Raw genomic sequence first — 230,686 nt, 5'->3', positions numbered from 1 at the left:
AGTTGAAGGGATGAACTTGCTGACTGGAAAGTTAGAGTTTGATAAAATGTTTAAACCGGGCGATGAGGCTTGGGTATTGTTAGAGTTGGACTCATCGAATGAGGTTATCTTCGCTAATATGGTGGATTATTATCGAATCGATCAACAAATTTTCTTAATTGGATTATTTGTTATACTAATCATTGCCTTTTCGGGCTTTACTGGAGTTCGGACATTGTTGTCGTTTTCCTTTGCTTTATTTAGTATTGTGAAGATTTTAATTCCATGTCTGCTAAAAGGAATCCCTCCATTATTAGTTGCCTTAATGGTTGGAAATTTATTGACAGTTATAACCTTGCTATTAGTCGCAGGTTGCAATAAAAAGGCATATACGGCAATGATAAGTTCGATGATTTGTTCTTTAATGACGTGTCTATTAGCTGTTGTATTTGGGGATCTATTTAAGATGCATGGAGCCGTGATGGATTGGTCAGAGTCTTTACTTTATGCAGGATATCAACATTTAGATTTAACGGCCATTTTTCAAGCGGGAATTTATTTAGCTTGTTCAGGTGCCATTTTAGATTTATCGATTGATATTTCAGCTGCTTTAGACGAGGTTATTAAAAATAATCCAAGTGTTTCACGAGCAAATTTAATTAAATCAGGGCTTTCAATTGGGAAGTCCGTCGTTGGAAGTCAGACAACAACGTTATTACTTGCTTATATGGGAAGTTATATTACGATTTTAATGGTTTATATGGCACAAGGAACACCATTAATGTCTATTTTAAATTCTCAAAAAGTTTCATCTGAAATTCTTCATACGTTTGTTGGTTGTATTGGCTTAGTTCTTGTTTCACCACTAACAGCTATCATTTGTGGGATTGTTTATTGCCCAAGACATCATCGTGAAGCAGCGATTGAAACATCACCACTTATTCCAGAAAATTAATATAATAAAAAGCGCCCTGTTTAATGATAGCGCGCTTTTTGATAGGTTCTTTATCTAATTGTTCGTTGAGTTTGGTAATTTTGATAATAATCATCTTCGGCAAATTGATTGGCTTCATAATTTTTAATTTGAGGCTTTAGATCGATGACCTCAGTTTTAAAGATGAGATCATGTAGTGTTCGATGGTCGCTACGTTCACTGCACATGAAATAACTGATGATATGGCTCAGTCCAAATGTAAGTATGAATAACGAATATTTGGTTAGTTCTCTAAGCTGAATTTCCCACCAAGCTAAAGGAGTATGTGACTTTAAATGTAGTGGTTTCAGTTTGAAAATAAGCTTGCCTATACTTTGACCTTGATTTAGACACGGAATTAGAAAGATTAAAAGATATAACCCAAGGATAAGGATAACTTTTTGTAACCAGCCCATTAAGGTAAAAGCACACATAAAAATAAATAATATAGTCATTCCAAAATCAAGGAGATAGGCGTTGCTGCGTTTAATGAAATTTGCGATATAAATTGACTCTTTCACACATTCACCTCTTTAATCCAATTTATGGATATTATAACATTGAAACGTCTTTGTGTAAACGTTTAAAATAGGGAGGTTAAGAGGTAGTAAACTAGAGACAGTTGTGCTTAAAATACAGGGAAATAAAAAATAAGCCGCCTAGGGGTGGCGGCTTATTATTCATACTTTGACCATATGTGAAAGGGAGAGGAGAAGTATGATAGAAGAATAGGGGGGATTATTTTTATAGTAACCTCTCGGCTACAATTATAATATTGACATTAACTATATTTTCTATACAATTAAATTAGAAAAATATTAGGAAGTGATAAAATGCGAGTTGTTGCTGGAACATTAAAAGGACGTAGCATCAAGGCAGTTAAAGGAACAAATACGCGACCAACGACAGATAAGGTTAAAGAAAGTATCTTTAATATTATTGGCCCTTATTTTGATGGTGGAGTAGCATTGGATTTATTCGGTGGAAGTGGAAATTTAGGAATTGAATCATTAAGTCGTGGAATTGATCGTGTTATTTTTGTCGATCGAGAAACGATTGCTATTAATACGATTAAACAAAATGTTAAAGATTTAAAAATTGAAGATCAAGTTGAAATTTATCGAAATGATGCATTTAAAGCATTGAAAGCCATTGTCAAACGTGGTTTACAATTCGATTTAATTTTATTAGATCCTCCTTATAAGGGGCAACGTATTAATGAGATTATCGAGTTTATTCATGAAAATGAGTTATTAGCTATAGATGGAATTATTATGGCCGAGTGTTTAAAAGAAGATGAACTTCATGAATCAATTGGAGATATTCATCAAGTTAAACGTGAAATTTATGGAATCACCGCTATTACCATTTATAATCGAGTAGATGAAAACTAATTCACTGATTCATGATTACTCATGAGTAGTGTTAACGTGGAGGATATAGGAATGGATAAAGTAGGACTTTACTCTGGAACGTTTGATCCGGTGACGAATGGACATTTAGATGTCATTGAGCGCGGTTATGAACTATTTGATCGTCTTTATATCACTGTGGCGCAAAATATTAATAAGAAAACATTATTTACAGTTGAAGAACGTGTAGAGATGTTAAAGTGTGCGACAGTACATTTACCTAATGTAGAAGTGATGGTTTGTTCAGATAAATTAGTCGTAGATTTTGCTAAAGAAGTGGGAGCTAAAACGATTTTACGTGGTCTTCGTGCGGTTACAGATTTTGAATACGAATTTCAAATTGCAACGACGAATAAGCGATTAGCACCTGAGATTGAAACGGTCTTTTTGATGACAAAAGCAGAAAATATGTTTTTATCGTCATCAACGACAAAAGAAGTCGCTCGATTTGGAGGCGATGTTTCAAGTTTTGTACCTGACTTTGTCAAAGACGCGTTAGAAGAAAAATATAAAATATTACAAATGAAATAATGTGAAGAGATAAGTAAGGTTTGCTGTTACTTATCTCTTTTTCTTTATCCTTTCATTTTTATAACTAGTGTGGTATCTAATACAAGATTGCTTGGGAATAGTGACTAATACTTCAGCTAATAATGGACTAATTTTAAAGGAAGAGACTGAATTAAAGAACGAAATTAAAGGAGGTTTGCTGAAATTATGGATTAAAAAAGCTTATCCATTATTTTGGATAAGCTTTTAAGCTAGTTTATGTTTGACTCTTATTTTTATTTGGTGGTATAGTTTTAAAACGAAATAAGAAGCAAATAAGACCACGGTCAGTGGAATGAGAGAAGAGTCCACTGTAGATGGAGTTGAGTCGAGAGGAAGGAAGACATCTATATCCTCTCTTAAGACTGTTTTCCATGTCAGTAACACGATGAGTGCACTCGTACATCCATGAAGGAGTCGCATGATGAAATATTTAAGATAAGGAATATTCAAGTTTTTGGCAAACATAAAACTTTGTGTGTGGACAGATAGACCAGTAAAACTAATAATAAAAGCAGTTAAGACGAGTTTAGTTTGAAGAGGAGCGGTTGTTTGCGAAACTTTAGTGACTCCTTGGGTAAATTCAAGAATTCCTGCTACAAGTGGTTCTATTGACGCTAGACCTATATCTTCAATAAAAGGATGCATAATGACATTGAAGAGTTGTGTAATCTCAATGATATTAAACGTCTCAGAAATGATGTAGAAAAAGACGATAATTCCTCCAACACGGATTAATGTTTGAAGACTACTTTCAATACAGTCAATCAAAATAGCAGAAAATGATTGATTTGGAAATTGAACGGTGACTTGGCGAATTGTTTCTTTGGAGCGAAGTAAAGGATAACAACAAATAAAGACAGCAATTGATCCTAAAAGATGCGCTATTAATAATAAGTAACCAATCGTGGTGGATTGATACAGCACGACGCCTACCGTTCCGAGGATGAAGAGGGGGCTGGCAAAGTTGCAAAAATACATGAGTCCTTCCATTTCTTTAGCACTAATTAAATGTTGATCATAGTAATCTCGTGCCATCTTTGATCCTGATGGATTTCCACTAATCATGCTCAAAAACATAACAAAAAATGTAATGGGTGATAAGTGAAGTAGGTATTTAAATAATGGCGTGAGCAGCTTACCGATTAATTGCGGCACTTGATAATAAATCATGAGACGCGTCAGTACAAAGAATGGAAAGAGTGAAGGCACAACTTTTTCTGCCCAAGTGACAAAACCAGTTTTGGTCGCCGCAATAATAGGCGCTGGTTGCAGTAATAAGATAATAAGAAATGCAAGAAGAACAACAGAATTCATGATTTTTTTCATAGATAATCACCTATAATGAATGTATTGTAAAGGAAGGGAAAGTATGTCTTTTTTAAATTGACACATAACTACAAGGTATATGGAGTCTAAAGCAGGTAGTGAATACTTTTTAAGGTGAGGAAGCAGCATGAAATCATCAAGATGAAGTTAGTTTCATAGGAGTTTTAATAAGTGTTAAAAGAGGACAATTCGATTGAAATAGACGTCAAGTTTTGCATATGATATAATATAATCAATGAGAATTATTATCAATCAAAAGGAGACATGATGATGACTTTATCGACATTAAAAAAAGGTGAGAGTGCGTTAATTTTAGATTTTAAAGATTTGTCAGATAGTTTCAGCCGTCGACTTTATGACGTGGGAATTTCCATTGGCTCAGAAGTTACGATGTTAAATATTTTAAACTTTGGACAATTATTTTATATTTCAATTGATGATGTTGATTTTTGTATCCGAAAACAAGATGCTAAAAGGATAACTGTTGAAAAAATATAAGGAAAATTAGGAGGTGAGTTGCTTGCGTTTAATGTTAATTGGAAATCCTAACGTGGGTAAAACAACGTTATTTAATAGCTTAACAGGAGCGAATGCTCATGTTGGGAACTGGAGTGGAGTCACAGTTGATAAACTGGTAGGGAGTATTAAAAAAACGAATGATGAGCTAATCGACTTACCAGGAACTTATAGTGTGACGCCAAGTAGTGAAGATGAGGGAGTGGTGACTTATGCCCTTTTAAATGAGTCATATGATGGGCTTTTAAATATTGTCGATGCAACGCATTTAAAGCGTAATCTTCATTTAACGATTCAGTTGCTAGAAGCAAATGTTCCTATCTTAGTGGCCATGAACATGATGGATGCTCTTCATAGAAAGGGATTAAATTTAAACCTTGAGAAATTAGAAAAAATGCTCGGAGTTGATGGAGTCCTTATTTCTGCTCGTAAAAATGAAGGAATTGATGAAGTGATTCATCAATTACCCACATTAACACTAAAAAAACCATTTCGTCTATATTATGGTGTCACAATTGAAACAGCTATTTCTCAGATTTTATCGCTTCTTCGTGAGACTCCTCAACATTTAGATGCCCGTTGGATTGCGATTCAGGCATTAGAGGGAAATGAGGGAATTTATCAATCACTATCTCTTGCAAATGAAGTATCCATTCGTGCGATTGTGGAGGAAACTGAACGAAAAATTATAAATGAAAAAGTGGCTTTATCGTTAAAAGGTGCTATTTTTAATAAGCGACGCGAATTTATTCATCAACTTTATCGTGAGTGTATGCAGACGATTCCTGGTTTTAAAGTTGAAACGAAGCCTAAGTTAACGAAGGTCGATCGTTATTTAACACATCCGATTATCGGAACGTTGATTTTTCTCGTCCTTATGTTTTTAATTTATGTGGTAACGTTTGATTTAGTAGGAAATCCAATCTCCGATGGATTTAGTGCCGTATTAGATGAATGGATTGTACCGAATCTATCAAACTTCTTAGTGTCATTAGGCGCCAACCCAGATGGTTTCATTTATGGAGCACTCATTGATGGATTAGTTGCAGGGGTAGGAGGTGCGATTGTCTTCTTACCACAAATTTTAATTTTATTCTTCTGTTTATCGCTAATGGAAGCAACTGGATATATGGCGCGAGTTGCGATTGTGATGGATTATATCTTCTCAGGGTTTGGACTAAATGGGAAGGCGATCGTCCCGCTTGTGACTGGATTTGGGTGTAATGTTCCTGCGATTATGGCGACGCGTACGATTCCTGATCGGAATGAACGTATCAAAACGATGATGGTGATTCCATTTATGTCGTGCTCTGCTCGTTTACCGGTTTATGTCTTATTTGTTGGAATGTTCTTTGCGAAGTATCAATCTCTTATTATTATGGGATTATATTTACTTGGTATTGTGATTGCTTTATTAAGTGCAAAACTGTTATCAGTTTCAATCTTTAAAAAGACAGAAGATAATTTTATTTTAGAGGTTCCACCATATCGTGTTCCACAAGTCAAAAATTTAATTAGCCAGACGCTTAATCGTGGAAGTGATTTTATTCATACGGCTGGGAAATTTATTGTCTTAGGATCGGTTATTTTATGGTTATTACAAGAGATGGGGCCAGCAGGATTACATGTAGCGAGTGATGAAAGTTATTTAGCAATGTTAGGTAGTGTCTTAGCTCCGTTATTTCTTCCTCTTGGCTTTGGAACATGGCAAGCAGCTAGTAGTTTAGTAGTAGGATTTTTAGCGAAAGAATTAGTGGCCTCATCTATGCTAATTATTTGTGGGGCGGAAGCGGGGATTTTAACGTTATTTACACCACTTCAAGCCTTTAGTTTTTTAGTGTTCTCTTTACTTTATATTCCTTGTCTATCAACGGTGGGGGTCATGTATCAAGAAACGAAATCAGCTAAGACAACAGCGTTAATGGTTGCGTTTGGATTAATTGTTGCTTACCTCGTTAGTTTAATTGTTTATCAGTTAGGATTGATCATTGTATAATAGGGACTTTTTATAACTTCTTTTGAATAGAAATTTAGGCTATAAAAAAATCACGACATCAAATGTGTCGTGATTTTTTTAAGTTAAAAATAAGGTGATAAAAACTAATACGGTTGAAATGAAGTTTTGTACAGCGTGTACACCAATTGAATACCAAATATTTTGATGACGATAATAGGTATATCCTAATGCAATCCCCATCGCCATGTATTGAATAATATAGATGAAATCTCCTGCACTAATGACGTGAATCATTCCAAATAAGAAACTACTTAGGAAGATTCCGAGCCATGGATGTTTAAGAAGCCCTCGCATAATAGTGAAGCGGAAAACAACTTCTTCGGCTAGAGGGGCACATAAAATCGTCATACTTGCCATTAAAATCGGATGGAATTCCATAAGATTCGTAATGACTTGTTGATTGATTGATGACTCAGCTGATTGGGTAAAGAAGATGACAATCATACCTGAAACGTATGACGCTGCAAATAAAAGACACCAACTAACTGCCACTCCTTTTATGAAGTGTTTAATGGAAGTAATTTTTTTAAATTGCTCAGCTAGCTCACGACCAAAGAATGCGATGGAAACAATGACTAAAACGATATAAGAAATTAAGTTTGCAAACACTTGAATATCTACATCGTTTGTGCAAAATGTGGCTAATAAGTGAAATGAAATCGTTGGTAATAAAAACATCACAAAGATATAAGTAAAGATTAATAAGGTTGACTTTGCTTGACGTAAATTCATTTGACACCTCCCAATAAATCATGATTGTTATGATTTATTATAGCATATCACCCTTTAAAAAGAAATAAGACAGCCGTTGTTTAAAAACAGAGAAAACATCGACATAAAGTTCTTTTTTAGAGAAATACTGTCTTGGTTCGCATGTATGTTAAATTAGACATACTTCAGCCCCACTTTTTTGATAGGTGAGAATGCTTTTGAAAGCTGCTGGAAAAGTTTTAAGTTTGTGAATGGATGGAGAAATTTTGAGGGAATGGTAAACAAACCATTTAAATGATTTTAACTGATTTTATTTATTGAGATGATTGGATGTGGGAATCTTAAGAGTGAAATAGTCGTTCTTCTTTTTTGATACTAAGACATCTCATAGTTTCGATGGGTTCCCTTCCATTTCCAATAGAAATATGTCTTCTACTGTCAGGGCGTAGTTAGTTTTTACAATGATAGATCAATGAATGGTTGAAAGACTGAAGGTGGTCTTTCTTTTTTTGTTGAATAAAAAACTTTTTTGTATTACCATAATAAAGATAGTGTTAGTTAGCAATTGGCCCTTCGTTAGCGCTAAGCTAACAAAGCGTGCCACTCGCATAGAGGAGGTTTTAAATCATGGATTTTTTACAAGTTGGAAAAATCGTCAACACTCATGCTTTACAAGGTGAAGTGAAAGTTGTTTCAAATAGTGATTTTAAAGAGGATCGTTTTAAAAAAGGAAGTCAATTAGTGATTGATTTTAATGGAGAATATGTGGATGTGACAGTGGCAACGCATCGCGTTCATAAAGGAGCCGACTTATTAAAATTTAAACATTTAAATTCTATTAATGATGTTGAAAAGTATAAAGGATGTGCATTATTAGTTTCAGCAGATGATTTAGAAGAATTAGATGAAAATGAATTCTATTACTTTGAAATTATCGGATGTCAAGTCGTAACGACGGATGGAGAAACAATCGGAGAGATTAGTGAAATTTTAGAAACAGGTGCAAATGATGTTTGGGTCGTTAAACGTCCTGGACAAAAAGATGCCTTAATTCCTTATATTGAAGATGTAGTTAAAGCGGTCGATATCGAAACGAAACAAGTAACAATTCAAGTGTTAGAAGGGTTATTATAATGAAAATTGATGTTTTAACGTTATTTCCAGAAATGTTTTCAGGTGTTTTTAATGACTCGATTTTAAAACGTGCTCAAGAGCGCGGAGCTGTTGAGTTAAATACAGTTAATTTCCGTGATTTCTCAACGAATAAGCATAAAAAGGTTGATGATTATCCGTATGGTGGGGGAGCGGGAATGTTACTAGCTCCACAACCAATTTTTGACGCGGTTGAATCCGTGTGCCAAAACACCAAGGCAAAGCCACGTATTATTTTAATGTGTCCACAAGGTGAGCGATTTACGCAAGCTAAAGCAGAGGAGTTAGCGAAAGAAGAGCATTTAATCTTTATTTGTGGTCATTACGAAGGATTTGATGAGCGAATTCGTGAACATTTAGTGACGGATGAATTATCATTAGGTGATTATGTTCTAACAGGCGGAGAGTTAGCTGCCATGGTAATGACTGATGCAGTCGTTCGCTTACTTCCAGATGTATTAGGGAAACAAGAGTCTCATGAAAATGATTCATTTTCAATGGGGTTACTAGAATTTCCACAATACACACGTCCTGTTGATTTTAGAGGCATGATGGTTCCACCTGTGCTAACGTCAGGAAATCATAAAGAGATTGAGAAGTGGCGTCATGAACAGTCGTTATATCGCACGTATACACGTCGACCTGATTTGTTAGACAGTCGTGAATTAACCGATCATGAAAAAATATTAATTGAAAAATTTAAACAACAATCATAAGATAGAGAGCTAATCGCGAAGTCGATTGGCTCTTTTTTAGACAGAGTTTGACAATTAAGGAAAGTATTAAAAGATTTTTAGACAGTTGTAAATAAAAAAAGAAGATTTTTGCGAATAATTATAAAAAATCATTGAATTAACGAGACGATTGTGATATGATTTCAAACGTGCCAAAGAGCACTACCCCAAGTTCCGCTGAATTAGCAAACTAATTGAATGAACTTGCGTAATGAAGGAGCGTGAGATTAATGAGTCAACAATTAATCAATGAATTAACACAATCATACTTAAAAACAGATTTACCAGAATTCCGCGCAGGAGATAACGTACGTGTACACGTTCGTATCAAAGAGGGTAACCGTGAGCGCGTTCAGGTATTCGAAGGTTTAGTATTAAAACGTCAAAATGGTAACGGAATTAGCGGAACTTTCACAGTTCGTAAGATTTCTTTCGGATGTGGAGTTGAGCGTACATTCCCATTACACACACCAATCATCGAAAAAATCGAAGTTACTCGTCGTGGTAAAGTTCGTCGTGCAAAACTTAACTACATCCGTAGCTTATCAGCTAAAGCTGCTCGTATCAAAGAGCGTCGATAATTTTACTTTTTCAAAACAATTACCTCAATTGCAATCAAGATGCCCTAAAAACTTAGTTTTAGGGCATCTTTTTTTTATGAAATACTTCAACTTTATGGTAAAATTAACAGTAAACTGTATGTTCAAACTGGCTTTAGCTAATACTAGAGGGTAATGTTCAATCAGATTATCAGCTAAGTCAGGTTGTTAACTGAAAATATAATGGTGGAGTGAAGGGAATGAAAAAAGTATTTAGTGAGATTTTTGATTGGGTAAAGACATTTGTTATTATTTTTATTGCCGTAACGCTCATTCATAAATATGTGTTTACTCCAGTAAAAGTAGATGGACCATCCATGTATCCAACGTTGCATGACGGAGATTCTGTTATTTTATGGGAGCTTGGGTATGAGCCTGAGCCATTTGATGTGATTGTTTTTGAATATTCACCAGATGTTTATTACGTGAAACGTGTCATTGGTGTTCCAGGTCAAACTGTCTCATATCATCAAGATCAACTTTATATTGATGGGGAACCGATTGAGGAACCTTATCTTGACGAAGGAAAATTACTCGTTTCTTATAGTGGTGAATTTACTTGGGATTTTACTTTGCAAGAAATTTGTCAATTTGATCCATGTGACGTCATTCCAGAAGGCTATTATTTAGTGCTTGGGGATAATCGTCCGCATAGTAAAGATAGTCGTCATATTGGTTTAATTAGTGAAGATCAGATTCTAGGTAAAGCAACATGGATTCAATGGCCACTATCAAGTTTTGGTCGAATTGAATAGTTTGAAGCAGGTAGAAGAAGTGACGTTTTTAATGTCAGTGAGTGAAATGAAATAGGGATTAGATTAAACATGGTGAGATGAAGTCAATCTTAGGTGAAGTCTTTGATTGGATTAAGACATTTATGATCATTTTGATTGCAGTAACTATCGTTCATCGATTTATTTTTACCCCGGTAAAGGTGGATGGTGCATCGATGTATCCAACGTTACATGATGAGGATACCGTTATCTTGTGGTAGCGTGGTTATGAGCCAAATGCATTTGATGTGGTTGTGTTTGAAGTATCCACGGATAAATATTATGTCAAACGAATTATTGGACTACTCGTTCAAACGATAGCTATTGATCAAAATTAACTTTATATGGATGGGGAATCAATTGAGGAACCTTATCTTGATGAAGGGAAATCACTCATTTCATCTAATGGACTGTTTACGTAGGATTTTACATTACAAGAGATTTGTCAATTTAATCCGTGTGAGGTAATTCCTGAGGGGTATTATTTAGTGCTTGGAGATAATCGTCCGCATAGTTTCGATAGTCGTCAAATTGGATTAATCCATCAAGATCAAATTTTAGGTCAGGTCATATGGACACAATGGCCAGTTTTACATTTTGGTAAAATCGAATAATTAGGTAGGAATTAAAGTTTTAAATGGTGATAACCTACTATTAGGTTAAAAAACAACTTAGGGAGTGACAAGATGACAGTACAATGGTTTCCAGGGCATATGGCAAAAGCCCGTCGTCAAATTCAAGAAAAATTACAATTAGTTGATATCGTTTATGAGTTGCTAGATGCACGTATTCCATATTCATCGAGTAATCCAATGATGAATGAAATTATTAAACATAAACCGAAATTAATCATTTTAAATAAAGCGGATATTGCAGATCCTAATGTCACACAACAATGGTTAAATTATTTTAAACAAAAAGGTCAACCCGTCATTACGATTGATGCGCTTCATCAAAATGCCATCAAGCAAATTACGGAAGCTTCAAAAGAAATCCTAAAAGAGAAGTTTGAAAAAGAAAAAGCGAAAGGATTACGTCCGCGTCCAATTCGTGCGATGATTTTAGGAATTCCTAACGTTGGGAAATCAACGCTAACTAATAATCTAGCGAAACGTAAAGCGGCACAAACTGGAGATCGTCCAGGGGTTACAAAAGCACAACAATGGATTAAAGTTGAAAAAGAATTAGAATTATTAGATACACCAGGAGTATTATGGCCAAAGTTTGAAGAAAAACGTGTAGGTTATAATTTAGCTGTTACTGGTGCCATTAAAGATACGATTTTACATTTAGATGATATTATTTTGTATGCTTTAGATTATTTAATTGCACATTATCCAGATCGTTTAGTTGAACGTTATAACTTAAGTGGTCAGTTTGAAGATAAAGTTGCTGTATTAGATGAGATTGGACAAAAGCGTGGATTTTTACAATCAGGTGGCTATGTGGATTATGATAAAGTTTACGAGATTTTACTTCGTGAAATTCGTAGTGTGAAATTAGGACGCTTATCATTTGAGTTACCTAGTGATATTCCAACATCAGAAGAAAAATAAAGACATAAAAAGAGTCGTTGGATTCAATCTTGTTTGAATCATCGACTCTTTTTTTAAAATTAAGATGTAGTTAAAGGAAAAAAATACAAAAAATGACTAATATCATGAAAATTAGTCTATAATGTGAGGGTTAGTAAACTATTTGTGAAAAATAGTAAAAATTAACTAGAATCCACCTTAGAATGATGTTAAAATAAGAAAGAACGAAAAAAAACAGTTTTCTCTACAAAAAAAGACATAAATTTGAACATAGTTGACTAATGTAAAAAACATTGATAGAATAAATAAGTTATCGCTTTTTACTTTAGAAAGGTGAGCTGCTCAATGATGGAAAAGTATACGGTAGATGAAATAAAAAAAATATTACAACAAGATGTAGTTGATGAAGCTTTTGTTGAACGATTAAAATCCGATGAACGTAGTGGTGTTCAAAAGCTTGTTAAACAATATGAAAATAAAATGCAAAAGGAATATGACGAATTCCAAAAATTTATTACCATGTCGATTTATGAAAATGAGCTTCGCTATAGTGGTGTTGAACTGATTGCAGGTATCGATGAGGTAGGACGTGGACCGTTAGCTGGGCCCGTCATTGCAGCAGCTGTCGTTTTACCAGCTGATTGCTGGTTATTTGGAATTGATGATTCGAAAAAGTTATCAGAAGCTAAGCGTTTATATTTTTATGAAGAAATAAAAAAACATGCGATCAGTATTGGCGTTGGAATTTGTACCAGTGAAGAGATTGATCGATTAAATATTTATGAGGCGACTAAAGTAGCAATGGAACGTGCGATTGCAAAAATGGATCCTAAACCGCAGCATTTATTACTAGATGCGATGACGTTACCGAATGTAAATATCCCTCAAACGCCAATTATTAAAGGAGATTCAAAAAGTGTCTCAATTGCTGCAGCAAGTATTATTGCTAAAGTGACACGTGATGCCTATATGAAGCGACTAGGACAAAAATATCCAGCTTATGGATTTGAACGTCATGTTGGTTATGGAACAAAGGAACATTTAAAAGCCATTGAAGAAAATGGAATTATTTCAGAGCATCGTCAATCTTTTGAACCGATTCGCTCAAAATTTTAGAAGAGATTACTTTTTGTAATCTTTTTTATTTTAACAAAGAAATGAGTGACGATGAGCGTACATTAACTTAGGTGATTAAAATGGAATTACGAGAAAAATTAATTGCATTAAGTGTTTTAAAAAATGGTAATTGGTTTAAAATGTATGATGTTTTAAAAGATGATATTAAGTTGAAGCAAATCACACAAGAGCAAGTGACACAAGCTAAGTTAAAATTAGGAGAAAGCAAAGTATTAACGGTGTTAGATGAGGAGTATCCATCCCTTTTCAAAGAGATGATTCGTCCGCCGTTTGTGTTGTATTATCAAGGTGATTTGATGCTATTAAAGAAGAAAAAATAGGAGTGATGGGGAATCGTAGGCCCTCCGCTTATGGAATGGAATCATGTAAAGCCATTGTTGGAAATTTGTTATCACAGGATGTCGCTATTGTAGGAAATTTACAACTTGGAATCGATGCTATTGCCCATTTGTTGTCGGTTAGAAGTGGAAAAACCATTGCCCTTTTATCGTCGGGCTTTTTACATGTCTATCCGCAAGAAAACTTTGAGCTTTATAAACGGATTGCTCGAGATCATCTGGTGATGACTGAATATCCACCACATGTTTATCCAAGTGCACCTCAGTTTTATCGAGCTCATCAATTGGTGCAAGAATTAAGTGAGGTGATGGTCGTTATTGAAGCGGTCAAAGAAGATAAGCGCTTAAAACTTGCGCAACAGCTAGTCGAGGAGGGAAAAGTGGTTTATGCTCTACCAGCTCCGTATAACTCTATTCATTCTGAAGGAAGTTTAAACTTAATTAAGAATGGCGCTTATTGTTTGACACATTATCAGGACGTTCTTAATATGTTAGATTGGGTGCATAGTGAAGAGTAAGGTAGCTAGATTAATAAGATGTGTCATTGATGAAATCTGATTTTAGAATCACCTCTAAAGTCAGATTTTTTTATATTCGCAGAAAATACGACAGTATCTATTTTTTTCTGCATTCTGAGATGATTTATTCGACTTAAATCAGGATGAGAGGAAAAAGAATGGAGCATGGAAATGGATGGATCACGGGGTGAAATTGCTAGAATGAGTTGAAAAAAATCAATAGTAGGTATAAAAAGAGACATTGGTGAAACAGTAATTTTGAATGAATCTATAGATGAAAAAAGTAAAAGACCCTCATGTTTATCTGTAATTTATAATGAAATTGTTGACAAGAGGAAAAGAAACCAGTAATATTTTTTGTGTTTTATTTTGACTATTTGCTACAGATAAGCGTTGAATGAATCAGCAGACTCATTGAATGTTTTTAAAATAAAGTCGAATAATAGATGAAAGATTAACTTAGCTAAGTTTAGAAGCTAAGCCGGTTATTAGTTATTGAGATAGAAAAGGTGATAGGTATGGGGAAAAATTTAGTAATTGTAGAGTCGCCTGCTAAAGCTAAAACGATTGAAAACTACTTAGGATCAGATTATGTGGTTCTATCAAGCGTTGGTCATATTCGAGATTTAGCAACGACAGGTCCAGGAGGTTTAGGTGTGGATGTTGAAGACCACTTTAAACCCAACTATAAAAACGTAACAGGAAAATCAAAGGTCATTAAAGAATTAAAACAAGCAGCTAAAAATTCAGATGCTGTTTACCTCGCAACTGACCCCGACCGCGAGGGAGAGGCGATTAGTTGGCATTTAGCAGATGTTTTAGGACTTGATGTTGATTTAGAGCGTCGAGTAGTATTTAATGAGATTACAAAAGATGCGATTTTAGAAGCATTCAAACATCCACGTGCGATTGATATGGATTTGGTTCGCTCTCAAGAAAGTCGTCGTATTTTAGACCGCATTATTGGATTTAAATTAAGTAAGTTATTACAAAGTAAAATCAAAAGTAAAAGTGCGGGACGAGTTCAATCAGTAGCATTGAAGTTAATTGTTGAACGTGAGAAAGAAATTCAAAAATTCGTTAGTGAAGAATACTGGTCAGTTCATGCTATGTTTGAGCGGGAAAGTGCAAAAATTGAAGCAGAATTAGTAAAGAAAGCTAATAAGAAGATTTCAATTGCGAATGAAGATGAAGTCAAAGCCATCTTAGCTGAATTAAGTGATCCTTATGTAGTGGAAAAGGTTGAAAAGAAAAAAAAATCAAAACAACCGAAGTTACCATTTATCACTTCAACTCTTCAACAAGAAGCTGCAAGTAAATTAGGTTATAATGCGAAGAAGACAATGACAATTGCTCAAAAATTATACGAGGGGGTTAATATCGGTTCCGAAACTGTTGGATTAATTACATATATGCGTACCGACTCGACTCGTTTAGCCGATAACTTCGTTGATGCAACTAAGTCATTTATTAAACAAAATTATGGTGCAAATTATGTTAAAACAGGAAGTACAAATGCGAAGAAAGTTAAAAATGCACAAGAAGCGCATGAGGCTATTCGCCCATCATCAGTCGCGCGTACACCAGAAGAGATGAAACCTTATTTAAAACGTGATGAACTGCGTTTATATAAACTCATTTGGGAACGTGCTGTTGCGAGCTTAATGAAAAGTGCAACAGTTGAAGCGACAACGATTGAAGTTCGCTCAAATGATTACTTATTCCGCGTTAACGGTCAAGTGCTAGTGTTTGATGGATATTTACGTGTCTATAGCTATGAAGAAACAAAAAATGCAGCTTTACCACGTTTAAGTGAAGGGGATACGTTAGCGTTAGTTGATGTTGAACCACAACAACATTTTACTCAACCACCTGCTCGTTATAGCGAAGCGAAATTAATTAAGGAAATGGAAGAGTTAGGGATTGGACGTCCATCGACTTATGCACAAACAATGGAGACGTTAAAAAATCGAGGTTACGTGACACTTGAGGATAAAAAGTTTAAGCCAACGGATCAAGGAATTTTAACAAGTGAGAAATTAGCTGAATTCTTCTCTGAGTTTATTAATGTGGAGTATACTGCAGAGATGGAAAATAATTTAGATGAAATTTCAAAGGGACAAAAAGTTTGGTACGATGAATTAAAAGTCTTTTACGATCATTTTATGCCAATGCTTGAAGATGCTCAAAAAAATATGGAGAAAATTGCTCCAGTTGAAATTGGGGAGGAATGTCCAGAATGTGGTAGTCCACTTGTCATTCGTCGTGGGCGTTACGGTGAGTTTGTCGCATGTAGTGGCTATCCGACATGTAAGTATATTAAAAAGGAAACAAAAGAAGAGGCTGCACCCGTTTCGACAGGAGTTAAATGTCCGAAATGTGAAAAAGGTGAAATCGTTGAAAAGAAAACACGCCGTGGAAAAGTCTTCTATGGATGTAATCAATATCCAAGCTGTGATTATGCACTTTGGCATAAACCAGTTGATAAGAAATGTCCAAAATGCGATAGCTTGTTAGTCGTTAAAGGGAAGAAAAATGAAATTCAATGTCCGAATAAGGAATGTGACTATAAAGAAGAATAATCAAAAGCCCACCTTTTAGAAGGTGGGTTTTTAAAGCAAACAGACAGAGGGTAAAAGTTTATGTTATAATAAAGTCATTCAGGATCTTAAGTTAATAGGCAAAAGAGATTGGCTTAAGCAGATGAAGAAAAGTTCAAGGAATTCTCCCGCTTCATCGCCTTGATTTGAGATTTGTCGTATTAGCGCCGGGCTTATTGCAAAATGTATTAGCAGAATCCGTAATTTATGATATAATTCTCATTTGTAACCATGTGTTAATTCGCAACTTAGGAGGCAAGTTAAAATGAAATTTGTAAATGTTATTGGAGCGGGTTTAGCTGGTTCGGAAGCCGCTTATCAATTAGCTAAACGTAGAATTCAAGTTAAGTTATATGAAATGCGCCCAGTGAAAAATACACCTGCGCATCACACACAAAACTTCGCAGAGTTAGTTTGTTCAAATTCACTTCGTGCAGATGGGTTAGCAAACGCTGTTGGAGTATTAAAAGAAGAGATGCGTATTTTAGATTCATTAATCATGAAGGCAGCCGATGCGAATGCGGTTCCTGCAGGTGGAGCATTAGCAGTTGACCGTGAAGGATTTTCAGGACAAATTACAGAATTCTTAAGTAATCATCCAAATATTGAAGTCATTCGTGAAGAGTTAACTGAAATTCCTGAGGGACCAACGATTGTTGCAACAGGACCATTAACGAGTGATGCTTTAAGTGCATATATTCGTGAAATGACAGGACATAACTCATTCTACTTCTATGATGCAGCAGCTCCAATTATTGAAAAAGATTCAATTAATTTTGATAAAGTTTATTTAAAATCTCGTTATGACAAAGGAGAAGCCGCTTATTTAAACTGTCCAATGTCAGAAGAAGAGTTTAATGCTTGGCATGAAGCTTTAATCAATGCAGAAGTCGTTCCAGTTAAAGAATTTGAAAAAGAAGTCTTCTTTGAAGGATGTATGCCAATCGAAGTAATGGCGAAACGTGGTCGCCAAACGGTTTTATTTGGACCAATGAAACCGGTAGGGCTTGAAGATCCAAAAACAGGAGAGACACCTTATGCTGTTGTTCAGTTACGTCAAGATAATGCAGCGGGAACTTTATACAACTTAGTAGGATTCCAAACGCATTTAAAATGGGGAGAACAAAAACGTATTGTTCAAATGATTCCGGGATTAGAAAATGCTGAAATCGTACGCTATGGAGTTATGCATCGTAATTCATTCATTAACTCACCAGTATTACTTCGCCCAACATACCAATTTAAAACACGTGAAGATTTATTCTTTGCGGGGCAATTAACAGGGGTTGAAGGATACGTTGAATCGGCAGCATCAGGAATGGTAGCTGGAATTAACATGGCGAAATACATGTTAGGTGAAGAATTAATTGAATTCCCACGTGAAACAGCTATGGGATCAATGGCTTACTATATTACTCATACGTCTCAAGATGGTTTCCAACCAATGAATGCGAACTTCGGATTATTCTTAGACTTACCAGGACGTGTTAAGAAAAAAGAGAAAAAAGCTCTTTATGCTGCACGCGCCATTGAAAAAATCAATGAATGTAAAGAATTAATCTAATCATTGATCAGTGTGAGGGAGAATTTGTTCTTTGGTGAATCTGAAGACTTTCAGCCTCTTTATCTGCTAAATGAAGAAGAAAAATAGCTTCAGGCAATTAAATAAACGATGAAGGAAAACAGTACAATAAGTACTGTTTTCTTTATACGTAGAGGGAGTGAGGAATAATGAGAGAACTGGTTAATCGTTATCTAGAGTATTTAACGTACGAGAAGCGTTATTCAACTCATACGATTTTAAATTACAAAAAAGACTTAGAGGAATGGCAATCTTTTTGTAAGCAGGAGCTGATTGAGCCGTTAGATGTGGAGTATAGCGAAGTCCGTGCGTATTTAAATTATTGCTACACGCATCAATTGAATCGAAGTACAGTGAGTCGTAAACTTTCATCTTTACGTTCGTATTATCAGTTCTTATTAAAGGAGGGTGTCATTTCTCATAATCCTTTTTCGATGATTAAGGCACCTAAAGGAGGACAAGTTTTACCAAAGTTTTTATATGAGGAAGAAATGGTTGCCTTATTTGAAAGTATTGATCAATCAACGGTACTAGGATGTCGAAATTATGCATTATTGGAAATCCTATATGCCACAGGTATCCGTGTTTCAGAGTGCTGTGGCTTAACCTTAAAACAATTAGATTTTGAAACAGGGATGATGTTAGTACACGGTAAGGGTGGGAAAGATCGATATATTCCATTAGGGGAATTTGCAGTGGAATCAATCCAAGCATATTTACAACAGAGTCGACCTAGGTTACTAAAAAAATCAAAGATTGAAACCGATTATTTATTTTTGAATCATTATGGACTGCCATTAACAGAACGAGGGGTAAGAGATATTTTAAATCGATTAACGAAACAAACGGCAAATCATATTAAGTTGGCTCCACATATGATTCGCCATACGTTTGCGACACATTTATTAAATCATGGAGCAGATTTGCGGGCTGTGCAAGAACTGTTAGGTCATGAGCATTTATCGAGCACTCAAATTTATACGCATGTTTCGAAAGAACATTTAAAGCAAGCCTATGCGTTAGCACACCCGCGCGCTAAAAAGATGGAAAATAAATGAAAACAAATTCGCTAGATGTATCAGATGAGGAATAAATTTGCTATAATGTAAAAGTAACAGTGTAAGAGTAACAATTAGAATGGAGTGAGAGAAGATGGTCAGTTTAACGAGTTTGGTTTTGGGGATTCCTTTCACATGGCTATGGTTTTGGATTGCTATTGCCTTTGCTGTTATTGAAGCATTGACTTTAGGGATTGTTTCAATTTGGTTTGCAATCGGAGCTTTAGTTGCCATGTTATTTGCCTTTGTTATTGATTCATTTATAGTTCAACTCCTTATCTTTTTGGGAGTCTCATTAGTCTTAGTGGCGACCACTCGAAAAGTAGCTGTTGAAAAGTTAAAAATCGGTCAAGTCAAAACAAATGTTGATGAGTTGATTGGAAAAGAAGCTGTGGTAGTAAAAGAGATTAGGCCTTATACGACCGGTGAAGTAAAGCTTGATGGTAAAGTATGGCGTGCGATGTCAGAAAGTAAACAAGTATATAAAGTAGATGAAATTGTGACTGTGTTACGTATTGAAGGAGTCACAATGATCATTAAATAAAGGGAGATGGAAAAATGGCTTATTTTATCATTGCTATTGTGGTTGTTATTATTATTTTAGTAGCAGCTAACATTAAAGTGGTACCTCAGGCAAATGCCTATGTTATTGAGCGCTTCGGTGCTTATGCTGCAACTTGGACTGTTGGGCTTCATGTTAAAATTCCAATTATGGATCGCGTTGCAAATAAAGTGTTATTAAAAGAACAAGTTATTGATTTTAGACCACAACCCGTTATTACAAAAGATAACGTGACGATGCAAATCGATACAGTTGTCTTCTTCCAAATTACAGATCCTAAATTATTTACGTATGGGGTAAGTAATCCATTTGCTGCTATTGAGAATTTAACAGCAACAACATTACGTAATATCATCGGGGAATTAGAGTTAGATGAAACGTTAACTTCACGTGATATTATTAACTCTCGTATGCGTTCAGTGTTAGATGAAGCCACTGATCCATGGGGAATTAAAATTAACCGTGTAGAAGTTAAAAATATTATTCCGCCACAAGATATTCAAGCGGCCATGGAAAAACAAATGCGTGCAGAACGTGAACGTCGTGAAAAAATCTTACAAGCAGAAGGAGAAAAAACATCTGCAATTTTAAAAGCGGAAGGATTAAAAGAATCACAAATTCTTGAGGCAGAAGCTCGTAAACAAGCCATGATTTTATCGGCAGAAGCAGATAAAGAAGCTGCGATTCGCCGTGCAGAAGGGGAAGCAGAAGCCATTTTAAAAGTTCAAGAAGCAACAGCTGAAGGGCTTCGTATGCTAAATGAATCTCACCCAACAACAGAAGTTTTAACACTTAAATCATTTGAAGCTTTAGCACAAGTAGCAGATGGAAAAGCAACAAAATTAATTATCCCATCTGAAATTCAAAATGTTAGTGGGTTAATTGCTTCACTTGCTGAAACGTCACAAGTGGTTAAAGAAGACTAATTGATACAGAAAAAGACCTTTTAATAAGGTCTTTTTTTTTAGTATAACAGGAAACTTCCTACTATCACTTATTAATAATAGATGTCTTTAATAGACAGGGTCTAAAGATAAGCAGGAAGACTAGAGGGGACTTGGGAAGTGATAAGAGGTAAAGATCTGTAGTAAGAATTTAAACTTTTATTTGTATCATTCATGATAAAGCTGATAATTTAAGTATGTATCATTGGAGCTAAAGTAACCTAACCATATGGGTTACTTCTTTTTGTTTGGTGAGGTATGAGGGTGTTTTTAATGTGAATAATACAAAGGTCGGCACTCCATGAAAAAAGAATAAAAATAAAGGGTTTTTTTTGCATTTTTATATACAAAAAAAACAGTTCGTTTTAGTAGAAAAAGTCGAAAAAAATATGTTATTATAAATTACCGCGTTGAAAGAGAGTCGCTAAAAGGAGTGAGCATATGGAACAGAAATATATTCAGTTAAATAATGAATTAATGCAAAAGAAAGATGGATTTTATCAGTTACAAAAAGATCGTGAAACAGTTCAAGCCTTTTTAGAAGAAGTAGAATCGAAAATGAAGCGATTTGAGACAGAAGCGGCACGTTTACGCTGGCTAATTGATGAGAATTATTATGAAGATTTCTTTAGATTATATGAATTAGACGATATTTTAAGTATTCGTGAGACTGTCTTTTCTTATGAGTTTAAATTTCAATCGTTCATGGCGGTTTCAAAGTTTTATAAAGATTATGCTTTAAAAACAAATGATCATCAGCAATATTTAGAGTATTATGAAGATCGAATTGTAGCAGTTGCATTATACTTAGCGCAAGGGGATGCAAAGAAAGCAATGGATTATGCCGTTGCAATGATTGAGCAGCGCTATCAACCAGCAACACCTACATTTTTAAATGCGGGAAAGGCTCGCCGTGGTGAAATGGTGTCTTGCTTCTTACTAGAGATGGATGATTCACTCAATTCAATTACATATAATATTAATACGTCAATGCAATTATCGAAAATTGGTGGTGGAGTGGCATTAAATTTATCAAAACTTCGTGCGCGTAATGAGTCGATTAAAGGAATTGAGAATGCAGCGAGCGGTGTGTTACCGGTTATGAAATTGTTAGAAGACTCATTCAGCTATGTCAATCAACTTGGTCAACGTCCAGGAGCAGGAGCAGCTTATTTAAATATTTTTCACTGGGATATTGAAGAGTTTTTAGATACAAAGAAGATTAATGCAGATGAGAAAAGTCGAATTCAGACCTTATCGATTGGAGTAGTAGTCCCAAGTAAATTCTTTGAATTGGCCAAAAAGAATGAACCGATGTATGTCTTTGCTCCACATACTGTTTATCAAGCGCTTGGAAAACATTTAGATGATTTAGATTTAGATGTGATGTATGAAGAACTTGTACAAAATGAATCAATTAAAAAACGAGCGTTAGATGCAAGACGTCTATTAACACATATTGCAAAGATGCAATTTGAATCGGGCTATCCGTATATGGTTTTTAAATCAAATTCAAATGATGCTCACGCACTGAAAGAGATTGGGCAAATTAAAATGTCTAATCTTTGTACAGAAATCTTCCAATTACAAGAAACTTCAACGATTAATGATTATGGACAAGAGGATATCATTCGCCGAGACATTAGTTGTAATTTAGGATCATTAAATATTGTCAATGTGATGGAGAAGCAATCGATTCGAGAAAGTGTCTATAGTGGAATGGACGCTTTAACGAGTGTTAGTGAGCTTTCAGCTATTTCCAATGCACCAGGCATTAATAAAGCGAATCATGAATTACATGCTGTTGGATTAGGGTGTATGAATTTACATGGCTTTTTCGCCAAAAATAAAATTGCTTATGAAAGTGATCTTGCGAAAGAATTTGCACGAACATTCTTTATGATGGTGAATTATTATTCAATTGAGCGTAGTATGCAAATCGCGATTGAAAAAGGCCAAAGTTTTACCGGCTTTGAGCAATCTGAATATGCGAATGGTAACTATTTCAAGAATTATCAAGAAATAGATTATACGCCAACTACTGATCGTATTAAAGCATTGTTTGGAGATATGATGATTCCTACAACGGAAGATTGGGCTAAACTTGCGACGGCTGTAAAAGAAAGTGGAATGTATCATGCCTATCGCTTAGCGATTGCCCCAACACAAAGTATTGGTTATGTCCAAAATGCAACGGCAAGTATTTTACCAATCGTTGATTTAGTGGAGCGCCGTACATACGGTAATGCAACGACTTACTATCCAATGCCGTATTTAGGAGAAGATAATATTTTCTTTTATAAATCAGCGTACCATATGAATATGATGAAGGTATTAGAGTTAGTGGCTGAAATTCAACCTCATATTGATCAAGGAATTAGTACGACACTTTATGTCGATAGTAATACGAGTACACGTGAGTTAGTTCGTTACTATTTATATGCACATCATTTAGGATTAAAAAGTTTATATTATACGCGTACAAAAAATCTAGCATTTGAAGAATGTACAACATGTTCAGTTTAAGGGGAAGGGTGAGAAAGGTGAAACAACGATATCAAGCAGTGAATTGGAACGCACCAGATCATCAATTTTATGATGATTTATATTTAAAGCAAACCGAACAGTTTTGGCTACCTGAGGAAATCCCAGTCTCAGAAGATAAATCAACATGGGAAACATTAGCTCCTGAAGTTAAAGTTACGTATGAGCGAATCCTTGCAGGATTAACGTTATTAGATACAGAACAATCGACAGGAATTCAAAAAATTGCTGAAAAATCACCAAGTCTTTTTGTGAAAAGTATTTTAGCGTTATTTGCAGGATTTGAGAGTATTCATGCGAGGTCGTATTCAACTATTTTTCAAACCTTGTGTACGACAGAACGAATTGACGAATTATTTGACTGGATCGAAGAAACAAAATCCCTTCAACAAAAGGTTGATCGGATTATGAAGACTTATTACAGCATTGAAAATGAAGAGTCTCTTTTTATGTCGATGGTAGGTTGTTTATGTTTAGAAGGAGTTTGCTTTTATAGTGGATTCTTTTTACCGTTATGGTTAGCGGGACAAGGGAAAATGGTGAATAGTGGAGAAATTATTAATCTAATTTTACGTGATGAAAAACTTCATACCGTTGGTGTTGGCTTTTTTGCGCAGGAATTATTTGCAACATTTGATGCCGATAAGCAGCAAGAACTTAAAGCAAAAACTTATTCAATGATTCAGGATATTTATGAAATTGAGTGTGATTACTCAAAATTGTTATATAAAGAAATTGGAATGCTAGATGATGTGCAGACGTACATTCAGTATAATGTGAACTATGCATTACAATGCCTGAACTTTGATCCGCTATTTGAAACAACTGAACAAGATATTAATCCAATCGTAATGAATGGAGTTTCAGTTGAAACAAAGAATCATGATTTCTTCTCAACAAAAGGGAATGGTTATATTAAAACGACGAAGGTAGAACCATTACAAGATTCAGATTTTGAGTTTTAATGTGAAGCACGCGTAATAATGATTACAACATAAAACCTGTTTTTTCTACAAAATAAGCTATTTTATAAAAAAGTAGCTTATTTTCTTTGTATAACCAGTCGATTTCGACGTGAAAATGCGTCATTTACCAGAAGAATTTTGTCGAATTTTGAGGGATTCGAAAAAACATTACGAATGGCGTCAAAATCATGGAAAAAAATACATAATACTGTTGATTTTGACTGTTACATTGGATAAAATTTGTTTATAGTCATAGGGAGAAAACAGGTAACGAGGTGATATTGTGCAAACAATTTTGTTGGTTAGTGTCATCATAATCATATTATTAATTGGATTAGGAATGTTAATCTATTTCTTGATTCCAAAACAAGGTGAACAACAGCAAGTTAAGGATGAAATTGAGGAACACTTCGTAACTGATGAGCAGTATTCAAATGAGCGAGTGACTGTTGTCGATGTGCAATTTAAAGGATATAATGGAAAATTTACATATGCAGTGATGCAACAAGAAATTAGAAAGGGACAATATGTATTAGTTTTAACACAGGATGGAATTCGTTGTGCAAAAGTAATTACGGATCCAAAAAGTATTAAGACTAATCAACTTTCATTTCCACCATTTTTATTACAAACCATTATTTGTGTAGCAGATGAGGCAGACTTAGAATACTATAATTAGGTAAATAGAAGATGATAACCTCACTAAAACTTTCTCGTTGAGAAAGTTTTTTTATATAAAGCTAAAAAAATTGAAGATTCGATTGAAAAAAAAGGCGAAGTATGATACATTTATTCATGGCATAAAAATACACACACATATGGAGCGAATTGTCGAGTGCTATGAATTATAGTGGCAATTAGTGATGAAGTATGTGGCGGCCGAACAAATTTAAATTTAGGAGGAACTTACAATGGCTATTATCTCAATGAAGCAATTGTTAGAAGCAGGGGTACACTTCGGACACCAAACTCGTCGTTGGAACCCAAAAATGAAAAAATACATCTACACAGATCGTAACGGAATCTACATCATCGACTTACAAAAAACAGCTAAGAAATTAGATGAAGCATACTACGCTTTACAAGAAGTTGCTAAAGATGGTGGACGTGTTTTATTCGTAGGAACTAAAAAACAAGCTCAAGAAGCTGTTAAAGAAGAAGCTATCCGTGGTGGACAATTCTGGGTTAACCAACGTTGGTTAGGTGGAACTTTAACTAACTTCAAAACTATCCAAGCTCGTATCGCTCGTTTAGAAGAGTTAGAAACTATGGAGCAAGATGGTACTTTCGAAGTATTACCTAAAAAAGAAGTTATCACATTACGTAAAGAAATGGATCGTTTAAATAAATTCTTAGGCGGAATCCGCGATATGAAAGAATTACCAAGCGCAATCTTCGTAATCGATCCTCGTAAAGAGCGTATTGCAATCGCTGAAGCTCGTAAATTAAACATCCCAGTATTCGGTATCGTAGATACTAACTGTGATCCTGAAGATGTTGATTACGTAATCCCAGCTAACGATGACGCTATCCGTGCGGTACGTTTAATCGTTGGTAAAATGGTTGATGCAATCATCGAAGTTAACCAAGGTTCTGCTGAAGAAGTAGCTACTGAAGAAGTAGTTGCTGAAGAAGTAGTAGCAGCTGAGTAATTTGATAATGAATACCTTTTTCTCAATATGAGTTAAAGGTATTTTTTTTGAAAACTACTTAATCATTAATAACGTTCAGAATGATAATTTAAAATTAAGTGAATAAAGCTTTTAGAAACCTGTTACAATAGATAGGGAGTATTTAAGACTGAATTCGTTTAAATAAGTGATTGAGGTATTCAATGACTTGCAATATTTGTGTTTTTTTGTTATTATCAAGAAGATGCAACTATAAGCAAACTCTAAATTTTTATAAAAAACATTAGGAGGAATCATAATGGCAATTACAGCGGCTATGGTTAAAGAATTACGTGAAAAAACTAGTGCAGGTATGATGGACTGTAAAAAAGCATTAGTAGAAACAAATGGAGATATGTCTGCTGCAATCGATTGGTTACGTGAGCGTGGAATCGCTAAAGCGGCTAAAAAATCTGATCGTGTAGCAGCTGAAGGATTATGTTCAGTAGCAATCGAAGGAAACACTGCAGTTATCTTCGAATTAAACTCAGAAACTGATTTCGTTGCTAAAAACGAACAATTCTTAACTTTATTAGATAAATTAGGAAAAATCTTAGTAACTAACAAACCTGCAACAGTAGAAGAAGCTTTAGCAATCGAAGTTGAAGGAACTACTGTAGATGGAATGTTAATCGAAGCAACTTCAACAATCGGAGAAAAAATTACTTTACGTCGTTTAACTGTTGTTGAGAAAGCTGACAACGAATTCTTCGGATCTTACTTACACATGGGTGGACGTATTGCTGCGTTAACTGTTGTTGAAGGTAAAGAAGAAGTAGCTAAAGATGCTGCAATGCACGCTGCTGCAATCAACCCTCAATACTTAACTGTAGAACAAGTTCCTGCAGAAGTTGTAGCTAAAGAACGTGAAATCTTAACTCAAGAAGCATTAAACGAAGGAAAACCAGCTAACATCGTTGAAAAAATGGTTGAAGGACGTATCCGCAAATTCTTAGCAGATGTATGTATGTTAGAACAACCATTCGTTAAAGATGGTGATGTAACAGTTGCTAAATTTGCTGCAAACAACGGATCAACTATCAAATCATTCATCCGCTTAGAAGTTGGAGAAGGAATTGAGAAAGTTGTTGCAAACTTCGCTGAAGAAGTAATGAGCCAAGTTCGCGCATAATTACGATTCATATTTAAGGGACACAGCACTGTGTCCCTTGCTTTGGATATAAAAGGATGAGAAAGTGGGTGCCGTAATGTCTGCATATAAACGTGTTGTTTTAAAGCTTAGTGGTGAAGCTTTAGCTGGAGGAAAAGGGTTTGGTATCGATGCCGAAACTGTACAACAAATTGCTTTACAAATTAAAAGTGCTTACGAAACTGGTGTAGAAATTGCCATTATTGTAGGTGGAGGAAATATCTGGCGTGGTAAAACGGCTAGTGAAATGGGGATGGAACGCTCAAGTGCTGACTATATGGGGATGTTAGCGACAGTTATGAATGCCTTAGCTTTACAAAATGCTTTAGAAGCTTGTGGAATTCAAACGCGTACACAAACATCAATTCATATGAATCAAATTGCTGAGCCATATATCCGACGTCGTGCTATTCGCCATTTAGAAAAGGGACGTATCGTGATTTTTGGTGGAGGAACAGGGAACCCTTATTTCTCAACAGATACAACGGCTGCTCTTCGTGCGGCTGAAATTAATGCCGATGCTATTTTAATGGCTAAAAACGGTGTTGATGGAGTTTATAACGATGATCCTCGTTATAATCCAAAAGCAACTAAATACGATGAATTAACGTATTTAGAAGTATTAAATCAAGGATTACAAGTTATGGATTCAACAGCGGCTTCTTTATGTATGGATAATGATATTGAATTATTAGTGTTTAATATGAATGAATCTGGGAATATTAAGAAAGCCGTTGCTGGTGAACAAATTGGAACAATTGTAAAGGGGAGATAATCATGCCTAAAAATGTATTAACAAATGCTGAAACTCGTATGAGCAAAGCAATCGACTCATTAAAACGTGAATTCGCAGTTTTACGTACAGGTCGTGCTAGCGCTGCTTTATTAGAAAACATCCAAGTGGATTACTACGGAATGCCAACTCCAATTAATCAAATGGCACAAGTGACAGTTCCTGAAGCTCGTCAATTAGTGATTAAGCCATATGATAAATCAACATTATCTTCTATCGAACGTGCCATCAACGAGGCTAACATCGGATTAACTCCAAACAACGATGGAGAAGTTATTCGTTTAAACGTACCTGCTTTAACAGAAGAGCGTCGTCGTGAATTAGCTAAAAAAGTTAAAGGATTTGCTGAAGATGCAAAAGTAGCAATCCGTAACGTACGTCGTGATGCAAACGATGATCTTAAAAAATTACAAAAAAATGGTGAGATCACAGAAGATGCATTAAAAGGTTACACAGAAGATGTACAAAAATTAACTGACAAGAAAATCAAAGAAGTAGACGCTGCAGCGGACGAAAAAGAAAAAGATATCATGTCAATCTAGTTTTATAGGACTACCTATTTGGTAGTCTTTTTTATTTTTAAAAAGTTAAATTAGGTATAGATGGTTAAAAACTAGAATAAATTGAATTGTAATTAAAGCGGGATAGGGAGGAATTGAGGTGGGAATTCAAGAGTATCATACCTTTTATGATTACATGAAACAGGCTAACTTAACTGCCAGCGAAGAGGATTATATTGAAATGATTTATCGATTAGCACAGCCTAATAAAATAGAAATCAGAGTAAATGAATTAGCAACTTCATTAAATATAAAATCATCTTCTGTGACCAAGATGATAAAAAAATTGAATGAAAAGAATTTAATCATATATGAACGTTATGGGAAAATTCGTTTAACAAATGAGGGATGGAAAGTCGCTCAGTATTTATATCAACGGCATCATCTAATCTATCAATTTTTACAAGAGATTGGTGTTCAACAAGATTTATTAGATGAGACAGAAAAAATGGAACATACAGTGGGGCAAGAAACCCTTCAGTGTTTGAATAAATTAATAGATTTCTTTATTCGTTTTCCTCAGATTCGAGAACAGTTTCATCAGTTTAAAAAAAGACAATGAATATTGTCTTTTTTTTCATTTTTTTAGAATTGTCACGTATGATGATAAGGAATAATGTAAAGGACACGAAGGAGTGTTAATATCATGTTTAGATTTAAAGATGTGGGTTATTTAACAGATGGAGAAATTGATTTAATCATTGAAAAAAAAGTTCCAGCTCATCTTGAAAAATTCGCCGCACCATCCTACCATTTTCAAATTAAACAGCATTTAATGCCTTATGAGATTGGAAAAATTGATATTCGAGTTGGATATAATGAAAATACATTTTATGGAGGAAATATAGGGTATGAAATATATCCCCCTTATCGTGGTCATCATTATGCAGCTAAAGCTTGTCAAATTATTAAACGAGTGGCCCAATTACATGGGATGAATTATCTGTATATTAGCTGTCTTCCAGATAATCTTCCATCAAATAAGACGTGTCAACGTTTAGGAGCTCGATGGTTAGGGAACTACGTCGTTCCTTTTCATCTTGAAATGTATATGATGGGCGTTCGAGAGATTAATGTTTATGAATGGAATCTCACTTTAGATTAAATAATTATTAGACTTAATGAGGATTCATGCATATATTTCGACAAAAAATGCAAAATAAAAATGTCATCGTTTTACATCATAAGGAGGCAGTTACATGGCAACAAAACAAACAAAACGATTAGCTCGTAACGCATTAATTCCAGATGCATCGAAAATGGAAACGGAGTTTGGTACGGAATTTGTTGGTGATGCCAAACGTGTGACGCATAAAGTAGAAACGCGCGTCAAAACGAATGCACAGCGCTACGGATATTTTAAACGAGAAGATTAATTTAATCTGGCAGGTAAAATGTGATGAGTGAGAAAGATGATAAGTTTGTAAAATTATCTTTTCATAAACACATGAAAAAACAAGAAGTCGAGTTGAGTCGCGAGATTCCTCCATTAACAAAAGAAGAGGTTCATCGAATTAAGATAAAAGCTCAAAAAAGATTAAATAGACACTAACCTGTATTTAGTATGAATGAATGTCATGATTTTATACGATGTAAAACGATGACTTGATATAGATAAAGCTACTAGGAAATTTTCTTAGTAGCTTTTTTCTATTGTAGAGGAGAGGAAGTATATTTTATTTGTATAAATCTTGAATGTCAGTGGAAAAAAGATGTTAAGTGTATTAAAATATACAAGATAGGTTAAATTTATGAAAGGCGGTTTCTTGAATGTTCTTTAGAAAGAGGAGAAAGATACAGGTAAATAAAGAGCAAGTTTTAAACGCTCCATTGCCTCAACATATTGCGATTATTTTAGATGGAAATGGAAGATGGGCTAAAAAACGTGGGCTTCCAAGAACAGCTGGACATCAAGAAGGAGCAATGAATGTTCGAGAAATAACAAAGCTATGTGCGAATATTGGAATTAAAGCTTTAACGGTGTATGCTTTTTCAACAGAAAACTGGAAACGCCCAGATGAAGAAGTGAAGTTTTTAATGAAGTTACCGATTAAATTTTTTAATGAATTTGCTCCAGAGTTAGTTGAAAATAATATTAGGTTAAAAGTAATTGGAAATGTAGAAGAATTACCAACAGACTTGCAACAAAAAGTATTAGAAATTAGTGAATTAACCAAGAATAATACGAAGATGACGTTAACTATTGCATTAAATTACGGTTCACAAGATGAAATTAAACAAGCGGTCCAAGCCATTGCAACAGAGGTTAAAAATGGTCAGTTAAATGTGGAAGACATTAATGAAGACGTGATTGATCAACACTTAATGACTTCAGATTTACCCCCACTTGATTTAATGATTCGAACAAGTGGAGAATTGCGTATTAGTAACTATTTATTATGGCAATTAGCTTATGCAGAGTTGTACTTTACTTCGATTGCTTGGCCAGACTTTAAAGAAGAGCAGTTATATGAAGCATTATTAGATTATCAAAAGCGTAATCGACGATTTGGTGCTTTAAATGAAGCAAACTAAAGGAGTGTTTAAATCATGAAGCAGCGTGTTATCACAGCTATTATTATGATTGCGGTAGGGTTACCGATTTTAATTTATGGAAAGTTACCGTTTATCATTTTAGGCTTGTTATTAGCCCTTGTAGCGACACAGGAAATGATTGATATGAAAGAGACAGTTGCTAAAACACCAATTGAAGTGAAGCTATTTACAATGTTAGCTACTTTGATGATTATGTTTAGTTCGTTTAACTTTAAAACTTTATCATTTACTGGGACGTTAACCTTTGGGTTAGGTACAATGGCATTATTTTTATTTATTTTATTATTAGCGGTTGTGGTTCGTAAGGACTTTTCAATTAAGGATGCGGGTTACTATCTACTAACTATTTTTTATGTCGGATCAACCTTTCACTCCATGATATTTATTCGATTTTTAGGGTTAAAATTATTCTTATTTATGATTATTGTCGTAGCAGTGACAGATTCCGGTGCTTATTTTGTTGGACGTAAGTTAGGGAAACGTAAATTAGCTCCACGTATTAGTCCAAATAAGACGGTAGAAGGATCAATCGGTGGAACATTATTAGGAATTATTATTGGAACTGTTTTCGGCGTGTTCACGGGATTATCAACTCAGATTTTAATGCTGATTATCATGAGTTTAGTCGTAGCAGCTGTAGCACAATTTGGTGATTTAGTGGCTTCTTCAATGAAGCGAGAATATGGAATTAAAGATTTTGGAAAGTTATTCCCAGGTCACGGTGGCGTTCTCGATCGTTTTGACAGTCACTTATATGCTTCATTGGCACTTTATATTTTAATTAATGTATTGAATGTGGTGATTTAGATGAAAAATATTTATTTATTAGGGGCAACAGGTTCAATCGGAACGCAAACACTAGATGTGATTCGACAGCATCCAGATAAGTTTCGATTAGTCGCTTTTTCAGCGGGACGTAATATCCAACTAACACAAGCAATTATTGAAGAGTTTCAGCCGTCATATGTATCAGTTATCAGTGAAGAAGATGCGAAAAAGTTATCTCACTTATATCCAGCCATTCATTTTGGATTTGGAAGTGAAGGATTAATCACGGTTGCAACTTATGACGAAGTACCAGGAGATGAACACTTTGTATTATCAGCGGTGATGGGATCAGTTGGATTATTACCAACACTAAAGGCGATTGAAATGCGTCGTACCATTGGAATTGCAAATAAGGAAACACTCGTGACAGCTGGACATTTAGTCATGGAAAAAGCAAAGCAATATGGGGTTAAGTTATTACCTGTTGATAGTGAGCATTCGGCAATTTATCAATGCTTACAAGGTGAAGATTCAAAAGCGGTAAAGAAATTGATTATCACAGCAAGTGGTGGATCATTCCGTGATTATACACGAGAGATGCTAAAAAATGTTACACGTGAGCAAGCGTTAAATCACCCCAATTGGTCGATGGGGGCTAAGATTACTATTGACTCAGCTTCAATGATGAATAAAGGACTAGAAGTCATTGAAGCACATTGGTTATTTGATATGCCCTACGATCGTATTGAAACGATTTTACATCGCCAAAGTATTATTCATTCGATGGTTGAGTTTGAAGATACGAGTATTATTGCCCATTTAGGAACACCGGATATGCGTATTCCGATTCAATTTGCAATGAGTTATCCAGAGCGTATTGATTTAAAGCAGGCGAAATCATTGAATTTAGCTGAAGTAGGAACATTAGAATTTAAACCAATGGATTTTGAGCGCTTCCCATGTTTAAAGATGGCTTATGATGCTGGACGTATGGGCGGAAGTTGCCCGACAGTATTAAATGCAGCTAATGAAGCAGCGGTAGATTTGTTTTTACGAAATAAGATCAGTTTCCTAGGAATCGAAGAGGTTGTTTATGAAGCATTATCGGCCCATCAAACGATTACTAACCCAACCTTAGATGAAATTTTAGAAATTGATTGTGACGTTCGAAAAAATATCATGACAAAGTATGAATAATGGAGGAAGGACAGATGATAGGAATTATAAGTTTTATTTTAGCACTAGGTATCATTATCTTAGTTCATGAATTAGGGCATTTTCTTGTAGCAAAACATTATGGAATTTTATGTCATGAGTTTTCAATTGGAATGGGGCCAACGGTCTGGAGTAAAAAGAAGGGGGAAACAACTTACTCTATTCGTGCTATTCCATTCGGTGGATTTGTTGCGATGGCAGGCGAAGAAGCTGAAAAAGAAATGGTTAAGGTTGATCAAGTAGTCGGTGTCAGTTTTTCACGACAAGGACTTGTTGATCGAATTTACTTAAAGCCAGAAGATCAAAAGCCAGAAGTCATTGGAACGATTAAATCGGTTGACTTATATAAACAATTAACGATATCCCTTGAAACAGAAGATGGAATACTTCGTGAGTTTAATGTTGAACATGAGGCGTATTATATCCTTGAAAAAGGAACTCAACAAATTGCTCCTTATGATCGTTGTTTAGAATCAAAATCAAAATGGGCACGTTTTGCGACTATGGTAGCTGGAGCAACGATGAACTTTGTTTTAGCCCTTGTCTTATTCTTTATTGTGGGTTTATCAGTAGGTATGCCAACCTATTCGAATACGCTTGGTCAAATTATTCAAGATTCTCCAGCTCAAGTTGCTGGATTAGAAGAAGGGGATACGATTGTTTCTTATAATAATCAAGTGGTGAGTAATTGGGAAGACTTAACAGCGGCTATTCAAAGTACGACAGAACCGACGACACTAACTTATATTCGTAATGGCCAAACAAACACGGTAGAAATTACACCACAAGTCAATGATCGTGAGGGAACGTTAGTTTCTTCAATAGGTGTGGGTCCTGAATATGAAAGATCATTATTAACTGGTTTCAAGTACTCCATTTTTAAAACAAAAGAAGCTTTTGTTTCAATTTTTGAGACCTTTAGAATGTTATTCGTAACAAAAGAGGCGGGAATTAATGATTTATCGGGACCAGTTGGCATTTATAAAATGACGTCAACAATTGCGACTTATGGATTAACATCATTACTAATCTGGGTTGGGTTCTTAAGTGTGAATATTGGAATTATGAATTTACTTCCATTCCCAGCTTTAGATGGCGGACGTATTTTATTCGTATTAATTGAAGCGATTATTGGACGTCCAGTTGATCGTCGAATTGAAGGTTATATTCATATGACGGGATTACTTTTATTCTTTGGATTATTTATTTATGTCACATTTAACGATATCATTCGTTTAATTAGTGCATAAAAAGATTGAAAAGGGATTAAAAAGATGCGATAATGAACAATTAGAGACGGTAAAATGTCGAGACTAATTGAATAATAGTCGTAGTAAGCTTTAGGAGGACCAAACATGAAACAATCTATGATGTTTATTCCAACGCTACGTGAAGTACCAAGTGATGCAGAAATTCGTTCTCATCAGTTCTTATTACGTGCTGGATTTATTAAACAAGTTGCAGCAGGAGTTTATACATACTTACCTCTTGCAAAACGCGTTTTAAATAACGTTGAAGGAATCGTTCGCGAAGAGTTAGATGCGATCGGTGGAAATGAATTATTAATGCCTGCGTTACAACCAAAAGAATTATGGGATGAATCAGGACGTTGGGATGTTTATGGATCAGAGTTAATGCGTTTAACAGATCGTAATAACCGTGAATTTGCTTTAGGGCCAACACATGAAGAAGTCATTACACACGTTGTTCGTGACTTCTTAAATTCATATAAAAAATTACCATTAACAGTTTACCAAATTCAAACAAAATTCCGTGATGAAGCACGCCCTCGTTTCGGATTAATGCGTGGACGCGAGTTCATCATGAAAGATGCTTATTCATTCCATGCGACACAAGAGTCTTTAGATGAAGCGTATAATAACTTTGTTCAAGCTTATACAAACATCTTTACTCGTTGTGGATTAAACTTCCGTATGGTAGAAGCTGATAGTGGACAAATTGGTGGATCTCAATCTGCGGAATTTATGGCATTAGCTGAAATTGGAGAAGATACAATCGTCTACTCAACAACTGGATCATTTGCTGCTAATATTGAGGTAGCTGATTTACCAGTTGGAGCACCATCTCCAGACGGTGTTGGTGTCGTTGACCACGCGAAAGGAATCGAAGTTGGACACGTGTTCAAATTAGGAACAAAATATTCTGAACCAATGAATGCTGTTTTCTTAGATGAAAACCAAAAGAAACAACCAATCATTATGGGATGCTATGGAATTGGTGTTAGCCGTGTAATGATGGCAGTAATTGAACAAAATAACGATGAAAATGGAATGATTTGGCCAAAATCAATCGCTCCATTTGATGTTCATGTCGTTCCAGTTGATGTGAAAAAAGCAGATCAATTAGAAGCAGCAGAAAAAATCTATGCTGATTTAAAAACAGCAGGATTTGATGTTCTATTAGACGACCGTAAAGAGCGCGCAGGAGTTAAATTCTCTGATGCTGACTTAATCGGATTACCAATCCGAGTAACAGTTGGACGTGGTATTGCTGACGGTTTAGTTGAAGTAAAAGTTCGTCAAACAGGTGAAGTTGCTGAAGTGGCAGTTGCTGACTTAATGACATTTGTTCAAGAAAAATATGAAACATTAGCATAATGTGAAAAGTTCTCTCTTTTTGAGAGAACTTTTTTTTATATCAATTAAAAAAATCCATAATAACTTAGAGTCATGGTTGGTTAAATTTTAATGATGAAATAATCGTCAAATAATGATAAAATGTATTAGTTATGACTAACTAGTCTTTTATATAGAAAAGGGGGAGCCCCGTATGCAAAAACAGATGCAAATTTTATTGGAACAAATTCAATATCCGGAGCATCAACTTTTTTTATTTGAAGAAAAAACGATTGAGAAAGTAGATGTTTTTCGTAAGCGTCAAGCATTACTTTTTCATTTAACGTTTGATACACCGCTTATTTCAGCAGCTTTTTATGAGTTTTATTCACGATTTGATCACACATTTGGTCGTATTCAAACAGTGAATCAAGCAACATTTACGATTCGTTATTTAAGTCGACCAAGTGACGAGCAAATTTTAGAATATTGGCCGCTGATGATTGAATATTTAAGCCGTCAAGATTTATTAATTCGCTGTCTTGAGAGCTTTAAAGCTTCTGTTGTAGGTGATGAGTTACAAATCGCTGTTAAGGATGAGCAATATTATAATGAAATTCAACAAAAGTATGCGACTAAGATTCAGCAAAGTTATGAACGCTTTGGGTTCCCAATTAAACAGGTTCGACCAATTTATTCAGAAGATGCTCTTTCAGATGCAGATATTTTAACAGAGCGAGAAACGTCATTACCACCAATTGTAGAAATTCCAAAGCCTATTGAACCAGAGGCGGAGCCACAAAAACCGGTTTATCGTGGTGAAGGTGGAGGTTATGGTGGAAGTCGCGGAGGATATTCGCGAAAAGAGCCAGAAGTGACAGAGACATCAATTGGAGGACCGATTAATGGAACTCCGATGAACTGTAAAGATATTGATGATGAAATGAGTCGCTGTATTTTAGAAGGATATATCTTTGATGCAGAAACACGCGATATCCGAAATGGTGAGATGATGTTAATTACGGCTAAATTTACAGATTATACGGATTCGATTTATATTAAAATGTTTGCTAAATCAGCAGAAATGAAAAAAATGGTTCCTAAAATTTTGAAAAAAGGTAATTGGGTTCGTGTGAGTGGACGTATTCAATTTGACTCATTCTCAAAAGAGTTAAGTATGATGGTAAATGCAGCAAACGTGATTGATGCTAAAACAGAACCTCGTAAAGATCTAGCACCAGAAGGTGAGAAGCGTGTGGAGCTTCATGTCCATACGAAAATGAGTGCAATGGATGGTGTAACCGATATTGCAGATTACATTAAGCAAGCGGCACAGTGGGGACATAAAGCGATTGCTTTAACGGATCATGGTGTCGTTCAGGCAATTCCTGATGCTTATCATGCTGCAAAGAAAAATGATATTAAAGTGATTTATGGCGTTGAAGGTTATCTAGTTGAAGATGAACCGAAAATTGCTTGGGATGAACAACCGTTAAATTTAAATGATGCTACCTATGTCGTTTATGACGTCGAAACCACTGGTTTTTCGACAAATTATGATGTGATTATTGAGATTGCAGCGGTAAAAATTAAAAATGGTGCGATTATTGATGAGTTTTCAGATTTTGCAAACCCTCATCGTAAACTTTCGTTAAAAACAATTGAGTTAACTCATATTTTACAAAGTGATGTTGATCATGCACCTGAACTTGAGGACGTGATGCGCCGCTTTAAAGCTTGGTCAGAAGACTGTATTTTAGTTGCTCATAATGCAGCCTTTGATATGGGGCATTTACATGCTACCTATAAACGCTTTAATTTAGGTCCATGTACAAATCCTGTCATTGATACACTGGCTGCAGCTCGTGTGATGTATCACCACCAATTTGGGGTGTATTGGAATTATGCGACAGATGCAACCATTGATGAAAAATTTAAGCGTAAGATGAAACGATTTAATTTAAAGGCGTTATCGAAATTCTTTAAGGTAGAATTAACTCAACATCACCGTGCCATTTACGATGCACGTGCCACAGGTCAAGCCTTTATCTTATTACTTAAAGATATGATGAAGCTAGGTATTAAGACGCATGATGAAATTAATAACCTAGTGGATAAAGATACATCGTTTAAGCTCGATTATTCTACGCATGTGACCATTTTAGCAAAAAATGAAGTTGGATTTAAAAACTTATTTAAAGTCGTTTCTCAATCGATGACAAACGACTTATATGGTCAGCCACGTATTCGTCGTAGCTACTTAGAAGCTCATCGTGAAGGGTTATTAATTGGAAGTAGTTGTGTCAATGGTGAGGTCTTTGAAACAGCAATCAATAAATCATACGAGGAGTTAAAAGAAAAAGCTAAGTTTTACGACTACTTAGAAGTTCAACCCCCAGAAGTTTATTCACATTTAATTGATTTAAATTCAAAAGAGATGGCAGGGTATATTATTCAAACGATTGAACGTATTATCAAAGTCGGTGAAGAGTTAAATATTCCAGTCTGCGCCACAGGAGATGTTCATCACTTAAATCGTGAAGATAAAATATATCGTCAGATTTATACACGAACACCATCAATCGGAGGTGGACGTCATCCATTAAATCATCCAGATATTAAATCGATTCCAAGTATGCATTTTAGAACAACGGATGAGATGTTTAATGATTTCCACTTCTTGAGTGAAGAAAAACAAAAAGAAATCATTGTAACAAATCCAAATATGATTGCCGATCAATGTGAGATGATTAAAGCGATTAAAGATGAGTTATTTACGCCTGCAGATGATTTCTTAAAAGATAAAGGGATTCCAAGTATCAAAGATCGTTTAAGTGAGATGTGTTATGAGCGTGCGTATGAATGGTATGGATCAGAATTACCACAGTATGTATTAGACCGCCTCATTAAAGAATTAAATAGTATCATTGGTAATGGATTCGCTGTTATTTACTATATTTCACACATGTTAGTTAAGAAATCACTCGACGATGGGTACTTAGTAGGTTCTCGTGGTTCAGTTGGATCGTCTTTCGTAGCCACATTAATGGATATTACTGAAGTTAACCCTTTATCACCGCATTATCGATGTCCGAATTGTCTATTCTCTGCCTTTAAGATGAATGAAGATGAAAAAGGGCGTTATGGGATTCGTAAAGAAGAAGAACCATTCCAGGATATTTTAGCCAATGCGGAATCTGGATTTGACTTACCAGATGCGAATTGTCCACATTGCGGAACGAAAATGCGTAAAGATGGACATGATATTCCGTTCGAGACCTTCCTTGGATTTAAAGGAGATAAAGTTCCCGATATCGATTTAAACTTCTCAGGTGAATACCAACCCGTCGCTCATTTATATTGCCGTGAAGTCTTCGGTGATGATTTTGCTTTCCGTGCCGGAACGATTGGTACGGTTGCTGAAAAGACAGCTTTTGGGTATGTTAAAGGATTTATTGAGGATACACATAAAGAGATGCGTACCGCTGAAATTGAACGTTTAGCCAAAGGATGTGAAGGGGTTCGTCGTACATCAGGACAGCACCCGGGTGGAATTATCGTTGTACCAAACTACATGGATATTTATGATGTCACACCCATTCAATATCCAGCAGATGATCCAACAGCAGAATGGCGTACCACACATTTCGACTTCCACTCAATTCATGATAACTTATTAAAACTTGATATTCTTGGGCACGATGATCCGACGGTCATTCGTTATTTACAAGATATTTCTGGTATTGATCCAAAAGATATTCCAACAGATGATCCCGAGGTTTACAAACTGTTTTATTCAACGGAATCATTAGGTGTGACGCCAGAGCAAATTCGTTCAACGACGGGATCATATGGAGTACCTGAGTTTGGAACCCCATTCGTTCGTAACATGCTTGAAGATACAAAACCAAAAACATTTGCTGAGTTAGTTAAAATTTCGGGTCTATCACATGGAACAGATGTTTGGCTAAATAATGCGGCTGATTTAGTAGCAGGTAAGTACGATAAATTTGGTAAGATTGAATTTAAGAATGTTATCGGATGTCGTGATGATATCATGGTTTACTTAATGTATGGTGGGTTAGAACCAGCCTTAGCCTTCAAAATTATGGAGTTTGTTCGTAAAGGAATGGCAAGTAAAGTGCCAGATGGATGGAAAGAATTTGAAGAAGAAATGCGTAAGCATAATATTCCAGAATGGTATATTTGGTCATGTGGTCAGATTAAGTACATGTTCCCAAAAGCCCATGCGACAGCTTACGTTTTAATGGCAATACGTATTGCTTGGTTTAAAGTTCATCATCCAATTTATTATTACTGTGCATACTTCTCAAAACGTGCAGATGTGTTTGAAATGGAAACCATGATTAAGGGGCCAGATGCGATTCGTAAACGTCTAGATGAAATTGAAGAAAAAGGATTTGAAGCGACACCAAAAGAGAAAAACTTAGTCACGATTTTAGAAATTGCGCTTGAAATGACAGAGCGTGGCTTCTATTTCCAAAACTTTAATATTGAGGAATCACAAGCGGTTGATTTCAAAATTTCAGAAGATAAAAAATCATTAATTCCACCATTTACCGCTTTAGACGGATTAGGGGAGAACGTAGCGCGTCAAATCGTAGCTGCTCGTGAAGAAGAACCCTTTAAAACGATTAAAGACGTTCAAACACGTGGAAAAGTTTCAAAAACATTAATCGAAAAATTACAATTAATGAATGTCTTTGGAGACATGGAATTAGGGAATGATAAGCCAGCTAAAGCATCGGTTCAACCACCAAGTAACCAAATGACATTATTCTAATCTTAAGAGGTCCACTTTTGGGGGACCTCTTTTTTAATAATCCTAAAATTAAATTGTTAATATATACAAAAAAATTCATAGATTCCCGTTAATCACTCATACTAAGGTTAGTTTAGATTGGAAAGGAGATTGTTGAGATGTTTTTAGAAGCTTATATTCCTCCTCAGATTGAATTAGCCGTCGAGGTTGATGCTCCTTATATTTTTGATCGTAAAATAGCGGATGTGACAGGAGATCAAGTGGATGACTTTATTTATCTTGCAGGAAATAAAAAAAGTCCAGATGCGATTTACCAAGAGGATATTACAATTTTTGTCGTTGATGGTGTGACGAGCGAAGTCACGGAAAAAACTCTTGATTTAAATGGTGGTTATGGTAGTACACTTTTTTTAGGTGATTTTAATCAAGACGATATTAATGATATTTATGTCTCAATTAGTTCTGGTGGAAGTGGAAATATTCATTATTATTACATTTATAGTTTTAAAGATAAAAAGCCAGTCCAGTTACTCGATTATAATGATTTGAATGATTTATATGATTGGAGTATTAGTTTTACGAATAACTATGGAGTCATCGTTAAAAATAACACCATTAATCAAACCTATAAACTGGATCTTTCAACAAAAGATAAAGAGCTATTAGATAAGTACTATACTCCTGAAGGAAAAGTTAAAGAAAATTTAAGAGGAGATGTGTTGCCGTTAGGTGGATTATATCCAATTATGACTCCAAGGGGACAAGATGCTTATAGCTTAGTAGCCTCACAACGAATTGTTGGAATTGCAACGGTAGATAATTTAGGTATTGTTGAAGTTTATTTAACGTATCAAGACGGGAAGTTTGTTCCTTATCAAATTGTTGTAGGAAATGAAACGGATTTCGAATAATTGATGAGAAAACAGTATAAAAGATTAAAAAACAATGGCCCAGTCTAGTGAAAGAGTTGGCTTCCCTTTGAAATTATGGTACAGTATACATATGTAATATGAAGGGGGCCACATTCTTGAAAGTTCAAATGGTAGATGGTTATGACATAGAACTTTATGTCTATGAGCCACAAGCAGAAATTCGAACACGTGGAGTGATTCAATTAGTTCATGGTTCTTGTGAACATACGATGCGTTACGAGCAGTTTATTGCTTATTTAATCAGCCAAGGCTATGTTGTTTATGCGAATGATCATCGTGGACATGGAGCATCTGTGAAGAGTGCAGATGATTATGGATATTTTGGTGAAACTAACGGATGGAGTAAAATGGTGGATGATTTAAAATCGATTAATGATTTAATTCATGCCAAACATCCAGATTTACCAATTGTTATGTTAGGTCATAGTATGGGATCATTTTTAGCAAGACATTATGCGATTGATTATGGAGAGACGATTAATGGCTTGATTTTAACTGGAACGGCACATGAACCAAAATATCAATTAGTCGCAGGAAAAATAGCTGCTAAAATAATCAAACGTATCAAAGGTTCAAGATATCGTAGTCCTTTGCTTCACCGATTATCATATGGAACCTTTAATCAACACATTGAAAATGCTAAAACGCCAAGTGATTGGATTTGTTATGATGAAAGTATAGTGAAACAATTTTGTGCTGATTCAAGTTGTGGGTTTGTTTTTACTACTGCAGGATTTGAAGATTTATTTACTGGCTTATTGTATATAACAAATGAGAAGAATATAAAAAAAATGCCATATGATTTGCCTGTTTTATTATTATCAGGTGAAGATGATCCCGTTGGTGGATATGGTCAAATGGTTATCAAAGCTTATGAAGTTATGAAAGACGCTGGATTAGTTGATATTAATTATAAATTATATCAGAAAATGCGTCATGAAATTTTAAATGAAAAAGAAAAAAACATCGTTTATGAAGAAATTCATCAATGGCTAGAAGAAGCGATATAAAATAAAAACCAGAGATTCGATCTCTGGTTTTTATTTTATTAATGAGTGGTTGTCAGCGTTGAGGAGGATTTTTCCTGTTCTTGTTTACAACTAATAAAACTAGTTAAAATCCCTAAAGCTGAAATAAATAGGAAAATAAAGAAACATAGTTTATATTGACTAGCACTGTAGTAACGGACAGCGTCTGTGCTGCTTCCGACATAAGTTAAATCAAGAAAAGTACCAATTAATAAGGTGATGAGTGAGCTTGCGATAAACTCCCCAGCATTAATAAAACTGCTAGCCAGCCCATTGTTATCAGGTGTACAGTAATTTGTAATATCAGTAAAGGATAGGATGTGTGCGGTGGCGAAAAATCCTATCATAAATAGTAAAATCGGTAGGATGGAAAGAGGTGGTTGTCCATTGGCTATGATTAAAAAGTAGATCCAACAAAGTGTCATTAGAGTCGAAGCAATGCGCTGGCAAAGTGAGATTTGATATTTAAACCAGCTTAGAATTTTATTAATACATAATGAACCAACAATTAACCCAATAAGAATAAAGGAAATATAAAATGAAGCTTTTGTTTCAGTTAGGTGATAGACAGTTGATAAATAGTTGACCCCCCAAACACCAGAAAAAGCAGTCGTACAACCGACTAATGTGAACAGGGCAAAGAAATTACGCCAAATGGAACGATTTAAGAGGACCGTTTTCAATGCTTGTTTCAAATTAATCTTTTGTGAAATACCTGTTTTTCCTTTTGCTTCGAATCCATAATCGTTAGGATGATTTTTAACATAGATAAAGATTAACAGTGAGATAATGACACAAAGGAATCCCATCCAAGTCATTGAACCACGCCACCCCATGTAAGCCACTAAAATGGCAAGTGGAAATGTAGCAAGCATCCCCCCATATTCCCAATAAATGAAAGGAGTCCTGAAGCACGCGTAAATTCACGCCGGTTAAACCAAATACTTTGGGCTTTTAAGACAGAAATAAAAATAACGGACGTTCCAAGTCCAACAAGTAGTCGTCCCATATACGCGAGAGATATGGATGGAGTTATTCCGTGTAAAATTGATCCGATTCCTGTTAGTAAGACACCCAAACCACTGATTTTACGATATCCGTAAAGATCTAGTAACAATCCAGCAGGAATTTGCATTAAAGCATATGTATAAAAGGTTACCGAGGCAATATTACTAACTTGTGTAGCAGTTGCATTTAAGTCCGCACTCATAGGGGATGAAATGACACCCATGGATCCGCGATGGAAGAGAGAAAGGACAAATGAAAAGGTTAAAATAATCCAAATTCTCCATTTATAAAAGTTATAACTTTTCATAATGATTCTCCTTTGAAATTAAAATTCATTTACCACTTATTATGGATGATAAAGAGAAAAAAGGCAATAAAAACCATTTTTTCTATTAATTATTTTAAGGTTGCTGATAGGTTCATCTCAATTTAGTGGGAGGGAGTTTCACTGATTTAGCGAATAAAAAACAGCAACTCATCGTGGTTGCTGTTGAATAGACTTAATTAAAATCGTTTTTGAGCTAATTGTTTAAAATATTCAATATCTTCGATGATTAAATCGAGTGATTTTTTCCAAAAGGCTTGATCTTCAATATCAATATCCATTGTTTGAGCGACTTCTTTAGCCGATAGTTTACCCGTTACTGCCAAAAGGTTTTTATAAGCTTTAGGGAAGTCTTCGCCCTGTTCTTCATATTTGGCATATAGACCTTTTGCAAATAATAACCCAAAGGCATAAGGAAAGTTATAGAAGTTAGAAGAAGCATCGTAATAGTGAGGTTTACATGCCCACATATAAGGGTGTAAATAATTGGGATCAAGGCCATCACCATAGGATTCTTTTTGAGCTTTAATCATCATTTCATTTAATTCTTTAACCCCAACTGAACTTTCTTCTCGGCGTTTGAAGAGTTCAGTTTCAAATAAATAACGGCTATAAATGTCGACGATGATTTGAGTGGCGTCTGTTAATTCTTGTTCTAAAACAGCAAACGCTTGTTCCTCGTCACCACCTTTAATCGCAGCCTTTTTAACGATGGTTTCACAGAAGGTTGACGCTGTTTCAGCTAAAGGCATAGGATAACCAGAGTTTAAGATACTTTCTTCATTTAAGCAATAGCCATGAAATCCGTGTCCGAGCTCATGAGCCATCGTAATGACATCACTAAATTGATCGCCATAATTTAATAAGAAACGACTTTGTTTAATGATGTGTAAGTTTGAGCAGAAGGCACCACCTACTTTTCCTTGTTTGGGATAAACATCAATCCAAGCCCCTTCCATCGCCTCTTTGGCATACTCAGCCAGTTCGTCAGAAAAGGTTTTAAATAATTTTAGAACATATTGTGTTCCTTGTTCATAGTCAAAGGTTTGAGTGTGAGTTCCAAGTGGAGCAAATAAATCATAAAAGGGAAGACCGTTTTTATGACCTAGACATTTTGCTTTTGTTTTTAGAAAGTCACGAAAATGAGGTAGGGCTTCTACGATGGCAGCGAGCATCGCATCTAATGTTTTTTTTGTGATGCGAGATTTTAAAAGTGTTTCTTCAAGGGCAGATTCATAGCCACGCCATTTACATAATGTAATGACTTCGCCCTTAATGTTGCTCAAACAAGCAGCTAAACTATCATCCACTTTTTCATAGGCTTTTAATTCAGCTTCATACGCCGCTTTACGGATATCAGGATTTTTATCGTGTGCGAGATTTCGTGCCATGGTGAGTGGCATGGATTTAACCTCATCCTGGAGCGGGACATCAACCATGAGCTTAGATGTCAACATATCTTTTAACTTTGACCACGCAATGGAACCTGTATTTTGTAATTTAGCCACAATAGCTTCTTCTTTATCACTTAATAAATGAGCGCTGAATTGTTGAATCTCATGGAATAAAAAGGAATGGTCTTTTAATGCCTCTGATTGAGATAAAAAGGAATCGATATTTTTTAAAGACCCAATCCAATGATTAACTTTTGCTTCACTTGAAGCTAAAGCACTACTTTTTTCATTTAAAATATCTGAGTATTTTAATGCTTTTTCATCACTTGTATTAGTGCTTAAAGTTAAGGAACAAAATGAGAAGAGTCGTTGAAATAAGCTGGCCATTTCAATTTGAAATTCTAGATACTCTTCTAGCTTTTTGACTTCATTTTTATCTATATTAGATAGAGATTGTGCATACGTTTCATAGCGCTTGATGAGGTCATCAACGGTATTTAAGTCATTTAAGAAGTCTTCACTTTCAAATGATTCATATAATTCTTTTAAGCTCCAAGTCGTTTCCATAAAACGCCTCCTTTATTCATTCTCTTAGTAGTCTAAACCGATTTGAGGTAAAATATGATTGAAAAATTGTAAATTTGGAGTAAAAGGCGATGAGTTTTTTAGCAATATAGTGTAAAATAAGAGAAGTGAAAATTCAGAAGGAGGAATGAATCAATGGCTACATTAGTATTCGGACATAAAAATCCAGATACGGATTCAATTACATCTACTTTAGTCATGACTGACTTACAAACAAAATTAGGTATGGACGTGAAAGCTTGCCGTTTAGGTGATGTTAATAAAGAAACTCAATACATTTTAAATCATTTCCAAGTGGAAGCTCCAACGTTAATTGAAGAAGTTACTGAAAATGATGAAGTTATTTTAGTGGACCACAACGAATTTAACCAAAGTGCAAACGGAATTGAAAAAGCAACAATCAAAATGGTTGTTGATCATCACCGTATTGCAAACTTCCAAACATCTGAACCATTATTCTATCGTGCAGAGCCAGTTGGATGTACAGGAACAATTTTATATAAAATGTATAAAGAAAATGGAATCGAAATCGAGCCTAAAATCGCAGGATTAATGGCAAGTGCGATCATTTCAGACTCATTATTATTCAAATCACCAACTTGTACACCACAAGATGAAAAAGCGTGCCGTGAGTTAGCGCAAATCGCAGGATTAGATGTTGAGACTTACGGATTAGAAATGTTAAAAGCAGGAACTGATCTTTCTGATTTAACAGCAGGTCAATTATTAGGGATTGATGCTAAAGTATTCCCAATGGGATCATCAACGGTTGAAATTGCACAAATCAACGTGGTTAGCATTGAAGATATGATGACTCGTAAAGCTGAGTTAGAAGAGCAAATGCAAGCCATTATTGCAGAAAAAGGATTAAACTTATTCGTCGCTGTCATCACAGATATCTTAAATAGTAATTCACAAGTAATCGCATTAGGTGAACGTACGGATATCGTTGAAAAAGCATTTAATGTTGAATTAACAGAAAACACAGCTTTACTTGAAGGTGTTGTTTCTCGTAAAAAACAAATCGTTCCAGTGATGGATCGTATTGCTTAATTAATAAGTATTAGGGAGGACTTTTAAAAGTCCTCTTTTTTTATTGAAAACTATTTTATCCACAAGGAATGGTTAAAATTTCTTTTAAAATATAAAATTTGAGATATAATATTGAATGAAATTATTTTTGGGAGGTTCATTTATGAACGATTATATCGATTTGTTTTGGACATTTTGTCGCATTGGTGGTTTAACATTTGGTGGTGGTTATGCCATGTTACCAATGTTACAAAAAGAAGTGGTAGAAACGAAAAAGTGGGCGACTGAAGAAGAAGTGATGGATTACTATGCTGTTGGACAATGTACGCCAGGTGTCATCGCTGTTAATACAGCCACTTTTATTGGTTATAAACATCATGGAATTTTGGGGGCGATTGTTGCAACAGCAGGTGTTGTGTTTCCATCTTTAGTGATTATTATGATTTTAGCTGCTTTTTTACAGACGTTTGCAGAATTTGAGATAGTTCAACATGCTTTTAATGGAATTCGTGTGGCTGTTTGTGTGCTTGTTTTAAATGCGGTGATTAAGTTATGGAAAGGATCGGTTATTGATAAAGTGTGTCTAGGAATCGTACTAGTTACGATTGCCATTGGAATTTTAACGAATATCTCACCGGTATTTATTGTGATTTCAGCTGCTATCGTGGGATTGTTAGTCAAAGGGAGAAAGGGAGAGAGAGCATAATGACGTATTTCATTTTATTTTTGGAATTTTTTAAGATTGGATTATTTGCCGTCGGTGGCGGACTTGCGACCTTACCTTTCTTATATGAACTAGCAGAAAAATATACTTGGTTTGATGAAGCGATGCTTGGAAACATGATTGCCGTTTCTCAATCAACACCTGGTCCAATTGGGATTAATATGGCAACTTATGCTGGCTTTAATGCGGGTGGAATTTTAGGTGGATTAATTGCAACCATTGGATTAGTTATGCCATCCGTTATTATCATTATTATTGTGGCCCATGTTTTAAATAAATTTAAAGAGAGTAAAGCTGTACAATCTGTGTTTTATGCCTTACGACCAGCTGTTACCGGACTAATTGCTGTTGCGGGATTTGGTGTGTTTAAGATTTCAGTTTTAACACTTGATAAATTTAATGTGACGCATCATTGGGCGGATTTTTTAGATTTCAAAGCAGCTCTTTTATTTATTGTTTTATACGTTATTACGAATAAAATTAATAAACATCCAATTCTCTTTATTGCAGCTGGAGCTCTGGTTGGAGTTATTATTGGATTATAACCATTTGGATAGAAGGAGAAAACCTTCTATCTTTTTTATTTCTAATAAAAAGGATTACAAACCAGTATTATCCTATATTATCTAGTTATTCATTTCTAATTGAGCTAAAAGTTATATTTTTTGTCGATTTATGAGAAAATTGTATATGAAAATATGTAAAAATACGATATATTTAGAAGAGAAAGGCATATGTGCCATTTGTAATTTGATAAGAGGTGAATTCATTGTTAAGTGAAGTTGATAAATGGAGCCAAAAATATACATGGTTCCGAAAAATGACGGTTTGTTTTTTAGTCATTTTAATTAGTAGTGTCATCGGCTTTTTCTTGACGTTATCGTCTACATTTATTAGTACGGCTTGTTTAATTATTAGTTTCCTGTCTGTTTTAGGGATCCGAATTGGCTTAGGTAAAATGGATGAGTTTAAATCATTATACGTCAATACTGTTCCGATGATTAATCCTGAGAAAGACTTTAAAGAAGGAAGGTCTTTAGCGGAAAATGAAGAGCTGATGTTAAGTAAAGGTGTTTCAGCTGATGAGGTTGAAGCAGCACTTGAAGCTTTAGTAGAAGAAGGACAGCAATTAACACAAATCGAAGAAATAGTGGTCATCAATGAGTCTAGTCAAATTGAGGACGTAGAAGTGACTGAATTAGAAGAAATTCAAGAAGAAACAGAAGCGACTGAAGTAGAAGAAACTCAAGAAGAAACAGAAGTGACTGAAGTAGAAGAAACTCAAGAAGAGACAGAAGTGACTGAAGTAGAAGAAACTCAAGAAGAGACAGAAGCAGAAAAATTAGACGATGTTCAAGAAGAATCGGCCCAGCAGACACTTTCTTTAGAGGAACAGGTATTTGAGACTATTAAAATGATTTTAAGAATGAATCATTGTGAGGTCGAGAACCTATCTTTCAAGACGGTTGGAAAGTATTTAACGATTTATTTAAAGAGTCGTGTGATGATGCGTTTGAAATTAACCGGACGTAAACATTATGTTCTAACTTATTTATCTCAAGCTGAGGTTGAAGCTTTAGGATTAGTCTTTGATACGCCGGCTAAGAGCGAGGCTTATACGAGTCGTGTTCAGTTTACATCAATTGCTGTTTTAGCACAGTTAGAAGCACAGATTGTTGAATTATATAATCGCTTAGTTAAATAAACGAAAAGCATGATCATAACCAGATCATGCTTTTTTGATGGATATAAATGAAGGCGTATTCACGATTTTAATCGATGTTTCGACAAATCGTGAGCGAATTTACGTGAACGACATGTTATATTACTAGGGTTAATAACCATTCGGATATAAAGGGGGAAAGTTTGATTAGAAAAGACGAAGTCAATCAAAATTCAATAGGGAAAATGAGTAAAATCTAAGTAATGGAGATGAGTGGGTATGCTATCATATAAGTATTTATTTGATATGGCATTAATTCTGTTGAGTACAAAAGTTTTTGGTTTAGTAACGAAAAAGTTTTCGATGCCACAAGTGGTTGGAGCCTTATTAGCAGGGCTAGTATTAGGGCCTGCGATGTTAAATGTGTTACACGAAACAGATTTTATCAAGCAAGTTGCGGAACTAGGTGTCATTGTCTTGATGTTCACAGCGGGACTTGAAACAGATCTAACAGAGTTAAAAAAGACAGGAAAAGCATCATTTATTATTGCATTACTTGGAGTATTAGTTCCTTTAGTCGGGGGACTGGGCATTGCTTCTATTTTTAATCAAGAAAGTTCACCAGAAGAGGTTAGTCATTTATTACAAAATATTTTTATTGGGGTTATTTTAACGGCGACCTCTGTTAGTATTACGGTTGAAACGTTAAAAGAGTTAGGAAAATTAAATACACGTGCTGGTAATGCCATTTTAGGAGCAGCGATTATTGATGATATTTTAGGAATTGTAGCTTTGACGATTGTCACAAGCTGTGCGGATGATTCGGTTAATATTGCCCTTGTATTAGGCAAGGTTGCCTTATTTTTTGTTTTTGCGATTGGTGCGGGCGTTTTATTTTATCAGTTTTATAATCATTGGGTCAGAGCTTATCAAAAAGATATGAGACGCTTTGTGATTATTGCTTTTGTTTTTTGTTTGTTACTTTCATTTTGTGCAGAAGAATTTTTTGGTGTTGCAGACATAACGGGAGCCTTTATTGCAGGCTTGATTTTATCGAATACACCATGTGCTCAGTATATTAATTCTCGATTTGAAACGATTTCTTATATGTTACTTTCGCCCATTTTCTTTGCCAGTATTGGAATTCAAGTAGATTTAAGTGAGATGAGTAGTGAATTATTAATATTTACAGTTATATTAGTGATTATTGCTATTATATCTAAAATTATTGGTTGTGGGATAGGGGCTAAACTTTGTCAATATTCGAATCGAGAATGTGTACAAATCGGAGTTGGAATGATCTCGCGCGGTGAAGTCGCATTGATTGTTGCCAGTAAGGGAGCAGCGTTAGGATTGATGGGTGCAACCTTTTTTGGACCGGTGGTTATCATGGTCGTTGTGACCACTATTCTGACTCCGATTTTATTAAAATTAGTTTTTAGTTCTAATAAAGAATCTGATTCTGAGCTTCATAAAAAATCAAAGTTAATTCAATCATAAAAGTGGTGCTACTCAGTAGCACCACTTTTTTAATGTTGAAGATGAAGTTTATAAGAGGTTTCGTAAAGGGTTTGATTCGTGAAAAAAGAGACGGTATAAACATCTGAAGGTAATAGACTTAAATCCGTTCGATCGATCACCCGATAAAGGTTCTCTTTTTTCAGTGCTCGTTTATAAGCGGAAGGAAGGCGAGGAATGGAATCATCCATCGTTACCAAGAAGCAATCTGTGGGAGAAATACTATAAGTATAGCGCTCTTCATTCACATTGGTTAGGACCAGTGTTAATTCATCTGTGATTTGCTCTTTCATGAGATAGGTATCCAAAAATAATACCGAATCAGTTAAGGTCATTGTTTGAATAAGTGATGAATCCAATCTTTTTTTAGTGAATGACTCAGGTAAAAGCGGCGTTTCTTTTTGAACGTTTAAATTAACTTTACTCAAACTTGAGATTGGAGTAAATTCGATTGTTAAATTTAAATCACTCATGTCTAAGGCTTCACTCGTATAGATATGATTAATACCTTCAGCTAAAAGTTCCATTTCAAATATAATCGATGACGCATCATGGACATCGACCTCAAAGAGTTTCCCACCCGTTTGATTTCCTTGTTGAATGAATCCGAATAAAACAAGCATCGACTCATTCATTGGCAAGTAATCAACTTCACTAATAATGGTTGAACAGAGAGGCGGGTTCAACTCTTCTCCAAATGACCAAAGTTGTTCAATGGTCAAATCAGATTCATGAATTCGATAGTGGACGGCACGACTATATTGATTTAAATCTGGATAAAATTTTCTAGGAAAAACACCGATATCGACATGGTTGTCAAAAAGGATCAAATCCGTTGTTTCTGGATTTCGATCAAGGTCGGGTAAGACTTTAGCAGAATGTTGGGCAAATGGCCAAGAAAATGGCTCATTCACAGGTGTTAATAAATAAGGTTGTAAGCTTTCATTGACCTCATCAGGTGCTCCTAAAATCCATTTAATCTCTTTTTTCTCAGGATTGATTTTCACGACCATACTTTGTGAACGCCCTGAAGCAATGACCGACTGGTCACTTGAATCTATCATGGCATAATTGAGATGGAACCAATCATTGTAATCCCCTTTAATGGCTTGTGGTAGTGTTTGTTCAAAGCGGGAAACATCGAGATAATCTCGCAAATTAATAGTCTCTAACACATCTCCAGTATTGGAGTCGAGCAGATAGATGATATCTTCGATGTAGCGGTTATTTGATTTATCAGATGAATTGATTAAATAATCACCACCATCTGTTTCAACTAATGAATGATGACCAGCGCCAGGAATATACATTTGTTTTAAAATCTGACCTAAATAATTACGCTCAATTAATGCCTGATGATAGTAGTAAAAAGCAGGGACATCATAGGTTAATAACGTACCATCCTTTAGAGGTGTAACGGAACCGGATGAAGCCTTTTGAATCCAACGAATGTCTCCCGCTTCATCGATGAGATAGTGATAGTGATCATCCGATACTAAATAAAGTTTCGTTTGCTCTGAATTCGTTTTAAACTGGGTCACCTTTGGATGGATGGCCTGACTTGGTAAAGGATCGGTTTTAAGGTGAAGCGTATGCATTAGTACTTCTCCCGTTTCTAAGGTGGCCTGTAAGTGAATCGTATTCATTTCATTTGCATAGAGTCCCGTTAAAATAAGAAAGTGCTCTTTTGTTGGAGTGGGGGAGGTGTAAGTAAATGATAATTGTGGGGTGTGACCGACCACTTCATAGCTGACGATGGCCTCTTCTTCTGTCTTAAACATTAGTAAATAAGAAAGGGGCGAATTTTGATAAGGATCCTTTAACAGATAAGGATTTTCAATGGTATAATTGCCCGCATCAAATTCAATTAACCAATCTTGTTCGAGTTGATGTTGGACTTCTAGAGGGGGTGACGTTGACTCAATAGTGATAGATGTAGCTTCACAACCAGTCAGTAAGGTGAATAAGAATAAAAAACTTATTTGAAATAATCGTGGGATCATAAAAAGTCCTCCTTAAACAAATACTTCGTTTTATTTTACTATAAAAGGATATGATATAAAAGGGATAATCCTTTTGAGATTAGGAACGGAAAAAGGGAATGTCGTTTCGTGTTTTTTTTTGTTGCAATTTACAAAGGGAGTATTTTATAATGAAAAATAGCATTTATGCAACGAGATTAAAAAGAAGAGGACGACTAAATGGTGATAAACGAAGTACCGATTCAAGGTTATTTATATGTAATTAATTATGCAGAAGGTGAAGAATCGTTATGTAAGCTTGAAATGAAAGTTTTATTTGGACAAGAGTTAACGGATAAGTATCTCTTTTCTCCAATTGATATTGATCCTTCTCGTAGTGTCTTTATTAAAGAACGTTTAACGATTTTATATCGTCATGAAACGTATGAGGGTCTTTATGAGCAAGTAAAGGCGAATCCATTAAGTTATGAAACGTTTAAGTGTCTATTCTTACGATTTAAAGGGCAAACGGTAGAGTATAAAGAACGTTTAGAACGTTTAAAACGTGTTGGCTTTTTAATTGGTGGAGAAGCGGACATGTATCAACCTAAACAACTTCTTGGATTGACGGAATTAAATGGGGAATGGTTCTTTGGAACGTTAGAGCCTAATTCCAATGAATGGGTTACTCATGAAAATAAACCGCATTCTTATTCATTTTCATTAAGTGTCCGTGTTTCACGTGCTGTGGCCAATCTAGCAGTAGGGTGTGATTTGACGAAACGAATTATTGATCCATGCTGTGGTGCGGGAACGGTCGTTCTTGAAGTGTTAACCGTTGGTGGAAACATTGTAGGGAATGAATTAAATCCTAAAGTCGCATGGAAAGCGGAAGAGAACTTAAAACATTATGGTTATGAAAATGTGATTCAAATCGGAGATATTCAAGAGATTCAAGAACATTATGATTTAGCAATCGTTGATTTGCCATATGGACATTTTAATCCCATTGCACCGGAAATCCAACAAATGATTATGAATGAGGCGCGTCGCATTGCCGATCAATTAATTATTGTGACTCAAATAAAGATGGATGAACAATTAAAAGAAGCAGGGTTTGAAATTGTGGAGCAATGCGAAGCTGTGAAGGGGAAATTTGTTCGTTATATCACGATGTGTTGTTAAATAAAAATGGATCAGAACAACGTAGATTAGTAACTAGGAGGAAAGTATGACAAGTAAGTTATTTAAAGACTCAATAGTCATTGGGTTTGCATTATTCGCCATGTTTTTTGGTGCAGGAAATTTAATTTTCCCACCGTTTTTAGGAAATTCGGTAGGGGATCAATTCGTCCCAGCCTTATTTGGATTTTTATTAACAGGAGTGGGCCTTCCTCTTTTGGGGATTTTAGCCTGTTCACGTGCGGAAGGATCGTTTGAAAAAATAGCTTCTCGTGTTGGACCACGATTTGCGATGGTGTCAACGGCCATCTTAATTTTAGCGCTTGGTCCAGTGATTGCTATTCCACGTACGGCTTCAACAACGTATGAATTAGGAATTGTAACGTTATTCCCATCGGCTAATTCATTGATCACAACACTTGTGTTTTTTGCTGTTTGCTTATTCTTTGTTTTAAAACCAACCTCAATTGTTGATGCAATTGGAAAGTTTTTAACACCTGTTTTATTAATCGTCTTAATTTCGATTGTCGTAAAAGGGATCTTTATGCCAATTGGTGACATTGCTCCGCTTGGGGTAGAAGGGACGTTTGTTTCATCGTTTAAAGAAGGATATCAAACGATGGATGCGATTGCAGCTATGATTTTTGGATCGATTGTCTTAGCCTCAGTAAAATCAAAAGGATATAAGGATCATAAGGATATCTCGAAAGTGATTATGATGGCGGGAATGATTGCCGTTTTAGGGTTAGCCATCATCTATGGTGGTTTAATGTATTTAGGTGCCCAAACTTCAGGTCTTGAGCATGTATCATTTACGCGTACTCAATTAGTCATGTATATTGTGAAGCAAGTATTTGGATCATTCGGAACTATCTTCTTAAGTATTTCAGCCATACTCGCTTGTTTAACGACAGCAGTTGCCTTATTAAGTGCTAGTGCAGAGTTCTTTACTAAGCTCTTTAAGGGACGTGTTCCTTATGTAGCCAATGCTATTATTTTAACGGTTATCAGTGTGTTAATGGCAACGAATGATGTCGATTCTATTGTAGCATTAGCTGGGCCGGCATTAGATGTGATTTATCCACTGGTAATCGTCTTAATCGTCTTAACTTTAATGGGACGCTTGGTGAAATCGGATCGAGTGGTCGCGTGGACGGTTTATGTCACATTAGTGGTTAGTCTTTTAACAACGCTAGTACCAATGATGAATATCTCAAGCCTAACAGCCTTAATGACATATTTACCACTTCATGCAGCAGGACTTGGATGGATGATTCCAGCTATTTTCACGTTTATTCTAGCAACTGTTTTAACGAAATCAACGAAATAGTTTAAAGTCCCTCCTGTCAAATAACTTGACAGAGGGACTTTTATTTTTTATGCTAAATAAGTAAGAAGCCGTGATTTTTGTACATCATAAAAAGATTTTACTGCCTCTATAGTCAGTCTTTATTAGGGTGTTTTATGATTTTAAGTCTGATGTAATTAATATAGGTTATAGATAGAGATGAGGAAGAGGTGGAGGAAATAAGTATGAAACAAAAAGTTAGATTTGGAATTATTGGAACTAACATTATTACCGATCAATTTATTCAAGCAGCATCTCATTGTGAAGCCTTTGAATTAAGTGCCGTTTATTCACGTACAGAAGCACGTGGTCAAGCGTTCGCTGCCAAATATGGGGTGAAACATATATTCACAGATCTTGAAGAGCTTTTAACGAGTGATGTAGTCGATGCCATGTATATTGCGTCTCCTAATGCCTTACATGCGAAGCAAGCGATTATGTGTTTAAATTATCAAAAGCATGTATTGTGTGAAAAGCCATTAGCATCAAACTTAAAAGAGGTTGAAGCTATGATTGCAGCTGCAAAAGCAAATCATGTTTTGTTGATGGAAGCGATGAAGACAACGTTACTGCCAAACTTTAAAGTGATACAAGAACAGTTGTCTAAGATTGGAACCGTGCGCCGTTACTTTGCAAGCTTTTGTCAGTATTCATCACGCTATGATGCCTATCGCGCTGGAACAGTTTTAAATGCCTTCAATCCTGAGTTATCGAATGGTGCATTAGTCGATATCGGTGTGTATACGATTGCCCCTATGATTGCGTTATTTGGCGCTCCTTTAGCCATTAAGGCAAGTGCTTATCTGTTAGAATCTGGTGTTGATGGAGAAGGGTCAGTGATTTTTGAATATCCACAAATGCAAGGAACCGTTATGTACTCCAAAATTTCAAACTCATCTCTTCCAGCCGAAATTCAAGGTGAAGAGGGAAGTATCATCATTGATCGAATTAATCAAATGGATCAGGTCACGATTCATTATCGAAATGGTGAGGTGGAGGAAATAACATTACCGCAAGTGGAGCAGAATATGGTTTATGAAGCCGAAGAATTTATTCAGCTCATTTTAAATCAAAAACATGAATCAGCAGTGAATTCATTTAAATTTTCGTATGAAGTCATGCGAGTATTAGATGAAGTTCGCTCTCAAATTGGGCTCGTCTATCCAGCTGATTTAAAGGAAATTGATTAAGAGGTGATGAAACTGAAGCAACATTCTTTACTCGCCTATATTCATCCAACGAATTTAGAACAGTTAGAGCGAGTATCCCAAGCGATAACTTTAAAAAAGGGTGAAACTTTATTTCGACAAGAAGAGATCGCGCATTCGATTTATTTTGTTCGTGAAGGAACATTAAAAATATTAAAGACGTCATCGATGGGACAAGAAAAAATCTTTTCTTTATATCAAGGTGGGCAGTTTGTTGCCTTAAGTACGTTATTTAATCCTCCTCACCGTTATCCTGCTACAGCCATGGCTGTTGAAGAAACGATTGTGGTTAAAGTTCCACGTGAGGCGTTAGAAGCGGGAATTTTATCGACTGAAGTAGCAACGCGAGAATGGTTTAAACAACTCAATCGTCGATTAGAAGGTGTTCAACAATTATTAACGGACCAAGTATTCATTGATGCGAAAGAGCGATTTAGAAAATGGTTACAACGCTTTACTACTGCCCATATGTCTTCTTCAGACGATGTCTTTGTAAAAATTCCTGTCACTAAACAAGAGATTGCTGATTTACTCAGTATTCGCAGAGAAACATTTAGTCGCCTGTTAGGGGAACTAAAAGAAGAGGGATTATGTGAAGTCAAGGGGAAAACCTTTAAAATCAATCGTCAATGGTTAAGTGGTGAAGAGTAGTTCGAATTTTCGAACTACTTTTTTTTATTTTTTCCCTGAATGTGATGTACCTCACATCTTTTTAAAAAAGCTGGCGTTATAATGAAGCAGTCATTTAGATTAAGAGGTGAGAGTTATGGAAATGAACTGTAATCAATGTCAAGAAGCGGCAAAAGGGATCGGATGTACGGTCTTTGGTGTTTGTGGGAAATCACCAGAATTAAGTGCCTTAATGGATACATTTATTTACTCGTTAATTGGATTATCATCACTTGCGGTGGAAGCCAAAAAATTAGAAATTAATACTGAAGAAATTGATTTATTTGTGATTGAAGGATTATTTGCAACGATTACAAATGCAAACTTTGATGAAGAAGAATTTGTCTCACGTATTCAAGCAAGTATCAATTATCGTGAACAATATAAAGCATTACTTCAAGAAAAAGGAATTGTCTTACCATCAGCAGCTATCTATGAACTAGACGTGAAAACAAAAGAAGAAATGATTCACAAAGCACTTCATTTAGCCATTCATCAAACAGAAGATGAAGATATTCGTTCGATTCGTGAGTTAATGTTATTCGGATTAAAGGGATTAGCTGCTTACTTATCGCATGCTGAAAAATTAAGCTATAAAAATGAAGCTTTATTTAGTGCAGCCCATGAATTTATGGCTTCATTAGTAAATGATGAATTAACACTTGAGCAATATGTTCCAATGACATTAGCACTTGGTGAAGTTGGAGTTCAGGCGATGGCATTATTAGACGAAGCTAATACAATGACATTTGGAAATCCAGAAATTTCAACTGTCGAGATTGGAGTAGGGACACGTCCAGGAATTTTAATCACAGGACATGATTTACACGATTTAAAACAATTACTTGAACAAACAAAAGATCAAGGAATCGATATTTATACACATAGTGAAATGTTACCAGCTCATTATTATCCTGAACTTAAAAAGTATGAGCATTTAAAAGGAAACTATGGGAATGCTTGGCATTTACAAACGAAAGAATTTGAAACATTTAATGGACCAATTGTATTTACAACGAACTGTTTAGTGCCACCACGTTCTAATTCAACTTATATGGATCGTGTGTATACAACAGGAAATACAGGATATCCAGGATTTAAAGTAATTCCTGTGTTAGAAGATGGAACAAAAGATTTCTCAGCTGTGATTGAGCAAGCTAAACAATGTGTGGCTCCAACAGCGATTGAAGCCGGACAATTAGTGGGTGGATTTGCTCATCATCAAGTCTTAAGTTTAGCAGATTCAATTATTGAAGCAGTAAAAGGTGGGGCGATTAAACACTTTGTCGTAATGGCCGGATGTGATGGACGTCATAAAGAACGTCAATATTATACAGATTTTGCCCAAGCATTACCGAATGATTCTGTGATTTTAACGGCTGGATGTGCCAAATATCGTTATAATAAATTAGAATTAGGAGATATCAATGGAATTCCACGTGTGTTAGATGCAGGGCAATGTAATGATTCATACTCATTAGCTGTCATCGCCTTAAAATTAAAAGAAGCGTTTGGACTTGAAGATATTAATGATTTACCGATTGTTTATAATATCGCTTGGTATGAACAAAAGGCAGTTATTGTCTTATTAGCGTTATTATCACTTGGTGTGAAAAAAATTCACTTAGGGCCAACATTACCTGCATTCTTATCACCAAATATCGTCAACTTCTTAGTTGAAACATTCGAAATTGGTGGTATCTCAAGTGTTGATGAAGATTTAAAAAAGTTTTTATTAATCAATGAATAATTAAAAAACTGAAGGGAGTTATAAGTCTCCCTTCAGTTTTTTTATATTAAGCATCTTGTCCTAATTGATCGGCAGAAGCATCACATAATAATAAACATCGTATAGTGTCATATCAAATGCATGTGATGAATAGTATCGTTTTTAGTAGCAACTTGTCTTAGTAACTATCCCGGAGATTACTATTTAAAAATAAATAATAATGAAATTGAGCATCTTCGATGTAGTAGACAGATAGATCGTTACTAAATAGACTAATTTATTTGGTCCTTGAATATACTTCGTTGGTGAAAAAATGACTCTTTTTATGATTTGAACTTCCAAAAGTATTGAATGAATCGTTAAGATTTCCCCATTCTTTTTGCTATGTTTATCATAATTTAAATAGAATTTAAAAACCGGAAAAAAGTGTAAATATATATGGCGAAATATAATTCATATTTTTTCTATATGTAATCTATAACAAAAAATCTAAAAATAACTGATATTAAACTATTTTCTATGTTAAGATTCCCGTTGAAATTATGTTAAAACCTTTTAGCCTTATATAAATATATAACATATAACAGGATTGCAAACAAAAATAAAAGGTAAAACTTCACTGTTTAAAATAACGTATGATAGATGGGGAAATGCTCATAATATTGTCGAAAGAAAGGTGATAATTATGGCTAAAAAAGGAATGCGACGTCCTGATCCAAGTGAGCCACATGGAACAGAGAGCAACAAAAAAAATAAACATCCTAAAAATGATATGCCCCCTGTTCCTGAGATTCAAGGAAAAGCAAAACATGGGCATGTTAAAGCTGGACGTGTTTAAAAAAAATGTCTATCCGATAATCGGATAGACATTTTTTTATGATGATTTTAACGAGACATTCCCGTTTTCAACCGTAATTCTTAAACTGATTCGCTTTTGTTCATGCTCAAATTGAATAGTTGCTGTTTCACCGTCTAAATCAATAATGGTTCCATCACCGAATCGTTGATGATGAATCAAGACTCCAATTTGATAAGCTTTTAAATCAACAGAGGTGGTTAGGTTCATGGATTTCAGTTCTGAAATCGAGCGTCCACTAGCCGTTCGTTTAGGCTGTGGTAATGATTCAGTTGCTGACTTTGGATAAAGAATTTGATGAACATCTTTTACAAAAACGGAACGGTTAAAAAGCATGTTGTGCTTATTGGCAACGCTCAGAATTTGAAGCTGATGGCGAGCACGTGTCATGGCGACATAAAAGAGACGGCGTTCTTCTTCAAATTCTTCTTCCTCGTGTAAGAGATGCTGATTCAAGGCACTTGATGAGGGGGTAATTCCATCCATACAATCGACTAAGAAGACGGTATTAAATTCTAAACCTTTAGATGCATGAAAGGTTAATAGGTTAATAGCAGGCATCATTTGATGAGAACTTTGATGACTCAGCTGATACAGATGGGACAAGCGATTTAAAAACTCATGAATGTCACCAGTTTCTGAGGCAATACTTTTTAATGTTTCAATGACGGCAAGACCTTGGGTATAAATTCGTTCTTTCTCGTCTTTAATAAATCCTCGTTTCGTTAAATAGCTTTCATAATCGAGCGTATCTAAGATAAAGTGAATGCCTCGTTTAGGAGGAAGGTCTTTAAGTTTTGGAAGATTTAATTTGAATTGTCTGATTTTATCACGCTGAAAGGCGGTTTTGAAAGCGACCTGACGTGTCAAATAATCTAAATAAGGACTTTCGCTTTGAGCTAAGGTTTGTTGAATGACAGAAGCAGACAAATATAGAATTTTAGCGATACGTTTAAAGGCTTCAGCATCTCTTGGATTTAGTGTGAGATGAAAGAAAGCGACGACATCTTTGACAATCGGATGAGTAAAGAAGGTAAGTTTCCCCTCTTGGAGTTTAAATGGAAGTTGGTGACGCTCAAGCACTTCAATCAACGAAATCGCTGAAACATTTTGACGATATAAAATGGCGACCTCATTTAAATCATCGATTGCTTTTAATTGTTCCATTAAATACGTAAATTGTTCTTTTTCAGTTTGAAAATGATGAAGAACCGGCACAGAAGAAGGGGGATTGGGAGTTTTAATTTCTTTTGGATAACGATCATGATTGTGACTAATAAAGGTTGATGACATCTCAACAATATTTTGGCTTGAACGAAAATTTTCCGTTAAATAAATAATTTGTGCGTCTTTGAAGGTTTGTTTAAAGTCAAGTAATTGCTTAGGGTAAGCCCCACGGAAGGCATAAATACTTTGATCATCATCGCCGACTAAAAAGAGGTTGTTTCTAGGAGTCGCCACTAATTTAATGAGTTCGTATTGAATTTTAGATGTATCTTGTGCTTCATCAATTTGAATGTGCGTATAGCGTTGTTGATAAAAGGTACGAAGCTCATCCTGATGAATTAAAATTTGATAAGCGGTTGTCAATAAATCGTCATAATCAAGGAAAAAGTTAGCTTCTTTTTTTTGTTCATAAGCTTTATAAACCTGAATAAATAACTCCACTTCATTTTCGACGTACTTTTTAATCTCCTTTGTCTGATGGGGCTCAATCATTAAGTTTTTTAATAAACTAATTTGCCCTGTTATCGTCTCATACTCGTCATCACTTAAATAGCGCTCGGATTTCTCAAGATAAATAGAAGCAAGCAGTTGTCGTTTACTATGTGTCATTTGATTAGGGGTATCAATAAATTCATATCGTGTCCCACTAATCTGTTCAAAATGTCGGATGATATGAAAAGCAAAACTATGAATGGTTGCGAATTTGACGTGATTTGCTAATGATGGAAATAGAGATTTAAATCGGTCATTCATGTCTTTCGCAGAGGCTTTTGAAAAGGTTAGAGCCAAAATTTGTTGAGGGGAAACGCCTCCTTTAACCATTAGATTTGCTAAGCGAATCACTGTGACAGTCGTTTTTCCGCTACCTGGACAACTAATCACACAGATTGGACCATGTAAAGCTTCCACGGCGTCTTTTTGAGAGGGGGTTAAGGTCATTTTAAAATGATCGTATAAATAAGATGTAAGTTCATCGGCCATAAGACGCGCCTCCTTTTAAAAGTGTTAAACTTCTTTCATTATACAAGAAGTTTCAAGATTTGACTAATCACGGCGTAAAGAAATTTAATCACTCAAAAAGAGGTCCCAGTGAATTGTTCTTATAATATGATAAAGTAGGAAAGAAGGTGAGGATATGGCTTTTTGGAATGATTTTCAGAAAACAGTTAGTAAAACAGCAGAAACAGGAATTAAGCATACAAATAAGTGGTTGGAAATTGGGAAGCTAACGATGTCGTTGAATGCGGCAAAGTTAGAGTTAAATGAGTTGTTTGAGCAACTTGGAGAGTATATATATGTAAATAAGGTGAGTGATATCACACATTCAGATACTGTTCAAGAACTCTTTCATCAAGTCTCTCTTCAAAAGTCAAAAATTAGAAAAATACAAATGCAAATCAATCAAGTCAAACAAATTCGAGCGTGTGAAAATTGTGGGGCGGAATTGGATGAAAATGCAAAATATTGCCCTCAGTGTCGTGCGCCTCAATCAGATCAAATTGATTGGCATTTATAAATAAAAGCCCTTCTAAAGAGAAATAAATCTTAAGAAGGGTTTTTTTAGATGGATAGAGGTGGAACGATTTGTCGAAATCAAGTATAATGAGGGTTGCTTATGGAGAAAAAATAATCAGAGGAGGAGATTAGATGGTGATTATTAGTATCACGTTGATTATATTGATCGTCGCAGGGTACTTCATTAAAAAGAATTTCGATATTAAATGGGTGATGTTTGGAAGCGGGATTGCCTTGATGGGAAGTGCTATTTTACTTAAAGTACCTCTTTTACCTGAGGAAAGTAGTAGTGGCATTGCTTTTTTTGATATCTTTAAAGTCATTGGAACATTATTTACGAAACAGTTAACAGGAGCTAGTTTTATTTTGATGCTTCTGTTTGGATATACAGCGTTTATGAAACAAATTGGAGCGAATCAAATGACGGTTCAGGTGTTGAGTCGACCCTTATTACATTTAAAATATAAGGCGTTATTATTACCTTTATTTTATCTGATTGGAAATGTACTCGGATTAATTATTCCAAGTGCCTCAAGTTTATCTGTTTTATTAATGGCCACGGCTTATCCAATTTTAGTCTCAGCTGGGATTTCGCCGCTTGGGGTAGCAGCCGTTATTGCGATGTCAGCAACGATTGCTCCCACCCCATTAGGAGCCGATAATTTATTAGCTTCTCAAGCTTTAGAAATGACAGTGACAGATTATGTTTTTAATTATCATGCGAAAGCCTCTATTCCAATTATTTTAGTTTTAGCGATTGTTCATTATGTCTGGCAACGTTATATGGATAAAAAAGAGGTAGCGTTAGAAATTAATCAGGAGATGTTAGTGAATCAAGAGGAAAGAAGCACGTTCAATACTCCACGTCTATATTCAATCTTACCCATGTTACCTCTATTATTAATGGTTATTTTTAATGTCTTTTTAAAGAAAGATAATGTCGGGATGGTTGAAGTTACGCTCTGTTCGTTCCTCTTTAGTATCTTCTGTGAGATGGTTCGGTTGAAATCAGTGCAAAAAGGAGTTCAATCGATTCAAGTTTTCTTTGATGGAATGGGAGTAGGGTTAACGACAGTTGTGATTCAAGTCGTAGCAGCATTAACGTTTGTGGAAGGATTAAAAATTATTGGTGTTATTGATTTGTTAACTAATAGTATTAATCAGCTGAGTGGAGCAGGATTAATTTTAACGTTATTCTTCTGTGGATTGGCTCTTTGTGTCGGATTATTAAGCGGAAGTGGATTGGCCCTCTTTTATGCATGCGTAGAATTAATGCCGAGCTTTGCAGCGTCTGCTGGGATGAATGCGATGTTACTTGCTATTCCGATGCAGTTTGTCTCTCATTTAGTAAAAAGTATTTCACCTGTATCGCCAACTGTTATTATTATTTCATCCATGATGAATGTCTCGCCTGTTGGATTAATTAAACGTACTATTGTACCTGTACTTATTGGAATGCTATTATCAATTATCCTACCGTATCTCTTATTTTAGTACACCGTGAAATGCTTAGTAATTAAGGACAATCAGTTACATATTTCACCCGTTTTCATATAATGCAGTAAAGAAACGAATGAAGGCTGTACAAGATAGAGGGGGGGAATCCGATGCTTAGAGTCAATCGAACCTTTTTATTTGTTTATAATTTATTAGTTGCTTTAGCGTTCTTATTGCGTTATGTGATGGTTGGGCCTATCCTATTTAATCAAGTTTGGTGTTATTGGATGGTTCTAGTTGCGATGGCGTTAGTATTATCGTTGCTAAATTATGTAACATTTTGTCATCCGACACCACTTGAGATTGTCGCTTATCATGTCAATCTTATTATGCGTCATCCTATTGATCAAGGTGAAGATGAGGAGTATGATGCGCGTAATAAGTTATATTTATCTGAACGTTTTATAGAAAGCTCTAATTATAAATTTTTCTATTATGAAGACTGTTGTGCTAAAACAAATCAATATCATCGTATGAAAATTAAATTAGCTATTGGTGAACAAACCTTTAATAAAGCATCCATTATTATTAAAACGATGGATCAACAATATATTCGTTTTAATATGATTAAAGAAACAGATTATTCGCTGTTGGCCTTTTTATATGAGTGGGAAATTGATGACATTGACTATAGTGATCAAACAACATTTGAACGAATGGTCAAAGGTCAATAACGTGAAAGAGTTAGTAGAAAAGTGGTTCTACTAACTCTTTTTTATTAAATAGACAAGTACTGTTAGATAAAAATGTTGTTTTTAGCCTTTATAATCTAATTCGGTTAGAAATAACTTTTGATATGAGGTTGTTTATTATCAATATGATTGTTTAATGCAATTAAAAAAAGTCATTTAAGAATAATTCCTTATTCCTAAATGACTTGAATGAACCTTAGAACGTTATCTTTTACTTCCTCCATCCTTCAGCCGTATTATATTCTGTATGCTCATTGGCCACTTCTTTTAACCAATTATCTAATTCTGCTTTACAAAAATAGTATTGACCATCAACTGTAAAATATGGGAGCATCATTCCTGAAAAAATCCCATCTTCTTCTAAATCTGTTTTTTCAATATTAATCATTCTAATGACTTGTTCTTCTGATAAATGAAGATAATCTGCTGCTTCATTTATCCCTAACACTGGACTTTTTTCTTTTGAATCGATTGAAGTCATATTAATCGCAGTTGATACCTTCGTAGCCATAATGGACGAGCCAATCACGATTGTACATGCAAGAATAATAATTGAAATGGTTAGTCCTTTATTGTTTTTCATCTGCATCACCCCATTGTTTTACCCTTTATTAACATTATGATATATTAAGCCCTATTAGACTAAATTGTTGATATTTTCATTAAAAACTATATGAAATAAAAATTAGATATACACTCTAAAGAATTCATCAATTCCTAGCATGATTTAATCAATTCAAAATGTGCTAGTATTCCAATTAAACAGATTGATAAAATAATACTTAATATGAAGTAACTTACTATTCTAATCACCCTATAATCCTCATTACTGGACGGTTCAGTACATCCAATTAAGGTGTATCCAATTATTATCGCTTCTATTATTCTTAACAGAACTGATAAAACAAACTCTTTAAATATGAGATTCCCCCATTGTAATAAAAAAACACTTGGCCTTTGAAGTAGGAATAGCATACCTTTGTGAAAAATGATGTCTAAAAGAAGTACAATCCAACATAAGTTTTTGCGTATTAATTCCCCCATATAATCGCCCCCTTTTAATTATCTCAATTTATTTTAGTATAATATGGAAATTTTTACAATCTATCAACAAAGTTGTCTAACACGGCTAATAGAAAAAAGATATGAATAGTAAATACATTTAATGGGAATAGTAATAGAATCATTATTTAGGGGGCACTATCATGAAAGTCATCTTCTCTTTAATGTTAAACATCTATATTGATTATCCCATGATTCCGTCTCGTTATTTAAGAGAGATGACGACTTGGTTATCTCTTTTCCTTGATAAACAGGAGGCTGTTCTTAATTATAGTTATGTTTGGTGGAGGGAAGGGGTATTTGTGATGGGGTTATTTCTCCTTTTAGCGGTCATGACGACTTCTTTTTATAACAGGTATTTGAAATCATCTTCAATGGGGGAAGGTGATAAAACCTATTCAGAAGCAGTATCTATTTTATACGTTATTACCAGCAAGTTTATATAAGGTTAGTCGTCTAAGTTGTTTAGGGATCAGGATGGATCATTTATTGTTTAATGAACAAGGCATCTATCTAATTCAAAAATTGAAAGGTCAGGGAGTATTGAGTGGAAAGGTAGAGGATTGGTGTTTAAAGTTCCTATCTCCAACCTCATCTATCGAGAAAACAATCAAAAATCCAATTCCTGTTTTAGAGTCAAAGATTTCACTTTTAAAAGAATTACTGAAGCTTTATGAGATAAATTTAATGGTTGAAGGGTATTATGTTTATGATGAACAACAGCTTTGTTTACAATTAAGCCCGGTATCGCAAAAGTTAAATTTTATCAAAGAACAAGAGCTTCAATGTTTTTTTAAACAACTCTCAACAAAAGCAACTTCAAAAACAACTTTGAATGATGATCAGCTTCAACGTATTTTTTCTTTTGTGATTTCAATGCGTTATGTTGAATATTTAAGAGGGTTTTACAATGAGCTGAATTTAGTTGATAAGGTGCACTTATCGTCTACCTTAAGCCGATGTTCAAAGGAGTTACTTGCATTTTTTGTCAGTCCTAATTCTTTGACAATTCAAAAGATACAGCAGTTTAAACACAGATATTTAGAAGTTCCATCTCAACGAATACATCAACTGCAAACAAAATTATTTCATGAATTAGAAAGGTGGGCGCTAGCCCATCCTGATCTTGAATTTATGAGCTTCAATGAGGAAGTGCTAACTTTTTCTGAAGGATTTCAATTCTCGCACTTAGACCGCAAAGAACCCTTTATCATTTTACATGACTCATAACTCCTTGCCATTGTAAGTTTTAACAAATTGTGGTTTAATTATCCATATTAATTAAAAGGGGGAGAGGTAAATATGATAAGTATCCGCCCAATGGATGCAATTGATTATGAGAAGGTTGCTAACATCTATCAACAGGGAATTGATTCTAAACAATGTACATTTGAGACAGAAGTACCAACCTGGGATAGTTTTGATCAAGGACATCTTCAGCATCCGCGATTAGTAGCAGTTGATGAACAAGGGGAGGTCTGTGGATTTATCGTCTTGAGTTTAATGAGTTCAAGGCGATGCTTTCGAGGAGTTGCCGAGATTAGTATTTATTTAGATGGAGCTTATACAGGACAAGGGATTGGAAGAACCTTAATGAATGAAATGATTACTCAATCTGAAGAAGCGGGGATTTGGAGTTTATTTTCTGGAATTTTTCCGGAAAATAAAGCAAGTATTGCACTTCATCAACGATGTGGTTTTCGAGAAATTGGTTATCGTGAGAAAATGGGAGAAAGCGAGGATGGTACTTTTCGAGATGTTATCTTTTTTGAGCGTCGAAGTCAGATCATTGGGTAGATGATAATTTTGTAATTTAATCTATCTTTGAGTTTCGCCTAACATTTAAACGCATATAGTAAAGTAGACAGTTAAAGTGAGGCGATACAATGGAATATGGTATTAGTGGTTATCAAACTGATTACCGATTTATGAAAAAAGAGGTGATTCAACTTGCTCATGAAACGGTTCCGTTAACGGGAACTGAACAAGTCGATCAAATTTATTTATTAGGAACTAAAGAGGATGATAATTTAATTTATAGCGATATTGCATTGGTTGTTGAAAATGGAGCAACTGGAGAAAAAAAGTTTTACACAATTCCAACTTCAAAAGGAATGGGGGGCGGGATAGATCTTGTAGATTTTACGCATGATGGTTTGTTAGACGTGGGGGTCTATATTTTTAGTGGTGGAACCGGAAGTCAAGTCGATTATTATATTTTCTTTAATCAAGGTAAGGCAGTACAACTTGGATTTAGTAATAAATTATTAGAAGAAAAACTTAAATTTCAAGTCACCTACTTACCTAAGTATCAAGTCGAAATTAAAAATTTGAATACAAATGAGACAACTATTTTAGATTTATCAAGACGGAGTTCAGATTATTTAGAGGCGATTTACGATACGCAAGGGAATTTAAAAAATCCATTATTAGGGGTTGTCGCTCCTGTCAGTGATTCAAATCCAATCAATAGTAAACATTACTCTCAAGGTCATGATCTGATTTTAACCCAACGAATATTAGGCCGTTCACATAATGATACGTTAGGTTATGTTCAATCATACATAGGGTTTGATGAAGGAAAATATTATGTCTATCGTACGCTAATTTCACAATAATAGGCGATTTAACTAAAAATCATGATTAAAAGTTAAAAAAAATCAAATACTAAAGGTCAGAAACTGTATTTTATATGGGAGTGATATAGATGACAATTGAAGCCTTTGTATTTGGAGCTATTTTTGAAATGTGTATTACTTATTTAATTTTATGTGAATTATTTTTTTAGATATGAAACATTAAGTCATGAAAAAAACATCATCTTAACTAAGAATGATGTTTTTTTCATCATTAGTAGGTTGATAGGATAAGGAATCCGTTAGTAAAGCTAAAATTAGCATTCCAATGAATAATGGAAATAGATTTGATAAGTTAGCCAATTGGAAAAATTGAAGATTAGCATCAGGGGAGGATATTTTATTAATGACATAGAGGTAATGATTTAAGTTTGGGTTGATGGCTTTTTTACATTGAATTCGTTGGATTAAGTCAAAATAAAAGTCAGGTGATTGGTCATTCTAACCTAAGGTGAGATAAGTTTCATTTCTAATGGTTGCAGGAACAGCCCCATGTAATCACATTGTTTTCTTGCTAAGAGATATGGGCTTACTTGAGGGGCTTCAATAGTTAAATAACTCACCATAAGGGCATGCTTCTCGAGCAAAAGTTTAAATTTGAATATGACGCTCACTAAACATTTCTTCGCTAAAAATACGTAAATGAGCCTTAAGTGTTACATGGGTTTGTGCTTGTGTTTCAAGCATTAGATGAAATTAACAAATGAAGCTAAGTAATAGTAATAGCCTGTATTTTTTAGATACATCATAGAAAGCCCTCCTACACCATACTGTGTTAATTGTAGCATGTAGATGTATTTATGCGAAATATTTCCATAAAAAAGAAGCTATCGATGAGATAGCTTCTTCTTAAGTGACAGTATGGTGGAGTAAATAGTGTGATGGTGTATGAGATGTTGGTAGTTTTATAAAGTGATAAAAGGATTATTTGTTAGTAAAAGGTAAAGAAATAAATAATGTATGAAGTATAATGGCTATAACAATGGATTAAAAGTGTTTAAAAGATAGAAGTTTAAATAAAAATTTAGTAAGGATATAGGAGAATGATAGGTAATGTATGAATGTTTATGTTTAGAAAAATTTAATCAATTGTTTGATTGTGTCTACTGTCCTTAATCGACTGAGGATACCGGAAGTGATTAAGTAAATAGATTTTGTTAAAGTGTTGTAGGAAAGTTGGATATTAGACTGAATTAGGAATGTTTTTAGGATGTATGAGTGATTTGGTATCCTCAATATACCATATGAAAATAAAGAAGAGTTGTCTGTGTTTATGTCATCAAAAATAAAAAAAACACCTTAATCGGTGTTTATTGTTCGGTTTGGTACCAATGGCCGGACTCGAACCGGCATGAAGTAAGCTTCGGTGGATTTTGAGTCCACTGCGTCTACCAATTCCGCCACACTGGCATTTACAAATTTATTATATCATATCTTATAGCAGTTGCAAGTGTTTTTTCGAAAAAATTCCAATTGTGAACGGTAGTATATCATTGTGAATGAATTCCTAATGTAAATTTTAATTAGAAAAAAATAGAAAAAATACAAAAAATCAACAAATAATACTCATTTTTTTAAAAAAGATGCGTATATTATAAATATAAAACGCTTTCTTTTTTGAGGGGTAATCTCATTAACAACAGATAATAAAAAAATCAGTGTGGTGATCCGATGAATGAGTGAGATTAGCAGAAAAGAAAAGGCGTCTAATGAAACCATTTAGAGGGATCAATTATGAACGTATATTGGAAACCTACAGTGAATCAAATGATGAGTGAAGATGTTTTTAATCAATCACTACAAGAGGTTGAATGTAAGATTTCAGCTTGGGGTCAACGTGAGTTAGCATTAAGTGGTTTCTTATTAGCTTCATTTGTTGAACAAAAAGTAGAGGAATATAAACGTTCGTTTATTCAAATTGAAATGCCGTTTCATACAGAAGCAGAGTGTCAAGCTTATTTAGATGATTTTTATCATGAATATGCTGAAGTTATTAAATTATTTCCTTATGACCGTTGGGTATGGGTTAAAAAACTAGAAGTGATACAATATGGGCCTTATGATATTCAGTGTGTTCATGTTCCTAGCCAAGTGCTAGATCATAAAGAATTCCCATTAGGTTAAGTTAGTATAGATGAGTTTGTCAATATCAAAGGAAAATAAATATAAGTCAGATAAGTTTTTTATATTGGAAAACTTTTAGTTGGACTATCGTCAGTTTTAGTATTAAAACAATTTAGCAACTAAGACTGATATCCAGGGATGAAATACACTTCTGTTTTCATAATTATATAATTCTCTAATATATCTAAATTAAAAAGAGGGGGGGATTTCTAAAATTCCCCTCTTTTTCAAACTAGTTAAAGTCATTATCAGAATTAGACTTTATTTTAATTCATCGATAAACAGCTATTGAGGCAGAGTTGACTAATAAAAGAATATTTTCATTTAATAAGGGATAGGGTTAGATAAACCTTTTGATCATTTATCTAACTCTTTTAATTGGAAAAAAATTCATGAATAAATGAGTAAAAAAATTGTTTACAAACGTCAGTAAATGGTTTAAAATAATCAATGTGGAAAACAAAACAAAAAATGTCTCGGTAGCTCAGCTGGATAGAGCAACGGCCTTCTAAGCCGTCGGTCGGGGGTTCGAATCCCTCCCGGGATGCCACTTAATTGAACTAAATGACTACAACGGTGTAGTTTTTTTAATGTCTAAGCGTTAGGTGTATATTAACGTCCGATGTTGGTCGTTTGTTTAATGTTTTTGAATAAAAAATGTCTCGGTAGCTCAGCTGGATAGAGCAACGGCCTTCTAAGCCGTCGGTCGGGGGTTCGAATCCCTCCCGGGATGCCATTTGATAGAAGATAATGAACTACATAATTGTAGTTCTTTTTTTGTTGTTTAAAAAGGAAGATGAAACGGAAAAAAACTAAACTCAAGTGAATATTAAACAAGGGTTGTTTACAAGATAAACGCATGAGGTGAAAAGATGGCAATGATTTATGACTTCCCGACAAATTATGAAGAAAAGATCGATCAAGCAACTAAATTAATGGAAAAGGGTTATATTGACCAAGCAATTTGTTTATTAGAAGATTTTTTAGAAGTTGTTAAAGATCAAAAGATTGAGTTCGAAGTGAAAAAGCAATTGATTACGGCCTATATGTTAAAAGGCGAATTTGAAATGTGTGAGGCACTTATTTTAGAAATAAAAGCGGCAAATTGTTTAGACTTAATTGTAGCGGCCCATGATATATTAGTCACGATGTTTCAACTTCCAGGTGATGTAGTAGAGACCAAGCAGTTAGAATATGGTCGAGAGTTAGGGTTAAACGTTTTAACGAATAAGAACCTCATTGAATTGGTTTATCAATTAAAAACATACTATGAAAGTTATTGGTATGAAACGATTGATAAAAAAATTCAAGTGTTAAAAAATGAATCTAGCTTTGAGACCCGATTGATGGTGTTATCTGATTTGCAGGCAATTGACCCGATTCAATTAACGTTATTTCAAGAGGAATTTGAGTCTATTTTAAATAATTGTTCTCAGCCTATTATCAAAACCATGTTATTTGAATTATTAGTACAAAAGGGAATTGAATGTGAAGTGAATTTTGATAGTGAAATGATGAGTAGACAACTTAAAACAACTGCAGATAGTTTAGATGAATTTTATGAGCAACTCAATCAGGCCATTCACCTTCTCTTTGAAATTGAGGTGGATGAGGACACAAGGCAATTACTCAAACAACATCTAATCTTCTTTTACCAGTGTCTCTTTCCGTTTGTAGATGAAGTTAATCCAGGGGAAGTCGTCCAAGAATTAGCTCGTATGCTCTTAGGGATTGAACTGGAGTTAGTTAGGCAGCAAAAGGGGCTTGATGATAAATTAAATACAATGACTGACATCACATACAAAATGAGTCAGTATATCCTAAGTTTATCATCATTAATGTAGAAATTAGGAAAAGCCTATGTTATAATTTAAAAGTTGTTACAAAGATGTAAACGCAACGTTAATAGATGGAGGTTATTAGACATGTCAGTTAAAGTTGAAACAGTAGAAACTAATAAAGTAAAATTAACAATCACTCTTTCAGCAGAATCATTCGATAAAGCATTAGATGCTGCATTTAAAAAAGTATCAAAAAATTTACAAGCACCAGGATTCCGTAAAGGAAAAATGCCTCGTCCAATGTTTGAACAAAAATTTGGTGTTGAAGCATTATACGAAGATGCATTAGATGCATTATTACCAAAAGCATACATGGATGCAGTTGCTGAAACAAACATTGCTCCAGTTGCAGCACCATCTTGGGATATCAAACAAATTGGAAAAGGACAAGAATTAGTTGCTGAAGCAACAGTTGTTGTTAAACCAGAGGTAGAATTAGGACAATATACTGGAATCGAAGTTGAAGAATTATCAACTGAAGTAACAGAAGCAGATGTAGAAGCTGAATTAGAAAAATTATTACAAAACCATGCTGAAATCGTAGTAAAAGAAGGTGCAGTTGAAAATGGTGATACTGCAGTTATCGATTACGAAGGATTTAAAGATGGTGTAGCATTCGAAGGTGGAAAAGGTGAAAACCATCCATTAGTAATCGGATCTAACTCATTCATTCCAGGATTCGAAGAGCAATTAGTAGGAATGAATGTTGGAGAAACGAAAGAAATCACAGTAACTTTCCCAGAACAATATCATTCAGCTGATTTAGCAGGAGCTGAAGCAGTATTCAAAGTAACATTACACGAAGTAAAAACTCGCGAATTACCACAATTAGACGATGAATTTGTTAAAGATTTAGATCGTGAAGGAATCGAAACAGTTGCTGACTTAAAAGCAGATTTAGAAAAATCAATCAAAGCTCAAAAAGAAACTGCTGCTCGTAACCATGTCATCGATACAGTAGTTGAAAAAGCAACTGAAAATGCTAAATTCGAAATCCCAGCTGAAATGATCGAGGGAGAAGTTGCTCAAATGGTTCGTGAAGCTGACCAACGTTTCCAAATGCAAGGATTTAACTTAGATTTATACTTCCAATTCACAGGAATGGATATGGATAAATTCAAAGCTCAATTACGCCCTGAAGCAGAAAAACGTTTAAGCTACAACTTAACATTAGAAGCAATCGTTAAAGCTGAAAACATCGACGTAACTGAAGAAGAAGTGATCGCAAAATTATCTGAAATTGCTCAAGCATACGGACGTGAATTAGAAGAGTTAAAAGCTCAATTACCAAGCTTAGCAATGTTAAAAGAAGACTTAAAAGTTCAAAAAGCTGTTGACTTCATCGTTGAAAAAGCAGTTCGTAAATAATTAATTGATTTATTTGATCATTATTTTTAATGAGGCGCGTAGCATTCGTGCCTCATTTTGTGCAATATAAGAGGTTGCAAAAAATGTCTAAAATGGACATTAATAATTTGGAGGGTAGCTGAATATATTGATAGTAGTTACTCAATAATGAGATTTGTCACTGTATGGAGGTGTAAAGGATGAATAATATTGATATTACCTGCTCATTTTGTGGGAAAAGTCATGATGAAGTCAATAAAATAATTGCTGGACCTGGGGTGTATATTTGTGATGAATGTATCCAAATGTGTTCGGAAATTATTGAAAATGAACAGTCTGATGAGTTAAGTGAAGAATTTAAAACTTTACCAAAACCAAAAGAAATTTATGAACTATTAAATGAGTATGTCATTGGTCAAGAGGATGTTAAAAAAGTATTAGCTGTAGCGGTATATAATCACTATAAGCGCCTAACTTCAAATAGTGAAGCTAACGACGATGTTGAAATTTCAAAAAGTAATATCTTATTACTAGGATCAACAGGTAGTGGAAAAACGTTATTAGCACAAACTTTAGCCAAAGTGTTAGATGTCCCATTTGCGATTGCCGATGCAACATCATTAACAGAAGCGGGATATGTTGGAGAAGATGTTGAAAACATTTTACTTCGCTTGTTACAAGCTGCTGATTTTAATGTTGAAAAAGCTCAACGTGGAATTATCTACATTGATGAAATTGATAAGATTGCTCGTCGCTCAGATAATCCGTCAATTACTCGTGATGTTTCGGGTGAAGGGGTTCAACAAGCCTTATTAAAAATTTTAGAGGGTGTTGTTGCCAATGTTCCACCACAAGGTGGACGTAAGCATCCAAATCAAGAGTTCATTCAAATTGATACAACAAACATCTTATTCATGGCTGGTGGAGCTTTTGCTGGAATTGAAGAAGTGGTTAAACGTCGTATCGGTAAGAAAGTCATTGGATTTGGAGCGGATTCAAAAGCTAATAACATGAGTAAAAAAGAAATCTACAGTCATATCCAACCGGATGATCTTTTAAAGTTTGGATTAATTCCAGAGTTTATTGGACGTTTCCCGATTATTGGAGCATTAAACCCATTAGAGGTAGAGGATTTAGTACGTATTTTAACAGAACCAAAAAATGCATTGACGAAACAATATAAAAAAATCTTCCAAATGGATAATGTTGTATTAGAGTTTGATGAAGGAGCGATTTCAGCTATTGCTGAAAAAGCAGTTGAACGTAAAACCGGAGCTCGTGGATTACGTTCTATCATTGAGTCAATCATGACAGATGTTATGTTTGAAATCCCATCAACAGATAATATTGAAAAATGTATTATCACACGTGATGTGATTGTGCATAATGAAAAACCAACATTAGTTTTTAAAAATGATGTAGCATAATTAGTATTTACTAATATTTTTAAAGTTTTTTGTGCTATAATAGAAGATAGAGTAAGGAAGCGAATAGCTTCCTTTTCTATATCATCTGAAGTGTCCGCTTATGATATAACTTGAAGTTGTTGATCGAAAATTAACCGTACAACAGTGAATGTCAACATGAAATTCCTGTTATCGACCAAAATATGTGGTGTTAAAAGTACTAGTGAGGTGAGTGGAAATGAGAATAGATGTAAACAGTGTCGAGATGCATACGTTGCCTGTTTTACCAGTTCGCGGCGTCATCTCATTACCAAATACAGAAGTTCGCTTAGAAATCGGTCGTCCACAATCGATTGAGGCATTAGAAGCATGTGAAGCTAATGGAAATTATGTGGTATTAGTTTCTCAAGTGGATCCAAATGTAGAAACGCCTCAAAGTGATGATTTATTCCAATACGGGACGATTGCTAAAATTACAATGAAAATTAAACTTCCAAATGGGCATTATAAAGTTAAGTTTAATTCGATTGCTCGTATTGAAGTTGAAGAGTATACGCAGCTTGAACCGTACTTTGAAGCAGTGGTTAAAACCATGCCATCCGTTTTAATGGATTCTGATCAAGAAGAGGCGATGCTTCGTTTATTAATGGAGGAAGTATCTGAACATGGAAGTTTATTATTTGCACATCCAGCTGATGTCACAGCGTTAATTGATGGGGCAGAAACAGCAGAAAAGATTTCAGATATTATCGCTTTTTATTTAAGAATTTCTGAAGAAGATAAAATGAAGTATTTACAAATGACTTCAGTTGAGGAACGTTTAACGGCTCTTTTAAAAGAAATTGAAAAAGAAAAGCATATTGCACAATTAGAAATGAAGATTAATCAAGAGGTTAAGCGTTCGCTTGATGAACATCAAAAAGAGTTTTATTTACGTGAAAAAATGAAAGCTATTCAAAAGGAACTAGGTGATGACTATTCGAAAGAATCGGTGAGCCAAGAGTTCCGAGAGAAAGTGCAGTCGTTACAAATGCCGGAAGCAGTGAAACAGAAGGCACTCGAAGAAATTAAGCGTTTTGAGATGTTACCGGCTAATTCAAGTGAGGCAGGGGTTGTACGTACTTATTTAGAATGGTTAGTAGCAATACCATGGAACGTACAAACAGAAGATAATAAAGATATTTTATTTGCTGAACAAACATTAAATGATCAACATTTCGGTTTAGAAAAAGTAAAAGAACGTATTTTAGAGTATTTAGCGGTTAAAACAATGACAGGGAAAAATCCATCAACAATTTTATGTTTAGTTGGTCCTCCAGGTGTAGGAAAGACATCATTAGCGCGTTCAATTGCTGATGCTTTAGGACGTAAGTTTGTGAAAGTTTCCCTAGGTGGTGTCAAAGATGAATCTGAGATTCGAGGCCATCGTCGTACTTATCTAGGCGCATTACCAGGGCGTATGATTCAAGCGATGAAAAAAGCTGGAACAACAAATCCGGTTTTCTTATTAGATGAAATCGATAAAATGGCAAGTGATCATAAAGGCGATCCAGCTTCTGCGATGTTAGAAGTTTTAGACCCTGAACAAAACAGTCATTTCAGTGATCATTACTTAGAAGAAGAGTATGATTTATCACAAGTTTTATTTGTTGCAACAGCTAACTATTTAGAAAATATTCCAGCACCACTTCGCGATCGTATGGATATCATTCATGTAGATAGTTATACAGAGCAAGAGAAAGCTGAAATTGCAACGCGTTATTTAATTCCACGTCAATTAGAGGCACATGGATTAACAACTGAGCAATTAACAGTAGCTGATGGTGTTGTTATGGAAATGATTCAATATTACACACGTGAAGCGGGAGTTCGACAGCTTGAACGATTAGTTGGATCAATTTGTCGTAAAGTAGCTAGAAAATTATTGACTGAAAAGTTAGAAACTGTTCATGTCAACTCAGAAGTGCTTGTTTCATTACTTGGTAAACATAAGTTTACTCATGGATTAGTGGAACAAGAAGACCAAATTGGAGTGGTAACTGGATTAGCTTATACACAATTTGGTGGTGATATTTTACCAGTCGAAGTGACGTATTATAAAGGAACTGGGAAAATGGTTTTAACAGGTAAATTGGGAGATGTGATGAAAGAATCTGCACAAACAGCGATTAGTTATGTTCGTGCGAATGCAGAACGTTTCGGAATTGATCCATTAATGTTTAAAGATCATGATATTCATATCCATGTTCCAGAAGGAGCAACTCCAAAAGATGGCCCATCTGCTGGGGTAACGATGACAACAGCTCTTGTCTCAGCATTAGCGAAAAAATCTGTTAAGCGTGAAGTTGGGATGACAGGTGAAGTAACATTACGTGGCCGCGTGTTACCAATTGGTGGATTAAAAGAAAAATCAATTTCGGCTCATCGTGCGGGATTAAAAGTTGTTATTATGCCAAAAGATAACGAAAAAGATCTAGATGATATCCCACAAAGTGTGAAAGAAGATATCACATTTATCCCAGTTTCAACAATTGATGAAGTATTACAGCAGGCATTACGATAAGGTGTTGATTATATGCAAATTAATAAAGCAGAATATGTAAAAAGTTGTGTTCGTGCGGAACACTATCCAACGGACGGATTACCAGAGATGATTTTCGCAGGGCGTTCGAATGTAGGAAAGTCCTCTTTCATTAACTCATTAACAAATCGCAAACAATTAGCGCGTGTATCAAGTCGTCCAGGGAAAACTCAGACATTAAATTTCTATAACATTAATGATATGATGTATTTAGTTGATGTTCCTGGTTATGGATATGCAAAAGTTAATCGTTCATTAAAAGAGTCATTTGGACGTATGATTGAAGAGTATCTAGTCGAACGTGATGAGCTAATCTTAGGTGTTTTGCTAGTAGATTACCGTCATAAACCGACTCAAGAAGATATTGCGATGTATAGTTTATATAAATACTATGAGATTCCAACTTTAGTGATTGGAACAAAAAAAGATAAAGTTAATCGCAGCCAACATAAAAAACAAGAAAAATTAATTAAGGAAACCCTTGATTTTGATGAAAATGATGTGTTTGTTGCTTATTCTTCTGAAACACATGAAGGACGTGAAGAAGTATTAGAGATTTTTGAAGATTTAATCAAACAATATCATGAAGTACTAGCTGAAATGGCGCTTGAAGAGGAATAGAAAAAAGCTTCCCAATTTTTGGGGAGCTTTTTTTAAAGTTAAATGATCATTATATGAAAGAAGATGGAACATTAGAATTTTTTTGTATAAATCATTTCAAATTTATTTCAAATGCAATGGAGATAATGTATAATTAGTGGTGAAAAGTGGATATATAAGCCATCATTTATAGTTTTATTATTAGATTAATAGATATTTGTTGAGGATGCATGATAAACACACTTTTTGCTGATGATACGAAAGAATGTTACCTATTCATCGTAGATAGGTCATTTAGTTATAATCGATAAATTAAAGAAACAGAACTTGATATATCACTGATATAAGAGTTGATTTATAGGAGGTTTCAACCATGTTTAATCACTACTCAGTATTACTTCATGAATCAATTGAAAATTTAGACATCAAAGAAGATGGAATTTACGTTGATTGCACATTAGGTGGAGGAGGCCACAGTAGCGAGATTTTAAAACGACTAACGACTGGGCATTTGTATTCATTTGATCAAGATACATTTGCTATTGAAAATGCAACGAAACGTCTACAAGCGATTGGAAATAATTTCACGATTATTAAAAGTAATTTTGTTCATTTGAAGGACGAGTTAAATGCACGAGGAGTTGAAAAAATTGATGGAATTATTTTTGATTTAGGTGTTTCATCTCCACAATTTGATACACCAGAGCGTGGATTTAGTTATAACCATGATGCAAAATTAGATATGCGTATGGATCAAGAAGCCGAATTATCAGCTTATGAAATTGTTAATGAGTGGGAATATAAAGATTTAGAATTTATTTTCCGTGTTTATAGTGATGAGAAGTTTTCAAAACAGATTGCACGTGCTATTGAGCGCTATCGTGAAAAGCAGCCAATTGAAACGACATTTGAATTGGTTGAAATCATTAAATCTGCGATTCCTGCACCTGCGCGTCGAAAAGGTGGACATCCTGCTAAACGTACCTTCCAAGCATTACGTATTGCAGTCAATGATGAACTAAAAGTATTCGAATATGCTCTAAAGGATGCCATGGATATGCTTGCGATTAATGGGCGTGTTGCGGTTATCACTTTCCATTCATTAGAAGATCGAATTTGTAAACATATGTTCAAAAAGAGAAGTGAAGCGAAAGATATTCCACGTGGATTACCAATTATTCCTGAGGAATTCCAGCCAGAATTTAAGGTCATTACACGTAAGCCGATCGTTGCTGACGAAGGGGAATTAGCAGAGAATAATCGCTCGCATTCTGCTAAATTAAGGGTAGCAATGAAGTTAAAATAGGATAAGGGGGAAAATAGATGAGTCCATTAAAAAGACAGGTTGAACAGCAACAGCCGCTTCAAAGAAGAACGGTTAAACCAACTCAAAAACGAAAAGCGAAGAAAAAAGGATTATACTCACTACAAGGATTAGTAGGGATGACAGTCGTAGGAGTATTTCTTCTTTTAATTGGACAACTGTATTTAGATGCTCAAATTAATGAGCTTCATTATCAGGTAGAGAGAAAGAAACTTGAAATTGACCAACAAGTGGTCGTAAATGAAGAGTTATATTCAAAAATTTCAGAATTATCGACCTATTCACGTGCGATGGAAATTGCGAAAGAAAATGGTCTTTCAACTTATGAGAATACGATTACGATTGGAGAGTAACTTCGGTTACTCTCCGTATTTTTAACATCAAGAAAGAGAATGAGTTGTGAGGTTGATGTAGGTGAAACGAAAGAAACAACAATTAAATAACTTGGGGAGATGGACACTGTTCATAACGACAGCTTTTTTTGGAGTGCTATTTTTATATGTAGCTGGTTGTTTTGTTAAAATTGCGGTAACGGGACAAACAAGAGGGACGGATTTATATGAATTTGCTCTTGAAAAATATTTAGTCGAGGAAGTTGTAACAGGAAGACGTGGCACTTTATATGATCGTGATGGAAATGCTTTAGCAGAACAATTAACTTCATATACCTTATACGCCAATTTATACGAAGAGTATGGTGACGTGGTTGAGGATATTGATGAGACAGCAGAGAAATTAAGTACAGTTATTGATTTGTCAAAAGAAGAAATTGTTGAAATTTTATCGAAAGATGCTTATCAAGTAGAGTTTGGGACAGCAGGGCGACAGTTAACCTATTTAGAAAAAGAAAAAATTGATCAATTAGGATTAAGTGGAATTGGATTCCGACAAAATACTAAGCGATTTTATCCAAATGGTATTTTCGCTTCGCATACGCTAGGTTATACGAAGCTAAATGAAGAAACAAATGTCTTAAAGGGTGAAATGGGATTAGAACTTTATTTAGATGAATATTTAGCTGGAAAAGATGGAGTTATCCAATATATTAAAGATAAAAAAGGTTATTTACAGCCCAATAAAAAAGAATATGTGATTCAACCAGTAAAACATGGTTATGATTTTTATTTGACACTTGATTCAACGATTCAGACCTTTTTAGAGGAAGCGATGAATCAAGTTTGGGAACAAGCTAATCCTGAAAGTTTAGTAGCTGTTGTGGCTAATCCAAAAACGGGTGAAATTTTGGCGATGGGAAGTCGTTCGAGTTTTGATCCTAACATTAGAGATATTGAGAATTATAATAATCCAGTTGTCTCTGAACCATTTGAACCGGGATCGACGATGAAAATTTATACTTATGCAGCAGCGATTAATGAAGGAAAGTATTCAGGGAGTCAGTTTTATGAGTCAGGATCTCGCTTAGTTAATGGATCAACGATTCGAGACTATAATACAACTTGGGGAACAATCACGTATGATGAAGGATTTTATCGTTCCTCAAATACTGCGATTATTGATATGTTAACGAATTGGATTAGTCCGGATAAATATATTGAATATTTAGAAGCGTTTGGATTTGGAAGTCAGGTAGGATTACCACTTCCATCAGAAAGTGCTGGAACATTGCCAACAGATTGGGATTTAACACAAAAAATGACGGCTGGATTTGGACAAGGGATTTTAACGACTCCCATTCAGCATATTCAAGCTATTTCAGCTATTTTAAATGGTGGGCAAATTATTAAACCTCAATTGATTTCACAAGTCTATGATTCAAATACTGAGGAAATGATTTATGAATTTAAAGCAGAACTGGGAGAAACACCAATTACCGCTCAAACGGCTGAACAGGTAAAGCAGTTAATGGTTGGTGTTACTTCAAATAAAACCGGTTCTGGGCGACTTGCGTATAGTTTAAATGGTTTTACAAGTGGTGGGAAGACTGGAACAGCTCAGATTGCAGATGGAGCCAATGGTTACTTAGCCAATGAGTATCTGTATAGTTATATCGGATTTGCTCCAGCTGAAGATCCGGAATTGGTGATGTATGTTGCAATGAAACGACCTGAAACAGGTGAACATGATCAATTAGGACAAATTTATCGCTTTGTTATGCAAAATTCGTTAGTCTATTTAGGAGCTGAAAAAACACCAGTCGTGGATATTGCTGATGTTTATCAAAATACAGAAGTTCCACAGATTATTAATGAATCAATCGAGGAAGCCGTTCTAAAAATTGAAGAGGCAGGATTAACACCAATTATTATTGGGGATGGAACGCAAATATTTGCTCAATCTCCAAAAGCAATGTCTTCTGTTAGTGTTGGAAGCAAGGTGTTTATTCAAACCTCAAAAACATATGCCTTACCTAATTTTACTGGGTGGACGAAAGATGAAGTGGTTCAGTTTGCGATGTTAACAGGATTACAGGTCGAGTACATGGGAGAAGGATATGTGTTGGAACAATCTATTCAACAAGGACAGTTGTTGACAAATCCAATTGGAATAACGCTGACGTTAACGAAAGATTTAACTCAAATTAATGAAAAACTTAACTTGCAAGAAGTTCAGATACAACCTGAAGATTTAACAACTGAATCCAAAGATGAAGGTTCTCAATAAATAAAAAAAGACCTAATTGCTATATCGGAGCAATTAGGTCTTTTTTTTGTTTACATAGAGAGCAGTAGATGAGTCTAGATTCATCACATGAAGTAAAAATAGTTTTCATAAAGAGTAAATAAGTGTAATAAATTTGAATAAAAGGGATTTGAAGTGAAGGATTATGTATTTACTCAAGCGTGCACTCATATATTTACTATGGATGTAGAAGAGGTAATAAACGAATCTTAATTCAATTCAATAAGGGGGATAAGAGATGAAACAGTCAGGAGTTATACAACGACGATTAGTCGTATTGCTCTCAATCATTTTAATTTATTTTATAGCACTTTTTATTCGACTTGCGTATTTGCAAATTTTTAATTCAGGGACATTGGTTGACCGAGCCGAATCGTTATGGTCACGAAATTTACCGATTGAAGGACAACGTGGTATTATTTATGATCGAAATCATGATGCAATTGTTGAAAATGAGGTGGCACCATCTGTGATTGTCATCCCAAAGCAAGTCACAGATGTTGATAGAACGTCTGAAGTCTTAGCTGAAGTGTTAGAAGTAAGCGTAGAAGAAGCGAAAAGGCATGTCACACATGGTGTTTCCATTGAAAGAATACAGCCTGAAGGACGTAAACTTTCACTTGAGCAAGTTCAAGCTATTCAAGAGGCTAATTTGGATGGGGTATATCTGGTGAATGATGTGAAACGAAGCTATCCATATGGAAATTTATTAGCTCAAACAATTGGATTTACAGGAATCGATAACCAAGGAATTACTGGTCTTGAGTATGTGTATAATGATTACTTAATGGGAGAAAACGGGGTATGGAAATATTTTTCTGATGCCAAGGGGAACTCTTTACCACAATTTTCAGATGATTATGCTCCCGCTTCGCGAGGATTGGATATTGAGCTGACGATTGACTTACATTTACAAGAAATCTTGGAGCGAGAGTTTGATAATGCAGTTGCTAAATATGATCCTGATCAAATGATAGGTATAATTATGGACCCAAATACAGGTGAAATTTTAGCAATGGCGTCACGGCCAACCTATGACCCTGAAAACTATCAAGATTATGATCAAGAAATTTTCAACCGAAATTTACCAATTTGGTCAACGTATGAGCCAGGTTCAACCTTCAAAATTGTAACTTTTTCTGCTGCGTTAGAAGAAGGAGTCATGAAGCTTGAAGATCGCTTTTTCGATCCTGGTTATGCCATTGTTGATGGAGTACGTATTCGTGACTGGAAAGCTGGTGGACACGGTGATCAATCGATGTTAGAAGTCATTATGAACTCATGTAACCCGGGATTTATTGAACTTGGGCAACGTTTAGGGAAAGAGAAATTATTTGAGTACATTCGAGCTTATGGATTTAATGAAAAAACGGGTGTCGATATGTTAGGAGAATCTCAAGGAATTATCTTTAATCCAGACAACATTGGAAATGTTGAGCTAGCGACTTCATCATTCGGACAAGGAAACTCAGTTACACCGATTCAATTAGTAACAGCAGTGAGTGCCGCTGTAAATGGTGGAAATTTAATGCAACCTTATATTGTGAAGCGAATGTTGCATCCCTATACGAATGAAGTATTATACGAACGCGAGCCAAGCATCAAACGTCGTGTCATCTCTGAGGAAACATCGGAAACGATGCGTTATGCCTTAGAAATGGTTGGTGCACAAGGAAGTGGGAAGGGTGCGTATATTGATGGGTACCGTGTAGGAGGTAAAACAGGGACAGCCCAAAAAGCAAAAGATGGAGCATATATTAGCGGAGAGTATATTCTTTCGTTCGTTGGAATTGCACCCATGGATGATCCTCAGTTAGTTGTTTATGTAGCAATTGATAACCCGAAAAACACGGTTCAGTATGGTGGGGTTGTTGCCGCCCCAATTGCCCGCTCAATCTTAGCAGAGGCACTACCGTATATCGGAGTTGAACCTCGTGAAGAACAAATTGAGAAAAAATATCTATGGACAGATACAAAATATGTAACGGTTCCAGATTTTGTTGGGAAGGAACCGAAAGAGATTGAATCTTCTTATCTATATAATATTGAATATCACGGTGAAGGGACAAAAGTTATTTCTCAACAACCAGCAGCCTTTTCACGTACCATTGAAGGTGGAACAGTTAGATTATATTTAGGCAATTAATATAAAGATTGGAGAGATAGTATGAATTTAGTACAAATGAGTGATTTGTTAGGAATTAGATTTATAGGCGAAAACCAAGTTATTTCTAACTTAGCTTATGATTCTCGTGAAATCGAACCTGGGGGCGTCTTTTTTGCGATTAAAGGTCAAGATCAAGATGGACATGAATATATTGAAAAAGCCATTGAAAAGGGGGCGATTGCCATTGTTGGAGAAGAAGATTTAACATTTGATATTCCCTACTTTCAAGTGTTCAATACTAAAAAAGCTTTGGCTGTCGTGTCAAATGAGTATTATGAAACACCATCAAAAGATATTAATTTAGTTGGTGTGATTGGAACGAATGGAAAGACGACAATTACCTACTTGATTCAACATGTGTTTGAATGTTTAGGGGTGGATAGTGGTTTAATTGGAACGAATGGTTCTTGGGTTGGACAAAAGAAGAAAGCGACACATACGACACCGATGAGTTTAGATTTGAATGATTTATTAAAAGAGGGCGTGAAACATAATTTACCCTATCTTGTCATGGAAGTTTCATCCCATGGGATTAAAGAAAATCGAGTCGATCAAATTCAATTCGATCGCTTGATTTTCACCAATATTACCCCAGAGCATTTAGATTATCATAAGACATTTGAAGATTATCTTTTTACCAAAATGAGACCATTTATTCAATTGAGTGATTATCAAGAAGATAAAGTCGCCATTATAAACTGTGATGATGAACATGCCAATTATTTCATCGGGGCAACAAATGGACGTATTCTAACCTATGGCTGCAAACCTCAGGCAGATTTATTTGCCAAAGATATTGTTTATACGTTAGAGCGTACCGAGTTTTCGCTTTATGTGAAGGGAGAATTCATGAAGCGAATGACTATTCCTTTGTTTGGTAAATATAATGTTTACAATGTTTTATCGGTGCTTGCCTATTTTTATTCTCTCGGATATGATCCATTAAAAATCGTTTCGTTTATTGAAAATGTTTCTTCAATAGAAGGACGATTTGAATATTTAAAAACCGAGAATGGTGTGACAGTCGTAATTGATTATGCTCATAATCCGGATGCTATTTTCCAAGTTTTGACCTGCTTAAATGTCATTGCGACAGGACAGATTATTACGGTTTTAGGGGCAGGTGGGAATCGTGATAAAGCGAAACGAAAGATTATGGGAAAACATGCAACACGTTTATCTGATCATGTGTTCTTTACGAGTGATAATCCACGAAATGAAGATCCACTGAGTATTATTTATGACTTATTATCTGGAACAAGTAGTGTCAATTATACAGTGATTGTGGATCGAGCAAAGGCTATTGAAGCTGCGATAAAAAAAGCAAAGCCGAATGATTTAGTTGTTGTTTTAGGGAAGGGACATGAAAAAACCCAAAATATTAATGGTAAAATTGTTCCTTTTAATGATAAAATAGTCGTTGAAGAAGTGATTAGAAAAAGGGGTATATAAAAATGTTAAAATCAACTTTATTTGTATTAATTTTCTCATTTTTTATCGCAACGATTATCGGACCATTCTTCATACCTTTTTTACATCGTTTAAAATTTGGTCAAGCGATTCGTGAAGAAGGTCCGCAATCTCATCGAAAAAAATCGGGAACACCAACTATGGGAGGTATTATTTTCATCACCTCGATTGTTGTTATTTTATTAGTAACAGTTTTCTTTACGAAGTATGCGACAATGAGTAATGAGTTAATGATGCTACTTTTAACTCTTGTCGGATTTGGTGCGATTGGTTTTGTTGATGATTTTATTATCGTTGTTCGAAAAAATAACGAAGGACTTAAACCAAAGCAAAAATTATTAGCTCAACTTGTATTAGCAGCAGTCTTTTTCTATCTATTTTTAAAGAGCGGTTATTCAACAGAGTTATCTTTCTTTAATTTATTTAATATTAATTTATATTGGGTTTATGGATTATTCATTTTATTTTGGATGGTTGGATTCTCAAATGCAGTTAATTTAACAGATGGATTAGATGGATTATGTGGTGGAGTGAGTGTCATTACTTTTGGTACATTTGGAATGATTGCCATCGCTCAACAACAAGTTGGAATTGCTTTATTCTGTTTTGCAGTTGTAGGCGCATTATTTGGATTCTTAGTTTTCAACTTAAATCCTGCTAAGGTATTTATGGGTGATACGGGATCACTTGCGTTAGGGGCAGCCATTGCAGCTGTTTCAATTCTCTTAAAACAAGAGTTACTATTAGTCATCGTTGGATTAGTTTACGTGATTGAAACTTTATCTGTCATCATCCAAGTTGCTTATTATAAACGTACACAAAAACGTATTTTTAAAATGGCCCCAATCCATCACCACTTTGAATTATGTGGATGGAGTGAGTGGAAAGTCGTGACCTTCTTATGGGCTATCGCATTAATTTGTGGAGTAATTGGCTTACTCATTGCCATTTAAGAAGATAGAATAAACTTTTATTAAAGGGAAGATTCTTATGAAAAAGACGATTAAATACGAAAATAAAAAAGTATTAGTCATTGGATTGGCTAAGAGTGGAAAAGCAGCTGCGCGACTTTTACGTGAATTAAAAGCGAATGTAGTAATTAATGATCGTAATTCATTAGAAGACAATCCAGATGCGGTTGAAATGATGGCAGAAGGATTCGAAGTCGTGACAGGCGGGCATCCATTAGAACTGTTAGATCAAGGATTTGATTTAATTGTGAAAAATCCAGGAATTCCATATCGTAAAGTTCCGTTATTAATGGAAGCCATCAAGCGTAAGATTCCAATTTTAACTGAAGTGCAGTTGGCTTATGATGTTAGTGAGGCACCATTTATCGGAATTACAGCGACAAATGGGAAGACAACGACAACGACGTTAATTTATGAAATGTTAGAAGAAGATCAATTAAAACCATTAATTGCTGGTAATATCGGAGAAGTAGCGTCTTTAGTTGCACAGCAAGCGTCTAAAGAACAAGTATTAGTAACTGAATTATCATCTTTTCAATTAATGGGGATTGATTCATTTACGCCGCAAATTTCACTGCTATTGAATATTACAGAAGCGCATTTAGATTATCATACAGATATTGATGAGTATCGCCAAGCAAAGTTGAATTTAATTGCAAATCAAACGGCTGATCAGTTTTGTGTTTATAATGCAGAAGATGAGGTTATTGTCAATGGATTATCACGTACAAAAGCCACTTGTGTTCCATTTTCTTTAACAAGTGTGGTCGATGGTGCGTATTTATCTGAAGGAGATGTCTACTTTAAGGATGAAAAGATTATTGATATTGAATCTATTTTGTTAAAAGGTGACCATAATCTTCAAGATGTCTTAGGTGCTGTTGCTGTCAGTAAATTATATGGTTGTGACACAGAAGCCATTAAGCGTGTGTTAAAGCGATTCGTAGGAGTGAAACATCGACTTCAATATGTTGATGAAGTGAATGGTGTTAAATACTATAATAACTCTAAAGCAACCAATGTAATCGCAACTCAAACAGCGTTGAAGGCGTTTGAAGATTCTATCATTCTATTAGCGGGTGGATTAGATCGTCAGCATGACTTAAGTGGATTGCTCCCTTATTTCTCTAAGATCAAAGCTATTGTGACATTTGGAGAGACGAAACATCGATTCAAAGCATTAGCTGATGAGCACCAGATGCCATGTATCGTAGTAGAGACATTAGACGAAGCAGTAAAGGAATCAGCTAAACTTGCCACGGCAGGTGATCATGTTTTACTTTCACCCGCTTGTGCAAGTTGGGATCAATATCCTAATTTTGAAACACGTGGGGATCACTTTATTGAGTTAGTTGAACAATTAAAGAATAAATAAAGTGTCTGGCTAAAAAAGAAGAGCTTAAACTAAGCTCTTCTTTTTTTTATGATTATGTTTATGCTAAGGAGGATTTAAAATCTTGATTTATATCTATGGCCCATATCATTCGTAGTTTTTACTCAGGCGATCTATAACAAAAAAAGCGCATAACTTATATCAAAATGGTCTCTATGTGAAGATTCATGTTCAAATTAGGGTAAAACCTTGTCACCTTATATACAACCCTAGATAAGTTTTTTGATATCCTAAAAACCTGTATTTGGACAATAGGGTGTTTTGAATGGTAGAAATATTAACTATTTAGGTTGCTAGAGTAAATGTAGAAAATATTTCTGTATATAGGGGGGATTGGAAGTTATTTGATAATAAAATTAAACTCCTATCAATTGGGATTGATAGGAGTTTTTAGAAAGCTTTTTACTAAGTAAGGACATTTTACAGAGTGTTGAATACACTATTAGTGGTTAGAACTATACGTATTTAAAGGAGTAGAGCCAATGAATTACTTCATGTAACGACTAATATTCAAGATGATTCCAATTGATAATAAAGTAATTGTTAGAGATGAACCTCCATAACTCATTAGCGGTAACGTGATTCCGGTAACAGGAAGAAGTCCAATGACAACTCCAATATTTATCATGACTTGAATCATTAGCATGGACATAATTCCAACGACGATATATTTTGCAAAAAGGTCATCTGTTTTAAGGATAATATAGGCACATCTTGCAAAAAATAAAATAAATAGAATAAGAATACCAACTGAGCCTATAAATCCTAATTCTTCTGAAACAACTGCAAAGATGAAATCGGTTTGTGGCTCAGGTAAAAAGAAGTGTTTTTGAACACTATTTCCAAGTCCTATTCCGAATAGTCCCCCTGGAGCGATAGCATAAAGTGATTGAATAATTTGAAATCCTGATCCTCTTGGATCACTCCATGGATCAAGATAAGCTGTAATTCGTTCAAGACGATAAGGTGCAGAGATAATAAGAGCGACAATTCCAGCAACACCAGTTAAAATAAAATACATGAAGTAACGGATTGGCACACCACAGATAAATAGCATAACAAATCCTGTAGCAACAATGACCATCCCACTTCCAAAATCGGGTTGTAACATAATAATTCCAAACACAAGTAGAATAAAGAAAAGAAGCGGGACAACGCCTTTTTTAAATGTCTTTGCTTCTTCAACATAGTTACTCATATATTTTGCTAAGAAGATAATTAATCCAAGTTTCATGAACTCTGATGGTTGTAAAGAAAAGGCTCCAATTCCAATCCAACTTCGTGCACCTCCACGGACAAGTCCTATTCCTGGAACGAGAACAAGTATTAATAGAACTAAACTAGTAAAGAAAAAGGGTGTGGCATACTTTTTGTAAATTTGATAATCAATTCGTGAAATGGCAATCATACCTACAACTCCAATGGCGGCAAATAATAATTGCCGTTTGAAAAAGTAGAAGGCATCGTCAAATTTATACTCTGCCCAAATATATGAAGAGGAGAGAACAAAAATTAAACCGATGGTACTAATACTTAAAGCGAGTAGTAGGGTTAGTAAATCAATTGAAGGTAATTTATTTTTCATTGGAATTCCCCTTTGGTTTAAAATATATAGTAATGTATATGTTAGAAGCTGGATTGATTTGAAATAAAATCAAAAAAAACATAAAAATAAATGTATCTATTTCCATAAATAACAATATATTGTATAAAAAAATATAAAATCAGACATTATTTAGATGAATTTTAAATTAAGCTAACGGATTTTGTTTAAAGTGTGTTAAAATATAAAATGATAAAAAAGACGATTCAGTCTAATAAGGAGTGAGAATATGCGCGTCCTTGTCACTGGTGGTGGGACAGGTGGTCATATTTACCCAGCACTTGCAGTCGTTCGAACATTGCAACAAGTAGATGACCAGTTAGAAGTTTTATACATAGGAACTGAAAAAGGATTAGAAAATGAAATTGTAACTCATGAAGGGTTACCATTTAAACATATTGAAATAGCAGGATTTAAACGCTCATTATCATTAGAGAATTTTAAGACGATTATGAAGTTTTTTAAATCAGTTTCGGTTTCAAAAAAATATATTAAAGAGTTTAAACCAGATGTTGTCGTCGGTACCGGTGGCTATGTCTGTGGGCCTGTTGTGTACAGTGCCGCTAAATTAAAAATTCCAACGATTATTCATGAACAAAATAGTTTGCCTGGTGTGACGAATAAATTCTTAGCACGCTATGTTGATAAGGTAGCCATTTGTTTTGAGGAAGCACGTTCGTATTTCCCTCAGAATAAAGTCGTTTTAACAGGAAATCCAAGAGCTACTGAAGTTGTATCGACATTAAAGGTTGGAAAAAGTGCTTTAGGATTAAATCCCCATAAAAAGACAGTCATGATTAGTGGGGGTAGTCGTGGTGCAGAGCCAATTAACGATGCTTTTATTTCAATGATTAAAGAGTATGAAAAAGCAGATTATGAAGTTGTTTTTGTAACGGGGAACAAACATTATGAAGCCATTAAAAGTCGTATTGAGAATGTAGAAGAATTGCAAAATGTACATATTTTACCATTTATTAATAATATGCCTCAATACTTAGTTAATATGGATTTATTTGTCGGCCGTTCAGGTGCAACTTTCTTAGCGGAAGTCACAGCTTTAGGCGTTCCATGTATTTTAATTCCATCTCCATATGTTACTGCGAATCATCAAGAGTATAATGCACGAAGCTTAACAGATCATGGTGGAGGCGTCTTGTTACTTGAGAAAGAGTTAACCGGGGATCGATTATATAACGAAATAGATAGGATTATGAGCGACGATCAATTACGTCTAAATATGCAAAACACCTCAAAGCAACTTGGAATTCCAGATGCAGCACAACGTCTGATAACATTGATGAATGAAATTATTGAGAAAAAGTAGGTGTTTGTAATGTTTAAAAGTTTTATAGAAGAGTATACAAAAAACAATTTAGGACTTTTATTAGAAAATGAGCCACTTGCAAAGCATACGACGTTTCGTGTGGGAGGGCCTGCTCGTATTTTTGTAACGCCAAATTCAAAAGAATCTCTTGTTCAAACATTAACATTAATTCGTGAACTCAATCTAAAATATAAAGTAATTGGAAGAGGTTCGAATTTACTTCCATCGGATCAGTTATTCAAAGGAATCATTGTGAAGTGTGATAAAGGATTAGATCATATTGAAATCAATGAGAATATAGTGACTGTTGGAGCAGGGGTATCAACCATCTTACTTGCTAATCGTGTGGCAAAAAATAATTTATCAGGATTAGAATTTATTTCAGGTGTTCCGGGTTCAGTTGGTGGCGCTATTTACATGAATGCAGGTGCTTATAATAAAGAGATTAAAGATATTTTAATAAAAGCGCTAGTAATTGATGGAGAAGGACAGTTAATTTGGTTATCTAATGAAGAATTAGAATTTGCTTATCGTACTTCTATTCTCCAAGATAAAAAGAATTGGACAGTTGTTGAGGCTGTGTTAGAACTTGAACCAGGAAATTATGAAGAGATTGCTGAGTTAATGAAAGTTCGAAAAGTTCGTCGTATTGAATCGCAACCTACGAATATGCCTTCAGCTGGTAGTACATTCCGTAATCCGCTACCTCATTATTCGTGGAAATTAATTGAAGACTCAGGCTTACGTGGTGTTCGTATTGGGGGGGCTGAAGTTTCAAAGAAGCATTGTAATTTTATTGTTAATGTTGGAGATGCAACAGCACAAGATATTTATGAACTAATTCAACATGTTCAATCGGTTGTTTTAGAAAAGCATGGAATTGAATTACACCCAGAGGTTGAAATGTTTAACTGGTAGGTGAGGGGAGAATGACAGTAAAAAAAGTTGTTTCAATAGAGCAATATCGTCAAAAATCAAAGAATAAACCTAAAAAAAGACTAAAGAAGAAGGTTAAAAGCTTCTTTTTTAGTCTCTTTATTATACTTATTGTTGGGAGTATCTTTTATTTTACATCATCATTGAGTAAACTATCGGTGATTTATTTTGAAGGATTACACTATGTTTCACGTTCAGAGTTAATTCATCTGACGGGTCTAACGTATCAAGATTATTTTCTTGAGTTAGACACGGAAAAAATTGCGACTGATATTTTAAAACATCCACTGATTACCGATGTAACCGTGAAGAAAACAGGGATAAATCAGTTGAACATTGAAGTGAAAGAAAAAGATATTATCGGATGTGTTGAGCTTGATGGTGGTTTTCGCTATGTTTTAAGTGATGGAAGGTTAATTGATAATGATCAAGCGATAAATGTAACTTGTCAAGGTACAGTTATTTACGGTTTGACTAAAGAAACGTTGAAGGATTCAATTTTAAGTTTATTTATTCAATCAATGACAAAACTTGATCCTATTCTAATTAATTTAATTAAGGAAATTCACTATGAACCAATGTATGGAGATATTAATCGTTTTTCTCTCTTTCTAAAGGATGGGAATACCATTAATGTAAATAGTTATAGTATGGTCAATAAGCTTAAGTATTATCAGACAATGGTCGACAAAGTCTCAAGTTTGTATGAAGGCGTAAAAGGAACATATCACTTAGATGTAGGAGACTATTTTGAGCCGTATTCAAGCTCTGAAAAGGTTCTATTAAGGGATGAAAATAATGGCTTATTAACTGAAGAGTAGACTGTGGATAAATAATGTGTATAATGTGTGATTATCCCGATGATATTTTGTAAATACTCTTTTCTTTGTTATAAAAATATAGTAAAATAAATTATGATATTGTGGTAATAGACCCATATGTTAGTGGAGTGGTTTGAGGTGAAAAATAATATTTATGCTTGCTTAGAAATAGGTTGTGCAGAAGCTAGAATGATGGTGTGTAATATTAGGCAAGAGCGCCTCTATGTATTATCGCAGCAATCCGTTGTAGCAACTGGAATTGAAAATGGAAATGTCGTCAATGTGAATCAAATCGTTGAAAAATTAAAGCTATTAAAAGCTAATGTTGAAGCAGATTTAAAGCAAGACATTCAAAATGTTTTATTAGCTGTTCCTAGCGTAGAATGTCGCATTGATAATGTGGCTAATTCGTTGGAGCTTGACCCTAATCAACCAATTAGTCATGCTAATATCAAACAGTTGTTCCGTGATATTATTAATCAGCCAACATATCATGATCAAGTAGCCATTAATATTGTGCCGCGAGCTTTTGTTGTAGATGATAAAAATGCGATTCAAAACCCTCTTGGTATTATTGGAAAACAATTGATCTTACATGCACAAAAAGTCACTGCCTCTGCCTCGTTAGTTTACAACTTAATTAACATCGCTGAATTAGCAGGATTTAGAATTGCAGATATTGTTTTGGGAAGTGTTGCAGAAACGATGTACGCTCTTACGTCAGAACAGTTGAAAAAAGGAGCTTGTCATGTCAATATCGGGAAGGATATGACAACAATTACAGTGGTTCACTCAGGTAAAGTTGTGTCTTCTGTCTCTTTATCAACGGGTGGCCAAGATGTGACACAACACATAAGTGATGCATTTAAAGTAGATGAACAGACAGCAGAAATGTTAAAGTTAAACTTTGGTCGAATTTATCATGAATCAACTGCTCCCGAGATTATTTATGCTGATGATTTAGATGGTCAGTTTGTCTGTGTTACACGTCAGATGTTAACAGATATTATTACATCTCGTTATGAAGCAATTTTGAAGGTAGTTAAACAATATTTAATTGAAAATTGTTATAAACATGACCAGATGCAGTACATATTTACAGGTGGTGCAAGTGAGATTGAAGGGTTTAATTTGTTAGCAAAAGCAATCTTTGCTCAAGAGGTAACTGTCTTTACTCCTTCAATGCTTGGAGCTAGAAGTACTAAATATGTAAAATTAATTGGGATGGCAACATTTATTCATGAAATGTCGTTGTTGACTGGACAAAAAAGTAATATAATTGACTTTGACCAATATGCGAATGTCATAGCAGATTCACCTTTGAGTATGGTTGAATCCGTACCAACAGAGGTGACACCTAAAACAAAAGGGCATGACAGAACATTTATGGATCATAAGTTAGAAAACAGTGGTGTATTAGTCCGTATTTTCGATATGATATTTGATGAAAAAGTAGAATAGAAGTAAAAGTAAGAGGAGGTTTCAGGGATGGAAGGTTTCGGATTTGGAAATGAGTTTACGTATGCCCCAAGAATTATTGTAATTGGTGTTGGTGGTGGAGGTAGTAATGCTGTCAACCGAATGATTGAAAATGATGTACAAGGTGTAGAATTTGTGGTTGTTAATACAGATGCGCAGGCATTAAATCTTGCTATTGCTGATCGCAAATTCCAAATTGGACGCGATTTAACTCGTGGTTTAGGTGCAGGTGGAAATCCTGAAGTAGGTCAACATGCTGCCGAAGAAAATTTAAGTGAGCTTAAAGAATTAGTAAAAGGAGCTGACATGGTCTTCATCACTTGTGGTATGGGTGGTGGAACTGGTACAGGTGCTGCCCCTGTTATTGCTAAAGCTGCAAAAGAAAGTGGAGCGTTAACGGTTGGGATTATCACGCGTCCATTCACATTTGAAGGAAAACGTCGTACTGATTTCGCATTACGTGGAATCGCGGAACTAAAGGCTAATGTTGATACATTAATTTCAGTTCCTAATGATCGATTATTACAAATCGTTGATCGTACAACACCAATGTTAGAAGCATTCCGTGAAGCGGATAACGTATTGCGTCAAGGGGTTCAAGGAATTTCAGAAATTATCGCAGTACCAGGTTTAATCAATCTTGACTTTGCTGACGTTAAAACGGTTATGCATAACAAAGGTTCAGCAATCATGGGAATTGGTCTTGGAACGGGAGAAAACCGTGCAACTGAAGCTGCTAAAAAAGCTATTGCAAGTCCATTACTTGAAAATGATATTGATGGAGCAACGGATGCAATTATCAATATTTCTGGTGGGATGGATATTGCCCTATTTGAAGTTGATGAAGCGTTACGTACAATTCGTGATGCATCAACAACTGAGATTAATATTATTTATGGGGCAACAATTAACCCTGATTTAGGTGAAGATTTAATCGTTACAGTCATCGCAACTGGATTTGACGAAACAAATGCAACAGCAAAGCCAGTTGAAATGTTAATTGGTGATAATCGTAACAAGAAAACATCAACACCTCAATCAGAGCAGGAAACACAACCATCGGCTGAACAACCAAAACCATCTCAACCAAAACGTCAACCATTTGGTGGAGATAGTGTAGAAATGATTCCGAACTGGTTAATGAACCGTTATAAATAAGAGAGAGCTTAGCTCTCTTTTTTTATTTGTTAATAAAGATGAGTTAATTGTAATAAGAGACACTGTGGCTCAGTAAGTGGAATAGTTTACTCAAGGTGAGATTAAAAGATATCAATATATATTTATTTTATATATTAGATATACTTTTTATACCTTGAACAATAAAAGTTTTTACGAAAAAAGATAATATCCGTCTTAAATAAAATGAATAAGCAACAAAGAATTGACACATTTTACACTCTCGGTCGGATAAAATGTAGAGGTAATCATCGTTAGAAGAAGGAGGGGGTTTATGTACATCGATTTATTCATCATTCAAAATTTGATATATGATTACCTTATTTTAAATGGTGTTGCTATCTTAACTGATGAAAAAATGAGGCTCTCTCGCTTAAGCTTAGGATTAATCAGTAGTCTAGTTCTCAGTACATTGTTATTTATGATGGATTTTACGACTTTAGTAGGGTTAGTTCCATTTGTGATGCTTGCCATTGTATTTTCAAAACAAAACATCAAGTGTTTTATGACTAAAGTATTGTATTTCTATTGTTTAAGTCTTATATTAAGTGGAGCGATTTATACTATTAGTCATTTCATTAAATTTGATTTAACAATCATTCCATACATTTTAATTTTACTTGTTCTAGCATTTATTGTTACTTTAATCTATGTATTAAAGGTTCGCTGGTTGAATGATCAACAATTAATCAATCAATTTATTTATGATGTGCGTATTTTTTGCGGACCGATTGAAATTAAGGGGAGTGGTTTTGTGGATACTGGAAATCACCTAATAGATGAAAAAACAGCGCTGCCTATCATGATGGTTCCAAAAGAAATGTTTTGTAAAGAATCGATGGAAGATTTTTTAATGAAGCATCGTATATCATCTTGGTCTACCAGTTATTCTGTGATTAATGACGATCAGCAACACTTACTAGTGTTTAAACCAACATTATTATTAATTAATGACCAAGTTGTTCGAAACGTGCTGATAGGGGTAGTAGAAAATCAGTTTTATGAGTATGATTTTTTATTACAGCCAAGTATGGTTAGAAGTATATAAAAGGATAGGGAGTTAAGGGGGAAGTGGAATGCAGTCTTTAATGATGTTTTTTATCAATTGGTTTGAAAGGGTTTTTAAACGTAAGAAGAAATATGTTAATTATATTCGTGGAAATGAAACGTTACCAGAACCATTATCAAAAGATGAGGAATTCAGAATTTTAACAAATTTTCAGGCTGGAGATGAACGAGCAAGACAAACACTCATTGAGCACAACTTAAGGTTAGTGGTTTATATTGCAAAGAAATTTGAAAGTTCTGGTGTTAATTTGGAAGATTTAATTAGTATTGGAACGCTTGGACTCATTAAAGGTGTGCAAACGTTTAAGATGGATAAAAATATTAAATTAGCCACGTATGCTTCACGATGTATCGAAAATGAAATTTTAATGCACCTTAGAAAGACTAACAGAATTCGACACGAAGTTTCATTAGATGAACCATTAAATGTAGACTGGGATGGAAATGAATTATTACTTTCAGATATCTTAGGAACAGAGGAGAATGAGGTTTATAAAGATATTGAAGAGGATGTTGAACGACAACTTGTGTTTGATGCGATTAACCGTTTGAAACGTCGTGAGCGAGAGATTATGTATATGCGTTTTGGACTTTGTGGTGAGGATCCGTTAACGCAGAAAGAGGTTGCACAAAAACTTGATATTTCCCAATCGTATATTTCACGACTAGAGAAAAAAATCATCGATAAAATTCGTAAAGAAGTTCTAAAAACAAAGTAAAATGTCGAAAAAAAGATAATAATAAACTGGTAAATCATGAATGATATGACATGATGTTGCTCATACTTCTTTGTAGAAACAATGTAATGCAACAGGAGGGGCCATCATGTCTAAACATAAAGTTGATATTGTCGGTGTAGACACGTCAAAATTAGAAGTATTAACAAATATAGAAATGGTTGAATTATTCAAAAAATTTCAAAGTGGTGATATGAGTGCCCGAGAGACATTAATTAAAGGTAATTTAAGATTAGTTCTAAGTATAATAAAAAAATTTAATCACCGAGGAGAAAATCTAGATGATCTTTTCCAAGTTGGGTGTTTAGGTTTAATGAAAGCTATTGACCATTTTGATTTATCACATGAGGTGAAGTTTTCGACGTATGCTGTTCCGATGATCATTGGTGAAATTCGACGCTACTTACGAGATAATAACTCATTACGTGTTTCTCGCTCCTTAAGAGACACCGCTTATAAAGTGCTTCAGATGAAGGACCAGCTATCCATTGAATTACAGCGTGATCCGACGAATGAAGAGATTGCTGCGGCAATAGGTGTTGAGCCGATAGATGTTGTCTTATCTGTTGAGGCGATTTCTGATCCTGTTTCAATTTTCTCTCCTATTTACAATGATGGTGGAGATACTATTCATTTGATTGATCAAATCAGAGACGACAGTATTACGGATGAAAAATGGAGTGTCAAATTGATGCTTGAAGAAGGGTTTAAACGTCTTGGTAAACGTGAAAAACGTATTATCCATGATCGCTATTTCATGGGAAAAACGCAGATGGAGATTGCAGCTGAAATTGGAATTTCGCAAGCCCAAGTGTCACGTTTAGAAAAGAATGCTCTACAAATTATGGAAGAAATGATGAAAAGTTAATTATGAAAGAATCAGCGTTTGTTGGCGCTGATTCTTTTTCTATAAAAATTGAATGTAAATTTGAATATTACATATTTATTGAAAGAAATACATAAAATAAATTACAAAGATAAGAAGGCGGGGGAGAAGATGAAAGATTCAATTATGACATTGAGTGATATTGAAGAAAAAGATGTAATTAATGTGGTGACTGGTGAGCGCATCGGATTTGTTTCTAGTTTAAGAATTGATACAAACTCAGGACAAATTATTGCAATTACAGTACAACCTTCTATGAGGTTTGTTAGCTTTTTTTCAAAAGATGAATCAGCGGTTGTCGTTCCATGGAATCAAATTTTGAAAATTGGGGAAGATGTAATTATTGTAAATGTGGCTCAGCGATTAAATGAATATTAAGCTGTCATATTTACGAGATACATCGTAAAAAAATTTTCCATTCAATATGAAATATGGTATAATTTATAGTATCATGCAGTAATATTATTAGTTGATAGGTGTGTAATATGAATATTCAAAAAAACGTCGATGCAGTTCGACAAAATATCCAATCATTTACTACTGATCCACAAGCTGTAAACATTGTTGCTGCAACAAAATATGCTGATCCAGAGCAAATGATTGCACTTTTTGAAAGTGGAATTACGATGATGGGTGAGAATCGTGTGGATTCTTTGTTAGAGAAGAAATGCCAATTATCTTTACCTATTGAGTGGCACTTTATAGGGACCTTACAGTCGCGTAAAGTGAAGGACGTGATTAATGAGATTGCTTGCCTTCATTCACTCGATCGTTTATCACTTGCAAAAGAAATACAGAAATACCGACAACAGCCATTACCTTGCTTTATTCAAGTTAATGTAAGTGGAGAAAAGAGCAAACATGGTCTTCGTTCTGAGGAAGTGATTCCGTTCTTACAAGCTTTAAAAGAGTATCCAATCATTAAAGTGATTGGGCTTATGACAATGGCTCCAAATACGGAAGATGAGACCATCGTTCGCGACTGCTTCAAATCGCTAAAGCAATTACAGGTCAGTATTTCACAGTTAAATCTAGAAGGAGTAGAGTGTTCAAATTTATCAATGGGAATGAGTAATGACTATACGATTGCCATTGAAGAGGGAGCAACCCATATACGATTAGGGTCCATTCTATTTCAAGACTAGTATATTCAGCACATAAAGAGAATTAGTTATAGGAGGAGAAGAAGATGAGTTTTAAAGATAAGCTTAAAACAATGATGGGAATAGATGAAGAGGAATATGAGATGGATGACTTCGAAGAAGAGTTCGAAGAGCCTGAAGTGGTAAAGCCAACGCCAGCCCCTAAACCAGATTTAACAGTTGTATCAAATCCAGCAAATCAAACGATAAATAAAGGAAAGAGTACTGTGATGCCAATGAATACAGAAACAAATAAACTAAAATTTGATAGCAATTTAAATAAAGTGATTATTCGTGAACCAAATGAATACTCAGATGCACAAGATATTGCAGATTGTTTAAAAGAAAACTATCCGGTTTTCATTAATTTACAACGCTTAGAAAAATCACAAGCGAAACGCGTGGTCGACTTCTTAAGTGGAACAATCTATGCTATTGATGGAGATATTAAACGCGTTGGAACAAACTTATTCTTATGTACACCAAAAAATGTTGAAACAGAAGGACAAGTGACAATGAACGAAACACAACCAGAAATAGAGGAGTAATACATATGGCACAAATCATATTATTATTTACAGCTATTTTGAGAATTTATGAATTCTTAATGATTATTTACATTTTAATGAGCTGGATTCCAGAAAGTCGTTCTACACAATTAGGGCGTGTCATTGGTGGATTTGTTGAGCCGTACTTGTCAATTTTCAGAAAAATTATTCCTCCACTTGGAATGATTGACTTTTCACCAATTATCGCATTTATCGTGTTAGATCTTGCTATGCAAGGATTAATTAATATCTTATTATGAGACTCGAGCATTTTAATAAACACGAATATGAATTTGTCACGAAGGTTAATGACTGGATTCATCAAGTTTATTATAGTCATAAGATAAAAAAGACAAAATTTTTAACACCACGTGAACAGCAAGTTGTTCAAGTATTGGTGAATGAGTTTGAGGATGTAGTGGTTCGATTTGAGGGAGGCTTTAAAAATGCTGAACGAAAACGAGCCATTATTATCCCAGCTTATTTATCAGGTGAGTTGTTTGATCAGACAGTGGTTGGTTATGAGGTGCAGTATCATCATCGTCTAGTGACAATTGAACATCGACAAGTTCTTGGCTCGCTAACGGCACTTAATATTGACCGAGCGTTGGTCGGTGATATTTTAGTGTTAGAGACAGGGAAGATTTATGTTGCTATTTGTGAAGAGTTTGCATCGTTTATTATGCAGTATTTCACTAAGGTGGGACGACATCCTATCTCACTCCTGAAGGTCGATATCAAAGGGTTAGAAAAGCTAGAACAATATGAAGAAAATGAATATATTATCAGTTCGATGAGACTTGATGTTGTGGTGGCTAGCTTGATGAAGGCTTCACGTTCCGAAGTGTTTGAATACATGAAGCAAGGAAATATCCAGCTTAATTTTAAATTAGAACAAAATCACTCATATCAGTGTAAAATTGGTGATGTTATCTCGATTAAACGATATGGACGATATAAACTATTGGCACAAAAATCAATCACTAAGAGTGGAAGAATTGTAGTTATTATTGGGAAAACAGTGTAGTTAGGGGGGGAAGACATGACGCCAGCAGAGATATTAAAGACTCAGATGAAAAAATCGTGGGGAAAGTTTTCAGATGATGAACTTTATCGTGTCTTTTGTTTATTGATTGAACAAATAGAAGCATTAGAAAAGCAAAATAAATCATTAAAAAAAGAAGTGCAAACTATGCAAGAAAACTCTGAATCCCATTTGAAATCCGAACTGGAACAGATTGAATTATTGAAATCACATGCCAAACGCGATGCGATTAAAATCATTCAAGAAACAGAAAAAATTTCTAAGGTCATGATTGAGCAAGCCATTTGTGATGTAGAGAAGATCATGGAGGAAACAGCACTGTTTGAGCAACAACAACTACAAATTAAAGATGAATTAATCGATTTCCTAAATACAAAAGTTGATGATATTCGAAATTGTTTTGGAAAAAGTTAAAAAATCTATTGATTTTTTTAGCTGAATTCTTTAAAATGATAAACAAATATAGTAAATATTAGCGAAGAGTGGACCATGCTATATTATCAACTTTTTTCTAGCGAGTCGGTGACGGTGAAAGGCCGATAAAAAGAGTAGTATAGAATCAACCAGGAGCTTTCATGTGATAAAAAGCATGACGTATACTATGCGATAAATAGTTTGAGGCAGTAGCTTTTTGATTTCTACTGCGAATTAAGGTGGTACCACGGAACTTTTCGTCCTTATGTGATGAAAAGTTCTTTTTTATTTTCGCAAACTATATGAGGAATATAAAAAAGGAGCGATCGTACGATGGAATTAAAAGAAACTTTATTAATGCCTAAAACAGATTTCCCAATGCGTGGAAACCTTCCAAATCGTGAACCACAAATTGAGCAAAAGTGGTATGACGAAAATGTCTATCAACGAGTATTAGATAAAAATAAAGATAAAACGCCTTTCGTTTTACATGATGGACCTCCATATGCTAATGGAAATATTCATATGGGACATGCATTAAACAAAATTTTAAAAGACTTTGTTGTTCGTTATAAAAATATGAATGGATTCTATTCTCCATATATTCCAGGTTGGGATACACACGGACTTCCAATCGAGCAAGCTTTAACAAATAATAAAAAAGTTAATCGTAAAGAAAAAACAATTGCTGAATTCCGTGAATTATGTAAGCAATATGCTTTAGAACAAGTTGAAGGACAAAAAGCGCAATTCAAACGTTTAGGGGTATTAGGTGATTGGGAAAATCCATATATCACATTACAAAAAGAATTTGAAGCTGAGCAAATCAAAGTCTTCGGTAAAATGGTTAAAGACGGTTTAATCTACAAAGGGTTAAAACCAATCTATTGGTCACCATCTTCTGAAACAGCATTAGCTGAAGCAGAAATCGAATATCATGATAAAAAATCTCCATCAATTTATGTGGCATTTAAAGTACAAGATGGAAAAGGTATTTTATCAGGAGATGAAGAGTTCGTTATCTGGACAACGACACCTTGGACAATTCCAGGAAACTTAGGAATCTGTGTGAACGCAGATTTAGAGTATGCGACAGTTGCTGTTAACGATCGTAAATTCATTGTTGCTAAAGAGTTAGTGAAACAATTAGCGGAAGAGTTCGGATGGGAAAACTATGAAGTGGTTGCAACTCATAAAGGTTCTGATTTTGAATATATGACAGCTAAACACCCTATCTTTGACCGTGAATCATTATTAATTTTAGGAGATCACGTCACACTTGAAGCTGGAACAGGTTTAGTTCATACAGCCCCAGGACACGGGGAAGACGACTTCAATGTTGGACGTAAATATAACTTAGAAGTCTTATGCCCAGTTGATCATCGTGGATATATGACAAAAGAAGCGTTAGAGTTCGAAGGATTATACTACGAAGATGCTAACAAAGCTGTTGGTCAAAAATTAGAAGAGAATGGTGCATTACTTGGATTAAAATTCATCACTCACTCATATCCACATGACTGGCGTACGAAAAAACCAATCATCTTCCGTGCGACTGAGCAATGGTTTGCTTCAATTGAAGCATTAAAAGATCAAATGATGGAACAAATCAAAGAAGTGAACTGGCTACCGGCTTGGGGAGAAGTTCGTTTAGGAAACATGATTAAAGATCGTGCGGACTGGTGTATTTCTCGTCAACGTGTTTGGGGAGTTCCAATTCCAGTCTTCTATGCTGAAGATGGAGAAGCTATCTTAGATGAAGCAGTAATCAATCATGTGGCTGACTTATTCCGTGAAAAAGGATCAAATATTTGGTTTGAATTAGAAGCTGAAGAATTATTGCCAGCGGGATTCACTCACCCAGGTAGTCCAAATGGTAAATTCCGTAAGGAAATGGATATCATGGATGTATGGTTCGATTCAGGGTCATCTCACCACGGAGTATTAGTTGAACGTGGATTACCATACCCAGCAGATTTATACTTAGAAGGATCTGATCAATATCGTGGATGGTTCAACTCTTCATTATCAACAGGAGTTGCGATGACAGGGCGTGCACCATATAAAACAGTCGTAAGTCACGGATTCGTTTTAGATGGACAAGGACGTAAAATGTCTAAATCAATCGGGAATGTTATCGATCCATTAAAATTAATCAACATTTACGGAGCAGATATCGTTCGTTTATGGGTGGCTTCAGTTGATTACCAAGCAGACGTTCGTATTTCAGAAGACTTAATTAAACAAGTATCTGAAAGCTACCGTAAAATACGTAATACATTCCGTTTCTTATTAGGAAACTTACATGGATTTAATCCAGAAACAGATTTAATGGCTTATGAAGACTTAAATGAAGTTGATCAATTCATGATGGTTCGTTTAAATGAATTAACAGCAGAATTAAAAGCTGCCTATGAAGAATACCGTTTCGATGATGTCTTCAAAACAGTGAATAACTATATCTCAAATGATTTAAGTTCATTCTACTTAGATTTCACGAAAGATATTTTATATATCGATGCAGAAGATAGTAAAGCTCGCCGTTCTATTCAAACAGTATTATATCACCATGTATCAGATATGGTTCGCTTATTAGCACCAGTTATTCCTCATACAGCGGATGAAGTTTATTCATATATCCCAGGAAGCACAGAAGTGTCAGCTTACTTAACTGATATGCCGACTGTAAAAGAGTATGCAAATGCGGCTGAAGTGACTGTAAAATGGAATCAATTATTATCACTTCGTCATGACGTATTAAAAGCATTAGAAGAGGCTCGTAATGAGAAAGTTATCGGTAAATCATTAACTGCTTCATTACACTTATATCCAGATGCGCAAACGAAAGAATTACTTGAGTCGTTACAAGCTGACTTAAAACAAATCTTCATCGTTTCTGAGTTAGTGATTGAAGAAGGAGCAGCTCCTGAAAATGCCTTAAAATTCGATGGATTAGCTGTTGTCGTTAAAGCAGCCGAAGGACACACATGTGACCGTTGCTGGTTAGTTGTAACTGATGTGAACGAACAAGGAATTTGTCCTCGTTGTTCAGAAGTTGTGAATGGATAGTAATTTTTAGACAATAACCTTTAGGTTATTGTCTTTTTTTATATCAAATCTCTTTATATAAAACTTAGTTCTATAAAGGAAAGTGAAAAACGTTATTAGGATTAAAATGAATAAATTGTAAAATGATTGAAAAACAAAACTGGCTAGAAGCACTCAAGAAAGACTTAAAGTAGCTATTAGAAGATGATTGAGAAGATATTTTAGATAATTATCGAGAGCAAATTTCTTAGATGTTAGCTGAAGGAACTATGGAAGATCAAATTTTACAACGTTTAAGTTCACCTAAAGACGTGACTAAAGAAGCTAAACAAGCACTTGGATATGATTCAAAGTTCAATTTTAATCAAGAACAAGTGATTAATCATGTCAAAAAAGGAGTTAATGCAGCTATTAATTAATTGAATGAGGCTAAGAGAAGTAATGGGAAGCCGACCTTAGAACAAGTTCTTTTTATCACCTTGAGTGCAATATTTTTAATAGTAGCTTTTTCAGTAGATTGAGCTGGTTTAGGATTCATTGTTGGGGGGAATGAAGCTTTTACCGTATCATTTTTATTGATTCACTTTACGTGGTCATTATTTTTTTGCTGTTGAGTATTAGTATATTATTGGTTAATACCCAAATTACACTTTTCTATGGACTATATGTCCTTGGACGCTACTTCATCCGTCATTTTAAATACATAGGGGGGAGATTTCATGAAAAAGTATTTAATCTATTCAATTGTGTTAGCGGTGATTCTTTTTGTTGGAAGTTTAATCACTTTGATGATTTATGAGGTCACGAAATTGCCAGATAGTTTGAATCGTATAATCACAGAAGTAGAGGAGTTTACAAATCATGAATTCCAATTAGATTTCAATAAGAAGTTCACTTCAAATTTAACGTATGAGACCGGCTTAGATGGTCAATCTATTTATGAAAGTCAATATTTTTGGCAAGGTATTCAGTTAGATATTGAGGCAGATTTAGTGAATGCAGATGTTACGGTGCAAAAAACAGATGGCGATCACATAGAAGTAGCGATTGAGACGAAGGTTCCTGAGCGTTATCGAATTGATTTTGATGGAAGAGAACTACAAATCAAAGAGAAAAAACAAGTTAGATTTTGGTTGTTTGGGTGGAATAATTATCAGAAAGCACAAGTAGTCATTAAAGTACCGACAGAATCAGTAGATGTGAACCTAGAAACAATCAACGGTGATGTAATGATTGAGTTATCAGGGATAGATTTAGCAGCCTCAACAGTAAACGGTGATGTAACCATTTCTCACTCAGCATTTACTCAAGCAAACCTTTCGGTAGTAAATGGAGAGATTTTTGTAACCGATAGTAATGTTAGTAATGTTTTATGTTTACAGACTGTCAATGGAAGCTTAGACGTTGAACGTGTCAAGGCTGACCGATTTATTGCTGAAACGGTGAAGGGTGATTTCTTATTATCAGATATCTCAGGTCGTGGGTTATCTACTTCAACGGTCAATGGCGACTTTAGTGGGTATAATATCTACCTGAGTGAGATTGCGGTTGACAAATTAAATGGAAGCTTTAAGTTAGTAAATGAAGATTCAACCTATCAAATTCAATCGCTAAAACTTTCAGGGCTACAGAAAAATCATGAAATTCAAGCAAATATTTTAAATATCAGTTATAATTAAAGATGAATCATTAAGAGCAATATAGGAGTGGATTATATGCGTGAAAATTATTTAAGTTGGGATGAATACTTTATGGGAATAGCATTACTTTCAGCCATGAGAAGTAAAGATCCTCAAACACAAGTAGGTGCATGTATTGTTAATGAAGATAATCGCATTGTTGGGATTGGTTACAATGGATTTCCACACGGATGTTCAGATGTTGAATTCCCATGGGAACGTGAAGGTGAGTTTCTAGAAACTAAATATCCCTATGTGGTTCACGCAGAACAAAATGCAATTTTAAATAGTACAACTCGTTTAAAAAAATGCCGATTATATGTCTCATTATTCCCGTGTCATGAATGCGCAAAATATATTATTCAATCTGGAATTGAGGAAATTATTTATATGAGTGATAAGTATGCGCATACTGATAGCACCCTTGCTTCAAAGCGAATGCTAGATGCAGCGGGAGTGAAGTACCGTCAAATGAAAGAAGTTAAAATTACTGTTGAAACAGAAATGAAATAATTTTTTAAAAGCATGATTTTGATGCCACTAGAAAACTAGTGGCTATTTTTTTATTAGTCATTGAATAAGGTACGATTAATAAAGGTTATGGAAATTAATCTAAAAAAGAATGGCATAATAAAGGGGATATTGACTAATGAAATTAGAGCTTTACTCATCTTTTTATGACCGATTAAAAGGTAAACTTAATTTTTCACCGTATGATAGCAGTTTCAATGATTAAAGTGCAATGATAGAATCATGAATCGTCACTGCATTATTTAAGAAGGATATTGATAAAACATACAGTTGAAAAAAAGTTAATAATTAAGATATAGAAAAGAGCAAATGAATGGTATCAGCTTAGCTGTGAATTCATATTTATCATGATTATCCTTATAAAATAAGATGGGGGGAAGGTGTAGATAGATACTTTGTTTGTATAAGAGTTGAAATCTGAGGTTGTAAGATAAAGTGTGTAAACTCTTAGAATAGTTACCATAATAAGTTAACTAATTTCGAAGGAGTTTATCATTTATGACAAGAAAAGCTGCAATGAATCAATTATTTAACCTCATTCAAGATGAATATGAAATTAAATCTGCTGGTGATATTGAAGCTGCCTTATTAGATATGTTTGGTAGCTTTATCGAACAAGCACTTGAAGCAGAATTAGACCAACACTTAGGTTACAGTCGATATGATTTTCGTAATAAATCAACTTCAAATGCAAGAAATGGACGTAAACCCAAAACGATTCAGACACGACTCGGAGAAACAACAGTGCAGGCTCCAAGAGATCGTGAGGGGTCATTTCAACCTCAAATTGTTCCTAAGCGTCAAACGAATGTGATTGGAATTGAAGATAAGATTCTATCTCTTTATGCTAAGGGATTATCGACACGTGATATCTCTAAAACGTTAGAAGAAATTTATGGATTCGAAACCTCTCATGAAACCATTTCCGCTGTGACTGATAAAGTCATCCCACTCATTCAGGAGTGGCAACAGAGACCTTTGGATGCGGTGTATCCTATCATCTACTTAGATGCTCTTCATGTCAAAGTGCGTGATGGAATAAGTGCTTCGAATAAGGCTGTTTACTGCATCATAGGAGTATCTTTGGAGGGCCGTAAAGACATCTTAAGTCTCTCTATTGGTGAAGCAGAGAGCGCCTCTTATTGGATGAGTTTGTTAGATGAACTAAAAGCGCGTGGAGTGCAAGATATTTGTATCGCTTGTGTCGATGGTTTAAGTGGTTTTAAACAAGCCATTCAAGCTGTTTTTCCTCATGCCTTAGTTCAACGTTGTTTAGTTCATTTAATCCGTCAATCAACAAAATTTGTTTCTTATCAAGATAGAAAATCATTCTGTTATGACTTGAAACAAATCTATCAAGCCATCAATCAACCGGCAGCAGAACAAGCCTTTAAGACCTTTAAGGATAAATGGAATCCACTGATACCTTTAGCAGTTAGGGTTTGGGAAAATAACATCGAAGAAGTTTATCAACTCTTTCATTTTCCGAAAGAAATACGAAAAATGATTTATACAACAAACGCTATTGAGAGCTATAATAGTCAATTAAGAAAAGTTCTGAAAAATAAAGGAGCTTTCCCAAATGAAACATCTGTGATGAAATTAATCTATCTACAAACCATGGAATTCACTAAGAAGTGGCAACGTCAAATCTCAAACTGGAGTCAAATATTAAATCAATTATTAATCTTATATCCAGATCGTTTAACACCCTACCTATAAATTTTAAAAATAGTTTACACACTTAACTTGACAGGCTCTGAAATCTAAATAGAATGTGTACCAAACCCATTTTAAGAATCAGAAAGAGGTGATTATTTATTCCAAAAATAGTAAAATAGACTTATGTATTGATGTTCTTTTTATCAAAAGAATAAGGAGAGATGAAAAAGTATTAAGAAGTGCTTTCCACAATAGGGAAATATTATATACAAAAATAGAATTGTTTGTTATAATGTTAAAATGTCAAAATAAAACGAATACTAAAGGAGTAGTGAGATAAATGTGGCTTGTTTTAGCGATTGTCGCTGTGACGATTATCGTCGATCAATTAACTAAATTTTTAGTTGTGAAATACATGACCCTAGGTCAATCTATTTCAGTGATTGATAACTTTTTATATATCACCTCTCACCGAAATGAAGGTGCAGCATGGGGAATCTTACAAGGGAAAATGATTTTCTTTTATGTTGTGACATTAGTGGTCATTGGTTTGGTTATCTTATGGATTAGAAAATTAGATATAAAAAAAGAAAAGTTGCTAGTGATTGCCTTATCATTAATTTTAGGTGGTGCATTAGGAAACTTCATTGACCGCGTGATGTATCAACATGTCGTTGACTTCATTAATACGTATATTTTTGGTTACGATTTCCCGATTTTTAATATTGCAGATAGTGCCCTATGTATTGGGGTATTCTTAATGGCGGTGGATGCCATTTTAGATATTAAACGTCACTCACAATCATAGATTTAAAAGCTTCATTTATTCCTACACCAGTGTATCGACATAAAGAAATAAAATTGCAACAAGATAAGTAGTAAATGCTTAAATAGTTTTCTGCTTTGTGAAAGGATGGGCGTTTATGGAACAAGAAACAGTCTTAGTACCAGAAGAATTAGTAGGTGTGCGTTTAGATAAAGTGTTAAGTGAATTATTTAGCGATTTATCACGTTCATATATTCAACAATTAATTAAAGATCAACAAGTTTTAATTAATGGAAAAAATGAAAAAGCAAATTATAAATGTCGTTTAAACGATCAAATCGATATTACTATTCCAGAACCAGAAGCATTAGATGTTGTTCCTGAAGAAATGGATTTAGACATTGTTCATGAAGATGATTATGTGATTGTTGTCAATAAACCATCTGGAATGGTCGTACATCCAGCACCAGGTAGCATGAGTGGAACATTAGTTAACGGTTTAATGGCTCAAGCTAAAAATTTATCTGGAATTAATGGCGTATTACGTCCTGGAATTGTCCATCGTATTGATAAAGATACATCAGGATTATTAATGGTAGCTAAAAATGATTTAGCTCATGAATCGTTAGTGAATCAATTAGTGGAAAAAACAGTGACTCGTCGTTATATTGCCCTTGTACATGGTGTTATTCCTCATGATAATGGAACGATTGATGCACCAATTGGTCGTGATCCAAAAGATCGTAAGAAAATGACAGTTATTGAAGGTGGAAAACATGCAGTCACTCACTTTAAAGTGTTAAGACGTTTTAAAGATTTTACCTTAATTGAATGTCGTCTTGAAACAGGGCGTACACATCAAATTCGTGTCCATATGAAATACATTGGATATCCATTAGCGGGTGATCCACAATATGGTCCACGCAAAACAATTGGTGGGGAGCATGGTCAATTTTTACATGCAGCAATTTTAGGATTTGATCATCCAAAGACCGGGGAGTATTTAGAATTCTCAACGCCACTTCCTTCATATTTTGAGGAGGCACTTGAGAGTCTTGAAAATTTAGGATAGGTATAGGTGATTTAAACATGAGCAATCAAGGTGTGATGAAAGAAATACGAATTGATATTCAAAGTGAGCTTGCCATGAATATTATTAATTATCTCATAGTTGAGGAAAATTACGTTTATGTAGGTAATGAACGAGATATTTGGTTAGAAAACTTATCTCATCCAACTGTTCAATTGATTTATATCAATCAACGTAATCTCTTTAATGAACATCAAGCCACTCAATTCTTTAATCAGGTAGATGCTGTTCGTTCACGTGTTCGTCGTCGATACTTAATGGGAAGATTAAATGTCATTATCCTTAATTTAGACCAATATAGTTCACGTTTTCTAGAGTCTCATCGTAAGTATCTTAAGATTGTTCATGTTAATCAGCCGAGTGATTTAAAACAAGATGTGGAATTACAACAGTTATTCCCACATTTAAAAGAAGCACAGTTAGAACGTTCAATGATTGAGTTAATCCCTCTCATGCAACAAGCCACGAAAGAAAAAGCAATGAAGGTAAAAAAAATGCTAATGTTTCAAAATAAATCATTTATTACATACGGATTTATTGTGTGTTTAATTGCTATTTTTGCTTTTTTACAGTTTAAACCGATTAATGAATGGTTTGCTGCTGTTGCGATTGATTATGGTGCTAAGTATAATCCACTCATTTTAGCAGGACAGTATTATCGTTTAATAACACCGGCTTTTTTACATTTAGATTTAATGCATTTATTGTTTAATCTTGTCTTTATTTATCAATTTGGAAGAATGGTTGAGCATGTATTTGGATGGTGGCGAATGTTAGTTATCATCATTGGATCTGCGATTTTTGGAAATTTATGCAGCTATGCCTTTATTGATGGATTATCCATTGGAGCTTCAACCGTTGCCTATGGCTTGCTTGGAGCGCTATTGTTTCTTGGAATCGAAAGTCGTAAAATGTTTATGCATTTTGTTCGAACTCTTGTGCTACCGATTTTATTATTCTCAGTCATATGGATATTTTTAGAACCTAATATTGATTTTTATGGACATTTGGGAGGCTTTTTAGGAGGGTTCTTAATTGCAAGTATTACCGGATTACCCAAACATAAATATTACTTATCGCGTACGATATTAGCAGGTGCCACTATTCTTGTCTTGTTAGTAGGATTATTTAATCGTGGTGCTGCAATTACTAAACAAACAGACTATACGCTGTATAATAGAGCTATGATTGCTTATTATTATCAAACGGATCAACTTGAAAAAGCTGAACAATTTATAGAAACTCTTCAGTTAGATTTTAATGAACTATTTAAAAAATAATTTTAAAAGAGCTCAACTTGATGTGAGCTCTTTTTATATGTGCCCGTATTTACCGCCCTTTGTCAACAATATAAAAAGACTGTACTAATTAAAAAGTAGTATAACAAAAAGTACCTTATCGTATAGGCTTTTTTCGTGGTCTATATCATAAGGTACTTTTTAATTAGATTAGTCTATATAGGAATAGAAATATATTTTATACCAAGATATCCTATAGTCTTGTTAAAAGTTTTTATGTTTTGGAAAACTGATTGGGATTTATATATTTTTATTTTAAGATTTTATTCGTATTTGCAAAGTGCCATTTAGTTAATTCTTTGAGTTTTTCTGGTCCAAATTGTTGAACAAAACGACGTCCAGCTACATCAACTGGATTTCCAGCTCCTTTTGGTAAATCAAAGTTTAACTTTTTACTCATGATATTCATATATTTAACAAATGATGCACGAGCCAAAATTGAAGCAGCAGCGACTGCAACATGAACTGACTCTCCTTTTTGGATAAAATGGAGATTTTCTTTAATAATTGTTGGTTGTTTGGGTAATGCTTTTAAATAGTCAAAATATTTTCTTTCGTTCACGAATTCATCCATAATCAAATATGAGGGATAGTGAGGAAGTGAGGTTGTTAATTTAATTAGCGCCTGATTATGTAAGAACGCTTTAATCGAGTTAGCATTCATTCCTCTGTCAATCATTGTATTATATTTTTCATTTGGAAGAATGAGGACTTGATGAGCAATAAGGGGTTCGATTTGTTCGGCCAGATGACAAATTTCTGGATCTTTTAATGCTTTAGAATCTTTAATTCCCATCGCTTGTAATTTAGAAATTAATTCTTCTGGGACATAAGCACAACAAACAACAAGTGGACCAAAGTAATCACCGGTTCCAACTTCATCACAACCGATGGCACTTAAACTTGCGATATTCGCTGGAAGTTTTGAGCTGGATGTTTTAGCTTTAGTACTCGCTGCTTGAGGGGGCGTTTGCCACTTTTGAGCCTCTACCTCAGGTGCTTTTCCTTGAAAGACAACCTTTTTACTTAAATAAGCTGTGATGGTACAATGCGTCGTTTTCGCCTGGAATAATGTATGATTTGGGACTTTAATAATTTGATTTGTATAGTGTTGATACATTTTTTCTAACATTTGTTGAGAGACTGTAAGTGTAATTGTTGAAGCCATCTCGTCACCAACCCTTCTTCATGATATTATGATTTTAACAGAAAATAAAAAAATTTCCTATTATAAATGAGAGAATAACGGTTGGATTTTTATAGGTTCATACTTTTATGGTCGGAATGAAAATTTGACGTGGCTTGATCTTGAAATAGTGTTGAAGTGTGAAAAATATAAGAAATTGTCTCTATTTGTTGAGAGTCATTTGTTTTATGATAGAACGTCTTGTGTCTTGAGAAGAATACTAGGTTTTTAGAGTGTTTTGTGTTAAAATATTAAAGATAAAATTTTTGCATTTTTTAGGCAGTTGGAGTGAGATTAATGAAACAGGCCATTCAAATATTAGAATTTAATAAAATTAAACAAACGGTAGATTCATTATGTGCTTGTTCACTCGGACAAAAGCGAGTGGAGTATTTAAGTCCATCCATTGATGAGAAACAAGTGGAGTATTCGTTAAATCAGTCGGATGAAGCGTTAAAAATTATTTTAGCCTTGGGTGAAGCCCCATTAGGTGGGGTCACAGACATTACAGAAGCCATTAAACGAGCTAAAATTTCTGCAATGTTAAGTGCTCAAGAATTATTAGGGATTAGCCGTTTATTATACGCGGTTTCACAATTAAAAACTTTTTCAGAACGTTTAAATGAAATTAAAGTAGACGTGCCAATTTTCTCGTCTCAAGTGAATAGTTTAGTCTCATTAAATAGTTTACAGACAGCAATTAATGATTGTATTGATGAAACTGGGTACATCTTAGATAGTGCTTCATCTGAATTAAGAAATATTCGTCGTTCGATTCAAAGTACGGAAGCCCGTATTAAAGAAAAATTAAATCACGTTGTCTCAGAACGTCGTAATAAATTAACAGATGGGATTGTTACGATCCGAAATGAACGTTATGTTGTACCTGTTCGTGCTGAAGCTAAAAATACATTTGGTGGAACCGTTCATGATCAATCCTCATCAGGAAATACTTATTTTATTGAACCAAAAGAAGTTGTTGATTTAAATAATAAATTACAAGAGTATCACGTGGAAGAGCGCCGTGAAATTGAACGTATTTTACGCGCTTTAACGGAAGAAGTGAAAAAATTCGTTGACGCGTTGGCTGTTAACGTAGAGGTGTTAGGTGAAATCGACTTCATGTTTGCCAAAGGAAAATATGCACGTTTGATTAATGGAACACGTCCAAAAATGAATACAAAAGGAATCATCCGTTTAGTTGCCGCACGCCATCCACTCATTGATCAAAAAGTCGTTGTTCCTAATGATATTGAATTAGGAGATGAATATACAACGATTGTGATTACAGGTCCAAATACAGGAGGAAAAACTGTTACCTTAAAAACGGTTGGTTTATTAACTTTAATGGCACAAGCTGGACTTTTAATTCCAGCTCATGAAACATCACAATTAGCAATCTTTGATCATGTATTTGCTGATATTGGTGATGAGCAAAGCATTGAACAAAGTTTATCAACTTTCTCATCACATATGACAAATATTGTTCGAATCATGGAACGTTTAACGGTGAATAGCTTAATTTTATTTGATGAGTTAGGGGCAGGGACCGATCCAAAAGAAGGAGCTTCTTTAGCTATTTCTATTTTAGATTATGTGAAGGTTCGTGGTGCAAGAACTATTGCGACTTCTCATTATCCGGAGTTAAAAGCTTATGCGTATGAAAATGATGATGTCATTAATGCGTCAGTGGAGTTTAATATTGAAACATTATCGCCAACCTATCGTTTATTAGTTGGGGTACCAGGTCGTTCAAACGCGTTTGAAATTTCAAAACGTTTAGGGTTAAAAGAAGCGATTTTAACAACAGCTCATGCGTACGTTGAAACAGAACGTACGGAAATGACTGATTTAATTACGAAATTAGAAGATCGTGGTTTAGAATTAGATCATGAAATTCAATTATTACAAAAACAAAATCAAGAAGTAGAAGCGATGCGTCTTGATTATGAACGTAAGATTGCAAAGTTTGAAGCTGAACGAGAACGTGTCTTAGAAGAGATTAAAAAGGAAGCTTTTGAAAATATCCGTCAGGCAAAAGAAGAGGCAGAACAAATTGTAGCGGATTTACGTCAAGCAAAGAAAATGGCTGACTTAAGTATTAAAGATCATGAACTAACAGAAAAACTAACGTCGCTTAAAAAATCAGAAGCCAAACAAGCAGAGCAGTTTAAACGTAAAGCACGTAATAAGGCTCCACTAAAAGCAGGAGATGAAGTCATGGTACTTTCATTAAATCGTCAAGGAGAACTCATTGAGAAAACAAAAAATGGTGACTGGATGGTTCAACTTGGAATGATGAAAGTAAACATTAAAGAAGACGATTTAGAATATTTACGTAAATCAGTGAAGAAAAAAGATTCAGGCAAAGGTAAAATGATTCATAAACGTAACACAAATGTTGGCATTCAATTAGATTTACGCGGTGAACGCTACGAGGATGCAATGTTACGTTTAGATAAATATATGGATGAAGTATTGTTAGCCGGCTATCAAACCGTGACAATCATCCATGGTCATGGAACGGGAGCTCTTCGCCAAGGGGTTCATAAATATTTAAAGAAAAACAAACATGTTGCTTCATTTAGATTCGGTGGTGCTGGTGAAGGTGGTACAGGAGCAACTGTGGTTGAGTTAAAATAATAATTAAAGACATAGGGTACCCTATGTCTTTTTTCGTACCAGATTATGAAGTTACTTTATAAAATAATCCAAAAATTTCCTATAAATACTTGAGGTTTATGTTAAAAAGTGGTATATTACATTTAGACAAGAAAAATCGTATAGAGGTAGCGGTGCATCAGAGTATTATCTGGAGTCGGCAGACAGTGAAAGATAGGAAAGGTAATCATCGCCGAAAGCTAGCATTGGCAGATGCCTAGCTTGGGGTTGCAGGGAATACCTGTAACACTCCTTCAGAAATGAAGAGGAGCTATTAATCAAGCGGACTTTAAAAAGGTAAGTCGTGTTTAATAGCACGACTTTTTTTGTTGAAGAAAATCAAAAGGGGAGAAAAATTGATATGAAAAAATTTATTGGAGTTTTAGCATTAGGTTCGTTGTTAGTTGGGTGTGGAGCAAACGGAACAAATTCAGAGGATCAATTTATTGTAGGAATGGAGTGTAATTATGCTCCATTTAACTGGCAAACAGATAAGGAAACGGAAACAGCTGTTTCAATTGGTGGAGCGGGATTATGTGATGGTTATGATATACGAGTGGCCTCACAAATTGCAGATACGCTGGGGAAAGAATTAGTCGTTAAAAAATTAGATTGGGATGGATTACAGCCAGCACTTCAATCAGGGGAAATTCATGCCATTATTGCAGGGATGACAGCGAATGAAGAGCGTGAACAAGGAATTGACTTTACAACACCATACTTTGAATCTGAAATGGTCATGATAGTTAAAAAAGATGGAAACTATGTGGATGCCACTTCAATTAATGACTTTAGTGGAGCTAATGTCATCGGACAAATGAATACAAATTATGATGAAATCATTGATCAAATCAAAGATGTTAATCATTTAACGCCACGTTCAAGCTATCCTGAATTAGTTCAAACATTATTAGCAGGAGAGTCTGATGGAATCACAGCTGAATTACCAGTTGCCGAAGGAGTTGTCCAAGCGAATCCAAGTTTAACAATTATTCATTTTGCTGATGGGGAAGGATTTGATGTAGATACATCTGTATCAATTGGGTTAAAAGAAGGAAGCCGCGGATCAGATTTCTTTAATAACGTACAAGCTGCTTTAGATCAAATTTCTGAAGCGACACGTCAGGAATGGATGAATGCTGCACGCGAAACAGCGCCAACAGGAGAGTAAGAGGGTGTTTATGATGTTTCAAGTTGATTTTTTTGAGAAAGCTTTTGATTTATTTACAAATAATTTTAATTTATTTTGGTATGGGATTAAAATTACATTATTATTAGCCTTATTGGGAACAATATTTGGATTAGTTATTGGTCTTGTTTTAGGAGGGATTCGTGCCATTGCCATCGAACCTCGTGATTCGATGGGAGTTAAGGCTATAAAAAAAGTATTACATTGGATTGTGGGGTTGTATGTGTGGTTCTTTAGAGGAACGCCGATGATGGTGCAAGCAATGTTTTTATATTATGCCTTAAGACCTGTCCTTGGGTGGGATGCGATGACAGCAGGGATTGTAATTATTTCTGTGAATACGGGTGCTTATATGGCGGAGATTATTCGTTCTGGGATTCAATCCATTGATAAGGGGCAAATTGAAGCTGCACGTAGTATTGGAATGACGAGCTCGCAAACCATGAGGTACATTATTTTACCACAGGCCATCAAAAATTCATTCCCATCTATCGGAAATGAATTTATCGTTAATATCAAAGATAGTTCGATGCTAAATGTCATTGGGGTGATTGAAGTTTTCTTTCAATCACGATCAGTAGCTGGTAGTGCGATGTTATATTCAGAAACATTTTTTATTACTTGTTTGATTTATTTAGTGTTGACAACGATTACGGCGCAAATTTTGCGATTTATTGAGAAAAGAATGAATCTGCCTAAAACATCTTTTCCAGCGTCACAAACTGTACCTAATATGCTTGACTAAGGAGGATCATAGTGGAAGCGAATCATATTATTGAAATCCATCGTTTGAAAAAACATTTTGGGAATTTAGAAGTTTTAAATAACATTGAGTTTCATGTAAAAAAAGGAGAAGTTATTACAATTATTGGATCAAGTGGAAGCGGAAAATCAACCCTTTTACGTTGTATTAATTTATTAGAGAATCCAGATAGTGGAGAAATTTTATATCATGGAAAAGATATTTTAAAGGGAAATATTAATATTAATCATCATCGAACAAAAGTGGGAATGGTATTTCAAAGCTTTAATTTATTTCAAAACAAGACGGTTTTGGAAAATTGTATGATTGGTCAAACTAAAATTTTAAAACGAAGTAAAGAAGAAGCGAAAGAAAAAGCGATGTTTTATTTAAAAAAAGTTGGAATGGAGTAATTTGCAAACTGTAGTAGTGCACAACTATCAGGAGGACAAAAGCAACGTGTTGCCATTGCGCGAGCCCTTTGTATGGATCCAGAAGTGTTATTGTTTGATGAACCAACTAGTGCACTCGATCCAGAGATGGTTGGTGGTATCTTAGATGTCATGAAACAGTTAGCGGATGAAGGATTAACGATGATTGTGGTAACACATGAAATGGGGTTTGCAAAAGAGGTTAGTGATCGTGTGGTCTTTATGGATAAAGGGGTTATTGCTGAAGAAGGCACACCTGAGCAAATCTTCATCAATCCAACGCAAGAGCGTACAAAAGAATTCTTACATCGTTATTTATCTAAGAGCCTTTAGGAGAGTTATTCAGTTCATATTTTTTAATGACAGTTATGATGAAACGATCTATAAAATTCATGTTTTTGAAAATTTTAGTTCATGCTCTTGTGGATACATTCTGATAAATGTGAGATAATATGGGGGAAAGTGCAAATTATTTGTAATTTCATGGAAATGTGCTATACTAAAGTATAGAAAAAGGGTATAAAAGGAGGAATGAACATGTCAGTCATTCATGCAACAGAAGAATCATTTGCTCAAGAAATCGCAAGTGGATTAGTATTAGTTGACTTCTATGCTGATTGGTGTGGACCATGTAAAATGATTGCACCAGTTTTAGATGAATTAGCAACAGAGTTAGAAGGAACAGCAAAAATTGTTAAAGTAAACGTAGATAACTGTCCAGCAGTTGCAGCTGAATATAAAGTAATGTCAATTCCAACATTAATTTTATTCAAAGATGGACAAGCAGTTCAACAAACAGTAGGTTTCCAACCTAAAGCCTCATTATTATCATTAATTGAAGCAAATAAATAATGAAATTTTAAAAAGAGGGTACACTATGCATTGTACCTTCTTTTGTTTTATTATCAGCCATCGTCTATCTCGAAAACGTCTGATTTGAGTTTGTATAATAAAGATAAAAAACAAAAAAATTAGCACTATAGTGTTGACAGTGCTAATAGAGTTTTATATAATGGTATTAGCACTTAGGGTTAATGAGTGCTAAAAGAGGTGTTTACATTGCTAACAGAACGTCAAATATTAGTTTTAAAGGCAATTGTAGAAGAGTTCATACAAACTGCACAACCAGTTGGTTCGCGAATCCTTTCTAAAAAAGAGGAATTAAACTTCTCTGCTGCAACCATTCGTAATGATATGGCAGATTTAGAGGATTTGGGATTTATTGAAAAAACTCATACATCGAGTGGTCGCGTGCCAAGTCAAAAAGGCTATCGCTATTATGTAGATTTCATCGTAAATCAAGAACCGATGGAGACAACACCAGAAGTAGGAATATTTAGACAATTGTTAGATCAAAAACAATTTGAACGTGAAACAACGATTAAAGAAGCTGTGAAGCTCTTATCGAGTTTGACTAACTACACATCGATTTTACTTGGACCTTCTAGAGATTATAGTCGAGTGAAAAAAATTCAACTTGTTCCAATCTCAGAACGTCAAGCGGTGTTTGTTTTGATTACAGATCAAGGCCATGTAGAAAGTCGAACAATTACTCTTCCAACTAATATTGATATGACTAGAATGGAAAGCATTATCAAAGCACTCAATGAGTTATTAGTAGGAGAATACATTGGACATGTTCATGAAAAATTGACAGAAAGTTTTGAACATCAATTACATGATTTTATTTCTTATAAAGAAGAAATTATGTATGCGATGCTACAACTTTTAACCCAGTCATTAAATCAACAAAATTATATTTTGAGTGGGAAGTCAAATATTTTAAAACAACCTGAATTTAACGATTTAGATAAAGCGTATCATTTATTTAATATGATTGAAGCTGATGAAATTGTTAAAGTAATAGAAGCCGAGGAAGACGGCCATCAATTAACGGTTAAAATTGGACAAGAGAATGAGATTAAAGCGATGGAGAATTGTACGCTAATTACAGTTCCTTATCAGATTAGTGATCATGAATTTGGTAAAATTGCGGTACTAGGTCCGACCCGAATGGAGTATCGTAAAATTATTCCACTTCTTGAACAAGTTGCTCGAATCATGTCTGATTTATATAAATAGGAGGTGGGACGATTGAATAAGGATGCCCAATCAGTTGAGGAATTAAATGAAGAAAATGTGGAAGCTGTAGAATCAACGTGCTGCCAAGAAGAGTGTGAAGCAACAGAAACAGCTGAAACAATCTCTGAAACTGAAAGTTTAAAGCAGCAAATTGAAGAGTTAAAAGATCAATTGCTACGTAATGCGGCAGAGCTTGAAAACTTCAAGCGTCGTATGAATGAAGAACGTGCACGTGAAGTAAAGTATCGTTCGCAATCAATTGTAACAAATATTATTCCAGCAATTGATAACTTCGAACGTGCATTATCAAGTACGGTTGAAGATGAAAATACCAAAACATTTTTAACAGGATTTAAAATGATCCATGCTCAATTAGTAGATGCTCTTAAACAAGAAGGAGTAGAAGTAATCGAAGCAGAGGGTGTCGCTTTTGATCCAACAGTACACCAAGCAGTGATGCAAGAAGCTGTAGAAGGTGTAGAATCAGGAATGGTATTACAAGAGTTACAAAAAGGATATAAGCTAAAGGATCGTGTGATCCGACCATCAATGGTAAAAGTTAGCGAATAATATAGATTAAGGAGGATGAATCTCTATGGGTAAAATTATCGGTATCGACTTAGGAACAACAAACTCATGTGTTTCTGTAATGGAAGGTGGAGAGGCAAAGGTTATTGCTAATCCAGAAGGAGCTCGTACAACACCATCTGTTGTTTCATTTAAAGGTGAAGAACGTCAAGTTGGTGATGTGGCTAAACGTCAGGCAATTACGAACCCAAATACAATTATGTCAATCAAACGTCATATGGGAACAAACCACAAAGTGACAGTTGAAGGGAAAGAATATACACCACAAGAAATTTCAGCAATTATTTTACAAAACTTAAAAGCGACTGCTGAAGCTTACTTAGGTGAACCAGTAACAGAAGCTGTTATTACGGTACCTGCTTACTTTAATGATGCTGAGCGTCAAGCGACAAAAGATGCTGGACGTATCGCTGGTTTAGATGTAAAACGTATTATTAATGAGCCAACTGCGGCTGCATTAGCATACGGATTAGATAAAACGGATAAAGAACAAATTATCTTAGTATATGATTTAGGTGGAGGAACATTCGACGTATCTATCTTAGATTTAGCAGATGGAACATTCGAAGTATTAGCTACAGCAGGAGATAACCGCTTAGGTGGAGATGACTTCGACCAAGTGATTATTGATTGGTTAGTTAAAGAGTTCAAATCAGAAACTGGTGTTGATTTATCAGCAGATAAAATGGCAATGCAACGTTTAAAAGATGCAGCTGAAAAAGCGAAAAAAGACTTATCAGGGGTAACTTCAGTCCAAATTTCATTACCATTTATCTCAATGAATGCCACAGGTCCTTTACACTTAGAAAAAACATTATCTCGTGCACAATTTGATGCGATGACTGCACCATTAGTAGAACGTACAATGGGACCAGTTCGTCAAGCATTAAAAGATGCAAAAATGACAGCTAATGACTTAGATCAAGTATTATTAGTTGGTGGATCAACTCGTATCCCAGCAGTTCAAGCAGCGATTAAAAATGAATTAGGAAAAGAACCTAATAAAGGAGTAAACCCAGATGAAGTAGTAGCAATGGGTGCTGCAATTCAAGGTGGAGTGTTACAAGGTGACGTTAAAGACATCTTATTATTAGACGTAACTCCATTATCATTAGGTATCGAAACAATGGGACAAGTTATGACAGTATTAATCCCTCGTAACACAACAATCCCAACTTCAAAATCACAAGTATTCTCAACTGCAGCAGATAACCAACCAGCAGTAGATATTCATGTTTTACAAGGTGAACGTCCAATGGCAAGCGATAATAAAACATTAGGACGCTTCCAATTAGGAGATATCCCACCAGCACCACGCGGAATCCCTCAAATCGAAGTAACATTCGATATCGATGCAAATGGTATTGTAAATGTTAAGGCAAAAGATTTAGGAACACAAAAAGAGCAACGTATCACAATCACTTCAGGATCAGGATTAACTGACGAAGAAATCGATCGCATGGTACGTGAAGCTGAAGAAAATGCAGATGCAGATGCTAAACGCAAAGAGCAAGCAGAACTTCGCAATGAAGCAGAACAATTAATCTTCGCAGCTAAAAAATCAGTGACTGAATTAGGGGATGAAGTAACTGCAGAAGAAAAAGCAAATGTTGAATCTGGTGTTGAAGCATTAGAAAAAGCATTAAGCGAAGGAAATGTAGATGAAATTAAAGCGAAAAAAGAAGAACTTGAAAAAGTGGCTCAAGAATTAGCAGTTAAAGTTTATTCAAAAGCAGCTGAAGCTGGGCAAGCCGCTCAAGGTGGAGCAGAATCAGGTGACGATTCAGTAGTAGACGCTGAATATAAAGAAGTATAATAAAAAAGTAAAAAGTCAAAGTCTACTATGACTTTGACTTTTTTTATGGTATAGTTAGGAAAGTAAAAGAAGGAGGGTAAAAAGGCATGGCAAAACGTGATTATTATGAAGTCCTTGGGGTTTCAAAATCAGCAAGTGATATCGAAATCAAACGTGCTTATCGTAAATTAGCGAAACAATACCATCCCGATGTTTCAACAGAGGAAAATGCAGAAGAGAAATTTAAAGAAGTTCAAGAAGCTTATGATGTGTTAAGTGATGAACAAAAACGTGCTGCATATGATCAGTTTGGACATGCAGGAGCAGAAGGCTTTGGTGGACAAGGTGGATTTGGTGGCTTTGGAGGCTTCGGCGGTGCCGGAGGATTTGAAGACATTGGTGATATTTTTGAAAGTATGTTCGGCGGAGGATTTGGTGGCTTTGGCGGAGGTGCCAGTCGTCGTAATCCAAATGCTCCACAACGCGGAAATGATTTACAACAAGCCATTACTATTTCATTTGAAGAGGCAGCCTTTGGAACAACGAAAGAAATTTCAGTTAATCGTGAAGAAGAGTGTACGAAATGTGGTGGAAGTGGTGCGCGTTCGAAAGATGATGTGGAAACATGTTCACGTTGTAGTGGAAGCGGTCGCGTAACTGAAGTTCAAAATACGATTTTAGGTCGCGTGCAAACACAAACTGTTTGTCCAGATTGTCATGGAGCTGGTAAGAAAATTAAACATAAGTGTGATGCTTGTCATGGTCGTGGAACAGTTAATAAAACAAAAACAATTGAAGTCAAAGTTCCTGCAGGAATTGATGATGGACAACAAATCCGCTTAAGTGGACAAGGTGAAGCGGGACGTAATGGTGGTCCAAGTGGTGATTTATATGTCGCATTCCGTGTTTTACCACATGATTTCTTCATCCGTGATGGATACGATTTACGTTGTGAAATTCCAATTTCATTCTCTCAAGCGGCATTAGGAGCAGAAGTTGAAGTTCCAACGTTAAATGGTAAAGTAGCGTTGAAGATTCCGGAAGGAACTCAATCAGGGACTGAGTTTAGAGTTCGTAATAAAGGAATTAAGTACATTAACCGCGAAATGACGGGAGACTTATACGTTAAAGTTAAATTAGTCGTACCTAAAAAACTTAACCATCGTCAACGTGAATTATTACATGAATTTGATCAATTAGAAGATAAATCAGGATCAATTTGGGATAAGTTAAAAAAAGCTTTTAAATAATAATAAGGGTTGTGAGTTTTGTTCTCACAACCTTTTTTATACTAAAGATTTATAAATTTACAGAATTAAACAAAGAGACATAATTTTATGTTTGATTGATTTTGTGTTATAATTAGAAAATGAGAAAAAATAGCTATCGAGTCGAGAATTGTTATTTGATTGTTATAACAACTTGAATGGATAGTACGATAATTTAAAATGAGGTGACCATATGAACTGGTTAGAACTAAGTTTTCATACAACTCATGAGGCATTTGATTTAGTTAGCAATATTTTTATTGAAGCTGGTTCAAAGGGAGTACTAGTAGAAGACTCAAATACATTAACAGAAGCTCATGAAGATCATTTTGGTGAGATTTATCGCTTAAATCCTGATGACTATCCAACAACAGGTGTGGTTATTAAAGGTTACTTAGCGGTCACATCAGATATTGAAAATCAATTAGAGTTTGTAAGAACGCAATTATTAAATTTAAAACTGGATCATTATGACCATAATAAATTGGAGATTAAAATGTTAGATGAAGAAGATTGGGCGAATAGTTGGAAAAAGCATTATAACCCAATCGAAATCACTAAGACATTAGTCATTAAGCCATGTTGGTTAGAGCCAACAACGGATCCATCGGTCGTTGAAATTATGTTAGATCCAGGAATGGCCTTTGGTTCGGGAACACACGAAACCACACAACTTTGTCTAGAATTAATCGAAAAATATGTGAATTCTCAACAAGTTGTGGTCGATGTTGGGACAGGGTCAGGAATTTTGGCAATTGCAGCGTCAAAACTTGGGGCGAAGTCAGTTTATGCCGTCGACTTAGATGCGATGGCTGTGATTCGTGCGAAAGAAAATATTGAAATGAATCATTGTCAAAATATTTTAGTTGAAAAAAATAATTTAATTGATGGAGTAGGTGCTTTAGGGCAACAACCAACCTTAATGGTAGCTAATATTTTAGCCCCTATTATCATTAATATGTTAAGCGATGTTGAAAAAGTATTACCGGTTGGTAAAACATTTATCTGTTCAGGAATTGTCGATCATGAAAAAGACGCAGTGGTACAAGCATTAAATGCTCATCATTTTACAGTAACTGAAGTAAAAGAGAAGAATGGATGGGTTGCTATTGTGGCAATCTATAATGGTTGCAAGTAGTAATTGTAAATAGAGAATAATCAGTCATTGGAGGCAATGGAATGCAACGCTATTTTTTAAACAATACTCAATTTCAAGGGGATGGTGCCATTATTACGGGTGATGATGCGCATCATATGTCACGTGTCATGCGTATGGAGCCAGGTGATCAAATTATTGTATGTAATGAAGATAAAGCGTGTCACTTTGCAACCATTAAGCAAATGAATGGACAAGAGATTGAAGTTACATTAGACTCTGTAATTGAAGCACAAACAGAGCTTCCAATTGAAGTGACAATTGCACATGGGTTACCAAAAGGTGATAAATTTGAATGGGTCATTCAAAAGGCAACGGAATGTGGGGCTAGTGAGTTTATTCCACTTAATATGGAACGTTCAGTTGTAAAGTTAGATGCGAAAAAAGCGAGTAAGAAAGTAGAACGTTGGAATAAGATTGCCAAAGAAGCAGCAGAGCAATCGCATCGACAAATGGTTCCGACAGTTACTGATGTTTATACATTTAAGCAATTATTAGATCGAGCTTCACAATATGATGTTTGTTTATTTGCCTATGAAGAAACAGCAAAACAAGGGCAGTTAGCGCAGTTAAAGCAATCACTAAGGGAGATTCAAACGAATGGTAAGATGCTAGTAGTGGTTGGGCCTGAAGGTGGAATTAGTGAAAAAGAAGAGACATTATTACTACAATCAGGATTTAAACCTTGTGCGTTAGGGCCACGTATTTTAAGGACGGAAACGGCACCGATTTATATTTTAAGTGCCATTTCGTACGCATTAGAATTATAAAAGACAACAAGAGTATGGAAAGGATTGATTTTGATGCCAACTGTAGCATTTCATACCCTGGGATGTAAGGTAAATCATTACGAAACAGAAGCGGTATGGGAATTATTTAAAAACGAAGGTTATGAGAAAGTAGACTTTAAAGAAGTAGCAGATGTATATATCATTAATACATGTACAGTGACAAATACGGGAGATAAAAAGAGTCGTCAAGTGATTCGACGTGCGATTCGTCGTAATCCAGAAGCCGTGATGTGTGTGATGGGATGTTATGCGCAAACGAAACCAAAAGAGATTATGGATATTGATGGGGTGGATATTGTCATCGGGACACATGGTCGTGATCAAATTCCAGCCTTAGTACAAAAATATCGTGAAGAGCGTCAACCTATTTCACAAATTCAAAATGTCTTTAAAGTGGATGGATTTGAGACTTTAAATGTCACACAATTCTCAGACCGTACACGTGCCACATTAAAAATCCAAGATGGATGTAATAATTTCTGTACATACTGTATCATTCCATGGGCACGTGGAACTGTTCGTTCACAAAAACCAGAAGTCGTGATAGAACAAGTTAAACAATTAGTTGAACATGGACATTGTGAAGTGGTTTTAACAGGGATTCACACAGCTGCCTATGGAGAAGATTTAGAAGATTATAGCTTCGGTAAGTTATTACAAGACTTAATTGAGATTGAAGGATTAAAACGTATCCGTATTTCATCGATTGAGGCATCAGAAGTAACAGATGATGTCATTGCAGCGATGAAGAAATCGGATAAAATTGTGAATCATTTACATATGCCAATTCAAGCGGGTTCAGATACGATTTTAAAAGGGATGAAACGTCCATATACGTTAGCTGAGTTTGAACAAAAAGTGACTGAATTACGTGAGTTATTTGATAACTTAGCCATTACAACAGACGTGATCGTTGGATTCCCTGGTGAAACAGAAGAATTATTTAATGAAACATTAGAAACAATTAAACGTATTGGATTCTCTGAGTTACACGTCTTCCCTTATTCAGTGCGTAATGGAACACCAGCTGCACGTATGGAAAACCAAGTGCCTGAACTTATTAAGTCAATGCGTGTGAATCAATTATTAGCATTAAGTGAGCAATTAGCTAAAGAGTATGCAAGTTCATGTGAAGGGAAAGTGTTACAAGTCATTCCGGAAGAAGTCTCTCATACAAATGAAGGGTACTTAGTTGGGCATGCTAGTAACTATGTGAAAGTTGAGTTTAAAGGGACACCTGATCTTATTGGAGAGGTTGTACCAGTTAAAGTTGTGAAAGCAGATTATCCAATCTGTCAAGGGGAAATGGTTAAGTAACAGTGAATGAGAGGCGATGGCATGGATATTAAGTTATTATTTGATGTAGATTTTGATTTGACAGTGACGGGAATCGCAACTGATAACCGTCTTGTTCAACCAGGTGATTTATTTGTCTGTATTAAGGGGTATACAGTTGATGGTCATCGCTTTGCAAAACAGGCAGAAGTTGCGGGAGCAGTGGCCATTGTTTGTGAGCAATTGATTGAAAATATTGGGGTTCCACAAATCATTGTGGCAGATACAAAAGCTGAGTTACCTCGTTTAGCTCATTTAATCTTTAATAAACCGACTGAAAAGTTAAATTTATTTGGGTTAACAGGAACAAATGGTAAAACAACGACGGCGTATATTTTAGAACATTTACTAGGTGGATTTGAGGGACATGTTGGTTACATTGGAACGAATGGAATTCGTTATGGTGAGGTATTTATAGAACCGAGAAATACCACTCCTGAACCATTAAGCTTACAACAAACGTTTAACAACATGGTTGAAGCCGGTGTTCAAAATGTAGCGATTGAAGTTTCATCACATGCATTAGAACTTCACCGCGTGGATTATTGTCGCTTTAAAGTTGCATTATTTACGAATTTAACACCCGAACACTTAGACTTCCACCCAACAATGGAAGAATATTTTGAAGCAAAATATAAATTATTTACGATGTTAACGCCGGATGGTTATGGAATTGTGAATCTTGATGACGAATATGGGATTCAACTAGTGAATCGACTTAAAGCGGCTCAGCAACGTTTCTATACGTATGCCATTGAAAAGGATGCTGATTTTAGAGCGTTAGATGTGAGGATGACAACATCTGGGACGGCCTTTACTTTGAAATCACCAGTAGGTCAGTACGAAGTGAAAACACCATTACTTGGAACATTTAATGTGCATAATGCATTAGGGGCTATGGCTTCCGCTTATGCAGCGGGAATGCCAATGGAACAAATCGTCTCATTGATTGCAAAATTATCGCCTGTTGATGGTCGTATGGAGATTATTAATGAGGGACAGGATTTTACAGTTATTGTGGATTATGCTCATACACCTGATGGGGTAGAGAAGGTTTTAGAATTTGTGAATGATATTAAACAAAGTTCTGTTAAAGTCGTGATCGGTTGTCCAGGTGACCGTGATCGTACAAAACGTCCCGTGATTGCAAAATTATCTGTTGATTATGCGGATGATGTCATTTTTACAACGGATGACCCTCATTCAGAAGACCCAGTCGATATCTTAAATGAAATGACACAAGGAATGGAAGAGAGTCATTATGAAGTCATTGTTGATCGTATTAAAGCAATTGAAGCAGCGATTAATAAAGCTCAGAAAAATGATATTGTCTTAATTGCAGGTCGTGGTCATGAAAAGGTTCAATATTGGAAAAGTGGAAATATTGAATTAGATGATCGTGAAGTAGCAAAAGAAATTTTACGTAAAAAACTTCAAATTGGATAAAAAAAGTGTTCCTCAATCGAGGAACACTTTTTTTAATGCTTTTTCTGACGTAATTTTTTCTTGAATTTTTTAAATTGTGGGAGTAGTTTGGTCCAAGCGAAATAACCGATTGGATCGATCACGTAATCAAATTCCCCAATGAATTCAGTAAAGTCTCCGCCAAATCCCTTTTTAAAACGATATAGACCGTATAGTGGGTCAGACTCGTCCGTTTTTCCACTGATTCCAAAGAAGTCATAGATTTCATAGCCAGCTTTTTTAGCTTCCGTGAAGGCTTGCCACTGAATATAATAGTTAGGCATGAATTCACGATACACATTATCACTTGCTCCGTATAAGTACCATGACTTGTTACCAAAGTAAGTCGCGATAATTCCTGACATTGTGATACCAGTAGGATGCTCTTCGTATAATTTTTGAAGCTCTTCTTTTTGTTGCGTTAAGTTTTTTAATTTATTTGCCTCAGGTTCTAATTTGTTTTGAAGTTTTTGGCGCTTTTTCTCATTTAACTCTTTATTTTGAAGTTGAGCTTGTAAATTAGAAATTGATTGTTCGGTTTGCGCTAATTCTTCTTCGATATTTGCTAAGGCCTGTTTTGTATTTAATTTAGCTAAGTAAAGTTTACACATTTCATTTGGTGCCAAAGTGTCATACATATCTTCAAAATAAGAGAGAGGGCGTGTTAAGAACCCATCGCGTTCACCAGTGACACGCATAATCGCTTCAAATGTTTTTAAATCTTCACGATTTCCTTCAACAATTTCAATTCCTTTTTTCTGAGCGACCTTAATGTTATAGCGTGTTTTAGAATGGCATCCTTGTAATAAGTCTTTTTCTGAAGGGGTTAAATCTAAACGGAATGTATAACGAGGTTGAATGCTAGAATCAAAGTCTTGAGTGAATCCAAGGTGACGATAGCCTAAGTTCGTTAAAGTTTGAAGAAGTTCATTATTTGGGGCAGCACCTTCAACTTTCTCCCCATCAACTGTACGATCAACATATTTAATATCTGGATCAATTTTGATAAAGATCGCTTTTTTAGATTTGGCATATTGACGCATCGCTTCTGTGAATGTTTGGAGTAGTTGAGGATCATTAAAGTCAATAATATATCCGCGTGGGACATATAAGAAAGGACGTTTGATAATCGGAAGGAAGCGAATCAGAACGAGCGCTCCTGCAACTAAGTTTCCATCTTTATCTTCTAATCCGACGGTATCGAATGACCAGTCAGGTGATTTTGATTTGAAGACTCCCCATTCGTAGCTTTGTAAAAAGTGATTTTTTTGATGGCTGGCAGCGAAAGTATTAAAACGTTCTGCTGATAAATTGGTCACAAATTTCATAAAACTCCACCTTTAAGTTCTTGTTTATCAATAATATTATTATCGTTTATTATTATAACATAAAATCATTTTAATGAATTTATTTTGTTTTGTTTACAGAACACGATATATGTTGTATAATATTACTGTTAATCGTAGCGAAGCGGAAGGAGGGTTAGTGGTGGCTAAAACTGTAGTTCGAAAAAACGAATCATTAGATGATGCATTACGTCGTTTTAAGAGAGAAGTATCTAAAGTAGGTACCCTTACTGAAGCTCGTAAACGTGAATATTACGTTAAACCGAGTATCAAACGTAAACAAAAATCTGAAGCAGCTCGTAAAACAGCTAGCAAACGTAACAAATACTAATTTTTAAATAGGTGATTTCAGTGGCATTACTCGATCAATTAAACGCTGATATGAAAGAGGCAATGAAAGCGAAACAAAAGGATCGCTTATCTGTCATTCGTATGTTAAAAGCATCTTTACAAAATGAATCAATTCATTTAGGTGTAGCAGAGTTAAATGAAGAACAGGAATTAACTGTTCTGTCACGTGAAGTTAAACAACGTCGAGATTCTTTAAAAGAATTTAGAGATGCTGATCGTGAAGATTTAGCAGAAAAAATCGAGCAAGAGTTAGTGTACTTAAATGCTTATTTACCAGCACAACTTACTGAGGAAGAGATTAAACAACTAATATCTGAAACAGCTAAAATGATTAACGCAATCAATCCATCTGACATGGGTAAGTTGATGGGTGCAATCGTTCCTAAAACAAAGGGACGTGCAGACGGTGCCCTAGTAAGTACATTAGTGAAAGCTTACTTAAACCAAAACTAAAACACACATTTATGTGTGTTTTTTTAATGAGTGAGATATTAATAGTGTGCATAAAAAAAGATTATTAAATTCTAGAATTTAATAATCTTTTTGTTTTATTTTTTAACTGTTTTCTTTAATGGTCCAGTCCAGTTTGTTAATCCACCTTCAAGTTGATAGATGTTTTCATATCCTTTTCCGTAAAGAACTAATGCGGCACGTTTACATACCTTACCTTTTTCACAATATAAGTAAATTGGTAAGTCACGACGTAATTTACCTGGGTTACGTGTTAACATTACAAATGGAATGTTACGAGCCCCGTTGATATGTCCTTGATCAAATTCCTCTTTTTTGCGGAGGTCTACTAATTGTCCTTTACGCATATTCTCAACGAATTCTTTTTCTGATAAATTCACGACAGCCTTTTTTGATTCACGGCGCATCATAATAAATAGTCCTAAAATGATCCCTAAAATAATCGCAATGATTAATAATCTCCAATCCATCATTAGAACCTCCTTTTTCTTAATTATAATAATATTTTACAGAATTTTAAGATAAAAATAAAGCACTTTTATAGGGATATCGTGGGAGTTTTTAAAACAATCAGGGATAAAATACTAAGAGATTAGGAAAAGGCTAAAAAAAGAGGTTTTATTAGGCAAAAAAGGGCGGGTTTGCATGGACAATTTAATCATTAATCGTTATAATTAAATACGGAAATGATTATCATACTACTAGGAGTAGTTTGTATAGTGTGCAAGGAGGATTTTTATGATTTCTACAAATGATTTTAAAACAGGAATGACAATCGATTACGAAGGAAACTTATTCCAAGTTATCGAATTCCAACACGTTAAACCAGGTAAAGGGCAAGCGTTCGTACGTTCTAAATTACGTAACTTACGTACTGGAGCTGTTATTGATAATACATTCAATGCAGGTGAAAAAGTTAAACGTGCTCACATTGAAAAATCAACAATGCAATTCTTATACTCAATGGGTGAAGAATATGTATTCATGAACAATGAAACATATGAGCAATTAGAAATCCCAGTTGCACAATTAGATTATGAGAAAAACTTCTTAGTTGAAGGTATGGAAGTTAAAATCAATACATTCAACAGCGAAATTTTAGGGGTTGAAGTACCTGAAAAAGTCACTTTAGAAGTTGTTGAATGTGAACCAGGTGTGAAAGGAAACACAGCTTCAAATGCAACTAAGAGTGCAACAGTTTCAACTGGATACTCTTTACAAGTTCCATTATTCGTTGAAGTTGGAGATAAATTAATCATCAACACTAACGATGGACGTTATGTTTCTCGTGGGTAATCGTTTATAATTGAATGATTCTGAAAGACTTAAAAGGCTGCTGCTTTTTAAGTCTTTTTTTATTTTCTAAAATAAGTCAAGAAATAGGTGGTTTAAAGGTACGGATAGGAAGGTGTTTTTCCGACAGTGAAAACAATAGGTGATTTGTTTTAAGGCGTTTTAAGCAGGAATATGACGTGTATTTAGTAGATGATAGAGGAGGAGCGGTAAGAATGGTCTGAAAGTATCATTTTTTTCTTTAAGAGGACATAAGGTTAAGTAGCAAATTTTAATGAAAGGATGAGGTGGAAGAAACATGCCGATAGTTGATATAACGGGATTACTAAGGTTTGCGGGAGTTGCATTTATCCTTGGATTTATTGCGTTGTTTTTTAAAAAGTTTGATGTTGGAAAGGAAATAAGTGAGTTAGTCATGCTAGCTGGGTATGTTTATATGTTAGTCTTTATTGTGCAACTCATTGAAGTTTTAATGACGAGTTTACGAACGATTTTTATGCTATAAAGGAGGGGGTCATCATTGATATTGTCAAAATACTTACACTCGTAATTGCATGTGCCATTATTTATTTATTATTAAATGAAGTCAATTCAAAATACGCCAAATGCTTTAGTTTAGTTTTGCTGACGTATTTTTTTATGATGGCCTTACAACTCTTATCAAGTATGATTGGGGAAATTACTAACGTCTTTTTGAATTTTAATGTAGAGCAGCAGTATGTGACCATTATTATTCGATTAATTGGGATTGTGTATTATGCAGAATTCGTTAGCTTTTTATTAACCGAAGCGAGTTTGGGTAATGTTGGAAAGATGTTTGAGTACATCGTTAAGTTGTATTTAATTGGATATAGCTTACCCATGATTATTACACTCTTTGAACTTATCTTATCAGTCGTCTAACTAATTTATGTACTAGGAGGGGGAGCAATGGATGGAGCAAGTGTGGATCTATCATCTTTTGAAAATATTTGGGCTGAGATTTACAGTCAATATGATTGGCTCATCAATGCGGACTACTTAGATAAATCCAATCTGTTAAATGTTGAGAATTTTAATATTGTTGGATTTTTTCAATCGCTAGGTGATTATGCGATGCATGAATTATCCACGGGTTTTTCTCAATTTAAAAGTATTTTAATTTTTTTGTTGATTATCGCATTGTTTCAAAATATTCAATCCTCGTTTTCAACGAAGTATGAGAAAATCACGAATACCGTTTTAAAACTAGTTTTGATGGTTCAGCTCTTTCAGTTATTTATTTTTTATCATGATTATGTATTAGATATTTTAACGAGATATATGAATATTGTCGTCGCGATTTTTCCAATTTTATTATCGTTGATTACGATTACGGGTGCTCTTTGGAATCAGGCGTTATTTAAACCTGCGGTTGTCTTTTTAATTAATGCTTCTTATTTCTTTATTAACGCGATTAGTATGCCTTTAACAGTCGTTGGGACGATTTTTGGCTTTATTAATCAGATTAATATTGAAGACTTGTACGGTCGTTTAATTGAATTTATTAATAAAATTGCGATTTGGACATTAGGTGGCTATTTTGCCTTTTTTTTAACATTAATGTCCATTCAGAATATAACACTTAGCTTTGCGGACGGATTGTTTTTTCGAACGACACAAAACTTAATGAATCATATCCCTGTGATTGGAACGCGTTTTACAGATACGGTTGTCTCAGTTGTTTCGACGTTATCCATTTTAAGAAATAGTGTTGGGCTACTTAGTGTAATTACTTTAGTCGTCGTCGTGGCATTCCCAGTGATAAAGGTGGGTGTTAGCCTAATTTTATTTCGTTTATTAGGAGCGGTGATTCAACCGATTATTAGCAAAGATTATATTAAAATTTTAGATGTCTTTAATACGGGGATGACGAATTTACTCGTCATTATGATTATTATTGGTGTCATGTTTATCTTTACATTCTTCATTATTTTATACAGTTCAAATATGATGCTACTAACGAACTAATTCTAGGTGACAAGTTTTGAGGAGATGGGAAAAGATATGCTATATGAATACGCAAAGCAAATAATCGCTATGTTTTTTTTGATAGCTATTGTCAATTTATTGGTTATTCCGGCTTCCTATAAGAAAATAATTACATTTTATCTTCACTTTTTTATCATAGTTATCATTTTAAAGCCGGTGATTAGTATAATGAATAATGAAGTTAGTTCATTCATTGATTCGATTTCATTTATCAATGAAGAGGAATTTGATCAATCCATTCAGTATTACCAAGGGCTAGTTGAAATTGATTTATCGAAAGTAACGATGGCTGAGATTGAGACATTAGTTCGTCAAGCTGAAAGTGGATGCCAAGTTCAAATCGTGGGATTTGATTTCAGTGAAGTGCTAACGCTAGAGATGGTTGAGACTGAGGAGGAGGCAAAAACGTGCGTGCTCAATAAATTAGGTCTTAATCGGGAGGATGTCGTTTTTAAGAGGGGAGGTCGATGAAAAGAGGCAACTAAATTGGAATCTAACATGAGGTGAGATAGGGGGTAGAAGATGTGGAAAAGAAACCGACAGAAAAGTCAGGGTCAATAAGCTTAACAATTCGTAAGGTAATGACTGATCTAGGACCATTTAGAATCATCATGTTGATTGGAGCCATCTTTGTGGTGTCATTCTTGTTAAAAGATGATTTTAGCTCTCTGTCTGGGAATCATTTATCTTCGGCACCATCTGTCGAGGCAAGACACAAAGAACAGATCACAGCTTTATTTGATTCAATAGAAGGAGTAACAGTCGATAGTATAAATATCTCATATAAATCGGTTGCTGATTCTTCAACGACACTCTTTGTTTCAAGTCAAACAGATACTGTTTCAAATGGCGTTGTGATCGTCTATCGAGGGACGATTAAAGCACCTTATGATGTGACGCATGCCATCAGTTTGTTGCTTGATGTTCCAATTCATCAAATTTCATTATTAAATGCATCTGAACTAGGGGGAAATTAAAATGAACAAAAATTCATATGTAACAGCCGCATTATTTGTAGTTTTCGTATTATTAACTGTATTCTATATTAGTATTGGAGATAGCAAGGATTCAACAACGAATAAAGTGGGATCAACATCAACGTTACCACAAGCAAATTTAGAGATTAATCCAACAGACGCTCAAAGTGGAAGTGAGTTAGTTTCAAACCAAGAGTCTGGAGATGATGAGACAGAGACAGCGGGAACATCATCTGAGGTTAGTGCCATTCAAGTGCAAAGAACTGAGGCAGCTAAAGCTAAAAGCCAATTACAAGCTGATTTAACAGCTATTATTGCAAGCAAAGATGCTGATGCTGAAGAGAAAAGTGAAGCAAAAGATAATTTAGAAAAAATTAATAAAGATGCACAACATGAAAGTATTCTTGAATCAATGATTAAAGCAAAAGGATATTCAGATGTTTTAGTTCGAGTAAACGAGGAGACTGTTCAAGTTCATTTACAATTATCTGAATCTCAATCAGAACCGACATTAGAACAAACAAACGAAATTATTATGATGGTAAAAACAGAATTTACAACTGATCCAGATGTTTTAGTTCAATTAACGCCAATTAATTAAGAATAAAAAATGAGCCAGGTCGATAGGGGACTTGGCTCATTTTTTAAATAGCTCTGTTAGACAATTTTTCGGTAACCAATCGCTGGATCCCGACGATTATTAAATCTCGTTTTTAAAGATTTTATCTAGTTCAAGTGGCTAAATAACGAATCCCACACGTTTGGTCTAATGAGGTTTTAAAATAAACGCAATAAAAAAGGACCTTACTTGTCAGACAAATAAGATCCTTTTTTATCATGTTTAAGGGATGAAAAACACCGACGAAGTGTCGGTATTTGATTATCCTAAACCGTTGATTTTTTTGCTTAAACGTGATTTTTGACGAGCTGCGAAGTTTTTGTGGCAAATTCCTTTTGCAACAGCTTTGTCTAATTTTTTGTTAGCTGTATTGTAAGCTTCTTTTGCAGCTTCAACGTTTTTGTTTTCGATAGCAACTTCAACGTTTTTGATAGCTGTACGCATAGATGCTTTGTAAGAAGCATTGAATTGACGACGTTTTTCGTTTGTTTTCACACGTTTAACTTGTGATTTAATATTTGGCATTCCGTTCACCTCCATTGAAAATACAACAAAATCATTCTATCAGACCAAGGTCTAAAATGCAAGAAGAAATTACAATATTTAATCAAATGGTAAAAATTCCATTAAACTCATGTAGAAGAATGATTTGTTTTTATATGTAAAATCAGCATTATTTAGAATATTTTTCTAGAAGCTCTGTTTTTAATGTCCATAATTCTTTTGATAAGTCAACATAATAGCGATGAGGTTTTTCAAAGCGTAAGACTTCTTCCCATAACATCTCAATTTGTTCTTTAGAATAAGTCACGATTTCTTCTAAAGTAGGAGAGGTATAAACAAATTCTCCATTTAAGAAGATTGGGGCTAATAATGGACGAGCAATGAAGTTTGTGATTTCTTTACGTTTCCATGTATGTTCTGGGTCAAAAATGGTATATGGTTTTGTGTCGTCAATTTTTTCATGAGCTAGGGTAATGACATCAGCAATGGCTTTCTTTGTATCACGATCATATAGACGATACACTTGTTTTGAACCTGGATTTGTAATTTTTTCAATATTGTTACTAATTTTGATTTTTGGAATCATTTGTCCTTCTTTTTCAACGGCTACAATTTTATAAACGCCACCGAATACAGGTTCTGTTTTTGAAGTAATCAGACGCTCTCCAACTCCAAATGAATCAATCGGTGCATTTTGAATGAGTAAATCTTTGATAATATACTCATCCAATGAGTTTGAAATCACAATCTTTGTTTCATGTAATCCCGCTTCATCTAATAATTTACGGGCTTTTTTTGATAAATAAGCCGCATCTCCACTATCGATACGAATGGCTCCTGGTTTATATCCTTTTGGAATTAAGATTTCTTTAAATACTTTAATCGCATTTGGAACCCCTGATTTTAATGTATTGTAGGTGTCGACTAATAAGGTACAGTTTTCTGGGTAAAGTTCCGCATATTTTTTGAACGCCTCATATTCTGAATCAAACGTTTGGACCCAACTGTGAGCCATCGTTCCAAGTGCAGGGACATTAAAGTCACGATCAGAGATTGTACAAGCTGTTCCTTTACATCCGCCAATATAAGCGGCACGAGCACCTAAAATAGCACCGTCTGCCCCTTGTGCTCGACGCGCCCCAAGTTCTAATACAGGACGACCATTAGCTGCACGGACGATACGATTTGATTTGGTAGCAATTAAAGATTGGTGATTAATACTTAATAAAATCATCGTTTCGATGAATTGTGCTTGGATAATTGGACCACGAACCGTTAAAATAGGCTCATTCGGAAAAATAGGTGTTCCTTCAGGAATGGCATAAATATCGCAAGCGAACTTGAAATTTTTTAAGTAGGTTAAGAATCCTTCAGAGAATAATTGTTTGCTGCGAAGATATTCAATGTCCTCATCTGTAAATTCTAAGTGTTTTAAATATTCAATTAACTGCTCAAGACCGGCCATAATCGCAAATCCACCTTCATCTGGAACGCGACGGAAGAACATATCAAAATAAGCGATTTGTTCTTCCATTCCATTTTCAAAATAGCCGTGGGCCATTGTTAATTCGTAAAAGTCTACGAGCATCGTTAAATTTACTGATTTTAAGTTCATAGTTAAAGCCTCTTTCTAGTTTGTAATTTCACGGACAATTTCAATTCCATTCATGTGCATTTTATATAATGCCATCACGTTCATAAAATCACCCGCATGAACGCCCAAGTCGTACGTCTCAACACTATTGATTGGAACGATGATACGGCTCGGACGATTTAGTGTCGTAAAGTAGGTTTTTAAGGTTAAAACGAATTGTTCAACGCAAATATCCGTACAATCGCCAACGACAATAAATTGTTCAATCGTTGGATGTTCTTTTAACCAGTTATGAAAGGCTGGTTCTAAAAATCCATTCGTTGAACCTTTAAGCACTAATTCATAGCCCCCCACTTCTTTAAGTTCATCAACGATTTCACTTTCACTTGTTCCAACTAAGCAGTGAGGAGGATAAGTAGCAAATTCAATTGAGGATTCGTTGTGACTATCTGCGAAGGCTAGCATCGGAAGCTTTTTTTCTTTTGCCTGCGTCATTAACTCACGAATTGCAGGGATAATCGTTTGAATGCGTGGAGAAGACATTGGGCCTTCTTTGACGAATCCGTTGACCATATCTACAATAATAATCGCTGTATTTGATGCTTCCAATGATTGAAGCATCAGGGATGGAGCTGTATTTAGAATGTCAACGATTTGAATCAAAGAAGCTTCACTAGACTTTAGTAAAGCCTTTAAATCATACTTCATTTAAAAACCTCCCATTTTTATGTAATTTTCTATCTATCGGAAAGATATAGCACTATTATAGTATATTTGACGTTTATCACCAACTCTTTCATGATGACATTTCAAAATATATCTGAAAAAAGTTGTCATCTCTTTTCTAACTACGTTATAATAACGGTAATTGTGTTATGGAAGGATGGATTTTGATGTCAAATAAACGCTTATACCGAGCAAGTCAAGGAGCCATGATTTCAGGAGTCTGCCAAGGAATTGCCGATTATTTTAAGATGGATGCTACGATTATTCGTTTAATTTGGGTAGTTGTAACTATTTTTCATTTGGATTTGCTGGTGTTGTTTTATATATAGCTTGTATTTTTATTATTCCAGATCAAGCGACTGTTACTCATCAGCAAAAACAACAACCGAAAAGTTCAGTGTTTGATTCAAGTGAGTATACGGTTAAAGATGCTGATAAAAATGATCGTGTGTAAGGCTATATTCAATTAAAAATTAGTTAAACTAAAACTGGACGCTACTGATTGGAGAACTAGCCTCCGGTTTTTAGTATTATATAATTGCTAAAACTTGTGTATAAATGTAGAGAATTGTTATCATTTTACGAAAGATATGGTAGAATAAAAACAAAAAAGGAGGCTTATTTATGTCAGAGATTTTAGGAAACTTAAAACCACAAGCGGTTTTTCATTATTTTGAACAAATGACAAAAATTCCACGCGAATCAGGAAATGAGGCTGCGATTAGTGAATATTTAGTAAACTTTGCAAAAGAACATAATTTAGACTATGTTCAAGAACCATGTAAAAATGTGATCATCACAAAACCAGCGACGCCAGGTTATGAAGACGCTCCACGTGTCATTTTACAAGGACATATGGACATGGTTTGTGTGAAAGATGACGAATTAGATTTTAACTTTGAAACAGATGCATTACCTATTTATGTAGATGGTGATTGGTTACGTACAAAGGGAACAACATTAGGAGCCGATAACGGAATCGCAGTAGCCATGTCTTTAGCTATTTTAGCGGATGAGACGTTAGAGCATCCTGCCTTAACGGTATTAGTCACAACTGAAGAAGAAACAGGGATGGATGGTGTAATGGCCTTAGATCCTGCTAATGTTCCAGGTGACATTTTAATTAACATCGACTCAGAAGAAGAGGGTGTGGCTTTAGCTTCATGTGCCGGTGGTGTGCGTAACTCATTAAAATTACCAATCGAGTGGACAGAAGTGGATGCAGCCGGATTAACTTCTTATGAAATTGTGATCAGTGGATTAAAAGGTGGGCACTCTGGAATTGAAATTAATAAATGCCGTGCCAATGCGAATAAATTAATGGGACGTTTATTACACTACATTCAAGATTTAAATGTGTCAGTTTCATCAATTGCTGGTGGAGAAAAAATGAATGCCATTTCTAAGCGTGCCATCTTAAATATCACGCTTGCACAAGAACAGTCAGAGGCATTGGAATCAAAAGTGAAAGACTTTGAAATCATGGTTCGTGCTGAGTTTGAAACAGCCGATCCTGGAATCTCAGTGGTTACAACGAAAAAAGACACGGTAACAAAAGTCTTTACAAAAGAAACAGCTCAAAATTTAATGTATATCTTACAGTTAATCCCTTATGGACCACAAACGATGAGTGCTAACATTCCAGGATTAGTTGAAAGTTCAAGTAATATTGGAGTTGTTGAGATGGATGAAAACGAAATTGAATTCAATAGTGCCATCCGAAGCTCAGTAAGTTCTTTAAAACGTGAAATTAACCATCGTATTCAAGCCATTGCTAATTTAACAGGGGCAACGATGGAGTTAATTGCGGACTATCCAGAATGGGAATTTGAAACGGAATCAAAAGTTCGTGAGATTATGAAAGACGTTTATCAAGAAATGTTTGGAAAAGAATTAGAAGTTTCGGCAATTCATGCAGGACTTGAATGTGGATTCTTATCTCAAAAACTTGGAAAAATTGATATGATTTCAATCGGACCAGATATCACAGGTGCACATACACCAAAAGAATCATTATCGATTCCATCAACTGAACGCGTCTATAATTTCTTATGTGACGTTTTAAAAGCAATCAAATAATTAAATCCTATTAAAAAAGGACGTTCTCAATATGAGAATGTCCTTTTTTGTGTTAGATGTGCATAAATGAATAAGAGAGGCAATTAAAGGGGGAGAAATCAATGAATTCAAAAATAGCAGATGGATTATTGTTAGTCGTTGCTATCATTTGGGGAGGGGGCTTTCCCGCTGTTGGATTAGCGATAGAGAGTGGGATGGGGCCAGCACAGTTAACTGCTTTGAGATTTATCGTTGCAGCCGTAGGAATGGTGATGATTTTCTTTAAAGTGTTAAAATCTATTAAAAAAATTGACGTGATAGGGGGAGTCTTAGCCGGAATCTTTTTATTCATTGGCTTTTCGTTTCAAACAATTGGCATGCAGTATACGACAGCTTCAAAAAATGCCTTTATTACATCTACTTATGTCTTACTTGTCCCGCTACTTGGAGTTATCTTTTTTAAACGGCGCTTATCAGTTACACAATGGACTGGGATTTTACTCATGGTGTTAGGCGTTAGTTTTTTATCTCTTGAAAAAGATTTTTCCATGAACATAGGGGATATTTTGACCTTAATTTGTGCAATTGGTTTTGCTGTTCAAATTGTGATCACCGGCTTATTTAGTCCGCGTTGTAATCCGTATTGTTTTAATACAATACAGATGGTAACTGTTGCTGTTTTATCGTTCATTTGGTCATTGAGGATGCCCTGGGTCGAGGTCTCATTTCGTAGTGGAATCGCCGTTTTGTATTTAGGGTTATTGAGTACGCTGTTTGCTTTCTTGATTCAATCGATCGCGCAACGTCACACATCTGAAGCAAAAGTAGGATTGATTTTATCATTTGAATCATTATTTGGAGCGATTTTATCCGTTCTTATTTTAGGTGATCCTGTGACAGTCAAGCTTTGTATCGGTGGAATTTTCAGTGTCTTAGCTGTCTTAATGATTGAATGGGACCCTGGCGTGTTAAAAAGAAAACAAGTGATACAACAAGAATAAAAGACGAGCTTAAATTGTCTTTTTTAAATTTGAGAATAAATTTTGAATAAATTTTCATGAAATAACTAAAACTAGCTCACACTATTTTTGAGGTGATTATTATGAATGAACAGGAAATGAAAAAGTGGCAATGTCGTTCAGATTTAGCGTTAGAAGCCGTTGAACAAATGGTCGGGCAAGTGAATGAGGCGTCTCAAGAAGGGGTGAAATACGAAGAAGATAATATTAAAGGATTAAAAGTGACTTGCATTGATGTAGCACCTGAAGCAGTTGAACGTGTGGGAAAAAAGGCAGGTCGTTATATGACACTCGATACGTCTTCTATCATTACTCATGAACATGATCAGTTAACGGTGGCGATGGAAGTCTTTGCAGAGCAATTATCGAAGCTATTAAAACATCGAGACATTAAAGAAACAGATACTTGTTTAGTGATTGGACTCGGAAATGATCATGTGACGCCTGATGCATTAGGACCAATGGTCGTTGATGAAGTCATTGTGACGCGTCATTTATATGAGCTTCGTCCAAATGAAGTGGATCGAAGTTATCGTGAAGTCAGTGCATTAGCACCAGGTGTGATGGGGATGACTGGAATCGAAACATATGATGTGATTGAATCACTGGTCAAAAAAGTGAAGCCAGATTTCTTAGTCGTTGTGGATGCTTTAGCTTCGCGTTCGATTACTCGTGTCAATAAAATGATTCAAATGACTGATACAGGAATTGCACCAGGTAGCGGGGTCGGAAATAAACGTAAGGCAGTTGATGAGGAATCGCTAGGTATCCCTGTTTTTGCAATCGGGGTTCCAACTGTTGTCGATGCGGTTTCGATTACGAGTGATACGATCGATTTTCTTCTTAAACATATTGGGAAATCGTTAAAAGAGGAGTCGCGCTCTTATAAAAAACTCGTGCCATTTTCAAGTGCACGTCAAATATATACCGATGAAGATTTACCGTCTCCAGAACTTCGTGAGCAATTTATGGGGCAAGTCGGAAACTTAGAAGAAGAAGAGAAGCGCCAATTGATTTCTGAGGTCTTAACACCAAATGGTTATAATCTAATCGTGACCCCAAAAGAAATCGATACAGAAATGGAGGATTTAGCGACATTAATTTCCAATGGTCTCAATCGAGCCTTACATCCAAATGTACAATTTAGCTAATTCTTGACCATAAAACAACAATAATTAACACCACTGATTTTGTATAATAACGTATATGTTTTAAAGAGGTAAACGTTACGCGAAAGGTAAGCATCTTTCGATGAAATACAACAGTCAGGGGGCGGGGGAGATTGAATCGAAAACAACGTTTAAGGAGAAAAAAATGGAAGAAAAAGCTGAATAAATTAACACCCTATATCATCATACTGGGATTTGTTCTCACACTTTGCTTCACGCAGTTTTTTCAGTTGCTATATGTTAATCAAAAAGAAGCTTACGATAAACATGTGAAACAAGAAACAATTTTATCAAGTATTTTTGATTTTTCAACCGCGGGAGATATTGTGGATGTGGTGATGAATTTACAAAAATACTTTGCAGAAATCATGACTTCACTGGACTTGAATCAACTTTGCTCCTTTATCAATGATGGGTTTGCTTTTATTAATATGAAGGCACCGAGTCAAAGTGCAACAGCAGCAACGCCACCACAAGATTATAAATATACATATGTTAGTGAGGAATTAGATGTCGAACCGATGGAAGAAGTAATCACAACCGATCCGTTGGTTTATATCTTTAATTCTCATGATGGTGAACTATATGAAAGTGGAGCTGTGAATGAGCAGTTAGGTCGGCCAGTTAGTGTGGTTGATTTATCTTACATGGTAGCTGAGCGGTTACAAAGTCAAAATATAAATACATTAGTTGAATCTCGTTCAGCGGCAGAGGTTGTGAGTAAAAATAAGTGGCATTATTCATTATCTTATAAGGCATCACGGATGTATTTAGAGGATACGGCGAGTCAACATGAGACCTTACGCTATTTTATTGACTTTCATCGGGATTCGATTAGTTATGAGAAATCTGTTACAACGATTGATGGGAAACCGTATGCCAAAGTGATGTTTGTGTTAGGAACTGATAATGAGCGATATCAAGAAAATCAAAAAATTATTCAAGAGTTAGAAGCCTTATTGAGCGAAAAATATCCTGGATTATCGCGAGGGATTCGTGAAAATGGCGGGGTTGGCTATAATGGGGTTTATAATCAAGATTTTGCCACGACGATGATTTTAATTGAGGTGGGAGGTGACTATAACACCTATGAAGAGGTCACTAATTCAGCCCAGGCAGTGGCAGATGTTTTAGCAACGTATATTAAAGCGCATGAATGATGGGGGGGTGCTTATGAAAAAAGGGGGGCTAATCATCATAGCCATTTCTTGTTTTATGCTAGGGATGTCGTATAGTCTTCACGTTGAAGACTTGAAAATTCAATCGACAGCGCAAGCCTCAACATTTTTAAATGAACAAATTGAGCAATACGAAGCGAGTTTAAAAGACGAAGAAAATACGTTTATTCCCTATAGTCAGACCGTGCAAACCAGCCAAACGAACAGTAGTAAACCCATCACTCAAACTTCAAGTCAACCGTCACCTACGACATCCACATTAAACAAAGTGAGTGGGGTTAGTCACAATAATATCTCTAAATTAGGACAAGACATCGCAGATGTATTAAAAACCATTGTGCGTGAGGTTTTGCGTACAGTGGTTAGATTTTTTGATCAATTAATCAGTGAATAAGGCGTGATCTCATTTAATATAAAAAATGGAACAAAATAAGACTATTGACCGAGTGAGTATTTGGGGCAATAGTCTTTTTGTATGGTTTCTTATCTCAAAAATAAAGAGGTCATAAAAATAGCTAAATCATGATAAAAACAAGAGATTCCACAAATTTTTCTTGTGAGATAAGTAAATTTAAAGTAAAATAGAGTGGATATTATTTTACCGAAATGGAGTGAGCTTTGTGAGTGCGATTAATAGCGAACAAATCAAAGAGCGACAAAAACGAATTCGCAACTTTTCAATTATAGCCCACATCGATCATGGGAAAACAACACTTTCGGATCGTATCTTAGAGCGAACGAATGCGTTGGAAAAACGTGAGATGAAAAATCAGCTGTTAGACTCAATGGAACTTGAGCGTGAGCGCGGAATTACGATTAAGTTAAATGCCGTGCAGTTGACATATAAAGCTAAAGATGGAAATGAGTATATTTTACATTTAATTGATACCCCAGGACACGTCGATTTTACGTATGAGGTATCACGTTCACTAGCTGCTTGTGAAGGAGCCGTATTAGTGGTCGATGCGGCACAGGGAATTGAAGCCCAAACCTTAGCGAATGTTTATTTAGCCTTAGATAATGATTTAGAAATTTTACCTTTAGTCAATAAAATTGATTTACCAAGTGCCGATCCAGATCGTGTGAAGCAAGAAGTCGAAGATATCATCGGATTACCAGCTGATGATGCTGTGTTAGCTTCTGCTAAAGCGGGAATCGGAATCGAAGAAATTTTAGAACAAGTCGTTGAAAAAGTCCCAGCACCAACAGGAGATCCTGATGCACCACTTCAGGCTTTAATTTTCGATTCAGTTTATGATCAATATCGTGGAATTATTGCTTCAATCCGTGTGGTAAATGGAACGATGAAAAAAGGTCAAATCATTCGTATGATGGCAACAGGTGCTGAATATGAAGTCGTTGAAGTTGGAGTTCATACGCCACATGAAAAAGTAGTCGACTATTTAAGTGTTGGTGATGTAGGATTCGTGACAGCGTCAATTAAAGATGTGAAGACGGTTCGCGTGGGGGATACGATTACATCAGTTGATAATCCAGCGGAAGAACCATTACCAGGGTACCGTAAATTAAACCCAATGGTTTTCTGTGGATTATATCCGATTGATGCTGCTCGTTATAACGATTTACGTGATGCATTAGAAAAATTAGTTTTAAATGACTCATCATTACAATTCGAGCCTGAAACATCACAAGCCTTAGGATTCGGATTCCGTACTGGATTCTTAGGATTATTACACATGGATGTTATTCAAGAACGTATTGAACGTGAGTTTAACATTGACTTAATCGCAACAGCACCGTCGGTAATCTATCATGTTTACTTAACAGACGGAACGCAGTTAATTGTCGATAACCCATCACAAATGCCTGAACCACAGACCATCAAATCAATTGAAGAACCTTATGTTAAGGCATCAATCATGACACCAAATGATTATGTTGGCGCTATCATGGAATTATGTCAGAAAAAACGTGGTGTCTTCATCGATATGCAATATTTAGATGAAACACGTGTTCATGTTAACTATGAAATTCCACTTGGAGAAATCGTTTATGACTTCTTTGACCAATTAAAATCATCAACAAAAGGATATGCATCATTTGATTATGAGTTAATTGGATACAAGCCATCAAAACTTGTGAAGATGGATATCTTATTAAATGGTGAAATTGTCGATGCGTTAAGTTTAATTGTTCATAAAGATTTTGCCTATTCACGTGGTAAAGTGATCACTGAAAAGTTAAAAGAAATTATCCCAAGACAACAGTTCGAGGTTCCAATTCAAGCTGCGATTGGTGGGAAAATCATCGCCCGTTCAACAATTAAGGCCTTACGTAAAAACGTCTTAGCTAAATGTTACGGAGGAGACATTTCACGTAAACGTAAATTACTTGAAAAACAAAAAGAAGGTAAGAAACGTATGAAGTCTGTTGGATCAGTTGAGGTTCCACAAGAGGCATTCATGGCTGTATTATCAATGGACGAAGATTAAGAGAGGGCAAAGACCTCTCTTTTTCTATTAATAGGGAGTAAAAACTAAGCAAGTTCATTTATTGTTTGGAATGTTTAAGATAAACTAAAAAAGAATCATAATAAAGAGGTGATAAATATGTTATTAACGAATTATCATACGCATCATGATCGTTGTAAACATGCCAAAGGTGATGTTGAGGCTTATGTTAAAGAAGCAGTGAAGCATAATTACGCTGAAATTGGAATGAGTTGTCACACGCCACATCAAAATTTCCCTCAGATGGGAACACGTCGTATGGATTACTCTGAGTTAGCAACATATTTTAAAGATATTGAACAAGCTCAGAAAAAATATCCACAAATTAAAGTTTTAAAAGCCTTAGAGTGTGAATATTTTCCACACCTTCATGATTATATGACGGAATTAAAACAACAAACCGATTATTTAATTTTAGCGCAACACTATATTGAAATTGATGGTAAATTCAAAGATGCCTTCCATTTCACAAAACCTGAACAATTAAACGTGTATGCATCGTGTATTGAAGAGGCACTGGCAACAAAGTTATTTGCCATTTTAGCACATCCTGACGTTTTTATGACTCTTTATCCACGTTGGGATGAGGCTTGTGAAGCAGCCACACGCCAAATTGCACAAGCGGCATTAGATAATGATGTCATTTTAGAAGTGAACGCTAATGGATTAAGACGCGGGAAGCAAACGTATCAAGATGGGGTTCGTTATCCGTATCCATCTGAAAAATTCTGGTCAATTATTGCGAATGAATTCCCAACCGTAAAAGTGATTGTTAATTCAGATTGTCATAATCCGGCTTATCTAAATGATGAGTATATGCAAATGGCCCGTGACATGGCGAAACGCTTAAATTTAAATGTCATTGAACGTCTATAGAGGTGTCAGATGGCGAAAGGATTATATATACATATTCCATTTTGTGATCATATTTGTACGTATTGTGATTTTCCTAAGTTAATCACGAAGGGACAACGTCATGAGGAATACATTCAAGCACTCCTACAAGAGCTAAAGTATTATGAGCAACAGGTCGGATTTGACGACCTTCAATCGATTTATATCGGAGGAGGAACGCCCACAGCTTTAAGCGTCGATCAAATTCAGCCGTTATTTGACTATTTACATGAAGCGATTAAGATGGAACAAATTGTCGAATTTAGCATTGAAGCCAATCCAGAGAACTTAACGGAAGAAAAGGTGGAATACTTACTTTCACAACAAATTTCCCGCTTCAGTTTGGGCGTTCAAACCTTTCATGAAACACTGCTGAAACGAATTGGCCGCCAACATGGGAGTCAACATGTAGAACAAGCGGTTGCGACATTAAAGGCTCATGGAATGTATAATATTAATTTAGATTTGATTTATGCCATTCCTGGACAGACCATTGAACAGTTAAAAGAAGATTTAAAGAAGGTAATTGCTCTTGATGTGGAACATATTTCAGCGTATTCTTTAATTGTTGAGGAGCATACGCAGTTGTATTTAGCTTATATGAAAGATCAGTTAAAATTAACAGATAATGAAATTGAAGCAAACATGTATGAAATGGTTATAGAGATGTTGGCTCAACATGGCTACCAGCACTATGAAATTAGTAATTTTGCAAAATCAATTCCAAGTCTTCATAATCAATGGTATTGGAAAAATGAAGAGTATATTGGGACGGGACTCGGTGCGCATGGTTATGTAGAGGGGACCCGCTATCAAAATACACGCTCTATTAATACATATATTGAGTCATTGAAAAAACAAGAATTACCTGTGATTGAGTCAAGTGTTTTATCGAAAGAAGAAAAAATTGAAGAAGAAATGTTTTTAGGTTTACGCCTCATGGAAGGAATTAATCTAGAACAGATTTCAAAAAAATATAGTGTGAACGTAGAAGCAATTTATCAAGAAGCGTTGGAAAAATTAATTCAAGCTCATGATTTAGAGCGCGTTGGAAATCAAATTCGTTTAACGCGTCAAGGTTTGCTCATGGCAAACGATGTGTTTGAACAATTTTTATTATCGATTTAAAAGAAAGTGATGAGGTGAATTATGGACGGGGTATTGTTACTAGATAAGCCGGCAGGAATGACATCGCATGATTGTGTTAATATTGTCCGTAAAGTGTTGAAAACGAAAAAGGTTGGGCATACCGGAACGCTTGATCCAAGTGTAACAGGTGTTTTACCGATTTGTGTCGGACGTGCCACGAAGATTTCGCAGTTTTTAACAGCAAATGAAAAAGAATATTTAGGTGAAGTTACAATCGGTTTTTCAACGACCACTGAAGATGCTGATGGTGAATTAGTTGAAGAAAAACGAGTCGACCGTACGATAACGAAGGAAGAAGTGGAAGCAGTTTTAAAAAGTATGCTCGGAAGTAGTATTCAAGTCCCACCGATGTATTCAGCAGTTAAGGTTAATGGTAAAAAGCTATACGAATACGCACGTGCTGGACTTGAAGTTGAGCGTCCACGTCGTGAGGTCACGATTTATGAATTAGAACTATTAGGCGACGTTCATCAAAGTGAAGATGGATTAGTTAAATTTAGTTTCCGTGTCAAAGGAAGTAAGGGATTATTCGTTCGCACGGTAGCTGTAACGATTGGAGAAAAGCTTGGATATCCAGCACATATGTCTCATTTAAGACGTATTGCCTCAGGTGTTTTTAATATTTCTGATTGCTTAAGTTTAGAGGCTTTCAAAGAAAAGGCTGAATCGAATACATTAACTTTGTTGACATTAGAACAGGCAATGGCAGATTTCCCATCGGTTGTGGTCGATTCTTGGGTTGAAAAACTAGTACGAAATGGCGTACAATTATATCCGAAACAAGTTAATCATGTCACAGTGTCTCCAGTGGCACTTTATAGTCAAAGTGGACAATGTTTAGCAGTATATGAAAAGCACCCAACTAATGATGTCTATCGATCAATGAGGGGCTTCTTTTAGGAAGTGATTGAGATGGAAGTTATACATTTAAATTTAAGTAAAAAATTGGATCAACCGATTGCTGTCGCCTTAGGTTACTTTGATGGGCTACATCTTGGGCATCAAGCGGTGATTAAAGAAGTAGTAGATTATGCGAAGGCTCATCAAATGCGAAGTGCCGTGATGACCTTTTCTCCCAGTCCGAATATCTTTTTAAAGAAATTAGACAGCGATCGTTTATTAACACCTTATCAAGAAAAAGTAAGCCGCTTAACTGAATTAGGTGTGGATGAATTGATTATTTTACCATTTAATGAAGCGTTAGCAAATATGAGAGCCATTGATTTCATCGAACGTTATCTCATTCAGTATGGGGTAGCACATGTCTCAACAGGATTTGATTTCCGATTCGGACGAATGGGGGAAGGTGAGGTGGAATTATTGGGAGGTTACTCAGATCAATTTAGCTTAAATGTCACTCCTAAATATGAATTAGAACAGGAGAAAATAGGAGCCACTGAAATTAAGCGTTATTTAGCAGATGGAAATATTAAAAAAGTGACACAAATGCTGGGGCGACCGTATCGTATCCACGGAATGGTTGTGAGCGGTCAACAACGAGGGCGTCAAATTGGTTTTCCAACAGCTAATCTTCAGTTAAGTGAAGACTATGTGATTCCTAAAAAAGGTGTTTATGCAGTTGAGGTTGAAATTGAAGGACAACGCTATGTGGGAATGTGTAATATTGGTCATAATCCAACGTTTAACTTTAATGATCAAGTTTCAATTGAAACGTATATTCTAGATTTTAGTGAGGATATTTATGGCAAAGAGATGACACTTGATTTTTGTGAGTATTTACGAGAGGAAAAGCGTTTTGGTTCCATTGCAGAACTGATGAAGCAATTAGAGGTTGATCATCAATATGTTAGAAGTTATTTTAAATTAAACTTGAATTAATTAAAAAGTATGATACAATTAAACATGTCCTTATTCTATGCTTTTAGCTCCTCCAGCGATTGGCTTGGATTGAGGCGTATTTATCAGAATTATAGGAGGTAATAGTAATGGCTATTTCTAAATTAGAAAAACAAGAAATCATCAAAGCTTATGCAGTACACGAAGGAGATACAGGATCTCCAGAAGTACAAGTTGCAGTTTTAACTGCTGAAATCAATCGTTTAAACGATCACTTAAAACAACACAAACATGACCATCATTCACGCCGTGGATTATTACGCATGGTTGGTAAACGTCGTAACTTATTAACTTACTTACGTAACAAAGATATCAACCGTTATGCTTCATTAATCGAGCGTTTAGGATTACGTCGCTAATTAAAAAGAACCTTCATTTGAAGGTTCTTTTTTTTATTTTAAAGGCTTTAGCCTGTTGAGCTCGCGAAGCGTGCGAAACATAAAACCACCTGCTATGCGGGTGGGAAATAAGGGTTATACCACTAAAAAATCACCTTTCTTCCTATAATAGAGTTGTTCAGGCTACTATTTTAGAAGAGAAAGGTGATTTTTATGGCCAATAAGGCAAATAGTTTATCTCACACAAAGTGGATGTGTAAGTATCACATTGTGTTTACTCCTAAGTATAGACGAAAAATAATTTATAATCAATATAAAACCAGTATAAGAGATATATTAAAACAATTATGTGCCTACAAAGGAGTAGAAATAATAGAAGGACATCTGATGCCAGATCATGTCCATATGTTAGTAAGTATCCCACCAAAAATGAGTGTCTCAAGTTTCATGGGATATTTGAAGGGGAAAAGTGCATTGATGATTTTTGATAAACGTGCAAATTTAAAATATAAATTTGGAAATAGACACTTTTGGGCCGAAGGATATTACGTAAGTACAGTTGGATTAAATGAAGCAACGATTAAGAAATATATACAGGAACAAGAAAGCCATGATATAGCCATGGATAAATTAAGTGTAAAAGAATATGAAGACCCTTTTAAAGGGTAGCTAGCCATACGAAAACTCCTTTAGGAGTAAGCAAAAGCGGCAAAGGCAAGTAGCTTGAACAAAGTGAAAGCTAGCGCCTTGAGACGCTAGCCGGTAACAAGGGCTTATAGCCCTAGTGAAAACCACCCGTTTGACGGGTGGTTTTTATTGCTCTTTCAGATGAAGGCTGATAATTCTTGTTGAGAATGCTTATAATAAGGATGTCAGGTGATAAAATAAAGAAAAAGGTTATTTTTAAGCAAAATTTTAGTGAAGTTGCCAAATTAGGTATGAATATGAAAAAAATTATTTCTTTAAATTATTTGCTTATGGTATGATAGAAAAGAATAAATATAAATGTAGAAAATGAAGGAGTAATATATATGTCAGATAAACACGTTTATTCGTTTGAGTTAGCTGGCCGTCCATTAACTTTTGAGATTGGTGAGTTAGCAAAGCAAGCGAATGCTTCGGTTTTAGTACGTTATGGTGATACAGTTGTTTTATCAACATGTGTTGCTTCAAAAGAACCTAAAGATATAGATTTTTTCCCATTAACAATTGGATATGAAGAACGTCTTTATGCCGTAGGTAAAGTACCTGGTGGATTTATTAAACGTGAGGGGCGTCCAAGTGAACATGCGATTTTAGCAGGTCGTTTAATTGACCGTCCTATTCGTCCATTATTCCCTGATGGATTCCGTAATGATGTACAAGTCATCAACTATGTCATGAGTGTGGATCATAATAACTCACCAGAAGTATCAGCGATGATTGGATCATCATTATCTTTATCTATTTCAGATATTCCGTTTGAAGGACCAATTGCTGGGGTCATTGTAGGTCGTGTCAATGGAGAATTCGTGCTAAACCCAACGGTTGAGCAATTAGAAAATTCAGATATCGATTTAACAGTAGCTGGAACAAAAGATGCAGTCAACATGGTTGAAGCTGGAGCAAAAGAAGTTCCAGAAGAAGTGATGTTAGAAGCTATCATGTTCGGTCATGATGCTATCAAACAAATTATTGCCTTCCAAGAGCAAATTGTTGCTGAAATTGGAAAGGAAAAAATGGAATTAAACTTATATGAAATCGATGCAGACATTAATGCGCGTGTACGTGAAATGGCAGAAGCAGATATGTTAGCCGCTATTCAAGTAGTTGAAAAACATGCACGTCAAGAAGCGATTGATGCGGTAAATAAACGTGTGTTAGAAGTGTTTGAGGCAGAAGAGGTCACTGAAAAAGAATTAAAACAAGTTAAAGAAGTTTTAAATAAAATCGTTAAAGAAGAAGTACGCCGTTTAATCACAGATGAAAAAGTACGTCCGGATGGTCGTAAAATTGATGAGATTCGTCCATTATCATCTCGTGTCGATTTATTACCTCGTACACATGGATCAGCGTTATTCACACGTGGACAAACACAAGCCTTATCAATTTGTACATTAGGCGCTTTAAATGAGCACCAAATGTTAGATGGACTTGAAGTTGAAGAAACAAAACGCTTCATGCACCACTATAACTTCCCTCCATTCTCAGTTGGAGAAACGGGACGTTATGGAGCACCAGGTCGTCGTGAAGTTGGTCATGGGGCTTTAGGAGAGCGTGCGTTAAAACAAGTAATGCCATCTGAAAAAGAATTCCCATATACAGTGCGTTTAGTATCTGAGGTTTTAGAATCAAATGGTTCAACGTCTCAAGCTTCAATTTGTGCATCTACGATGGCATTAATGGCGGCTGGAGTTCCAATTAAAGCACCAGTTGCAGGGATTGCTATGGGGCTTGTTAAAAAAGGTGAAAATTATACGGTTTTAACTGATATCCAAGGGATGGAAGATCATTTAGGAGATATGGACTTCAAAGTAGCGGGGACAGCTCAAGGGGTTACTGCTTTACAAATGGATATCAAAATTGAAGGGTTAAGCCGTGAGATTTTAGAAGAGGCCCTTCAACAAGCTAAAGTTGGACGTATGCAAATCTTAAATCATATGTTAGGAACAATTGCTGAAACTCGTGAGGATTTATCAGCTTACGCTCCAAAAATTAAAGTGATGACAATTAAAGTGGATAAAATCCGTGATGTGATTGGACCTGGTGGAAAACAAATCAATGAAATCATTGATAAAACAGGGGTTAAAATTGATATTGAACAAGATGGAACAGTTTATATCTTACATGACAACACAGAAAATATTAATCAAGCGGTTGCGATGATTGAGGATATCGTTCGTGAGGTCGAAGTTGGTAAGATTTATTTAGGTAAAGTTGTTCGTATTGAAAAATTCGGTGCCTTTGTTGAAATCTTCCCTGGACAAGATGGATTAGTGCATATTTCTCAATTAGCAGAAGAACGTGTAGCTAAAACAGAAGATGTTGTGAATGTTGGAGATCAAATTTACGTTAAAGTAACGGAAATTGATGATCGTGGACGTGTGAATTTATCACGCAAAGAAGCGATGAAAGAACAAGCGGAGCAACAAGCAGAATAATAAAAACTCGCCATTGGCGAGTTTTTATTTTGGATTTATTTTAAGAAAGTTTTGTATCATAAAATAGATAGATTCAAAAGAGTTGATTTTAATAGGATAAGAGGACTATGAAGGCTCTGCTATCCTGTTAGACAGGGACTGCCACTAACCCATATGAGAATTTTAATAATAATATTTGAAGAGAGGATGATTTAGTTTTTTAATAAAGGATAGATAAGGTGTTCAATCTTTGTTCGTGACTCCTCTAGCTTAAAATAGCATTTTTTTACTATTTATTAGATTTATGTCATCAAACATTAAAGTCAAATGATAAATTTGAGTAAAAAATGAATAAACTGATAGTAATCGTGGCACACTGTTAAAGATTAAATCGTATGACTAGAGGTGAAAGCTGTGAAGCAAAAGATAGGAGCAGTCTTAGGGATTGTTGCTTATGTCACACTGTTAATCGGTGTTAATTTTTATCATAAAGCCTATCCAGTTTCAAATATGAATGATGAAATTCATTTGAAGCTAGTTGAGTATATGGAAACTCATCGATTTGAAGCTGTTGAACCGAGAATAGATAGTGTTTGGGATTTTGTTCCTGGTTTAGTAGGTGCTGAAGTTGATTATGAGTTATCTTATAATAAAATGTTGTTAAATGGAGAGTTTGATCCTTCACTCATTGTTTGTAAGAAAATTGATTATAAAGAAGATCCTGAACAATTCCGTGAAAGACCTATCTATAAAGGAAATGAAGAAGGTCAGTACGTCTCTTTACTCATTAATGTGGCTTGGGGAGAAGAAGAGTTGGATAAAATGATGACGATTTTAGATCGTTTGGGAGTACGTGCAACATTTTTCTTTGAAGGTCGTTATGCAGAAAATCATAAGAATCAAGTGTTAAAACTTTATAATGATGGTCATCTAATAGGTAACCACTCTTACTCGCATCCTTCACGTTGGGGTGGATTTACTTATGATCAATACGTTGAGGAAATTAAAAAGACGAATGATGTTTTAAGTTCAATTATTAATGAACCTATTATTTATTTTGCCCCTCCAGCTGGAGAGTTTAATGATCGAACGTTAAAAGCTGCGTATGATCAAGGAATGTATTCAATTATGTGGACAGCAGATACGATCGATTGGATGGGAGGAAGTGCTGATGTTCTGATTAGTCGGGTGATGAAAAAATTAGAGCCGGGTGCTCTCATTTTAATGCATCCTAAACCAGAAACAGTCATTGCACTAGAACCAATGATTAATCAATTAAAAGAAAAAGGATATCAATTTAAAACTGTTGATGAAATAGTTCAAGGAACTAGGCCAGAATGTAGTTAATTAAAATTAAAAGCAACTCTTTTTAAATGAAGAGTTGCTTTTTTTATTGCCGAAGTATCACATCGATATATGTCACCAGACCTTTCTCGTTTTCATAAAATACTACGTAAGTAGATAGGAGGTAGGTGGTTATTATGATATTGATCATAAACAATGATAAGCGGATGAATTATTTGTCTGAGTACATCCGTGATAGTGGGTTAGATCTTGTTCAGTATTATCGTGATTCAGTGAGCTTTGATTTTCATATTTTAAAGGAAACGCATTATTTTATTTTGCCTTTTGGTGGAATTAGTGAAAGTGGACAAATTGCAAATACTCATTTACGTTTAACAGAAGAAGTTTTATTAAGTTTACCAGAAGATTGTGTGATTTTTACGCCGATTCGATATCCTAAATTAATGGCATTGTTAAAGTCTGTTCCAAGAAAATGTGAAGTTATTTTTGATTATGATGAAGTCGCAATTTATAACTCTATTCCTACAGCGGAAGGAGTGATTTATAACATCATTAAAAATACAGATATTACAATTCATCAAGCAGAGATTTTAGTGATTGGATCAGGTCGAACTTCATTAACGATTGCAAGAGATTTAAAAGCGTTAGGTGCATATGTGAGTGTAACCTTCAGAAAGAAAAAAGATGAAGCCCGATTATTTGAAATGGGATTGCATCCGATTCATATTGACTTGATGGTTGAAGATTTACATCATTATGATGTGATTGTAAATACTGTACCTGCGATGGTACTTGATGAAAAAGCCTTGAACCATGTGAGAAAAGATTGTTACATCATGGATGTGAGTAGTAAACCAGGTGGTGTTGATTTTGACTATGCGAAACAATTAGGGATTCAATCAGAATTAGCCGGTTCATTACCTAGTATTGTCGCTCCAAAAACAGCTGCTTATTATTTGTTTCGCTTTGTGAGAGATTACATCGCCTTAAATGAAAAAAAGGGGAGATTGTGATGAATCAACATGGATATGCGGTCGCAATCGTTGGGGCAAGTGGTGAGGTTGGCAGAAGTATGATTGAAACACTAGAGCGTTATCCTATTCCAGTCTCTTCCTTACGTTTACTCGCCTCCAAACGATCGGCAGGAAAAACTCTCTTGTTTAAAAAGGAACCAATTGTAATTGAGGAGTTATCAGAAGATTCATTCGAAGGCATTGATTTAGCGTTTTTTAGTGCGGGTGGGAGTGTATCATTAAAGTATGCTCCGATTGCCGTGTCAAAAGGTGCAGTTGTCATTGATAATACGAGTGCTTTCCGTATGGATCCAACGATTCCATTAGTCGTTCCTGAAGTAAATGCTCATGTCTTATCCAAAAATACGCCATTAATTGCGAACCCAAATTGTTCAACTATTCAATTAGTGGTGGCACTTAAACCATTAATTGAAGCCTATGGGATTGAATCGGTTAATGTTTCAACATATCAAGCGATTTCAGGAGCGGGAGCTAAAGCCTTATATGAGTATGAGCAAGAATTAAGTGACGAGTCTTATGAGCCACAGATTTTACCTACGCGTTCAGATGAAATTTATTATCAAATTGCCCATAATGTCATTCCACAAATTGATGTCTTCTTGTCATCAGGTTATACGAAAGAAGAAATCAAAATGATCAATGAAACACAAAAAATATTAGATGATTATGAGCTAAAAGTGAATGCGACTTGTGTTCGAGTTCCTGTTCGGTATGGTCATAGTGTCTCAGTGACAGTTAAGTTGAAAAAACCAGTTAACGATCGAGAAGAAATTATTGAGGTATTTAAGCAAAGTCCTGATGTCATCTTACGTGATAATATTTTACATCAAGAATATCCAATGCCTTCGTATTTAGCTCATCAAGATGAGGTGTTTGTTGGACGTGTTCGAAAAGATTTATTTGAGGAAAATGTTGTTCATTTTTGGGTCGTTGCTGATAATATCTTAAAAGGAGCCGCCTTAAATAGTGTGCAAATTGCTTATTATATGCATCGTCATGGATTGTTAGGTGATTAAAATGGATATTGTAGTTATGAAATTTGGTGGAACCTCAGTACGGGATCAAGCAACAAGATTTCAAGCATTTAAGCATATTCGGCGTGAGGTAAGTGCAGGGTACAAAGTTGTAGTTGTTGTATCAGCAATGGGTAGAAGCGGGGAGCCATACGCCACTGATACGTTAAAGGAACTTGTGACTTATCATGTGTCTAAGCGTGAAAATGATCGTCTACTTTCATGTGGAGAAATTATTTCGAGTATTGTGATGTCTGACTTTTTACAACAACAAGGGTTAAACGTCACTTCTTTAGCTCCAGATGAAGTAGGGATTAAAACTGATAATAATTATAGTAATGCTAATATTATTACCATTGAAACGAGTAAAATAGTTTCTTTATTTAATGAATATGATGTGTTAGTTGCCCCAGGATTTTTAGGCACAACATTAGAAGGGCATATTACCACACTCGGACGAGGAGGGAGTGACACGTCAGCTGTTGCCTTAGGGGGTGCCTTAAAGGCGAGTTATGTTGATATTTACTCCGATGTTGAAGGGGTCATGACCGCTGATCCGAAATTAGTGAAAAATGCACGTGTCTTAGAGAAAATTAGTTATGATAATTTGATTGCGCTTGCTGCAAGAGGAGCAAAAGTTATTCATTTAAAAGCCGTCGAGTTAGCTAAAAAAAATCATGTCAATTTACGTTTGCGTTCCACAACGGCTGATCATATTGGAACTTATGTCGTTGATGAGGAGGTGAATACCTTAAGCTTGACGTATAAATCAGGATATACTCGTTATGAAATTTTAGGGCTAAATTGCCCCATTAATTGTGAGTTATTAATTAAACAAGGGGCGTATTGGTATGCACAAGTTCATGATGAAGAAGCAGTTGAACATTACTTGAAAGAAAACGAATTAGAATTCATTAAAAATGAAAATTATGTTCGTGTGAGCTGGATGAATCAACAAAGAACACCGGTTGAACTAACCTTCTACGTCGATGCTTTGAAGCTTGAGGATACATTAAACTTTTTACATTATAATTTAATTTAAGTAAAGGATGTGAGAGTTATGAAAAGTTTTGGTCCGGTTATTACGGCGATGGTAACCCCATTTGATGAATATAATCAACTAAACATTAGTAGTTTACGAAAGTTGATTATTCATTTATTAAAACACGGATCAACGAGTTTAGTGATTACGGGAACAACGGGAGAGGCGCCTACTTTAACAGCGATTGAGCGCTTAAGAATTTGGGAAACAGCAGTTGATTTTGCGGGTGGAACGGTTCCGATTATTGCAGGTGTAGGAACGAATAACACAAAGACAACGATTCATAATGTGAAATTAGCTGAAGAAATTGGTGCAGATGCAGTGTTGGTGGTCACTCCTTATTATAATAAGCCGAATCAGGTTGGATTGATGACACATTTTAAAGAAATTGCTAATTCAACTGATTTGCCGATTCTTTTATATAACATTCCTTCACGGACGGGCGTTAGCTTAACGTTAGAAAGTATTTTAGAATTAGCAGAAATCAAAAATATTGTTGGGATTAAAGATTCTAGTGGAGATTTAAACTTATTAAAAGCGTTAAAAGAACAAGCCCCTGATCACTTCTGTCTCTATAGTGGGGATGATTCTAATTATTTGGAAACAATTAAACTAGGAGGCGATGGCGTAATCTCAGTTGCTTCACATGTTGCTGGCTTACAAATGAATCAAATTTATCAGCTTTATCAAAAAGGTAAAGTTGAAGAAGCTGAAGCTTTGAATGAGAAGTTAAAGCCTCTTTATAAAGGATTGTTCTGTACAACCAACCCAATTCCAATTAAGGCGATATTAAATCAACTTGGAATGGAGGTTGGAGGACTTCGACTTCCGCTAGTTGAGATGGATCAATTTGAAACTCTAGAACTTTTTAATGAACTTAGAGGACTATTGGATGAATAAACATGTAAAAAACATCTGTTCTGTTGAATGGCAGATGTTTTTTTTATATGATGAAAAGATTTAAAGCCCTATCATCAGAGGATATATTTTCTTGGCAAATGCCAGGGAAGCCAGTATCCAATCGATTGACAAACTAAAATTGAATCTAAATTTTAAAATACATCTCTGTTTTTATATAGACTTTATTTTCGATAGTTTGTCTAAAAAAAAGACGGTAACACTTGTCAGTTACTGACGTGATGTACTATAATGATTGTAGAAGATAAACATTTTCCTTTTTATACGAATGAAGGTTAGGTTCTCTATCTTTTTTAGTTAGTTAAAGAGAACAATCCTTAAGTTGATAATTAACACATATTGAATGGTATCTTTTCCTGATTAGTTTAAGCTTTAGTTTTGCAAAACGAGGAACGTTTTGATAGATTAGTCGTCATTGTTTTTTAGAAAGTGAACATTAAGGACGTATGTAATAATGCGTGACGTCGAATGATAAATAGGACAACATAAATTTTATGTTTATTGACACTAACTCATGCTCATTTATTTTTAAAATCAAATTTGTATCCGTATCATTTAATAAATAAAACGATCAATTTGGAATGAGAAATCAAAGTTTAATGAAGAGAAGAACCGTTCAAAAAAGGAAACCTATAAACTCATGATAAAAAGTAAGGGGTATCTTACCTTTTATATCATTGATATGAAAATGACATAGTGAGTCAGATTGTGACTAATTAGGTTACAGTGAGAAACTTTTAAGTTAAAAAATTAAATTAAAGGAGGTGAATCGTTGTCAACTGACGTAACCAGTGAAACGAAATTTTGTTTCATATCATTGACAACGATAAGAATGTGGCATCAGTAGTAGAACAAAAAATTAAAGTATTTGCTTTAGGTGGACTCGATGAAAATGGGAAAAACTTATATGTAGTAGAAGTTAATGATAAAATCTTTATTTTAGATGCAGGGTTAAAATATCCAACGGAAGATTTATTAGGGGTTGATGCCGTCATCCCAGATTTCACTTATTTAAAAGAGAACGCTTCTCGCATTCAAGGGGTCTTTTTATCACATGGTCATGAAGATCATATTGGCGCTATTCCTCAATTATTGAGTATTATTAATGTTCCAGTCTATGGAACACGCTTAACGATGTCTTTAGTAGAAGATTCATTAACGGAGAATGGACTAGATTTTAAACAATATAAACTTTATAAAATCCGTGAAAATAATGAATTATTCTTTGGAGAGATTAAAGTAACCTTCTTTAAAACCACTCATAGTATTCCAGATTCAGTAGCGATTTGTATTCATACAACTGACGGAGTGATTGTCTATACTTCTGATTTTACGTTTGATCAAAGTGCAAAGGGTCGCTATCAAACAAATTATGCACGTATTTCAGAAATTTCAAAAGAAGGTGTTCTTTGCTTATTGTCAGAAAGTATCAATGCTGAAAAAGCTGGACATACAAGTACGGGAACCTCACTTCAGTATGAGTTAGATGAAGTTTTCTCTCGTGCGAGTGGGCGTATTATTTGTTCATTATACTCTTCAGATTTACATCGAATTCAGTTAGTCATTGACTTAGCTGTTCAATATAAACGTAAGATTGCCATTATTGGACGTAAAATGCAACGTATTGTCGATATTGCAGTAAAATTAGGATACTTACGTATTCCAAAATCAATGTTAATGAACTTATTATATATTGATGAGAAAAATGATAATAACTTATCAAATTTAGTCGTATTAGCGACAGGTAATCGTTATGAGCCATTTAATTCATTAATTCGTATGGCTAAACATCAAGACCGTTTAATTCATATCGAAAAAACAGATACAGTCATTATAGCGACACCGCCAATTCCAGGGAATGAGATTAAAGCGGCACGTACGATTGATATGTTATATCGCACAGGAGCACAAGTTTGTGTGATTAATAAAAATCTATTACCATCGTCACATGCAAGTAGTGAAGATTTGAAGTTAATGATGAATTTATTAAAACCACAGTACGTTATGCCGGTTATTGGAGAATATCGCAATTTAGTGGCTCATGCGAAAGTAGCAGAGCAAATGGGATATCATTCAGAGAACATTATTTTATTAGATAATGGTGATGTCGTTGAGTTCCAACAAGGGGAACTAGTGAACCATACAGAACATATTCAAATTGATCAAGTATTAGTGGACGGATTAGGTGTTGGTGACATTGGAAGTGTTGTCTTACGTGATCGTCAACTCATGGCAAATGACGGAATTATCGTTGTGATTGCTAACTTAAATAAAAATACAAAAGAAATTGTAGCGGGACCACAAATCGTAAGTAAAGGATTTGTTTACGAAAAAGGAAATGAAGAATTATATAAATTATTAGATGAATTAGTTCGTAACATTATTGGTCAATTCGTGACAGAACAGTATGTTAACTGGCAAGGATTACGTCAAGAGTTACGTGATAAAGTTGGAAAATTATTATTTAATAAAACGAAACGCAAACCTATTATCATTCCTATTGTTGAAGAGTTTAATTTATAATATTTAGAAAACTATCTCTCAGATCGAGAGGTAGTTTTTTTGTGAGAAGAAGTCAGAATAATAATGGAAAAAAATGAATTTTATGAGATAATAGTTACATTAACATTGAAATGATAGAGGTATGAATATGGCAAGCAAAAAGAAAGTTAAACATAAAAAACAAACTATTTTAAATGATTTATATTTAGAGTTGATCGGAATTGTCTTAGTGTTACTAGCTATTTTGATGCTTGGTCAGCTTGGGTTAATTGGAACATTTTTTAAGCAAGTCGGATTATTTGTCTTTGGAGAATTTTTTTGGCTCATTGCCATTGCGATGCTTGTAAATGGGGGGCGTATGATCGTTAAACGTCAAATTCCAACTTTCTTTAGCGCAAAGCAGATTGGTTGGTATTTAGTGTTTATTTCACTAATTGTTTTTAGTCATCTTCCGGTATACCGAGAGTTTAATGCTCATGATATTGCATTACTTGGAGGGATGTGGAATTACTATTTTTCGAACGATCTTTTAAATTCGTCATTTACAGTCGGAGGTGGGTTGATTGGAGCTGTGATTTATGGGGTATTAGTTCCATTAATTACGTCCATTGGTTTGTATGCTGTAGCTTTATTAGTCCTTTGTTATGGAACTTTACTCATCTGTAATTTAACGTTTAAAGACTTATACGAGGGAATCAAAGATTATCAGATGAAGCAGCGTCAAGAGCAGGCCTCTAAAAAGAAAAGTGTTAAAGCTAAAAAAATTCGTCAACGCCAGGAAGTTCAGGAAGAGGAACCTGATCATGCGACAGTCGTGACCTTACTTAATGAAACAGTAGATGAGGAAGCAATTGAAATTGAAGAAGTAGAAGAACTCATAGATGAAGGAAATGAATTTAAAATTAAAGAGTTTGATAAGCAGCCTCCGCATGAAGTGAGTGAGCCTGTCATTGAGATGGATTCACCTGTTTTAAATGATGAAAACTATATTTTGCCACCACTTGACTTATTGGTTGATTATCAACAAACGAATAATTCACAACGATTGCTTGTTAGTGCAAAGGCCCAAGCTAGAAAATTAGAGGATACGTTCAAAAACTTTGATGTCAAGGCAAAGGTACAGGAGGTTCATATTGGCCCTGCCGTCACAAGGTTTGAAATCTTACCGAATGTCGGAGTTAAGGTCAGTAAAATCTTAAACTTAACGGATGATATCGCCTTAGCTTTAGCTGCAAAAGGAATTCGAATTGAAGCTCCGATTCCAGGGAAATCAGCGATTGGAATTGAGGTGCCAAATCCAAAGCAAACGCTGGTTACTTTTAAAGAGATTGTTAAAGAAGTCCCTCAAAAACAACAAAAAGAAAAATTATTAATGGTATTAGGGCGAGATATTTCAGGGAAAACGGTCTATTCTCCATTAAATAAAATGCCGCACTTACTCGTTGCTGGGGCAACAGGTTCAGGAAAGTCGGTTTGTATTAATACGATTATTTGTAGTATTTTAATGCGTTCGACACCAAATGAGGTAAAAATGTTAATGATTGATCCGAAAAAGGTAGAGTTAAATGGTTATAATGGCATTCCCCATCTACTCGCACCGGTTGTAACGGATCCACGTCTAGCTTCATTAGCTTTGAAGAAAGTTGTTTCTGAGATGGAGTATCGTTATGAGTTGTTTAGTGAAAGTGGAACACGTAATATCGAAGGTTATAATGAGTATGTGAAGCAATATAATGAAACGCAAGAGAGTACTAAACCGTTGCTTCCATTTATTGTGGTTATTATTGATGAGTTAGCGGATTTAATGATGGTGGCTTCAAAAGAAGTGGAAGAATGTATTATGCGTTTAACACAGATGGCGCGTGCCGCAGGGATTCATTTAATTATTGCGACGCAACGCCCTTCAGTAGATGTTATTACAGGAGTTATTAAAGCAAATATTCCATCACGTATTGCATTTGGGGTTTCATCGGCTGTTGATTCACGTACGATTATTGATATGCCAGGAGCTGAGAAATTACTCGGTAAAGGGGATATGCTATTTTTACCGATGGGAGCATCAAATCCAACTCGTGTTCAAGGAGCATTTATCTCAGATGATGAAGTCGTTCGAATCGTTGAATTTATTAAATCACAAGTTGAACCTGAAGAGGTGAAGCAAGACTTCTTAGAAAATATTGAGCAGGTACAAAATGAAGGACAAATGATGGAGGACCCACTGATGAGAGAAGTACTAGCTTATATTGTTGAAACGAAGAAAGTTTCCGCTTCTTTATTGCAGCGTCGATTTAGAATCGGGTATAATCGTGCAGCACGTATTGTAGATGATTTAGAATCGAGTGGATTAATTGGCCCAAGCGAAGGAAGTAAACCACGAGAGGTCTTAATGACCGAAAGTCAGTATCATGAGATGGTAGCGAATTTATAAAAATATCGATACAAGTACCTTCCTATTAAAAATTAACTTGTTCTAGATTAATCGGCAGAGATTTAGTTAGTGATTAGAATCATTAGAAATTGGGTGTTCTAAAAATAAAAGAAGGTCGTTGTCATTACAACGACCTTCTTTTAGATTTAAAGGCCAAAAGAAGAGGCACACGTCATCATCTAGTAAAAGCAGTAAGAAGTCATGAAGAGAAATGAAAGATTTGAGTGAGTAGATAGCAAGAGATGATTTCACTTATGGAGAAGGTTAAGACTAGTTGATAGAATTGCTTTTGTCAGGTGAATTCTTTAATGAAAGTGGTTTTTATGCTTATTTAATAATAGAAAGTGAAAAAAAACTCATATCGTTTTAAAAAGTTCAAATAATAAAATTAGTCAATGAATGTAGTGTTTTTGTAAAAAAATGTAAATTTAATATATATGTTTACAAAACCACCTCTTTCTGATAGACTTATTCAAGGAAATTTTAGAACTAGGAGGACAACTATGAGAAAATTCACATCAATGTTAATCGTAACGATGGTTGCTATGATCGCTTTAGTAGCATGTAGTAGTGACAAGGGGGAATCAGGTTCGACAACTGGAACTGATAATGTAAACTTCAAAGTAGGAATGATGATCGACTCAGGAACAATTGATGATAAATCATTTAACCAAGGAACTTGGGAAGGAATTTTAGCTTATACAAAAGATCATAAAGGAGTTAAAGGGCAACACGTTCAGCCAAATGGTGAAACGACAGCTGATTATTTAAGTGCTGCAGATAACTTAATGATGGCTGGAAATAATGTAATTATTGCTCCAGGATTTAAGTTTGAAGAAGCCATCACTGAACTTCAAACAGCGAATCCAGAAGTTTCATTTGTGATTTTAGATGGAGAACCAGCGACAATGGCTGAGAATACAACAGCTATTTATTTCGCAGAACATGAAGCTGGATTCTTAGCAGGTGTGGCTGCAGCATTACAATCACAAACAGGAAAAGTTGGATTTATTGGTGGTATGAAAATTCCAGCTGTTGAACGTTTTGGATGGGGTTACTTAGCAGGTGTCGCTTATGCAAACGAGGCTTATGCAACAAATGTAGAAGTAGTTGACTATCAATATCAAGGAACATTCAATGATGTTCAAGGTGGTCAAATGATGGCTGGTGGAATGTATGATAAAGGAATTGATATCATCTTCTCGGCAGCAGCAGCAGTTGGAAATGGAGTTATCAATGAAGCGAAGGCACGTACTGAAGCTGGAGAAAAAGTTTACGTCATCGGAGTTGATGTGGATCAATACGATGAAGGATTAATGAATGATGGAAGTTCTGTTGTTTTAACATCTGCTATTAAACGTATTGACGTTGCCGTTTATGATGCATTAAAAGCTTACGGTGAAGGAAACTTCCCAGGTGGACAAATTATTACAATGGATGCAAAAACTAACGGAGTTGGGTTACCAGAAACTAACCCTAACTTAACAACAGATACACAAGCGAAAGTTGATGATACTTTAGCTCAAATTCAATCAGGTGCATTAGTTGTCCCAGTAACAGGCGAAGAATTAGATACATTCTTAGCTGAAGTTGGATACCAAGCAAATACAATCAACTATAAATAATAATCAAAACTAACTATCATATGATAGTTAGTTTTTTTGTTGTATAAATGAAAACCACCTGCTATGCAGGTGGTTCTAAAAAGCTTTTAGCGTGGTAATAAGATAATAACTGGAGGAAAAAACATCTAATATTAAGAGAAGCTATTCATAGGATAACGAGTAATAGTAAAAAAAGAGTTCATTTTATTTTGAGAGTAAAGATAAAGGTTAGATGATTATTTATGTGGAGATGAAAAAAAGTAGGTTTTAAAGAGACAAAGAAGATGTAAATGATAAGCGTGGGTGTAAATAGGTAGTTGAAAAGATGAAATTAAGAGAGGAGACTAGAAATCCTTTGAGGATTAAGGGAGAATGTGGTGCAGAAGTTAAGAAATTCAGAAGGCCTTTCAAGCCTAGGCCGGTAAAATAGGCTTTTAGCCGCAGAGAAAACCACCAGTTCTACTGGTGTTTTTTTTTTAATTGGAGTTTGTTAATAACTATCATTAAGATAGGTTTGTATGTTTATGAGAATAGCCATGAGGTTAGTTATTTAAATTTGATTTTTTCGCGAAAAAAGATGGAACGTGAATTTTAGAAAAGTTGAATTTCAAAAGTGATTGGAGAAATGTTATCTGATGAGTAGGGCCCATTATTATCAAACATCCTATGATTTATATTTTGTGAGTAAGAATTAACAAGTATTTCTAATTTAAAAGGACAATTGGTTGGCTTGATATTAAATAGATCAAGCATTCATTAGTCATAAAAATTCAATAACTATTCTAGTGAAGAGAGGGGATTAAAAGATTTTAGTGAGGCATAGTTATTGAATGAGTTGTGATAAGAGGGAGAATTTCTTTAAAATTAATCGAAAATAATCTAATCTTTAAGAAAATCTATGTTCTAAAATTATTAGATTTAATAGAACATAGATTTTTAATCCATGGATTGTACAAAATCTAGCGATAATTCTTATTCATAGAAATAAAAGGAACGTTGTATGAAATCTTTTGACAAGAGAACTATGATCGGGATTAGATTTCAATACAAAAAAGAGTCGTCTTAGTGTTAAAGACGACTCTTTATAATTAATAATTAAAAGTTAATTTTTGCTCCTTGGTATCCCATCTCACTTAAGAAAGATTGTATATCAGCCTCGGTTGAAGGAATAACTAAGTTTCCAGCTTTAATGTTTGCTAATAATTCATTGACTGTTTCTTGTGTCTCAGTTGTTAAGTTAGGGTTTGTTTCTGGTAAACCAACTCCATCAACTTCAGCAGTCATTGTGATCACTTCTCCACCTGTGAATGTTCCGTTGATAAATTCATCAACTTTAGTGTAAGAGGCATTATCCACTCGTTTAAGTGCAGATGTTAAGATGACTGATTCATTAGTTTCTTGGTTGTAGATTCCATCTTCATATTGATCCACATCGACACCGATGACGTAAACTTTGTCTCCAGCTTCAGCACGTGTTTTTGCTTCTGTAATAACACCACTACCTACACGTCCAGCAGCTGTGAAGATGATATCGATTCCTTTGTCATACATACTACCTGCTTGTGCCTGTCCACCAGCAACATCTGTAAATGTTCCATTATATAAGTAGTCTACCACTTCAGCATTTGTTCCGAAGTGTTTATTAGCATAGGCTACACCAGCAACATAACCATATCCGAATTTTTCAATAGATTCACTTTTCATTCCACCGATGAATCCAACTTTACCAGTTTTTGTTTCTAAGGCTGCTGTAATTCCTGCTAAGAATCCGGCTTCATGCTCAGCGAAATAAATAGCAATTGTATTTTCAGCCACCTCTTCTGGTTGTCCATCAATCATTACAAATTTAATGTCTGGGTATTGTTCTTGTAATTTTGTAATGGCTTCGTCAAATTTGAATCCTGGGGCAATGATCATTTGATTTCCAGCTGTAATTAAGTCATCAGCTGCTTGCATATAATCAGCTGTTGTTTCTCCAATTGGTTTAATGTATTGAGCTACGATTGTCCCGTTTTCTGATTCGTAACGTTTGATTCCTTCCCAAGTTGCTTGGTTGAATGATTTATCATCAATTGTTCCTGAATCCGTCATCATCCCAATTTTAATGTTGTCTCCTGCTGATTCAGTTGTTCCTCCACACGCTACTAAGCCTAAACTTGCAGCGATCGCAATAGTTAACATTGAAAATTTATTTTTCATCGTTGTATGGCCTCCTCATTTGTGATGAATTTTCATTCTAACAAAATAATTTTAGCTTGTAAATTATTTTTTTTTTATTTTTTCAAAAAACTCAGTTTTTGTCGAATTTATTACAAAAATAGGTTTTAATGGTATTTTTATGGTTTTTAATTCGTTGATTTAATTCGTTGAAAGTACTAGATAACTAAGAATAAAAATCTAATTCTGATTTATCGTGTCCTAACGATTTCACTGATTCTAAAGCAGAAATTTTATGAATAGATCACAGTTTTTATTTAATGGAATCATCTTTTAAGCTATAACTTGTCAAATAATTAAAGCATGATGACCCAAATATTTTAGGGGAAAAAGTGATTGAATAAGCAGGAGGAATAAAAACATTTCTTGGACACTTATCTTTCCTGAAAAAAATGAGTGGATTGTCATAATGGAGTGTAAATGAAAATGGGGGATTACATTAAATGATTAAATATTCATTGGAAGGTGTTATTGCCTCAATCTGACTTACGATGCTAAGGGGAGGATCTCAAACTATTTGAACAACAGAGGGGCTTTCATCAAAAGAAATAAACAAACGTTTAAAAGTCTTAAATGACTTCTTAGGTGCTATTTCTTCCGGATAAAAAAAGTTGTCGAAAAAATAGCTATATTAGACCATCTTGTTGATGATGAATTGTTTGATATCAATGGTTATTGAATATCGTTTTTAAAGAGTCTATCTCTTTTAAGTAGAAAAAGAGTTGATAACAACAGTTTTGTTTAGTAGAGCTCAAAAAATCAATGTAGACACTTAAAAAATGCTATTCAAAAAGTAGTTCTAGTAAGAACTTATCATGTAAATCAAGTTCAAATAAATTGAGCTTTTTCTGACTATATTTAGGTGAAACACGAATGAAAAATATAAAAGTGTAGGAATGCTTGAATTTGAGTTTTTTAATCGACAAAAGTTGAAGATCAATTGAGTTGCAAATCAAAGGGAGTGATAGGACGAAACTACGATGGCGATTTTATATGAATGACGGTCAATCAAAGGAGATTAGGTCAGCGTTAAAATTATAGTTTAGTTACTATAAGGTATAAAATGTAATTTAATACAGAAAAAAGTAATAAATGAGGAAAAAAATATGAAAAAAAGTAAAAAAATGACGAATAAAGATTTACATAATTTATGAAATTTGTTACACTATTGCTGTATTGATTATGAGGAGGCCATATAAATATGAAAAAGAAATTTTCAATGTTAACGATTGCCTTAGCTGCAAGTTTAGGATTAGTAGCTTGTGGAACAGGTGAGGGTGACAAAGGAACAACAACAAACGGAGAAGCCAAAATTAAAGTCGGAATGATGACAGATTCAGGAACAATTGATGATAAGTCATTTAACCAAGGAACTTGGGAAGGGATTAAACGTTACGAATCAGAAAATGGAACGATTGAAGCGCAATATATTAAGCCAGGTGGAGAAGCAACTCAAGATTACTTAGAGGCTGCTGATAATTTATTAGCTAAAGGAAATGAGTTAATTATTGCTCCAGGATTCAAATTTGAAGAAGCGATTGGAAAATTACAAGCTGAAAATCCAGAAACAAAATTTGTGATTCTTGATGGAGAACCTGAAGGTGGAGTAGCAGAAAACTCAGTGGGGATTTATTTTGCTGAGCAAGAAGCTGGATTCTTAGCAGGAATTGCAGCTGCGTTAGAAACAAAAACTGGTAAAGTTGGATTCATTGGTGGAATGATTATTCCAGCCGTACAAAAATTCGGATACGGATTTGTAACTGGGGTTGCGTATGCTAATGCAAATTTAGGAACAAATGTAGAAGTGGCAGACTACTTATACAATGGAACATTCAGTGATGTTTCAGGTGGACAAGCTCAAGCTGGTGGAATGTATGATAAAGGAATCGATATCATCTTCGTAGCAGCAGGTGGAGTTGGAAACGGTGTTATTGCAGAAGGTAAAGTACGTGCTGAAGCTGGAGATGATGTTTACGTCATTGGTGTAGACGTTGACCAATATGAAGATGGAATCATTTCTGATGGAAGTTCAGTTATTTTAACATCAGCGATTAAACGTATTGATAATGCAGCATATGATAAAATTGATGAATTAGTAAATGGAACATTTACTGGTGGGCAAGTAATCACAATGGATGCTAAAAATGATGGAGTAGGATTACCAGCTGAAAATCCAAACTTATCTGAAGCGACACAACAAGCAGCTGATGAAGTATTCGAATTAATTAAAAATGGAACAATTGTAGTTCCAACTGAATTAGATGAAGTGACAGCAATGTTAGAAGACTTAGGATTTGATGCAAGTCATCTTAATTTATCAGGAAACTAATCATTGATTAAAGAGGATAAAAGTACGCGGACTCATGTTCGTGTACTTTTTTTTATGAAAAAGTAATGATTTTTGAAAGAATATTCAAAAATTACATAACTTTTTACAAATTTCGATATTTTTTGTTGATTATGGAGCTCAGAATATCCTATAATAGATAGGAATAGGCACTAGTTTGAAAAGTCGTCTATAGTTCTAAAAATTATTAAACTCTAACAGCAAAACGATTCGAAAATCCCGAAATTAAATGAAGAATCAAAAAGGTACAGAGGACATTACACTAATTGTAGAAAGGGGTAACGCTATGGAATACGTTATTGAGATGCTCAATATTACAAAAGAGTTTCCAGGGATTAAAGCCAACGATAATATTACGTTGCAAGTCGAGCCAGGAGAAATTCATGCCCTTTTAGGAGAAAATGGTGCTGGAAAGTCGACGTTAATGAGTGTATTATTCGGGCTTTATAAACCAGATGGTGGATGCATCAAGGTTCGCAGGAAAGAAGTGAAAATTACCGATCCGAACGTTGCAACGGAACTTGGAATTGGGATGGTGCACCAACACTTTAAATTAGTTCACAACTTTACTGTTACTGAAAATATCATTTTAGGAAGTGAACCCAAACTATTTGGAGGTCGCGTTGATATTAAAAAGGCCGCAAAACGCGTCGCTGAATTATCAGATCGTTACAACCTGCACGTTGATCCATATGCGAAAATTGAGGATATCTCAGTTGGGATGCAGCAACGTGTTGAAATCTTAAAAATGTTATATCGTGATGCTGAAATTTTAATTTTCGATGAGCCAACAGCTGTTTTAACACCTCAAGAAATTGAGCATTTAATGCAAATCATGAAGCGATTAACAGCTGAAGGAAAATCAATCATTATTATCACCCATAAATTAAAAGAAATTAAAGCTGTTGCTAAACATTGTACGATTATCCGTAAAGGTAAGGGAATTGGAACGGTTGTCGTTGATGAAGTATCAGAACAAGATTTAGCTGATTTAATGGTTGGACGTAAAGTTACATTTAAATTAGACAAAGAAGAAGCTAAAGTAGGGGCTCCAATTCTTGAAGTTGAAAATTTATGTGTGAAAAATGCTCGCGGTGTTGAGGCGCTTAAGAATTTATCATTAACATTGCGTGAAGGTGAAATCTTAGGGGTTGCTGGAATTGAAGGAAATGGGCAAACCGAATTAATTGAAGCTATTACAGGATTAAAACCAGCAGATAGCGGAGTAGTTAAATTAAATGGTAAAGATATTAGTAAAATGTCAGTTCGTCAGCGTACAGAAGCAGGAATCGGTCATATTCCTGAAGATCGTCATAAACATGGATTAGTCTTAGAGTATTCATTAGAAGATAACTTCATTTTACAAACATACTATCAACAACCATTCAGTAAAGGTGGAGTTTTAAACCGTAAGGCGATTCGTGAGCAATCAGAAACATTAATCGAACGTTTTGATGTTCGCAGTGGTCAAGGAAGTATCACTACAACACGTAGTATGTCTGGTGGTAATCAACAAAAGGCGATTATCGGTCGTGAAGTTGTTCGTTCACCAAAATTATTAATTGCTGCTCAACCAACACGTGGACTTGATGTTGGTGCGATTGAATATGTTCATCGTGAATTAATTGCAGAACGCGATAAAGGTCGTGGAGTCTTATTAATTTCCTTAGAATTAGATGAGATTTTAAATGTTTCAGACCGTATTGCTGTTATTTATGAAGGAGAGATTGTTGGAATCCTTGAAACAGCTAAAACGAATGAACAAGAAATTGGATTGTTAATGGCTGGTGCCGGTCGCGAAAGAGGTGAGCAGTAATGAAGAAATTTAAGTTTAATTTATCAGATGATGCTGTTCAAAAGAAATTATCACCTTTTGCTTCAGTAGTTCTTGGATTTATGGTTGGATTTGTTGTTTTATTCCTATTAGGATATAATCCAGTTGAAGGATTCACTTATTTATTCCAAGGTGGATTTAAAGGGATTTTATCAGGAAACTTTAAACAATTTGGTAATGGGTTATTACAAATGACACCATTGGTTTTAACAGGTCTTTCTGTAGCATTTGCCTTTAGAACAGGCTTATTTAATATCGGGGTCACAGGTCAAATGTTAGTCGGTGGATTTATGGCGGTCTATTTAGGGGCAACTCTTGATTTACCACGTTTTATTCACTTACCGGTCGCGGTGATTGGTGCGATGATTGCTGGTGGGGTTTGGGCGATTGTTCCAGGTCTTTTAAAAGCAAAGTTTAAAATTCATGAGGTTGTTACTTCAATCATGATGAACTATATTGCGCTTTGGGGTGTACAATACGCGGTTAAAGTATTAATTCCTGGTAAGTATTCAACTGAGTCAGCGACTATTTTAGAAACGGCGTCATTAAAAACAGAATGGATGACTTCATTCTTTAGTGGGTCAGCGGTTAACTTAGGGTTAATCCTTGCCATTATTGCATGTTTTATTGTTTGGTTTATTTTAGAGAAAACAACATTTGGTTATGAGCTAAAAGCCGTTGGATATAATCAAGATGCCGCTCAATATGCAGGGATGAAAGTAACACGTAATATTATTCTTTCAATGATTATTGCCGGTGTATTAGCAGGTCTTGCAGGAGCAACATTCTATGTAGGATATACAAACCATATTAAGGTTGGGGTTTTACCAGCACAAGGTTTTGATGGAATTGCCGTTGCATTACTTGGTTTAAATACACCAATCGGAGTGTTCTTATCAGCAGCGTTATTTGGATTTATGAAGGTTGGGGGAGCATTCATGCAAGCTATGTCAAATATCCCAAGTGAATTAATTGATATTATTATTTCAACAATTATTTACTTCTCAGCAATTGCTTTATTAATCCAAAGCTTCTTTAAAAAAGTAGCTCCTAAGAAAAAAGATGGAGGTGCGAAATAATGTGGGATTTTATTGTTTCAATGATGCCTTATGCCTTAGCCTTCACAGCACCTATGTTAGTGACGGCATTAGGTGGTTTATTTAGTGAGCGTAGTGGGGTTGTCAACATTGGTCTTGAAGGATTAATGATTGTCGGAAGCTTTACAACAGCCTTATTTATTAATCAATTTTATGCTGGAAATGATTCGATTATTTGGATCGGAATTTTATTAGGAGGAGTGGCCGGTTGTGCCTTCTCATTACTTCATGCCTATGCAAGTATTAATTTAAAGGCCGATCAAGTTATTTCAGGGACAGCCATTAACTTATTAGCACCTGCTGTAACGATCTTCTTAGCTCGTACGTTAACAGGATCACAAAATATTAGTATCGTTAAAGGTGTTTCTCGCTTTGATGCGCCAGTTTTATCTAATATTCCTGTCATTGGGCCATTATTCTTTAGTAAAATGTATTTAACAACATTCATCGTTTTAGGATTAGTTATCTTAACATGGTATATTGTTTTTAAAACATCATTTGGTTTACGTTTACGTGCTTGTGGGGAGCATCCTCAAGCAGCCGATTCAATGGGAATCAATGTTTATAAAATGCGTTACATTGGTGTATTAGCTTCAGGATTCTTAGCCGGTCTTGGAGGAGCAATTATTATTGTTACGACATCGAATGAGTTTAATGGATCAGTAGCCGGTCTTGGATTCTTAGCATTAGCCGCTTTAATCTTCGGTAAATGGAATCCATGGTCAGTTTTATTTGCTTCATTCTTCTTCGGATTTATGAAGACATTAGGACAATTAGCTTTAATTAACGATACATTAAAATCACTTGAAATTCCAATGGAATTCTATAATGCGTTACCATATGTGATGACACTTGTTGCCTTAATGATCTTTAGTCGCAACATTGTTGGACCAAAAGCAGCGGGTGAGCCATACGATAAAGGAAAACGTTAAAAAAAAGACAGTTTAAACTGTCTTTTTTTTGATTAAAAGTGGTCGAAAATCGTCAAGCATTGCTTATCCAGTCGTTTTTGCTTATAATAAAGAATAGAACATCATGTCCATGCACGATACTATAGTAAACTTGCTTGAAAATGATGCCGTCTGTTAGACGATAAAGATATATATATAAGAATATTGGAGGTTCAATAAATGAGTTTAAATAAAGGAAAAAAAGTCATCGTTGGGATGTCAGGTGGTGTGGACTCTTCAGTGGCTGCTTACTTATTAAAAGAACAAGGCTACGATGTAGAGGGTGTGTTCATGCGAAATTGGGATAGCGCTGCTAACTCGGATATTTTAGGAAATCCAACGGTTAATGATGATGTTTGTCCACAAGAAGTGGATTATATGGATGCCAAAGCTGTTGCTGATCAATTAGGAATCAAACTTCATCGTGTGGATTTTGTTCAAGAATATTGGGATCGTGTGTTTATGTATTTCTTAGATGAATATAAAGCAGGACGTACACCAAATCCAGATATTATGTGTAATAAAGAAGTTAAATTTAAAGCCTTCTTAGATTATGCCATGAATTTAGGGTGTGACTACATTGCCATGGGGCATTATGCACGTGTTGAACATGGTGAAGAAGTGAAAATGTTACGTGGGGTAGATAATAATAAGGATCAAACTTATTTCTTAAGTCAGTTGACACAAGCCCAATTGAGTAAAACATTATTCCCGGTTGGTGAATTACAAAAATCAGAAGTTCGTGAAATTGCAGAGAAGATGGAATTAGCAACTGCGAAAAAGAAAGATTCAACAGGGGTTTGCTTCATTGGAGAGCGTAACTTTACGCAATTCTTACAAAACTACTTACCAGCACAACCAGGAAAAATGCAAACGTTAGATGGTGAAGTCATGGGTGAGCATATCGGATTAATGTATTATACGATTGGTCAACGTAAAGGTCTTGGAATTGGTGGAAAAGGTGATGCATGGTTCGTGATTGGGAAAAACTTAAAAGAAAACATTTTATATGTTGGTCAAGGGTTTGATCACGAGTATGTGTATGCTGATGAAGCGCATGTATCAAATGTAAACTGGATTCCAAGTGAGAAATTTACTGGAACATTTACTTGTACAGCGAAATTCCGTTACCGACAACCAGATGTTAATGTTGAATTAGAGTGGATGGATGATGAGACATTAAAGGTTCGTATGTCAGATCCAGTTCGCGCGGTTACACCAGGGCAAGCAGCTGTCTTTTATTTAGGTGACGTTTGCTTAGGTGGCGGACGTATCGAAGCAGCCTTTAAAGATGGAGAACGTCGCATGTATTAAGAGAGGATGAATTTAATGGGAGAAGCCAACTATATTCAAGGGATATTTTTAGATTCTATATTTTTTAATGAGGACAATGGCTTCTCTATTGGAACTGTTTTAGTGACTGAGTACCAATGCAACGAAGAACAACTAAAATTGGCATATAAATCCGTGGATGAGAAAGTGATTGATACGTTAGGGTTAAATGATAAAGAAGAACATCATAAAATTACAGTATCAGGTTATTTTCCTAAATTAGTGTCTCATAAAACGTATCGTTTTAATGGAAGTTTGACGCAACATCCAAAATACGGGTGGCAATTTCAAGCGACGTCATATGACAGTGTCACGGTTCGTGGGAAATCGTCACTTGTTCATTATTTGAGTAGCGATATCTTTGAGGGAATTGGACAAAAAACAGCTGAAAAGATTGTAGAGACATTAGGAGAAAATGCGATTGATGTCATTTTAAGAAATCGTCAAGCGTTAGATGAGGTGCCGAAACTTTCTAAGAAGTTAGCCGATAAATTATATGCAACGTTAGTTGATCAACAAGGGACGGAACAAATTTTAGCACCACTTTACGGTTACGATTTAAGCCCTCGATTAGTCATGAAGATTTTTAAAAAATATCAGTATCAGGCCCTTGAGATTATTCAAGAGAATCCTTATCGTTTAATTGATGATATTGAGGGAATCGGTTTTATTAAAGCTGATGAACTGGCAAAACGATTAGGGGTTGCAAGTGATGACCCAAGACGCATTCGTGCAGCTTTACTTTATGTCATCGATCAAATTGCGATTCAAAAAGGTCATACGTATGTGTATCATAAACAGCTTCTTCAAAGTGCTCTACAATATTTAAATCAAAAGTCGAATCAATTATTGGACTTAGCTCAAATTGAAGGTCAAATCCAAGCGTTAATTCAAAAGAAAAAGATCTATATTGAAGGAGATTTTCTATTTATTCCGCTTCTTGTGAATAGTGAAAAGGGCATTGCTGAATCAATCATGAGGCTTCAAACCGAAGTTCAAGCAGAAGATGAGCAAGTCTTAAATACGATTAGCGAATTAAAGGACGAAATGGCGATCACTTATTCTCCTGAGCAAGAAGAGGCTATTAAAATGGCGTTAAAACAGCCAGTTAGTATCATTACAGGTGGACCAGGAACAGGTAAAACGACCGTTGTTCAAGGGATTTTAAAAGCTTACGGCTTACTTCATCACCTTTCACTTGATCCCACTAAATATGCTACTTCTGAAAAGCCATTTCCAATTGCTTTAGCTGCCCCCACTGGGCGTGCTGCCAAACGAATGACAGAAACGACAGGACTTAAGGCCTCAACCATCCATCGTTTACTTGGTTATGGCGTAGATGGTGTTTTTCAGCATGATGAGTTTTCTCAGCTTGACTATGACTTAATTATCATTGATGAAAGTTCAATGCTTGATACCCTACTTGCTTTTCAGCTTTTTCAAAGTATCAAAACTGGCGCACAAGTTATTTTAGTTGGTGATGATAATCAGTTACCGTCGGTTGGGCCGGGACAGGTATTGAAAGATTTAATTGAAAGTGGGGCTATTCCCCTAACGAGATTATTAACCGTTCATCGTCAGGCACAAGACTCATCCATTATTTCCTTAGCTCATGCGGTGAAAAATAATCATCTTCCAGATGATTTACGAGTGAAAAAGCCTGACCGTTTATATGTTGAAGCGACACACCAACAGATTCCTGTTTATTTAAAGCAAATTGTTGAAAATGCCATTTCCAAAGGGTATACGGCTAATGAGGTTCAGATTCTAGTTCCGATGTATCGAGGTGATTGTGGGATTGATAGTTTAAATGTCATGTTACAAGAAATTTTCAATCCACCTGATGAACAAAATAAGCGTGAGATGACGTTTGGTCAATGTATTTTTCGAATTGGTGATAAAGTCTTACAGTTAGCCAATCAACCAGAAACGGGAGTGATGAATGGTGATGTAGGAGAAGTCATTGGGATTTCTTATAAAAATGAAAATGATGATAAAGAAGAAAAGCTGATTGCTTGTTTTGATACGAAAGAAGTGACCTATAAAAAAGGTGATCTTCAAAACTTAACACACGCTTACTGTGTCTCAGTTCATAAATCACAAGGATCAGAATATCCCATTGTAATTTTACCAATGACGCATGCTTATCATGTCATGCTTCAAAAAAAGCTCATTTATACAGCAATTACGCGTGCTAAAAGATCATTGATTGTCATTGGTGAATATTTAGCCTTTGATAAAGGAGTTAAAAATGAAGGTGAAGAACGTCAAACGACATTAAGACTTCGTTTTGATCTTCAGAAGGAACAAGTGCCAAAAGAAAATCCATTTGCTGATTACTTTAAAGAGCACCATATTCCATTTGATTATTTGGATGAAGAACAATTGGAAGGGATAACGCCATACGACTTTATGGAGGAATAGTTATTTGCTAATTTTGTCGGAATTCGGACATAAAAAAAGTGAAATCACCCAAACTAAGACTATCATGTTGAAGTGAGGTGAACTACATGAAGAAGATGGTATTATTCTTATTCTTTGCTGTTACGTTAGTGGCAACATTTATGTATTATGATGATCCACGCTATTATCGAAGACAATTTCAGCGACAAATGAGAAAATGTCGCCGACAAATGGATTGTTGGCAAGATTCCATTCATGATATGATGCCATTTTAAGAAAAAACTCTCTCCTGGTGGGAGAGTTTTTCTTCATTTTAGTCAGATTTCACGTAATTATTTGGTGAAATCCCAAAAAAAGCTTGAAACCCTGAGATAAAATCGATAAAATAGAGTCGAATAACAAAATGTTGATAGAAGAAAGTAGAGATTTGCAGTTTCACAGAGAGGGATTTCTAGGCTGAGATAAATCCTAACGAAAAATACTCGAAAGCTACTTCTGGAGTGTAGGTAAAACCTATCGGTTGGCGCCGTTATTGCCTTCGAGTGTTATTTTTTCAAACGAAAAAATAAAATTAAGGTGGTACCGCGTTCAAATCGTCCTTATTTCGTAAGGGCTTTTTTTATACTCATTTTTCAAAAGAGGTGACAAAATATGAAATACATGACAGGTTCAGAAATTCGATCAATGTATTTAAATTTCTTTAAATCAAAAGGACATATGATCGAACCAGGTGCACCATTAGTACCAGTAAACGATCCAACGTTATTATGGATTAACAGTGGGGTTGCTGCTTTAAAGAAATATTTTGATGGGCGTGAAATTCCAAACAATCCACGTATTACAAATGCTCAAAAATCAATTCGTACGAATGACATTGAAAATGTAGGAAAGACGGCTCGTCACCATACGTTCTTCGAAATGTTAGGAAACTTCTCAATCGGAGATTACTTCCGTGAAGAAGCTGTTACTTGGGGTTGGGAATTATTAACATCACCAGAATGGTTTGGATTCGATAAAGATTTATTATACGTAACGATTTATCCAAACGACCAAGAAACATACGATTTATGGATTAAATTAGGGGTTAAACCTGATCACATTGTTAAATTAGAATATAACTTCTGGGAAATTGGAGAAGGACCATGTGGACCAAACACGGAAATCTTCTTTGATCGTGGAACAAAATACGACCCAGAAAATATCGGAATTCGTTTATTAGAAGAAGATATTGAAAATGATCGTTATATCGAAATTTGGAACATCGTATTCTCTCAATTTAACTCTAAAGAAGGATTAGAACGTAGTGAATATCCATTACTTCCAAATCAAAACATAGATACTGGGATGGGTCTAGAGCGTATGGCTTGTGTCCTACAAGGAGTAGAAACAAACTTCGATACAGACTTATTCATGCCAATTATTAAAAAGACTGAAGAAATTTCTGGAGTGAAGTATACAGAAGAAACAGGAGTTGCCTTCAAAGTCATCGCTGACCACGTACGTACTGTTACATTTGCTGTTGCAGATGGAGCTTTATTATCAAATGAAGGTCGTGGATACGTCTTACGTCGTTTATTACGTCGTGCCGTTCGTTACGGTAAAAACTTAGGAATTGACCGTGCATTTATGTATGAATTAGTTCCAGTTGTAGCAGACATCATGAAAGATTATTATCCATACGTTTGCGATAAAGTTGAATTAGTTCAAAAAGTTATCAAGTCAGAAGAAGATCGTTTCCGTCAAACATTAGCTGATGGTGAAAAAATCTTAACTGAATTAATGACTAAGAGTGAAACAAAAACAATCAATGGTAAAGATGCCTTCATGTTATACGATACCTATGGATTCCCATATGAGTTAACATTAGAATATGCTGAAGAATCAGGATTTACAGTGGATAAAGCTGGATTTGATGCGGAAATGGAAGCTCAACGTGAACGTGCTCGTAATGCTCGTGAAGATGTCGCAAGTATGCAATCACAAAATGAAGCATTAATGAACTTCAAGGAAGAATCAACATTTGTTGGTTACACGCAATTGTCAACAGCAGGAAAAGTCATCTTATTATTAAAAGATGGTGAAGTGGTTGATTCATTAACGGGTCAAGGACAAGTTATCTTAGATATCACACCATTCTACACTGAAAGTGGAGGACAAGTGGCTGATACAGGATTAATGACAACAACAAACGCAACGGTAGAAGTTTTAGATGTGATTAAAGCTCCTAATGGTCAACATTTACATACAGTTAATGTTAATGGAACATTATCGTTAAATGATGCAGTAACGTCACAAGTGACTGTCGATGCACGTTTAGCTTTAACGAAAAACCATACAGCGACTCACCTTTTACATCAAGCATTAAAAGATGTGATTGGAGAGCATGCGAACCAAGCAGGATCATTAGTATCAGCTGACCGTTTACGTTTTGACTTTACAAATATGCAAGGATTAACGCCTGAAGAGTTACAACGCATTGAAACCATTGTCAATGAAAAAATCTGGGCATCACTTCCTGTTGAAGTGTTCGAAAAATCAATCGAAGAAGCAAAAACAATGGGAGCTATGGCATTATTCAGTGAAAAATACGGAGATACAGTTCGCGTAGTTAAAGCTGGAGAATACAGCATTGAGTTATGTGGGGGATGCCATGTGTTAAATACTTCAGAAATCGGATTATTCAAAATTATTTCTGAATCAGGAATCGGAGCTGGAACACGTCGTATTGAAGCTGTCACAGGTCAAGCAGCCTTTGAATATATGAATACATTCATTAACCGATTTGCAGCTGTTGCTGAAACATTAAAAACAAAACCAGCCTTACTTGAAGAACGTGTAGAGGGTGTGTTAGACGAATTAAAAGAAGCACATCGCGAAAATGAATCATTAAAATCTAAATTATCGCATTTAAAAATGAAGGAAATTGTCAATAATACACATGAAGTGAATGGATTCACTGTCTTAACAGCTAGCTTAGTTGATGTGGATATGAATCATTTACGTCAAATGATTGATGAATTCAAACAACAATTAACGTCAGCAGTTATCGTTTTAGCGAGTGCAGTAGACGGTAAAGTAGCCATCTCTTGTGGTGTAACAAATGATTACGTGAAACAAGGGGTACATGCTGGTAAGATTGTTAAAGAAGTTGCAAGTATTTGTGGCGGAGGCGGAGGCGGACGTCCAGATATGGCCCAAGCCGGAGCAAAAGACGCTAGCAAAATTAATGAAGCTCTTCAAAATGTTGATGAATGGTTAAAAAATAATTTATAATTCTTTTCATCCCTTTAACAATATTGTAAAATAAAGTTAATGACTATTTATGGGTGGTGAATTGCATGATCTCAAATCATACTATGATGCTAGACGAGGCCCTACAAGATAAATTAAATCAAAATGAAACAGTTGAATTAATTTTAACGGATGTCTTCGAAGCATTAGAAACAAAAGGATATAACCCAATTAATCAAGTCGTTGGATACTTGATTTCAGGAGACCCAGCATATATTTCAAGCTATCAAGGGGCACGCAATAAAATCCAACAAATTGAACGTGATGAAATTATTGAAGTTTTATTAGAAAAGTTTATTGAGTCGAAAAAATGAAAACACTCGGATTAGATTTAGGAACACGTACATTAGGTATCGCAATCAGTGATGCATTAGGAATGATGGCTCATGGAGTCGAAACGTTCCGTTTTGAAGAGAATCATTATAAAAAAGCAATTCAACACGTTCAACAACTAGTCAAAACACAGCACGTTTCAAAAATTGTTTTAGGATTGCCAAAAAACATGAATGGATCAATTGGAGAACGCGGTCAAGTGACGCAAGATTTCGCTAAGAAATTAGAAGAAGCGACAAATGTTAAGGTCATTCTGTGGGATGAACGTTTAACCACGATGCAAGTGGAACGCGTTTTAATCCAAGCAGATGTCAGCCGTAATAAGCGCAAAAAAGTCGTTGATAAAATGGCAGCAACGATTATTTTACAAAGCTATTTAGATTCAAGCCAAGCACGTTCATTCGTGTAAACTAAAGTAAGAGGTGTTAACTATGTTAGATGAAAATCAATTAACAGTAATCGATGAAAATGGAAATGAATTATTATGTGAAATTTTATTCACATTTGATTCAGATGATTATAATAAATCATATGTTGTTTATTATCCAGCAGGTGCTGAACATGAAGACGAAGATGGAAATGTTGATTTACACGTTTCTGCTTACGTTCCAAGCAACAACAATGAAGGTGGAGAATTACTTCCAGTTGAAACAGATGCTGAATGGGATATGATCGAAGAAGTGATTAACACATTCTTAGCAGATGAAGAAGCTGAAGGTGAAGAATAATTCATAAACAACAGTGCAAGAGCGGACCTACGGGTTCGTTTTTGCACTGTTTATTTTAGAGGTGAAGATAGATGAGGAAAATTGCACGTCTTATCATGGGACTAATCCTACTTATCGTAATAGCAGTAGGAGGGTATGGATATTATTTATATGATTCAACCTTAAAACCCGTTGATTCACAGGATGAAACGGTAATGAATTATAAAATTGAACCTGGAACAACGACTAAGAGAGTGAATCAACAATTAGCTGAACTTGGTTTAATTAAACATCCTAAAATGGCAGATTTAATTGTCCGCCTAAACGATTGGTCTCATATTCAAGCCGGAGAATATGCCTTATCCCCATCGTTAACATTAGAAGAAATGTATCAAAAGTTTGAAGCGGGAGATGTCACGGAACCTGATATGGTTAAAGTGACAATCCCAGAAGGTTATGATTTAGAATACATTGCAGCCGTGATGTCACCCTTAGTAGGATTGACAGCTGAGGATTTATTAATGGAATGGAAAAATCCTAATTATGTAAGAACTTTAATTGATGAGTATTGGTTTTTAACGGAGGATGTTTTACAGGAAGGCATTAAATATCCACTAGAAGGATATATTTACCCGATTACCTATGCCTTTGTTGATGATATTTATACGGTAGATGAATTAACGCATGAGTTATTAAATCTTACTGAGCGTAAGTTAAATCCAGTGCGTGATTTATTTGAGAAAAGTTCATTAAGTATTCATCAAGTCATGGCATTAGCGTCTGTTGTGGAAGGAGAGACTCAACGTACAGAAGAAATGCCAACTGTCGCTGGGGTTTTCTTTAATCGTATCAATTCAGGCATGTATTTACAAAGTGATATGACCGTATTATATGCATTAGGTGATCATTCTGTTCGTGTAACAGAAGCAATGACACGTGTTGATTCTCCATATAATACCTACGTGACGCAAGGAATTCCAATTGGGCCTGTAAGTAGTCCAACACTCGATGCGATTCAGGCAGTTTTACAGCCCGAAGAGCATAAATATCTTTACTTTATTGCTGATATGTTTAACTGTGTCGATGGAAAAACACATTTCTTTGAAACATATGAGGAACATATGGCGTTCTATCGTGCGAACTTGCTTCCATCTTATGAAGCAGGAGCGAGCGTTTGTAAGTAACAATAAGGTGGTAAACAAATGAATGAACAATTATTAGAGTTAATGGGTCGTTTTAAAACGATTATTCATGATGATCTCTCATTAGAAATGAAACAATATGCACAAGAATTTGATGTGCCTATTATTCAAGATCAAGGACTTGAGTTAATGCTTCAATTATTACGCATTAAACAACCGCAATCCATTTTAGAAATCGGAACAGCGATTGGGTATTCTTCCTTAATGATGGCCAGACATTTACCAAAGACACACATTGTTAGTATTGAACGTGATCCAAAGCGTTATAATGAAGCGATCGCTTATCACGAACGATCATCGATTAAAGAGCAGGTGACGTTACTTGAGGCCAATGCCCTTGAGATTGCCAATGAAGAGTTGCCGATTCAAAAATATGATGTCATTTTCATTGATGCAGCGAAAGCTCAATATCAAAAATTCTTTGAAAAATATGAGCCGTTATTAAAAGAAGATGGGATGATTATCAGTGATAACTTAATCTTCCATGGACATATTTTTGATAATAATCAAAAACAAAGCCGCAACTTAAAACAATTAGTTCGTAAAATTAATCGTTATAATGATTGGTTGGCTAACCATCCAAATTATGACACGTTATTACTTCCAATTGGAGATGGCGTGGCGATTAGTTTAAAGAAAAAAGTTAAATAAACAGGACACCATCGCTAAGACTTTAGCGATGGTTTTTGATTGAAAATGATCCATTTTATAAAAAATTTGAATTTTGTATAAACTAAGAGAGAAGTACTCGAACGATTATTTTTAACAATTTAGGTCAAAATAAGTGCAAATATTTTTTAAGTAGTTTATAATTTTATATTGTCATTATTATAAAGTGAGTTGATAAAATGAAAAAACCCGAATTAGTTGTTACTCCTCATGATTTACATGAGATTGAACCATTAATTGAAGCAGGTGCCGATGCCTTTATTATCGGTGAAGAAAAGTTCGGTTTACGATTAGCTGGTCATTTTAACAGAGATGAACTACGTCAAGCCGTTGAGTTAATTAAAAAACATAATAAAAAAGTATATGTAGCCATTAATGCGATTATGCCTAATGGATTACTAGACGATTTAAAAACATATATTGATGAAATTAAATCATTACCGATTGATGCCCTTCGTTTTTCTGATCCAGGAGCTTACATGATCGCAAAAGAAGTTGCACCAGACATGACTTTACATTGGAGTAGTGAGACGCTTGGAACGAACTATTTCACAGTGAATTACTGGTATGATCGTGGCGTTTTACGTACGGTATTAGCGCCAGAAATCATGAAAGAACCTGTGATTGAAACAAAAGAACAGGCGAAAGGTGAAGTGGAAATTTTAGTTCATGGTGCGATTTGTATGTTCCAATCACGTCGTAATTTAGTAGGAAACTATTTAAAATTCCAAGGACAAGTTGTTGAAAAAATCCAATCTCGTGAAGAAGGATTACTCTTATTTGATTCTGAACGTCAATTATATTACCCAGTTTTTGAAGACCAACAAGGAACACATATCTTTAATGGAAGTGATGTGTGTATGATTGATGATTTGGCAGATTTCATTGATGCAGGCGTGGATAGCCTTCGTATTGATGGAATCTTAAAATCAAGCGACTATTTAATCAATGCGACGAAAGCTTATCGTTTTGCGATTGATTTATGCATTGAGGACCGTGCAAAATATAACCAAGTTGGACGTGCCTTATATAAAAAAATGGAAGAAATTCAACCGAAGCACCGTTTGTTAGATCGTGGATTCTTCTATAAACCATCAATTTATAAAAATAAGTAGGATAGGAAGGAGTGCTGGGTCATGGCAAGAAAACCAGTATCAGCAATCGTTGATGGAAAACGCATCATCGTAAAAAAACCAGAGTTATTAGCCCCAGCAGGTTCACTTGAAAAATTAAAGATTGCGGTTATGTATGGTGCCGATGCGGTCTTTATCGGTGGACGTGAGTTTGGTTTACGCTCAAATGCACAAAACTTCTCTTTAGACGAGATTCGTGAAGGAGTAGAGTTTGCGAAAGAGTATGGTTCAAAAATTTATATTACAACAAACATTATCGCCCATAATGAAAATATGGAAGGGCTTGAAGAATATTTAACGGCCTTAGGTGAAATTGGAGTCGCTGGGATTATTGTAGCGGACCCATTAATCATTGAAACATGTAAACGTTGTGCCCCAAATGTTGAGGTGCATTTAAGTACACAACAATCGACAATGAACTATATGGCAGTTAAGTTTTGGGAACAACAAGGATTACATCGTGTTGTATTAGCTCGTGAAACAACAAAAGAAGAAATTAAAGAAATCATGGAGAAAACAGATGTTGAGATTGAGGCGTTTGTTCATGGTGCCATGTGTATTGCCTACTCAGGACGTTGTACGTTATCAAATCATATGACGGCGCGTGATTCAAATCGTGGAGGATGCTGCCAATCGTGTCGTTGGGAATATGATTTAGTGAAACAAGATCAAGATGAAACAAAAGCTTTATTTGGTGAAGATGATATTAAATTTGCGATGAGTCCAAAAGACTTAAACTTATTACAATCAGTTCCTGAAATGATTGAGTTAGGAATCGATAGTTTAAAAGTTGAGGGACGTATGAAATCGATTCATTACGTGGCAACTGTTGTTAGCACGTATCGTAAATTAATTGATTTATATTGTGAAGATCCAGATAACTTTGTCTTCAATGAAAATCTTTTAGTGGAATTATCAAAATGTGCGAACCGTGAAACAGCGCCAGCATTCTTTGAAGGAATTCCATCACATGAGGAGCAAATGTTTAATAATCGTGACGAGCATCCAACTCAAGAATTTATTGGGTTAGTCTTAGATTATAACGAGGACACACAGGAAGTGACGTTACAGCAACGTAACCATTTCCGTAAAGGTGAAGTGGTTGAATTCTTTGGACCAAAAATTGAGACTCAAATCATGACGATTGATGAATTGTTTGATGAGCGTGGACAAGAATTAGAAGTCGCTCGTCATCCGAAACAGGTTTTAAAGTTCAAAGTTCCATTTAAGTTATATCCAAATGATATGATGCGTAAGCACGTGAAATAGTAAAAAACCATAGCGAAATTTCGCTATGGTTTTTTAATGAAGTTTGAGGAAAGTGGCATGATAAAAGAGAGGCTTTTTTCTTATTGAAATGTTGTTGAATTTTGTAGAAAGATAGTGTATACTACGTATTTGGAAATCGAACCAGCTAGGCTGGAAGACGATAAAGAAGTTTGAATCCCCATGCTTTGATCATGGAATCATCCCGACATCTTTTTGAAAATATTGCTAAAAATGAGGTAGAGAAATATGAACAAACCATTAATTATCGGTGTTGCTGGTGGAACAGCCTCTGGAAAATCGAGTGTGTCTCGTATTTTATATGATGCATTCTCAGATCGCACGATTACGTTATTACGACAAGATGATTATTACAACGATCAAAGTCATATGACTATGGAAGAACGCGTGAAAACAAACTATGATCATCCGTTATCAATGGATAATGAATTATTAGTGAAACACTTAAAGAAATTAATGTTAGGTTATTCAATTGAGAAGCCAGTTTATGATTACACACAACATACAAGAAGTGAAGAAACAGAAAAAATTGAACCAACTAAAATTATTATTGTTGAAGGATTATTCGTCTTAGAAGATGTGAAAATCCGTGAATTATTAGATATTAAAATTTTCGTTGAAAGTGATGATGATATTCGCTTCATTCGCCGTTTACTTCGCGATACAACAGAGCGTGGTCGTACGATTGATTCAGTCATCTCTCAATATATTGAATCAGTAAAGCCAATGCATGAGGAGTTTGTTGAACCAACGAAAAAATATGCAGATATCATTGTTCCGGATGGAAAAACAAATACCGTTGCTCTGGATTTATTAATTACAAAAATTAATAGTATTTTAAACGCGTAATCAATCTAAATATAGGACTTGAAGTAAGGCTTGCTGCCTTACTTTTTATCTCTTTAGCGTTTTTAATTTTGATAATTTTTAAAAAATAGAATAAGTTATCCTAAAAATGGAATACTAAAAGAAGATGTACTGAATTAGGAACCATTCACTTTTAGTGGATTAATGGCATAATGTTTACTAAACGATTAAGTTCATGTATAATATATAGTTGAAATTATCAATCTTATTGGTTTCAATTGATTCGGAGGAATTTTTAATGAAAGAAAAACAACAACATTTAACCCTAGAAGGGATTAAAAAGTTTCAAGATGAATTAGATCACTTAACGCAAGTGCGTATGGAAGAAATTAAAGTTAAGTTACAAGAAGCTCGCGCACAAGGGGACCTTTCTGAAAATGCTGAATATGATGCAGCACGTGAAGAACAAGCAATGGTTTATGAGCGCATTCAAGAATTACAATACATTTTAAAAAATGCTGTTGTTATTGAATCAGATGAAGGAAGTGACGTTATTACCATCGGTTCAACTGTAACTTACCGTGATGATGAAACAAATGAAGAATTAACTTATAAAATCGTAGGTAGTGCAGAGGCAAACCCATTTGACTCAAAAATCTCAAACGAATCTCCAATTGCTCAAGCTTTAATGGGGAAACGTCAGGGTGAGACTGCAATGGTCTCTACACCAAAAGGTGTTGTAACAGTTGCTATTGTAAATGTTCAATAATTTTGAGCTGCCCACAAGCAGCTCTTTTTTCAAATTAATTAATTAAAAAAGGTGGTCTGAATCATGACAGTTGCAATTATTGGCGCAATGGAGGAAGAAGTAACATTATTACGTGAAGCAATGGAAGTTGAAGAAGTTAAAACAATTGCTCACGTTGAATTTACAAAAGGAAAGTTAAATGGAAAAGATGTCGTTTTATTAAAAAGTGGAATTGGTAAAGTAAATGTTGCCATTGCAACGACATTATTATTTGAACACTATGCGATTGATTGTGTGATTAATACAGGATCAGCCGGTGGATTACACCCAGAAGCAAATATTGGAGATGTGGTCGTATCGAACGGAACATTATATCATGATGTTGATGTGACTGGATTTAATTATGCCTATGGGCAAGTACCAGGAATGCCTGCGATTTATGAACCAAATGCTGATTTAATGAGAAAAACAGAAGAAGTGTTAACGAAAGCAAATAAAACATACTGGTTAGGACAAATTGGAACGGGAGACTCATTTATCAATCGACCAGATCAAATGGAATTAATTAAAAAGAACTGTCCTTCGGTTGTTGCAATCGAAATGGAAGCAGCTGCAGTAGCACAAGTATGTCATCATTATGAGAAACCATTTATTATTGTACGTGCGTTATCAGACATTGCAGGAAAAGAATCACATATTTCATTTAATGAATTTTTAGCGGTTGCAGCAAAAGAATCTTCAGAAATGGTCACTGAATTAGTGTCTATGATTTAAGGTCATAAATAAACAATTGCAAATCATTTGCGATTGTTTTCTTTTTATCTATTTTAGATTAAATGATAGACTCATAGCTCATACTACAAATGAAAAGGAAATGGAGTGATTTTGGCATGATTGTTATCTTTGGTGGTTCCTTTAATCCTCCAACGATTGCGCATTATCAAATCGCAAACCATATTTTAAAACAAATTGATTGTGATAAGTTTTATTTTTTACCAGTTGGTGATCGCTATCCTAAAAAAGGATTAATTTCTTCAGTTCATCGTGTAGCCATGTTAAAATTAGTTTGTGAGCATTTAACGAATACCTTTGTTTCAACCATAGAAGTTGAGGCAAAGAAAGTTCTAACGACCTTTGAGACGTTAACGCTTGTGAAGAGTCAATATCCTAATGAAGAGATTGCGTTTGTCATTGGAGCTGATAATTTAGAAGATTTACCGAATTGGGTTCAATATGAACAACTCATTCAAAACTATAAATTAATTGTCTTTCGACGTGATGACATTGACGTTGATGAAATTATCCATCGACAATTTAAAACATTTGAGCACCAATTTATTCTTTTAGATTCATTTGAGAAAATGAATGTTTCATCAACGGAGTATCGAGAAAATCTTGATCGCTCTGATTTAGTATTAAATTGTGTGGATCAATATGTTCAACAACATCAATTATATGGAAGAGGTGAATAATCCATGTTTCATAATGGATTTTTAAAAGTTGCGACATCATCACCAAAAGTTTCAGTCGGAGATCCGATTGCAAATGTAGAAGTGATGTTAAAGTCATTAAAAGTGGCTCAAGATCATCAGGCAGGCGTTCTTGTTTTTCCTGAATTATCGATTTGTGGTTATACGTGTGGTGATTTATTATTCCAAACGTATTTATTACAAGATGTTAAAAAAGCCATTGAAATTTTATTAGAGCGTAATCCATTTGATGGAGTCTTTACGGTTGGTGCACCGATTGCGATTCATCGTAATTTATATAACTGTGCAATCGTGATTCAAAAAGATAAAATTTTAGGAATTATTCCAAAATATTATCTTCCAAATGATATGGAGTTTTATGAAGAGCGTTGGTTTACACGCGGATATGAAATTGTAAAGCATTATGAGGAGATTGAGTTCTTAGGACGTAAAGTTCCATTTGGAGATTTAATTTTCGATAACTATACGTATGATCTTTCATTTGGAGTTGAGATTTGCCAAGATTTATGGGTCCCTTCTTCTCCAAGTCAACGTTTAGCATTAAATGGTGCAGATATTATTTTAAATTTATCAACAAGTAATGAAGTTTACCAAAAAAGCCGTATGCGTCGTGATTTAGTGCGCATTCAAAGTTCAAAATTAGTAGCGGGATATATTTACTGTTCATCAGGTGTTTATGAATCAACGACTGATGGCGTATTTGGTGGACATAGCTTAATTTCACAAAATGGGACGTTATTAGCGGAATCTGATATGTTCTCTCGTGAAGAACTGAATGTCATGTTTGCCGATTTAGATATTTCTAAAATTCAATTTGACCGTCGTCGTTCTTCTGCTTTTAGACAAAGTGCAGAAGATAATATGGATTTTTTACAACATGTTTCGTTCGATTTAGTAGAAAATCAAAATTATACGTTTGAACAGCCACTTGATCCGACGCCATTTGTTCCAAAGTCAGAGGAAAAAGAAGCGTTTGAAGAAATGATGAACATTCAAATGGCAGGATTAGCTAAACGTATTGAGCACACGGGTGCACAAACGATTTTAATTGGAGTGTCAGGAGGATTAGATTCAACTTTAGCGTTATTATTAGCGGCTAAAACATTCGACTTAATCAATATGCCACGCAAAAATATTATCGCTTATACGATTCGTGGATTTGGAACGTCTAATCGTACGAATACGAATGCAAATAACTTAATGAAAACTTTAGGTGTGACACATCATGATATTGATTTGCGTGAATCGGTTTTAGCACATTTTGAAACCATTGGACATGATCCAAATGTAGTCGATGTGACTTATGAAAATGCCCAAGCGCGTGAACGTACGAATATTTTAATGAACTTAGCTAATAAAATGAATGGACTCGTTCTTGGAACAGGAAATATGTCTGAGTTAGCACTGGGATGGTGTACATACAACGGTGATCAAATGTCAATGTATGCTATTAATGCTGGAATTCCAAAAACACTTGTTAAGTTTATGGTCAAACAATTTATGTTACGTGAGTCCCAAGCTTTAACAGCAAATGAGGAAGATGCAAAATTGTTACAGTATACGCTAGGTGATGTTTTAGATACACCAATTTCACCAGAGTTAATTAATACGGAACAACATACAGAAGAAATCATTGGTAAATATGAAATCCATGATTTTATCTTATACCATATGTTAAACAATGGGGATACCGAAGATCGTATTTATGCTTTAATGAAAGAGGCGTTTAAAGGGGAGTTCGAAGAGGAAAAATTATTAGAATATTTACAAATTTTCTATCGTCGTTTCTACTCACAACAATTTAAACGTTCAGCGATGCCAGATGGACCAAAAGTGTTAGATATTTCACTTTCACCACGTACAGATTGGCGTATGCCATCAGATGCAAATTATCGACGTCGTTTATAAGTCAAAGTAAAAAAGGGGATGAACATCCCCTTTTTGTCTGTTAGCTTTTAATAAATTCTCGATATAGTTTCATTAACGCACGTTTTTCAATTCGAGAAACATAACTGCGAGAAATACCATACGATTTTGCAATTTCTTGCTGCGTCTCTTCCTCATGATTTCCAAGTCCAAATCGTCGAATAATAATATCACGTTCTCGTTCAGTGAGCGCATTAAGGTTTTTTTCAATTTTTTCAATGGCAAGTTGTTGGATAATCACATCATTTAAATCTTTCTCTTCATCTCTCACTACATCAATAAGGCAAATTTCATTTCCCTCTTTATCAAATCCAATGGGATCATATAAAGAGACGTCATTTCTCATTTTTTTAGTGGAGCGAAATAACATCAAAATTTCATTATCGATACATCGTGCCGCATAGGTTGCTAGTTTGGTTCCTTTATCCGGAGAAAATGAATCAATCGCTTTAATCAGTCCAATCGTTCCAATAGAGATTAAATCTTCTTTATCATCGCTTTGATTTTGATATTTTTTGACGATGTGTGCGACGAGTCGTAAATTATGTTCAATTAACTTCTCACGAGCTCCTTTATCTCCTTGTGCCATTTGATTGAGGTAATATTCTTCTTCTTCAGGAGTTAGGGGATCTGGAAAGGCTTGATTATTAATGGCACCAACGAGTGGAATCAGATTAGAGAAGAGTGAGGCGATAAATTGAAATAAAAACATAGGTTAAAATCCTCCCTCATAAATCGACTTAGTAGATTATATGCGCAACTTCGTGTCGATAGACTTAAAACTATAGTGAATTTATGATAAAATGAAATGAATACGTAGAAAAATGAAGTTCATTGATGAACATCACTTTAAAGTTGGAAAGGGGAGATTGTGTTGATCCATCATTTCGTAGCTGATGAATATGTTAAAAATGTTTTTCAAATTGATTTAGAAAAATTAAAAACTAACGGAAAACGTGTGATTTTAACTGATCTAGACAATACGTTAGTGGGTGCAGCGGTAAAGGCGCCGACACCAGAAGTCATCGAATTTTTAAATCGCGCAAAAGAATTAGGATTTGAAGTGATCATCGTTTCAAATAATAATAAAGAGCGTGTCTCTTATTTTGCCAAAGATTTATCGATTAAAGCGGCTCATCATAAAGCATTAAAGCCATTAAAGTTAAAATTACGTAAAATTTTAAAACAGTATCATCGTTCTGAAGTTATTATGATTGGCGATCAATTAATGACGGATGTTTTAGTTGCTAAACGTTTAGGGTTATATACGATTTTAGTTGAACCGATTCATTTACATTCAGATGAAAATTCAACAAAGTTTAATCGTCGTTTAGAGCGCTTTGTCGTGAAACAATTAAAAAAACGTCAATTACCAACTCCACCATACTTAGATTAATATAGAGGAGGCCCTCATGGAACAATTAAAATGTATTGGTTGTGGAGCAACCATTCAAACAGAAAATCCTAAAGAAATTGGATATACGCCAAAATCAAGCGTTGAGAAAATGGAAAATCAAATTATTTATTGCCAACGCTGTTTTAAATTAAAACATTATAATGAAGTACAAGATGTGTCTTTAACAAGTGACGATTTCTTAAAAATCTTACAACGTGTCGGAGAAACAGATGCATTAGTTATTAATATCGTGGATATTTTTGATTTTTCTGGAAGTATGGTCGCTGGAATTTCACGACACATCAATGGGAATGATATTTTATTAGTTGGAAATAAAGTTGATTTATTACCGAAATCAGTTAATAAAACGAAATTAAATCATTGGATGCGACGTTCATTAAAAGAGATGGGATTAAAACCATTAGATGTTGCTTTAGTAAGTGCGGCTAAAGGTTTAGGAATCGACGAATTAATGGAAATGATTGAGAAGTATCGTAAAGGTCGTGACGTTTATATTGTTGGATGTACAAACGTTGGAAAATCAACATTAGTCAACCGTATTATTAAACGTTTTACAGAGGAGCGTGAAGATATTATCACAACGTCTCACTTCCCTGGAACAACATTAGATATTATTGAGATTCCATTAGATGATGATACAGCCATTATTGATACACCAGGAATTATTAATGATCATCAATTAGCTCATTATGTGACGCCAAAAGTATTAAAAGAAATTACACCGAAAAAAGAAATCAAAGCAGGAGTTTATCAATTAAATCCTGAGCAGACCTTATATATCGGTGGATTAGCTCGTATGGACTTTGTGAAGGGAGAACGCACTTCATTTATCACGCATTTCTCGAATGCCTTACATATTCACCGTACAAAGTTAGAAAAGGCAGATCAATTATGGCAAACACAAGCCGGTCAAGTGTTAAAGCCAATCGTTGAAGAAAATGGTCAACCGATGGCTATGGAAAAACATGTGTATCGTATTGGAAAAGAAAAAACAGATGTCGTGATTTCAGGATTAGGTTGGATTACCTTAGTCGGGACAGGCCAAGAAATTACGGTTCATGCACCAAAAGGTGTGGGTGTTTTAGTTCGTCCATCATTAATTTAAGTGGTGTCACTTGTGGTAAACTTGACAAAAGTTATCAAATATGACACAATTCAGGTTCGATGACATCTTAATGTCTTGGACCTAATCAATCAATGAAGATCAACTGGTCAACTAAAGGAACGATCAACAACTGCTCTCAACAAGAAGAGCTTAAATATGAAAACCAGTTAGAGGTGGAGCAATTATGTTAACAGGTAAACAAAAAAGTTATTTAAAAGGATTAGCACATACGATGCAACCGATTATTCAAGTTGGAAAAAATGGGGTTAATGATGCGTTAATCAAAACGGTTTATGATGCATTAGAAGCGCGCGAATTAATTAAAGTTTCAATTTTACAAAACTGCTTTGAAGAACCGAAAGCGATTGCAGCAGAAATTGCTGAAGTCATTAATGCTGAGGTGATTCAAGTCATTGGGAAAACAATTGTTTTCTACAAAGAATCAAGCAAGAAAAAACAAATCGTTTTACCGAAATAGTGAAGATGAATTTAGAAACGTTAAAATCACAAGTTAAAGACCAGTTGCCGAGCAAGCGTTATGATCATACGCTAGGTGTTGTCGCTACAAGTGAGCAACTAGCGAAGCGTTATAATACCTCAGTTGAATCGGCACAAATCGCCGCTTTATTGCATGATATTGCAAAGTATTTACCTAATGACCTTTTAAAAGAAAAATTAGAGTCTGCGAAGGAGACCGATTATCTCAACTATAGCCCATTAGTGTGGCATGCACCAGTGGGTGCGATTGTCGCAAAAGAAACGTATCAAATTAAAGATTCGGATATTTTAAATGCAATTAAATATCATACAACCGGTAAAGCAGCTATGACGACTCTTGAAAAAATTGTGTTTTTAGCCGATTATATTGAACCGAATCGGACGCAACCAGGAGTTGAAGAGATTCGTGAGCTGGCAACGAAAGATTTAGACGTTGCTGTTGCACAAACACTTGCTAATACTGTTGCTTATTTAAGTAGCAAAGGGAAGGGCGATATTCATCCGGACACGTTAGCCGCGTATGAATACTACCGTCAATATTTATAATGGAGTTGATTTATTTGGAAAACTTAGCAAAATTCGTAAAATCTTTAGATGAAAAACATGCAGAAGATATCGTTGTTTTAGATATGCAAAACCATTCACCAATCTATGATTACATGATTATCACAACAGCTAAAAATGACCGTTTAGCTCAAGGGATCATTCGTGAATTAAAAGATTTAGAAGGAACAACAGATTTAACATTAAAACATATTGAAGGAGCACACCATGCGGAGTGGGTTTTAGCTGACTTTGGAACAATCGTTGTTCATGTCTTTACACCAGAAACTCGTTTAGAGTATAACTTAGAAAAATTATGGGCTGACGTTCCTCGTGTGAATATCGAAGGGATGTTAGTCTAATGGCATACGAAGCATTTTCATATTATTATGATATTTTAATGCAAGATGTTCCTTATCATAAATGGATTGCGAAAACAAAGCAATACTTACCGATTGGAAGTTCAATCTTAGATGTAGGATGTGGAACAGGAACAATTTCTATCCTTTTAGCAAAAGAAGGATATAACGTCACTGGAATCGACCTATCAGAAGATATGTTATCACTTGCTTATGAAAAAACATTATCAGAAGGCTTAGGGATTCATTATGTTCAACAAGATATGTGTCGTTTGGAAGGATTTAGTGGATTTGATGGAGCAGTTATTTACGTCGACTCATTAAATTACTTAAAAAAAGATACAGAAGTCTTTCAAACATTTAGACATCTTTATGAGAGTTTAAAAGAAGGTGGTATTTTAATCTTTGATGTTCACTCATTATTTAAAGTGACTGAAATCTTCCAAGATTATTTATACGCTGATACAAATCCAGATTTAACGTATATCTGGCATGTTTGTGAAGGAAAATATCCATACAGCATTGAACACGAATTAACATTCTTTAAACGTGAAGGAGAACGTTATGAGCGTTTCGAAGAAACACACTATCAACGTACCTTTGCAATTGAAGAGTACAAACAATGGCTAGAAGACATCGGATTCAAAATCTTAGAAATCTCAGCTGATTTCTTAGATGAAGCCCCAACAGAAGAATCAGAGCGTATCGTCTTCGTGGCTCAAAAATAGATAGTCATATCGATTAGATTAAAGTATTATCATAACAATTATTCAATTTAAATAATAATAAAAAAGCATCTTATATCCTTATCATAAAAGATTAAGCGATATGGGGTGCTTTTTTTGTTATGAAAACTAATCGTATCAACTAAAAAATAGAAAAGTTTTTATGTAGTGGTTCTCCATGAGTTGTTGTTATTTTAACGGTTGTATGTTTATTAGTATAAGAGCCATAAGGCTCTTTTTTAGGTTAAGTATATACTCACCCAATCTAGGCAATTAACATAAAATATCATATCTTTTGCGAAAGAAGTGATGGATGTGAAAATGTCAAGCCTTGATAAATTTATGTGTGGCGTTTCCGGCTTGTTACTCTTAGCTTTAACTTTAGTTTGTTTATTCTATACGTCAGATACAAAAACATTTGATCATGACCAGTTGGAGCAATTGAAAATACATCTTGAAGAAAAAAATTATGATTGGGATGAAATCCTAGAATAGAATCTAGGATTTTTTTTATGTCGTACTTAATATTAAACGCTGTTAAAGAAAAAAGGAATTGAACGGTAATTGACGTAAGTTAAAATGAGGTGATACTCATGAAAAAGCAAGTAATTATTATTGCATTAGCTTCGTTAATCATGATGACGATTTTTTATTTGAATCCATCTCCTTCTTCTGTTGATTCAGTTTCATTAGATCGTTATGTAGAAAATGAATACGAAGTGACTGAAATAGAAGGGAGAGAAAACGTTGAAGAACAAGTCAAGCATTATATCGTGGATGTTAAAGGTCAAGTTAGATTTCCTGGTGTGTATGAGGTTGAAGAGCATTTACGAGTGCATGATGTGATTCAATTAGCTGGAGGTTTTTTAGAGATGGCTAATGAAACAGCCATTAATTTGGCACAAAAAATTAGTGATGAAATGGTTATCTATGTGCCGCATCTAGATGAAGAAATAAATAATACTTCAACTGATGCATGGAGTCCTTCGCAAGATGAGAAAAGAATCTCTCTTAATCAAGCAACGACGGGAGATCTTGAAACACTACCGGGTATTGGTCCTTCTAAAGCGGCAGCTATTATTAAATATCGCGAGGAAGTTGGCGCGTTTCAATCGATTGATGAGTTAACGAATGTGAGTGGAATTGGCGAAAAGACATTAGAAAAGTTGCGTGATTCGCTTGAGCTTTAAATTTCGGCAACATGTGATTTATATTGTTTTAAGTATCATTGTCGGATTACTCATAAAGGAGGGCGTTTTTGTCCTACTTTTAATGGGTTTTGTCTACTTTAAACGATTTCCTAAGACATACTGGATTTATTTCCTCATCAGTCTCATATCTATGATTTACATTGATGTTGCTTTGACATCCCTTCAAGTTAAAGGTGATGATTCGATTTATATAGATCAAGCAAAAGTAATTGAAGTGAAAAAGCAAACTGAAGAGAAGCAAACAGCTAAAGTACAAACCGAAGCGGGTCTTTATTATTTAACCCTTGCCCATTCAACGCCACGATTAATGCCAGGTGATTGGATTGAAGTGAATGCTGAAGCTTCTAAGGTGACTAATCCGACGGTTCCTCATGCCTTTAACTTTAAACAGTATTTACAATCTAATGGAATGAAAGGAACCATCTATCTCTCTTCCACGCGTGTGATTCATCAAGAGTGGTCGATTAGGGCCTATCAGTTTCAATTAGTCAATTGGATCAAAGAACATTATCCCCCTTTAACAGCTACTTATCTTCAATCTTGGTTTTTAGGAGTCCGAAATGACTTATCTGAAGACATCAGTGACAGTTATGCGACCCTTGGCATTATTCATTTGTTTGCGGTCAGTGGATTACATGTTGGGTTATTAGCAGGGATTGTCAGTTATCTGCTCAAGCGTTTGGGAGTGATACAAGAATTAGCCGATTTAATGGTAGTGACGTTACTTTTTTGTTTCATGATGATTAGTGGAGCAAGTCCATCGATTGTCAGAGCAGCCAGTATGGCAATTCTAGCAAAGATTAATTCAAGATTTAAATGGAATCTTTCTTCACTCGATATTTTCTCTATCGTCTTTTTAATCAATTTCGTTGCTTTTCCACTACAAGTGTATCAAATCGGTTTTATTTATTCTTACTGGTTAACGTTTTGTTTAATTATATGCCAGTCAGTTATTAAGCCCCTTTCACCCAAGGTCACTTTTTTTATCATCCCCTTTTTAGCTCAACTTGCGATCTTACCAATTCAAATTTCGCAAGATTATTCTATTAATCTGTTAAGTTACGTGTCTAATTTAGTTTTAATTCCAGTTGTCACGACTCTTTTGATTCCTTGCCTATTGATAACGCTAGTGATTCCACCATTTGCTTTAATTACAGAAAAAATCTTAAGTGTCTTTGAACAGGTCATCCTTGTAGCGGGAAAGTACTTGGATCTTCGTTGGGTCATTGGGAGTCTTAATTTATCAATGGTCATTTTAATGATTTTATTGCTCTTTTTAGCAGGTTGGTTCGTTGAAAAAAATAGTCACTCTAAAAAATGGATGATTGTTTTGGTGTCAACCTTTGTTCTTTTAGAGATAGTCAGAGGTGCCAAACCGACAAGTAAAGTTACCTTTTTAGATGTTGGACAAGGCGACAGTACGATTATTCAATCCCCCTATCAACGTTGTACGATTGTTGTTGACACAGGAGGAAAAGTTTCGTTCATAGGTGAGAAGACTTCCATTTTTAATCAGACATTAGAGCTGTATTTGTTAGGGGAAGGGATTAGAGCGATTGACTATTTAATCTTATCTCATGGTGATGTTGATCACATTGGAGAAGCTACTTCATTAATGGAAACGTTCAATGTTAAACATTTAGTTGTCCCTAAGCATTCAGAGAGTGAACAGTTAAAGGACGTCATTAAATTAGCTAAACAATTAAATGTGAATGTTTTAACACCCAAAACGAATGATACATTAACTTGTGGAAATCAAACATTAACCTTTTTACAACCTGATGAGAAGCAAGCTAATGAAAACGATCAATCACTTGTATTGACAGTTGACATTTCTGATTTAACTGTTTTATTAACAGGAGATATTAGTACAGAAGTGGAGGCAGATATTCTTTCACAGTATCCAGGATTAAAACTAGATGTTTATAAAGCGGCACATCATGGTTCAAACACCTCAAATTCATTATTCTTTCTAGAACAACTCGCGCCCTCTATTAGTGTCGTTTCCAGTGGAAAAAATAATCGCTATGGCCATCCTAGCCAGGAATTTTTATCGACCTTATCAACATTAAACATTCCACTCCTTAATACGCAGGTTGATGGAACGATTCAATTTGAAATGAAGAGAGGTAAAACTTTAGTTCATCGATTTCATTGATTATTTTATTTAAAAATTAAAAAATTAGATAATACTCTAAATATCTCGTTTTATAACAATGGTAGCTCAATGAATCCATAAAAAAGCAACCATTCTCGTCATGATTGAAAAGAACTTACGGTCATCTTGTTTGAAGAATTTGTTTTATGTTAAAATAAGAGTGAGGTGAAGCCATGGCGATTTATACAATCCTCGGCGAACAAACAGTTTTGTGCGAGAAAAAAATTAATGATTTATTAACGAAACATCAAATTGAATCATTCGATGTGGTGTCCTATGACATGAAAGAAGCGACCATTCAAGAAGCACTTTTTGATTTACAAACAGTCGCCTTCTTAAGTAATAAAAAAGCGGTGATCGTTCGTAACCCATCCTTTTTAACGGGGAAGGAGGGGAAGGGAGATCCCGCACATGATTTAAATGCTTTTATAAATTTTTTAGAACATCCTGTGACAGAAAATATCCTCATTGTTTATGCTCCTTATGAAAAACTCGATGAACGTAAAAAAGTAGTAAAGATTTTAAGGAAGCAATCAGAAGTGTTTACATTTGAAACTTATTCAGAGCAATCGCTCAAACAGTGGGCAGAGAAGAAGTTAAAAGCTGAAGGAATTGAATGTCATCCAAAAGCCATAGAATTATTGATTAAATTGACCCATGCTAAAATTGATGTGCTGTACCATGAAATTGAGAAGATTTATCTTTATTTCATTGATCAACCATCAAAAATTTTATCAGTAGAAGTCGTTGAGTTGTTAGTGGCCCGTCAATTAGAAGATAACGTCTTTTTACTAACAGATGCACTGGTTCAACGTAAGATTAAAGAGGCTTATCTCATCTATGAAGATTTAATGACACAAAATGAAGAGCCATTTAAGTTACTCATTTTAATTGCGAATCAATTTCGATTAATGTCTCAAGTGATTGGGCTAAGTAAACAAGGCTATCGTGAGACTGATATTGCAAAAACACTTAATGTGCATCCGTATCGTGTGAAGTTAATTCATGGACAATCCCATCGTTTTGAACAAGAGACGATTGCAAAGTATTTATATCAATTAGCGGATATTGATTATAAGATTAAATCTGGTGTACTACAAAAAGAGTTAGCACTAGAGATGTTTATCCTAAATTTATAAGATGAGCGTATTAGCTCATCTTTTTTGGTTGTCTAGAGTTGGAAGTAAAGTTTATGGATATTCTAAGTGACAAGCGTCATGATAATAAAGGCGTTGATCATGTAGAAGTGACATCGATTTGAAAAGGCTTTTGAAAATTTTTCATAATTTTAAGTCAAATTTCGATACAGGAACTCTTATTTTGTTGTATAATATTTCAGTATGAAATTTTAAATTTACCAGACAGAGGTGCCTATATGAATATTAAAAATATTGCCATTATTGCCCACGTCGATCACGGTAAAACGACGTTAGTCGATCAGTTATTACGTCAAGCGGGAACATTCCGTGAAAATGAAGCAGTAGCTGACCGTGTCATGGACTCTAACGATTTAGAGCGTGAGCGTGGAATTACGATTTTAGCGAAAAATACTGCGATTGATTATAAAGATTATCGTATTAACATTTTAGATACACCAGGACATGCTGACTTCGCGGGAGAAGTTGAACGTATTATGAACATGGTAGATGGTGTTTTATTAGTTGTTGATGCTTACGAAGGAACAATGCCTCAGACTCGTTTCGTATTAAAGAAAGCATTAGAGCAAAAATTAACACCAATCGTGGTGGTTAATAAAATTGACCGTCCAGCTGCAAGACCTGAAGAAGTTGTTGATGAAGTATTAGAATTATTCATCGAATTAGGAGCTGACGACGATCAATTAGAATTCCCTGTTGTTTATTGTTCAGCATTAAACGGAACAGCAAGCTTAAGCTCTGATCCAGCTGATCAAGAAGAAAACATGGAAGCAATCTTCGAATCAATTTTAGAAAACATTCCGGATCCAGGAATGGATCCAAATGGAACATTACAATTCCAACCAGCTTTATTAGACTATAATGATTATGTTGGACGTATTGGGATTGGACGTATCGTTCGAGGAACAATCAATGTTAACCAAATGGTTTCAATCTGTCGTTTAGATGGATCAACGCAACAATTCCGTATCACAAAATTATTTGGATTCTTAGGATTAAAGCGTGTTGAAATTGAATCAGCACAAGCTGGAGATATCGTTGCAATCGCTGGTTTACCAGATATCAACGTTGGGGAAACGGTTTGTGAAATCGGTAAAGAAGAAGCGTTACCAATCTTACACATTGATGAACCAACATTAAAAATGACATTCTCAACAAACTCTTCTCCATTCTCAGGACAAGAAGGAAAACACGTGACAGCATCTAAAATTGATGAACGTTTATACAAAGAAATTCAACGTGACGTTTCATTATTAGTTGAACGTGTTGGAACAAAAGAAGAGTGGGTTGTTTCAGGACGTGGAGAACTTCACTTATCAATCTTACTTGAAAACATGCGCCGTGAAGGATTCGAATTAGAAGTTTCTAAACCAGAAGTTATCATTCGTGAAATCGATGGTGTATTATGTGAACCATATGAGTATGTTCAAATCGAAGCACCTGAAGAACATGTTGGAAGTGTCATTGAAGCGATGGGATACCGTAAAGGTCAATTACAAAATATGATTCATAACGAAAATGGACAAGTTCGTTTAATTTATGATGTACCATCTCGTGCTTTAATCGGATTCATGACAGAATTCTTAACATTAACAAAAGGTTACGGAATCATCAACCATACATTCTCTGAATACCGCCCAATGGAAAAAGGATCAGTTGGAGAACGTAAAAATGGTGCTTTAGTTTCTATGGAAAATGGAAAAGCAACAAACTACGGTTTAATGGGATTAGAAGATCGCGGAATCATGTTCATTGAACCAGGAGCTCCTGTTTACGAAGGAATGATCGTTGGTGAAAACAACAAAGATTTAGACTTAGCAGTCAATGTTACACGTGCAAAACAATTAACAAACTGCCGTTCAGCGGGTAAAGATAATACAGTTGTATTAAAGAAACCACGTCTAATCACATTAGAGTATGCCTTAGAATATATTAATGAAGACGAATTAGTAGAAATTACTCCTACATCAGTTCGCTTACGTAAGAAAATTTTAGATACAAATGAGCGTAAAAAATTCGATAAACGTAAAAATACGCTGATCAATAATTATTTTTTAACTCAATCGATGAAGAAAATCCTTCTTCATTGATTGAGTTTTTTTATTTTTAACTTGAGTTATAAGGAGGTTATTAGAAAAAGGTTTTGAATGTGATGAAGAATTAAATTAGAAAGGCACATAGCTTTATAGAAGAGGAAAATAGGCGTCACTAAAAATGATTTTTCATTTTAAGTGAGGATTTGTATAAATTGTTGAGCATCTCAAACAATAAGGAGTGAAACTCATCTTAAAAAATGTAAAAATTGATTAAAAAAAGGTATATTTTTGGCTGATATAATATTGACAAAATCACGAATCATATTATAATAGAAGAGGTTTATTATAAGTAAACAAATTGTTTATTTATTTAATAGAAATTTGAGGTGTGATTATGATTATAGGAGAAAAAATAAGGCGCCTAAGAATGGAACTTCAATTAACTCAAGAAGAGTTAGCTGATCGTACTGAATTAACTAAAGGATATATTTCTCAAGTAGAACGTGATTTAGCTTCTCCATCCATTGCAACACTTGTTGACATTTTAGAAGCTTTAGGAACAACATTGGGTGAATTTTTCTCAGATGAAAAATCAGATGAAAAGATTGTTTTTAAACAGGACGATGTTTTTATAAAAGAAGAACCAGATTATAATATGACCATTCGTTGGATTATTCCTAATGCCCAAAAAAATGAAATGGAGCCTATCATTATTGATCTCGAACCTGGAGGGATGTCTTACGATGATGAGCCACATCACGGAGAAGAGTTCGGTTATGTTTTAAAAGGTGAGGTAGAACTTGTTTTAGGTGCCAAAAGATATAAAGTTAAAAAAGGTGAGAGCTTTTATTATAAAGCGGATGTGGATCATAAATTAAAAAACAATTCAAAAGTGCCCGCATCTGTTCTTTGGGTTGCAACACCCCCAACATTCTAGCATTATTTAAGGAGGGTCAAGTATGACTAAAGTACCATTAATTGAAATCAAAAACTTAACTAAAGAATACGATGGGGATATCGTTTTAAAAGGGATTGACTTAACCATTCATGAGAATGAGTTTGTGACATTACTTGGGCCATCTGGGTGTGGGAAAACAACATTATTACGTATTATTGGTGGATTCGATACACCAACATCGGGTGAAGTTGAATTCAACGGAAAAGATTTAATTCAAATCCCATCGTATAAGCGCGAGATTAATACGGTCTTCCAAAAATATGCCCTTTTTCCGCATTTAAATGTGTTTGATAATATCGCGTTTGGTTTACGTATGAAAAACGTCCCTGAAGCAGAGGTGACAGAACGTGTAAACCGCATGTTAAAAATGATTAAACTTACTGATTATGCCAAACGAAGTATTGATTCATTATCAGGTGGACAACAACAACGTATTGCCATTGCTCGTGCATTAGTTAATCGCCCTAAAGTTTTATTATTAGATGAACCTCTAGGTGCATTAGATTTAAAATTACGTCAAGATATGCAATATGAATTAAAAGAGATTCAACGTGAAATGGGAATTACATTCATTTTCGTAACTCATGATCAAGAAGAAGCTTTAACGATGTCAGATACGATTGTTGTTTTAAATGATGGATTAATTCAACAAATTGGAACACCAGTCGATATTTACAACGAACCACGTAACCGATTTGTTGCTAACTTTATTGGTGAAAGTAACATTGTCAATGCAACGATGATTGAAGATTATAAAGTTGAGTTTGAAGGACATATCTTTGAGTGTGTCGATCGTGGGTATAACCCAAATGAGACGGTTGAAGTGGTCATTCGTCCAGAAGATTTACAAATTGTTTCGAAAGAAAATGGAGCCTTTACTGGAATCGTCGATAGTGTTATTTTTAAAGGCGTTCACTATGAAATTATTGTGATGGTAGAAGGCCGCGAATATATTGTTCACAGTACACAAAGTGCTGAAGTCGGAGTAGAAGTAGGGATGACAGTTGCACCGGCAGATATTCATGTTATGGAAGTTGGTGTTTAGTTATGCATGAATCAACAAAGCGTTTAAGTTATCCATATATCATCTGGATTTCTATTATGATCATTGTTCCAATGTTACTGATTTTCTTATATAGTATCATTGATCCAAGTGATGGAAATCCGCTGGCTTTTCGTTTTACATTAGATAATTATATTAAATTTTTTAACCCAATTTATATGGCGACATTAGCACGTTCATTATGGATTGCGTTAATCTCAACTATTTTTTGTTTACTTTTTGGATATCCGTTAGCATGGGTGATTTCGCAATGCTCACTTAAACGTCAATCTTCATTGCTTTTATTATTCATTATGCCTATGTGGATTAATATGTTACTTCGTACATATGCATGGATTTCAATTTTAGGGAAAAATGGAATTTTAAATAATATTTTAGAGTTCTTTAATATTGCTCCAATCGATATTATGTACACGGATTTTGCCATTGTGTTAGGGATGGTTTACAATTTCTTACCATTCATGGTGTTACCAATTCATACAGCACTAACAAAAGTGGATAAAAATTTAATCTATGCTGCTCGTGATTTAGGAGCGAATAATCGACAAGTATTTACGCGTGTTGTTTTCCCATTAACGTTACCAGGTATTATTACAGGAGTAATAATGGTATTTTTACCTGCGGTAAGTACATTCGTTATCCCACAATTATTAGGGGGAGGACAGTACATGATGATTGGTAACTTGATTGAAAAACAATTCTTATTAACAGGGAATTGGTATTTTGGATCTGCGTTATCAATGATTTTAATGATCTTTATCTTACTTTCTATCTGGTTAATGAAACGATTTGATTCAGATGGACAAGCAGGAGGTGCACTACCTTGGTAAATAAATGGTTATCTAGATTTTATTTAGCAATCATGTTCTTATTCTTATATGCACCGATTGCTGTATTAATTGTTTTCTCGTTCAATGAATCGAAATCAAGTGGGAAATGGACAGGATTCTCTTTACAATGGTATGAAGAGTTATTCCAAGATAGTCAAATGCAAACGGCTGTCTTTTATACAGTAATCGTTGCTGTTTTAGCAACTGCTATTTCAACGGTTGTTGGAACATTCACTTCAATTGGTATTTATAAGTTAACAAAAAAAACAAAAGCATTTGTTTTAAATATTAACTATCTACCGGTTATTAGTCCGGATATTGTTTTAGCGGTAGCATTAATGATGTTATTTAAGACATTTAAAATGAACTTTGGATTTACAACGATGTTATTAGCTCATATTATGTTCTGTATTCCTTACGTTGTTTTATCAGTTTTACCACGTTTATATGCGATGAATCCAAATATGGCAGAAGCAGCTATGGACTTAGGAGCAACCCCAATGCAAGCGATCCGTAAGGTTGTGATTCCTGAAATTATGCCTGGTATTATGGCAGGGGCCTTAATGGCCTTTACGATGTCTATTGATGATTTCGTTATCAGTTATTTTACTGCCGGAAATGGAGTAACAAACTTATCTATTGAGGTTTATTCAATGGCTAAACGTGGGATTCGCCCAACGGTTAATGCGTTAGCAACGATTATGGTTAGCTTAATCCTAGTTTCCGTTTTAATTTCAAATAATTTAGCAATTAGAAAGAAAAAGGAGGTATAGTCATCTCATGAAAAGGATAATGATGATGTTTGTAGCCTCAGTTGTTTTACTTTTAACAGCATGTTCAGGTGATGCTCAAGAAAAGCTTTATGTTTATAATGTTGGTGAGTATATTGATCGTGAAGTATTAAAGATGTTTGAAGAAGAGTTTAATTGTAAAGTGGTCTATGAATTATACGATTCAAACGAAACGATGTATCAAAAAATTAAAGCAGGAGGAACAAACTACGATGTAGCCTTCCCTTCTGATTACATGGTTGAAAAAATGATTAAAGAAGGGTTAGTACTTCCTTTAGATTATAGTAAGATTCCTAACTTTCAATATATTAGTGATGAATATAAAAACCTTCCATATGATCCTGAAAATCTATACACAGTTCCATATTTCTGGGGAACTGTTGGGATTTTATATGATACAACGGTAGTAGATGAACCAGTGGATTCTTGGTCGATCTTATGGGATGAAAAATATAAAGGTAATATCTTTATGTATGATAGCCAACGTGATTCATTAATGGTCGCATTAAAGTTATTAGGTTACTCGATGAATACGCAAAATGTTGAGGAATTAGAAGAAGCGAAACAACTTTTAATTGAGCAACGTCCATTAGTATATGCTTATGTAACCGACCAAGTCATTGATAATATGATTGCAGGAAATGCAGCATTAGCTGTTGTTTATTCAGGAGACGCAACCTATATCATGGATGAGAATGAAGATATGGAGTATGTGATTCCTAAAGAAGGATCTAACATGTGGGTGGATGCAATGGTTATTCCATCAACCGCTCAAAATGTTGATCTAGCTCATGAATTTATTAACTTCATGCAACGTCCTGATATTGCTCAAATGAATACAGAATATGTCATGTATTCAACACCAAATACAGAAGTATTAGCAAATGTATCTGAAGATGAATGGACACAAAATGAAGCATATAGCCCATCACAAGAATTATTAGATTCTTTACCAATGGAGACCTTCCGCGATCCGGGAGAATTCATTAAAGAGTATGACGATATTTGGACACAAGTATTGGCTGCCTCTAAACGATAAATTTAAAATCCCTAAAACACATTGTTTTAGGGATTTTTTTGGAACTTTATCAAATAGTGTTGGTCATTGATTTGTAACCTATTTATTATGAATAACTTAACTGAAATCCTAGTGGTTAAGCCACTAGGATTTTTTCTTTTGGTTTGGTTAAGTTTTGAATCATGAGAATATGGAATTAATAGCCCATCAAAGGATAAAACCTACTTACAGAAAGGGGAGACTATTCCCTAGTAATTGTGGACTGCTTTACGAGTAAAACTTCTAGGGTCCCCACTCCCTTCTAGTGAAGGATTGGTTCATGTGATCTGAGTAGAAAGAGATCCGTTTTTAAACATTTCATATTTTTTAACTTTTTTGGACGTTTCCTTTTTTACCTTAAATAACTTAAATCTCCTAATAAAATCGTCCCATCATAAATCTAACCCTGAAAGAACTTTAGTGTGTGTATACTCAAATATGTTAAGATGTTTATCGCTTATAAAAAAATCTCCTTGTTAAGAATTTGATGGAGGAACTCAGTCTATAACAAACATCCTATTTATGAGTTTTTTATGTTTCCTACTTAATATTACAATCTGTCATCGTGAAAAAAGGTGCTACATAGTCAGCAACACCAAAGATTATAGATTTATTTTATGGTTTGTCCTTAGTTATTTTTAACTTGTCCATATTTTTACTCTCGCTAAATTTCAACTTTTAGTGATTGAAAGAAAAGAGGAATTTATTTAATTAGAAGGAATATTAAATAAGCAATTTTTGGGATTGTTAATATAATATTGTATAGCCTACTAGAATAGTATTATGGCTATATCTGTTTAGAGTATCCCTCTAAAAGTTGAATAACTAAAAAATGAGGTGATTATATGGAGGACATTCTTTCTCAGGAACAATCCTCTTCAAGAGATCAAGAACAAGTTTATTACGCAAGAAATAAAATGCCTAGTTGCCGTATTGATGATTTAATTATGATTTCAAATAGTCAAGGAAGCTATTTATTTGTAAATTATAATAGAGATGAAGATGAATCGCCTGTTTTCAAAATTAGAAATAGTCGCGTAGATTACGGGCAACTTCAATTACAATTAGTTGTAATGGAAGTCATTTATCCTATCCCTCTTTACCATCATGAGAGTGAACGTGCTAACATCTTACATGCCATTCGTGATGGATTAGCGGTTGTAAAAGAAACTAATCATATTATTACATTTTCAGTCGGTCGAATGCATCATATTGAGGAAGTCGATTTGAATATAATTGATTGTGTTCAACCTATTAAAGTTAAAAGTCCAATTTATGTTAAAGGCGATTGTGAGAGTGGCATTTGCGGTGAAGTCAAAGTAGAGCGTCGTCCACGTATAACATATAAATATTTCTTATCTTTGAAGCCTAAATCAGGTTGCGTAGAGTTAAATAATCGAACAGGCTCTTGGCGTTATGAAGGAAGATGTGATGAAGTTGAAAATGACTTCTTTGAAATAACTGTATGGGATGGTCTTGGTGGTTATGCAACTCAAAGAATTTATATAAAATGCGAACAAGAAGAAAAGCCAATAGGGGTTAATGTTTTAAATATTCCTCTTCCTATTGTAGCGGCTTCACCATTACCTATTTGGGGTGATGTTAGAGTTATAAATGCTCCTAGTGTTTCTGTGGTGAGCTTACCAGAGGTAACTATTGCAAGTTTACCACCTGTGGAAGTGAGCGGCTTAGTGAGCGTGACCGTTCCAGAAGTCGTCACCGTAACAGTGGGACAACCAATTGATGTGAATGTGTTAACGTTACCAGAGGTAGCGATCGCCAGCTTACCAGCAGTAGAAGTCAGCGGGTTAGTGAGTGTAACGGTTCCAGACGTCTTAACGGTAACAGTGGAACAACCAATTGATGTGAATGTGTTAACGTTACCAGAGGTAGCAATCGCAAGCTTACCAGCAGTTGAAATCAGCGGGTTAGTGAGTGTAACGGTTCCAGACGTCTTAACGGTAACAGCAGAACAACCAATTGATGTGAATGTGTTAACGTTACCAGAGGTAACGATCGCCAGCTTACCAGCAGTTGAAATCAGTGGAACTCCAACTGTGTTAATTAATTCAACAAATGTATTGACTGTTACTATACCAGAAGTTGTTGAAGTTTGTATAGTTAATACAGATTTAAGTGTTGTAGTTGCAACAGTTATTGTAGATCCACTTATCGATGCCAATGTCATTAGCTTACCAGAGGTAACGATCGCCAGCTTACCAGCAGTAGAAGTCAGCGGGTTAGTGAGTGTAACGGTTCCAGACGTCTTAACGGTAACAGCAGAACAACCAATTGATGTGAATGTGTTGACGTTACCAGAGGTAGCGATCGCCAGCTTACCAGCAGTAGAAGTCAGCGGGTTAGTGAGTGTAACGGTTCCAGACGTCTTAACGGTAACAGCAGAACAACCAATTGATGTGAATGTGTTAACGTTACCAGAGGTAACGATCGCCAGCTTACCAGCAGTAGAAGTCAGTGGCCTAGTCAGTGTAACGGTTCCAGACGTCTTAACGGTAACAGCAGAACAACCAATTGATGTGAATGTGTTGACGTTACCAGAGGTAACGATCGCCAGCTTACCAGCAGTAGAAGTAAGTGGCCTAGTGGGTGTAACGGTTCCAGACGTCTTAACGGTAACAGCAGAACAACCAATTGATGTAAATGTGTTAACGTTACCAGAGGTAGCGATCGCAAGTTTACCAGCAGTAGAAGTCAGCGGGTTAGTGAGTGTAACGGTTCCAGATGTCTTAACGGTAACGGCAGAACAACCAATTGATGTGAATGTGTTAACGTTACCAGAGGTAGCGATCGCCAGCTTACCAGCAGTAGAAGTCAGCGGGTTAGTGAGTGTAACGGTTCCAGATGTCTTAACGGTAACGGCAGAACAACCAATTGATGTGAATGTGTTGACGTTACCAGAGGTAACGATCGCCAGCTTACCAGCAGTAGAAGTCAGCGGGTTAGTGAGTGTAACGGTTCCAGATGTCTTAACGGTAACGGCAGAACAACCAATTGATGTGAATGTGTTAACGTTACCAGAGGTAGCGATCGCCAGCTTACCAGCAGTAGAAGTTAGTGGATTAGTAAGCGTGACCGTTCCAGAAGTCATCACCGTGACAGTAGAACAACCAATCGATGTCGTAGTTATTACAACTATTACAACTGTGGCAGATTTAAATGCCTATAATTATTATGAAACGCCACTGACATCTTTATATGTTTCAGTAGCTACGAGTGCGGCTGTTATTTATGATATATCTAGATCGATTGATCAAACTATTTTTACTCATCTTGCTTCAGGAGACTCTGTTATAGCTCAAATCATTATTTCTCCAACCTCAAATCCAGATTATTTTTATCCAGCAGGTATCACACAAGAATTATCTGTTACAAGTCCAAATTATCCATTTGTAAGTAATTACTTTGGACGTTATTTAGGAGTATCATTCTCTAATAATACAGCACCAGCTACGGTTGAAGTTATTGCTCAATCTCAAGGACCAATTATAGAATTGTAAAAAGATCAAAAACAACTAGGCTTTGTATAGGAAATTTGTAAGCAGGTAAAATAAACTTGTCTCTATCGACCTCGAACTTTTAGCTATACTGTAGCTACTAAGTTAAGGAGGTCGATTTTTTTTGTGAGAGAAAATCCTATCATCGTTCCTGTTTAGGTCTATACTGATACTTCTTCATGTTACTACACATGATTTTAGTATAGGCAAAAAATATTCAAGAAAATTGAAAAAATCTAATATAAAAGGAGATTTCATCTATCTTTTAATGATATGGGTGAGGTCTTCTTTTTATACGCGTTATGATGACTTGTTGATGAAAGTTTGGTTCTTTTTCGTTAATAAATGGCATTAAATAAAACTTAACATATGATAAAAAGGGAGTATTTAGTTAGTTGACTGCCTAATTTAATAAGGAGGTAGCAAAATGGAAAGAAAACATTCACTAAGTTTATGTATGATTGTTAAAAATGAAGCAGACTGCTTAGCCAGATGTATAGAAAGTCTACAATCTATACCAGATGAGATGATTATTGTTGACACAGGATCAACAGATAATACGGTTGAGGTCGCCAAAAAGTATGGGGCAATCATTAAAACATATGAATGGAATAATAATTTTGCTCAAGCACGAAACTATGCCTTATCTTTTGCAAGCAAAGAGTGGATTTTAGTTTTAGATGCTGATGAGTATTTACGGCCAGAAGATTATAACTTGTTTGTTTCATTATTAAACGCCGAGGGCATTGATAGCTATTATATTAAGACATTAAATTTTACTGAACCAAATAATCCAGCCAGTTGTATGATTAACTTAAATCATCGGTTATTTAAAAATCATAAAGGATTTCATTATGTTGGGGCTATCCATGAACAATTAATATCCGATGAAAAAGTAATTTCTAAGACGACAGACTTAGGGTTTTATCATACTGGATATTTGAAGGAAGTAGTCAAATCTAAAAATAAGCCTAAACGAAATAGTCAAATTCTACAATCAATTTTAGATGAAGACCCTAATAATTCCTTTCATCAATTTAACTTAGCTAATGAAATGTTTCAACTTGAAAAATATGAAGAAGCTATTGAACTTTATAATCAAGCTTATGAACATACAACCGTTGGACAAGGATATTTACCTAAATTAATCGTGTTTAGAATTAATGCTTTAGTTGCCAATCATCAAGAAAAGAAAGCTCTTTTAGCAGCTAATGAAGGCATAAGGTTATACCCAACCTTTACCCATTTAATGTTTGTCAAAGGAACAATAGAAGAAAAACTAGGGTTGATTACTAAGGCAATCACTAGTTATGAAACATGTTTAACGATGGGGCGACCTGATGCGCAGTTAGAGTTTTCTAAAGCTTCTGAAACACTATGGCCACATTTAAAGTTAGCCACTTTATATGATTATTATGGAGATAGTGAGAAAGCAATTTTTCATTATAATAAATATCTAGAGCTAAATCCGAGTCATTATCAAATTTTATATGCAGTTGCATCATGTCTAAGAAGAATGGGGTTAAATGAGGAGCAGATGAGTCAGCAATTAAGTAAGTATTTACCTGCTACAACTTTAAATAATAAAATTTTATTAATTGATCTATTAATTAAGCAAGGATTGTTTGCTCAAGCACAAGTTTATTTAAATCAAATTGATTTATCCGAAACCAATTCACAGATTCTTTATTTAAGGGGAAAAAATCAATTTTATCTATCGAACGATGAACAGTGTTGTGAGTGGTTTAATAAATATGTACAATACGATTCTTTTGAAGCTGTAGCGCCTTATTTTTATTTATTATATCTTTTAACAAATAATGAGCAATATAGTCCTAGACAATTACAGTATCCGAAATACTATGGGAATTTAAAAAGTTATTTAGATGAAAAAGGGGAATACACCTTATCCCAGGATGAGATTAGTATAATATTTCGACTGATTGAAGAATGTTTAATTATTCATCAAGAGAATTTAAGTAGTGACCTTGCAAGTCTTCTAGAAGTTCATCTCGATAAAGCACTGACTCTTAAATTAGCTCAGTTATATTGTAAGTACCATCATAACAAATGGGCAAAAACAGTGATTGAAAATTATATTTTAAATGGTGGAGGACTTGATGACGATATGATTAATATTCTTAGTTGTATAAGAGTTAATGAAGTAACCGAGTAAAAAACACGAGAGCATCTTAAATTCAAGAATATATTATACTGTGTAACTTATTTGAGTTACATAGTATAAGTAATTTATCTGAGGTGAGAAAATGCCTAATAGAATAATATACAATAATAACCCTGAAAACGTCAAAACCCAGATTTATGGTTCTGATCCTAATCAACCAATAGAAGTTTTTGACGGGGCGTTAGCGGTTACTGGGGTACTGGGAGTTGATACGACGACACCACTTAGTGTAAGTGTTAACTCCTTACCTACAATTGAAATCAGTGGCGCACAATCTATAGAGATAACAGGTGTTGCTTCTGTATCAATTGTTAATCCAGTCATAGTATCAAGCTTACCAGCAGTAGAAGTGAGCGGTTTAGTCAGTGTAACGCTTCCAGAGGTGTTAACGGTAACAGCAGAACAACCACTAGAAGTGAACGTCTTAACGTTACCAGAAGTTAGCATTGGAAATGAATTAACGATCGCCAGCTTACCAGCATTGGAAATGAATTAACGATCGCCAGCTTACCAGCATCGGAAATGAATTAACGATCGCCAGCTTACCAGCCGTCGAAGTCAGTGGCTTAGTCAGTGTAACGCTTCCAGATGTGTTAACGGTAACAGCGGAACAACCACTAGAAGTGAACGTCTTAACGTTACCAGAAGTTAGCATAGGAAATGAATTAACGATTGCCAGCTTACCAGCAGTGGAAGTGAGCGGTTTAGTCAGTGTAACGCTTCCAGATGTGTTAACGGTAACAGCAGAACGACCACTAGAAGTGAACGTCTTAACGTTACCAGAAGTTAGCATCGGAAATGAATTAACGATCGCGAGCTTACCAGCGGTAGAAGTGAGCGGTCTAGTCAGCGTAACGCTTCCAGATGTGTTAACGGTAACAGCAGAACAACCACTAGAAGTGAACGTCTTAACGTTACCAGAAGTTAGCATAGGAAATGAATTAACGATCGCCAGCTTACCAGCAGTGGAAGTGAGCGGTTTAGTCAGTGTAACGCTTCCAGATGTCTTAACGTTACCAGAAGTTAGCATTGGAAATGAATTAACGATCGCTAGCTTACCAGCCGTCGAAGTTAGTGGCTTAGTCAGTGTAACGCTTCCAGAGGTGTTAACGGTAACAGCAGAACAACCACTTGACGTGAACGTCTTAACGTTACCGGAAGTTAGCATAGGAAATGAATTAACGATTGCTAGTTTACCAGCTATTGAAATTAGTGGAACACCGACCGTATTAATTGATCAACCAATTGAAGTGACAACAGGAACAACTAACTTAGCAGTTCAACTTGCTGCACGAACAGTAACTAATGATATTCAATCTTATACGTTAAATTCAACTAGCACGATTACGACACCTGTATACTATGTCGGTGAGCTTCGTGATTTTGGATATTTAATGTTTAGTACGGCACAAGACGTCACAGCAATAGCTTACGCATCACCACTTCCATCAGGAATACCAGCTATCTCCCTTGCAGGGCCTGTGGCATTATCACCAACACAAGTTGTTCTTCCTGCAGGTTATGCGACAGGTGGATATATTGCAAATGTTGAATATAGTCATTATTCTTATGTAGCCTTAGAGGTGTCAACATCTACTGATGTGACAGTTGATATCTATTTCCAAGGACAAATTTAAAAATTTATTTTTCAAAAAACCTTCCAGTTTATCCTCTGGAAGGTTTTTTGATAGAGATAGTATTAAGTGCGACACATAAAAAAGTTTATAAATAGGATGTTAGTTATAGAATGAAGTTTTCATACCCAATTCTTAACAAGGAGATTTATTTATGAATGATAAATATCTTAATACATTTGAATGTATACGTGCTTAAATTCTTTTAGGGTTAGATTTATGATCGAAGTATTTTATTAAGAACTTTAAGCTGTTTAAAGGAAAAAAAGAAGACCCCAACAAATATGAGGCCAATTTTAATATTTCAACCTCTCTTCATCAACCTCCCTAGAAGTTTCACTTGAGAAACAATCCTCAATTACTAGGGAATGGGTCCCCTAGAAGTTTCACTTGAGAAACAATCCTCAATTACTAGGGAATGGGTCCCCTAGAAGTTTCACTTGAGAAACAATCCTCAATTACTAGGGAATGGGTCCCCTAGAAGTTTCACTTGAGAAACAATCCTCAATTACTAGGGAATGGGTCCCCTAGAAGTTTCACTTGAGAAACAATCCTCAATTACTAGGGAATGGGTCCCCTAGAAGTTTCACGAGTGAAACGGTCCTCAATTACTAGGGAATGGGGATTAGATACGGTTATTTAGTAACCTTTGTTGAATGTCAAGCATGCTTTGATGTCACTATAAAAATAGAAAATCGCTCGGTTTGAGAAATATATCGAGCGACTGATGAGTGGGATGAATTCTTTCCTAAAGATACCTATAAAATCTATATGAGTGATTGAGGAAGAGAGTTTACTTGTTGCTTGAAAGTAGACGATGACTTAAACATTCCAGTTAACTTGACTGATCCTTATTTCTCTTGGTAAAGAGGAAGTAATGAAACTGCCCACGGGCTTCTTTAAAAGTTTGATCGGAATACGATGGGCTTAGCATAAGTTAGTGATTAAACAGATTCATGAGGCATTGTGCCTCATGAATCATTGATCACAAAAATGTTTACATTGGAAAACTGCATTCAAGCTAATTCATTAATAGAGATTAGCAATGAAAAAAATTTAATAACTTCTTCCAGTCAAAAACACTCCAACGGTTTCTTCGGAAGTTAAATTAATTCCTTCTAATGTGATAAAAACATAATTTGAACGTTCTGTGACCAAAAATAATGCTACTCGTTGAATTCCAGCAATGGATAGGGATCGGTCACGATTTAGAACTTTTGATGTCCCATATTTCACTCCAGTCTTTTTATCTGCTATAGGTGCTAAAAATACATTAGCTGTAATGGGGTCATTACTTCCACCATAGAGAAAAACCCATACCCATAGTTCATTAATATTTTGTACAGACAGCAGTTTAGAGCTTAATGTGATAGTTTGACTTGAGGTGGGGAAAATAAAAGTATCAAAATCACCCTCTAACACACTATTCGTGGTGATGTTTGATGTATCCATTACAGAAAGTGTGAGGTTATCCATAATAGAGAGACTAGGACATTCTAGAATATTCGTGGGGAGGGGATCTTGATAATCAAGCGAAAGAATGCCTGTAATAGAAACCCCTTTTTGATTAGTCTCAATCGATTGATTTAAATCTGAGCCATAAATAGATACCTTTGTTACATCTGGTTGAAAACTTGAGATATGGCGATTACCCATTATATCACCTCTTTCCTTATTAATATAGTATATGAGGAACTATTGACCGACAAAGGTAATAATGACTGTGTTTCCTTGAGTGGCTTGAAGCGCGATAAAGGAAAAATTAGCTAGTATGTCTGATGTTAAGACACAGGTTTGTAAGTCGTTATTGAAAGAATTAGCCGTTGATAATAAAGTTGGACCATCGGCTAATACACTATACGCTAATTCGACTGTAGGGGTAATATATAAAGAGGCCGTGATACTGGGTCCAATATCTGCGTAGAGATAATAAGCATACTGATTATATGTGGATATTTCCATAACATCAGTTAGATCATCTATAATGAACCCAGTCGTTATAAACGTTATGGATGAAGTATTAATAGGTGGAGGGACAATATTAACATTAGCAATTCCATCAATTGATACGGGGACAATTCCTGTCACACTAATAGGGGTTATTTCTACAACATTTACTGATAATGGAATTGACGTATCAACTTCTACAGTTCCTGTCACAACTAATGCTCCATTATCTGTTAAAATAGGCTGTTCTGAATCAGAGCCATAAATTTCAACCTTAAGATTGTTTGGCTTATCATTATAGACTAAACGGTTTGGCATTGTATTTCCCTTCCTTATGAAAAAAGTATGATTAAAATAGTGGTTTCTGCGAAATCAATCTGTGCCTATCATGGTTTGATTAAGAGTCTCTATAGAGACAGAACATAGATGAGTAGGTAAAATAAAATTTAGTTTATATGACGAACTAATGATTGATAACTAATTAAATTTTACAATAGCAGTATTTTTTTAATCATCTATTATACTTTATGAGAAAGCTTTTGTTCATGACTGTACTTTATCCTCCTGCAACCAACGATTTATTCTTCTCTCGTATCACCTAGATAGATTGTAAAATTAAGTGCGATGTATATGAATTTATAAATAGCACCTTTATTATATTAGTCTAGATAAGCATTTCACATCGTCAAAACTTTTGAACCTCTCTATGGAGGATTAGATTAACTTCAATAGTCTGCTAGGTCACTCACTGTTTATCATTGAAGGAAAGTGACAATATCCATCATCGATTGAGCCACGTAGCGTAGGAAATTTAGTCTTAACCCCAAAAGGTTTAGGTTAGAAAGCTTCATTCACGCTATTTCATAAAGAACTGTCGCAGTGATATTAACCCTTCTTTCTAAATTTGTGTGATTTATTATTAGGGGATTTTATGATAAAATAAAGCTACAATGAGTTACAGGGGGAGCGGCTTCATGCAGGAACATAAATTATCAGTCATATTTGAGCCATCATACACATTGGATGCGCTTAATTTCCTAGATCACTTATTTATTCCACGTTCATTGCCCAATGAACAGATGGTTTGCTATTTTGAAGAATATCTAGGTGATTATCATGAGAAAATACTACAAAATATCCGTAAAAATCTTATCAAATTTGAAACGATATCTGAGGTATTAACACCTTTACTAACTGCCGATCCTGAGTTTAATGATTTAAAATTATCTGAGTTATTAAGAAGTCCTAAATATTTAATTAATCAGTATAAAAGTACGTCATCTTATGAGAAATCGTCAAAAGCTTATCGGAAATTTTTAAAGACTGACGCAGAATCAATGATCATTCAAGTGGGATTGTTAATTAAAGAGTTAGAGAAAGCTAAATTTAAAACGTATTGGTTACAGTCCTGTCTGCCATTAGTTAATAAACAAATTAAATGCTATTTAAAAGAGATTGGTCCATTAGCGCTCCCAGAGAAGTTTGGACAACCCACTCAGCTAATCTATGTTTTAAGTTGCTTAGATACTGAGAGAGTGGATAGAATTCATCAAAAGTTAATTGTCTCACATAGTTGTTCTTCTAAAAGGTTAATGTATAGCTGGATTGAAACGTATCTGAAACTAGAATGCTTATTAATGAAACCCAGAGGATATGAACGAAGAATAAAGCGCAATAGCGAAGTGATGCACCTTTATAAAAGCGTCAAAGATAAGCATTCGTCAATTTTTGACTATATTGAGACAACTATTAAATTAGCGATGACCGTATATATCGGTCAAGAATGGAGTCTTGTTGAACAACCTTATGAATACTTAAAACGATATGAATCGGGTCATTATAAGTTATCATTGTTATTTTATCAAGAATTAGAGAAGCAAAAGCCTCATCAAATGATAATGCAACAATGGGCCCAGTATTTACTTGAACGAGTAGACATTCAAACCTATCAACCTCATGGGGAACGGATAGTAAACCAACCTAGTTAAGGAGTGATTTGAATTGCCATCACCCATTGTTCACTTAGAAGTTCTATTTGTTTTATTTAATCAATTTAATCGAACAGTGACAGCTGAGTTATTACTAGGTGTCCTTAGCCCAGATGCAATTCATATGCGTCCCAATCAGACATGGTTAGATAAAGCTATGACGCATTTTTATCATGAAGCAGATACTTCTTATGATCATGCGATTAAAACAGCAAAAAAAATAGTGACTGATGAATCAGATGACTTTCAACTAGGGTATCTGATTCATTTATATACGGATTATCTTTGGCGTGAAAAAATTTATACTCCATTTTTTAATGCTTATAAAGATCGAATGGAACGTTCAGAATTACATGCTTTATACTATTTTGAAATGCAGTGTATCGATCATCAACTTTTAAGTAGCGCTTATTGGGTAGAAGAAGCAAGGTTAAAGCTTTTGCAAGTGAAGAGTTTAGCTTGTTTACCCTTATTAAGTAAAAATGAAATTGATGATTGGCGCTTGAAAGTATTAGAAGATGATTTAAAAAGAAAGGCCTATCAGCAGAATGAATGTAAAGTCTTTAATATGAGACAAATTCAATCATTTATAGCGTTTTGCTGTAATCAGCTAACACAACAATTAGAGGGATGGAAAACTAGCGAATCATGCTAGTTTTTCTTTATCTTGACTTAAAACTAATGCTCATAATACAATTATAAAAATGAGTGACAAATCGGAGGATTGAATATTGAATAAATATGATGTTATTATTATCGGTGGTGGTCCAGCAGGACTATTTGCAGCTATCATGTGTGCTGCCAATCAAAATAAAAAAATTGCTCTTTTAGAGAAGAATAAATCCTGTGGTCGCAAGCTACTAATGGCAGGGGCAGGAAAATGTAATATTACTCAAGCGGGTGATATTGAACATTTTTTAACATGTTACGGTACCAATGCCAAATTTTTAAAGCATGCTTTACTATCTTTTCAAAATAAAGATTTGTTAGACTTCTTTAAACAACGTGGATTAGAGTTTATGACAACGGAAAAAGGAAAGGTATTTCCTAAATCATTAAAATCTCAAGATGTTTTAAATATTTTATTAGATGAATGTAAGAAGCGTAAGGTTAATATTTGTTATGAAACACCTGTACAATCATTAGTAAAAGAACAAGAGTTATTTTATGTGCAAACCTCTCAAGGGGTTTATGAAAGTCCTATTGTTGTCGTGGCAACAGGTGGACTAAGTTATCCGCATACAGGATCAACAGGAGAGGGCTTAGTTTGGGCGAAGTCATTCGGGCATAAGATTATTCCAACTAAGCCGGCTTTAACCCCGTTAAAGATTAAAAATTATGAGTTAAGTGATATGTCAGGAACTTCTTTTGAAGAACTACCTTATACATTATGGCGTAATGGCAAAAAGATTGGATCGTATCAAGGAGATTTTCTATTAACTCATACCGGTGTTTCAGGACCGGGAATCATTAATAATTCTCGCTTTATGCAATCTGGCGATGTGATAAAATGTAATTTCGTGGCCGCAGAATCGATAGAGGAGTTTAGAAGTAACTTAACTAAAAAATTGAATCATGGGGGTAAAACACTCGTTAAATCCATTGTTCGAGAATTAAATTTAACGAAACGATTCGCAGATAAAGTGCTAGAGTTATGCGAGATTAATGACGATTTAAAATGTGCAGAGTTAACAAAAGCAACGCGTCAAAAACTTCTCACAACTTTAACGGAATATGAAATGGAAGTGAAAGAATTAGGCGGATATCACGTTGCGATGGTAACAACAGGTGGAGTTTCAATAAAAGAGATTTCTCCTAAGACGATGGAATCAAAAAAAGTAAGCAACCTTTATTTCATTGGAGAAGTTTTAGATATAGATGGAGACACAGGTGGATATAATATACAAGCAGCTATGTCAACGGCCTATATTGCCTCACAAGCTATCAATAAATAACCATTAGACACTGTATTAAACAGTGTCTTTTTTCTTTAGCACTAAATGAGATTCATCTGATAGTAAATTTCGTTTTACTATCAATCAATTTATAAGTTTGTTTATTGACACTGAACAGCTCTCCTTATATACTAAATAATGGACAAAGTTTGACAAAAATGTCGAAGGTATAAACTAGATAACAGTATGAACAAATAACAATTAAGGAGATAGTTAAATGAATAAAAATCGATCAATTCAAACCATTGTAGCGATTGGTATTGGAGCAGCCATTTTTGTTGTTTTATCACGATTTGCTTCTATTCCAACAGGAATTCCAAATACAAGTCTAGAAACTTCTTATGCTGTATTAGCTTTAATTGCACTGTTATATGGTCCTTTAGCGGGATTTGCAACTGGATTAATCGGGCATTTCTTAAAAGATGTTTTAATTTTTGGTTCTCCTTGGATGAGTTGGATCATTGCATCAGCTATGATTGGACTTGTCATTGGACTTATTTCTAAAAGTATTAACATTGAAGATGGAGTATTTGGGGTTAAGGAGTTAATTAAATTTAATGTTGCACAAATTGTTGCTAACATTATTGGATGGTTTATCATCGCTCCTACACTAGATGTTTTTATTTATGCAGAACCTGTAGATAAAGTTTATTTACAAGGAATTGTTGCTGGATGTGTCAATATGGTGACAATTGGGATATTAGGCTCTTTATTAGTGACAACTTATGCAAAGACACGTACACAAAAAGGAAGTTTAACAATGGAAGACTAAAATTGAGGGATGTTTCTCTCAATTTTTTTTAAACAGTTGTAAGATTTTTCAAACATTATTCGACAAAAAAATATGTTATAATATAAAAGTTGGCCATTTTTGAGATGAGTTAAAATGAGTTTTATCAACGAGATAAAGTTGATTTTAGTTCATCTCATGATTAAAGAGAGAGAAAGGATGAAGCGCATGCGAAAGCCAGTTATTGAATTCGAAAATTTTAGCTTTCAATATCGAGTTCAGTCAAGCCCAACTCTTAAAAATATTAATTTAACGATTTATGAGGGCGAGAAGGTTGTCATTGTCGGTCCTTCTGGATCAGGAAAAAGTACCATTGCACATTGTATTAATGGTTTAATTCCGAATATTTATAAAGGGACTACAAGTGGGACATTTAAAATTAAAGGTCAAAATGCTTTAAAACATAACATTTTTGAACGTTCAGCTCATGTTGGAACTGTTTTGCAAAATCCTGATGATCAGTTTATTGGATTAACGGTTGGGGAAGATATTGCTTTTAAGTTGGAGAACTTAGTTGTTCCACAACAAGAGATGATTGAAACTGTTCAAAAAGTAGCACAGTTAGTGAATGTTGACTCACACCTGACGTATTCTCCTCACCAACTGTCAGGAGGACAAAAACAGCGTGTGACCTTAGCAGGTGTCTTAGTAGATGATATTGATATTTTATTATTTGATGAACCATTAGCTAATTTAGACCCAGCAGCGGGGCTGCATACGATGACTTTAATTGATGAGATCCACACTAAAACAAATAAAACCATTGTGATGATTGAACATCGTTTAGAGGATGTTTTATACAAAAAGGTAGATCGAATTATTGTGGTCAATCAAGGTGAAATCGTAGCGGATTTAACCCCTAATGAATTACTAGCTTCTTCTTTACTTCAAGAAGTAGGGATTCGTGAACCTCTTTATGTTACAGCTTTAAAATATGCAGGTTGTGAGATTTCGGAAGATATGAATCCAGAGTCATTAGAAACAATGAATCTGACAACGTGTACAGATTCAGTTAAAAAGTGGTTTTTAAACGCGAGTTCTTATTTACCAGAAGAAAAGCAACAGGTGATTTTAGAATTTAAAAATGTGAGTTTTGGTTATCAAATGAATCAAAAAACACTAAAAGATATTTCCTTTAAAATTCATCAAGGCGAAATGGTAAGTATTGTTGGAAAAAATGGAGCTGGGAAATCAACGATTTCAAAACTCATTAGTGGTTTTTATCAACCGACGGCAGGAGCCATTGAGTTTAAAGGTCAGGACTTAAGCAACCAAACCATTAAAGAACGTGCTGAAAAGATTGGATTAGTCATGCAAAATCCAAATCAAATGATTTCAAAAACAATGATCTTTGATGAAGTGGCATTCGGACTACGAATTCGAGGGATTGATGAAGAAGAAGTTAAACGCCGTGTGTTTGAAACGTTAAAAGTCTGTGGGCTTTACCCTTATCGTAATTGGCCGATTTCGGCTTTAAGTTTCGGACAAAAAAAGCGAGTTACGATTGCCTCAATTTTAGTGTTAAATCCAGAAATTTTAATTTTAGATGAACCGACGGCTGGGCAAGATTTAAAACATTATACTGAAATTATGGAGTTTTTAAAGACGTTAAATGCAAGAGGGATTACGATTCTGATGATTACGCACGATATGCATTTAATGCTTGAGTATACAACTCGTGCTCTTGTCATTACAAATGGAGAGCTTGTTGCCGATGATACAACATGGCACGTATTAACGAATGATGCGTTAATAAAAACAGCTCATTTAAAGAGAACCTCATTATATGAATTAGCAAAAAAAGTTGGAGATTTACCTCCAGTTGAATTTATTTGTAAATTTATTTCAAGTGATAAGGCGGTGAGAACGTAATGAGTGCTAACTTATTAGCTTATATTGACATTGATTCACCGATTCATCGTTTAACAGGTAGTACGAAACTGATTTGTTTTTTATTATGGTCAGTGACAGCGATGTTAAGCTATGATACACGTGTCTTAGTCGTGATGTTACTATTAAGTTTTATTATTTTTAAAATTTCAAAAGTTGATTTTAAAGATATTGCTTTTGTTTTTTACTTTATTTTAATTTTCTTATTATTTAATAACTTAGCGGTGTTTTTCTTCTCACCACTTGAAGGTGTCTCAATTTATGGTACACAACATAATCTAATTAAACTGTTTGGCCCTTATGTGTTAACGACTGAACAGTTATTTTACCAATTTAATATGACGGTAAAATATTTAACCATTATTCCAATCGGATTAATTTTCTTAGCAACTACGAATCCAAGTGAATTTGCAGCGTCCTTAAATAAACTAGGCGTGAGTTATCGTATTGCTTATTCTGTTTCAATTGCCATGCGCTATATTCCAGACATTCAACGTGATTTCATTGAAATTTCTCAAGCGCAGCAAGCAAGAGGAATCGATTTATCCTCAAAAGAAAAGCTTAGTAAACGACTGAAAAATATGGGGGCTATTTTACTTCCCCTCATTCTAACAAGTTTAGAACGTATTGAAACGATTAGTTATGCTATGGAATTACGTGCATTTGGAATACATAAAAAAAGAACATTTTATAATGCTCGTCCTCTAAAAAAATCAGATTTAATCGTTATCATCGGAATGACGTGTTTAATGGGAATCTTTTTATGGATTACATTTAGTAATGGAACACGTTTTTATAATCCATTTAGATAAAAAGGCTGTATTTGTTATCATACAGCCTTTTTTTAATGGTTTTAAATTTTGGGCAAAACGCCGGTTTTTTTCCAGGCATAAAATACACTTGGTTGAAAGACGGGTGTTGGTTTTATTGTTTCAAGAAAAGTAGCTGCTTCTTCATCAGCAGTAAAGATGGCTTTAATAGCGGGACACTTTTCAAGTGCTTGGTCGTAACGATAAGGATTCTCACAAGGTGTTTGTGGTCCGGTATGCCATCGAATCAATAAAATTTCTTCTAGTGTTAGTTTAATATATTGTTGGGCAAGAATCACACTCTTTTCACCATGTCCAAGTGGAACATCATCGAGACATTCATACGTGAAATAGCACTCTTTTTCGTTTTTATGATTATAGCGAATTTTAAGTGTCGGATAAAAGATATTTGTTTTACATAAATCATGTAAGTATCCTGCTAAATAGATGGTTTCCTTTGATAATCCTAAGTGGTATTGGTTATTCTTTTGAAGTAGTAATTCAACCACATTATGACTATGGATCGCTAATCCATGAGGATAATTACAATGGCCTTTAATACTAGCCGGTGCCTTGAAATAATCACTCTCTGATGTTAGAAAATGGATTAAGTCACTCATCCCTTCACGCTCGATACTATGAAGTCGACTTAATATAATTTGCTTTATACTCATTTTAGTGTAACCCCTTTTAATTCTCTTTTCCTTATTGTATCGTAAATTAATGACTTTTTCTTAGTTTATTTTGTCGACCTTCTTTATCTTTTTTGTAAAAAAAAGTAACTGAATGATAAAAATTCAATATAAAAATAAATAGTACAAACGTTGACAAAAACCGACTGAGTCAGTAAACTTGATACTGTAGCTTTGTAGGTTTAGTCTCAAAAAATGAGACTTAGAAGGAGGAGAAAAATGAACTCAAAAAAGAGTAAGGGAAATCCGTGGGCACTATTGCCATTAGGGATTTTTTTGATTTTATTCGTTGGTAGTGGAATAATGACAGGTGATTTTTATGCGATGCCTGTATTAGTTGCCTTTTTGTTAGCTTCGGTTGCAGCGTTTATGTTTAATCGAAAAGAACACTTTAATGATAAAGTAGCTATTTTCTGTAAGGGAGCAGGAAATGAAAATATTATCATGATGGTCATGATTTTTTTATTAGCAGGGGCTTTTTCTGGTGTAGCAAAAGCCATGGGTGGTGTTGATGCAACAGTTAATTTAAGTTTATCCATTTTACCACCTAATTTAGTAGTCGTTGGATTATTTATCATTGCAGGATTTATTTCAGTTTCAATGGGAACATCAGTTGGAACAATTACCGCATTAACCCCAGTTGGTCTTGGAGTTGCAGAAGCAACTGGAATTCCTGTCGCATTAGTTGTTGGAGCGATTGTTGGTGGTGGAATGTTTGGTGATAACTTATCCATCATTTCTGACACAACGATTGCTGCTGTGCGTACGCAAGGGTGTGAACTGAAAGATAAATTCAAAGTGAATTTTTTAATTGTTTTACCGGCTGCCATCCTGGCATTAATTATTTTATTTGTTATGACCTCACAATATCAAGTTGATTTAACGGAGGTTTATCAAGTAGAGTGGATGAAGGTTATTCCATATGTTGCAATTTTAGTTGGAGCCTTATTAGGAATAAATGTTTTTGTTTTACTTGGAGGCGGGATCGTATTAGCGGGGATCATCGGATTAGCGACTCACTCATTTAGTTTATTAAATTTAATTACTGCCACTTCAGATGGAATGGCTGGTATGCAAGAATTAGCAATGATTTGTATTGTAGTCGGTGGAGTATTAGAGTTAATTAAACATAATGGTGGAATTGATTATTTATTATCTTTAATTAAATCTCGTATTAAATCAAAAAAAGGAGCAGAGTTTGGAATTGCGACTTTAGTTAGTGTCATTGATTTATGTACAGCTAATAATACGATTGCAATTGTAATGGCAGGTCCATTAGCTAAAGAAATCGCCGATGAATTTGATATTGATCCTCGTCGTTCAGCTAGTTTACTAGATATTTTCTCTTCATGTTGGCAGGGACTAATTCCATATGGAGCCCAAGTATTAGGAGCTGCAGGATTAGCCGCTATCTCTCCAATGGAAATTGTTAAATTTGTTCATTATCCGATGTTAATGGGGATATTCGGAATTCTTGCAATTATTATTGGATTCCCTAAATTGAAAAAATAATCATCTACTGTTAAGGAAGTAGAAGCATGTTAAACGGTATGGTATCTATTAAAGAGCCATGCCGTTTTATTTTTGAATAGGATGTTGAAAATTTCGCTAAAGTTTATTGCGAAAACTAAGTTAAAGAAATTAATCGTTTTAAATTAAGAAATTTGACTGTATCTGTGTAACGATCAGTTTCTTTTGTAGTCATTAATTAATCCATTGATGCTGTTCTAATCATGTATCGATAAGTAGAGATTATTGACGATTTCACTCATAATTGTAAGGTTTGTTTGCATATAATGTAAAAAAGGATGAGGAGGGGTTGAAATATGAGACGAACTCGATTGATTGAAAATCGAGAGGTCTTTTTAGCATATGTGTTAGCAAATTGTAAATTCTCAACCATTGAAGGGTTACATCGTCGATTTCCACTCGTTTGGAAACAACGGGATCAGTATAAATATTATAAGCATGTGTGTTTGGAGAGGCCCAGTTTAAAAGAAGAATATAAACTAAAATGTGCTTATTGTTTGTTTGAAGCCTCTAAAGAAGATTCAATTATTTTTAATGTTTTATTTGAAGAACTCTATAAGCAGTATGGGGCTCTTTACAAACAATTAAAAAAATATTATGGTCGTAGTAAATTAATTTCGGATACTGGGCTAGAGGTATTAATGAAGGATGAAGAATTGATCAATCAAAGTGATTTAATGGATGTATCTATTTTTGATTTTTTTCTAGAAAAATTAGAGGTTCAGTACGATGAGACAACATTTTTTAACCAATTAAAAGTCACTTATGACGGAATTCAACGAAAAATTTTAGACTTTGAACTCGACATCGATGAGCTGAATTATCAATATTTCAAGTATCAATTAACGAAACCTAATTCAATAACGTTTAAGAGAGTTAAGCACTTTTACCGGAGTTATTCTGACTATTTAGGACAAAATGTAGTCGATGTTTTAAATGATAAGCTAGAGAGGTGTTATCAGGAAGAAAAATTAAGTTCTCACATCCAGTGGATGAGAGATTTAGGATTAATTGATCAACACACGGTCTATCGGTTAACCATAACAGATGTCTACCAGTTAATGACTCTTTTATTATGTACCGATGGAGACAATCTAATTGAAGAAGAGGGAGCTAGTATTGAAATCGGAGATTTAGTTTTACCTATTTCAGAACTTGAAGCATTTGAGGAGTTGTTAAATGAATTATTACCGTATTTTGTAATGAGTCAAGTGATGAAAGAAAATCGAGAGTTCTTTTTCCGCTCTTATACGTTAAAGGATCAAATGATTTCGAAGCAGTTGGAAAAAGAAGTCGAGTTACTTAAACGCGATTTAAAATCAGTAAAAGAAACGAATAAGTTGTTAAAACTCTCCCTGAGTGAGGAAAAGTTGAATCAAGAGAAAATGTATAAACTTCAATTAAAACAGTTACGGTCTAACCTAATGACAACAATGCATGAAAAGGAACGGTTAGAAAAAGAGTTGGAGAATCTAAAAGAAAGATGTGCCCAATTAGAGTCAATAATAAAAGAGCCATCAGAAGCAGAGGAACAAGTGTACGAAATGACTTTGGAACAATCCGTGGATGTGAGTGAAATTAATAAGGCAGAAATTATGATTGTCGGAGGGGCAACACCTACGATTCAAAAATTAAAGCGAATTCTACCGAATTGTAAGTATTTTGAGGTAGATAAAAAATATAATGATCAATATTTTCAAGGCGTTAAATTCGCCATTTTGCTAACTAATATTTTAAATCATAGTATGACTAAAAAATTGGATAAGCATTGTCCCAAGGCTAAGAAAAAGTCAGTGACGGTTACAAATGTTGATTTGATTATTGAGGAAATTGTTAAGTTCATTTAAATAAAAAAAAGCTCACAGTATGGTGAGCTTTTTTCGAAGAAGAGACCTGGAAAGATGATCTCGTTTTGAAAAATTGTTTGGAATTTCGGAATGTGTGAAGTTAATTAGGGGGTAACTTCACGAGTTAGGGTGGTTTGTGTCTTGCTGACTCTTATATTATGACAAAAAAAGTAACTTTTTTCAATAGTTTCTTGTCAAAAAACAAACTTTTGTTCGGCTTGTTTGGTGGGACTAATTATTTATGATTTTTAATAGATGTTTGTTATAATAAAAGAGACGAAAATAAAGTTTTGAGGTGTTAGAGTGTTTAAAACAATCGGATTATTTGCTCATGTTGATTCTGGGAAGACGTCACTGGCTGAACAAATTTTATATGAAACGAATGCAATTCGCACAAAAGGAAGAGTCGATCATCAAAATACATTTTTGGATCATCATTCAATTGAAAAACAAAGAGGGATCACTGTTTTTACTGAACAAGCGAGTTTTAAGTATAATGGATCCATCTATTATTTACTCGATACCCCTGGACATATTGATTTTTCCAGTGAGATGGAACGTGCAATTAAAGTTTTAGATTATGCAATTGTTATCATTAATGGATTTGAAGGCGTTCAAAGTCATACCGAGACGATTGTTGACTGCTTAAAACAGTATCATATCCCAATGGTTTTCTTTATTAATAAAGTGGATCGTGAAGGAGTTGATATTGAACGTGTTTTGACACAGTTACGATTGAATTTAGGGGTTAATCCTATTTATCTTCCAAATGAATTAGACTTAAGTGAGTTACCAATTGAAATTATTGAGCAATTAGCAGAGTTAAATGAAGACTTACTCGATTACTTCTTAGAAAATAAACGGGATTCACAATTTTGGTTAACAACTTTTAAACAGCAAATTCGAATGCAAAATATTTGTCCAGTTTTTAGCGGATCAGCCTTAAAAAATATCGGAATTACCTCTTTTTTAAAACAGTTTGATGAGTTAACAGAAACGACATATGATCGTACAGCTCCTTTTAAAGGAAGAGTTTATAAAATTCGCTATGATGAAAAAGGGGATCGAATTACTTATCTAAAAGTGTTGAGTGGGAATTTAGCCGTAAAAGATTCAATTAAAACATCCGCGACTGAAGAAGGAGAGAAAGTAAATCAAATACGTTATTATCAAGGAAAGAAATTTGAAACGACACCGATTGCACAGGCAGGTGAACTGATTGGGGTAACCGGATTAACACATACTATGGCAGGTCAAATAATTGGTCATGAAGTTAAGAGGGAAGAGGTATTATTACAACCTGTCATGCGTGTGTCTGTACTCTATCCTCAATCATTAAATGCCAAAGATGTATTAGCTATTTTTAAAAAATTAGAAGATGAAGATCCGATGCTGTTGGTTTTATGGAATGAAGTCACACAGTCTATTGATGTTTCCGTGATGGGAAGTATTCAGCTAGAAGTCTTAAAAGAAATCGTCCAAGAACGATTTGATCTTTCAATTGAATTTAGTCCGCGAAAAGTTATTTATCAAGAAACTATTACAAATCAAGTCATTGGAAGCGGGCATTATGAGCCATTGAAGCATTATGCGGAAGTTCACCTACAATTAGAGCCTGGTCAAAGAGGAAGTGGGGTGACCTTTGAATCCGTGTGTTCAACAGAAGAATTAGAATTAAGCCATCAAAAATTAATCGAAACACATATCTTTGAGAAAACACATCTTGGGATTTTAACAGGATCATCTTTAACTGATGTTCATATTAAACTCATCACAGGGCGTGCACATCAGAAACATACGTCAGGTGGAGATTTTAGAGAGGCGACGTATCGTGCCATTCGTCAAGGATTAGAACAAGCTAAGAATCTCTTGTTGGAACCATATTATACCGTTAAATTCGAAGTAGAGATGGATTTAATGGGACGAATCTTAACCGATTTAAAAAAGATGTCTGGAAAATTTGAGAATCCAATCATTCAAGAAAATAAATGTTTGATTACTGGAACGGTTCCAGTAGCGACTTTTATGGATTATCCGAGTGAATTTTTATCCTATACAAAAGGAGCCGGAAGAATCTCATTAAATGTTGCAGGATATGATATTTGTCATAATCCAGAAGAGGTTATTTCAGAAATCGCTTATGATAAAGCTGCTGATCGCTTAAACCCTTCGGGATCGGTTTTTTGTGCCAAAGGAAGTGGATTTATCGTTCCTTGGGATGAAGTTGATGAGTATATGCACTGTAAAGTGAAAAAAATAGCTACGCCCTATGAAAAATAATCATTTACTTATGATAAACAATTAACCCTTTAAAATATAAAGTAGAATTGAAAGCTTTAAAATAAACTAATAGTTAATGAAAAAAGTAGAAGAGGTGTCTTATGAAAAAATATGAAGTCATTAAGGAAATTTGTGAAACAGGTGTCGTAGCTGTTGTTCGTGCTGAAAACGAAGAGCAAGGAGTTGAAATCTCAAAAGCCTGTTTAGCAGGTGGAATTAAAGCGATTGAGTTAACTTTCACCGTACCTTTTGCTGATGAAGTGATTAAATCATTAGTCAAAGAGTTTGGATCAAGCATGTTAATTGGTGCTGGAACTGTATTAGATAGTGAAACAGCTCGTATTGCGATTTTAGCAGGTGCCAAATATATCGTCTCTCCAGGATTTGATTTAGAAACAGCCAAATTATGTAATCGATATCAAGTTCCTTACATGGCAGGATGTATGACGATTACAGAAGTCATCACGGCGATGGAAGCGGGAGTAGATATTGTTAAATTATTCCCTGGAAGTGCATTTGGACCAAGCTTCGTTAAAGCAGTGAAAGGACCTCTTCCACAAGCGAATATTATGCCAACAGGTGGCGTTAGCTTAGAGAATGTCGATCAATGGATTAAAAATGGATGTGTGGCTGTCGGTGTAGGTGGAGATTTAACAGCTCCAGCTAAATCCGGTGATTATGCAGCTGTAACAGAATTAGCTAGACAATTCGTTGAAAAAGTAGCAAATGCTAGAAAGAACTAGGTGATGAAAATGAAGAA

Annotated in this window: 201 protein-coding genes, 3 tRNA genes, 4 pseudogenes, 1 riboswitch and 1 other annotated feature (1 of these 210 cut by a window edge); of the genes and pseudogenes, 187 read left to right on the top strand and 21 right to left on the bottom strand. The window is 35.0% G+C overall.

Going from position 1 to position 230,686, the window contains the following annotated elements; translation table 11 throughout:
• Positions 1-934, top strand: partial view of a YibE/F family protein gene (locus tag AT726_RS01020; protein ID WP_237297156.1) — the 3' portion only. Its footprint begins 245 nt before the window's first position; the window shows 934 of its 1,179 coding nt (coding positions 246-1,179); its start codon lies beyond the left edge, outside the window; its stop codon occupies positions 932-934.
• A 50-nt stretch (positions 935-984) separates the two neighbouring features.
• Here AT726_RS01020 and AT726_RS01015 read toward each other — a convergent pair whose 3' ends face one another.
• Complete coding sequence (locus AT726_RS01015) at positions 985-1,473, bottom strand: RDD family protein (RefSeq protein ID WP_055274933.1); 489 nt, start codon at positions 1,471-1,473, stop codon at positions 985-987.
• 312 nt (positions 1,474-1,785) lie between these two features.
• Here AT726_RS01015 and rsmD point away from each other — a divergent pair, with 312 nt between their 5' ends.
• Both rsmD and coaD read left to right on the top strand, forming a co-directional pair.
• Positions 1,786-2,346: a 16S rRNA (guanine(966)-N(2))-methyltransferase RsmD gene (gene rsmD / locus AT726_RS01010; protein ID WP_055241498.1), complete on the top strand. Its 561-nt coding sequence runs from the start codon at positions 1,786-1,788 to the stop codon at positions 2,344-2,346.
• A gap of 51 nt (positions 2,347-2,397) precedes the next feature.
• Positions 2,398-2,895, top strand: a complete 498-nt coding sequence (coaD, locus tag AT726_RS01005; RefSeq protein WP_068758834.1) for a pantetheine-phosphate adenylyltransferase — start codon at positions 2,398-2,400, stop codon at positions 2,893-2,895.
• Positions 2,896-3,120: 225 nt separating this feature from the next.
• Here coaD and AT726_RS01000 read toward each other — a convergent pair whose 3' ends face one another.
• Positions 3,121-4,242: a nucleoside recognition domain-containing protein gene (locus AT726_RS01000; protein ID WP_068758833.1), complete on the bottom strand. Its 1,122-nt coding sequence runs from the start codon at positions 4,240-4,242 to the stop codon at positions 3,121-3,123.
• Positions 4,243-4,512: 270 nt separating this feature from the next.
• Between AT726_RS01000 and AT726_RS00995 the strand changes: the two genes are divergently transcribed.
• Positions 4,513-4,740 carry a FeoA family protein gene (locus tag AT726_RS00995; protein WP_055241491.1) on the top strand — a complete coding sequence of 76 codons (228 nt, stop codon included), beginning with the start codon at positions 4,513-4,515 and terminating at the stop codon, positions 4,738-4,740.
• A 31-nt stretch (positions 4,741-4,771) separates the two neighbouring features.
• Positions 4,772-6,754 carry a ferrous iron transport protein B gene (feoB, locus tag AT726_RS00990; protein ID WP_237297227.1) on the top strand — a complete coding sequence of 661 codons (1,983 nt, stop codon included), beginning with the start codon at positions 4,772-4,774 and terminating at the stop codon, positions 6,752-6,754.
• Positions 6,755-6,832: 78 nt separating this feature from the next.
• Here feoB and AT726_RS00985 read toward each other — a convergent pair whose 3' ends face one another.
• Positions 6,833-7,507, bottom strand: a complete 675-nt coding sequence (locus AT726_RS00985; protein ID WP_068758831.1) for a CPBP family intramembrane glutamic endopeptidase — start codon at positions 7,505-7,507, stop codon at positions 6,833-6,835.
• A gap of 606 nt (positions 7,508-8,113) precedes the next feature.
• Between AT726_RS00985 and rimM the strand changes: the two genes are divergently transcribed.
• From rimM to AT726_RS00835, 32 genes and pseudogenes are all read left to right on the top strand, one after another.
• A complete protein-coding gene (gene rimM, locus AT726_RS00980; RefSeq protein WP_055241484.1) occupies positions 8,114-8,620 on the top strand; it encodes a ribosome maturation factor RimM in 507 nt (168 codons plus the stop codon).
• Complete coding sequence (trmD, locus tag AT726_RS00975) at positions 8,620-9,354, top strand: tRNA (guanosine(37)-N1)-methyltransferase TrmD (RefSeq protein WP_055274942.1); 735 nt, start codon at positions 8,620-8,622, stop codon at positions 9,352-9,354. The genes rimM and trmD overlap by 1 nt, the downstream gene beginning before the upstream one ends.
• A gap of 248 nt (positions 9,355-9,602) precedes the next feature.
• Positions 9,603-9,953 carry a 50S ribosomal protein L19 gene (rplS, locus tag AT726_RS00970; RefSeq protein WP_055241480.1) on the top strand — a complete coding sequence of 117 codons (351 nt, stop codon included), beginning with the start codon at positions 9,603-9,605 and terminating at the stop codon, positions 9,951-9,953.
• A gap of 218 nt (positions 9,954-10,171) precedes the next feature.
• Positions 10,172-10,726 carry a signal peptidase I gene (gene lepB / locus AT726_RS00965; RefSeq protein ID WP_055241478.1) on the top strand — a complete coding sequence of 185 codons (555 nt, stop codon included), beginning with the start codon at positions 10,172-10,174 and terminating at the stop codon, positions 10,724-10,726.
• Between the two features lie 77 nt (positions 10,727-10,803).
• A pseudogene (gene lepB, locus AT726_RS00960) lies at positions 10,804-11,358 on the top strand (signal peptidase I).
• 72 nt (positions 11,359-11,430) lie between these two features.
• Complete coding sequence (gene ylqF, locus AT726_RS00955) at positions 11,431-12,300, top strand: ribosome biogenesis GTPase YlqF (protein WP_055241476.1); 870 nt, start codon at positions 11,431-11,433, stop codon at positions 12,298-12,300.
• 324 nt (positions 12,301-12,624) lie between these two features.
• Complete coding sequence (locus AT726_RS00950) at positions 12,625-13,395, top strand: ribonuclease HII (RefSeq protein WP_055241474.1); 771 nt, start codon at positions 12,625-12,627, stop codon at positions 13,393-13,395.
• A gap of 80 nt (positions 13,396-13,475) precedes the next feature.
• Positions 13,476-14,272 (top strand): annotated as a pseudogene (locus AT726_RS13520) (DNA-processing protein DprA).
• Between the two features lie 518 nt (positions 14,273-14,790).
• The gene (gene topA / locus AT726_RS00940) at positions 14,791-16,854 is read left to right on the top strand and encodes a type I DNA topoisomerase (RefSeq protein WP_068758830.1); all 2,064 of its coding nucleotides are present in this window, start codon (positions 14,791-14,793) and stop codon (positions 16,852-16,854) included.
• A gap of 283 nt (positions 16,855-17,137) precedes the next feature.
• Positions 17,138-18,436, top strand: coding sequence for an FADH(2)-oxidizing methylenetetrahydrofolate--tRNA-(uracil(54)-C(5))-methyltransferase TrmFO (trmFO, locus tag AT726_RS00935; protein WP_068758829.1), 1,299 nt, complete (start codon positions 17,138-17,140; stop codon positions 18,434-18,436).
• A 167-nt stretch (positions 18,437-18,603) separates the two neighbouring features.
• Positions 18,604-19,512, top strand: a complete 909-nt coding sequence (xerC, locus tag AT726_RS00930) for a tyrosine recombinase XerC (protein WP_055274944.1) — start codon at positions 18,604-18,606, stop codon at positions 19,510-19,512.
• 94 nt (positions 19,513-19,606) lie between these two features.
• The gene (locus tag AT726_RS00925; protein ID WP_068758828.1) at positions 19,607-20,056 is read left to right on the top strand and encodes an NfeD family protein; all 450 of its coding nucleotides are present in this window, start codon (positions 19,607-19,609) and stop codon (positions 20,054-20,056) included.
• Positions 20,057-20,070: 14 nt separating this feature from the next.
• Complete coding sequence (locus AT726_RS00920) at positions 20,071-21,000, top strand: SPFH domain-containing protein (protein ID WP_055241462.1); 930 nt, start codon at positions 20,071-20,073, stop codon at positions 20,998-21,000.
• A gap of 459 nt (positions 21,001-21,459) precedes the next feature.
• Positions 21,460-23,544 carry a class 1b ribonucleoside-diphosphate reductase subunit alpha gene (gene nrdE, locus AT726_RS00915; protein ID WP_068758827.1) on the top strand — a complete coding sequence of 695 codons (2,085 nt, stop codon included), beginning with the start codon at positions 21,460-21,462 and terminating at the stop codon, positions 23,542-23,544.
• Positions 23,545-23,561: 17 nt separating this feature from the next.
• Positions 23,562-24,527 carry a class 1b ribonucleoside-diphosphate reductase subunit beta gene (gene nrdF / locus AT726_RS00910; RefSeq protein ID WP_055241459.1) on the top strand — a complete coding sequence of 322 codons (966 nt, stop codon included), beginning with the start codon at positions 23,562-23,564 and terminating at the stop codon, positions 24,525-24,527.
• Between the two features lie 283 nt (positions 24,528-24,810).
• A complete protein-coding gene (locus AT726_RS00905; protein WP_055241457.1) occupies positions 24,811-25,206 on the top strand; it encodes a hypothetical protein in 396 nt (131 codons plus the stop codon).
• Positions 25,207-25,438: 232 nt separating this feature from the next.
• Complete coding sequence (gene rpsB, locus AT726_RS00900) at positions 25,439-26,179, top strand: 30S ribosomal protein S2 (protein ID WP_055241456.1); 741 nt, start codon at positions 25,439-25,441, stop codon at positions 26,177-26,179.
• A 277-nt stretch (positions 26,180-26,456) separates the two neighbouring features.
• Positions 26,457-27,329 (top strand): translation elongation factor Ts, encoded by an 873-nt coding sequence (tsf, locus tag AT726_RS00895; RefSeq protein WP_055274951.1) that lies wholly within the window; start codon positions 26,457-26,459, stop codon positions 27,327-27,329.
• A gap of 76 nt (positions 27,330-27,405) precedes the next feature.
• Positions 27,406-28,122: a UMP kinase gene (gene pyrH / locus AT726_RS00890; RefSeq protein WP_055241452.1), complete on the top strand. Its 717-nt coding sequence runs from the start codon at positions 27,406-27,408 to the stop codon at positions 28,120-28,122.
• Positions 28,123-28,124: 2 nt separating this feature from the next.
• Positions 28,125-28,682, top strand: coding sequence for a ribosome recycling factor (frr, locus tag AT726_RS00885; protein WP_055241450.1), 558 nt, complete (start codon positions 28,125-28,127; stop codon positions 28,680-28,682).
• A 118-nt stretch (positions 28,683-28,800) separates the two neighbouring features.
• A complete protein-coding gene (locus AT726_RS00880; RefSeq protein ID WP_144436935.1) occupies positions 28,801-29,262 on the top strand; it encodes a metal-dependent transcriptional regulator in 462 nt (153 codons plus the stop codon).
• A gap of 84 nt (positions 29,263-29,346) precedes the next feature.
• The gene (locus tag AT726_RS00875) at positions 29,347-29,805 is read left to right on the top strand and encodes a GNAT family N-acetyltransferase (protein WP_055274953.1); all 459 of its coding nucleotides are present in this window, start codon (positions 29,347-29,349) and stop codon (positions 29,803-29,805) included.
• Positions 29,806-29,899: 94 nt separating this feature from the next.
• Positions 29,900-30,076 carry a hypothetical protein gene (locus tag AT726_RS12945; RefSeq protein WP_172676247.1) on the top strand — a complete coding sequence of 59 codons (177 nt, stop codon included), beginning with the start codon at positions 29,900-29,902 and terminating at the stop codon, positions 30,074-30,076.
• 23 nt (positions 30,077-30,099) lie between these two features.
• A complete protein-coding gene (locus tag AT726_RS12785; RefSeq protein ID WP_156343877.1) occupies positions 30,100-30,252 on the top strand; it encodes a hypothetical protein in 153 nt (50 codons plus the stop codon).
• Positions 30,253-30,470: 218 nt separating this feature from the next.
• Positions 30,471-31,235: an isoprenyl transferase gene (locus AT726_RS00870; RefSeq protein WP_068758826.1), complete on the top strand. Its 765-nt coding sequence runs from the start codon at positions 30,471-30,473 to the stop codon at positions 31,233-31,235.
• Positions 31,236-31,250: 15 nt separating this feature from the next.
• Positions 31,251-32,063, top strand: coding sequence for a phosphatidate cytidylyltransferase (locus AT726_RS12940; protein WP_068758825.1), 813 nt, complete (start codon positions 31,251-31,253; stop codon positions 32,061-32,063).
• A complete protein-coding gene (gene dxr / locus AT726_RS12935) occupies positions 32,064-33,221 on the top strand; it encodes a 1-deoxy-D-xylulose-5-phosphate reductoisomerase (RefSeq protein WP_068758824.1) in 1,158 nt (385 codons plus the stop codon). It abuts the gene before it with no gap.
• Between the two features lie 14 nt (positions 33,222-33,235).
• Positions 33,236-34,489 (top strand): RIP metalloprotease RseP, encoded by a 1,254-nt coding sequence (gene rseP / locus AT726_RS00855; protein WP_068758823.1) that lies wholly within the window; start codon positions 33,236-33,238, stop codon positions 34,487-34,489.
• Positions 34,490-34,594: 105 nt separating this feature from the next.
• Complete coding sequence (gene proS / locus AT726_RS00850; protein WP_055241413.1) at positions 34,595-35,857, top strand: proline--tRNA ligase; 1,263 nt, start codon at positions 34,595-34,597, stop codon at positions 35,855-35,857.
• Between the two features lie 172 nt (positions 35,858-36,029).
• Positions 36,030-40,619 (top strand): PolC-type DNA polymerase III, encoded by a 4,590-nt coding sequence (locus AT726_RS00845; RefSeq protein ID WP_055304614.1) that lies wholly within the window; start codon positions 36,030-36,032, stop codon positions 40,617-40,619.
• A gap of 137 nt (positions 40,620-40,756) precedes the next feature.
• Positions 40,757-41,509, top strand: coding sequence for a hypothetical protein (locus tag AT726_RS00840; protein WP_068758822.1), 753 nt, complete (start codon positions 40,757-40,759; stop codon positions 41,507-41,509).
• Positions 41,510-41,625: 116 nt separating this feature from the next.
• Positions 41,626-42,540 carry an alpha/beta fold hydrolase gene (locus tag AT726_RS00835; protein WP_055274963.1) on the top strand — a complete coding sequence of 305 codons (915 nt, stop codon included), beginning with the start codon at positions 41,626-41,628 and terminating at the stop codon, positions 42,538-42,540.
• A 38-nt stretch (positions 42,541-42,578) separates the two neighbouring features.
• On the opposite strand, the pseudogene AT726_RS00830 reads toward AT726_RS00835, so the two are convergent.
• Positions 42,579-43,768, bottom strand: a pseudogene (locus AT726_RS00830) (MFS transporter).
• A gap of 302 nt (positions 43,769-44,070) precedes the next feature.
• On the bottom strand, positions 44,071-45,852 hold the full coding sequence (locus AT726_RS00820) for a M3 family oligoendopeptidase (protein ID WP_055241404.1): 1,782 nt from the start codon (positions 45,850-45,852) through the stop codon (positions 44,071-44,073).
• A gap of 153 nt (positions 45,853-46,005) precedes the next feature.
• On the opposite strand from AT726_RS00820, the gene AT726_RS00815 reads away from it, so the two are divergent.
• From AT726_RS00815 to AT726_RS00795, 5 genes are all read left to right on the top strand, one after another.
• Positions 46,006-46,923, top strand: a complete 918-nt coding sequence (locus AT726_RS00815) for a manganese-dependent inorganic pyrophosphatase (RefSeq protein ID WP_055241402.1) — start codon at positions 46,006-46,008, stop codon at positions 46,921-46,923.
• Positions 46,924-47,065: 142 nt separating this feature from the next.
• Complete coding sequence (locus AT726_RS00810) at positions 47,066-47,608, top strand: chromate transporter (RefSeq protein WP_055274967.1); 543 nt, start codon at positions 47,066-47,068, stop codon at positions 47,606-47,608.
• Positions 47,608-48,171 (top strand): chromate transporter, encoded by a 564-nt coding sequence (locus AT726_RS00805; RefSeq protein ID WP_055304619.1) that lies wholly within the window; start codon positions 47,608-47,610, stop codon positions 48,169-48,171. Before AT726_RS00810 ends, AT726_RS00805 begins: the two co-directional genes overlap by 1 nt.
• Before the next feature lie 224 nt (positions 48,172-48,395).
• Positions 48,396-49,331 (top strand): hypothetical protein, encoded by a 936-nt coding sequence (locus AT726_RS00800; protein WP_068758819.1) that lies wholly within the window; start codon positions 48,396-48,398, stop codon positions 49,329-49,331.
• A 237-nt stretch (positions 49,332-49,568) separates the two neighbouring features.
• On the top strand, positions 49,569-50,789 hold the full coding sequence (locus tag AT726_RS00795; protein ID WP_055274972.1) for a cation:proton antiporter: 1,221 nt from the start codon (positions 49,569-49,571) through the stop codon (positions 50,787-50,789).
• Positions 50,790-50,818: 29 nt separating this feature from the next.
• Here the strand turns inward: AT726_RS00795 and AT726_RS00790 are convergent, their stop codons facing one another.
• Complete coding sequence (locus AT726_RS00790) at positions 50,819-52,810, bottom strand: aryl-sulfate sulfotransferase (protein ID WP_068758818.1); 1,992 nt, start codon at positions 52,808-52,810, stop codon at positions 50,819-50,821.
• 198 nt (positions 52,811-53,008) lie between these two features.
• Between AT726_RS00790 and AT726_RS00785 the strand changes: the two genes are divergently transcribed.
• From AT726_RS00785 to AT726_RS12930, 6 genes are all read left to right on the top strand, one after another.
• Positions 53,009-53,953: a TRM11 family SAM-dependent methyltransferase gene (locus AT726_RS00785; RefSeq protein ID WP_237297150.1), complete on the top strand. Its 945-nt coding sequence runs from the start codon at positions 53,009-53,011 to the stop codon at positions 53,951-53,953.
• A gap of 46 nt (positions 53,954-53,999) precedes the next feature.
• Positions 54,000-55,280 carry a branched-chain amino acid transport system II carrier protein gene (gene brnQ, locus AT726_RS00780; RefSeq protein WP_068758817.1) on the top strand — a complete coding sequence of 427 codons (1,281 nt, stop codon included), beginning with the start codon at positions 54,000-54,002 and terminating at the stop codon, positions 55,278-55,280.
• A gap of 203 nt (positions 55,281-55,483) precedes the next feature.
• The gene (locus tag AT726_RS00775) at positions 55,484-56,488 is read left to right on the top strand and encodes a Gfo/Idh/MocA family protein (protein ID WP_055241390.1); all 1,005 of its coding nucleotides are present in this window, start codon (positions 55,484-55,486) and stop codon (positions 56,486-56,488) included.
• Between the two features lie 6 nt (positions 56,489-56,494).
• A complete protein-coding gene (locus tag AT726_RS00770; RefSeq protein ID WP_144436934.1) occupies positions 56,495-57,157 on the top strand; it encodes a Crp/Fnr family transcriptional regulator in 663 nt (220 codons plus the stop codon).
• Positions 57,158-57,272: 115 nt separating this feature from the next.
• Positions 57,273-58,925 (top strand): hydroxylamine reductase, encoded by a 1,653-nt coding sequence (hcp, locus tag AT726_RS00765; protein ID WP_068758816.1) that lies wholly within the window; start codon positions 57,273-57,275, stop codon positions 58,923-58,925.
• Between the two features lie 664 nt (positions 58,926-59,589).
• A complete protein-coding gene (locus AT726_RS12930) occupies positions 59,590-59,742 on the top strand; it encodes a hypothetical protein (protein WP_172676248.1) in 153 nt (50 codons plus the stop codon).
• A 36-nt stretch (positions 59,743-59,778) separates the two neighbouring features.
• Here AT726_RS12930 and AT726_RS00760 read toward each other — a convergent pair whose 3' ends face one another.
• On the bottom strand, positions 59,779-61,968 hold the full coding sequence (locus AT726_RS00760) for an ATP-dependent helicase (protein ID WP_068758815.1): 2,190 nt from the start codon (positions 61,966-61,968) through the stop codon (positions 59,779-59,781).
• A gap of 154 nt (positions 61,969-62,122) precedes the next feature.
• Between AT726_RS00760 and AT726_RS00755 the strand changes: the two genes are divergently transcribed.
• The 3 genes from AT726_RS00755 to AT726_RS00745 all read left to right on the top strand — a co-directional run bounded on the left by AT726_RS00755 (position 62,123) and on the right by AT726_RS00745 (position 64,673).
• A complete protein-coding gene (locus AT726_RS00755) occupies positions 62,123-62,503 on the top strand; it encodes a zinc ribbon domain-containing protein (RefSeq protein ID WP_055241386.1) in 381 nt (126 codons plus the stop codon).
• Positions 62,504-62,634: 131 nt separating this feature from the next.
• Positions 62,635-63,996, top strand: coding sequence for a C4-dicarboxylate transporter DcuC (dcuC, locus tag AT726_RS00750; protein ID WP_237297148.1), 1,362 nt, complete (start codon positions 62,635-62,637; stop codon positions 63,994-63,996).
• A 113-nt stretch (positions 63,997-64,109) separates the two neighbouring features.
• On the top strand, positions 64,110-64,673 hold the full coding sequence (locus tag AT726_RS00745; protein ID WP_055241384.1) for a hypothetical protein: 564 nt from the start codon (positions 64,110-64,112) through the stop codon (positions 64,671-64,673).
• Positions 64,674-64,902: 229 nt separating this feature from the next.
• Here AT726_RS00745 and AT726_RS00740 read toward each other — a convergent pair whose 3' ends face one another.
• Positions 64,903-65,274, bottom strand: a complete 372-nt coding sequence (locus AT726_RS00740; RefSeq protein WP_068758814.1) for a helix-turn-helix domain-containing protein — start codon at positions 65,272-65,274, stop codon at positions 64,903-64,905.
• A gap of 622 nt (positions 65,275-65,896) precedes the next feature.
• On the opposite strand from AT726_RS00740, the gene AT726_RS00730 reads away from it, so the two are divergent.
• The 4 genes from AT726_RS00730 (at position 65,897) to AT726_RS00715 (ending at position 68,371) form a co-directional block, all read left to right on the top strand.
• Positions 65,897-66,199, top strand: a complete 303-nt coding sequence (locus tag AT726_RS00730) for a hypothetical protein (RefSeq protein ID WP_068758812.1) — start codon at positions 65,897-65,899, stop codon at positions 66,197-66,199.
• Positions 66,138-66,983 carry a hypothetical protein gene (locus AT726_RS00725; protein ID WP_158508529.1) on the top strand — a complete coding sequence of 282 codons (846 nt, stop codon included), beginning with the start codon at positions 66,138-66,140 and terminating at the stop codon, positions 66,981-66,983. The genes AT726_RS00730 and AT726_RS00725 overlap by 62 nt, the downstream gene beginning before the upstream one ends.
• A gap of 72 nt (positions 66,984-67,055) precedes the next feature.
• A complete protein-coding gene (locus tag AT726_RS00720) occupies positions 67,056-67,550 on the top strand; it encodes a GNAT family N-acetyltransferase (protein ID WP_068758810.1) in 495 nt (164 codons plus the stop codon).
• An 89-nt stretch (positions 67,551-67,639) separates the two neighbouring features.
• Positions 67,640-68,371 (top strand): hypothetical protein, encoded by a 732-nt coding sequence (locus AT726_RS00715; RefSeq protein WP_068758809.1) that lies wholly within the window; start codon positions 67,640-67,642, stop codon positions 68,369-68,371.
• A 1,341-nt stretch (positions 68,372-69,712) separates the two neighbouring features.
• On the opposite strand, the gene AT726_RS00710 is transcribed toward AT726_RS00715, so the two are convergent.
• Positions 69,713-69,799: transfer RNA gene (locus AT726_RS00710), tRNA-Leu, on the bottom strand.
• A gap of 324 nt (positions 69,800-70,123) precedes the next feature.
• Here AT726_RS00710 and AT726_RS00705 point away from each other — a divergent pair.
• The 15 genes from AT726_RS00705 to murD all read left to right on the top strand — a co-directional run bounded on the left by AT726_RS00705 (position 70,124) and on the right by murD (position 88,235).
• Positions 70,124-70,513: a hypothetical protein gene (locus tag AT726_RS00705; RefSeq protein ID WP_055243202.1), complete on the top strand. Its 390-nt coding sequence runs from the start codon at positions 70,124-70,126 to the stop codon at positions 70,511-70,513.
• A gap of 473 nt (positions 70,514-70,986) precedes the next feature.
• Positions 70,987-71,063 (top strand) — tRNA-Arg (locus tag AT726_RS00700).
• A gap of 109 nt (positions 71,064-71,172) precedes the next feature.
• Positions 71,173-71,249 (top strand) — tRNA-Arg (locus tag AT726_RS00695).
• A gap of 136 nt (positions 71,250-71,385) precedes the next feature.
• Positions 71,386-72,357, top strand: a complete 972-nt coding sequence (locus AT726_RS00690) for a hypothetical protein (RefSeq protein WP_068758808.1) — start codon at positions 71,386-71,388, stop codon at positions 72,355-72,357.
• Between the two features lie 81 nt (positions 72,358-72,438).
• On the top strand, positions 72,439-73,722 hold the full coding sequence (gene tig, locus AT726_RS00685) for a trigger factor (protein WP_068758807.1): 1,284 nt from the start codon (positions 72,439-72,441) through the stop codon (positions 73,720-73,722).
• 179 nt (positions 73,723-73,901) lie between these two features.
• Entirely contained in the window at positions 73,902-75,128 is a 1,227-nt protein-coding gene (gene clpX / locus AT726_RS00680) for an ATP-dependent Clp protease ATP-binding subunit ClpX (protein WP_055243199.1), read from the top strand.
• A 217-nt stretch (positions 75,129-75,345) separates the two neighbouring features.
• Positions 75,346-77,670 carry an endopeptidase La gene (gene lon / locus AT726_RS00675; RefSeq protein WP_055304641.1) on the top strand — a complete coding sequence of 775 codons (2,325 nt, stop codon included), beginning with the start codon at positions 75,346-75,348 and terminating at the stop codon, positions 77,668-77,670.
• Positions 77,671-77,682: 12 nt separating this feature from the next.
• Positions 77,683-78,309 (top strand): ribosome biogenesis GTP-binding protein YihA/YsxC, encoded by a 627-nt coding sequence (yihA, locus tag AT726_RS00670; protein WP_055274997.1) that lies wholly within the window; start codon positions 77,683-77,685, stop codon positions 78,307-78,309.
• A gap of 352 nt (positions 78,310-78,661) precedes the next feature.
• A complete protein-coding gene (gene rsmH / locus AT726_RS00665; RefSeq protein ID WP_055243196.1) occupies positions 78,662-79,594 on the top strand; it encodes a 16S rRNA (cytosine(1402)-N(4))-methyltransferase RsmH in 933 nt (310 codons plus the stop codon).
• Positions 79,595-79,611: 17 nt separating this feature from the next.
• A complete protein-coding gene (locus AT726_RS00660) occupies positions 79,612-79,965 on the top strand; it encodes a hypothetical protein (RefSeq protein WP_055243195.1) in 354 nt (117 codons plus the stop codon).
• 61 nt (positions 79,966-80,026) lie between these two features.
• Positions 80,027-82,234, top strand: coding sequence for a penicillin-binding protein (locus AT726_RS00655; protein ID WP_082704853.1), 2,208 nt, complete (start codon positions 80,027-80,029; stop codon positions 82,232-82,234).
• 256 nt (positions 82,235-82,490) lie between these two features.
• The gene (locus AT726_RS00650; protein WP_055275001.1) at positions 82,491-84,398 is read left to right on the top strand and encodes a stage V sporulation protein D; all 1,908 of its coding nucleotides are present in this window, start codon (positions 82,491-82,493) and stop codon (positions 84,396-84,398) included.
• A 21-nt stretch (positions 84,399-84,419) separates the two neighbouring features.
• Positions 84,420-85,871 (top strand): UDP-N-acetylmuramoyl-L-alanyl-D-glutamate--2,6-diaminopimelate ligase, encoded by a 1,452-nt coding sequence (locus tag AT726_RS00645; protein WP_068758806.1) that lies wholly within the window; start codon positions 84,420-84,422, stop codon positions 85,869-85,871.
• A 2-nt stretch (positions 85,872-85,873) separates the two neighbouring features.
• Positions 85,874-86,842 carry a phospho-N-acetylmuramoyl-pentapeptide-transferase gene (mraY, locus tag AT726_RS00640; protein WP_055243191.1) on the top strand — a complete coding sequence of 323 codons (969 nt, stop codon included), beginning with the start codon at positions 85,874-85,876 and terminating at the stop codon, positions 86,840-86,842.
• Positions 86,843-86,879: 37 nt separating this feature from the next.
• Positions 86,880-88,235, top strand: coding sequence for a UDP-N-acetylmuramoyl-L-alanine--D-glutamate ligase (gene murD / locus AT726_RS00635; RefSeq protein WP_055243190.1), 1,356 nt, complete (start codon positions 86,880-86,882; stop codon positions 88,233-88,235).
• Between the two features lie 505 nt (positions 88,236-88,740).
• Here murD and spoVE read toward each other — a convergent pair.
• On the bottom strand, positions 88,741-89,838 hold the full coding sequence (gene spoVE / locus AT726_RS00630; protein ID WP_055243189.1) for a stage V sporulation protein E: 1,098 nt from the start codon (positions 89,836-89,838) through the stop codon (positions 88,741-88,743).
• 247 nt (positions 89,839-90,085) lie between these two features.
• On the opposite strand from spoVE, the gene murG reads away from it, so the two are divergent.
• The 22 genes from murG to AT726_RS00525 all read left to right on the top strand — a co-directional run bounded on the left by murG (position 90,086) and on the right by AT726_RS00525 (position 111,488).
• Positions 90,086-91,180, top strand: coding sequence for an undecaprenyldiphospho-muramoylpentapeptide beta-N-acetylglucosaminyltransferase (gene murG, locus AT726_RS00625; protein WP_068758805.1), 1,095 nt, complete (start codon positions 90,086-90,088; stop codon positions 91,178-91,180).
• Between the two features lie 9 nt (positions 91,181-91,189).
• On the top strand, positions 91,190-92,098 hold the full coding sequence (gene murB, locus AT726_RS00620; RefSeq protein ID WP_068758804.1) for a UDP-N-acetylmuramate dehydrogenase: 909 nt from the start codon (positions 91,190-91,192) through the stop codon (positions 92,096-92,098).
• 11 nt (positions 92,099-92,109) lie between these two features.
• Positions 92,110-92,937, top strand: coding sequence for a cell division protein FtsQ/DivIB (locus AT726_RS00615; RefSeq protein WP_068758803.1), 828 nt, complete (start codon positions 92,110-92,112; stop codon positions 92,935-92,937).
• A gap of 138 nt (positions 92,938-93,075) precedes the next feature.
• Positions 93,076-94,398, top strand: coding sequence for a cell division protein FtsA (locus AT726_RS00610; protein WP_237297146.1), 1,323 nt, complete (start codon positions 93,076-93,078; stop codon positions 94,396-94,398).
• 27 nt (positions 94,399-94,425) lie between these two features.
• Complete coding sequence (gene ftsZ, locus AT726_RS00605; RefSeq protein ID WP_055275014.1) at positions 94,426-95,574, top strand: cell division protein FtsZ; 1,149 nt, start codon at positions 94,426-94,428, stop codon at positions 95,572-95,574.
• A 292-nt stretch (positions 95,575-95,866) separates the two neighbouring features.
• A complete protein-coding gene (locus tag AT726_RS00600) occupies positions 95,867-96,640 on the top strand; it encodes a sigma-E processing peptidase SpoIIGA (RefSeq protein WP_055275015.1) in 774 nt (257 codons plus the stop codon).
• 28 nt (positions 96,641-96,668) lie between these two features.
• Positions 96,669-97,379: an RNA polymerase sporulation sigma factor SigE gene (gene sigE, locus AT726_RS00595; RefSeq protein ID WP_055243182.1), complete on the top strand. Its 711-nt coding sequence runs from the start codon at positions 96,669-96,671 to the stop codon at positions 97,377-97,379.
• A 106-nt stretch (positions 97,380-97,485) separates the two neighbouring features.
• Positions 97,486-98,265, top strand: coding sequence for an RNA polymerase sporulation sigma factor SigG (gene sigG / locus AT726_RS00590; protein ID WP_055275019.1), 780 nt, complete (start codon positions 97,486-97,488; stop codon positions 98,263-98,265).
• 129 nt (positions 98,266-98,394) lie between these two features.
• Positions 98,395-98,661, top strand: coding sequence for a YlmC/YmxH family sporulation protein (locus AT726_RS00585; protein ID WP_055243180.1), 267 nt, complete (start codon positions 98,395-98,397; stop codon positions 98,659-98,661).
• Positions 98,662-98,768: 107 nt separating this feature from the next.
• Positions 98,769-99,428, top strand: coding sequence for a YggS family pyridoxal phosphate-dependent enzyme (locus AT726_RS00580; protein WP_055243179.1), 660 nt, complete (start codon positions 98,769-98,771; stop codon positions 99,426-99,428).
• Between the two features lie 44 nt (positions 99,429-99,472).
• Positions 99,473-99,973 carry a cell division protein SepF gene (locus AT726_RS00575; protein ID WP_055243178.1) on the top strand — a complete coding sequence of 167 codons (501 nt, stop codon included), beginning with the start codon at positions 99,473-99,475 and terminating at the stop codon, positions 99,971-99,973.
• A gap of 5 nt (positions 99,974-99,978) precedes the next feature.
• Entirely contained in the window at positions 99,979-100,233 is a 255-nt protein-coding gene (locus AT726_RS00570; protein WP_055243177.1) for a YggT family protein, read from the top strand.
• Positions 100,230-101,000 carry a YlmH family RNA-binding protein gene (locus AT726_RS00565; RefSeq protein WP_055243176.1) on the top strand — a complete coding sequence of 257 codons (771 nt, stop codon included), beginning with the start codon at positions 100,230-100,232 and terminating at the stop codon, positions 100,998-101,000. The genes AT726_RS00570 and AT726_RS00565 overlap by 4 nt, the downstream gene beginning before the upstream one ends.
• A 15-nt stretch (positions 101,001-101,015) precedes the next feature.
• Complete coding sequence (locus AT726_RS00560; RefSeq protein WP_055243175.1) at positions 101,016-101,432, top strand: DivIVA domain-containing protein; 417 nt, start codon at positions 101,016-101,018, stop codon at positions 101,430-101,432.
• 333 nt (positions 101,433-101,765) lie between these two features.
• Positions 101,766-104,501 carry an isoleucine--tRNA ligase gene (gene ileS / locus AT726_RS00555; RefSeq protein WP_068758801.1) on the top strand — a complete coding sequence of 912 codons (2,736 nt, stop codon included), beginning with the start codon at positions 101,766-101,768 and terminating at the stop codon, positions 104,499-104,501.
• 230 nt (positions 104,502-104,731) lie between these two features.
• Positions 104,732-104,899: a hypothetical protein gene (locus AT726_RS12780; protein WP_156343911.1), complete on the top strand. Its 168-nt coding sequence runs from the start codon at positions 104,732-104,734 to the stop codon at positions 104,897-104,899.
• A 300-nt stretch (positions 104,900-105,199) separates the two neighbouring features.
• Positions 105,200-106,159: a DUF4097 family beta strand repeat-containing protein gene (locus AT726_RS00550; RefSeq protein WP_055243173.1), complete on the top strand. Its 960-nt coding sequence runs from the start codon at positions 105,200-105,202 to the stop codon at positions 106,157-106,159.
• A 36-nt stretch (positions 106,160-106,195) separates the two neighbouring features.
• On the top strand, positions 106,196-106,672 hold the full coding sequence (locus tag AT726_RS00545; protein ID WP_055243172.1) for a deoxycytidylate deaminase: 477 nt from the start codon (positions 106,196-106,198) through the stop codon (positions 106,670-106,672).
• A gap of 516 nt (positions 106,673-107,188) precedes the next feature.
• A complete protein-coding gene (locus AT726_RS00540; RefSeq protein ID WP_201023060.1) occupies positions 107,189-108,412 on the top strand; it encodes an IS256 family transposase in 1,224 nt (407 codons plus the stop codon).
• 280 nt (positions 108,413-108,692) lie between these two features.
• Positions 108,693-109,160: a signal peptidase II gene (gene lspA, locus AT726_RS00535; protein ID WP_055243171.1), complete on the top strand. Its 468-nt coding sequence runs from the start codon at positions 108,693-108,695 to the stop codon at positions 109,158-109,160.
• Positions 109,161-109,275: 115 nt separating this feature from the next.
• Positions 109,276-110,190, top strand: a complete 915-nt coding sequence (locus tag AT726_RS00530) for an RluA family pseudouridine synthase (RefSeq protein WP_055243170.1) — start codon at positions 109,276-109,278, stop codon at positions 110,188-110,190.
• Positions 110,191-110,207: 17 nt separating this feature from the next.
• Entirely contained in the window at positions 110,208-111,488 is a 1,281-nt protein-coding gene (locus AT726_RS00525) for a rhomboid family intramembrane serine protease (RefSeq protein ID WP_055275026.1), read from the top strand.
• Positions 111,489-111,756: 268 nt separating this feature from the next.
• Here the strand turns inward: AT726_RS00525 and rnhC are convergent, their stop codons facing one another.
• A complete protein-coding gene (gene rnhC, locus AT726_RS00520) occupies positions 111,757-112,674 on the bottom strand; it encodes a ribonuclease HIII (RefSeq protein ID WP_068758800.1) in 918 nt (305 codons plus the stop codon).
• Positions 112,675-112,989: 315 nt separating this feature from the next.
• On the opposite strand from rnhC, the gene AT726_RS00515 reads away from it, so the two are divergent.
• From AT726_RS00515 to AT726_RS00455, 13 genes and pseudogenes are all read left to right on the top strand, one after another.
• Positions 112,990-115,335, top strand: coding sequence for an endonuclease MutS2 (locus AT726_RS00515; protein ID WP_068758799.1), 2,346 nt, complete (start codon positions 112,990-112,992; stop codon positions 115,333-115,335).
• A 133-nt stretch (positions 115,336-115,468) separates the two neighbouring features.
• Positions 115,469-115,635: riboswitch (Lysine riboswitch) on the top strand.
• 79 nt (positions 115,636-115,714) lie between these two features.
• The gene (locus AT726_RS00510; RefSeq protein WP_068758798.1) at positions 115,715-116,524 is read left to right on the top strand and encodes a transporter substrate-binding domain-containing protein; all 810 of its coding nucleotides are present in this window, start codon (positions 115,715-115,717) and stop codon (positions 116,522-116,524) included.
• A gap of 13 nt (positions 116,525-116,537) precedes the next feature.
• Positions 116,538-117,287 (top strand): amino acid ABC transporter permease, encoded by a 750-nt coding sequence (locus tag AT726_RS00505; RefSeq protein WP_068759744.1) that lies wholly within the window; start codon positions 116,538-116,540, stop codon positions 117,285-117,287.
• A gap of 5 nt (positions 117,288-117,292) precedes the next feature.
• Positions 117,293-118,048, top strand: a pseudogene (locus AT726_RS00500) (amino acid ABC transporter ATP-binding protein).
• A gap of 204 nt (positions 118,049-118,252) precedes the next feature.
• Entirely contained in the window at positions 118,253-118,567 is a 315-nt protein-coding gene (gene trxA / locus AT726_RS00495; RefSeq protein WP_055244841.1) for a thioredoxin, read from the top strand.
• 207 nt (positions 118,568-118,774) lie between these two features.
• The gene (gene hrcA, locus AT726_RS00490; protein ID WP_068758797.1) at positions 118,775-119,797 is read left to right on the top strand and encodes a heat-inducible transcriptional repressor HrcA; all 1,023 of its coding nucleotides are present in this window, start codon (positions 118,775-118,777) and stop codon (positions 119,795-119,797) included.
• A 12-nt stretch (positions 119,798-119,809) separates the two neighbouring features.
• On the top strand, positions 119,810-120,367 hold the full coding sequence (gene grpE / locus AT726_RS00485) for a nucleotide exchange factor GrpE (RefSeq protein WP_068758796.1): 558 nt from the start codon (positions 119,810-119,812) through the stop codon (positions 120,365-120,367).
• 25 nt (positions 120,368-120,392) lie between these two features.
• Positions 120,393-122,201 carry a molecular chaperone DnaK gene (dnaK, locus tag AT726_RS00480; protein ID WP_055244835.1) on the top strand — a complete coding sequence of 603 codons (1,809 nt, stop codon included), beginning with the start codon at positions 120,393-120,395 and terminating at the stop codon, positions 122,199-122,201.
• Positions 122,202-122,287: 86 nt separating this feature from the next.
• Positions 122,288-123,430 carry a molecular chaperone DnaJ gene (dnaJ, locus tag AT726_RS00475; protein ID WP_055244834.1) on the top strand — a complete coding sequence of 381 codons (1,143 nt, stop codon included), beginning with the start codon at positions 122,288-122,290 and terminating at the stop codon, positions 123,428-123,430.
• A 211-nt stretch (positions 123,431-123,641) separates the two neighbouring features.
• Positions 123,642-124,586 (top strand): 50S ribosomal protein L11 methyltransferase, encoded by a 945-nt coding sequence (prmA, locus tag AT726_RS00470; RefSeq protein ID WP_055277445.1) that lies wholly within the window; start codon positions 123,642-123,644, stop codon positions 124,584-124,586.
• Positions 124,587-124,627: 41 nt separating this feature from the next.
• On the top strand, positions 124,628-125,374 hold the full coding sequence (locus AT726_RS00465; RefSeq protein ID WP_055277443.1) for a 16S rRNA (uracil(1498)-N(3))-methyltransferase: 747 nt from the start codon (positions 124,628-124,630) through the stop codon (positions 125,372-125,374).
• A 33-nt stretch (positions 125,375-125,407) separates the two neighbouring features.
• Positions 125,408-126,712 carry a tRNA (N(6)-L-threonylcarbamoyladenosine(37)-C(2))-methylthiotransferase MtaB gene (gene mtaB / locus AT726_RS00460; protein ID WP_055244828.1) on the top strand — a complete coding sequence of 435 codons (1,305 nt, stop codon included), beginning with the start codon at positions 125,408-125,410 and terminating at the stop codon, positions 126,710-126,712.
• A gap of 21 nt (positions 126,713-126,733) precedes the next feature.
• Positions 126,734-128,176 (top strand): UDP-N-acetylmuramoyl-L-alanyl-D-glutamate--2,6-diaminopimelate ligase, encoded by a 1,443-nt coding sequence (locus tag AT726_RS00455; RefSeq protein WP_068758795.1) that lies wholly within the window; start codon positions 126,734-126,736, stop codon positions 128,174-128,176.
• A 32-nt stretch (positions 128,177-128,208) separates the two neighbouring features.
• On the opposite strand, the gene AT726_RS00450 is transcribed toward AT726_RS00455, so the two are convergent.
• A complete protein-coding gene (locus AT726_RS00450) occupies positions 128,209-129,522 on the bottom strand; it encodes a lipid II:glycine glycyltransferase FemX (protein ID WP_068758794.1) in 1,314 nt (437 codons plus the stop codon).
• 160 nt (positions 129,523-129,682) lie between these two features.
• On the opposite strand from AT726_RS00450, the gene rpsU reads away from it, so the two are divergent.
• Both rpsU and AT726_RS00440 read left to right on the top strand, forming a co-directional pair.
• A complete protein-coding gene (gene rpsU / locus AT726_RS00445; protein WP_055244821.1) occupies positions 129,683-129,871 on the top strand; it encodes a 30S ribosomal protein S21 in 189 nt (62 codons plus the stop codon).
• A 20-nt stretch (positions 129,872-129,891) separates the two neighbouring features.
• Complete coding sequence (locus AT726_RS00440; RefSeq protein WP_055244819.1) at positions 129,892-130,344, top strand: GatB/YqeY domain-containing protein; 453 nt, start codon at positions 129,892-129,894, stop codon at positions 130,342-130,344.
• Between the two features lie 95 nt (positions 130,345-130,439).
• Here AT726_RS00440 and AT726_RS00435 read toward each other — a convergent pair whose 3' ends face one another.
• A complete protein-coding gene (locus AT726_RS00435; protein WP_055276578.1) occupies positions 130,440-130,832 on the bottom strand; it encodes a rhodanese-like domain-containing protein in 393 nt (130 codons plus the stop codon).
• 268 nt (positions 130,833-131,100) lie between these two features.
• Here AT726_RS00435 and efp point away from each other — a divergent pair, with 268 nt between their 5' ends.
• The 7 genes from efp to AT726_RS00400 all read left to right on the top strand — a co-directional run bounded on the left by efp (position 131,101) and on the right by AT726_RS00400 (position 135,243).
• Positions 131,101-131,658: an elongation factor P gene (gene efp / locus AT726_RS00430; protein ID WP_055244815.1), complete on the top strand. Its 558-nt coding sequence runs from the start codon at positions 131,101-131,103 to the stop codon at positions 131,656-131,658.
• 295 nt (positions 131,659-131,953) lie between these two features.
• Positions 131,954-132,160 (top strand): SpoIIIAC/SpoIIIAD family protein, encoded by a 207-nt coding sequence (locus AT726_RS00425; protein ID WP_055244381.1) that lies wholly within the window; start codon positions 131,954-131,956, stop codon positions 132,158-132,160.
• Positions 132,161-132,297: 137 nt separating this feature from the next.
• On the top strand, positions 132,298-132,558 hold the full coding sequence (locus AT726_RS00420; RefSeq protein ID WP_237297145.1) for a stage III sporulation protein AD: 261 nt from the start codon (positions 132,298-132,300) through the stop codon (positions 132,556-132,558).
• 27 nt (positions 132,559-132,585) lie between these two features.
• Positions 132,586-133,644, top strand: a complete 1,059-nt coding sequence (locus tag AT726_RS00415; RefSeq protein ID WP_055276575.1) for a stage III sporulation protein AE — start codon at positions 132,586-132,588, stop codon at positions 133,642-133,644.
• 24 nt (positions 133,645-133,668) lie between these two features.
• Positions 133,669-134,136 carry a stage III sporulation protein AF gene (locus AT726_RS12655; protein WP_144436932.1) on the top strand — a complete coding sequence of 156 codons (468 nt, stop codon included), beginning with the start codon at positions 133,669-133,671 and terminating at the stop codon, positions 134,134-134,136.
• 53 nt (positions 134,137-134,189) lie between these two features.
• Positions 134,190-134,642 carry a hypothetical protein gene (locus tag AT726_RS00405; protein WP_055306050.1) on the top strand — a complete coding sequence of 151 codons (453 nt, stop codon included), beginning with the start codon at positions 134,190-134,192 and terminating at the stop codon, positions 134,640-134,642.
• Position 134,643: 1 nt separating this feature from the next.
• Positions 134,644-135,243 carry a SpoIIIAH-like family protein gene (locus AT726_RS00400; protein ID WP_055276568.1) on the top strand — a complete coding sequence of 200 codons (600 nt, stop codon included), beginning with the start codon at positions 134,644-134,646 and terminating at the stop codon, positions 135,241-135,243.
• Between the two features lie 279 nt (positions 135,244-135,522).
• Here AT726_RS00400 and rpsT read toward each other — a convergent pair whose 3' ends face one another.
• The 3 genes from rpsT to AT726_RS00385 all read right to left on the bottom strand — a co-directional run bounded on the left by rpsT (position 135,523) and on the right by AT726_RS00385 (position 138,067).
• Positions 135,523-135,786, bottom strand: coding sequence for a 30S ribosomal protein S20 (gene rpsT, locus AT726_RS00395; protein ID WP_055244388.1), 264 nt, complete (start codon positions 135,784-135,786; stop codon positions 135,523-135,525).
• A 148-nt stretch (positions 135,787-135,934) separates the two neighbouring features.
• The gene (locus tag AT726_RS00390) at positions 135,935-137,380 is read right to left on the bottom strand and encodes a nicotinate phosphoribosyltransferase (RefSeq protein WP_068758793.1); all 1,446 of its coding nucleotides are present in this window, start codon (positions 137,378-137,380) and stop codon (positions 135,935-135,937) included.
• Positions 137,381-137,395: 15 nt separating this feature from the next.
• Complete coding sequence (locus AT726_RS00385; protein WP_068758792.1) at positions 137,396-138,067, bottom strand: cysteine hydrolase family protein; 672 nt, start codon at positions 138,065-138,067, stop codon at positions 137,396-137,398.
• 167 nt (positions 138,068-138,234) lie between these two features.
• Here AT726_RS00385 and AT726_RS13105 point away from each other — a divergent pair, with 167 nt between their 5' ends.
• The 23 genes from AT726_RS13105 (at position 138,235) to AT726_RS00275 (ending at position 165,204) form a co-directional block, all read left to right on the top strand.
• Positions 138,235-138,414, top strand: coding sequence for a PspC domain-containing protein (locus AT726_RS13105; RefSeq protein WP_335338309.1), 180 nt, complete (start codon positions 138,235-138,237; stop codon positions 138,412-138,414).
• Positions 138,360-138,539 carry a hypothetical protein gene (locus tag AT726_RS13100; RefSeq protein ID WP_237297142.1) on the top strand — a complete coding sequence of 60 codons (180 nt, stop codon included), beginning with the start codon at positions 138,360-138,362 and terminating at the stop codon, positions 138,537-138,539. Before AT726_RS13105 ends, AT726_RS13100 begins: the two co-directional genes overlap by 55 nt.
• A 170-nt stretch (positions 138,540-138,709) precedes the next feature.
• Positions 138,710-140,164: an aminoacyl-histidine dipeptidase gene (locus AT726_RS00375; protein ID WP_068758791.1), complete on the top strand. Its 1,455-nt coding sequence runs from the start codon at positions 138,710-138,712 to the stop codon at positions 140,162-140,164.
• 101 nt (positions 140,165-140,265) lie between these two features.
• Positions 140,266-141,144 (top strand): DMT family transporter, encoded by an 879-nt coding sequence (locus AT726_RS00370; protein ID WP_068758790.1) that lies wholly within the window; start codon positions 140,266-140,268, stop codon positions 141,142-141,144.
• A gap of 101 nt (positions 141,145-141,245) precedes the next feature.
• Positions 141,246-142,313 (top strand): GPR endopeptidase, encoded by a 1,068-nt coding sequence (gene gpr, locus AT726_RS00365; protein WP_055304683.1) that lies wholly within the window; start codon positions 141,246-141,248, stop codon positions 142,311-142,313.
• A 131-nt stretch (positions 142,314-142,444) separates the two neighbouring features.
• Positions 142,445-143,491 carry a stage II sporulation protein P gene (gene spoIIP, locus AT726_RS00360; protein ID WP_068758789.1) on the top strand — a complete coding sequence of 349 codons (1,047 nt, stop codon included), beginning with the start codon at positions 142,445-142,447 and terminating at the stop codon, positions 143,489-143,491.
• Between the two features lie 13 nt (positions 143,492-143,504).
• Positions 143,505-143,903 carry a hypothetical protein gene (locus AT726_RS00355; RefSeq protein WP_068758788.1) on the top strand — a complete coding sequence of 133 codons (399 nt, stop codon included), beginning with the start codon at positions 143,505-143,507 and terminating at the stop codon, positions 143,901-143,903.
• Positions 143,904-144,129: 226 nt separating this feature from the next.
• A complete protein-coding gene (lepA, locus tag AT726_RS00350; protein WP_269465079.1) occupies positions 144,130-145,962 on the top strand; it encodes a translation elongation factor 4 in 1,833 nt (610 codons plus the stop codon).
• A gap of 117 nt (positions 145,963-146,079) precedes the next feature.
• Complete coding sequence (locus tag AT726_RS00345) at positions 146,080-146,856, top strand: histidinol-phosphatase (RefSeq protein WP_068758787.1); 777 nt, start codon at positions 146,080-146,082, stop codon at positions 146,854-146,856.
• Positions 146,857-146,865: 9 nt separating this feature from the next.
• Complete coding sequence (gene hemW, locus AT726_RS00340) at positions 146,866-148,002, top strand: radical SAM family heme chaperone HemW (RefSeq protein WP_068758786.1); 1,137 nt, start codon at positions 146,866-146,868, stop codon at positions 148,000-148,002.
• A gap of 21 nt (positions 148,003-148,023) precedes the next feature.
• Positions 148,024-148,923 carry a tRNA pseudouridine(55) synthase TruB gene (gene truB, locus AT726_RS00335; RefSeq protein WP_055244406.1) on the top strand — a complete coding sequence of 300 codons (900 nt, stop codon included), beginning with the start codon at positions 148,024-148,026 and terminating at the stop codon, positions 148,921-148,923.
• Positions 148,924-148,935: 12 nt separating this feature from the next.
• The gene (locus AT726_RS00330) at positions 148,936-149,862 is read left to right on the top strand and encodes a bifunctional riboflavin kinase/FAD synthetase (RefSeq protein WP_055276552.1); all 927 of its coding nucleotides are present in this window, start codon (positions 148,936-148,938) and stop codon (positions 149,860-149,862) included.
• Positions 149,863-149,969: 107 nt separating this feature from the next.
• Positions 149,970-150,239 carry a 30S ribosomal protein S15 gene (rpsO, locus tag AT726_RS00325; RefSeq protein ID WP_068758785.1) on the top strand — a complete coding sequence of 90 codons (270 nt, stop codon included), beginning with the start codon at positions 149,970-149,972 and terminating at the stop codon, positions 150,237-150,239.
• 192 nt (positions 150,240-150,431) lie between these two features.
• The gene (gene tnpA, locus AT726_RS00320; protein ID WP_068758784.1) at positions 150,432-150,887 is read left to right on the top strand and encodes an IS200/IS605 family transposase; all 456 of its coding nucleotides are present in this window, start codon (positions 150,432-150,434) and stop codon (positions 150,885-150,887) included.
• Between the two features lie 362 nt (positions 150,888-151,249).
• Positions 151,250-153,358 carry a polyribonucleotide nucleotidyltransferase gene (gene pnp, locus AT726_RS00315; protein ID WP_068758783.1) on the top strand — a complete coding sequence of 703 codons (2,109 nt, stop codon included), beginning with the start codon at positions 151,250-151,252 and terminating at the stop codon, positions 153,356-153,358.
• 393 nt (positions 153,359-153,751) lie between these two features.
• A complete protein-coding gene (locus AT726_RS00310; RefSeq protein ID WP_068758782.1) occupies positions 153,752-154,684 on the top strand; it encodes a polysaccharide deacetylase family protein in 933 nt (310 codons plus the stop codon).
• A 134-nt stretch (positions 154,685-154,818) separates the two neighbouring features.
• Positions 154,819-155,655 carry a hypothetical protein gene (locus AT726_RS00305; RefSeq protein WP_055276544.1) on the top strand — a complete coding sequence of 279 codons (837 nt, stop codon included), beginning with the start codon at positions 154,819-154,821 and terminating at the stop codon, positions 155,653-155,655.
• Positions 155,655-156,692, top strand: coding sequence for an aspartate-semialdehyde dehydrogenase (locus tag AT726_RS00300; RefSeq protein WP_055244909.1), 1,038 nt, complete (start codon positions 155,655-155,657; stop codon positions 156,690-156,692). The genes AT726_RS00305 and AT726_RS00300 overlap by 1 nt, the downstream gene beginning before the upstream one ends.
• A 1-nt stretch (position 156,693) precedes the next feature.
• Positions 156,694-157,731: an amino acid kinase family protein gene (locus AT726_RS00295; RefSeq protein ID WP_055304691.1), complete on the top strand. Its 1,038-nt coding sequence runs from the start codon at positions 156,694-156,696 to the stop codon at positions 157,729-157,731.
• Positions 157,732-157,749: 18 nt separating this feature from the next.
• Positions 157,750-158,631 (top strand): 4-hydroxy-tetrahydrodipicolinate synthase, encoded by an 882-nt coding sequence (dapA, locus tag AT726_RS00290; RefSeq protein ID WP_055276539.1) that lies wholly within the window; start codon positions 157,750-157,752, stop codon positions 158,629-158,631.
• An 822-nt stretch (positions 158,632-159,453) separates the two neighbouring features.
• On the top strand, positions 159,454-161,172 hold the full coding sequence (locus tag AT726_RS00285; RefSeq protein WP_237252384.1) for a ribonuclease J: 1,719 nt from the start codon (positions 159,454-159,456) through the stop codon (positions 161,170-161,172).
• Between the two features lie 127 nt (positions 161,173-161,299).
• Complete coding sequence (locus tag AT726_RS00280) at positions 161,300-163,579, top strand: FtsK/SpoIIIE family DNA translocase (RefSeq protein ID WP_068758781.1); 2,280 nt, start codon at positions 161,300-161,302, stop codon at positions 163,577-163,579.
• Between the two features lie 503 nt (positions 163,580-164,082).
• Entirely contained in the window at positions 164,083-165,204 is a 1,122-nt protein-coding gene (locus AT726_RS00275; RefSeq protein ID WP_055276535.1) for a BMP family lipoprotein, read from the top strand.
• 1,074 nt (positions 165,205-166,278) lie between these two features.
• Here the strand turns inward: AT726_RS00275 and AT726_RS00270 are convergent.
• A complete protein-coding gene (locus AT726_RS00270; protein WP_068758780.1) occupies positions 166,279-167,382 on the bottom strand; it encodes a BMP family lipoprotein in 1,104 nt (367 codons plus the stop codon).
• A gap of 1,219 nt (positions 167,383-168,601) precedes the next feature.
• Between AT726_RS00270 and AT726_RS00265 the strand changes: the two genes are divergently transcribed.
• The 20 genes from AT726_RS00265 (at position 168,602) to AT726_RS00175 (ending at position 190,938) form a co-directional block, all read left to right on the top strand.
• Complete coding sequence (locus AT726_RS00265) at positions 168,602-169,729, top strand: BMP family lipoprotein (RefSeq protein ID WP_068758779.1); 1,128 nt, start codon at positions 168,602-168,604, stop codon at positions 169,727-169,729.
• A gap of 304 nt (positions 169,730-170,033) precedes the next feature.
• On the top strand, positions 170,034-171,563 hold the full coding sequence (locus AT726_RS00260) for an ABC transporter ATP-binding protein (protein WP_068758778.1): 1,530 nt from the start codon (positions 170,034-170,036) through the stop codon (positions 171,561-171,563).
• A complete protein-coding gene (locus AT726_RS00255) occupies positions 171,563-172,660 on the top strand; it encodes an ABC transporter permease (protein ID WP_055304703.1) in 1,098 nt (365 codons plus the stop codon). The genes AT726_RS00260 and AT726_RS00255 overlap by 1 nt, the downstream gene beginning before the upstream one ends.
• Positions 172,660-173,610 (top strand): ABC transporter permease, encoded by a 951-nt coding sequence (locus AT726_RS00250; RefSeq protein ID WP_055243233.1) that lies wholly within the window; start codon positions 172,660-172,662, stop codon positions 173,608-173,610. The genes AT726_RS00255 and AT726_RS00250 overlap by 1 nt, the downstream gene beginning before the upstream one ends.
• A 198-nt stretch (positions 173,611-173,808) precedes the next feature.
• Positions 173,809-174,942, top strand: coding sequence for a tRNA 2-thiouridine(34) synthase MnmA (gene mnmA, locus AT726_RS00245; protein WP_055276526.1), 1,134 nt, complete (start codon positions 173,809-173,811; stop codon positions 174,940-174,942).
• 15 nt (positions 174,943-174,957) lie between these two features.
• Positions 174,958-177,384, top strand: coding sequence for an SF1B family DNA helicase RecD2 (recD2, locus tag AT726_RS00240; RefSeq protein ID WP_068758777.1), 2,427 nt, complete (start codon positions 174,958-174,960; stop codon positions 177,382-177,384).
• 86 nt (positions 177,385-177,470) lie between these two features.
• Positions 177,471-177,638: a hypothetical protein gene (locus AT726_RS12925; RefSeq protein WP_172677822.1), complete on the top strand. Its 168-nt coding sequence runs from the start codon at positions 177,471-177,473 to the stop codon at positions 177,636-177,638.
• Positions 177,639-177,760: 122 nt separating this feature from the next.
• Positions 177,761-177,967: a binding site (T-box leader), on the top strand.
• 47 nt (positions 177,968-178,014) lie between these two features.
• Positions 178,015-180,636, top strand: coding sequence for an alanine--tRNA ligase (alaS, locus tag AT726_RS00235; protein ID WP_068758776.1), 2,622 nt, complete (start codon positions 178,015-178,017; stop codon positions 180,634-180,636).
• Between the two features lie 65 nt (positions 180,637-180,701).
• On the top strand, positions 180,702-180,968 hold the full coding sequence (locus AT726_RS00230; RefSeq protein WP_055276520.1) for an IreB family regulatory phosphoprotein: 267 nt from the start codon (positions 180,702-180,704) through the stop codon (positions 180,966-180,968).
• Positions 180,965-181,396, top strand: coding sequence for a Holliday junction resolvase RuvX (ruvX, locus tag AT726_RS00225; RefSeq protein ID WP_055243228.1), 432 nt, complete (start codon positions 180,965-180,967; stop codon positions 181,394-181,396). Before AT726_RS00230 ends, ruvX begins: the two co-directional genes overlap by 4 nt.
• Positions 181,397-181,418: 22 nt before the next feature.
• On the top strand, positions 181,419-181,715 hold the full coding sequence (locus AT726_RS00220; protein ID WP_055276518.1) for a DUF1292 domain-containing protein: 297 nt from the start codon (positions 181,419-181,421) through the stop codon (positions 181,713-181,715).
• Between the two features lie 71 nt (positions 181,716-181,786).
• On the top strand, positions 181,787-182,878 hold the full coding sequence (gene mltG, locus AT726_RS00215) for an endolytic transglycosylase MltG (protein ID WP_068758775.1): 1,092 nt from the start codon (positions 181,787-181,789) through the stop codon (positions 182,876-182,878).
• An 18-nt stretch (positions 182,879-182,896) separates the two neighbouring features.
• On the top strand, positions 182,897-183,547 hold the full coding sequence (locus tag AT726_RS00210) for an O-methyltransferase (protein WP_068758774.1): 651 nt from the start codon (positions 182,897-182,899) through the stop codon (positions 183,545-183,547).
• Between the two features lie 197 nt (positions 183,548-183,744).
• Positions 183,745-184,680, top strand: a complete 936-nt coding sequence (locus AT726_RS00205) for a peptidase U32 family protein (RefSeq protein ID WP_068758773.1) — start codon at positions 183,745-183,747, stop codon at positions 184,678-184,680.
• 21 nt (positions 184,681-184,701) lie between these two features.
• Complete coding sequence (locus AT726_RS00200) at positions 184,702-185,967, top strand: peptidase U32 family protein (RefSeq protein ID WP_055243223.1); 1,266 nt, start codon at positions 184,702-184,704, stop codon at positions 185,965-185,967.
• 246 nt (positions 185,968-186,213) lie between these two features.
• Positions 186,214-186,834 carry a uridine kinase gene (gene udk, locus AT726_RS00195; RefSeq protein WP_055243222.1) on the top strand — a complete coding sequence of 207 codons (621 nt, stop codon included), beginning with the start codon at positions 186,214-186,216 and terminating at the stop codon, positions 186,832-186,834.
• 256 nt (positions 186,835-187,090) lie between these two features.
• Complete coding sequence (gene greA, locus AT726_RS00190; protein ID WP_055243221.1) at positions 187,091-187,561, top strand: transcription elongation factor GreA; 471 nt, start codon at positions 187,091-187,093, stop codon at positions 187,559-187,561.
• A gap of 63 nt (positions 187,562-187,624) precedes the next feature.
• Positions 187,625-188,314: a 5'-methylthioadenosine/S-adenosylhomocysteine nucleosidase gene (mtnN, locus tag AT726_RS00185; protein WP_055276510.1), complete on the top strand. Its 690-nt coding sequence runs from the start codon at positions 187,625-187,627 to the stop codon at positions 188,312-188,314.
• Between the two features lie 89 nt (positions 188,315-188,403).
• Entirely contained in the window at positions 188,404-189,012 is a 609-nt protein-coding gene (gene nadD, locus AT726_RS00180) for a nicotinate (nicotinamide) nucleotide adenylyltransferase (protein WP_237297140.1), read from the top strand.
• A gap of 3 nt (positions 189,013-189,015) precedes the next feature.
• The gene (locus tag AT726_RS00175) at positions 189,016-190,938 is read left to right on the top strand and encodes an NAD(+) synthase (protein ID WP_068758772.1); all 1,923 of its coding nucleotides are present in this window, start codon (positions 189,016-189,018) and stop codon (positions 190,936-190,938) included.
• A 40-nt stretch (positions 190,939-190,978) separates the two neighbouring features.
• On the opposite strand, the gene sigK is transcribed toward AT726_RS00175, so the two are convergent.
• Positions 190,979-191,668, bottom strand: coding sequence for an RNA polymerase sporulation sigma factor SigK (sigK, locus tag AT726_RS00170; protein WP_068758771.1), 690 nt, complete (start codon positions 191,666-191,668; stop codon positions 190,979-190,981).
• A gap of 159 nt (positions 191,669-191,827) precedes the next feature.
• Here sigK and AT726_RS00165 point away from each other — a divergent pair, with 159 nt between their 5' ends.
• The 20 genes from AT726_RS00165 (at position 191,828) to AT726_RS00075 (ending at position 214,201) form a co-directional block, all read left to right on the top strand.
• Positions 191,828-192,352 carry a YqeG family HAD IIIA-type phosphatase gene (locus tag AT726_RS00165; RefSeq protein WP_237297139.1) on the top strand — a complete coding sequence of 175 codons (525 nt, stop codon included), beginning with the start codon at positions 191,828-191,830 and terminating at the stop codon, positions 192,350-192,352.
• 16 nt (positions 192,353-192,368) lie between these two features.
• Entirely contained in the window at positions 192,369-193,478 is a 1,110-nt protein-coding gene (gene yqeH, locus AT726_RS00160; RefSeq protein WP_055243215.1) for a ribosome biogenesis GTPase YqeH, read from the top strand.
• A 184-nt stretch (positions 193,479-193,662) separates the two neighbouring features.
• Positions 193,663-193,956: a ribosome assembly RNA-binding protein YhbY gene (yhbY, locus tag AT726_RS00155; RefSeq protein ID WP_055243214.1), complete on the top strand. Its 294-nt coding sequence runs from the start codon at positions 193,663-193,665 to the stop codon at positions 193,954-193,956.
• A 5-nt stretch (positions 193,957-193,961) separates the two neighbouring features.
• Positions 193,962-194,522 carry a bis(5'-nucleosyl)-tetraphosphatase (symmetrical) YqeK gene (gene yqeK / locus AT726_RS00150; protein WP_055276500.1) on the top strand — a complete coding sequence of 187 codons (561 nt, stop codon included), beginning with the start codon at positions 193,962-193,964 and terminating at the stop codon, positions 194,520-194,522.
• 14 nt (positions 194,523-194,536) lie between these two features.
• Entirely contained in the window at positions 194,537-194,881 is a 345-nt protein-coding gene (gene rsfS, locus AT726_RS00145; protein WP_055243212.1) for a ribosome silencing factor, read from the top strand.
• Positions 194,881-195,606: a class I SAM-dependent DNA methyltransferase gene (locus AT726_RS00140; RefSeq protein WP_055243211.1), complete on the top strand. Its 726-nt coding sequence runs from the start codon at positions 194,881-194,883 to the stop codon at positions 195,604-195,606. The genes rsfS and AT726_RS00140 overlap by 1 nt, the downstream gene beginning before the upstream one ends.
• Positions 195,607-195,912: 306 nt before the next feature.
• On the top strand, positions 195,913-196,098 hold the full coding sequence (locus AT726_RS12775) for a hypothetical protein (protein WP_158508527.1): 186 nt from the start codon (positions 195,913-195,915) through the stop codon (positions 196,096-196,098).
• 98 nt (positions 196,099-196,196) lie between these two features.
• On the top strand, positions 196,197-196,793 hold the full coding sequence (locus tag AT726_RS00135) for a helix-hairpin-helix domain-containing protein (RefSeq protein ID WP_068758770.1): 597 nt from the start codon (positions 196,197-196,199) through the stop codon (positions 196,791-196,793).
• Between the two features lie 82 nt (positions 196,794-196,875).
• A complete protein-coding gene (locus tag AT726_RS00130; RefSeq protein ID WP_068758769.1) occupies positions 196,876-198,972 on the top strand; it encodes a DNA internalization-related competence protein ComEC/Rec2 in 2,097 nt (698 codons plus the stop codon).
• Positions 198,973-199,145: 173 nt separating this feature from the next.
• A complete protein-coding gene (holA, locus tag AT726_RS00125) occupies positions 199,146-200,111 on the top strand; it encodes a DNA polymerase III subunit delta (RefSeq protein ID WP_068758768.1) in 966 nt (321 codons plus the stop codon).
• A gap of 236 nt (positions 200,112-200,347) precedes the next feature.
• Positions 200,348-202,219, top strand: coding sequence for a translational GTPase TypA (typA, locus tag AT726_RS00120; RefSeq protein WP_068758767.1), 1,872 nt, complete (start codon positions 200,348-200,350; stop codon positions 202,217-202,219).
• A 340-nt stretch (positions 202,220-202,559) separates the two neighbouring features.
• The gene (locus tag AT726_RS00115) at positions 202,560-203,102 is read left to right on the top strand and encodes a helix-turn-helix domain-containing protein (RefSeq protein WP_055276489.1); all 543 of its coding nucleotides are present in this window, start codon (positions 202,560-202,562) and stop codon (positions 203,100-203,102) included.
• Between the two features lie 22 nt (positions 203,103-203,124).
• Positions 203,125-204,168, top strand: a complete 1,044-nt coding sequence (gene potA, locus AT726_RS00110; RefSeq protein ID WP_055276487.1) for a spermidine/putrescine ABC transporter ATP-binding protein — start codon at positions 203,125-203,127, stop codon at positions 204,166-204,168.
• 2 nt (positions 204,169-204,170) lie between these two features.
• On the top strand, positions 204,171-205,016 hold the full coding sequence (locus AT726_RS00105; RefSeq protein WP_055276485.1) for an ABC transporter permease: 846 nt from the start codon (positions 204,171-204,173) through the stop codon (positions 205,014-205,016).
• The gene (locus AT726_RS00100) at positions 205,010-205,789 is read left to right on the top strand and encodes an ABC transporter permease (protein ID WP_144436929.1); all 780 of its coding nucleotides are present in this window, start codon (positions 205,010-205,012) and stop codon (positions 205,787-205,789) included. The genes AT726_RS00105 and AT726_RS00100 overlap by 7 nt, the downstream gene beginning before the upstream one ends.
• Positions 205,790-205,796: 7 nt before the next feature.
• The gene (locus tag AT726_RS00095) at positions 205,797-206,846 is read left to right on the top strand and encodes an ABC transporter substrate-binding protein (RefSeq protein ID WP_068758766.1); all 1,050 of its coding nucleotides are present in this window, start codon (positions 205,797-205,799) and stop codon (positions 206,844-206,846) included.
• An 863-nt stretch (positions 206,847-207,709) separates the two neighbouring features.
• On the top strand, positions 207,710-210,382 hold the full coding sequence (locus tag AT726_RS00090) for a hypothetical protein (RefSeq protein WP_068758765.1): 2,673 nt from the start codon (positions 207,710-207,712) through the stop codon (positions 210,380-210,382).
• Between the two features lie 424 nt (positions 210,383-210,806).
• Complete coding sequence (locus AT726_RS00085; RefSeq protein WP_055276794.1) at positions 210,807-212,555, top strand: tetratricopeptide repeat-containing glycosyltransferase family 2 protein; 1,749 nt, start codon at positions 210,807-210,809, stop codon at positions 212,553-212,555.
• A 91-nt stretch (positions 212,556-212,646) separates the two neighbouring features.
• Positions 212,647-213,060 (top strand): hypothetical protein, encoded by a 414-nt coding sequence (locus AT726_RS00080; protein ID WP_068758764.1) that lies wholly within the window; start codon positions 212,647-212,649, stop codon positions 213,058-213,060.
• 94 nt (positions 213,061-213,154) lie between these two features.
• A complete protein-coding gene (locus tag AT726_RS00075) occupies positions 213,155-214,201 on the top strand; it encodes a hypothetical protein (protein ID WP_068758763.1) in 1,047 nt (348 codons plus the stop codon).
• A gap of 1,053 nt (positions 214,202-215,254) precedes the next feature.
• Here the strand turns inward: AT726_RS00075 and AT726_RS00070 are convergent.
• Together AT726_RS00070 and AT726_RS00065 are read right to left on the bottom strand one after the other, a co-directional pair.
• Positions 215,255-215,854 carry a hypothetical protein gene (locus AT726_RS00070; RefSeq protein ID WP_068758762.1) on the bottom strand — a complete coding sequence of 200 codons (600 nt, stop codon included), beginning with the start codon at positions 215,852-215,854 and terminating at the stop codon, positions 215,255-215,257.
• A gap of 39 nt (positions 215,855-215,893) precedes the next feature.
• Positions 215,894-216,463, bottom strand: coding sequence for a hypothetical protein (locus tag AT726_RS00065; protein WP_068758761.1), 570 nt, complete (start codon positions 216,461-216,463; stop codon positions 215,894-215,896).
• 656 nt (positions 216,464-217,119) lie between these two features.
• Here AT726_RS00065 and AT726_RS00060 point away from each other — a divergent pair.
• The 6 genes from AT726_RS00060 to AT726_RS00035 all read left to right on the top strand — a co-directional run bounded on the left by AT726_RS00060 (position 217,120) and on the right by AT726_RS00035 (position 223,580).
• On the top strand, positions 217,120-218,133 hold the full coding sequence (locus tag AT726_RS00060) for a hypothetical protein (protein ID WP_055276785.1): 1,014 nt from the start codon (positions 217,120-217,122) through the stop codon (positions 218,131-218,133).
• A 13-nt stretch (positions 218,134-218,146) separates the two neighbouring features.
• Positions 218,147-218,788: a zinc dependent phospholipase C family protein gene (locus AT726_RS00055; RefSeq protein WP_055276783.1), complete on the top strand. Its 642-nt coding sequence runs from the start codon at positions 218,147-218,149 to the stop codon at positions 218,786-218,788.
• Positions 218,789-218,864: 76 nt separating this feature from the next.
• Complete coding sequence (locus AT726_RS00050) at positions 218,865-220,088, top strand: NAD(P)/FAD-dependent oxidoreductase (protein ID WP_055276782.1); 1,224 nt, start codon at positions 218,865-218,867, stop codon at positions 220,086-220,088.
• 217 nt (positions 220,089-220,305) lie between these two features.
• Complete coding sequence (locus AT726_RS00045; protein WP_055276780.1) at positions 220,306-220,860, top strand: ECF-type riboflavin transporter substrate-binding protein; 555 nt, start codon at positions 220,306-220,308, stop codon at positions 220,858-220,860.
• Between the two features lie 177 nt (positions 220,861-221,037).
• Positions 221,038-222,750, top strand: coding sequence for an ABC transporter ATP-binding protein (locus AT726_RS00040; RefSeq protein ID WP_237297136.1), 1,713 nt, complete (start codon positions 221,038-221,040; stop codon positions 222,748-222,750).
• Positions 222,750-223,580 (top strand): energy-coupling factor transporter transmembrane component T family protein, encoded by an 831-nt coding sequence (locus AT726_RS00035; RefSeq protein WP_055276776.1) that lies wholly within the window; start codon positions 222,750-222,752, stop codon positions 223,578-223,580. Before AT726_RS00040 ends, AT726_RS00035 begins: the two co-directional genes overlap by 1 nt.
• 41 nt (positions 223,581-223,621) lie before the next feature.
• Here the strand turns inward: AT726_RS00035 and AT726_RS00030 are convergent, their stop codons facing one another.
• Positions 223,622-224,251 carry an HD domain-containing protein gene (locus tag AT726_RS00030; RefSeq protein ID WP_055276774.1) on the bottom strand — a complete coding sequence of 210 codons (630 nt, stop codon included), beginning with the start codon at positions 224,249-224,251 and terminating at the stop codon, positions 223,622-223,624.
• Between the two features lie 237 nt (positions 224,252-224,488).
• On the opposite strand from AT726_RS00030, the gene AT726_RS00025 reads away from it, so the two are divergent.
• The 4 genes from AT726_RS00025 to AT726_RS00010 all read left to right on the top strand — a co-directional run bounded on the left by AT726_RS00025 (position 224,489) and on the right by AT726_RS00010 (position 230,669).
• Positions 224,489-225,781, top strand: a complete 1,293-nt coding sequence (locus AT726_RS00025) for a Na+/H+ antiporter NhaC family protein (protein WP_055244614.1) — start codon at positions 224,489-224,491, stop codon at positions 225,779-225,781.
• 314 nt (positions 225,782-226,095) lie between these two features.
• Positions 226,096-227,646 carry a hypothetical protein gene (locus tag AT726_RS00020; protein ID WP_055244612.1) on the top strand — a complete coding sequence of 517 codons (1,551 nt, stop codon included), beginning with the start codon at positions 226,096-226,098 and terminating at the stop codon, positions 227,644-227,646.
• 303 nt (positions 227,647-227,949) lie between these two features.
• Positions 227,950-229,926 (top strand): elongation factor G, encoded by a 1,977-nt coding sequence (locus AT726_RS00015; RefSeq protein WP_068758759.1) that lies wholly within the window; start codon positions 227,950-227,952, stop codon positions 229,924-229,926.
• 101 nt (positions 229,927-230,027) lie between these two features.
• Positions 230,028-230,669: a bifunctional 4-hydroxy-2-oxoglutarate aldolase/2-dehydro-3-deoxy-phosphogluconate aldolase gene (locus AT726_RS00010; protein ID WP_068758758.1), complete on the top strand. Its 642-nt coding sequence runs from the start codon at positions 230,028-230,030 to the stop codon at positions 230,667-230,669.
• Positions 230,670-230,686 lie beyond the last annotated feature (17 nt).

The sequence above is a fragment of the Turicibacter sp. H121 genome (assembly GCF_001543345.1).
Classification (GTDB): Bacteria; Bacillota_I; Bacilli_A; order MOL361; family Turicibacteraceae; genus Turicibacter; species Turicibacter bilis.
The sequence above is the reverse complement of the archived record's forward strand: the minus strand, read 5'-3'. Positions and strand labels throughout refer to the sequence as shown.

What these genes read in the sequence shown, in the direction of transcription:
- dxr (WP_068758824.1), top strand. Translation starts at nt 32,064, where the DNA reads ATGAAAAATATTTATTTATTAGGGGCAACAGGTTCAATCGGAACGCAA.
- trxA (WP_055244841.1), top strand. Translation starts at nt 118,253, where the DNA reads ATGTCAGTCATTCATGCAACAGAAGAATCATTTGCTCAAGAAATCGCA.
- AT726_RS00575 (WP_055243178.1), top strand. Translation starts at nt 99,473, where the DNA reads ATGAGTTTTAAAGATAAGCTTAAAACAATGATGGGAATAGATGAAGAG.
- AT726_RS00650 (WP_055275001.1), top strand. Translation starts at nt 82,491, where the DNA reads ATGAAACAGTCAGGAGTTATACAACGACGATTAGTCGTATTGCTCTCA.
- AT726_RS13105 (WP_335338309.1), top strand. Translation starts at nt 138,235, where the DNA reads ATGGAAGGATGGATTTTGATGTCAAATAAACGCTTATACCGAGCAAGT.
- dnaJ (WP_055244834.1), top strand. Translation starts at nt 122,288, where the DNA reads ATGGCAAAACGTGATTATTATGAAGTCCTTGGGGTTTCAAAATCAGCA.
- coaD (WP_068758834.1), top strand. Translation starts at nt 2,398, where the DNA reads ATGGATAAAGTAGGACTTTACTCTGGAACGTTTGATCCGGTGACGAAT.
- mltG (WP_068758775.1), top strand. Translation starts at nt 181,787, where the DNA reads ATGAGGAAAATTGCACGTCTTATCATGGGACTAATCCTACTTATCGTA.
- AT726_RS00060 (WP_055276785.1), top strand. Translation starts at nt 217,120, where the DNA reads ATGCAGGAACATAAATTATCAGTCATATTTGAGCCATCATACACATTG.
- dcuC (WP_237297148.1), top strand. Translation starts at nt 62,635, where the DNA reads ATGGTGATTATTAGTATCACGTTGATTATATTGATCGTCGCAGGGTAC.
- lon (WP_055304641.1), top strand. Translation starts at nt 75,346, where the DNA reads ATGAGAATAGATGTAAACAGTGTCGAGATGCATACGTTGCCTGTTTTA.
- AT726_RS00135 (WP_068758770.1), top strand. Translation starts at nt 196,197, where the DNA reads ATGAAAAAGCAAGTAATTATTATTGCATTAGCTTCGTTAATCATGATG.
- AT726_RS00090 (WP_068758765.1), top strand. Translation starts at nt 207,710, where the DNA reads ATGGAGGACATTCTTTCTCAGGAACAATCCTCTTCAAGAGATCAAGAA.
- AT726_RS12925 (WP_172677822.1), top strand. Translation starts at nt 177,471, where the DNA reads ATGAAGAAGATGGTATTATTCTTATTCTTTGCTGTTACGTTAGTGGCA.
- AT726_RS00040 (WP_237297136.1), top strand. Translation starts at nt 221,038, where the DNA reads ATGAAGCGCATGCGAAAGCCAGTTATTGAATTCGAAAATTTTAGCTTT.
- AT726_RS00995 (WP_055241491.1), top strand. Translation starts at nt 4,513, where the DNA reads ATGACTTTATCGACATTAAAAAAAGGTGAGAGTGCGTTAATTTTAGAT.
- potA (WP_055276487.1), top strand. Translation starts at nt 203,125, where the DNA reads ATGACTAAAGTACCATTAATTGAAATCAAAAACTTAACTAAAGAATAC.
- AT726_RS12780 (WP_156343911.1), top strand. Translation starts at nt 104,732, where the DNA reads ATGTTAGCTGAAGGAACTATGGAAGATCAAATTTTACAACGTTTAAGT.
- rseP (WP_068758823.1), top strand. Translation starts at nt 33,236, where the DNA reads ATGATAGGAATTATAAGTTTTATTTTAGCACTAGGTATCATTATCTTA.
- murB (WP_068758804.1), top strand. Translation starts at nt 91,190, where the DNA reads ATGTTTAAAAGTTTTATAGAAGAGTATACAAAAAACAATTTAGGACTT.
- trmFO (WP_068758829.1), top strand. Translation starts at nt 17,138, where the DNA reads ATGAAATTTGTAAATGTTATTGGAGCGGGTTTAGCTGGTTCGGAAGCC.
- frr (WP_055241450.1), top strand. Translation starts at nt 28,125, where the DNA reads ATGCCTAAAAATGTATTAACAAATGCTGAAACTCGTATGAGCAAAGCA.
- AT726_RS00715 (WP_068758809.1), top strand. Translation starts at nt 67,640, where the DNA reads ATGGAATATGGTATTAGTGGTTATCAAACTGATTACCGATTTATGAAA.
- lspA (WP_055243171.1), top strand. Translation starts at nt 108,693, where the DNA reads ATGTGGCTTGTTTTAGCGATTGTCGCTGTGACGATTATCGTCGATCAA.
- dapA (WP_055276539.1), top strand. Translation starts at nt 157,750, where the DNA reads ATGAAAAGTTTTGGTCCGGTTATTACGGCGATGGTAACCCCATTTGAT.
- AT726_RS00020 (WP_055244612.1), top strand. Translation starts at nt 226,096, where the DNA reads ATGAGACGAACTCGATTGATTGAAAATCGAGAGGTCTTTTTAGCATAT.
- AT726_RS00045 (WP_055276780.1), top strand. Translation starts at nt 220,306, where the DNA reads ATGAATAAAAATCGATCAATTCAAACCATTGTAGCGATTGGTATTGGA.
- rsmD (WP_055241498.1), top strand. Translation starts at nt 1,786, where the DNA reads ATGCGAGTTGTTGCTGGAACATTAAAAGGACGTAGCATCAAGGCAGTT.
- AT726_RS12785 (WP_156343877.1), top strand. Translation starts at nt 30,100, where the DNA reads ATGAGTGAGAAAGATGATAAGTTTGTAAAATTATCTTTTCATAAACAC.
- AT726_RS00510 (WP_068758798.1), top strand. Translation starts at nt 115,715, where the DNA reads ATGAAAAAATTTATTGGAGTTTTAGCATTAGGTTCGTTGTTAGTTGGG.
- AT726_RS00390 (WP_068758793.1), bottom strand. Translation starts at nt 137,380, where the DNA reads ATGAACTTAAAATCAGTAAATTTAACGATGCTCGTAGACTTTTACGAA.
- AT726_RS00200 (WP_055243223.1), top strand. Translation starts at nt 184,702, where the DNA reads ATGGCAAGAAAACCAGTATCAGCAATCGTTGATGGAAAACGCATCATC.
- AT726_RS00250 (WP_055243233.1), top strand. Translation starts at nt 172,660, where the DNA reads ATGTGGGATTTTATTGTTTCAATGATGCCTTATGCCTTAGCCTTCACA.
- sigK (WP_068758771.1), bottom strand. Translation starts at nt 191,668, where the DNA reads ATGTTTTTATTTCAATTTATCGCCTCACTCTTCTCTAATCTGATTCCA.
- AT726_RS00845 (WP_055304614.1), top strand. Translation starts at nt 36,030, where the DNA reads ATGCAAAAACAGATGCAAATTTTATTGGAACAAATTCAATATCCGGAG.
- AT726_RS12655 (WP_144436932.1), top strand. Translation starts at nt 133,669, where the DNA reads ATGGGAAAAGATATGCTATATGAATACGCAAAGCAAATAATCGCTATG.
- dnaK (WP_055244835.1), top strand. Translation starts at nt 120,393, where the DNA reads ATGGGTAAAATTATCGGTATCGACTTAGGAACAACAAACTCATGTGTT.
- AT726_RS00085 (WP_055276794.1), top strand. Translation starts at nt 210,807, where the DNA reads ATGGAAAGAAAACATTCACTAAGTTTATGTATGATTGTTAAAAATGAA.
- spoVE (WP_055243189.1), bottom strand. Translation starts at nt 89,838, where the DNA reads ATGAAAAATAAATTACCTTCAATTGATTTACTAACCCTACTACTCGCT.
- pnp (WP_068758783.1), top strand. Translation starts at nt 151,250, where the DNA reads ATGTCAGATAAACACGTTTATTCGTTTGAGTTAGCTGGCCGTCCATTA.
- AT726_RS00030 (WP_055276774.1), bottom strand. Translation starts at nt 224,251, where the DNA reads ATGAGTATAAAGCAAATTATATTAAGTCGACTTCATAGTATCGAGCGT.
- greA (WP_055243221.1), top strand. Translation starts at nt 187,091, where the DNA reads ATGAAAGAAAAACAACAACATTTAACCCTAGAAGGGATTAAAAAGTTT.
- proS (WP_055241413.1), top strand. Translation starts at nt 34,595, where the DNA reads ATGAAACAATCTATGATGTTTATTCCAACGCTACGTGAAGTACCAAGT.
- AT726_RS00265 (WP_068758779.1), top strand. Translation starts at nt 168,602, where the DNA reads ATGAAAAAGAAATTTTCAATGTTAACGATTGCCTTAGCTGCAAGTTTA.
- ylqF (WP_055241476.1), top strand. Translation starts at nt 11,431, where the DNA reads ATGACAGTACAATGGTTTCCAGGGCATATGGCAAAAGCCCGTCGTCAA.
- AT726_RS00870 (WP_068758826.1), top strand. Translation starts at nt 30,471, where the DNA reads ATGTTCTTTAGAAAGAGGAGAAAGATACAGGTAAATAAAGAGCAAGTT.
- sigG (WP_055275019.1), top strand. Translation starts at nt 97,486, where the DNA reads ATGTCTAAACATAAAGTTGATATTGTCGGTGTAGACACGTCAAAATTA.
- truB (WP_055244406.1), top strand. Translation starts at nt 148,024, where the DNA reads ATGGACGGGGTATTGTTACTAGATAAGCCGGCAGGAATGACATCGCAT.
- rpsB (WP_055241456.1), top strand. Translation starts at nt 25,439, where the DNA reads ATGGCTATTATCTCAATGAAGCAATTGTTAGAAGCAGGGGTACACTTC.
- AT726_RS00270 (WP_068758780.1), bottom strand. Translation starts at nt 167,382, where the DNA reads ATGAAAAATAAATTTTCAATGTTAACTATTGCGATCGCTGCAAGTTTA.
- AT726_RS00355 (WP_068758788.1), top strand. Translation starts at nt 143,505, where the DNA reads ATGAAAAAAGGGGGGCTAATCATCATAGCCATTTCTTGTTTTATGCTA.
- AT726_RS12940 (WP_068758825.1), top strand. Translation starts at nt 31,251, where the DNA reads ATGAAGCAGCGTGTTATCACAGCTATTATTATGATTGCGGTAGGGTTA.
- typA (WP_068758767.1), top strand. Translation starts at nt 200,348, where the DNA reads ATGAATATTAAAAATATTGCCATTATTGCCCACGTCGATCACGGTAAA.
- AT726_RS00615 (WP_068758803.1), top strand. Translation starts at nt 92,110, where the DNA reads ATGACAGTAAAAAAAGTTGTTTCAATAGAGCAATATCGTCAAAAATCA.
- rnhC (WP_068758800.1), bottom strand. Translation starts at nt 112,674, where the DNA reads ATGGCTTCAACAATTACACTTACAGTCTCTCAACAAATGTTAGAAAAA.
- AT726_RS00330 (WP_055276552.1), top strand. Translation starts at nt 148,936, where the DNA reads ATGGAAGTTATACATTTAAATTTAAGTAAAAAATTGGATCAACCGATT.
- AT726_RS00010 (WP_068758758.1), top strand. Translation starts at nt 230,028, where the DNA reads ATGAAAAAATATGAAGTCATTAAGGAAATTTGTGAAACAGGTGTCGTA.
- brnQ (WP_068758817.1), top strand. Translation starts at nt 54,000, where the DNA reads ATGACAAGTAAGTTATTTAAAGACTCAATAGTCATTGGGTTTGCATTA.
- AT726_RS00505 (WP_068759744.1), top strand. Translation starts at nt 116,538, where the DNA reads ATGTTTCAAGTTGATTTTTTTGAGAAAGCTTTTGATTTATTTACAAAT.
- feoB (WP_237297227.1), top strand. Translation starts at nt 4,772, where the DNA reads ATGTTAATTGGAAATCCTAACGTGGGTAAAACAACGTTATTTAATAGC.
- AT726_RS00720 (WP_068758810.1), top strand. Translation starts at nt 67,056, where the DNA reads ATGATAAGTATCCGCCCAATGGATGCAATTGATTATGAGAAGGTTGCT.
- rpsT (WP_055244388.1), bottom strand. Translation starts at nt 135,786, where the DNA reads ATGCCAAATATTAAATCACAAGTTAAACGTGTGAAAACAAACGAAAAA.
- AT726_RS00840 (WP_068758822.1), top strand. Translation starts at nt 40,757, where the DNA reads ATGTTTTTAGAAGCTTATATTCCTCCTCAGATTGAATTAGCCGTCGAG.
- nadD (WP_237297140.1), top strand. Translation starts at nt 188,404, where the DNA reads ATGAAAAGGAAATGGAGTGATTTTGGCATGATTGTTATCTTTGGTGGT.
- ileS (WP_068758801.1), top strand. Translation starts at nt 101,766, where the DNA reads ATGGAATTAAAAGAAACTTTATTAATGCCTAAAACAGATTTCCCAATG.
- AT726_RS00755 (WP_055241386.1), top strand. Translation starts at nt 62,123, where the DNA reads ATGGCTTTTTGGAATGATTTTCAGAAAACAGTTAGTAAAACAGCAGAA.
- rpsO (WP_068758785.1), top strand. Translation starts at nt 149,970, where the DNA reads ATGGCTATTTCTAAATTAGAAAAACAAGAAATCATCAAAGCTTATGCA.
- AT726_RS00740 (WP_068758814.1), bottom strand. Translation starts at nt 65,274, where the DNA reads ATGAAAAACAATAAAGGACTAACCATTTCAATTATTATTCTTGCATGT.
- rimM (WP_055241484.1), top strand. Translation starts at nt 8,114, where the DNA reads ATGGATTTTTTACAAGTTGGAAAAATCGTCAACACTCATGCTTTACAA.
- AT726_RS00255 (WP_055304703.1), top strand. Translation starts at nt 171,563, where the DNA reads ATGAAGAAATTTAAGTTTAATTTATCAGATGATGCTGTTCAAAAGAAA.
- AT726_RS00415 (WP_055276575.1), top strand. Translation starts at nt 132,586, where the DNA reads ATGGATGGAGCAAGTGTGGATCTATCATCTTTTGAAAATATTTGGGCT.
- AT726_RS00580 (WP_055243179.1), top strand. Translation starts at nt 98,769, where the DNA reads ATGAATATTCAAAAAAACGTCGATGCAGTTCGACAAAATATCCAATCA.
- ftsZ (WP_055275014.1), top strand. Translation starts at nt 94,426, where the DNA reads ATGGAAGGTTTCGGATTTGGAAATGAGTTTACGTATGCCCCAAGAATT.
- yihA (WP_055274997.1), top strand. Translation starts at nt 77,683, where the DNA reads ATGCAAATTAATAAAGCAGAATATGTAAAAAGTTGTGTTCGTGCGGAA.
- AT726_RS12775 (WP_158508527.1), top strand. Translation starts at nt 195,913, where the DNA reads ATGGATGTGAAAATGTCAAGCCTTGATAAATTTATGTGTGGCGTTTCC.
- AT726_RS00385 (WP_068758792.1), bottom strand. Translation starts at nt 138,067, where the DNA reads ATGAAGTATGATTTAAAGGCTTTACTAAAGTCTAGTGAAGCTTCTTTG.
- AT726_RS00095 (WP_068758766.1), top strand. Translation starts at nt 205,797, where the DNA reads ATGAAAAGGATAATGATGATGTTTGTAGCCTCAGTTGTTTTACTTTTA.
- AT726_RS00175 (WP_068758772.1), top strand. Translation starts at nt 189,016, where the DNA reads ATGTTTCATAATGGATTTTTAAAAGTTGCGACATCATCACCAAAAGTT.
- mtnN (WP_055276510.1), top strand. Translation starts at nt 187,625, where the DNA reads ATGACAGTTGCAATTATTGGCGCAATGGAGGAAGAAGTAACATTATTA.
- sigE (WP_055243182.1), top strand. Translation starts at nt 96,669, where the DNA reads ATGCAGTCTTTAATGATGTTTTTTATCAATTGGTTTGAAAGGGTTTTT.
- AT726_RS00035 (WP_055276776.1), top strand. Translation starts at nt 222,750, where the DNA reads ATGAGTGCTAACTTATTAGCTTATATTGACATTGATTCACCGATTCAT.
- AT726_RS00465 (WP_055277443.1), top strand. Translation starts at nt 124,628, where the DNA reads ATGCAACGCTATTTTTTAAACAATACTCAATTTCAAGGGGATGGTGCC.
- AT726_RS00140 (WP_055243211.1), top strand. Translation starts at nt 194,881, where the DNA reads ATGGCATACGAAGCATTTTCATATTATTATGATATTTTAATGCAAGAT.
- efp (WP_055244815.1), top strand. Translation starts at nt 131,101, where the DNA reads ATGATTTCTACAAATGATTTTAAAACAGGAATGACAATCGATTACGAA.
- AT726_RS00790 (WP_068758818.1), bottom strand. Translation starts at nt 52,810, where the DNA reads ATGATCCCACGATTATTTCAAATAAGTTTTTTATTCTTATTCACCTTA.
- AT726_RS00220 (WP_055276518.1), top strand. Translation starts at nt 181,419, where the DNA reads ATGTTAGATGAAAATCAATTAACAGTAATCGATGAAAATGGAAATGAA.
- AT726_RS01000 (WP_068758833.1), bottom strand. Translation starts at nt 4,242, where the DNA reads ATGAAAAAAATCATGAATTCTGTTGTTCTTCTTGCATTTCTTATTATC.
- AT726_RS00450 (WP_068758794.1), bottom strand. Translation starts at nt 129,522, where the DNA reads ATGAAATTTGTGACCAATTTATCAGCAGAACGTTTTAATACTTTCGCT.
- AT726_RS00770 (WP_144436934.1), top strand. Translation starts at nt 56,495, where the DNA reads ATGAAACTGAAGCAACATTCTTTACTCGCCTATATTCATCCAACGAAT.
- AT726_RS00370 (WP_068758790.1), top strand. Translation starts at nt 140,266, where the DNA reads ATGAATTCAAAAATAGCAGATGGATTATTGTTAGTCGTTGCTATCATT.
- AT726_RS00985 (WP_068758831.1), bottom strand. Translation starts at nt 7,507, where the DNA reads ATGAATTTACGTCAAGCAAAGTCAACCTTATTAATCTTTACTTATATC.
- AT726_RS00065 (WP_068758761.1), bottom strand. Translation starts at nt 216,463, where the DNA reads ATGCCAAACCGTTTAGTCTATAATGATAAGCCAAACAATCTTAAGGTT.
- pyrH (WP_055241452.1), top strand. Translation starts at nt 27,406, where the DNA reads ATGTCTGCATATAAACGTGTTGTTTTAAAGCTTAGTGGTGAAGCTTTA.
- AT726_RS00540 (WP_201023060.1), top strand. Translation starts at nt 107,189, where the DNA reads ATGACAAGAAAAGCTGCAATGAATCAATTATTTAACCTCATTCAAGAT.
- AT726_RS00660 (WP_055243195.1), top strand. Translation starts at nt 79,612, where the DNA reads ATGAGTCCATTAAAAAGACAGGTTGAACAGCAACAGCCGCTTCAAAGA.
- clpX (WP_055243199.1), top strand. Translation starts at nt 73,902, where the DNA reads ATGAATAATATTGATATTACCTGCTCATTTTGTGGGAAAAGTCATGAT.
- AT726_RS00300 (WP_055244909.1), top strand. Translation starts at nt 155,655, where the DNA reads ATGAATCAACATGGATATGCGGTCGCAATCGTTGGGGCAAGTGGTGAG.
- AT726_RS00345 (WP_068758787.1), top strand. Translation starts at nt 146,080, where the DNA reads ATGTTATTAACGAATTATCATACGCATCATGATCGTTGTAAACATGCC.
- hcp (WP_068758816.1), top strand. Translation starts at nt 57,273, where the DNA reads ATGGAAATGAACTGTAATCAATGTCAAGAAGCGGCAAAAGGGATCGGA.
- AT726_RS00105 (WP_055276485.1), top strand. Translation starts at nt 204,171, where the DNA reads ATGCATGAATCAACAAAGCGTTTAAGTTATCCATATATCATCTGGATT.
- AT726_RS00550 (WP_055243173.1), top strand. Translation starts at nt 105,200, where the DNA reads ATGAAAAAGTATTTAATCTATTCAATTGTGTTAGCGGTGATTCTTTTT.
- AT726_RS00295 (WP_055304691.1), top strand. Translation starts at nt 156,694, where the DNA reads ATGGATATTGTAGTTATGAAATTTGGTGGAACCTCAGTACGGGATCAA.
- AT726_RS00070 (WP_068758762.1), bottom strand. Translation starts at nt 215,854, where the DNA reads ATGGGTAATCGCCATATCTCAAGTTTTCAACCAGATGTAACAAAGGTA.
- yhbY (WP_055243214.1), top strand. Translation starts at nt 193,663, where the DNA reads ATGTTAACAGGTAAACAAAAAAGTTATTTAAAAGGATTAGCACATACG.
- AT726_RS00785 (WP_237297150.1), top strand. Translation starts at nt 53,009, where the DNA reads ATGGTGATAAACGAAGTACCGATTCAAGGTTATTTATATGTAATTAAT.
- AT726_RS00795 (WP_055274972.1), top strand. Translation starts at nt 49,569, where the DNA reads ATGCTATCATATAAGTATTTATTTGATATGGCATTAATTCTGTTGAGT.
- mtaB (WP_055244828.1), top strand. Translation starts at nt 125,408, where the DNA reads ATGCCAACTGTAGCATTTCATACCCTGGGATGTAAGGTAAATCATTAC.
- murG (WP_068758805.1), top strand. Translation starts at nt 90,086, where the DNA reads ATGCGCGTCCTTGTCACTGGTGGTGGGACAGGTGGTCATATTTACCCA.
- AT726_RS00375 (WP_068758791.1), top strand. Translation starts at nt 138,710, where the DNA reads ATGTCAGAGATTTTAGGAAACTTAAAACCACAAGCGGTTTTTCATTAT.
- AT726_RS00080 (WP_068758764.1), top strand. Translation starts at nt 212,647, where the DNA reads ATGCCTAATAGAATAATATACAATAATAACCCTGAAAACGTCAAAACC.
- AT726_RS00525 (WP_055275026.1), top strand. Translation starts at nt 110,208, where the DNA reads ATGAGCAATCAAGGTGTGATGAAAGAAATACGAATTGATATTCAAAGT.
- tnpA (WP_068758784.1), top strand. Translation starts at nt 150,432, where the DNA reads ATGGCCAATAAGGCAAATAGTTTATCTCACACAAAGTGGATGTGTAAG.
- AT726_RS00730 (WP_068758812.1), top strand. Translation starts at nt 65,897, where the DNA reads ATGAAAGTCATCTTCTCTTTAATGTTAAACATCTATATTGATTATCCC.
- hemW (WP_068758786.1), top strand. Translation starts at nt 146,866, where the DNA reads ATGGCGAAAGGATTATATATACATATTCCATTTTGTGATCATATTTGT.
- AT726_RS12945 (WP_172676247.1), top strand. Translation starts at nt 29,900, where the DNA reads ATGGCAACAAAACAAACAAAACGATTAGCTCGTAACGCATTAATTCCA.
- AT726_RS00435 (WP_055276578.1), bottom strand. Translation starts at nt 130,832, where the DNA reads ATGGATTGGAGATTATTAATCATTGCGATTATTTTAGGGATCATTTTA.
- nrdE (WP_068758827.1), top strand. Translation starts at nt 21,460, where the DNA reads ATGGAACAGAAATATATTCAGTTAAATAATGAATTAATGCAAAAGAAA.
- AT726_RS00025 (WP_055244614.1), top strand. Translation starts at nt 224,489, where the DNA reads ATGAACTCAAAAAAGAGTAAGGGAAATCCGTGGGCACTATTGCCATTA.
- AT726_RS00815 (WP_055241402.1), top strand. Translation starts at nt 46,006, where the DNA reads ATGGCTACATTAGTATTCGGACATAAAAATCCAGATACGGATTCAATT.
- AT726_RS00420 (WP_237297145.1), top strand. Translation starts at nt 132,298, where the DNA reads ATGGCCTTACAACTCTTATCAAGTATGATTGGGGAAATTACTAACGTC.
- AT726_RS00280 (WP_068758781.1), top strand. Translation starts at nt 161,300, where the DNA reads ATGGCAAGCAAAAAGAAAGTTAAACATAAAAAACAAACTATTTTAAAT.
- ruvX (WP_055243228.1), top strand. Translation starts at nt 180,965, where the DNA reads ATGAAAACACTCGGATTAGATTTAGGAACACGTACATTAGGTATCGCA.
- gpr (WP_055304683.1), top strand. Translation starts at nt 141,246, where the DNA reads ATGAATGAACAGGAAATGAAAAAGTGGCAATGTCGTTCAGATTTAGCG.
- rplS (WP_055241480.1), top strand. Translation starts at nt 9,603, where the DNA reads ATGAGTCAACAATTAATCAATGAATTAACACAATCATACTTAAAAACA.
- AT726_RS00925 (WP_068758828.1), top strand. Translation starts at nt 19,607, where the DNA reads ATGGTCAGTTTAACGAGTTTGGTTTTGGGGATTCCTTTCACATGGCTA.
- AT726_RS00645 (WP_068758806.1), top strand. Translation starts at nt 84,420, where the DNA reads ATGAATTTAGTACAAATGAGTGATTTGTTAGGAATTAGATTTATAGGC.
- udk (WP_055243222.1), top strand. Translation starts at nt 186,214, where the DNA reads ATGAACAAACCATTAATTATCGGTGTTGCTGGTGGAACAGCCTCTGGA.
- AT726_RS00950 (WP_055241474.1), top strand. Translation starts at nt 12,625, where the DNA reads ATGATGGAAAAGTATACGGTAGATGAAATAAAAAAAATATTACAACAA.
- AT726_RS00920 (WP_055241462.1), top strand. Translation starts at nt 20,071, where the DNA reads ATGGCTTATTTTATCATTGCTATTGTGGTTGTTATTATTATTTTAGTA.
- prmA (WP_055277445.1), top strand. Translation starts at nt 123,642, where the DNA reads ATGAACTGGTTAGAACTAAGTTTTCATACAACTCATGAGGCATTTGAT.
- AT726_RS00530 (WP_055243170.1), top strand. Translation starts at nt 109,276, where the DNA reads ATGGAACAAGAAACAGTCTTAGTACCAGAAGAATTAGTAGGTGTGCGT.
- AT726_RS00600 (WP_055275015.1), top strand. Translation starts at nt 95,867, where the DNA reads ATGTACATCGATTTATTCATCATTCAAAATTTGATATATGATTACCTT.
- murD (WP_055243190.1), top strand. Translation starts at nt 86,880, where the DNA reads ATGAAAAAGACGATTAAATACGAAAATAAAAAAGTATTAGTCATTGGA.
- AT726_RS00275 (WP_055276535.1), top strand. Translation starts at nt 164,083, where the DNA reads ATGAGAAAATTCACATCAATGTTAATCGTAACGATGGTTGCTATGATC.
- AT726_RS00210 (WP_068758774.1), top strand. Translation starts at nt 182,897, where the DNA reads ATGAATGAACAATTATTAGAGTTAATGGGTCGTTTTAAAACGATTATT.
- AT726_RS00810 (WP_055274967.1), top strand. Translation starts at nt 47,066, where the DNA reads ATGAACGATTATATCGATTTGTTTTGGACATTTTGTCGCATTGGTGGT.
- AT726_RS00260 (WP_068758778.1), top strand. Translation starts at nt 170,034, where the DNA reads ATGGAATACGTTATTGAGATGCTCAATATTACAAAAGAGTTTCCAGGG.
- AT726_RS00775 (WP_055241390.1), top strand. Translation starts at nt 55,484, where the DNA reads ATGAAACAAAAAGTTAGATTTGGAATTATTGGAACTAACATTATTACC.
- trmD (WP_055274942.1), top strand. Translation starts at nt 8,620, where the DNA reads ATGAAAATTGATGTTTTAACGTTATTTCCAGAAATGTTTTCAGGTGTT.
- recD2 (WP_068758777.1), top strand. Translation starts at nt 174,958, where the DNA reads ATGGGAGAAGCCAACTATATTCAAGGGATATTTTTAGATTCTATATTT.
- AT726_RS12930 (WP_172676248.1), top strand. Translation starts at nt 59,590, where the DNA reads ATGGCTAAAAAAGGAATGCGACGTCCTGATCCAAGTGAGCCACATGGA.
- AT726_RS00545 (WP_055243172.1), top strand. Translation starts at nt 106,196, where the DNA reads ATGCGTGAAAATTATTTAAGTTGGGATGAATACTTTATGGGAATAGCA.
- AT726_RS00820 (WP_055241404.1), bottom strand. Translation starts at nt 45,852, where the DNA reads ATGGAAACGACTTGGAGCTTAAAAGAATTATATGAATCATTTGAAAGT.
- alaS (WP_068758776.1), top strand. Translation starts at nt 178,015, where the DNA reads ATGAAATACATGACAGGTTCAGAAATTCGATCAATGTATTTAAATTTC.
- lepB (WP_055241478.1), top strand. Translation starts at nt 10,172, where the DNA reads ATGAAAAAAGTATTTAGTGAGATTTTTGATTGGGTAAAGACATTTGTT.
- AT726_RS00230 (WP_055276520.1), top strand. Translation starts at nt 180,702, where the DNA reads ATGATCTCAAATCATACTATGATGCTAGACGAGGCCCTACAAGATAAA.
- AT726_RS00205 (WP_068758773.1), top strand. Translation starts at nt 183,745, where the DNA reads ATGAAAAAACCCGAATTAGTTGTTACTCCTCATGATTTACATGAGATT.
- AT726_RS00565 (WP_055243176.1), top strand. Translation starts at nt 100,230, where the DNA reads ATGAGACTCGAGCATTTTAATAAACACGAATATGAATTTGTCACGAAG.
- AT726_RS00875 (WP_055274953.1), top strand. Translation starts at nt 29,347, where the DNA reads ATGTTTAGATTTAAAGATGTGGGTTATTTAACAGATGGAGAAATTGAT.
- AT726_RS00400 (WP_055276568.1), top strand. Translation starts at nt 134,644, where the DNA reads ATGAACAAAAATTCATATGTAACAGCCGCATTATTTGTAGTTTTCGTA.
- rsmH (WP_055243196.1), top strand. Translation starts at nt 78,662, where the DNA reads ATGTTTAATCACTACTCAGTATTACTTCATGAATCAATTGAAAATTTA.
- AT726_RS00805 (WP_055304619.1), top strand. Translation starts at nt 47,608, where the DNA reads ATGACGTATTTCATTTTATTTTTGGAATTTTTTAAGATTGGATTATTT.
- AT726_RS00760 (WP_068758815.1), bottom strand. Translation starts at nt 61,968, where the DNA reads ATGGCCGATGAACTTACATCTTATTTATACGATCATTTTAAAATGACC.
- xerC (WP_055274944.1), top strand. Translation starts at nt 18,604, where the DNA reads ATGAGAGAACTGGTTAATCGTTATCTAGAGTATTTAACGTACGAGAAG.
- tsf (WP_055274951.1), top strand. Translation starts at nt 26,457, where the DNA reads ATGGCAATTACAGCGGCTATGGTTAAAGAATTACGTGAAAAAACTAGT.
- AT726_RS00515 (WP_068758799.1), top strand. Translation starts at nt 112,990, where the DNA reads ATGAAACAGGCCATTCAAATATTAGAATTTAATAAAATTAAACAAACG.
- AT726_RS00705 (WP_055243202.1), top strand. Translation starts at nt 70,124, where the DNA reads ATGAACGTATATTGGAAACCTACAGTGAATCAAATGATGAGTGAAGAT.
- yqeH (WP_055243215.1), top strand. Translation starts at nt 192,369, where the DNA reads ATGGAACAATTAAAATGTATTGGTTGTGGAGCAACCATTCAAACAGAA.
- holA (WP_068758768.1), top strand. Translation starts at nt 199,146, where the DNA reads ATGGCGATTTATACAATCCTCGGCGAACAAACAGTTTTGTGCGAGAAA.
- tig (WP_068758807.1), top strand. Translation starts at nt 72,439, where the DNA reads ATGTCAGTTAAAGTTGAAACAGTAGAAACTAATAAAGTAAAATTAACA.
- AT726_RS00455 (WP_068758795.1), top strand. Translation starts at nt 126,734, where the DNA reads ATGGATATTAAGTTATTATTTGATGTAGATTTTGATTTGACAGTGACG.
- yqeK (WP_055276500.1), top strand. Translation starts at nt 193,962, where the DNA reads ATGAATTTAGAAACGTTAAAATCACAAGTTAAAGACCAGTTGCCGAGC.
- AT726_RS00745 (WP_055241384.1), top strand. Translation starts at nt 64,110, where the DNA reads ATGCTTAGAGTCAATCGAACCTTTTTATTTGTTTATAATTTATTAGTT.
- AT726_RS00130 (WP_068758769.1), top strand. Translation starts at nt 196,876, where the DNA reads ATGGGTTTTGTCTACTTTAAACGATTTCCTAAGACATACTGGATTTAT.
- AT726_RS00115 (WP_055276489.1), top strand. Translation starts at nt 202,560, where the DNA reads ATGATTATAGGAGAAAAAATAAGGCGCCTAAGAATGGAACTTCAATTA.
- mraY (WP_055243191.1), top strand. Translation starts at nt 85,874, where the DNA reads ATGTTAAAATCAACTTTATTTGTATTAATTTTCTCATTTTTTATCGCA.
- AT726_RS00570 (WP_055243177.1), top strand. Translation starts at nt 99,979, where the DNA reads ATGGCACAAATCATATTATTATTTACAGCTATTTTGAGAATTTATGAA.
- topA (WP_068758830.1), top strand. Translation starts at nt 14,791, where the DNA reads ATGGGGAAAAATTTAGTAATTGTAGAGTCGCCTGCTAAAGCTAAAACG.
- AT726_RS00560 (WP_055243175.1), top strand. Translation starts at nt 101,016, where the DNA reads ATGACGCCAGCAGAGATATTAAAGACTCAGATGAAAAAATCGTGGGGA.
- AT726_RS00585 (WP_055243180.1), top strand. Translation starts at nt 98,395, where the DNA reads ATGAAAGATTCAATTATGACATTGAGTGATATTGAAGAAAAAGATGTA.
- mnmA (WP_055276526.1), top strand. Translation starts at nt 173,809, where the DNA reads ATGAGTTTAAATAAAGGAAAAAAAGTCATCGTTGGGATGTCAGGTGGT.
- AT726_RS00425 (WP_055244381.1), top strand. Translation starts at nt 131,954, where the DNA reads ATGCCGATAGTTGATATAACGGGATTACTAAGGTTTGCGGGAGTTGCA.
- AT726_RS00305 (WP_055276544.1), top strand. Translation starts at nt 154,819, where the DNA reads ATGATATTGATCATAAACAATGATAAGCGGATGAATTATTTGTCTGAG.
- AT726_RS00690 (WP_068758808.1), top strand. Translation starts at nt 71,386, where the DNA reads ATGGCAATGATTTATGACTTCCCGACAAATTATGAAGAAAAGATCGAT.